Genomic DNA, 165,658 nt, shown 5'->3' on the forward strand with positions numbered 1-165,658 from the left:
AGTCGACCTCGCGACCGGCGCCGTGCGGACGGTGACAGCCGAGCACTTTCTCATCGCCACCGGATCCACCCCGTGGACACCCGCGATCGACGGGCTCGGCGCGGCCGGCTATCTGACTTCCACGAGCGCGATGGAACTCGACACCCTGCCCGCTTCGATGGTCGTGATCGGGGGCAACGCGATCGGCCTGGAACAGGCGCAGCTGTGGAACCGGCTCGGGGTCCAGGTAACCGTTGTGGAAGCGCTGGATCGGCTGGCTCCGTTCGAGGAGCCCGAGGTTTCCGAGTCCATTGCGGACGCATTCACCCGCGAAGGCATCGGCGTGGTCACCGCCGCCACTGTCACGCGCATCGATCGGGACGACACCGGCTACCAGGTCACGCTCGTCGGTGCCGACAGTGGCCCCGGCCTGCTACGGTCCGAACAGTTGCTGCTCGCCACGGGCCGTCACCCGGTCACCACCGGACTGAACCTCGAGGCCGTCGGTGTCAAGACCGGGCAACGCGGCGAGGTGGTCACCGACGAGCACCTGCGCACCGACAATCCCCGGATCTGGGCCGCCGGCGATGTCACCGGACACCCGCAGTTCGTCTACGTCGCCGGTGCCCACGGCACCCTCGTCGCCGACAACGCCTTCGATGATGCTGGCCGGACCCTGGACTACCACCACCTGCCGCGAGTGACCTTCACCAGCCCCGCCATCGCCTCGGCAGGATTGACCGAAGCCCAGGCCGTCGAGCAGGGCCACGTCTGCGAGAGCAGAGTCCTGCCGCTTCAGTACGTGCCCCGCGCACTGGTCAACCGCGACACCCTCGGGATGATCAAACTCGTGGCTGATCGCGACACCGGCAGGCTACTCGGCGCGCACGTGGTCGCCGAAGGCGGCGGAGACGTCATCGCCACCGCCGTCTACGCCCTGGGCAACGAGATGACCGTGCGGCAGATGGCCGACCTGTGGTGCCCCTACCTGACCATGGCAGAAGGCCTCAAACTCGCCGCGCAGACCTTTTCCCGGGACGTGTCCAAACTGTCCTGCTGTGCCTCCTGAGCGCCGAGTTCCTGGGTCCCTGGGCCCCTGGGTCCCGGCGGCCGGCAATCAAGCCACCGGCGCCTCCGTCGCGCGGTCGTCCATCCTCGCCGTCTCGGTGTCATCGACAGCGAGACCGCTGGTCGGCTCCTTGGTGAAGGCCAGGAAGTGCGAAAGCGGTCCGTCGTGGGTCAGGTGTAGCTCGTGCATGGCCCTGGTGCAGGCGATGTAGAGCATGCCCCTGTCCATTTCGTTGGCGTAGTTCGCGTCATTCACGTGTGGGACGATCACCGAGTCGAACTCGAGCCCTTTGGAGATGTGCGCTGAGGTGACGATGACTCCCGCGGCGAACGCTGTGCTGTCGTAGTCGAGGAAGGCCAGTTCGACACCGGCGTCGGACAAGGCGCGGTAGAGCGCTTCCGCCTGGCCGACGGTCTTGCAGATGATGCCGAGGGAGCGGTGGTCGCCGCGGGAATGCCGTTCGATGAGGCCCTGGATCTGTGTCTCCTGCTCCCGTTGTTCGGTGCAGGCGATGATCCGGGGTGGCAGTCCGTGGCGCGCGATCGGGACGAGCTTGTCGTTCCTGGAGATGTTCTGGGCGAACTCGGTGATCTCGGCGGTGGATCGGTAGCTCTTGCACAACTCCAGTGAGTCGGCCTCGGGAAAGATGCTCTGGATCGTCGACAGGGACGAGGAGCTGAACGGGTTCACCGACTGGTTGGCGTCGCCCAGGATCGTCATCTTGCAGGAGAAGAGTTCGCGCAGCACCGCGTACTGGACAGGGGTGTAGTCCTGCATCTCATCGACCAGGAGATGACGGATGTGGCCATAGTTCTCCTGCCGGGCCGTTCTGATCATGGTGTAGATCAGCGGGAACACATCCGCGTACTCGATCTTCTTCCGGCCGAGCGGCTGGAACAGCCCGCGGCGGGCGGGATCGGAGTAGAACGCCTTGTAGATGGCGAACGCGTCCTTGTAGGCGAACATGGCGCGGACCTGTTTGCGGACGCTGGTGGTGTCGGCGGCCGACCATTTGCCACCTCTGTCCCGCGTCTTGTTCTTCAGCAGGTGCACAGCGGTGTTGGCCACATGGTCCAGTCGCGTGAAGACCGGCAGCGCCCGGGACTCCTCGAACGCGTCCGCGACCCAGTCAGCGGAGAGCCGTTGGGTCTTTCGCTCGATCTCTCCTGGAACGAATTCCTCGTCCGCGCGCGAGGTGATCCACGCGTCGAGGTCAGTGACGAACTCGGGCGTCGCCTTGTAGCGCATGCGCTCGGCCGCCGCCTCGTCGACGTGGTCGAGCAGCTTGACCACCTGTTCGCTGAACGTCTCGTATTCGGTGACCTTGGCCAGGAACCTGCCGGCGATCCTGTCGAAGTCGATCTCCGCGACCTGCTCCTCCCCCAGTTCGGGCAGCACGTCGGCGATGTAGTCCCCGAACACCCTGTTCGGCGACAGGATCATCACGTTGTCCGACGAGAGGGTGTCCTTGAACCGGTAGAGCAGGAACGCCACCCGGTGCAGCGCGATCGACGTCTTCCCCGAACCGGCCACACCCTGCAGGATCAGTACCCGCGCGGTTTCGTTGCGGATGACGGCGTTCTGCTCTCGCTGGATGGTCGCGACGATGTTCTTCATCCTGTCATCGGCGGACTCACTCAGCTCCCGCTGCAGGACCTCGTCGCCGATGTTGAGGGCACTGTCGAACATGTACTTCAGGCGCCCATCCTGGATCTTGTACTGGCGCTTACCGGTGATCTCACCAAAGGTAGTGCCCTTCGGAGTGCCGAAGAACGCCTCTCCTGTCTCGAAGTCGTAGTAGAGACTGGAAACAGGAGCACGCCAATCGTGGATCACGATCTCCTGCGTCTCCGGATCCGAGAAATTGTGCACCCCGATATAGAAGGCACCGCCCACCGCGTGGCCATTCCCACGGAAGTCGACACGCCCGAAATACGGCGACTCCAGCAACCGCTCGACCCGCTTGCGCAACATCACCGCATGCTCGGCCAGACGCACTGACATATCGACTTCACCACGGTAATTGGCCTTCTCGGCGAAATCCATATCCCGCAGGTTCGTCCACAGGTGCCGCTTACGCTCCTCGATGCTGCGCACGGAGCCGTCGATATCGCCGGTCAAACGCTCCAGTTCCGCTCCCAGCAACTCCAGCGTCTCCGCCAGATACCGGCGCTCGCGTTCTTCATCTCGTGCCTGCGCGCCCGTCAACGCCACCTCCGGCCATCACAAGTCTACCCTCACGTTAGGGTAGGGTACTTGGTGCGGAGCTGGAGTTCACCGGTGGGCGGACCCGCCCACCGGGCTAGCTAGTTCGCTCGTCCTCGCCCTCCCACGCTGCCGATGGCCTGGAACAACAGCGACGGCCGGGTGCCGACGGAGTTGACGAAGATCGTGGTGACCGACGCGGCCATCGCGATCATCGCCCACACCGGATGGACCAGGCCGGTGGTGGCGAGCGGAACACCGATGCCGTTGAAGGTGAACGCCAGCACCACATTGGTGCGGGTACGGCGGTAGGACCGGTCGCTGATCCGCCGGGCGTCGAGCACGGCGGTGACCTCATCGCGCAGCAGCACGATGTCCGCGGATTCGACAGCGATGTCCGTGCCGCCCCCGGCGGCGATGCCGACATCGGCCTGCATCAGGGCGGGGGCGTCGTTGATGCCGTCACCGACCATGGCCACCCTGACGCTGTTGGTCTGCAGTTCGCGCACGATCTCGGCCTTGGCCGCCGGCCGCACTGCGGCCCGCACTCGCGTGATGCCGAGTTGGCCGGCCACCCGGCGGGCCGCGCGCTCGTTGTCCCCGGTCACCAGTACCGGCTCCATCCCGGCGTCCCGCATGCGGGCGACCGCCTCGACGGCGTCGCCGCGCAGCTCGTCGCCGAGCGCGATCACCCCCTGGGCCACGGCGTCGACGGCGACGACGATCACGGTGTGCCCGGCGGCCTGCGACCGATCGATCCACCCGGTGAAGGCCGCGAGATCGACACCGGTGTCCGCGAGGAAGCCGGGCTGGCCGACCAGTACCGTCTGCCCGCCGAGGGTGGCGCGGACACCGGCGCCGGTGACCGAGACGAACTCGTCGGCCTCGGGCACCGTCAGCCCGCGCTCGCGTGCGGCGGCCATCACGGCACGGGCGAGCGGGTGCTCTGAGGGGTTCTCCGCACCGGCGGCCAACGCCAGCAACGCATCGGTGTCGCCGTCACGGGCCTCGATTCCACGAACGGCCGGGCGCCCCTGGGTGAGCGTGCCGGTCTTGTCCAGCACGATGCTTCGCACGAGCCGGAAAGTCTGGAACGCTTCGCCGGTGCGCATCACGATCCCGCGGTCGGCGGCGGCGCCGGTGCCGCGCACGATCGCCAGCGGTGCGGCGATGCCCACTGCGCAGGGATAGCCCATCACCAACACCGACAGCGCGGCGAACACTGCCCTGCGCACGTCCGGTTCCCCTGCCAGTGCCCAACCGCCCGCCAGCCAGGCGAGCAGGGCAACCGCGGAGATGGCCAGCACCGTGGGGGTGTAGACCCGCAGCACCCGGTCGACCAGGTGCAGGATGCCGGGCTTGAGTGCGCGGGCGTCCTCCACATGCCGCACGACCTGGGCCAGGAAACCTTCCTGGTGGTTCGCGGTGACCTCGATCAGCAGACTGCCGGTGCCATTGATCGACCCACCGATCACCTCGTCACCAGGGCCCGTCTCGATGGGCACCGGCTCACCGGTCACCAATGCCAGGTCGATCGCGGAGGACCCCGACCGGATCCGCCCGTCCAGCGGGACGCGCTCGCCGGGCCGCACCCGCACCAACTGCCCGATGACCACGTCCTCGACCGGTACCTCGGACACGCCGCGATCCCCGACGAGACGAACCAGGTCGGGTTGCAGGTCGAGCAGCTTCTTGACCGACTGGCTGGAGCGGGTCTTGACCAGAAGCGACAGCCATTCGGAGAAGATGTGGTAGTTCGCCACCAGCACCGAAACGGCGAAGAACGCCGCCGTCGGAAACCCCGGCAGGACACCGCTCAGGCCGATGACACCGCCTGCGATTCCGGCGAATGCCCCGATCTCCAGCAGGACGTGCTGATTGAGAATGCCGCGACGGGCGGACTGGTATGCCATCCGCAGGATGTGCGGGGCCACCACGAGCACCACCCCGACCGCCAGCGTTCCCGCCAGCCATCCGATCAGCGGCTCGGTCAGCACCTCGCCCGCGCGTAGCACCAGTGCCACCACGGCAGGCGTCACCATGGCCACGGCACCACCGAAGGCTCGTGCGGTTCCGGCCGAACGGAGCAGCGCGAATGACACCGGCACCATCAGTGCCACCACCGACGCGGGCACCAGCACCGACCAGATCCCGGTGACCGTGGCGATGAGCCCGATAGCCGTCAGGCTCGCCGCGATCGCCGCCAGCAGGCGGCTGCCCTCCCGAACGAGATCGCGCTCCTCATCCTCGAACGGGCGCAGCTTGCGGGGGTCATAGACCTCGTAGCCGATGTCGCGCAGCGTCTCGAGGATCTGCTCCGGCGAGACACGCCGGGGGTCGTAGTCCACCAGGGCCTGTTCGTGAGTCAGGCTCACCGCCACCGTGACCACGCCGTCCATCCGGCCGAGTGCCTTCTCGATCGTGCCCGTACACAATGAGCAGTGCAGGCCCGCGATCCGCGCCCGGATTCGCTCGTGCCCAGGCGTCGCACTTGGCTCCGACGCCCACAACCGCGGGCGCTGCTCGGTCACCGGGCTCATCGCGGCGTCTGCTCGGTGACGCGGAAACCGGCGGCCTCGATCCGCTGCACCGTCACGTCACGACTGGCCGCGGAGTTGGCGCGCACCTCGACCCGCCCAGAGGTGTGATCTGCAGTGACGCCGGTGACGTCATCGATGCGGCGCAGCACGCTGCCGATCCGTCGTTCGCACCCCGTGCACGACATCCCCTCGACCTGCAAGACCCACGATTCCATCACGGGCTCCTCTACGTCTCTGAACTGCTCTTTCTCTCGCTGACCTCACGCTAGAACCTTGACCGAGGGGTAAGGTCAAGCCGGGAGTACCCGGGAAGGGAGACCGCGTGATGGAGATGACCGTCGGCACCGCCGCGGAGACGGCCGGGGTCAGTGCGAAGGCGGTGCGGTTGTGGGAGTCAAAGGGCCTGCTGCCGCCCGCCCGGCGCACCGAAGCCGGATATCGCACGTTCACCGACGACGATGTGGACGTACTGCGGTTCATCCGCCAGGCCAAAGCACTGGATCTCACCCTGAACGAGATCAAGGACATCCTGGATCTGCAGCGCTGCGGCGCCACCCCCTGTGGGCGCGTCACCGACCTGCTCGACGCCCACATCGGCGAGATCGACCGCAAACTCTCCGACCTGCGCGCGATGCGCCGCACCCTGACCGCCGCCCGGCGCGCCGCCCGCGACAGCCAACGCCGCGGCGAGGACGCCGTCGTCTGCCGCATCATCGAAACCGCGGACACCGCCTGATCCCAGCGGTAACCAGGATGCCGGAACATTGACGGTCCACAATGCACGGCAGAAGACCGTGGCACCGGGGTCGTCACAGCCCCGGTTCCTCACGAAAGTACCGTTAGACTGCCGGATGCCGTCACACGTTCGCCGCCCACGAAGGAGCACCGATGGATCCCAAGGTCGTCGAGGACCCCGCCGCCCGGCGGTTCCAGATCTATGCCGACGACGAGCTGGCCGGATTCGTCGAGTACCACCTGTACGCCGACGAGATCGCCTTCCTGCACACCGAGATCGACTCCCGGTTCGAAGGTCGCGGCCTGGGCGGCAAGCTCGCCCGCCACGCGCTCGACGACGCACGGGCAAAAGGTCGCTCGGTACTCCCCTACTGCCCGTTCATCCGTGGCTGGATCAGCAAGCATCCCGACTACATCGACCTGGTACCCGCGGACAAGCGAGACCGCTTCGACCTGTAGGCGCGACCATGCGCGCGTCAGGGGCGGGGGATGTTGCGCAGGTTCGCTCGGGCCAGATCGACCATTCTGCCCACTCCCCCGGTGAGCACGACCTTGCTGGCGGCCAGCGCGAAGCCGCGAACCTGGGCGGCACTGATGTGCGGCGGGACCGACAGCGCGTTGGGATCGGTCACCACGTCGACCAACGCCGGACCATCGTGGTCGAGCGCCTCCTCGAGTGTGTCGCGCAGCCGCTTCGGATCTGTCACGCGCGCGCTGTGGATGCCGGCTCCCTTCGCGATGGTGGCGAAGTCGACCGAACGGTGATCCGTCTGATAGTCGGGCAGCCCGTCGACGAGCATCTCCAGCTTCACCATGCCCAGTGACGAGTTGTTGAACGTGATGATCTTGACCGGCAGATCGTGCAACGCGACCGTGAGCAGCTCACCCATCAGCATGCCGAGTCCGCCGTCTCCGGACATCGAGACGACCTGCCTGCCTGGGTAGGCGAACTGTGCGCCGATCGCATGTGGCAGCGCGTTCGCCATGCTGCCGTGCAGAAATGATCCGATCACTCGCCGACGGCCGTTGGGGGTGAGATACCTGGCCGCCCAGACATTGCACATCCCGGTGTCCACGGTGAAGATCGCGTCGTCGGCGGCGAGTTCGTCCAGGACGTCGGCGGCGAACTCGGGGTGGATGGGCACATGCTTGTCCACGTCGCGGGTGTAGGCCTCGACAACCTGCTCCAGCGACTTGCAGTGTTCACGCAGCATCCGGCCCAGGAAGATACGGTCCGGCTTGGCCCGCACCAACGGCAGAACCGCACGCAGCGTCTCGCGCACATCGCCGTGCACGGCCAGCTCGAGCGGGGTGCGCCTGCCGAGGTGGGTCGCGTCGTGGTCAACCTGAACCGTGCGGGTCTGCGGCAGGAACGAATCGTAGGGAAAGTCGGTACCGAGCAGTACCAGCAGATCCGCTTCTTGCATCGCCCGGTAGCACGCGCCGTATCCCAGTAGGCCGCTCATCCCGACGTCGTACGGGTTGTCGAACTGGATCCACTCCTTGCCACGCAAACTGTGCCCGACCGGCGCGGCCACCTTGCCGGCGAGTTCCATCACCTCGGCATGCGCGTCGCGAACCCCGGCGCCACAGAACAACGTCACCGTGCTGGCCTGGTTGATCGCTTCAGCCAGGCCGGCGACCTGGGAGCCGGGCGGCACGGTGGTCGCGCGCTCGGTCATCGGGCCACCGTCTCCGGTCGCAGCGGAGGCCTCGAGATGGGCGACGTCACCCGGCAGTACCAGCACCGAAACCTCGTCGCGGGCCAGCGAATGCTGGATGGCGGTGCGCAGCACGCGTGGCATCTGCGCCGGTTGACTGATCATCTCGCAGTACCCGCTGCAGTCGACGAACAGCCGTTCGGGATGAGTCTCCTGGAAGAACCCGGTGCCGATCTGACTGGACGGAATGTGTGATGCGAGCGCCAGCACCGGCGCACCGGTTCGATGGGCGTCGTACAACCCTTGGACCAGATGCGTGTTGCCCGGTCCGCAGCTACCCGCACAGACGGCGAGTCGCCCGGTCAGTTGCGCCTCGGCAGCGGCGGCGAACGCCCCCGCCTCCTCGTTGTGCACATGGATCCACTCGATCCCCGGTGTTCGGCGAATCGCGTCCACGATCGGGTTCAGGCTGTCCCCCACGACACCGTAGATGCGCTGCACCCCGGCCTGAACCAGGACCTGCACGAACTGGTCGGCAACGTTGAGCCTGGCCATGTCGACACCCTCGATTCACTCGCGCCGCGCCCTCGCCATCGAAGTCCGGGAAAAAATTCTCGGCCAAGATGTCGAAATCCCGGATACGGCTCCGTCCTCGGACTGAACACGGCCACAATGGGCCGTACTCACCTAGGAGAACATGATGGCCAAATACCTGCTGCTCAAGCACTACCGTGGCGCGCCGGCCCCGGTGAACAACGTGGCGATGGACCAGTGGACGCCGGAAGAGGTTTCGGCCCACATGCGGTACATGCAGGACTTCGCCACCCGACTCGAGGGCACCGGCGAGTTCGTCGACGGTCAGGCGCTGTCCCCTGAGGGCACCTTCGTCCGCTACGACGGCGAGGGACGACCGCCGATCACCGACGGCCCGTTCGCGGAGACCAAGGACCTGATCGCCGGCTGGATGGTCATCGACGTCGAGACCTACGAGCGCGCGCTCGAGCTGGCAGGCGAGCTGTCCGCGGCTCCGGGTGCCGGCGGCAAGCCGATCCACGAGTGGCTCGAGGTGCGCCCGTTCCTGACCGCGCCCCCGACCATCACGGAGTGACGCAAGGTGGACGAGGCGCTGCTGCGGACCCTCACCCCCACCGTGATCGGCGTCCTCGTCCGCCGCGGAGCTGACTTCGCGGCGGCCGAGGACGCCGTCCAGGACGCACTGGTCGAGGCGGTGCGCAAGTGGCAGGCCAACCCGTCGGCGAGCTCTTCGAGCGGGGAACGTCCCATGCGGGACCCCAAGGGCTGGCTGATCACCGTGGCCTGGCACAAGTTCCTCGACGCCGCCCGCGCCGACAACTCACGGCAGCAGCGCGAGATACGCCTCGAGTGCGAGCCCATTCCCGGACAGGCGGCAGCGCAGGACGACACGCTCCAGCTGTACTTCCTGTGCGCGCACCCGTCCCTCACACCGTCCTCGGCCGTCGCGCTCACATTGCGCGCGGTCGGGGGCCTGACTACCCGGCAGATCGCGCAGGCCTACCTCGTACCTGAGGCGACCATGGCCCAGCGCATCAGCAGGGCCAAACGAACCGTCACGGGTGTCCGGTTCAGCCGGCACGGTGACGTCGCCACCGTGCTGCGCGTGCTCTACCTGGTCTTCAACGAGGGGTACTCCGGCGATGTCGACCTCGCTGCCGAGGCGATTCGGCTCACCCGCCAGCTCGCGGCCCTGACCACTCATGAGGAGGTCGCGGGCCTGCTCTCGCTCATGCTGCTCCACCACGCCCGGCGACCGGCGCGGACCCGTCCGGACGGCAGGCTCGTGCCTCTTGCCGAGCAGGACCGCGGCCGATGGGACACCGAGCTGATCGCCGAGGGCATCGGCGTGCTTCAGGCGGCCCTCGCCCGTGACCGCCTCGGCGAGTTCCAGGCACAGGCAGCCATCGCCGCGCTGCACGCCGACGCCAGGACGACCGCGGAGACCGACTGGGTGCAGATCGTCGAGTGGTACGACGAACTGGTGCGCCTCACCGACAGCCCGGTGGTCCGCCTGAACCGGGCCGTCGCGGTCGGCGAGGCCGACGGTCCGCTGGCGGGCCTGGCCGCTCTGGCGGAGCTCGACCCCACTCTTCCTCGCCACACCGCCGCGGCCGCGTACCTGCACGAGCGGGCCGGTGAACCCGTCACCGCGGCACAGCTCTACGCGGAATCGGCCCGATCCGCACCCAACCTCGCCGAACGCGATCACCTCACGCGACAGGCCGCCCGGATCAATTCGCGGCTGCGTCGATGAGCGGCGTCAGCGCGCCGGGTTCCGGCGTGGTTTGATCACGGCGTTCGGCAGCTCGGGTGCGGGCAATCGATGCGGCTCGCCCGTGTAGCCCGCTACTCGCCCGAACTGCCCGGACTCGCTGTTCCACGCATCACGGAAGCGGACGATCTCGTCGTGGCCGCGGCCGACGAAGTTCCACCACATGACGATCTCCTCGTCGAACGGCACACCGCCGAGCAGTACCAGACGGGCAGGCAGCGAGGACCGGTTTGTCAGCCTCAGCGTCGCCGCACCTGGACCGACGTATGCCAGTTCGGCCGGGGCGACATCGGTGCCATGCACGGCCACCGTCCCGTCGTCGACGAGGACGCCGTGCTCGAACCCCGGGTCAACGGGTAGCTCCACCGTCGCGTCCGGCCGCAGGGAGATCTCCGCTCCGAGTAACGGTGAGAACGTCGACACCGGAGAAGCCGCCCCGGCTAGCTCGCCCAGGAACACCTTCATCGACGCACCAGGCACCTCGACCTGGTCGGGAACATGGTGCTGGAAGTCGCGCGGAGCGTCCCGGTGGCCATCCGGCAGCGCCACCCAGAGTTGCACGCCGTGCAGCATGCGCGTGCGTTCCGTGGACACCTCGGAGTGGCAGATTCCATGACCACCCGTCATCAGGTTCAGCTCCCCCGGCCGCACCATGGCGTGCACCCCTGAGCTGTCCCGGTGCTCGATCTCGCCGGAGAAGAGCCAGCTGACGGTCTGCAGCCCGGTGTGCGGGTGGGGCGCGACATCCATTCCCCCGGCGATCGCGACGTCGTCCGGACCGTAGTGATCCGCGAAGCACCACGCACCGATCAGCGAGCGAGCCTTTTGCGGCAGGGTGCGCCGCACGGTCATCGCCCGCGGGCCGCCCAACGGAACCGCGCGGGGCGTCAGCACCTCCACCGCCGGACCCGCCGTTGTCTTCGCGGCGCAGTGGAACTCGGCCGGATTCGCCTCGACGTTACTCACGATTGACTTCCCTTCCCGGCCATCGGTCACACCCAACCATGGGAGCCATGGGGTTCGTTGCCGGCTCAACTAGCATCGGCCCGAGTCTTCGCTGAACCCGCCACCACTCGCATCCCCGGAAGGCCCCGATCAACCGTGTCATCAACTTCCGAACCTCGGCCTGTGCTCATCGACAAGCAGACCCCCGAGGTGTTCCGCTCCTACCTCGACACGGTCAAGGCGGTCGGGAAGGCGGCCGCCGACGCGGGGGTCGACCGGCGCACGATCGAACTGGTCAACCTGCGGGTATCGCAGATCAACGGCTGCGCCTACTGCCTCGATGTGCATCTGGCCGCCGCGTTGAAGCACGGGGAGGTACAACGCCGGCTGGCCGTCCTCCCGGCCTGGCGCGACACCGATCTGTTCGAGTCCCACGAACGCGCCGCCCTCTCCCTCGCCGAGATCGTCACGACCCTACCGTCCGCGGATCGCCTCGAACAGGAATACCGGCTCGCCCGCGATCACCTCAGTGACGCGGCGCTCTCGGCGCTGACGTGGGTGGCGATCACGATCAACGCGTTCAACCGCGTCTCCATTCTCAGCGGGCATCGCGTGCATCCGTGATTTCGCTCGCCGCGGCCCTCAGGAAGGCCGAGGGCTCTGGCGCTGGAGTTCTGTGCGGTCGAGGAAACACCAGGCCCAGGTCTGCCCGGGTTCGGCCGAAGCGGCGATCGGGTGCGCGGCGGAGTCGGCGTGGGCGGATGCGTGCCTTCCCGGTGAGGAGTCACAGCAACCGACGTGTCCGCAACGCAGGCAGATGCGCAGATGGACCCAGTCGTGCCGGCCCGCGCGAAGGCAGTCGGTGCAACCGGCGGTCTTGGGCAGTACGGCCTGGACCTCGGATACGTGCGGGCATTCCGGAGCAGGCTGGGCAACGAAGTCGACTATCACACTTGGGTCGGGGTAGGCGCTGTCCGGATCGACGAGCCCCAGGCGCCGGAGAACGGTCGTGGCCAGTGTGGCCACGACGGCCCCGGGGGTGTCGACGATGTGGTCGGCTCCGCTGGGCGCGAAGGCGAGTGCATCGGCGGAGTCACGTGGACGGACCACGATCGGCACGCCGGGCGCGAGCTGACGGATCACCGTGGCGATATGTGTGGCCTCGTCGTTGTCGTTCTCGCAGATCACAACGAGCCGGCTCGTGCGCAGCCCCGCCTCGGTCAGCACGTTCTCCTTGATCGGGTCGCCACGGACCACTTCGTGGCCACCGGCCTCGGCTGCCGCGGCGAGGTCCGGGTTCAGTGTGGTCACGGTGACCGGCACCCCACGGCTGAGCAGTGTGCTGGCCAACCGTTCGGCGACCGGGCCCCAGCCGGAGATCAGCACCCCACCTTCCCGATCGTCTTCCGCGCCGGCCCGTTGCGTACCCGCTGCCGTACCCCCGGGACGGCGGGCCAGCAGCCACCTGCCTGCCAGGTCTCCGGCCGCCGCGAGTGCCGGGGTGGCGACCATCAACGCGACGGTCACCGCGATGAGCACCTGCTCGCCGTCGGCTCCCAAACCCGCCGGGCTGAGCCCGGCCTCGCTGCCGGTGCGCTGCAGCACGAAGGAGAACTCCCCCACCTGGGCCAGCAGCAAAGATCCGGCCACGGCGGCGGGCGCGCCCACCCGGACAGCGGCCATCGCGACGGCCGACCCGAGCATCTTGATCACGACGACGGCCAGGGCCAGCAACAGCACGAGCCACCACAACCGCAGCAGCACCTCGAGATCCAGCAGCATGCCGATGGAGACGAAGAAGACCGCACTGAAGATGATCTGCAGCGGCAGCACCTCGCCCAGGGCGTGAGCACTGTGCCTGGACTCGCTGACCACCAGGCCCGCGAGGAAGGCCCCCAGGGCGACGCTGACACCCGCCAGGGAGGTCAGGTACGCGGTGCCGAGCCCGATGGCTACCACGGTCAGCAGGAACACTTCCGGCGAGCAGGTGCGAGCGACCCTTTCCAGCAGCGGGGGCATGACCTTACGGGCGATCAGCAGCACAGCGGTCAACACCACGGCCGCCGTTCCCAGCGCGCGCAGCAGATCCCACAGCCCACCCCCCGCCGGACCCGCGCCGAGCAAGGGAACGATCAGCACCATCAGCACGACGGCGAGATCCTGGAAGATCAAGGTGCCGATCGAGGCTCGTCCCACCGTGTGTGTCGTCCGCCCGGAGGCCGAGAGCACCTTCAACACGATGGCGGTGGACGACAACGCGACCAGGAACCCGGTGAACACGGCGGTGCGCCAGCCACCCCCGAAGGCCATCACCAGGGCACCGGTGATCGCGGTGGTGACCAGCACCTGCAGGCCGCCGCCGAGCAGGACCATCCGCTTGATCGACGCCAGCCGGGACAGCGAGAACTCCACGCCGATGGTGAACAGCAGCAGCATGACGCCGATGTCGGCGGCGGCCGTGACCGTGCCGGTGTCGTCGATCAGGCCGAGCTGGTGCGGACCGATCAGGACACCCGCCAGCAGGAAGCCGACGATCGGCACGATCCGCAGTCGGATACTCAGGTAGCCGATCACCCCGGCGGCAACCAGCAGAGCCACCACCGGACCGAGATAGGTGGGACTCTCACCCGCGGCCAGCAGCATCGACGTCGCCCTCCTCGGTTCGAGATGCCCACCCGAGCACAGTCAGCACCGGTCCATCACCCCGCCGTGGCGGAGCACACTCGAACCCGACACCGTCCGGTCCGTCGTACAACACGGATCGGCCTACCGCGACCATCGCTGATCATCGCCCTGCTCGACGCGGAGTTCCTGCCGCAGCCGGGCGAACACCGAGTGCAGGACTTCAAGCTCGCTCGAGGACAACCGATCGGCGAACATCCGCTCGACAACGGCCGCGTTGGTTCGCGCGGCCGCCTTGGTCACCTTGCGGCCCTCGTCGGTGAGCCGGAGCTGCACCGCCCGCGAGTCACCGAGCACCATGTCGCGCTCCACCAGGCCGCGCCGCGCCAGTCGGTCGACCAGCCTGCTCAACGCGCTCTGGCTCAGCACTATCAGATCCGTGAGCTCACGGAGCCGCACGCCCACGCGAGGAATGTTGACCAGCGTGTCGAACTCGCTGACGGACATGTCGTGCCGATCCGCCAGCTCACGCTCGATCCCCCGGAGAACCGCCTCGTGCACTTCCATCAGCGAACGCCACGTGTCGACCTTGAACCGGCGGCTCGACTGCGGTGCGTGACTGTCCATGACCGGCGAGCTTAGCGGAATGTAGTCGTCGAGTGCTGCTGGCATGAATGGGCCAGTACCGCGCCGATCCAGTCCGAGGCCGGCTCACCTGCGAGGCCCGTACTGGATCGGCGCGCATACATCTGTTCTCAACGACGCACCAGGCGATTGCCCGCTACGGCTGTTCACCCAGCCACGGATAGCGAGCCACATCGGCATCGCCGTAGTCCGGGTCCAGGTAGATGTGCAGGCGCTGAATCTTGCCGTCCCGGATCTCGAAGACATTGCAGAACCGGCCGCCCAGGTCCTCGGTGGCCCGCCAGGTGGTGCCGTCGGCGAGTACTCCGTGTGTCGTACCTTCCACGACCAGACGATCGCCCTGCGTGATGTAGTTGAAGTAGGCCACCTCGTGCACCACTGACTTGAACAGCACGAAGATGTCGGCGAACAACTGCCTGACCTCGTCGATCCCCCTGGCGGGAGTGTGCTTCGGAAAGTAGACGTAAGCGTCTTCCGCGAACAGATCCAGGAAGTCCTGTCCCGCGTCCATCCGCTTGAAATACGCATCGGCGACGGCCCTGTCCGCCCCGCTCTGAATTTCGGTGGTGGTCATCGAATCTCCTTGTCGATCATTTACCGGGAATGGGCTTGCGCTCCTACTTGGACAGTGCGAGGGTCCGCGTCAGGGCCTGCCGGAGTGCGCTGACCGGGTCCGTGACGGAGCCGGCGCTGCGCCAGGCGACGTGCCGGTCGGGGCGGACGAGAAGGCAGCCGGCGTCGTCGATCTCCCGAAGCCGAGTCCACTCGCCCAGAACGTCGTCGTATTCGCAACGCAGGCCGACCTGCCTGGCGGAAACCTCGATGCCCAACTCGGCCGCGATCTTCTCCGCGGCGTCCATCCAGGGTCGTCCGCCGATTCCGGTGAGCAGGGTGAACCTTCCGCGACCAACGATGTCCAGGGTAGACAGACGCTCATCACCGTGCTGAAGCCACACATGCGGAAGGTGCGCACCTGGAACCGTGGTCGGCTGATAGTGGAGCTCGGCATCCCGCTCGCGATCGGGAGCCCGCGACTCGGTGATGACCGCCGAGGAGGAGTAGCGCTGCCCGAGTTCGACACCGTGCGCGTTGAACTGGTAGTTCTGCAGCTCGACGGCGGACCGCAGTTCGTCACGACGAGTGCGGCCGGTCCGGGTGTCGGAGAACAGCTCGTCCAGTGATCGCCACCCGTCCGCCGAACTCTGCCCGGCGCTGAATCCGAGGGCCTCGGAAATGGGACGCATGTCGTGCACGCTCTTCATCGCCCGGTCCACGACCTGCTTGCCCACCGGCTGTCGTTCCTCGTGGTAGGTGTCCAGCAACCCCTCACCTGCCCCACCCCGCAGCACCAGCGCGAGTTTCCAGGCCAGGTTGTACGAATCCTGGATCGAGGTGTTGGTGCCCAATCCGTTGGCCGGTGGGTGCCGGTGCGCCGCGTCTCCGGCGAGAAACACCCTTCCGTCGCGATACCGGCGGGACACCAGATGGTTGATCTGCCACTCGCTGACGGCCTTGATCCGAATGTCGACGCTGGGATCGCCGATCAGCTTTCTCGCTCTGTCGCGGACCGCTTCCTCGGAAAGGTCCGGCTCGCCCTCGCTCGGGTCGTACATGAAAAGCATGACCCACTCGGTCCACGGCCGTACACAGATGAACGTGCCTGAACCGACCCAGTAGTCCGTGCCGGGCTGGCACATCCAGTACAACGTTCCCGGCCGGTGTTCGGTGTAACGGGTGAGGTCGGCCTCCAGCCACACGTTGGCCGCGCAGCCAAGCGCGGACTCACCGTCGAACTCGAACCCGAGCTGTTCGGCCACGGTGCTGCGCCCACCGTCGGCACCGATCGCATATCGAGCACGGATCTCGTGCTCGGTTCCGGTGTCTCGCTCACGGACGAGCGCATGGACCGAGTCGGCATCCTGCCTGATACCGATCAGTTCAGTGGAGAATCGGATGTCAGCACCGCGCTTCTCCGCCGCCTCGAGGATGACCGGCTCGAGGATGTGCTGCGGGATGTTGCACATCGCACTCGGGCTCGCGGCCTCGTACTCCGCCTTCCGGCCGACTCCACTCCCCCACGTCATCAGCCTGGCAAGTTCCCTGCCCGCGAAACTGGTCGCCCAAACATTGTTTCCCATCAGTTCGTTCGGAACCGCGACCTCACGAACGCGGTCCTCGAAACCGAGATCGCGGAAGACCTCCATCGTGCGCTGGTTCGTGATGTGCGCACGAGGGCTGTTGGCGGTACTCGCGTATTTCGTGATGGTGACGGCGTCGATGCCGTAGTCGGCCAGCAATGCTGTAGCGGTCAGTCCCGCGGGCCCGGCCCCGACGACGAGTACGTCGGTATCAAAGACAGACATGAGATGACCCTCCGTTGGGATCGATCATTCGTTGGGGAGTGAGGAGCGAAGTCGGTGCGGATGTTCTCCCGAGGGCGATGCCCGCCAGGCATCGCAATCAGCCGGCCTGGTGCGCACCCGTCATCAACGCGCCGAGGTCTTCGGGTTTCAGGAAGGAGGGAGGCGGGGGCGGACCCCAGTTGAACAGGCCTTTGGCGCCCTCGAGAACCTCGGGAGTCCACAGCTGGTCGTCGATGATGGAGTCCATATCGGAGTAGTACTCGGAGAAGTTGCCCGCGGGGTCCTTCAGGTACCAGAAGAAGTTCGAGCCGGCATGGTGCCTGCCAAGGCCCCAGACATGTCGCTCAGGATGCTCATCCAGCATCGAAGCCGCACCGCGGCCGACCTCGTCGACATCTTCGACCTGCCATGAGGTGTGGTGCAGGAAGTTCACCGGGGCGCCGAGCACCAGCACGTTGTGGTGATCTGTCGAGCAACGCATGAACGCGCCATGGTCCTTGATGTAGTCACTGGTCTTGAATCCGAGACCTTCGGTGAAGAACCTGCGGGTGGTTTCATGGTCGGTCGAACCGATCACGACATGTCCGAGTTTGCGGGGCCGGACCGCTGAATCCCGCAGTACGCCTGGGGCGCGGCAGCCGGCACGTTCCGTGCGGCCGGGACCGTTGTAGCGCGTGGCCGGTTCCTCGGCCTGTACAAGACGGTCGGCGATCCGCACAACGGCACGGAACCCCGCGATCGGCTCCTCGGTCACCAGCGCGCCGTCCTCACGCTTGACCGCGAGGTCCAGCGTGGACAGTTGCCGGTGGATACGGTCGAGGTCGTCGGAATCGTCGACCCCGACGTTCAACTCGACCAGCCGGCGGGTCGGGGCCGCCTGGATCCTCAGCTGGCGGCCGCCGTCCCTGGTGGTCAGCCATCCCTGGTCGTTACCGAGGCCGAAGTCGGTGTAGTACGACGTGGTTTCCTCGACGTTCGGGACCCCGATCACGAGGGAGTTGAGGCGATGCAGTGGCATGGGTGCCACCTCCTTCGGGTGATTGCCGAGTGGCCTATTCGACAGAGGGAGCAGCCATGACGTGGCGCATCTCCCCGATACCTTGGATGTAGGAGACGAGCTCGTCGCCGGGCTTCAGGAAACGCGGCGGTTTCCGGCCGAGGCCCACTCCGGCAGGCGTACCGGTGAAGATCACATCCCCCGGCAGCAGCGGTGTCACCGCGGACAACTGGGCGACCAGCGCCGCAACCGAGAACACCAGGTCCGAGGTGCGTCCCTTCTGGATCTGCTCGCCGTTGAGCAACGCGCCGATCTCCAGGTCCTCGCGATCGGCCACCTCGTCCGGTGTCACCAGAACCGGACCGATCGGCCCGAATCCCGGGTAGGACTTGCCGAGACTGAACTGGGGGACCGGCCCGGCGAGCTGCAGACGGCGCTCCGAGATGTCCTGCCCCACGCTCAAGCCTGCGACGTACTCCCACGCGTGTTCCTCCTGGACCGCCTCGGCGCGACGACCGATCACCGCGACCAGTTCGACCTCCCAGTCCACATCACCGTCGGGCAGAGTCACCTGCCCGAACGGCCCGGTCAGACAGGACGGGAACTTGGTGAACACGGTCGGCGTTTCCGGTACCGCGAACTTCGCTTCGGCCGCGTGGTCGGCGTAGTTCAGGCCGATGGCGAACACCTGCTGGGGGCGCGGGGCCGGATTACCCAGCTGTTGCTCGGTGACCGGAACGGTCTCGGCGGTCGCGAGATCGAGCTCGCGCACCCAGTCCAGCAGTCCGGCCCACTGCTCGTAGACCCCGGCCGGGTCGGCCGGAAACCGGCCGCCACTCGCGGAGTGGATATCGACACCCGTGGTCGGGCCGGTCAACAGGGTCAGCCGTCCAGCGACGTTGGCGAAACGCACGATCTTGTCTCCTTGCTTGCCACTTCCGGGTCGCCTCTCGAACGAGCCGGTACCCGACTGTGTACGCCATCACATTCGACTCGTCAAGACACTTTCGAAAGTTGGCCCCGTCTTCGCATGTTGCTAGAGTGTCGCCATGGCACGGACCGACGGCGGGGGAACCCGCGCAGAACGCGCGCACCAACAGTTGCGCGAGGACATCCTCGGCGGGCAACTGACTCCGGGACAGCGCTTGAAGTTTCCCGAGCTGAGTCAGCGATGCGAGGCCAGCGTGGGCGTGATCCGGGAGGCGCTGGCGCGGCTGGCGGCGGAAGGACTGGTCCGCGCGCAGCCGCACCTGGGCTATGTCGTCACCCCGCTGTCCCATGAGGACCTCGCTGAGCTCACCACCGCGCGGGTCGCGCTGGAGTCCCTTGTGCTGCAGCACTCGGTGCAACAGGGCGATATGGCATGGGAGGCCTCCGCGGTGGCGGCACATCACATGCTGGAGCGCACCCCGATGACCGAGCGGCACGACCCGCGACGCATCACCGAGGCCTGGTCGCAGGCACACGAGAAATTCCACATCGCCCTGTTGGCGGGTTGCCCCAACCGCAGACTGGTCACCGTCGCGTGTTCCCTGCGGCAGGAAGCGGAGTTGTACCGCCGCTGGTCGGTGTCGCTCGGCCATGAGCCCGACCGCGACATCGCGGGCGAGCATCGCGCGATCCTGCACGCCGCACTCGAACGAGACCCGGAACTCGCCGCTGAACGGCTCCGCGACCACATCGCACACACCGCGCAACTACTGATCAGTTGCGCGGAGGACGAACCTTTGGCGCGCACCCCGAACCACGGCGGCAGGTGAGGCATGGACAAGGTCATCGAAAGCGCCGGCGAGGCAGTGGCGGACGTGCCCAGCGGCGCGACGATCGCGGTTGGCGGGTTCGGGCTGTCCGGTATTCCCGACGCCCTGATCGACGCATTGCTCGACAGCGGTGTATCCGACCTCCGGGTGGTGTCCAACAACTGCGGTGTGGACGACTGGGGCCTGGGCAAACTACTCGGCGCCCGCAGGCTCTCCCGCATCACCAGTTCCTACGTCGGCGAGAACAAGGAGTTCGCTCGTCAGTACCTCGCCGGTGAGCTGGAGGTCGAGCTCATCCCGCAGGGCACCCTGGCCGAACGGCTCCGGGCAGGTGGGTACGGTATCCCCGCCTTCTACACCCCAGCGGGAGTCGGCACCCAGATCGCGGACGGCGGCCTGCCCTGGCGCTACGGACAGGACGGTGGCGTCGCGCTGGCATCGCCTGCGAAGGAGGTGCGCGAGTTCCGGGGGAACAGCTACGTGCTCGAGGAGTCCATCACCACGGACTTCGCGCTGATCCACGCGGCTGCCGCCGATCGGCACGGAAACCTGATGTTCCACGCCGCAGCGCGCAACTTCAACCCGCAGTGCGCCATGGCAGGGGCGGTCACCGTCGCGCAGGTCGAACGGCTGGTCGAACCCGGCGAGCTCCGGCCGGATGAAATCCATCTACCCGGCATCTTCGTGCACCGGGTGGTTCCCTTGACCGAAGTGATCAAACGCGTGGAGAAGCGCACCGTCAGGGAGCGAGACCGATGACCCTGTCCCGCGAAGCGATGGCATCCCGGGCGGCGCAGGAATTGCGCGACGGCCAGTACGTCAACCTCGGGATCGGCATCCCCACGCTGGTGCCGAACCATGTACCCGAGGACATCACTGTCGTACTGCACAGCGAGAACGGCATCCTCGGCGTCGGGGGCTACCCCCTCGCCGGCGCGGAGGACCCGGATCTCATCAACGCCGGCAAGGAAACCGTCACGGTCAGGCCGGGCGCGACGTTCTTCGACTCGGCGGACAGCTTCGGCATGATCCGCGGCGGCCACATCGACGTGGCGATCCTGGGCGCCATGCAGGTTTCCGCTACCGGAGACATCGCGAACTGGTCCATTCCGGGAAAAATGATCAAAGGGATGGGCGGCGCGATGGATCTGGTCCACGGGGCGCGCAGGGTGATCGTGCTGATGGAGCACACCGCGAAGGACGGTACCCCCAAAATCGTCGACCGTTGCGGACTCCCGCTCACGGGTCGAGCCGTGGTGGATCGCATCATCACCGACCTGGCCGTCCTCGATGTGACCGCCGACGGTCTCCTGCTGCGCGAGCTGTCACCGGGTGTGAACGAGGCAGAGGTACGTGCCCGGACCGCGGCCGCGATACTCAGTTAGCCGCATCAGTGGCCACCCCCTCGAACCGGCCATCGCGGTAGTTCACAGCTGCCCGGCGCCCGTCCTGTGCGGCCAGGCTTTCGGCGCCGGGCACCACGTCTGTGTTGTGTGCGGAGACAACCAGCCACCCCGTATCCAGTCGTCGCGTGACGAAGGAGAACACGCCGCGACGAACGTCCCCGTCGCTACCGCTGGGCAGGCGCTGCCCACGCAGCGTCCACCGGCAGTGCACGACGGCGGCATCGGGGCCGATCTGTCGTACCGCTGTCCCCGACACGCGCAGCACCGACCCGGGAAAGATCGTCCGCAGCCCGTACGCGTGTGCGTCACGAATGCTTTCCCTGTCGTGCCACCACAAACCGACAACGTTGACGAAGTCCGCGTCGGCAGCGAACAAACCGGCGATGCCGTCCGGATCACCTCGGTTCCACGCTTCGGCGAACCGGCTCGGCACGTCCCGGGGAAACGGCACCGGCATCAGGCGACCCCGGCCAGCGGGCCACCGGCGAGCAGCTGATCGAACGGCGTGGGATTCTCGTACGGATCTGTCGCCGTCACGGGAGTCGCGCGCACCAGCAGATCGGCCAGCTCGCCCGCCGCGCGGTCAGCCCGATCCGACAGCGAACCACCCGGGGCCCTGCCTGTCCCCCAGTCCTCGGAGGCCGCGTAGACGGCGGTGGGCACGACCACTGAGCGAAGATAGGCGAACAGGGGACGAACCGCGTGCTCGAGAACCAGCGAGTGCCGAGCCGTGCCGCCCGTGGCCCCGATCAGCACCGGCTTACCAGCCAGCGAATCGGGTTCGAGAACGTCGAAGAACGACTTGAACAACCCGCTGTAGGAGGCGGTGAAGATCGGGGTGACCACGATCAGCCCGTCAGCGCCGGTCGCGGTGTCGATCGCCTTCCGGAGTTCCGCGGACGGGAACCCGGTGAGCAGATGGTCGGCCAGATCATGGGCGTGGTCACGCACCTCGATCACCTCGATCTCCGGTACCAGGTCGTGGTCTCGCAGGTGAGCCGATGCCGCCTCACTGAGCCGATCGGCCAGCATCCGGGTGGATGACGGCCTGCTCAGCCCTGCGGTCACGACGGTCAGCTTGCGTGTTGTCATCGCAGCACCTTTGCTTCCTCGGCCTGCTCACGCCCGGTGGCGAGCAGGCTCGTGTGGGTCGGGGCTTCCGGGACATGTGCCGGTCGTAACGCGTCGAACTCCTTACGCAGCACGGGGATGACCTCCTCACCAAGGATGTCCAGCTGCTCGAGCGCCGATTTCAGGGGCAGCCCCGCATGGTCGACCAGGAACAGCTGGCGCTGGTAGTCCCCGAAGTGCTCGCGGAAGGTGAGCGTCTTGTCGATGGCCTGCTGCGGCGAACCCACGGTCAGGGGCGTGGCCTCAGCGAAATCCTCGAGCGACGGCCCGCCGCCGTACACTGGAGCGTGGTCGAAGTAGGGCCGGAACTCCCGGATCGCGTCCTGCGAGTTGCGGCGCAGGAACAACTGCCCGCCAAGACCGACGATCGCCTGGTCCGCACGTCCGTGCCCGTAGTGCTCGTAGCGCTGCCGGTACAGGCCGACCAGCCGGGTGAAGTGGTCCTTGGGCCAGAAGATGTGATTGGCGAAGAACCCATCCCCGTAGTAGGCGGCCTGCTCGGCGATCTCCGGACTGCGGATCGAACCGTGCCACACGAACGGCGGGACACCATCCAAGGGCCGCGGCGTCGAGGTGAACCCCTGCAACGGTGTGCGGAACTTGCCTTCCCAGTCCACCACGTCCTCGCGCCACAACCTGCGCAACAGGTGGTAGTTCTCGATGGCCAGCGGAATGCCCTGCCGGATGTCCTTGCCGAACCAGGGATAGACCGGGCCGGTGTTGCCGCGCCCCATCATCAGATCCACCCGGCCGTCAGCCAGATGCTGCAACATCGCGTAGTCCTCGGCGATCTTGACCGGGTCGTTCGTCGTGATCAGCGTCGTCGAGGTGGACAGGATGATTCGCTCCGTCCGAGCCGCGATGTAGCCGAGCATCGTCGTCGGTGACGACGGCACGAACGGCGGGTTGTGGTGCTCGCCCATGGCGAAGACGTCAAGACCGACCTCCTCGGCCTTCAGCGCGAGGGCCACCATCGCCTTGATCCGCTCGGCCTCACTCGGCGTCGTCCCGCTCGTGGGGTCGGGGGTCACGTCACCGACGGTGAATATCCCGAACTGCATGATCCGCTCCTTACCGATACTGGTATGTATATGCACCTGCATACAACAAGGCGGATGCGGTCGGCATTCCGGCAGAGGAGCCCTGAACTCGGCGGATTTCGGTGACGCGGGCCACCGCGACGCATCGGGAATAGCCGCCCTGGATCGCTTGTTCTGATGCATGCGAGAGCATAGATCTGGACCGAAGGGAACGTTATGCCTGCCGTAACCGTCGACAACCCGCTGGTGCTGCCGCGGATCAACCGCCCTGGCCCCGCCTCACGGGACCGGGCGCCGCGCCAGGTGGTCACCGCCCACAAGCAGATGGAAGGAGCAGGATTCGAGGTGCGCCGTCCGTTTCCGAGCCTCGACCTGCGCGGAGCGGATCCGCTCATCCTCCTCGACCACCTCGGTGAGGTCGCCTACGAACCGCACGAGGCCAAAGGCGCGCCCTGGCATCCACATCGCGGCTTCGAGACCGTCACGTACCTCCTCGACGGCATGTTCGTACACCACGACTCACATGGCGGCGGTGGCACGATCGCCGAGGGCGACACCCAGTGGATGACCGCGGGCTCCGGCGTGCTGCACGACGAGCTGCCGTCGGAGGAACTGGTGATCAAGGGTGGCTGGTTCCACGGCGTGCAACTGTGGGTGAACCTGCCGAAGAAGCAGAAGTGGGTCGCGCCTCGCTACCAGGACCTGCGCGGCGGTGACCTCACTCTGCTGACCTCCGAAGACGGCGGCGCACTCGTCCGGCTGATCGCCGGTGAAGTGGACGGTCACCAGGGCCCCGGATCGACCTACACGCCGATCGCCTACGCCCATGCCAGCCTCTCCCCCGGCGCACAGCTGTCCACTCCATGGCCCGCCGACTACACCGCAATGGTCTACGTGCTCTCCGGCGACGGCACTGTCGGCGCCGAAGCCCGCCCGGTGACCGAAGGTCAACTCGCGGTCCTCGGGGCGGGAGAGTCGATCACGGTCGCCGCGGCCGGGGCTCAGCACAACCGAACCGGCGCACTGGAGGTCCTGCTGCTCGGCGGCAAACCGATCAACGAGCCAGTCATCCAGTACGGACCCTTCGTCATGAACGACGAATCCGAGATCGTCCAGGCCATGCGCGACTACGAAGCCGGGCGAATGGGCTCCATCCCCGCCGAACACGTCGGGGCCACCCGGCCCGGCAGCTGAAACCAACGCACAGTCAGGAGAACAGTCATGGCCAACCCCTTACTCCAGATCGTCATCACCAGCACCCGGCCGGGCCGGGTCGGCGTACCCGTCGCACAGTGGTTCACCGAGATCGCGAAGGAACACGACGGATTCGACCTCGAGATCGTCGACCTCGCCGAGATCGACCTGCCGATGACCGACGAACCGCACCATCCCCGCCTCCGGCAGTACGTGCACCAGCACACAAAGGACTGGAGCGCCACTGTGGACCGCGCCGACGCGTTCGTCTTCGTCATGCCCGAATACAACTTCGGCTTCAACGCCGCGCTGAAGAACGCGCTGGACCACCTGAGCGCCGAATGGCAGCACAAAGCGGTCGGATTCGTCAGCTACGGCGGTGTCTCCGCGGGCACCAGGGCTGTCCAGATGATCAAACAGGTGGTCACCACGCTCAAGATGGTGCCCATCCCCGAAGCCGTATCCATCCCGTTCGTCCAGAACTTTTTGGACAAAGACGGGAAGATCTTGCCCAACGAGGTGATGCAGTCCTCGGCAAAGGCAATGCTCGACGAGTTGCACCGCTTCGCCGAGGCGCTGCGTCCGCTGCGCGACAACAACACCGACGACTGACAGACAGCCGCCGTCCCTCGGTTGCAGCACAGAGTTCCGCGGCGATCGCGGTCGCGGACAGCGAACCCCCATCGAAAGGCCGCTCCCACAGAAGGGACACACCATGCGTGCCGCAGTCGTCAGTTCCACCGATCGCCCACCTGAGGTAGGCGAGTTTCCGGAGCCGCCGGAGACCGGCGATGTCGGCCGGGTACTGGCCGCAGGGCTCAACCCCGTGGACCGCGCGATCGCGGCCGGTTCGATGCCGTTGCACGTGCTGCGCCCGCCCGCCGTGGCAGGGTTCGAAGGGATCGCCGAACGCGCTGACGGATCGCGGGTCTACTTCTCGGCTCCACGAGCCCCATACGGTTCGTTCGCCGAGCGCGTCCCACTCGCGGGCGCGGAGACAGCACCCGTGCCCGCGGGACTGGACCCCGTCGCCGCCGCGGCCATCGGTGTGCCGGGGATCGCGGCCTGGCTCGCGCTCACCAAGGCCGGCGCGCTGCAAGCAGGCGAGTCGGTTCTTGTCCTGGGCGCCACCGGTGCCGTTGGCCGGGTTGCCATCCAGGCCGCCCGCGCGCTCGGCGCATCGAGGATCGTCGGGACCGCCCGATCGAGCGCCGGGTTCGACCTCATCGAACGGACGGGCGCGTCCGCGGTCTCCACCGCCGACCCCGATGTCCTCGCGAGCGAACTCACGCGGGTCGCGGCCGGCGGATTCGATGTCGTGGTCGACACCTTGTGGGGCCCGCCCCTTGTCGCTGCCTTGGGCAGCGTTCGCCGAGGTGGCCGTATCGCGCAGGTGGGCAACGCCGCGGGCGTACAAGCCGACGTTGCCGCTCCGGCATTTCGCAATCGGCGCGTGAGCATCGTCGGTCACTCGAATTTCCTTGCCTCAGCCCAGGATCGCGAGGTGGCGTTCGGCAGGGTGGCCGAGCTCGCCGCACAGGGCGCCCTCCGCGTGGACAGCGATGCCGTTCCCCTCGCCGAGTTCGGCGCGGCATGGCAGGGCCTCGCAGACGGCGGGCCCACGGGCAAGGTCGTCATCGTGCCCTGAACAACCAGGGCAGAACCGGGTGTCGCGCGGAAGCACCAACGTGGCACCACCTCAACCGGAAGGCGGATACTCATGTCAGAACCAGCACGTCACTTCGTCCAGGAGGGGTCGACCGACCTGTCCGCCGGCTTTCTCACCCGTGAGCTCAAGCCGGGAGTCTTCCTCGTCTCCAACGGCAACTATCAAACACTGTTCACCACGACCGGTGCCGGCGTCGTTCTGCTCGACGCACCACCTCCGCTGGTGGAGTTCCTCCCGGCGGCGATCGCCGATGTCACCGAGGAAAAACTGCACACCATCGTCTACTCACACGGACACACCGACCACATCGGCGGTGCGCACCTGCTCGCTCGCGACGGGGTGAACATCGTGGCCGAGACGAGCACGGCCCGCTTCCTGGAAGAAAAGAGCGACCCCAGGCGCCCGGCACCCACAACGATCTACGACGAGCGCACCACACTTCAGGTCGGCTCGCGCAGGATCGAACTGTTCCGGGACGGATTCCACTCCGCGGATGGCGACACGGTGATGTATCTACCCGACGATCGAGTGATCGTGGCCATCGACCTGCTCGCTCCGGGATGGGTCCCACTCCTGGACTTCGACATCACCGAGAACATGTTCGCCTACATGCGGGCCTTCGACAAGTTCCTGAGCTACGACTTTGAGTTCTTCCTCTCCGGCCACACAGCGGAAGCGGCGCGACGTGAAGATGTCGAGATCACCCGCGACTACGTGATGGACGTCTACCACACGGTCAAGCGGCTCCACGACGAGATCAATTTCTCCGAACTCCTCGCCGAGCACCGCGAGAGCGAGCAGGAGGGCATCAAACGGATCATCGAGGAAGTAACGCGGCGCGCGACAAAGGAACTGTCCGATCGCTGGCTGGACGGCCCGATGAAGGGCGTGGATCTGTGGACCGAGAGCCACGCCAGGCAGATGGTGCTGTACGTGCGCTGGACAGACTGATCACGGATGGAGAGACGACACTCATGGCGCAAGCGAAATTCGACTTCACGGGCAGGACCGTCCTCATCACCGGCGGGTCGACCGGGATCGGCCGTGCCACGGCGCTCGCGTTCGGCGAGGCCGGTGCCTCGGTCGTGATCGGCAGCCGCGACCGGGACGCAGGCGAACAAGTCGCGCAAGAGATCGAGCGGGCGGGCGGGAAGGCGTCGCACCTGCGGGTCGACGTCTCGAAGGACGACGACGTACGAGGCCTCGTCGAACACGCAGTCGCGACTTTCGGCGGGCTGGACGTGGCTTTCAACAACGCTGGAACCCTCCCACCCACCGGTTCGCTCACCGACCAGACGGTCGAGGACTGGCACCGGACACTGGCGGTGGACCTCACCGGCGTCTTCTACTCCCTGCGACACGAGATCCGGGCCATGCTCGACAACGGAGGCGGCTCAATCATCAACACCGCCTCGGTGGCCGGTCTTATCGCCGACCCCGGCATGTCGCCATACGTGGCGGCAAAACACGGCGTCATCGGTCTCACCAAAGCGGCGGCACTCGACTACGCGACGCAGGGAATCCGGGTCAACGCAATCGCCCCAGGGCTCGTGCGCACGCCAATGATCGACGGGTGGATGAACGATCCCGAAATGCGCGACACGGTTCTGGGGTATTCACCCCAGCAGCGGGTCTCCGAGCCGGAGGAGATTGCCGGCCTGGTGCTGTTTCTCGCCTCGGACCTTTCGCCGTTCGTCAACGGCGCCGTATACCCGATCGACGGTGGGCAGACCGCTCACTGACCCGCTGCCGAATACACCGAAGTAGCCGGAGACCTCGGACGCACCATAACTCCACAATAGACCGACGGACGCGATGCCAAATGGATCGCGTCCGTCACTGTGTTCACCGGAAACGCAGGACCTGGAAGTTCGAAGTCCTCGGCTTCGGTGCGGCGAGGAACGCGGAATACATCGCCCGTTGCCGCTGTTGACATGTATGCGCAAGCATGAACTACCAAGGAGGTTCCAATGACGCACAACGCAACGGAGCTGGCCAAGCCGGCCAGCAGCCTGCTCACTCCGGACAACTCGGCGCTGTTACTGGTCGACCACCAGTCGCAAATGGGCATCGGGGTCCGCAACACCAACCTGGCCGAGGTCATCGACAACACGGCCCAACTGGCCGCCTCGGCCCGATTGTTCGAGGTCCCGACGCTGCTCACCACCGTGGCTGAGACGTTCAGTGGCCCGGTATTCGACAAGGTGGTCAGCGAACTCGACGAGAAGGTGGTGACCGACCGGATCGAGCGGACGACGGTGAATGCCTGGGAAGACGAGCGGGTGGTCGACTGGGTGCTGCAGACCGGTCGTAAGAAGCTGGTGATCGCGGGTCTCTGGACCGAGATTTGCGTAGCATACCCGGCGCTGTCCGCAATCGAAGCCGGATTCGAGGTCTACTTCGTCGAAGACGCCAGCGGCGGCGTTTCCGAGACGGCACACCGTGCGGCGATCAACCGGATGCTCCAGGCCGGTGCCGTGCCGATCACCTCGGCACAGTACCTGTACGAGCTGCACCGCGACTGGGCGAATGCCGACAAGTACAACGACGTGATCGACATCGCGAAGAAGTACCAGGGCGTGTTTGGCATCGGGATCGAGTACTACCAGTTCCAGGCAGCCAAAATCGCGGAGGCCGAAGCCGCGAACAGTCAGTAGTCAGTGAGTTCGAACAGCGGGTGGCGAGGCTGGTGCTCCCAGCCACGCCACCCGCCGCTTTATGCCCTTGCCACCTCGCGGCCCGCGAGTGGAGCCGTTGTCGTGATCGAGTCAGGACACCTCCGAGGTCTCGCGGACCCGGTCACCCTCCCAGCACTGCACGCCCTCGACATCGGGCAGCCGGTCACGCGTGAACACCGGGTCGAGACCCTGCTTGCGCTGCTCCTGGTAGTCCTTCAGCAGGCGTATCGCGAGTGCGCCCAGCGGGGCGATCGCGATCAGGTTGACCATCGCCATCACTCCCATGGTCACGTCGGCCACGCTCCAGACCACGTCGAGCGAAGCCACCGCACCGAGGAACAGCATCCCGATGATCACCAGACGAAGCACCGTGAGCGCTGTCCGGCTCTCGGTCAGGAAAGCCAGGTTCGACTCGCTGTAGTAGAAGTTGCCGAGCACCGAGGTGAACGCCAGCAGAAAGATGATCACCGTGAGCAGGTGCAGCGCCCATGTCCCCAGGTTGGCCTCCAGCGCGTTCTGGGTGAGCTGGGCACCGACCTCCTCGCCGTAGGTCGGGTTGGAGACCAAGATGATGAACGCGGTGATCGAGCAGACGAACAGCGTGTCGAAGTAGATGCCGAAGGTCTGCGCCAGCCCCTGCTTCACCGGATGACTCACGGCCGCGGTCGCACCGGCGTTGGGCGCCGACCCCATCCCGGCCTCGTTGGAGAACAGTCCGCGGCGCACACCCATCATGATCGCGGCGCCGACCCCTGCCGCACCGATCTCCCGGATACCGAACGCCGCGCCGACGATATCGCCGAACACGGTCGGCACCTGCTCGATGTTCAGCACGACGACGACAGTTCCGAGGATCAGGTAGATCAGTGCCATGAACGGGACGGTCATCTGCGCGACGTGCGCGATCCGCCGCACTCCCCCGAAGATCACGACGGCGACCAGCGCGACCAGTGCGCTACCGACAACCGGTGCCAGCCAACCGGCCGCGTCCTGTCCGGTCGCCGTGCTCACCGAGTTCGAGATCGCGGCGACGATGCTGTTGGACTGCACCATGACGAACGCGAAGCCGAAGGTAAAGATGATCACCACCGCGAACACAACGCCCATCCAGCGCGCCCGCAGCCCGTGCTGCATGTAGTAGGCGGGGCCGCCGCGGTAGCCGGTGGAATGCCGGACCTTGAACAGCTGGGCCAGCGTGGACTCCACGAACGCCGCCGAACCCATGATCAGACCCATCAGCCACATCCAGAACACCGCGCCGGGACCGCCGAGGGCGATGGCGATCGCGACGCCCGCGATGTTGCCGGTTCCCACCCTGGCCGCCGCCGAGATCGAGAACGCCTGGAAAGCCGAGATCGCCTTCTTCCCGTCCGGCGCGCGCTCCGGAGCGCTGCGCAGGTCGCGGAGCATATCGGGCAGCAGCCTGAGCTGAACCGCCTTGGAACGCACCGTGAAGTAGATGCCGACCAGCGCGAGTAGCGGGATGACCAGGTAGGTCCAGAAGACGTCGTTAACGGCCCCGATGGCCTCGTTCAGGGCGTCCATGCCTCACTCCTTCGTCGAGTCGGTCTGCCGAACCGGCGGTTATCCTGTCAGGCAGGGTCGAACGAACGAAGGTCAGGGCGGCTACTGCGTGTCACGAGGCCCTGCTGGTGCAGATTGGCGCACCCGCCGATCGGGTGATCAGCGCTCCACGGCGACGGTCTCGCCCTGGCCTCGATCTCCACCGGCCCGCTGGTCCTCGCCGGCGTCCTCGCCAGTCGCGCCGGATCCGCCTTCTCCGCGGACCAGCAGCAGCGCGACCGGCACGATCGCCAGAGAGATCGCCGCCCCGACGACGAACGCCAGGCGCATCCCGCTCAACTGGGCCGGAGCGGCGGCGACGCCGTCGGCGACCAGCTGGCCGGAGCGCGCGGACATCACGGTTACCACCAGCGCCGTACCGAAGGCCGCCGAGAGCTGCTGCAACGTCCCCAGCATCGAGCTTCCGTGCGAGTACAGGTGCTGCGGGAGCGCGCCCATACCCAGCGTGAAGACCGGGGTGAACGTCGCGGCGAGACTCACCATGAGCAGTACATACAGTCCCAGCACCTGCCAGTAGGGCATGATCATCGAGACCTGGGTGAATCCGGCCAGGGCCAGCACCACGCCGATGGAGCCGGGAAGCACCAGCGGCCTGCTGCCGAACCGGTCGAACAACTTCCCGACGGTCGGTCCCAGCAGGCCCATGGCCAAGCCGCCCGGCATGACCAGCAGGCCCGTCTCGAGCGCGCTGAGCCCGCGCAGGTTCTGCAGGTAGAGGGGAAGCAGGATCATCGACCCGAGCATCGCCATGAACGCGATCGCCATGAGAACCAGGGCAAGGGCGTATGTGCGCTGGCTCAGGGTGCGCAGATCCATCAGCGGCACTCCGTCGCGTTGCAGCGAGATCTGGCGAACCGCGAACACGGCGATCGCCGCGAGTCCGGCGACGACGATGGCGATTCCGGCCCCGACGCTGCCGTCGGCCTCGCCGAACCGGCTCAGGCCGAACACCAGGCCGCCGAAGCCGAGCGCGGCCGTGCAGACGCTGATCCAGTCGATGGAACTCACCTGCGGCTCACTGATGTTGTCCAGCTTGCGGAACCCGAACCAGCCCACCACGGCCGCGATCGGCAGGACGACCAGGAACAGCAGACGCCAGGAGCCGAACTGCAGGATCAGTCCGGACACGGTGGGCCCGAGCGCGGGGGCCACGGAGATCGCCAGTGTGACGTTACCCATCACCCTGCCGCGATCGTGCTGGGGCACGACGATCATCAACGTGGTCATCAGCAGCGGCATCATCACGGCCGTGCCCGCGGCCTGCACGATCCGGCCCAGCAGCAACACTTCGAAGAAGGGTGCGACCGCGGACAGCAGAGTGCCTGCGAGGAAGACCCCCATCGCGGTCGCGTAGGCCTGGCGCGTGGTGACCCGCTGCAGGAACCAGCCGGTGATCGGAATGACAGCGGCCATCGTCAGCATGAACGCGGTGGAGACCCACTGCGCCGACTGCTCTGTGACATTCAGGGAGCCCATCAACCGAGGAATCGCGTTGATCATGATGGTCTCGTTGAGGATCACCACGAATGTGGCCAGTACCAGCAGCCGCACCACGACGGGTGTACGGCCCGCCCGCGCGGCCGGTCTTTCCTGGACCACATCTGACATAACAGCACCTCGCTGGGGTTAGTTGGGCACAGCCGCCGCACAGCAAGGCCGCCGGGACTGACCGGTTGTGTCACCGGTACAGACCGGCACGCTTGACAGAACTCATCGGTGGTCCCGAGTGTTCCGCATCATCACCCGGATCTCATCCGAATTTTCGCCAACTCGTGTCTGGCGGGGCAGCGCGGATGCCTGATCGCCGAACTCGGCTCGCCCCACCCATCGCACTTTCCCGGGAAAGTGCGGTTCGGGGGATGGCGCTTTCCCGGGAAAGTGCGGCGGGCGCCTACTCGGGTGGGTTGTCGTCGAAGTCCTCAGGCGTGATGTTCTCGAGCCGCTCACGGAACGTGGCGATCTCCTGGTCCTGAGAAGGTCCCAGTGCTGTCGGCCCCAGGCCGCCTGAATCACTGTCGGCCGCGAAATTGACCTCGACGGACGCCGCGTCGAAGACAGTTTCGTGCACCTCGATCGGCACGCTCGCACGAATTCCGACAGCTACGGCATCACTGGGCCGCGCCGAAACCCGCACGCTCCCGTCGAGGATCAGATCGGCAAGGAACACTCCCTCGTCGAGCGCGATCACCTGCACCCGCTGGACCTGTCGCCCCAACGCTTCGACCACGTGACCAATCAGTTCGATCGAGTCCGGCCGGGCATGTTCGACATGCTCGTGGGCAGCGACCAAGGCGTTCGCCTCCGGTACGCCGATCGAGATCGCCAGCCACCGCTGTTCACCGACGGTCTCCCGGAGCAACAGCACCGGCGCCTCGTCCGCCGGTAGGACAGCAACACCTTCCACCCGCACTGGAATCACACCACTCACCCGCTCTCGTCATCACCCGCTCCCCTGCGGAGTACCCCGTCGTCAGCAAAATCGACCATCTCGGTCGACCGGCGAGGCCCGGCCGAGTATCCGCGGAGGTTGCCAGGCACCCAGCGACTCACCGTAGGGCCGTCACGTGCCCTCCGCAGTGATGCGGCCGGGCAGCCGCAGCACCGCCCAGACCGCGAAGCCGAAGACGGCCAGCCCGCAGGCGATGTCCACCAGGACGTGGGTCTGCCGCCACCAGACCATTTCGGTGGCCCCAGGCACGAGGTAATGCCCGATGCCGACCAGGCCGCTCAAGGAGTAGCCGGTCAGTGCCACGCAGGCGATCGTGATCCGTCCGCGAAACCACAACCACAATCCGGCCGCGCCCGATGCGGTGAACACGAACCAGCTTGCCGCGACCAACCCAGCCGACGGCGCCGGAAGGTCGTCGCCGGGGCCGGGCTGTGGATACTCCGCGTAGTTGACGTAGTTGTCCACGTAATGCACCACCGACACCACAAAGGTGACGGCGAGCAACCAAAGCAGTGTCCGAGTCGTTTTCGACATGAAGCAGACGCTAGCCGGTCAACCGATCAGGTCGAGGCCGTCCGCGACAACCCTGCCTCCGTAAAGCACCGTCCGGTCCGCAGGGCGGTCCATCACAGCGGCCGTGACGGCCTCCTCGCCGACGAGCAACAGATCCGCGGGATCGCCCTTCGAGACTCCGGGACGGTCCTCGATGCTCCTCAGTCGTGGTGTCCCACTGGTGATCGAGCGGCCGCCGATCGTCGCGACCGCGACGGCGTGCTCGACAAGCTGGTCAGGGCGGTAACCCTGGGTGAAGGCCAGCTGCCAGGTCCGGTCGAGCATGTCACCGTTGCCGTAGGGCGACCAGTAGTCACGCTGACCGTCCTGTCCAAGCCCGACCCGGATGCCGTGCTCCACCAGGCGCGCCAGCGGCAGGGGCGGCGCGCTGCCGGGAGCGACCGTGGACAGGGCGATGTCGGCGCGGGCCAGGTCATCCAGTATCCCGGGCAGCCCGGCGTCCTGACCGAACAGGCCGTAGCCGTGGGAGATGAGCACCTTGCCCTGCATGCCGAGCGCCTCCGTGCGCTCCACGATGAGGGAGGCCGAGAAGCGGGCCAGCTCCCCTGGCTCGTGCAGGTGGATGTCCACCGGCACGCCATGACGTTCGGCCAGCCCGAAGACGATGTCGAGGTGCCGGGCCGGATCCCTGTCGAGCTGGCACGGGTCGATCCCGCCGACCACGTCCGCTCCTTCCCGCAGCGCCTGCTCGAGCACCTTCGCCGAACCGTCCTCACGCAGCAGTCCCGCTTGGGGGAACGCCACCACCTGCACCCGCACCCGGTCCTGATGTGCCTCTCTTGCCGCGAGCACGGCCTCCAACCGCTCCAGTCCACAGTCGACATCGACCTGGGCGAAGCTGCGTACGCTGCCGGCTCCATGGGCGACCATCCGGCCGAGGAGGGAGGTGGTGCGCTCGATGATCGGGACCTCGGCCCCGCGCCAGTTGACGCGATCGTTCATCATCATCTGCCATACCCCGGGCCCACCTGTATGCGCCCGGAACGGCAGGCCGACCCGATTGGAGTCCAGGTGGCAGTGGGTGTCGGTGAGACTGGGCAGCAACAATCTGCCACGACCGTCCAACACCTCCGGCCCGTCCGCGAGCACCGCAGGCGGGTCGTGCGGGCGCAGATCGACGATTCGGCCGTCCTCGATCCGGACGTCGGTGAGGGCGTGACCCCACGGCCGGCAGCGCCGGATCCACTGCACTGACATGTGTTACTCCTGTATCTGGCCGACGGATCGGGTGGAAAGTGCCCAAATCCGAGTGTTCTAGTCGTGGGAGTCCACGGTCGTGGGAGGTTGTCGCCGCGCGGCGTCGCGAAAGAGCCAGGCAGAACCGATGAACAATGCGACGAAGAAGCCGTTCAGCCCGAGGATCTCGAACACGGAACTCACCGGGGACTGGTGTTTTCCGGCGATCAACGCGATCACGGCGACCACTGCCTGAGCGACGGCGGTCGCCAACAGGGCGCGCGCCATTCCGTGCGGGCGAAAACGTGCGATGACGGCACCGATGATGCCGACCGCGAGCACCCCGCCGTACATCAAGTCGGCCCGGTCGCCTTCCCTGCCGATGACACCGACGGCACCGATCGCCCAGACGAGGACGAACGCTGTCACGACCGCGATCCCGGCGGCGGATCGATAGGCGTTCTTGTGCTTCGTCATCGCTGCCTCCGGTCCTGCGGGATGAGCACTCGTCGTCTTGTGGCTCCCGCGCCACGAGGCGTCAGCGGCGAGACCACAGACCATCCGGGACAAGATGCCGAGGGCAATGCGCCGGTCGCCGCTCCCGACGGCCCGCTCGTGTGCGATGTGGTCGTGGAGGTCGGCGTCGATCTCGTTGATCCGGCGATCAGCGATCCGCGTGGGTAGGCCTCGTGTGTAGAACCGCACCCAAGCGGCCACCAACTCAGCCGTGCGTTCCGGTGTCATGTCGGCTCCGCGACGGTGCGCGGGAAGTGTCCTGCGGCTCGGCCCGCGCTGTCGGCCGCGGCCCGCCGGGCGACATGGGCCCCGTGCCCGGTGAGCTCGTACAGCCTGCGGCGGGGGCGTCCCTGCGCCGCTGCCGCGTCTTCCCACCGGGAGCTGAGCAGACCGAACTCCTCGAGCCGGCTCAGGGCCTTGTACAGGGTTCCGTGGCTCGTCAGCGGACGTGATCCGCTCTGCTCCCGCATCGACCGAGCGAGGCCGAATCCGTGGAAGCTCACCTCCCCCGAACGCGACATCGACAGCGCCGTCACGAGGATCTCGGCCTCGAGCGGCAGCAGGGTTCCAGGTTTACGGCGCGGCATCGCCGGAACAATAGGAAGATATCTTCCTATTGTCAATCGGCCTCCGTTGCCCGCGGCTGCCCGGAAACCACCTCGCCCGCGGTGGCGGCCCGCCGCCTCCGGCGTCCGTACAGCACGACCCCTGCGGCGGAGACGTACATCAGTACCCCGTAGACGGCAGACGGCACCGCCAAGGCCTCGGATCCGATCACGTTGACCGCGATGAGGATGCCCAATGTGGCGTTCTTGATGCCCAGCTCGATCGCACCCGCGAGACCGCTCTCGAACGAAAGCCGAGCCAGTCGCATGATCGCGTAACCGACGGCGAGCCCACCGAGGTTGAGCAGTATGGCGGCGAAACCAGCCTGCCGGAGGTAGGTCCAGATGTCCGACCCCAGCGAGATCGCGATCGCCACGACGAGGGCGGCAAGCACCACCCCGCCGAACACTGACACCGCACGCTCCAGCGAGGCGGCACGCTCGGGCCACCTCGCGCGGACCACCATGCCGATCGTCACCGGAATCAGCACGATCACCACCAGCAGGGCGATGGTCCGCAGGACAGGCACCTCGATCGGGACGTCCGAAGCGGCGGGTTTCCACCGCAGCGCGAGGTTCGCCGCGATCGGCAACGACACGATCGTGATCAGGCTGGCCAGCACGGTCAGCACGATCGAAAGCGCGACATTGCCCCGCGCCAGGTATGCGACGAGGTTCGACGTCGTGCCACCAGGGCACGCGGCGATGATCACGAGACCGACGGCCACCGCGGCGGGCAACGACAGCAGATACGCGATCAGGAACGCCAGTGCGGGCATCACCAAGATCTGGCCGGCCGTACCGACGATGACTCCGCGCGGGTCCCTGGCCTCACGGGCGAAGTCCTTCGACGTGAGCGTCAGCCCGATGCCGATCATGATGAGGAACAGGGCGACCGGCAGACCGACCTCGACAAGCACGTTCTGCTCCACGATGAGCTCCTTCGGTCACGTCGATCCACACCACGATCAGGCGGAATCGCCCCGCTCACCGAGGATTGTCGGGCATCGCGGTCCGGTTTGTCATGGTCGCCGGCTTTTCGATGCCGACCGCGAGGGTGATGAGCATCGCGAGGCGTTTGCGGGGGTCGTCGAGCTCGAGGGTCGCGATGTCGGTCATCTTGCGGAGACGGTAGCGAATGGTGTTGGGATGAACGCCCAGTTGCGCTGCCGCATCGGTCAGGTCCCCCTGGGTTTCGAGCCAGGCGCGCAGCGTGGGCAGGTACTGAGTGGAGTTGGCGTGATCGTGGCGGGCGAGTTCGGCGATGGGGCCGCGCGACGGGAGGCGCCCGCCTGAGGCCGCCGAGCGCAGGCGTTGGAGCAGGATCTCGTCCCAGGATTCGTCGTAGCAGACAGGTGCGCCATCGGATCGGGCCGTGTGCAGAGCGAGGCTCTCGTCGGCCTCCTGCCTGCTGGCCGACAGTTCCCCCGGCTCCGCGGTACCGCCGATACCGGCCGAGATGGCGACGTGCTGGGGCATCGCGTTCAGCATGTCGCGCAGCCAGGCATGTGCCGGTGCTGGATCGTGGTCGCAGGGCAGCAGCGTGTAGACGGTATTGCCGAAAAGGGTGCTGCGACTGGGGCGCGACCAGCCGAATCCGGTCGTGGCCCTCTCGAACGCGAGCAGGATCGCCGCGTGCCGTTCACTGTGGGCGTGTGCTTGCAGGGCGAGGACCCGCAGCCGTCTCGGAGGCAGGCCGAGTTTGCTGATGACCGCGGCCGCGTCCGGAGTGCCTTCGAGCAACTGGATGACCAATTCGGACTCGACCTGCCGCTCCAGGTCCGCGCTGACTCGGGACCGCAACAGGTGTAGCGCGACGGTATGCGCACCATCGGCGAGGACCTGGGTCCGCACGGCGTCGAGCGGTGCGTCACAGGTGACCCATACCGAGCCCAGCAGTTCCCTGCCTGCCCGTACGGCGACGACGACACGTCCGCGCAGTCCATGTCTCGGCGAGGCCGGAACGTACAAGGGCTCGTCCGACGCGGCGAGATGCGCGAACACGCCGCGCCTGTCGAACAGTTGCCTGACGGTGTCGGGCACCCGCCTACCCAGAATCGTGTCGAGGCGTGCGGGGTCGGCGCCATGCTGCAGGCTGGAGTACGCCATCACCCGGGAGAGCTGGTCTTCGATGGTCACCGGGCCACCGGCCGCCGCCGCGATGGTGTCGGCGAGGGCGAAAAGATCGCTTGGGCCGCGCCCGGACTCTGTCTCACGTCCTTCGAGCACCAGTCCGTAAACGACTCCTGAAACCTGGCTCCAGGACACACTGGGATCGATGAGCACGAGAGCGATGTCGCTCTCTCGCGCAGCGGCGAGGGCCGCACTGGTGGGCTCGGCGCTCGTTCGAGCGAGGACGACGATCGACCGCGCCGCCGACGCGAGCTCTACGGCCGAGGACACGTCCACGACGCCCACCGCGAGGAAGGCGTCTCCGATACTCGGCCCGGCTTCGGTCGGGTCGTGCATCACCACACTGCGTATTTCCTCGTCACGCGAGCGGCTCGAGCCGATCAGCCGGGCGCCGAAGCCGCCGAGGACATTGATCAACCGATCCAGTCTGACCATTGCTCGATCCGGTTCCTCACCGTGGGGAAAGCGCTGGTGCCGACGGCCCGATCACCATCGCACCTTCCATGATGCTGCCCTCTGGCTGAAACCGACAATCCGGGGGCCTGCATTTGTTCGTTTTCGACAACAGGTGCGGGCCCCGGCTCAGCGATGCTCGGCACGTAGCACGTTTCGATGAGCTCGTGGAGGTACGCATGGACGAGGCCGCGCACATCGGTGACGGACCGCGAACGGCGGTCGTCGTCGGCGCAGGGGTGGTGGGCCTTTCGACGGCCTGGTTCCTGCAGGAGCGGGGGGTCGAAGTCACGGTGGTCGACCGGGACGATGTGGCCGCAGGGGCGTCCTGGGGCAACGCGGGGTGGCTGTCCCCCGGATTGGCGATCCCGCTGAACGAGCCGAGTGTGCTGCGTTTCGGACTGCGTGCGCTGCTGGATCGACAGGCACCTCTGCATGTTCCCGCCACCATCGACCCGGGACTGTGGCGGTTCCTGCTGGGCTTCGCCAGACACTGCACCTGGAAGGCGTGGGAAGACGCGGCCGGCGCCAATCTGCCGCTGAACACCGAATGCCTCGAGGCGTTCGACGTGCTCACGGCGAACGGGGTACGCGCACCGACGTTCGAGGCGCCGATCACCGCCGCGTTCGAATCCGCACAGCACGCCACCGGACTGCTCCACGAACTACGCAGGCTGACCGATGCCGGACAGGCGGTGGACTACACCGGGATCACCGGCGCCGAACTTCGCGCGCGGTTGCCACAGGTGTCAGATCACGTCCGTGCGGGCGTGCGGCTGGATGGGCAGCGCTACGTCGATCCAGGGGCCTTCGTCGCGGCGCTGGCCGAGTCGGTGCGCGCGAGGGGCGGCGTTATCCGTACCGGATTCGACGTGGTGGACGTCAGCCCAAAGCGCTACGCCGTGACCGTTCGCTCGAGGTCGGCGGAGTCGATCTCGGCCAACGTCGCGGTACTGGCCACGGGCGCCTGGCTGGGCGCACTCGCCAAACGCTGGGGAGTCCGGGTCCCGGTACGTGCGGGCCGGGGTTACTCGTTCACCGTCCCCACCGACGAGCCCGTTGCCGGGCCGGTGTATCTGCCCGGCGTCCGCGTCGCCTGCACGCCGTACCGGCACGGACTGCGGATCGCCGGGACGATGGAGTTCCGGGCGCCGGACGCGGCGTTGGACTCCGCCCGAATCGACGCGATCGTCAACTCGGCGCGGCCCTATCTCAACGGCGTCCGCTGGGAGGAACGCACGGACGAGTGGGTGGGGCCTCGGCCGGTGACACACGACGGCAAGCCGCTGATCGGCGCGGTGCGGGCGCCCGGGGTGTATGTGGCGGGCGGACACGGCATGTGGGGACTGACCCAGGGACCGATCACCGGACGGCTGCTCGCCGAGCAGATCACCACAGGAAAGCAACCGGAAGCCCTGCGCGAGGTCGATCCGCTGCGTTGAGGGCCGATCCTTCCGAAAGGACAGAACGACATGTCCCACGCCGAACCGGTCGCCGACGACAACCTGCCACTTGATCGGGCCGAGCGGGCAGAACTGGACTGGTTGCGAACCGAGAACGCACTGCTGCGCACCGAACGGGACATCCTCGTGCGAGTCGCCAGTGGCTTCGCCGACGACGCCAACGTCACCCTGCTCGCCCGCCGCTCGCACGCCGACGGATCGTGGACCGATCGACACAAGGAAACTTCGTGAACACCACTGGACACATCTGGTTGACCCAGGATGCCTTCGACCGGCTGCGGGAGGAGCTGGCGGTCCTGCTCGACCAGGACGGCGTCCCGGAAACCGACGACACGGACCACCTGCCGGAGGCTCGGCGCAGAAGAACCCGCGTTCGCGAGATCCAAGAGCTGATCCACCACGCCGTCGTCGGCCAAGCACCACCGGATGACGGCATCGCCGAACCGGGAATGGTGCTTACCGTCCGGTTCGATGACGATCCCGAATCGGAGACGTTCCTGCTGGGCGTGCGCGATGGGGCGGAGCCAGGAGAACTCGAGGTCTACTCGCCAGAATCCCCGCTGGGCACGGCATTGACCGGTGCCAGACAGGGTGAACAACGTCGCTACACCGTGCCCGATGGCCGGACGATGCGCGTGACACTGATCCGCGCGGTGCCCTACGGACTCCACCGCGCACAACCTGGCAGGTAGCGGCCTGCCCTCGTGGTGCGGGGCCGTCCCGGTTCAGCAGGTGGTGACCTGGTCCGCGGCGCTCTCGACGAACTCGAGCATCACCTGACCGAGCCTGCCCGCGTTCGCTTCGTCCTCGGTGAGGATGTCGGTTCCGTGCCGGGTGCTCTCGATGAACCGGAGCTCACCTGTGGGTGCCCAGGCGTGCAGCTGGCGCGCCGCTTCCACGCTGCCGTAGGCATCCTCGTCACCGGAGACGAACATGATCGGGCAGCGGATGCTCGCCACTCCGGCTTCGGTGAACTCGTAGCTGTCGGTCCGCCGGACCCCGGCGAGCCACAGCACGGCGTTGATCCCGTTGTCCGGTTGCGCGGCGGCATGCAGAGATGCCACCGCGCCGATGCTCGCACCACCGGCTATCACGGTGTCGGCACCGTTGTCGCGCAGGAAAGCAGTGGCGCCGAGCACGTCCTGCCAGTGGTCGGCGAAGTCGTTGCGCTCGGCGTCCGCAGCGCGGGCGTAGGTGAGCGCCCGGTACCCGTGTCTCGCCAGTTCCTCGGCGAAGCCCGACCAGTCGTCCTGGCTGTCTCCGGAACGGCCCATATGCGACAGGACGACGGCGACGCGGCCGTCACCGAAGAGGCGACCGGACCGCCTCTCACCTCCCGGCACCGCAAACGTGACCTCCCGATACGAGCCGATTCGCTCGTGGGCGGTCCCCGTGGAACTCGTGCCGGTCTCGGGGGCGGGAGCAGGAGACCCGGCGCAGGCGCCGAGCAACAGCGAGCAGGCGAGAACGAGCACAATCCGCACCGGCTGTCGCACCATCCAGAAATATCACAGGACGACCCCCGCCCCGCGGCCCTGAAGGGCACGCGGGAGTGAACCGGGTTGTCCGTGAGCGCCGGTTCCCCTCTCTCGCGCGTCAACCCGTCAGGTGGACTTCCTTGAGCGGCCCAGCGCGGTGCGTGATACTCCGATCACGGATTGTTGCCAGCTGTAGCGGAAGGAGCAGGAGATGGGTTTCTGGACGGAGGCCACTCGGGTGCTCGACAAGTCCGCGGACCGGGTCGCCAACCGCAGGTCCAAGGTCGTGCGGACGACGAAGAAGGTCGTCGACGGCCTCTGTGTGGGCTGCCTGCGACCGACGAGCAAACAGCAGTGCGGTGTGCCCTGCTGCGGCCGGACCAGCTGCATGCGCGTGGTGGTCGACCGAATCTGAGCATCGGCGATCGGCCAAGACTGTCGTACCACCGACAGTTGACCTCCCTCGCGAGCGGTCCCTGGTGTTGACTCCAGTGACCGTGATGACCGCCCATCGTTGTACGGAACCGTTCTCCGTACCCGGACGATGTGATCATCGACCTCGAAAAGGGAGGCCCGCTTGCCACGACGTCACGACCTGGTGGTGGTAGGTGGTGGGACCGCGGGGATCATCGCGGCCACCACCGCCGCACGACTGGGGGCCGGGGTGGCCCTTGTCGAGCGAGATCGCACCGGCGGCGATTGCCTGTGGACCGGCTGTGTGCCCAGCAAGTCGCTGATCGCCGCCGCGAAAACCGCACACACGATGCGCAGCGGCGCGGCATTCGGGATCGATGCCGTCGAACCGAGGGTCGACTTCGCGGCGGTGCTGGCCCACGTGCGCGGCGCGATAGCCCGAATCGAGCCCGTCGACTCGCCGGACGCGCTTGCCGCGGCCGGCGTCGAGGTCCTGGCGGGCGACGCTGTCTTCACCAGCCCACGCGAACTGCGGGTCGCGGACAGGCGTCTGCGATTCCGGCACGCCGTCGTCGCGACCGGCTCCTCCCCCGCCCTGCCCCCGGTCCCCGGGCTGGCCGACAGCGACCCGTTGACCAGCGACACGGTATGGGACCTCACCGAACTCCCCGAAAGCCTGATCGTCCTCGGCGGCGGACCCATCGGCTGCGAGCTCGGGCAGGCTTTCGCCCGGCTGGGTAGTGACGTCACCATCGTCGAGGCCGCCGACCGGCTCCTGCCGAGAGAGGAACCACGAGCGAGCGATGCCCTCTCGGCCGCGCTCACCGCCGAAGGCGTACGCGTGCTCACCTCCACCACGGTCACCGCGGCCGAGGGAGATCACGGTGGAAGCACGCTGTCGCTGTCCGGTCCCGACAGTCCGCCGACCCTGTCGGCCGACCACGTTCTGGTGGCGACAGGACGCCGGCCGGGCTCCGGCGAGCTCGGCCTGGAAACGGCCATGGTCCGCCTGGACGACCGGGGCCACGTCATCGTGGACGCGAAGCTGCGTACCAGCAATCCCGCCGTCTACGCCGCCGGTGACGTCACCGGCAAGCTGCCGTTCACCCATGTCGCGGGCATGCACGGGAGCATCGCCGCCACCAACGCACTTCTCGCACCCACCCGCACCATCGATCACGAGAAGATCCCCTGGGTCACCTTCACCGACCCCGAGATCGCCCACGTGGGACTGACCGAACACCAGGCCCGGCAGCGTCACGGCGACGGCGTGCGAGTGCGACTGCTCGAGCACGACGACGTCGACCGTGCCATCACCGAGCACGCCACCCACGGCTTCACCCACGTGGTGCTCGACGGCAAACACCGGGTGCTGGGTGCCACGATCGTCGCGCCCCGGGCAGGCGAGATGATCGCCGAACTCACTCTGCTCACCACCCGGCGCGGCCGGCTACGCGACCTGGCCTCGGTGGTGCACGCCTATCCCGCCTGGAGCGACGGTGTCTGGCACGCCGCCGTGGCCGAAGCCAACTCGGCACTACAGGCCAGACCGTTGCGCCAGATCACCCGAGCGCTACTGCACCTGCGCCGCCTGCGTTCCTGAGCGGAACGGAGCGCCAAGGGCAAGGCTGTCGGGGACCGTGAACAGCCGCGCGCCGCGAGCCCGAGCCGCTTAGAGTGATCCGTGATGGTCAAGTCTCCGGATCCCGCGCGCATACTGCGGTTGGTCGCCTTTCACCTGGAACGGACGGGTGAACCGACCTACCGGGTACAGGCGTTCCGACGAGCCGCGGCGACCGTCGACGATCTGGCCGAAGGGGAATTGGACGAGCGGATTCGAACGGGAACGCTGACCCAGCTGCCCGGCATCGGCAAGGTCACCGCGGGCTTGATCACCGAGGTAGCCGGCGGTTCCGAGCCGGAGTACCTGCTCCGAGTCCGCGAGCGCGCTGCTGAGCCGGACGGCGGAGAGCTGCGCGCGGCGCTTCGCGGCGACTGCCATACGCACTCCGACTGGTCCGACGGCGGCTCGCCCGTACATGAGATGGCGAACGCCGCACGCGAACTGGGCCACGAATGGATGGTGCTCACCGATCACTCTCCTCGGCTGAAGGTGGCGAGAGGGCTGTCCACAGAGCGGTTGCGGCAACAGCTGGACCTGGTCGCCGAACTGAACTCCACGCTCGCGCCGTTCCGGATCCTCACCGGAATCGAGGTCGACATCCTCACCGACGGCACCCTCGACCAGGACCCGGATCTGCTCGCATCACTCGATCTGGTGGTCGCCAGCTTGCACTCCGCACTGCGAATGCCGGCACCGGAGATGACCAGGCGGATGGTCGCCGCGGTTCGCGACCCGAACGTCGACGTGCTCGGCCACTGCACCGGCCGGCTCGTTTCCGGTAAACGTGGGCGTCCCGAGTCGACCTTCGATGCCGAGGCTGTTTTCGAAGCCTGTCAGGACAACGACGTCGCGGTGGAGATCAACTCGCGGCCGGAGCGGCAGGACCCGCCACGCAGGCTGATCCGGCTCGCGGCCGAACTGGGCTGCAGGTTCGCGATCGACAGTGACGCGCACGCTCCAGGACAACTGGCGTGGCAGTCCTATGGCTGTGTGCGCGCCACCGAATGCGGCGTCGGACCAGATCAGGTGATCAACAGCTGTTCGGCCGACCAGCTGGCGGACTGGACCGGGTCGCGGCGCTGACGAGCCGGGATCTCCCACCCCGGCCGCCATATCCGGTCGACGCGTCGTACGCTGCCGAAGTCTCTCGGAAAAAAAATTCGGCGCGCGTGTCGATTCTCCACGTTCCCCGTTCGACCTAGGTGTGCGCGGGTCCGAGAGCAGGCCCCGGATGACACAGGGAGACAGAACCATGAAGTACATGCTGATCATGCGTGCCACCGATGAGACCTGGGCGTCGTTCCAGGACACCGACTTCAGCGAGATCATGGAATCGATGGGCCGCTTCAACGACGAGATGATCAGGGCAGGTGTACTGGTCGCGGCCGAAGGGCTCGACGACGCGGCGGACGGCGTCGTGGTCGACTACTCGTCGGAACCGCCGGTCGTCACTGACGGTCCGTACGGGGAGACCAAGGAACTGTTCGGCGGTTTCTGGATTCTGAACGTGGCGTCGAAGGAAGAGGCCGTTGAGTGGGCGAAGCGGGCGCCGCTGGCCGGTCCGGGTAGCAAGGCCGAGATCCGCCGGGTCACCACGATCGACGAGTTTCCCCAGGACAACGAGTGGATCCAGAAGGAACGGGCCTGGCGCGAAGCCACCGGCCAGCTCTGAGCGGATCGGCAGCGATGGTCGACGCGGACGGTCGTGAGGCCGTCGCCGCCGTCTGGCGGATCGAGTCCGCGCGGATTGTCGGTGCGCTCGCGCGGTACACCGGCGATTTCGCGCTGGCCGAGGACCTTGCCCAGGAGGCACTGGCCGAGGCCCTCGTGACGTGGCCGCGCGAGGGCGCACCCCGAAATCCCGGGGCGTGGTTGCTCACCGTCGGCAGACGCAGGGCGATCGACATGTTCCGCCGTCGCTCCGCACTCGACGAGAAGTACGCCGTCCTCGCCCATGACCTGGGCGAGGGCGGCGCACTCTCGGGCAGCGTGCCGGCCGATTCGGGCGCTGGCGGCGCGGACGTGCTGTGGGAGCCGGACCAGATCGACGACGACATGCTCGCGTTGATGTTCATCTCCTGCCACCCCGTGCTGTCACGGGAGGCGAGGCTGGCACTCACCCTGCGGGTGGTCGGTGGTCTCACGAGCGATCAGATCGCCAGAGCGTTCCTCGTGCCGACCGCCACCGTGCAGGCCCGCATCACCCGGGCCAAGAAGACCCTCGGCGCGGCTCAGGTGCCGTTCGAGGTACCACCCCCAGAGGAGCGGACCGAGCGGCTCCACTCGGTGCTCAACGTGGTCTATCTGATCTTCACCGAGGGATCGTCGGCCAGCTCGGGCGATGACCTGATCAGACTCGACCTCGCGAGCGAGGCATTGCGCTTCGCCCGGGTGCTGACCCGGCTGGTGCCGGACGAGCCCGAGGTGCACGGCCTGCTCGCGTTGCTCGAACTCACCGCGGCGCGCTTTCCCGCCCGTATCGGCCCCGACGGCGAACCGGTGCTGCTGGAACACCAGGACCGCCGCCGCTGGGACCAGTCCGCCATCCGCCGGGGCCGAGCGGCCCTGGCCCGCGCCGGGCAGGTGGGCCGGGGTCTTGGCGCCTACGGACTGCAGGCCGCGATCGCGCAGTGTCATGCCGTCGCCACCTCGGTCGAAGCGACGAACTGGGAGCGAATCGTACTCATCTACGAGGCACTCGGCCGGCTCACGCCGTCACCGGTGGTCGACCTCAACCGCGCGGTGGCGGTCTCCATGGCCATCGGATCCGCGGCGGCACTGGCCATCGTGGACGAGCTGGTGGCCGCGGGCTCGCTGTCGAACTCGCACCTGCTGCCGAGCGTCCGGGGAGAACTACTCACCCGCCTGGGCCGTACCGACGAGGCGCGCACCGAACTCGAACTCGCCGTGCGACTGTGCGGCAACGAGCGCGAACGGGCGGTGCTGAACCGCAAACTGGCCGATCTCGGCTGAGCGGCGGCCACCCTCGCCCCGCTCATGCCACGTGCCAGACGAACGGCGAGCCGCCCGGCATGTGCCGGTAGCCTGCTCCGGAGATGATCGAAGGAGGTCCAGTGGTTCGAGAACAGGCCGGGCAGGTGCTCGGCGCGAACCTGCGGGCGCTGCGCGAGTCGGCAGGGCTGTCACTGTCGGAACTCGCCCGCCGATCGAACATCGCGAAGGGCACACTGTCCCAGCTCGAGTCCGGGGCCGGCAACCCGACGATCGAGACGGTATTCAGTTTATCGAACGCTCTCGCGGTACCGGTGTCCTCACTGCTCACCGAGCGAGCTGACCCGGACGTGGTGCTCGTACGCTCCTCAGGACTCGAGGTACTCAGCAGCAACGCCGTGGATCTACGCATGCTGCGGCGCATGGACGTCACCGACAGGGTGTTCGAACTGTACGACCAGCGAGTTCGCCCCGACGAGGTCCAGCACTCCGCGGGCCATCCTGGATTCGAGCACGTCGTCGTCACATCGGGCGTGCTCAGGGTGGGTCCACCCGCCGCACCGTTCGAACTCGGGCCCGGCGACTACGTCTGCTTCCCCGCCCAGGAGCCGCATATCTACGAGACCGTCGGCGGCCCCGTGGTCTCGGTACTTCTGCTGGAGTACCCCGCCGACGCGGGGCCGCCGACACTCGGCGTGTCCTGTGGCGCCCTCGCCACCGATTCCAACGCGATCCGCCACCGGGGTTGACTCAGGTCACACTCCCCACTTAACCTCCGATCGTTCATTTAAATGAACGATCGGAGAACTTGTGGTGCATCCCGATGTAGTGGTGATCGGCGCGGGCGTCGTCGGCGCGGCCTGCGCCGAGGCACTCAGTGCCGAAGGACTCCGCGTGCTCGTACTCGACCGTGGCGCGCCGGCGAGCGGCACCACGGCGGCCGGTGAGGGCAATGTGCTGGTGTCGGACAAGGAACCCGGCCCGGAGCTGGAACTGGCCAAACTGTCCCGTCGGCGCTGGCCCGCGCTGCTCGCCGGTCTGCGCGAGGAACTCGGGAAGGCAATCGCCGAGGCCGAGTGGGACCCCAAGGGTGGTCTCGTCGTCGCGACCACAGAGGACGCCGTCGGCCCGCTGGCCGCGTTCGCCCGAGCACAGCGCACAGCCGGAGTTCAGGCCGACGAGATCGGTACCGAACAGGCAGCGCACCTTGAGCCGCACCTGACGAAAAACATCACCGCGGCGGTCCACTATCCCGAGGACGCCCAGCTGCAGCCGGTGCTCGCGGCCACCACCCTGCTCGCCGCCGTTCGCGGCCGCGGCGGCGAGGTTCGCTCCGGTGTGACGGCGACCGGCATCGTGCGGGACAGGGCCGGGGCCATCGCCGGTGTTCGCGTCGACAGCGGTGTCATCGCCTGCGGCGCGGTCGTCAACGCATGCGGACCGTGGTCGGGTGAGTTCTCGGCTCGAGCGGGCGCGCCGATCGCGGTTCTGCCCCGCCGCGGCATGGTCCTGGTCACCGCGCCGTTGCCGCATACGGTCGCCCACAAGGTCTACGACGCCGACTACGTCGGTGCCGTGGCCAGCGGCGAGGCAGACCTGCAGACCAGCACGGTCGTGGAGTCAACCCGAGCGGGGACCGTGCTGATCGGCTCGAGCAGGCAACGCGTCGGCTTCGACGACACCGTGCAGGTCACGGTGCTCCGGGAACTGGCACGCAAGGCCCTCGCGTTGTTCCCGATTCTCGAAGATGTCCAGATCATGCGCGCATACGGGGGATTCCGGCCGTACGCCCCCGATCATCTGCCGGTCATCGGACAGGATCCGCGCGTGCCCGGGTTGTGGCACGCGACAGGACACGAGGGAGCCGGCATCGGTCTCGCGGCTGGTACCGGGCTGCTGCTCGCCGACCTCTTCGCCGGTCGAAAGTCCGTTGTGGACGCGTTTCCGTTCCGTGTGGACCGCCCCGCGGTCGTCGAGGAGGTATTGACGTGAAGGTACGAGTCGACGGGCGGGATTACCCCGCGCGCCAGGGCCAGACGGTCGCCGGACTGCTGCTGGCCGCCGGCCGCACATCATGGCGCACAACGCGTGGCGGTGGCAGACCGCGCGGCGTCTTCTGCGGGATCGGCGTGTGCTTCGACTGCCTGGTCGTGGTGAACGGTGTCCCGGACGTACGCGCCTGTCAGCGAACGGTGGAGGACGGCGACGAGATCCGTCTGCAGCACGGGGCGGAGCTTCCTTCATGAACCGGGTCGTCGTAGTCGGTGCGGGCCCCGCCGGGATGGCCGCCGCGCGGGCGGCCGCCGCGGCCGCCGTCCCGGTGACGCTGATCGACTCCGCGGCCCTGCTCGGCGGGCAGTACCACCGGCAGGACGCGACCGGAGACGGCGAGAGCCTCGCCCTCCCCGGTGCCGTCGACTACCTGCCGAACACCGTGGTGTGGGCCGTGGAACCGATCGCCGGGGGCCACCGGGTGCACCTGCTCACCGGCCCGGCCGACGGGCCGGGCAGGCGAGGCACGAGCATCGACACAGCGGCGTTGGTGCTGGCCACGGGCGCGTATGACCGGACACTGCCGTTCCCCGGCTGGGACCTGCCGGGGGTGTACACGGCGGGAGCGGCGCAAGCATTGGCGAAAGGGCAGGGTACGGCGGTCGGAAAGCGCGTCCTGCTGGCGGGAACGGGACCGTTCCTGTTGCCCGTCGCGGAAGCGGTACTCCGAACGGGATCGGCGGTCGTCGCGGTCCATGAGGCCAACGATCCGTTCCGCGGCTGGCTACGGCAGCCCTCGGGATTGCTGGCCGGTTGGGGCAAGGCAGGCGAGCTCGCTCGCTACCTCGCCGTACTCGCCACCGGCAAGGTGCCGTACCGGCGCCGCAGCACGGTGATCGCGGCGCACGGCGACGAGCGGGTCGAGTCGGTGACCACGGCCCGCCTCGACCGGAACTGGAACATTCTGGCGGGTAGCGAACGACGGATCGATGTGGACGCGGTGTGCGTGGGATTCGGCTTCACGCCGCAACTCGAGCTCGCCGTCTCCGCGAAATGCGCCATTCGCGACGGCTTCGTCGCCGTGGACACCGGCCAGGCGACCTCGGTTCCAGGAGTCCTCGCGGCAGGAGAGCTGACCGGAATCGGTGGTGCGGTCCTCGCCGCGGCGGAAGGCGCCGTCGCCGGAACCACCGCCGCACGGATCCTCGGCGCACGACCCGGCCCACCGGTCAGCGCACTGCGCCAGGCCAGGTCGGCACGCCGCTTCGCCGCGGCGCTCGACGAGGTGTACTCCGTCAAACCCGGCTGGCAGGACTGGTTGCACGACGACACGCTGGTCTGCCGATGCGAGGAGGTCGGCTTCGGCGAGCTTTGCCGGGCCGTCGAGGAGCGCGAGGCACGCGACGTCCGGTCGCTGAAACTCCTCAGCCGAGCCGGCCTCGGCCAATGCCAGGGCCGCGTCTGCGGCCGCAACGTCGCCGAGCTCGCTCGGCTTCCCGGCGGTCCCGATGCTTTCGCTCGCCGTCCCCTCGCGGCACCGGTGCGGCTCGGCGAGCTCGCCGAGCCGATTCGCACCGAACCAACCGAACCGACCGAACCAGTTTCCCCGAACTACGAGGAGAAGTGATGACGCAGGAGAAGCTCGACGGAGTGATCGTGGCTACCGCGCTGCCATACGCGGAGGACCTCAGTGCGCCCGCGGGGCTGCGCGTGGATCTCGACCGGTACGCCGAACACTGCCGCTGGCTGATCGACAACGGCTGCCGCGGGGTCGGCCCGAATGGTTCACTCGGCGAGTACTCCTCGCTGACCGAGGACGAACGGCGGGCGGTCGCCCGCACGGCGATAGACGCGGTCGGCGACGACGGCATCGTCGTGGTCGGAGTGCACGGTGTCGGCGCCCACCAGGCGCGCGAATGGGCGGAGAAGGCGGCCGAGGACGGCGCACACGGCGTGCTGTGCCTGCCGCCGACCATGTACCGGGCGAACACGTCAGAGGTGATCCATCACTTCGAACAGGTCGCGAGTGTCGGACTGCCGGTGATGGCCTACAACAATCCCATCGACACCAAGGTGGACATGCTGCCACCGGTGCTGGCGGAGATCGCCGAGCTGGACAACGTCGTGGCGGTCAAGGAGTTCTCCGGCGACGTACGGCGAGTGCTCGAACTACGCGAGCTGGCACCGGAGCTGACCATTGTCGCCGGTGCCGACGACGTGGCCCTCGAAGCACTGCTGATGGGCGCAACCGGCTGGTTCGCCGGCTTCCCGAACGTCTTCCCCGCCGAGTCCGTGCACTTGTTCTCCCTTGCCCAGCACGGAAAGCTGACCGAGGCACGTGAGCTGTACGAACAGCTGGTGGCCGCGTTCCGCTGGGACTCGCGGATCGAGTTCGTGCAGGCCATCAAACGCGGTATGGAGATGGTCGGCCGGTTCGGCGGGCCGTGCAGGCCGCCTCGCGGTCCGCTGAACGCCGAGCAGCTGGCCGCGCTCGAGGCCGACATGCGACGTGCGATCGACCACCTGGCCGCGAACCCGGTGGCATCCTGAGATGCGGGCCCGTAGATACTTCTCCGCCGTCGATTCGCATACCGAGGGCATGCCGACCCGGGTGATCACCGGTGGCATCGGTGTGATCCCGGGCGACACCATGGCGGCGCGCCGGGAGTACTTCGTCGAACACCTCGACCACATCCGCAAACTGCTGGTGAACGAGCCTCGGGGGCATGCCGCGATGAGCGGGGCCATCCTCCAACCGCCGACCCGGCCCGACGCGGACTGGGGTGTGCTCTACATCGAGGTGTCCGGATGTCTGCCGATGTGCGGGCACGGCACCATCGGCGTCGCGACAGTGCTGGTGGAAACCGGAATGGTCACCGTGACCGAACCGGTCACCACGGTGCGCCTCGATGCGCCCGCCGGCCTCGTGGTCGCCGAGGTCGCCGTCGAGGACGGCAGGGCGAAGTCGGTCACCATCCAGAACGTGCCGTCGTTCTCGCTGGAACTGGACGCACACGTCGAGGTACCGGAGCTCGGCCGGGTCCGGTACGACATGGCCTATGGCGGCAACTTCTACGCGGTTCTTCCGGTCGCGGATCTGGGCATCAGGTTCGACAAGACCGAAAAGGACCGGATGCTCGCCGCGGGACTGTCCATCATGGATGCGATCAACGAGCAGAACCGGCCGGTGCATCCCGCGGATCCCGGCATCAACGGCTGCAAGCACGTACAGCTGGTGGCACCCGGGACGGGCGGCAGCGACGCACGTAACGCGATGGCTATTCATCCTGGCTGGTTCGATCGATCCCCGTGCGGTACCGGTACGTCCGCAAGGATGGCGCAGCTGCACGCGCGGGGCGAGCTCGGATTGGGGCAGGACTTCGTCAACGAGTCCCTGCTCGGCACCCGGTTCGTCGGCAGGCTTGTCGAGGAGACGAGCGTGCACGCGATGCCCGCCGTCGTGCCCACGGTCACCGGAGGTGCCTGGATCACCGGTATGGGCCAGTACCTGCTCGATCCGCACGATCCGTTCCCCGAAGGGTTCTCGCTGTGAAGGAATTCCTCGTCACGCTCAACGACTGGCTGTGGAACCCGCTGGTGGTCCTCGCTCTCGGACTCGGCGTGGTACTGACGATCCTGACCAGAGGGGTACAGATCCGGCGGCTGCCCGATATGTTGCGCCAGCTTCGCGGCGGCGAGCGTTCCGAGGCAGGCATCTCCTCCTTCCAGGCCCTCACCCTGACGTTGTCCAGCCGGATCGGCGTCGGCAACATCGCCGGTGTCGCCACAGCTATCGCCGCGGGTGGACCCGGCGCGCTGTTCTGGATGGCCGTGATGGCCTTCCTCGGTGGGGCGACCGCGTTTGTCGAGTCCACTCTCGCCCAGATCTACAAGACCAAGGCCGACGGCAAGTACTGGGGCGGGATTCCGTACTACATCGAGAAGGGCTTGCGGAAGAAGTGGCTGGCGGTTGTGGCCGCGGTGACCGCACTGGGCCTCTACGGGGTACTCGCGCCCGGGATCCAGTCGAACAACATCGCGGCCGGCTTCGACACCGCCATGGGGATCAGCCCGTGGATCACCGGTCTCGTGGTCGTCGGCCTGTTCGGGTTCGTCGTTTTCGGTGGACGCAAGCGCATCGTCGCGGTCGCGGACACCGTGGTCCCGATCATGGCGGTCGGTTATGTGCTCGCCGCGCTTGTGGTCGTCCTCGTCAACATCTCCGAGGTACCGGACATGATCACGCTGGTACTGTCCAGCGCGTTCGGGACCGACTCGGTCTTCGGTGGCATCATCGGCGCGGCGATCGCGTGGGGCGTGCGGCGAGCGCTGTTCTCCAATGTCGCAGGGGTCGGCGAGGGATCGTACGGGGCGGCGGCCGCCGAGGTCTCCCATCCCGCCAAACAGGGACTGGTCCAGTCGTTCTCGATCTACATCGACACGCTGTTCGTGTGTATGGCCACCGGTCTGATGATCCTGATCACCGGAAAGTACAACGTCCAACCGGAGGGCGCCGCGCCGCTGGTCAACAATCTCGACGGAGTGGCCGCTGGGCCCGCGTACACCCAGGAGGCCATCAACTCCGTGTTCGCCGGTGTCGGCCCGCACTTCGTGGCGATCGCGCTCGCACTGTTCGCGTTCACCACACTGGTCGCCTTCTACTACATCGCCGAAACCAGCCTCACCTACCTGACACGCGGTATCCGGCACCAGGGACTGCAGCACGGAACACGAGCCGTGATGCTGGGGGTGATCTTCTACGGCGCGGTCGAGTCCCCGGATCTGGTGTGGGCGATCGGTGACGTCGGCTATGCCGCGCTCGCCTGGGTCAACATGGTCTGCATCGTGTTCCTCGCCAAACCCGCTCTGATCGCGTTGCGCGACTACGACGAGCAACGACGACTGGGGCTGGACCCTCAGTTCGACCCCACGAAACTCGGCATCGCGAACGCGGACTACTGGGTAGGCCGTGCGGCGGGCGGCATTCAGGAGACCCGGTCAGAGGTGCGCGATTGACCGGGAAGACCCGACCGCCGACGACAGGAGAATGATTGTGACTGACGAGATCAGCAAGCTGACCGAAGCGGCGGCCACCGCGGCTCCCGCCCTCGACAGGAGGGGGCGGGAGTGGCGAGCCACCCTGCTTCGTGCCATAGCCGACGAACTCGAGGCACGCCGCGAGGACATCGTCGCCGTCGCGGACAGTGAGACCTCGCTCGGCGGAGCAAGACTTGGCGGGGAGCTCACCCGCACCGGGTACCAGGCCCGGTTGTTCGCCGAGGTTCTGGACGAGGGCTCCTACCTCGAAGCCGCGATCGACCACGCGGGCGACACACCCATGGGGCCCGGCCCGGACCTGAGGCGTCAGCTCGTTCCGATCGGACCTGTGGCCGTCTTCGGGGCGAGCAACTTCCCGCTCGCGTTCTCTGTTCCCGGCGGTGACACAGTGTCGGCGCTGGCAGCGGGATGCCCGGTGATCGTGAAGGCGCATCCCTCACACCCCGAGACATCCAGGCTGACGTTCGACATCATGTGGCAGGCCGCGCACCGGCTGGACGCGCCGGATGGCCTGCTCGGCATCGTGTTCGGCCAGGACGCGGGGGCGGCGCTGGTCGCGGATCCGCGTGTCAAGGCCGTTGGGTTCACCGGTTCCCTCAGCGGCGGCCGAGCGCTGCTGGACATCGTCGGGGCGCGCGAGGACCCCATACCCTTCTATGGGGAACTCGCGAGCCTGAACCCGATCGTGGTCACCGCCGCCGCGACACGGGAGCGGGGAACACAGATCGCCGAGGGGCTCGTGGCCTCGATCACGGCGTCCGCCGGTCAGCTGTGCACGAAACCGGGTCTGGTGTTCGTCCCGTCCGGATCGGCTGGTGACTCCGTTGTGGCGCGGGCGGCGGACCTGGTTGGCCAGGCCGGTGCGGGAACGGCGCTCAACGACCGGATTCATGCGGCGTACGGCGAGATCGGCGGGCGGCTCTCGCGGCTGCCCGGAGTTTCGCTCATCGCCGAGGGCAGTCGTTCCACGGAGGGACCATTGCGGATCCGGCCCCGGCTGTTGTCGGTCGCGGCGGCCGAGTTGACCGCGGACGCGACCGAGGAGTGCTTCGGCCCGGCGACGATCATCGCCAGGTACGACAGCGACACCGAGCTTCATGACGCGCTCGGCCGATTGCCTGCCTCCCTCACTGGCACTATCCACGCCGAGCCGTCGGAGCGGGACCGGATCACCGAACTGGCCGAAGTGCTGCGTGCGAAGGCGGGACGGGTCCTGTTCGACGGGTTTCCGACCGGGGTGCTCGTGTCCTGGGCACAGACCCACGGCGGTCCGTGGCCGTCGACCAACAGCCAGCACACGTCGGTGGGAACGAGCGCGATCCGCCGGTTCCTCAGGCCGGTCACCTGGCAGAACGCGCCACAGTTCGTACTGCCCCCCGAACTGCGCGACGGGGATGCCGGCGTCCCAAGGCGCATCGACGGCCGGCTGCGACTCCCCCGGTGACGTGCGGGCCCAACGAAGCGAAGCGCCCGCATGTCGATGGCCGGGCCATCGACGCCTACCTCTACCATTTCGCGGATGAGCGGCTACGACGATCTTGATCCCTTCGCGCACCTGGACACCTCGGCCTTGCCGCTACGTCAGCAGCAGATCCTCGTCACCATCCGGGACTGGGTCGTCCGGCACGGGTACTCGCCGAGCACTCGGGAGATCGGTGATGCCGTCGGCCTGCGGTCCTCGTCCTCGGTGTCGAAACACCTGGCGAGCTTGGAGGACAAGGGGTTCCTGCAGCGTGGCACCACGCTGTCGCGCCCGATCGACGTGCGGATGTTCCTGCAGCAGCCGGCACGGGAGTCCGCCGAGGATTCGGTGACCGTGCCCATGGTCGGTGATATCGCCGCCGGAAGCCCGATCTCCGCCGAGGAGCACGTCGACGACATGCTGACCTTGCCCCGTGAGCTGGCCGGGCGTGGTCGTGTCTTCGGTTTGCGCGTGCGCGGGGATTCGATGATCGACGCCGCGATCTGCGACGGCGATATCGTCGTGGTACGACAGCAACCCGAGGCACACTCCGGCCAGATCGTCGCCGCGATGATCGATGACGAGGCCACCGTCAAGGTGTTCCGGCGCCGCAACGATCACGTCTACCTCGAGCCGCGTAATCCCGACTACGAGGTCATCGACGGCGACAACGCCACGGTTCTGGGCATTGTGGTCTCGGTACTACGCAGTGTCTGAGACCGATTCCCGCCCGCCGGCCGCGTCGAGGTCGGCGGGCGGAACGCGGCGGTGCCCAGCCCGGCCGGCAGGAACGAGAACCTCGCCCGCGACTCGGCAAGCCTTTCGCGCCGCAGGTCTTCCTCCTTGTAGCGCGCGCAGGTCCGGTGCCACTCCATGATCCCGGACATCCACTCCTTGAGGTTGTCGGCGTGGCGCGTGAGGATGCCGCGCGCCTGTACGTCGAGGTCGTACTCGTCGAACATCGCGGGCAGCCCGTGCTTGACGATGTGCTCGAACTCCCGCATCCGCTCAGTCATCAGGTCGGCGACGACGTCACGGGCCGAGTACCGGTCGACGTTCAGGAAGTTCTCCACGACGAGGACCATGTTGTGCACCTCGCCCTCGAACTCGATCTCCTTCTGGTAGGAGAACAGGTCATTGGTGAAGCAGGCGTAGTCCTGCGCCGCGGTGTCCAGCTCGTGCATCACCCGCGTGCGGTAGATCTCCGCGGGAACTGATTCATAGTGGGCCAGCCTGGCCAAGCTCATCGTCATGTCGGAGCCGAAGGTCCTGCGGCGCATCTCCACGTAGTCGATCGGGTCGGGAATCCGGTTCTGTGCCTGGTTGTCCAACTCCCACAGCCAACTCGACGTCATGTCCTCCACGGCCCTGCGGAACTCCTCCCGAGCCGCACGCGGCATCGGACCAGCCGTTCGCCGCCACAGGTCGTCCAGTCCCCGCTCCAGCGCGTTCGCCGGTTCCGGCGTCTCCCCCGCGTCCAGCGGCATGAACGCGGCAAGCCGCTCTTGGCACAACTTCGCCCCGGCCAGGTCGCGGGAAGTCCCGAACACGACGGGAAAGAAGTCGTCGCCATAGGTACCCCAGGTCAGCCAGTCCGACGAGAGTTCGAGCTCCTTCCTGCTCGCGTCCGCATGGATCATCGCCGCGCAGTGCGCGAGGTCGTATCCAATGAATCGTTCCTCGTCCCAGACCGCACCGAAATCGGTTCCCGGCACCGAAGCGAACATTCCCGCCCACTCGGCCCACTTGACACCGTGAGCACGCGCCGCGTCCAGGTGCGGGCTCGTACGGGTCGGGTACGGCAGGTAGAAGTCCGGCAGTGGCAGGTGACCGACCGGCTGGAACGGCTGGTGCGAGTGCTGCCTTGTGCGGTGGCGCAGTCCCTCGGTGAAGAGCGAGACGGCGGACGTGCCGAGACCGGAAGGACCACCGAGCAGGCTCGGTGCGGCCGAGGTCGCACCCTCGTTCATGTACCGGCTGGAGCGCGCATGCCACTCGTGCCCGCCCGACTGCCAGTCCTGCAGGCCCTTGACGTACGCCGCGACACCGCCCTGCTCGTGCGGCAGGACTCCGTGCTCGGCGAACAACGCGGGAACCTCGACGAGTGCGGTGTTCTCGAACTGCTGCAAGCGGGATGTCAGCAGGTCGTTCACCAGTTCCGCCGCCTGCTGCGTGGAGCAGTCGAGGAAACGCTCGAACACAAGTACCGCATTCGAGTTCTCCCCCTCCTCCCGCACCTCTCGTTGATAGGAGAACAGGTCGTTTCGCAGATGAACGGCATCGGCGAACGTATCGGAAAGGACGCGCATTGGCCGCGTTCCCGCTATCCGGCCGGGAATCTCCGCACCGACGGCGTACTCCACGAGGTTCGCCGACCACGGCGCACCCCCGACCCTCCGGCGCATCTGCATGTACTCGATCGGGTTGGCGATGCGGCCGCGATCGATATTGTCGAGTTCCCACATCGACTCGATCATCAAGTTGTGGGTCGTCGTCGTGAATCGATGCCGCCAGCCTTCGGACATCGCCGGTATCGTGCGCTCCCACAGATCCCGAAGCCCGGCCTCGGCCGGGTTCTCCGGTTCCGGTCGCTGCTGCCCTGGCTCGATCATGAACCGCTCCAACCGGTCGAGGTACTCCTTCGCCCCGGCCAGGTCACGGGAGTACTTGAACTGCTCCAGGAAGTGGTCGTCGAAGAAGAACACCCACACGTACCAGTCGGTGATCAGTTCCAGTGCGGCCCCGCCACAGTCCGGATGGGTGTATGCGCACATGAGCGCGTAGTCCATTCGCGCCAGCGTCTCCTCGTCCCAGACGAGACCGCCGCTCGGCGTGGGCGCATCCAGCATTCCCATCCGCTCGGCCCACCGCGTGCTGTGCTCCCGGGCACGCTCGAGGTTCGGGTTGATCCTCGCCGGATGGGGCAGGTAGAACTCGGGCAAGGTGAAGGACTGCATGACTGGTATCCGTTCTGGGTCGAGTTGCGGACGCCGTGTTAGTGCCTGGTCACCGATGGCAGCGTGAAGCGGATGGTCTCGTGTGCGGTCTCTCGCTGTGCGACACGAACCGGGCCCAGAGCGCCCAGTGTGTCGATCACCGCGTCGACCAGTCGTGGTGGAGCTGAGGCACCAGCCGTCAGCCCGACCACCCGTGCGCCCTCCAGCCACTGTGGACGCAGCTCGCCGGCATCGTCGATCCGCTCGGCCGGGGTCCCGCACCGACGAGCGAGTTCTATCAGTCGCACCGAGTTGGACGAGTTCGACGAGCCGACGACGAGCACCAGATCGGCCTCCTCAGCGATCACCCGCAGCGCATCCTGTCGATTGGTGGTGGCGTAACAGATGTCCTCGGATGCGGGGCCGCGCAGCTGCGGGAACCGCTCGCGCAACGCGGCGATCACCTCGGCGGTCTCGTCCACCGCGAGCGTGGTCTGGGTCAGGTACGAAACCCGGCTCGGATCAGGGACGTCCAAAGTGGCCACCTCGGCCGCGGACTGCACGAGGAGCGTGCGCTGCGGTGCCTCGCCGAGGGTGCCCTCGACCTCCTCGTGTCCGGCATGTCCGATCAGGATCACCGTGTCACCCCGGGCGGCGAAGCGGCGCGCTTCGGCGTGCACCTTCGTCACCAGCGGGCAGGTGGCGTCGACCACCTCGAGCCCTCGCTCGGCTGCGGCGTCGCGCACGGCGGGCGAGACACCGTGCGCGGAGAACACCAGGGTCGAGCCGGCGGGCACCTCGGCCAGGTCGTCCACGAAAACCGCGCCACGCGACTCCAACTCGCCCACGACATGCACGTTGTGCACGATCTGCTTGCGCACGTAGACCGGCGCTCCGCGGCGGCGCAACAGTTCCTCGACCGTGTCGATGGCCCGGTCGACACCGGCGCAGAATGATCGCGGCGACGCGAGCAGGACCGTGCGCGGCCCGGCCACAGCTCGCCACGCGGGGTCCCGTAGGTCGATGTGCGCTCGCACGGAATTCCCTGCCATGGTGGCTCCTTAACGTTCGTGGCTGTTGCTGCGCTCAGGACAGCGGGTGAGTGATCAGCGGTCGCGCCGGGTGATCAACCCGGCCAGCGTGGTCAGCTCGGCCGCCGCGCGCGGCGCCGGTCCGGCCGCGCCGAGCTGACCCAGCGCCCGCTCGAGCAGGTCGTCCGCGCTGGCCTGACTCCAGTCCCGAGCGCCTGCCTCATCGATCAGGTCGGCGGCCCGGCGAAGCTCACCGTCGGTGAGCGGTTGTTCCCTCGCGTACAGCGCGGTCAGCGCGCGTCCCGGGCCGGACGAGCTGCGGAGCGTGGCCACGACCGGCAGTGATTTCTTTCTGCTCCTCAGGTCGGAGTACACCGGTTTGCCAGTCAGGGCGGGGTCACCCCAGATTCCGAGCAGATCGTCCACGAACTGGAACGCGAGACCTAGATGCTCACCGAATCCACGGAGCAGCCGAATCTGTTCCAGGCTGCCACCACCTGCGAGCGCGCCGAGTGCGGCGGCGCAGCCCATCAACGCGCCGGTCTTGCCTTCCGCCATTCGCCTGCACTCGTCCAGGGTGACCCCGTCGCGCCGCTCGAAGGCCAGATCGTCCGCCTGCCCGCGCACGAGCTCCTGCACCGCCGTGGCGAGCATCCGCATACTCCTGGTGGCCGGGCCGCCCGCCGCGCCGAGGACGTCGAGCGCCAGGGTGAGCAGGGCGTCACCGGCCAGGATCGCCGGACCTGCCCCGAAGACGGCCCAGGCCGTCGGTCTGTGCCGCCGGGTTTCGTCGCCGTCCATCACGTCGTCGTGCAGCAGCGAGAAATTGTGTGCCAGTTCCACGGCGACCGCCGCGGGCACCGCTACCCGCTGCTCACCGCCGACGGCCTGCGCGGCGAGCAGCGCGAGCGCGGGGCGCACGGCCTTGCCCGCACCGGCGTCGGTAGGCGTGCCGTGCTCGTCCAGCCAGCCGAGGTGGTAACCGGCGATATCGCGAACTGGGCGGGGCAGCGTATCGACCGCGGCGCGCAGGGAGGGGCGAACGGTGTCCTGGCTCCACCGCAGCAGTTCCGCGGGCGAGCGGGCTCCCGCTGGTCCATCCGCCCGCGCGGTCGTGCTGGTCAGGTTCGTCGCGTTCACGGCGGACACCGGATCACCGGCCGATCTCGACGTTCTCGAGGATGCCGAGTGCGTCCGGCACCAGCACCGCGGCCGAGTAGTAGGCACTGACCAGATAGGACATGATCGCCTTGTCGTCGACGTTCATGAAACGGACGTTCAGCCCGGGCTCGTACTCGTCCGGCAGACCGGTCTGACGCAGGCCGACCACGCCGTGGTGGTCCTCCCCCGTCCGCATCGCCAGGATGGCACTGGTGTTGTGCTCGGTGACCGGGATCTTGTCGCACGGCAGGATCGGCACGCCGCGCCACGAGGTCACCTGGTGCCCCTTGAGCTCCATGCTCGGTGAATAGAGGCCGCGGCTGTTGCACTCCCTGCCGAACGCGGCGATTGTGCGCGGGTGAGCCAGCATCAATTCGGTCTTGCGCCGCCTGGACAGCAGTTCGTCCAGATCGTCGGGCGTGGGTGGGCCGTTGCGGGTGTGGATGCGCTGCTTCAGGTCGGCGTTGTGCAGCAGGCCGAACTCCGGGTTGTTGATCAGCTGTTGTTCCTGGCGCTCGCGTAGTGCCTCGACGGTCAGCCGCAGCTGATGCTCGACCTGGTTCATCGGCTGGTTGTAGAGGTCCGCCACCCGCGTATGCACCCGCAGCACCGTCTGCGCGACACTGAGCTCGTACTCCCGGGGCCGAACCTCATAGTCCACAAAGGTCGCAGGAAGATCCGCCTCACCCTCGTGCCCCGACGCGATATCCACCTCAGCCTCACCATGCGCGTTCTGCGCCCGGGATGGTGCCGCACGTACCTCGTCCAACTGCCTGCGCAACGGTTCGCTGCGCTGCGCGACCGCATCGAACTCCGCGCGCGGCAGTGCGAGCACCGTGCACGGCGTGATCGTCTTGACGCTGAACTCCCAGATGCCCTCCGGGTCGACGAGCGCCTCGTGGCCGAAATGGTCTCCGTCGGCGAGCGTGCCGAGCACGGTGGGGTCGCCATAACTCCCGGTGCCGAGCTTGTTCACCTTCCCGTGCGCTATCAGATAGACGTGGTCTCGCTGGTGTCCGAACTCGACGATCACCTCACCCGCACCGAACTCCTGCTGCTCGAACCGGCCGGCCAGTTCGGACAGGGTCGGGTCGTCAGTGAAGCCGCGCAGCGGCGGGAGTTCTCCCAGCTCGGCCGGGATGACCTGGACGGAGGTGCCGACGTTGGTGATCGTGACCCGACCGTCGCCGACGGCATAACTCAGCCGCCGGTTGACGCGGTAGGTACCACCCGCGGTCTCCACCCAAGGCAGCATCCGCAGCAGCCAGCGGGAGGTGATGCCCTGCATCTGCGGGACCGACTTGGTGGTTGTCGCCAGATTCCTTGCGGCTGCGGTGCCGAGGCTGGACATCCCCTGCGGCTGGGTCGTCTCGATCGGTTCGGTAGCGGTCATGTCTGGAGATCACCAGTTCCTGTTTCGTGGTTCCTCATGTGCGGATAGGACAGCGACAGGCGCGGGCAGGTTCAGGACTCCCGGCCGATCTCGACGTTTTCCAGCACGGCCAGCGCGTCCGGCACCAGCACAGCCGCCGAGAAGTAGGTGCTCACCAGGTAGGACATGATCGCCTGCTCGTTGATGCCCATGAACCGGACGTTCAGGCCCGGCTCCACCTCGTCCTGCAGGCCGGTCCGACGCAACCCGACGACACCCTGGTTCGCCTCGCCGGTTCGCAGCAGCAACACCGAGCTGGTCCGGGTGCCGGTCACCGGGATCTTGTTGCACGGCAGGATCGGCACGCCACGCCATGAAGGCACCTGATGCCCGCCGTAGTCGGTGTTCGCTGGGTAGACGCCCACCCGGTTGCACTCCCGCCCGATCGCCGCGATCGTCCGCGGATGAGCCAGGAACACGGCCGGTTCCTTCCATACGAGCGCGAGCAGGGCGTCGAGGTCGTCGGGCGTCGGTGGGCCTGTTCGAGTCTGCAGTCGCTGGCCCAGATCCGCGTTGTGCAGCAGGCCGAACTCGCGATTGTTGACCAGTTCGTTCTCCTGGCGCTCGCGCAGTGCCTCGACGGTCAGCCGCAGCTGATGCTCGACCTGGTTCATCGGCTGGTTGTAAAGATCGGCCACCCGGGTATGCACCCGCAACACGGTCTGCGCGACACTGAGCTCGTACTCCCGGGGCCGAACCTCATAGTCCACAAAGGTCGCAGGCAGATCCGCCTCGCCCTCGTGCCCCGACGCGATATCCACCTCAGCCTCACCATGCGAATTCTGCGCCCGGCGGGGAGCGGAACCCGCTCGGTCGATGTGTTCGCGCAAGGCCTCGATCTGACCACTGACGTTCTCGACGGCCTGTCGATCAAGCGTGAGCACGGTACATGGGGTGACCGCTTTGACCGTGCAGTCCCAGGTTCCCGGCGAGCGCATAAGCGCCCTGTCCCCGAAGTAGGCTCCGTCGGCCAGTGCGTCGAGTACGGTGTGATCGCCGTACGCTCCGGGACCGAGCTTGTTCACCTTCCCGTGTGCCAGCAGGAACAACTCTTCGACAGGTTCCCCTGCGGCCGCCAGCAGGTCGCCGGGGCGGTACTCCCGCTGGACGAATCTGCCAGCCAGTTCGCGCAGCACGTCCGCTTCGTCGAATCCACGCAACAGCGGTAGCTCACGCAGTTCCTGTGGGATCACCCTGACCTCGGCACCCTCGCTGATGAAGGTCACCCTGCCGTCGCCGACGGCGTGGCTCAATCTGCGGTTCACCCGGTACGCCCCGCCGGGAACCTCCACCCAGGACAGTGCCCGCAACAGCCATCGCGAGGTGATCCCCTGCATCTGGGGGACGGTTTTGGTTGTCGTAGCCAGGTTCCGGGCGGCCGTCGTGGCCAGGCTGGACGGCTGGCGTTCATCGTCGTCGGCGACACCGGCGCTCGGCCCTACCGAGTCCGTCACAGTCACAACGCACACCACCATTCTGATCGCAGAACTATCCAAGGACTAGGAATGATCATGAATTTGCTGCCGGCAAAGGAAAATCGGCGATTCGGCAACGTGGCCGTACACCGAACATAGCAAATCTCCGAACGCACACAAGGACCCGAATGGGGCTTCACTCGACAAGAGCAGTGTGTGCCGTACGAAGTCCGGCAGAAACAACTATTGATCATAGTGGCTATCACGGCGCGCCACTGCAACCGGCCCGATGGAAGCATCACGGCCACGAAAGGATTCCCCCACAGGATAGGCGGGAACCACCGCCCTCAGCACCGCAAACCCCTTCACTGCGCCAATTCAGTGACATGAATGTCCTTCACCGAACCGATCGAATGAAGCGACGAGGTCTGCCTTGTAACGCCGCCGGACATATGGCTAGCTTGACAGGAACCGCACTGGCCGATCGCCGCGCGGCACTCGGGGTATTCCTTTTTTTCATTTCTGCTCTCTACTCATATCCGGGGGTACGGCAATCCGCGATGAACATCTATCTGAATGGTGTCCTGTGGGTGATCGGCGCATCCACGGTCGCCGGCGTGACCGCTTATTTCGTCCGCCGATTCGGTCAGGACGAGGGCAGGCCGGGCAACAATGACGCGGCCGGGCAGGTCTTCACGATCATCGCAGGTCTGCACGCCGTGCTGGTCGCGTTCGTGCTGATCGCCCTGTTCGACGCGGTCAACCAGGCCCGCAAGGGCTCCTACACGGAAGCCGATGCGCTTGTCGCCGCGACCTGGGCCGCCGACTCCCTGCCCGAACCCACCCGAACCCAGGTTCGGGCACACAGCGCCGAGTACGCCGCGACCGTACTGAACACCGAGTGGGCCCAGATGCGCTCCGGCAACGAGGTGAGTGGGCCGGGATGGGAGCAGCTCGAACGGATTCAGATCGACCTGGCCAAGGCGGAGACCGACGAGAACTGGCAGGAGGAACGAAAGTCCTCCGCCACCGCGGCCCTGACCGAGGTCTACGAGGCGCGCCAGCAGCGCCTGCTGCAGGCCAACGGTGATCACGTCGGCGCTGTGGTCTGGTTCGCGCTGGTCCTCGGCAGTGTCATCGCGACTCTGTTGCCGAATCTGTTCGGCGGTACAAGACTCGGCACGCACGTGATCATCGTGTCTACATTGGCCGGTACCATCACCGTGCTGCTGTTCGCGATCTACCAGCTACAGAACCCGTTCAGCGGCAGCGCGAGTGTGGAACCCGAGGCGTTCCGGGACGCACTCGAGCGGCTGCGCTGAGTGCGATGGCGGCAGCACGAAGTCCAGCTGGACTGCGCTCGCCTCTCCTGCTGACCACCGCCCTGCTTGCGCTGGCGATGCCACCACAGGTAACCGCACAACCGCACGGCGCCCAGGGGGCGGCACACTGCACGGCGCTCCTGGTACACAATGGCGCCTCGGATGGCCTATCGAGGATCAGCCGGATCGAACTGCCCTCCGGCACCCGCACTCGGCTGCCACCACCGCCACACCGTATCGACGCTCTCGGCTACGCGAGGGCACAGGACGTGACCTATGGTGTCGCTCGATCCGGTGCCGCTGTGGCGATCGACCGCGACGGCGGGACAACCGAACTCGGCGCGATCCAGCTCGGCGACCCCCCTGTTCGCTGGGACGGCCTCGGCAGCGCCACCGCTGGTGCCGTGATCGGCGACCACTGGTACGTCCTCAAGGCTGGATTTCTGTACACGATAGACATATCACCACACAGCCGGAACTACCTCGAGGTGTTACGCGCGACCGCACTCGCTCCGACCGGACTGGCCGAGATCGGCGATTTCGACCGCCACCCGCGAGATGGTTCCCTCTACGGTGTGTCCGTGTCGACGCACGGCGACGTCGCCGCCGTCCGGATCGGCATCGACTCCGGCAGGATCAGCCCGCACCCCGGCTCGCAGTTACCCGGTGCGGACACGTTCGGCTCCATGACGTTCGGTCCGGACGGCTCGGGATACCTGCTCGCCGACGCGGCGGACGGCAGCACGCTGTATCGGCTGCCAAGCGGGACCTCCGGCGGCGCGGCCGAGATCGGGAAGCTACCGCCGTCATCGACCTCGGACATGTCCGGCTGTTTTGGACCGCCACGGCCACCCGCGCCCTCGCCGACCGCGCCGGAACCTTCGCAACCACCCCAGCCATCGCAGCCGACGGAACCACCGGCGCCGCCCCCGACTCCCGAGCCCCCGGCCACGCCGGGCTCAACGGCACCGGTCACGACGGCGCCACCGGACGGGTCACCCCGGCCGACCACGGCCACGCCACCGGCCTCCGTCGCGCCACCGATGCGCCCGCCACCCGCGCGTGCGGACAGGCAGGAGGCGAACGCGGACCCCGGCACCAGCGGGACCGACGAGAAACGTCGATGGGGGCTGGCCGTGCTGCTGCTCGTCATCGGCGGCGGGGCGGCCGTCCGCGCAGCAGGAAGACACCGATGAGCGCACTGGACCGCACAGGCGACACAGGCGACACAGGAGGAATGATGCCAACTCAACCCAACCGGGTGGGCCGGCGCCCGCTGGTGCTGTTCGTGGTCACCGCGTCCTGCCTGGCGCTGAGTCCGCCCGCGGTCACCGCCGCCGGCGGACCGCCGGGAGTTGATCCGTCCGTTGTCGAGCTGACCGTCGCACCGGGACAGTCGGCCGAAGTCGGTAAGCGGGTCGGCACCCCGGCCGTCCCGGCGAACCCGGAAGTGCACTTCCTCGCCGACACGACCAGCAGCATGGGTGCGGCGATCGACGGTATCCGGGAGAACGCGGGCACCATCCTGGACACTGTCCGGCGTGTGCAACCGAGCGCAAGATTCGGCGTCGCCGAATACCGCGATGTACACGCGGACCCGATGTCATACCGGGTGAACCAGCCACTGACCGACGACCCCGCCGCCATCAGGTCAGGGATCGCCCAGTGGGTCGCCAGGGGTGGCGGCGACGAGCCGGAGGACGCGATCAACGCCCTCTACCGGCTGGCCGTGGACAGCCGCGCCGCACGCACGGACAGCACCGGGATCGTCGCGTGGTTCGGTGACGCGCCCTCGCACGATCCGAGTGGCGGGCACACGCTGAACGAGACGATCGCCGCGTTACAGCAGGCGAACATCCGGGTGCTGGCCGTGGACGCAGGCGGCCTGGATGCGCGAGACCAGGCTTCGGCCCTCGCCTCGGGTACCGGAGGGATGCTGCTACCGGAGGTGGCGCCCGAAGCGATCGCGGACGCGATCCTGCGTGGGATCCCGGCCATCGAGGTCACCGTGCGACCAGAGGTTTCCGGCTGTGCCCCCGAACTGTCGGTACGCAACTCCCCTGAGGAGATCGTCGTGCCAAGCGGTACTAACGCCCGGTTCACCGAGACGATCACCGTCGCCCCCGATGCCGCCCCGGGGACGTACCGGTGCGCAGTGGACTATCTGGTGGACGGCATCTCCCGTGGCTACGTCGAACGGACGACAGTCCACGTTCCCGGGCTGCGCGTTGCCGACGCGACCGTACGCGAGGGCACCACGGGCATCTCCCCCGCGACGTTCGCGGTGACACTCACCCCGCCTGCCACCGATCGCGTGACGGTGGACTATGCCACCGCCGACGGCACCGCGGCCGCACCGGCCGACTACGCGAGCGCGGCGGGCACCCTGACGTTCGAGCCGGGTGAGACGAGCAAAACCGTGACTGTCGGCGTGGTCGGCGATCTCGTGGACGAGCAGGACGAGACGTTCACCCTGCGGCTCTCCGGCGCGAACGGCGCCGGAGTCGCCGATCCCGATGGGGCGGGAACCATCACCGACGATGACCGCGACGGCACGTTCGGGTGCAGCGCGAGCGCGGTCGAACTCGAGGGCGTCAAACCGGCCACGGCGAATCCGTCCGGAACTCCCTGCCGCGACGATGACTCCGCAGTACCCGCCACCGACCTTCGCGCGGGCGAGATCTCCTTCCATGCCCGGGACCTGACCGCCACCGCCAACCGGACCCCGGACGACCCGGGAGTACCTCCCGCCGAAGGTGACACCGCGATCGGTACCGCAGGACTGTCCGGCGCGACGGTGACCGCTCCCGGGTTGACCATCGAGTTCGGGACGATCCGGGCACAGGCAACGGTGACCTGCACCGCGGGGCCCGACGGGCTGCGACCGAACCTGGCAGGCTCCTCGAACATCTCCGCGATGTCGATCAACGGCGTCCCCGTGGATGTGTCCTCCGTGCCCTCGACCATTCCGTTGGACATCGGCAGCCTGCAGCTGAACGGCACCAGCACCGATGACGGAGCGGTGCGGCAACGCGCCGTCACACTCAGCACAAAGGACACTGTCCTCGTGCTCGCGGAGGCGGACGCCACCACGACCGGCAGCCGGTTGCACCCCGCGGGCAGCGCCTGCCGTAGCTGATCCCGGCAACGGGTGCGGACCGCGCGAACCCGTGGTGCCCCGAACGGCGGGGCACCACGGGCGTGTCGTGCTGTGAGCCGCGTCAGCTGCTCGGCTCCAGGACGACCTCGGCGTCACCGGACAGCGAGGGCACGCCGTCAGCACCGGGGTCGGTGTAGCTCGCGTGGAACACGCCGTGCAACTCGTCGTGTTCCGGGTCGTGCCCGCCGGGGACCGTGGTCTGGATGGACCCCGTGCAGCCGGCAGCGGTCGTCTGCGGGTGGCCGTGCGTGTCGTGACCCAGGATGTAGGTCACCTCCACCTTCGAGCAGTCGACCGGCTGATCGTCAGTGACCTCGACCTCGAACTCGATCACGTCGCCGAAGGCGAAGTTCTGCCCCTCGACGGGCGTGACGAACTCCACCACGGGCGCGGTGTTGCCGACCACGATCTCGACCTCCGCCGATGCCGAACGCCCACGGTGCTTCCCGCCGACATCGGTCACCTTCAGTGTCGCGGTGTAGACACCGTTCTCGCCGTAGGTGTGCGTGGGATCCGCGTCCCTTGAGTCGACCGTGCCGTCGGCATCGAAGTCCCATTCGTAGCGCAACCGGTCGCCGTCCTGATCCCGCGTTCCGTCGCTGGAGAACGAGACGGTCAGCGGTGCCTGGCCGTTGGTCACATCGGCCGCAGCCTTCGGAGCCGGAGTGTGGTTGCCGTTCGGTCCGATGTAGTCGATCCGGGCCAGCTGCGCCTCCGGCGTCTCCGCGAAGTAGCCCTTGCCGTACTCGAGCACGTAGAGCGCACCGTCGGCACCGAACTCCATGTCGATCACGCCGGAGACCGGAATCGAAGGAACCACGTCCTCGATGGAGGCGACATCACCGTCGTCGTCGAGACGGAATGCCTTGATGTAATCGCGTGTCCATTCGGTGAACAGTGGCACCCCGTCGTAGTACTCGGGCCATGCCACCGGCGCCCGGCCGCGCGTGTCGGCCGGATCGAAGTCGTACGCCGGTCCGGCCATCGGACCGATTCCACCGGTGCCGAGTTCCGGGAACCGCTCGGACTCGCCGTAGGAGTACCAGACCTCGGACTGCTCGACCGGAGGCAACTGGGTCAGGCCGGTGTTGTTCGGCGACTCGTTCACGGGTGCGGCGCAGTTGAACGCCGCACCGGACTGCTGGGTTGCGAAGTCGTAGTCGATGTACGGCATATCCGGCGTGACGCAGTAGGGCCAGCCGTAGTTGCCCGCTTCCTCCACCGAGATCCAGCGCCCCTGCCCTGCGGGCCCGCGGTCTGGATCCGGCGTTCCGGCGTCCGGAGAGTAGTCGGCGACGTAGAGCTCGCCCGTCTCCTTGTTGACCTCGATCCGGAACGGGTTGCGCAGCCCCATCAAGTAGACCTCAGGACGCGTGCCGGCGGTGCCAGGTTCGAAGAGGTTGCCCTCCGGAATCGAGTAGGAGCCGTCCTCGTTCACCTGGATGCGCAACACCTTGCCCCGCAGGTCATTGGTGTTCGCGGAAGTGCGCTGAGCGTCGAACGCCGGGTTGCGGTCCGCGCGCTCGTCAATGGGGGCATAGCCATCGGACTCGAAGGGGTTGGTGTCGTCACCGGTGGACAGGTACAGGTTGCCCTCGCCGTCGAAGGCGATGTCCCCGCCGACGTGACAGCAGATGCCGCGGTCCTCGTCGACCTCGAGAATCTGCTGCTCGGTGGACAGGTCAAGGGTGTTGCCGACCAACTCGAAGCGGGACAACCGCTGAACGCCTTCGAACCGAGCGAAGTCGGCGGGTGTACCGGTGGTCGGCGCATCGCCCTCGTTGACGTCCGGTGTGGACGGATCGTCCATCGGTGTGTCCATCGGCGGTGCGTAGTAGAGGTACACCCACCGGTTGCTCTTCCCGTCGAAATCCGGGTCGAGGGCGACGCTTTGCAGGCCCTCCTCGTCGTGGGTGTAGACGTCCAGGTCGGCGGCAAGGGTGTTCAGACCCGTTCTCGGGTCGTGCAGCCAGAGTTCCCCGGCGCGGGTCGTGTGCAGCACCCGGCCGTCCGGCACGACCGCGAGGTCGATCGGCTCACCGGGACCGTCGTTCAGCGTCACCTTCTGGAATGCCGAATCGTCCGGCCGTACGGGCTCGGCCGTCGACGGCGGCGACGCGACGGCGAGGGTCGCCGCCGCTGCGGCGAGCACTGCCACCATGCGTGATTTTCGCATGGTCACCTACCTCTCATCACTTTCGGTGGGGTGGGGATTGTTCGAACAGCAGGAGCAAGGGATCCAGGGCGGGTCGGCGTCCCGGATTCAGATGCGCAGATCGCGGAGGTAGTTGTAGCCCACCTCGGCAGTCCTAAGTGGACTCACGTCCGGCGTGTCGTTCTCGACGATGTACTCGAGCACGGAATGAGCCCGGAAAATCCGGGAGAAGTCGATCATTCCGGTGCCGAGGTCGGCCATGTCTCCGCTGTCGGCGTGCCGGTCCTTCACGTGGTACTGCAACACTCGCTGTGGCGCGGAGTGGATGACGTCGATGGCGAATCCCTCGGGGTCGGCCGCTCCGTCGCCACGCTCGATTCCGCCCCGGACCACCCAGTACAGATCGATCTCCAGATGCACCAGCGACGGATCCAACTCGGAGGTCAGCACGTCCCACGCGGTCGTTCCGCCGCCGAGATCCGCCGTGAACTCGTGCGCGTGGTTGTGGTATCCGTATCGCAACCCGGCCGACCTGGCGACCTCGGCTTCGGCGTTCATCTGCTCGGCCCAGCGCCGCCAGTCGTCGGCACTGGACGAGTTCAGGTACGGCACGACCATGAACGACTGACCGAGGGTGAGTGCGTTGTCGATCTTGCGATCCAGATCCTGCCGGTTCGCGCTGATGCCATCGTGGCTCGAGGTGGCCGAAACGCCGATGCCGTCGTAGAAGGCACGCAGTTCCCGGGCCGTGCGGCCGAAGTAGCCGAGAGCCTGCTCGACCTTCGGGTAACCGAGGTCGGCTATCGCCTGCAGGGTGCCGTCGAATCCGGGCGAACCCCACAGCGCGTCGCGCACGGTCCACAGCTGGATGCTCATCAGGCCGGGCGGGACGAGCGGCCTGCCGGTCGCCTTACCCGCGGCATACGCGGGCGTTCCGCCGATCCCCGCGGCGAGCAGGCCCGCCCCGACCGCGCCGGACAGGGCACCGCGCAGCACCGACCTTCGGCTCGTCGCCCGGTCGGTGAGGGACTGCCGAAGCGCCGCATCACCGTCGAATCCGTAACACATGGTGGCTCCTACCTTCTGTCGACCAGTGGGGCTGAAAACAGCACGGCCGAGCCGCTCGCACAGCGACCGCCACCGGACAGCCGTCCGATCAGTGCCTCGCATGCGCGGCTGCCCCGCGCCAGCGGCTACTCCACCGGGAGCAGTTCCGTAGTTGGTAGGTGTCCGCTGGGTTTCGTATGACCCGGAACACTAAGCCCACTTTTGATTACGGTCAACATAGGTTTGCCCAGATTGAACTGAAGCCGGGTCGATCACGGCCAGCGACGTCGAACCCAAGGCGCACAACGTCACGCACCGCGCCCTCTCAGGCGCGGTGCGTGATCACCCATATGCAGTCTTGTGGTTTCCGAGAACAAACTCGGCCTCGGCACTGGTGGCCAATTTCCAACGTCACCCGCGGCAGCAGGAGTCTACAAACGACTGTTGGAGTGCCGGCGGAGATCACAGCCCCAGAAGACGGACTTTGTCAGGAACGGCGCGGATCCGTGCCCTTCTCCTTGGTGCGTGCCGCTTCCTTCCGGACTTCGGCCTGAGTCGCGCGTTCGCGCTGCAACCAATCGGGATTTTCCGTCTTCAACGCGTCGATCTGTGCTGTGGTGAGGGACTCGGTGATCCCGCCACGCGCGAGACCGCTGATCGAGATGCCCAGCTTCGCCGCGACGACCTGCCGGGGATGCGGACCGTTGCGGCGCAACTCACGCAACCACTCGGGCGGATCGGCCTGCAGGGCATTCAACTCGTCGCGCGAGACGACACCCTCCTGGAACCGCGCCGGGGTGGCTTCGAGGTACACGCCCAGCTTCTTCGCCGCTGTCGCGGGCTTCATCGTCTGGGGGGTCTTCTGCGACGTCATGCGTCCAGGGTATCCGGCATGCGGGGCACCACTGATCACACCCGGTAACCTGGGCCTGGTGACGGACTCGCCGGTACCTCCATCGTTCACGCTCGCGTACGTCCCGGGGGTGACACCCGGCAAGTGGGTCCGGACTTGGAACGAGCGGCTGCCAGAGGTCCCGCTGTCGCTCATCGGCGTCTCCGCTGCCGAAGCCGCCGACCTGGTCCTGGACCGCGCTGCCGACGCGGTTCTCCTGCGGTTGCCGACCGGCCGGGAAGGCCTGCACGCCATCCCTCTCTATACCGAGACGACCGTGGTCGTGGTGCCGAAAGACCATCCGGTGACCGTGGTAGCCGAAGTGTCGGTCGCGGACCTGGCCGACGACGTCCTGCTGCATCCGCTGGACGAGACCTTGCACTGGGAGCGCCCGCCGGGGCTGCCTGCGATCGAGCGCCCTGGCTCGACCGCGGATGCGATCGAGCTGGTGGCGGCGGGTGTGGGTCTGCTCGTCGTCCCACAGTCACTCGCCCGTCTGCACCACCGCAGGGACCTCACGTACGTACCGGTCTCGGACGCCCCGCAGTCACGTGTCGCGCTCTCCTGGCTGGAGGGCGAGACGACTGACCTGATGGAGCAGTTCATCGGCATCGTTCGCGGGCGCACCGTCAACAGCACACGCGGGCGCCCGCCCGAGCAGCCGAAATCCAAACGTGCCGAACCCGGGGGCCGCAAACCTGCCGCGGACAAGGCGACCGGCAGGAACGGAAAGCGAGGTGCCGGCGCGGCCCGGGGTGGCAGGCGCGGACGGCCTCGCCGCCGGTCCTGACCGGGACGCCGTTCGGTGGCGGTCGGTGCCTGTTTTGTCCTGTCCGCTCGGTGGTAGGCCCAGGGTGGCGAAGCCGTCGAGCAGAGGAGCACCGCGTGACGGAAGACAGGCACCCACGGGAACCGGGCAACGAAGAGGAACTGGCCGAGGCGAAGGAAGAGATCGACGACGCCAAGCAGGTCGCGCGGGAGAACGCGGAGACGAACGAGGCCGGTGAGGTGCTGCCGCTCGACGATCCGCCGTGGCGAGAATCCGGCTACTCCCCCACGTGAGCCGATAGGGCCGATCTCGTCGCGGATCGAACTATCGGCGCTGACACCGCTCGACGGTTAGTTCGGCGCTGGGCGGGCACCCGACAACAGGCTGTCGTCGCTCCCGCGAGCGGCGGATCAGCTCAGATCTCGGCGGTTCGGCACACTAGCCAGGCGGGATCGCTTCCTACCGATGGTCAAGTACGACAACGGAGGCGCGAAGGGGCTCGGTATGGCCGGCACTGATGTGGTTGAGCTGTGTTCGGACCTGATCCGTATCGACACGACCAACCACGGCGACGAGGACACCGTTGGTGAGCGTAAAGCGGCCGAGTTCGTCGCCGAGGTCCTTTCCAGCGCGGGTGTGGATTCGAGGATCTACGAGGCCGTACCGGGCAGAGCGAACCTGATCGCCCGGCTTCCGGGTCAGGACTCCTCGCTGCCCGCGCTGTTGTTGCAGGGGCACTTGGACGTCGTTCCCGCGGAACCGAGCGAGTGGACGCTGCCGCCGTTCTCCGGTGAGGTGCGCGACGGCCAGCTGTGGGGACGCGGCGCGGTGGACATGAAGTGCTTCCTGGCGATGGCCCTGTCTGTGGTGCGATCCTTCGCCGCATCCGGCACCCGTCCACGACGCGACATCGTTCTGGCGTTCGTCGCCGATGAGGAGGACCGAGGTGAGCTGGGCGCGCAGTGGCTGGCCAGGCACCACCGACCGCTGTTCGATGACTGTGCCGCCGCGATCAGCGAAACCGGTGGATACACGTTCCACACACCTGACTCCCAGGGCCGAGACGTACGGCTCTATCCGGTTGGCACGGCCGAGCGGGGAACCGCGCATCTGAGGCTGACGGCACGCGGGCGCGCCGGCCACGGTTCCCGGCGCAACGACGAAAACGCCGTCATCCGGCTCGTCGCCGCCCTGTATCGATTGGCGACACACGAATGGCCCGTCACTCTGACGCCGACCGTCCGAACCTTCCTCCGGCGCGCGGGAGATGCGCTGGGAGTGCGGGTCGAGCAGTCCGATATCGACGGGACACTGCACAGGCTGGGCCCTGCTGCCGCGCTGGCCGAAACCACCGTGCGCAACAGCACCACGCCGACGATGCTCGAGGCGGGCTACAAGGTCAACGTGATTCCCGGAGAGGCGACCGCACTGGTCGACACCCGGGTGCTGCCCGGCACCGAAGCCGACCTGCTGTCCGAGATTGACAAACTGCTGGGACCACATATCGAACGGGAGTTCGTCAGCAAGAGCCCACCGGTTCAAGCCTCGCTGGACTCACCCTGGTTCGCCGCCATGGCCGATGCTCTGCGGTCGGAGGATCCGGAGGCCGTGGTGGTCCCCTTCTGCATGGGCGGCGGCACGGATGCCAAAGCCTTCACCCCACTGGGAATCGAGTGCTATGGGTTCGACCCGCTGTGGCTGCCGAAAGGGTTTCCGTACGCGGCGATGGCGCATGGCGTGGACGAACGCGTACCGGTTGAGGGACTGCGGTTCGGCGCGCGAGTGCTCGACCATTTTCTGCGAAACTGCTGACCGCGGCCGGGCATGTCATTACCGCGCACGAGACAGCGCGCTCGGCCGATGGAATGCCGAGCGCGCTGTTTATCCGCCGAGCCTGTCTCGCGTAACGGTCAAACGTCGTATTCGTAGAGGTAGGCGTTGATGGTTCGGCCGGTTCGATACGGCGAGGTGAACCCCTGCCGCTCCCCCTTCGGGCAAGCGGCCGGGCTGAAGTAGGTGGAGCCGTTGGAGTAGGTCGCCTTCACCTTCGCGCACTGTCCGTCCGCGGCGGTGTCCTCGACCCAGCCGGAGATGCGGACCGACGAGGAAGTGCACTGGACTTCCCAGTACGCCTTCGCGCCGGATGTTCTCGGAGCGAACGTGTCCCCACAGGCACCCAGTACCGTGGCCGGACTCGCAGGTGCGGCAGGTGCGGCAGGTGCGGCGGACGCCGCCGGAACCGCGCCGAGAAGAACGCCGCCACCCAGTGCCATTACCGCGGTACCGACCGCCGCGCGGCGCAGCTTGTGCCGAAATGTCATTTGACAATTCTCCTCGTCTTCGTCCTGTCGTTGCGTGACGAAACGAAGTCTCACAGCTGAAAGAATTGCCGAGTAGTGGCTTTTCCGCCATGTCGATTCCACTGGGACGCATCCCACGAATATCGGCCTCGGCCATTCAGGCGAGTGGATGAAGCTCGGTGGTCACTCGCCATCTCGTGGCTATGACAGCCGCGCCGACACGGGATGCGACGCCGAGTTTGAGTATGATCCTGCTGACGTGCGCTCGTACCGTCCGCTCGCTGATGCCGAGTTCACGAGCGATCTCGCGATCGGTCTTGTCCTCGGCGATGAGCAGGAGTACCTCCCGCTCACGATCGCTCAGTGCGCTGAAGCCCGTTCGCGACGATGCAGCCCGCATGTTCACTGTTCCCCCAGCCGGTCCGACGTTTCCGACTTTCCTGATAAGCGCGGAAAGGCTCATAGCCATAACGCTCGGCGATCAGCACTTCCCGAGGTTCGGCTGCCCGTCAATCCCCGTTTTCCCACCCCGAAGCAGCACTGTTAATTTCTTACCACGTCCCACGGTGCTGCCGTACCTCCGGATGGAGCCACAGGCGGTACGGCGGCTGAGGCGACGCCGTCGCGCTCGTGCGGCAAGTGCGCTCTGGCGGCGGGTCCACGTACGTGGATTCCTTGACGATGAACAGTGGAGCGTGGTTGGCTGCAAACGTTTACGACGATGTAAACGTTTACAGCCGGGAGATCGCTGTGCCGCACTTCGACGCCCGCCCTGTGCGGATCGTGGATCTTGCGAAGGAACTCGGCCTGTCCGTCGCCACGGTCTCGCGAGCCCTGAACAACAGTGATTCGGTCCGGGCCGAACTCGCCGAGCAGATCAGAAGTCACGCCGAGCGCCGCGGTTACGTCGCCAATCGCCTGGCCAGATCGCTTCGATCACGCACCCGGAACTTCGTCGGCTTCCTCGTGCCCGACATCGAGAACCTGGCCTATTCGATCGCGGCCGACGCATGCGCCCGTTACATGGCGAACTCCGGCTACCAGCTGATCCTCGCGATCTCCGGCGACGACCCGCAGCTCGAGCATTCCGCGCTACGAAGCCTGATCGAGGCTCAGGTGGCCGGTCTCATCGTGGCTCCCACCGCCGAGATGACGCCCAGCACAAGGGCACTGCTGACCGGATCCTCCGTCGTCGAGTTCAACCGGACGGCCGGGCTTTCGAAGTACGCCGTGTTGTGCGCCGAAGAAGCGGCGTTCGCACGAGCGACACGTCACCTGCTCGATCTGGGACACAAGTCGATCGCATACATCGGGACGACCGACTCACTCAGCAACGGTCACGAACGACTGGCCGGCGTGCGGCGAGAACTGGCGAACGCCGGTACGGGGCTCGACCCGCTATGGACTCGTCTCCTGCCACCCACGGAGAAGGACGGTTACGAGTCGGCTCGCGCGCTGCTGTCCGGGCCATCCCGGCCGAGTGCCTTGCTCGTCGGCAGCTCGAACCTCTCCATGGGAGCCGCCCGAGCCGTACGGGAGATGGGGATCCACGTCCCGGACGAGATGTCGCTCGTCGTCTATGGCGACTCCCGCTGGGGAGAGTTGTACGAACCGGGGCTGACCACGGTGACCGCGCCCTATCAGGACATGGCTCGGCGCGTCACCGACATCGTGTCGCGGATGGTGGCCGGGGACGGTGGCATCCCGTTCGGCCGGACCCGGCTCGAGGCAGAGCTTGTCGTACGGCGCTCGACTGCCCGTCCCGCCAGCGAATCAGCAGGAGGTTGAATGCGCATCACGGACGTCAGGGTCGCCGAGGCCCCACTCGAGGCCGCGATGAGCAATGCGGTGATCGACTTCTCCACGATGACGGTTTCCATGGTGGCGGTGTACACCGACGCCGTGGTGGACGGCGATCCCGTCGTTGGCTACGGGTTCCATTCCAACGGGCGCTACGCCCAGACAGGGCTGCTCACCGAGCGCCTCCTCCCCCGTCTCGAGGCAGCGGCCGATGCGGACCTGATCGATCCCGGCACGGGGGTTATCGATCCGGTCCTGGTGCGAAACGTATTGATGGCCAACGAGAAACCGGGCGGCCACGGTGACCGGGCCGTCGCCGTGGCGACCCTCGACATGGCGATGTGGGACGCCGCGGGAAAGGCGAAGGGCCAGCCGCTGCACCACGCACTGCGGGACCGGTTTCTTCCAGGAACGCAGCCCGCGGAGTCGGTGTGGGTCTACGCGGCGGGCGGGTACTACCGCGACGACGACGGATCCGGTCTGCGGCAGGAGATCGAGCTGTACCTCGAACTCGGCTACCGTGATGTGAAGATCAAGATCGGCGGCGCCCCGCTGGCCGAGGACCTACGGCGAATCGAATCAGTACTGGCCATACTGCCGGAGGGCTGCCGGTTGGCCGTTGACGCCAACGGACGCTTCGATATGGCGACAGCCCTGCGCTACGGCGCCGCACTGGAGTCCTACGACCTCGTCTGGTACGAGGAACCCTGCGATCCGCTGGACTACCGTTGCCTCGCCGTTCTGGCCGAGGAATACCCCGGAGTGCTGGCCACCGGCGAAAACCTGTTCTCCGCGCAGGACGTGCGGAACCTGCTTCGGTACGGCGGGCTCCGGCCGGACCGGGATGTCCTGCAGATGGATCCGGCGCTGAGCTATGGGGTCTCCGAGTACGCCGCGATGGTCGATCAACTGATCCGGCACGGCTGGCGACCGCAACAGTGCTGCCCGCACGGCGGTCACCAGTACAACCTCGCCATCACAGCAGCGTTCGGCCTCGGCGGCTGCGAGTCCTATCCGAGGGTGTTCGAACCGTTCGGTGGCTTCGCCGACGAAACACCCGTGGTGGACGGAAGAGTTCGCCTCCCAGAGGCCCCGGGAATCGGTGTCGAACACAAACGCACCTTGCACGAACTGGTTCGCCAGACGTTCAGCTGACGGGCCGACGCGAGAAATCCGAAGGGAATGGTAGCGATGCTCAAGGCCAGGAAACGACTTGGCGGTGCGATGCTCGTCAGCGCCCTCGCGATGGCCGCGACCGGTTGCGCCGAACAGAGCGATACCGGCGGTTCCGCAGCGGAGGACTTCCCCGCCAAGGAGGTCCGGTACGTGATCCCGTTCGACCCCGGTGGCGAGTCCGACATCACGGCCAGGCTTCAGCAACAGGCCCTCGAAAAGGCGCTGGGCCAGCCCGTGGTCGTATCGAACCGGCCCGGCGGTGGTGGTTCGGTTGGTTGGTCCGAGCTGGCCAACGGCACGCCCGCCGACGGCTACACCGTGATGGGCGCCAACCTGCCGCACACCCTGCTGCAGCCACTCGCCCGCGACGACGCGGGCTACAAGACCGAAGATCTGAAATGGGTGTACATCTTCGAGAGCACACCGAACGCCTTCGTGGTCCCGAAGGACAGTCCGTACAACTCCATTCAGGACTTCGTCGACGCGGCCAAGAACGAGACCCTCACCGTCGGCGGTAGTTCCGACTTCTCGGCCAACCACATGGGCACCTTGGCCCTGAACGAAAAGGCCGGCATCGAACTCACCTATGTGCCGTTCAGCGGCACGGCGGCAGCGGCGCCCGCATTGCTCGGCGGACAGGTGAACGCCCTCATGACCTACAACACGGAGGCACTCGAACTACAGGACCAGGGCGCGAAGGTCCTGGCGGTGGCGTCCGAGGAACGGCTGGACGAGCTGCCGGACGTCCCGACCTTCAAGGAAGAAGGCCTCGACGTCATCGAGGGAGCGTGGCGCGGGGTGGCGGTTCCGCCCGACACACCCGACGAGATCGTCAACCGGCTGGCGGACGCGTTCGAGCAGGTCAACCAGGATCCCCAGGTGCGGGAGAAGATGACGAACCTCGGCTTCCACATCGAGGACATGGGGCCGCAGGAAGCCGCGGACTTCATCAGTACGCGTCAGGAGGAAGCCAGGCAACTGTTGCAGACCTTCGGGCTGATCCAGAACTGAGGCGCCATGCTGGTCGATCTCGGACAGGCCCTGTCCCAGGTCCTGTCACCGCAGACGCTGTTGTTGTGTGTCCTCGGTGTCGTCGGGGGGATGACCGTCGGCGCGACGCCGGGGCTCAGTGCGACGGTCGGTCTCGCCCTGCTCCTGCCGATCACGTTCACCATGGATCCGACCTCGGGTCTGGTCCTCATGGGCGCCTTCTACATGGGCGCCATCTATGGTGGCTCGTTCACCGCGATCCTGGTGAACACCCCGGGCACTCCGTCGTCGATCGCCACGACTTTCGACGGATATCCGATGACGAAGGCCGGGCGCAGCGATGTCGCGATCATCGCGGTCACAATGGCTTCGGTCGCGGGCGGTCTGGTCGGCGTACTCGGTCTGGCGACGCTGGCACCGCTGCTGGCCAACGTGGTGCTGGCCTTCGGCCCGCAGGAGTACTTCTGGCTCGGCATCTTCGGTCTCACCATGATCGCGGGGCTGGCCGCCAAGAGTCTGCTCAAGGGACTGGCAGCCGGATTCCTCGGGCTGTTGATCTCCACGATCGGCATCTCCCCCGTTGGCGGAGAAGTTCGCTTCACCTTTGGTAGTACCGATATGCAGGGCGGGGTGCCCCTGATCATCGCCCTCATCGGCCTGTTCACGGTGCCGACGATCGTCGACCTCATCGTGGCGCCCGAGATCCGGTCGGCCGCGATGGTGAACGAGAAACAACAGCGGGAGCGGCGCAACGTACTCCGCGACACGGTGCGCGACGTCCTCTCCCGCCCCGTCAATCTCATTCGCTCCTCGGTCATCGGGACGCTGGTGGGCATCCTGCCAGGAGCGGGGGGCAATGTGGCGAACCTGATCGCCTACAACGAGGCGAAGCGCACCTCGAAACGCTCACACAACTTCGGCAAAGGGGAAGTCGACGGGGTTGTGGCGCCGGAGGCGGCGAACAACGCCGTGGTCGGAGGTGGCCTCGTCCCGCTGCTGACGCTGGGAATTCCCGGAGCGCCGCCGGACGCGGTGATCTACGGGGTACTACTCCTGCACGGGCTACGCCCGGGCAACGAGTTGTTCGCCGAACAGGGCGTCCTGACGTTCACCTTCATCCTCGCCATCGCCGTCTCCGCCGTCTTGATGGCGCCGGTCGGCCTGGTCGCCGGTCGCGGGCTGCAACGACTGGTGGTCCGGACTCCCACCCACTATCTGGCGCCCGCCATCGGGGTGCTGACGATCGTCGGGTCGTACGCGGTGCGGAACAATCCCCTCGACGTGGTCCTGATGGTGGCCCTCGGGCTGGCCGGCTACGGCCTGCGGCACCTGGGCCTGCCACCGGCGGCCATCGTGCTGGGCGTCGTGCTCGGTCCCATCATCGAGACGGGATTCGCCCAGGGACTGCTGGCGGCGAGCGGCTCCGCCGATCCCTGGCTTTCGTTCTTCACCAGGCCGCTGAGCATCGGAATCATCGTGCTCGTGCTGCTGGGTATCGCCTGGCCGATCCTGGCCGACCGCAAGGCCCGGCGGAACACCCGCGAGGACGAGGAGCTGCCGTCATGAAGAAGGATCTCCTCTGCGGAACGATTCTGCTCGCCGTCACGGTTGTGTTCTGGACGCAACGCGACGGCAGAGGTGAGCTTGTCGCGGCCTTCCCCGACTTCGTTCTCGTCCTGCTCGCACTGTTCGGAATCGGTGTCATCGCGCGCGCGGTGCTGCGACGTGACGGTGGTACCGAGCCGGCCGGGAAGGTGGACCTCCGATTCCTCGCCGCGGCAATCGTGCTGCTGCTGTTGTGGGCGTTGGGAATGGGCTTGATCGGCTTCACGATCAGCAGCGTCCTGGCATTCGTCGTCGTCGCCCAGATGATCCGCCGAGACCGGCCCCGGCCTCGGCTACTCATAACGGACACCGCCGTAGCGGTCGTGGTGGTAGTGGGAGTCTTCTTCATCTTCACCAGAGTGCTGCTCGTTCCACTTCCGGTTTCCGTTCTCATCGGCATGTAGAGGAGAGAAATGAAATACCAGGTGGCGGTGATCCCCGGAGACGGCATCGGCAAGGAGGTCGTTCCGGCCGCGCGACGTGTTCTGGACGATGCCGGAGACCGGTGGGGTTTCGGTATCGACTGGACCACCTTCGAGTGGGGGTGCGAGTACTACGTCCGCACCGGCGAGATGATGCCGGAAGGAGCGCTCGACCGCCTGGCACCGCACGACGCGATATTCCTCGGCGCCGTCGGGTACCCAGGCGTGCCGGATCACGTGTCCCTGTGGGGACTGCTGATTCCCATCCGGCGGGTTTTCCGGCAGCGGGTGAACTACCGGCCCATTCGTCGTTTTCCCGGCATCGAAGGACCGTTGAAGGATTCGGCTGCGGATATCGACTTCGTTGTGGTCAGGGAGAACAACGAGGGCGAGTACTCCGAGATCGGTGGACGCATCTACCACGGCTTGGCGGAGGAGATCGCCATCCAGGAATCGGTCTTCACCCGCCGTGGTGTCGAGAACGTCATGCGATACGCGTTCGACCTGGCAGGCAGGCGGGCGGGCAGGCTGGTCTCGGCCACCAAGTCGAACGGAATCGTGCACACGATGCCGTTCTGGGACGAGGTGTTCAGCGACGTGGCGTCGGAGTACGGCGGGATCGAGACAAGCCAGGTCCACATCGACGCGCTCGCCGCACTGTTCGTGCAGCGGCCGGAAACCCTGGACGTCGTCGTGGCCTCCAACCTGTTCGGCGACATCCTCTCCGACCTCGGTGCGGCGATCGCGGGCAGCATCGGGATCGCTCCTTCGGCAAATCTCGATCCGACGCGCACCCATCCCTCGATGTTCGAACCGGTACACGGTTCCGCACCCGACATCGCGGGCCAGGGGATCGCCAATCCCATCGGACAGATCTGGTCCGGCGCCCTGATGCTGGATCATCTGGGCCAGTCCGAGGCCGCGCGCGCGGTCGTCACGGCAATGGGCAACGTCTTCGCTAGCGGAGGTCCGCGAACACCGGACCTAGGCGGAACCGCGGGCACGGAGGACGTCACCGGCGCCGTCCTCGAGGAGATGGCGCGCCTGTCCCCATAGGCACTCGCGCCAGGTCAGCTAACAACCCGGAGGCGTACGAGGGAGGACATGTGGATGTTCACCACCAGAACGACGCGGTTTATGGCGGACGCGCCCATATCCCCGTTGCCGCCCACTTCCTAGTGTCGTCGACGTGACGAGTGCCACTCCATCCGCAGCAGGACGCGAGCAGCCGGGACCGGCCAGCGCCGAGTCCTCCCCGGTGCTGCGCACCAGGGGGCTGTCAAAGAGCTTCAGTGGCTTTCCGGCGGTCAACGAGGTAGACCTCAGCATCCGCCGTGGCAGCGTGCACGCTCTCGTCGGACCTAACGGTGCGGGTAAGACGACACTGTTCAACCTGCTCACCGGATTCCTGAAACCGAGCAGTGGTGTGATCGAACTCGATGGCCACGACGTGACCGGGATGCGACCCGAGCAGATCGCGCAACGCGGCGTCGCCCGCTCCTTCCAGATCACCAGCCTCTTCGAGGAACTGACCCTGCGGGAGCACGTCGAACTGGCGCTGCAGGGCCGGGACGGCCAGGGCCACCGGTTCTGGAGCTCGGAGAAAAGCCTGCGCCGATACCGGGAGGAGACGGACCACCTGCTTGCCGAGGTGGACCTCGCCAGCCAGGCGGAGACGCCTGCGGGAAGCCTTGCCTACGGCCAGAAGCGGGCGTTGGAACTGGCACTCGCACTCGCCCTCTCACCCCGGCTGCTGTTGCTCGACGAACCGACGGCGGGCATGGGTGTCGAGGACGTGGCCAGAACCATCGACCTGATCCAGCGGGTCCGCCAGGACCGCACGGTGGTCCTGGTGGAGCACAACATGAAGGTCGTCGGTGACCTGACGGACCAGGTGACGGTCCTGCAGTTCGGCAAGATCCTCGCCGAGGGCCCCTACGAGCAGGTACGCAACGATCCCCGCGTCATCACCGCCTACTTGGGAGAGTCCGTTGCTTAGGGTGCAGAACGTCACCGCTCGCTTCGGCGAGGCACAGGTGCTGCGGGGGGTCTCCCTGGATATCGACGCCGGCGAGGTCGTGACGCTGGTGGGCCGCAACGGCGCGGGCAAGACCACCCTGCAGCGCTGCCTGATGGGCCTGCACCGATCGATGGAAGGACGAATCGAACTCGACGGCAGGGACATCTCGCGGACAGCGCCGCACAAACGCTGCCGCCTAGGCCTCGGCTATGTCCCGGACGACCGAGGCGTGTACGCCACACTCACGGTCGAGGAGAACCTCACCCTGCCGAGGGTGACCGGGCCGGACGCCTGGTCATTGGCACAGGTGTACGAGACCTTTCCCGTGCTCGCAGAGCGGCGCAGGCAGAGTGGAACGCACCTCTCCGGCGGTGAACAGCAGATGCTCGCCATAGCCAGGGTGCTGCGGACAGGGGCGCGGCTGCTGCTGGCGGACGAGCCGACGGAAGGCCTCTCTCCCCTGCTGGTTCAGCAGATCGGCGACATCATCCGCACGGTCAAGGCGCATGGGGTGACCGTGCTGCTGATCGAACAGAACGTCCACTTCGCCTCGACCGTTGCCGACCGGCACTACCTCATCGCCCAGGGCCGAGTGGTCGAGTCGCTCGACAACGACGAGGTCAAACAGCGCGAACACGAACTGCTCGAGTACCTGGGCATCTGATCCATGACAACAGGAGGCACACCAGTGGCAACGAGGCTCAAGAAAGCGACCACGCTGACGGCGACACTCGCCGTGGGCACGCTGCTCGCCGGGTGTGCCGGCGGGGCGGGCGGACCCCAGAGTGGCGGCGGCGCGATCAGCGGCGACGCGCTCAAACTCGGCGTCATCACGGACCTCTCGGGTACCTACTCCGAACTCGCCGGGCAGAACGCCGTCGCGGCCGTGCAACTGGCGGTGGACGACTTCAAAAAGAAGTACGGCGACGAGGCCGTCACCGGCACCGTCGAAGTCACCTCCGCGGATCACCAGAACAAGCCGGAGATCGCCAATACGGCAGCGCGGGAGATGTACAACCGGGACGGGGTGGACGCCATCTTCGACGTCCCGACGTCCTCCGCCGCGCTCGCGGTGGCCACGGTGGCCGAGCAGAACAAGAAGCTGTACTTCAACATCGGCGCTGCGACCACGGAACTGACCGGCGCGCAGTGCAACGCCTACACCTACCACTACGCCTATGACACCTACATGCTCGCGCACGGCACCGGGCAGACCGTCACCGAGCAGGGCGCGAAGCAGTGGTACATCATCTATCCCGACTACGCCTTCGGCCAGGACATGAACAAGAGCTTCACCTCGGCCATCGAGGCGGCAGGCGGCACAGTGCTCCAGGCGGATCCCACGCCGTTCCCCAACGACAACTTCTCGACCTTCATGACGAAGGCGCCGAACCTGAACCCGAAGCCCGACGTGATGGGCACGATGCAGGCCGGTGGCGACCTGGTGAACGTCGTGAAGCAGTACAACGAGTTCGGACTTCGGGACAAGGGCGTGGAACTCGCTGTCGGCCTGATGTTCGACACCGACATCGCCTCGATCGGGGTCGAGCCGTTGGCGGGCACGCTTTTCACCACGGCCTGGTTCTGGAACATGGATGAGCAGAGCCGCGCATGGGCCGACCGGTTCAAGGAGCGCACCGGAAGCCGTCCCACGTTCGATCACGCGGCCAACTACTCGGCCGCGACCCAGTACCTCGAGGCCATTCAGCGGGCGGGTACCGACGACGCCGACACCGTACGCGGGGAGCTGGACGGCTACGAGTTCGAGGACTTCTTCGCCCGGGACGGCAAGTTCCGCGCCGAGGACCACAGGGTGGTGCACGACGCTTACCTGGCGCGGGTGAAGGAGAAGGACGAGGTACAGGAGGACTTCGACTTCACCGAACTCGTCGAGACGATCCCCGCTGACGAGGCCTTCAGGGACCCGGCCGACAGCGGATGCGACATGGGCTGATCCAGATGGGAACGAGCCGCCGTCGCTCGGTGAGAGCGAGTACAGGTCCTGTCGATTCCGCGGACGAGGTGACGCGCACGTGAGCGGACTGCTGCAACAGCTGGTCAACGGCTTGGTAAGTGGCAGCTTCTACGCGCTGCTGGCCCTGGGTCTCTCGGTGATCTTCGGGATGCTCGGTGTGGTCAACTTCGCCCACGGTGCCTTCTACATGCTCGGCGCGTTCGGCGCGTTCGTGCTGCTCGACGGCTTCGCGTTGAGCTGGTGGCTCGCACTTCTGCTGGTGCCGCTGCTGCTCGGGCTGTTCGGCATGCTCTTCGAGCGGTTGTTCGTGCACCGGCTCGTCGGCCTCGACCCGCTGTACAACTTCCTGCTCACCTTCGGTGTCGCACTGATCCTGCAGGATCTGGTCAGGTTGAAGTACGGGGTGACCTCTCAGCCCTACACCAGACCGGAACTGCTCAGCGGCTCTGTCAACTTCGGACTGTTCACCTACCCCGCATACCAGGTCTTCGTCTTCGCCTTCTCGATCGTCGTGTCCGCGCTGGTGTGGTTGGTGCTGACCAGGACAAGGGTGGGGATGATCGTGCGAGCGTCCACCGAACGACCGGAACTGACCCAGGCATTGGGAATCGATGTCCGTCGGTGGGTCACTCCGGTGTTCGGTTTCGGTATCGCGCTGGCCGGACTGGCCGGTGTGCTCGCCGCTCCCATGCGGGCGGTCAACTCGAACATGGGCAGCGATCTGGTGATCGTCATCTTCGCCGTCGTGGTCATCGGCGGGCTCGGTTCCGTGTTCGGTTCCGTCGCTGCCGGCTACATCGTCGGGATGCTGTCGGCGGTCGGCAATTTCTACGTTCCGGCCCTCTCCCAGAGCCTGGTCTTCGTGTTGATGGCCCTCGTGCTGTTGCTGCGGCCCGCCGGCCTGTTCGGCCGCGAGGAAGGCGTGCGCGCATGATCATTTCCAGGCTCGTCGAACGCAGTCGTGGCTGGTCGACGTTACTCCGATTAGGACTTCTCACAGTCGGTCTGGTGCTGGCGTTCGGCCTGCCGTGGTACATCTACCCGCCCGTGGCGCTGGACATCGTGGCCTGGGCGTTGTTCGCGGTAGCCCTCGATCTGCTGCTCGGCTACACCGGACTGCTCTCGTTCGGGCACGCCGCCTTCTGGGGTTCCTCGGCATACGCGACGGGCATCATCGCGATCGAGACCGGCCTGCCGTTCTATGTCGCGGTGCTGGGCGGTGCCGTCGTGGCGGCACTGGTCGCCCTGCCGATCGCGATGCTGTCGGTACGGCGAACCGGGATCTATTTCGCGATGGTGACACTGGCCTTCGCGCAGCTGATCTTCTTCATCGCCAACCAGTGGCGGTCGGTCACCGGTGGGGAGAACGGTCTGCAGGGTATTCCGCGCAACTTCTTCGGTCTCGACCTCTCGGACTCGTTCTACTTCTACTACGCCGCGCTGCCACTGATCCTGTTCGGGTTGTTCGCCGGCTGGCGAGTGGTGCACTCCCCCTTCGGCCGGGTGATGGTCGCGATCCGGGAGAATCCCGCCAGGGCCAGGGCGTTGGGCTACCCCGTCAACCGCTACAAGGTCCAGGTCTTCGTGCTGTCCGCCTTCCTCGCCGGGATGGCCGGTGGCGTGTATGCCGTCGGGCACGGGTTCGCCTCGCTGCAGGAGGTGTACTGGACCACCTCCGGCAAGGCCGTCGTGATGAACATTCTCGGCGGCATGGGCACCCTTTGGGGGCCGGTACTCGGTGCGGGCATCATCGTGCTGCTCGAGGACTACCTGGCGACAGCGGGGATCGACGCTGTGGGCGTGCTGACCGGTGGCATCTTCGTGGTCACCGTATTGCTGTTCCGCCGCGGCATCTGGGGGACCGCTCGCCACCTCATTCGCACTCGGCGGCGGAACACCGAGACGGCCCGCGATGCCGAAGAGAACCCGGGGGATCCGATAGCCGAGGACGCCACCACCAACGCGCGTCGGGGATGACCGGATGACTCCCGAGCGGTTGCCGTATCTGTCCGCCGACTCCCTCCGCCGGAGCTTGACCTGGCCGCAGGCCGTCGACGCACTCGAGCGATCCCTTCGCTCCCACCAGTCGCCCGGCCATACCCCACCGCGTGCTGTCATCGACGTGACGAGTGGACAGCTGTTGCTGATGCCCGCGGAGGTCGGCGCGGACGTCGGGGTGAAGGTGGCTACGGTGCGCGGAAACCGGGCGCGGGGCGACCTGCCCCGCATCCAGGGTGTCTATCTCCTCTTCGACGGGCGGACCATGCAACCGCTCGCACTCGTCGACGGAGTCGCGCTCACCCTGTTGCGAACCGCCGCGGTGTCCGCACTCGCCGTGCGGTACCTGGCCGAACCCGGCCCAGCTCGGCTTGTCGTGTTCGGCAGCGGCCCGCAGGCGTGGGCCCACGTGCAGTCGATCGCCGCCGTCCGCGCCCTCGCGGAAGTGGTCGTGGTGGCGCGCACAATGCACACCGCGAACGAACTCGTCGAGCAGTGCCGCCAGGCCGGTCTGCGGGCGGGACGAGGCGAGAGCGGAGCAGTGCGGGAGGCGGACCTCGTCGCGTGTTGCACGACGGCACGTGAGCCGCTGTTCGACTCACACCTGCTGCGCGACCACGCGACGGTGGTCGCCGTGGGTTCGCACGAACCAACGGCCAGGGAGGTCGACACCGACCTGGTGCGGCGGGCCACCGTGGTGGTGGAGACGCGCGGATCGGCGCTGCGGGAGGCCGGTGACATCCTGCTCGCGATGGCGGACGGGGTGGACGAGCCGACGGCCGTCGCAGGCGAGATCAGCGACCTCGTCAACGGCAGGGTCCGGTTGGAGCCCGCCCACCCACGGCTGTTCAAAAGCGTCGGCGAGGCCTGGGGTGACCTTGTCCTCGCGGCCACCGCGGTGCGGGCCGGCATACGGTAACGAACGCGCCTTCAGTGCTTCTGGCGCCGGCTGCCCCCGTGCCAGTCCTCCTGCTTGCCCACCTCGTCCTCGGTCACCCCGAGTGCTCGCAGCTGCGGCAGTTCGCGCAGACTTCGTTTCAGCTCGGCGAACCCCGGAAAGCGGGCCAGCCCGATCACGTGGTCCCAGAGTTCGAGCGCCTGCTCCTCGCTGGGCAGGCGGCTGATCACCGGGCCGAAGAACGCGACGCCGGCAGGCGGCTCGAAGTGCAGGATTGGGGTGCCGACGTCCTTTCCGGTGAGCGCGAGTGCCTCGTCGGTCTCGGCACGGAGCTGCTCGTCCCAGCTGGGGTCGTCCAGCGCGTCAGCGAGGTCGCCCGGCAGGTCCGCGTACGCCAGTACCGGATCCACGAACTCCCGGGTGCCCACATGTCCTGGCTCCGCGTCGGCCGCGGATTCCTGGTCGAAGATATGGGTTCCAAGTGCCACATGCAGCCGCGCGACGGCTTCACGTCCGTGCTCGGCCCGGGTACGCGCCGCCACCCGCAGCAGCCGGAGCCCCGCGGTATGCCCTGCCTCGTACTCCGGCGGGAACTGTGCGTCGTAGTCGACCGCGGCGTTCACCATACGCAGCGAGATGAACCGCCAGTCCACCGTGTAATCGCGCTTGGCCTGCACGATGCGTACCCACTTACTGGTCATCCAGCAGAACGGGCATACGGGGTCGAAATAGAAGTTGATGTCTGCATCCGCCATGACAAAACCCTAAGCCAGCCACGGCGGGAACGCGGGCCGAGCGGCTGTGCGCCGACGAGCGGTCACCGATTGGGCGATTCGCCCAGCGGGAACAGCGAACTCTGTGCGCACAGCGGCATAACCAGGCGGTCTGCTGGATCGTTCTCCCGGCATGGCCAGTTCCGCTCGTCGCCGCGCAACCGTCCTCGCCACCCTGGTGGCGTTCGTTCCCGGCCTCGCCGCGGGGGTCCCCGCGCACGCGGGCGAGGGTCCACCGGCCGAGCCGGATGGTCCCCTGCCAGGCCCTCCCGTCCTCTACGCTCCGCCGCCACACGCTCCACAACTCGAGAACCGCGATCGGCGGTTCCGGGCCGACCCTCTGCTGGTTTCCGGCGAGGAGGCCTACGTCGACGGGGAGTACCTCTACCAGGATTTTCTCTATGACGACTACGGAAGCGACACCGATGGTGTCGGTGGTTCGTCCCAACGAGCGCGAGCAGGCGAGATCACGTACCCGGCCGATCCGGAGTACGGCGGGAACGCAGCGGACCTGGTCGAGTTCCGAGCCGCGCCCGGCGACGAGGAGGTGACCTACCGGTTCACCCTCAACACCTTGCTCCGTGCGGACACCACGATCGTCACGCTCGCCTTCGACACCGACCGGGACGCCGCGACGGGAGCCGCCACCCTGCCGCGTGACCCGGGCGCGCCGTTTCCCGGCACGGACGAGGTGATCACCGTCTGGGGATCGGGCGCCGAGCACTCCCGCCTCACCGCCGGGCGGGTCACGACCACGCCACTGGAGATCGGTGCCGACCTGGAGGCGAACCAGCTCACGGTCACCGTTCCGCGCAGTGTGTCGGACCCGGCAGGAGTCTGGCGGGCGAGCCTCGCGACCGGTCTGTTCGATCCGGGCACCGGCGGCTGGAAGCGACCCGGTGTCACCGCCACCGAGGACACTCCGGGTGGGGCGGGCCCCATTGATCCGGCACCGAACGGGATCTTCAACCTGGGCTTCCGCTTCGACGAACCGGTGCTCCTGAACAACGTGTCGCCCGACACCGGCCAGTCGGCCGCCCTGCGCGACGACGAACCGACCCGCTACGCCCGCGACATCGACTTCGACGCGTTGTCCGCAGGCCTCAACCGGAGCACGGTTGCGGTTACCGGCCGGCAGATCCGCATGTTCCCCAGCCGGTTGAACCTCGGCGAAGGACGCGATCTCGACAGTGTTCCGCAGTACCGTGGCCAACTGCAGCCCTACTCGCTGTACATCCCTTCGACCTACCGGCAGGACAGTCCGGCCGGGCTCACCCTTTCTCTGCACTCTCTCGGCCAGCACTACTGGCAGTACCAGAGTGGCCGCGTGTTCGAACAGCAGGGCGAACAGCGTGGGAACCTCGTGCTCTCCCCGATGGCGCGGGGGGACAACGGCTGGTACCAGAACGAAGCCGAGTACGACGTCTTCGAGGCATGGAACGATGTGGCCGCCCGGTTCAACCTCGACCCGGATCGGACCTACAGTTCCGGCTACTCGATGGGCGGCTACGGCACGTACCGGCTGGTCGGGCTCTACCCCGATCTGTTCGCGCGTGCCTTCACCGTCGTCGGCCCGCCGGGCGATGGCATCTGGGTTCCACCAGCGGCGCCCACCGGGGGCGCGCACACATTGACCAACCGGTGGCTGGAGAACATGCGCAACGTCGCGCTGCTCAACGTCGCCGCGGTCGAGGATGAACTGGTTCCTTATGTTGGGCCACGAGCACAGAACCTCGGCGCCCCCGAGATCGGGATCCGTGGTCTGGAACAGCTCGAATACGACTACCGCTTCGTCACCTTCCCGGCCGCTGATCACTTCGCACTGGCCGCCCTCGGCTACGACTTCCCGTTCGCCAGGGACTTCCTTGGTTCCGCCGAGGTGGACCGCGATCCTGTGCACGTCTCCTTCGCCTACGTGCCCGAGTCCGACGACCCGGCTCTCGGGCTGGTGCACGATCACGCCTACTGGGTGTCCGGCGTGCGCGTCGCGGGCAGGGCGGCCAAGGGGCTCGTCGACGTACGCAGCCGGGCACACGGTGTCGGGGACCCGGAATCCGCACCGGTCACCGGAAGCGGCGTGGCGCAGCTGCCTTACACGATGCTCGGGCGGGAGTACGGCACGGCACCGCGGGAGGATGCCGAGAACGCGCTCGAACTGTCACTGACCGACGTGTCCTCGGTGCGCCTGCAGGCCGCACGCGCGGGACTCGACGTGCGTGCACCGATCCGGATCCTCGCCACCAGCAGCACCGACAGCGAGGTACTTCTCGCCGGTTCGTTCCCGAGAAGCACTCGTGTCACGCGCGACGGGCGTACCGTTCCGTCCACTGTGACAGGCGAGGGCGTCCGTTTCCCTGTCAGCGAAGGGCAGGGCGAGTACCTGATCAGCCGAACTGGTCAGCACAGCTGAACCTGCCCAACGGAGCTCGCGGCGAGCCGCACTTTCCCGGGAAAGTGGGGCTCGCCGCGTCGTCACATGCCGCCGCAGTTACCCCGCTCGCCATACGGGATCGCGTCGTACCCCGAGAGGTCGTAGGTGGCCAGCTCACCGCTTGCGGCGGCCTGGAGAACGGCGACGGCAGGGATACGGAACAGGTTCTCCAGCTGCCCGTTGCTCTTCTGCCCGACGGAGCGCACCTCGTAGAAGATCGCCCCCTGGGTCGGCGTCTCGGCCACCGGCTGCTCCCCTGCCGGTGCGGTCCCGCCCATCAGCATCCGGGACAGGACGGCGTTCGTGATGTCGATGTCCGGGTACTTCGCGACGTTGACCGGCCCGTAGCCGGACAGCGCGTCAACGCTGACCATCGCCATGGCCCTGTTCGTCCGCCACTGCTGTTCGGTCATCCGCGACGGGGAGATGGAGCGCGCGCCGATCTGGAACTGGTTGAGGTCATCGGTGCCTTCGACCACGGGCGCCTCGCTCATGTGATGCAGGTCCAGCGCGTACGTCGGAGCGGTGTCCCGCCACAGCCGCCAGAACGCGGGCGACTCCGGCTGCACGAAGTTCTCCCAGTCCCGGTTGAGGTCTGTGCGGGTAGGCGTTGCGCTCTGCCGGATGTTGGCCTCGGCGCCGTCCGGGTTGTACATGGGGATGACGACGACGGTCAGCTCCTCGCGCACCTGCTTCGCCCACGGGCTTCCCGAGGCCAGCCGGTCGAGGATCTGCAGTACCGCCTCGGTGCTGTGCAGCTCGTCGCCGTGGATGCGAGCCTGCAGCCAGAAGGTCTTCGAGCCTTCGCCGACCGTGGCGTACAGCAACTCCCTGCCCTCGCCGGAAGTGCCGGTGCTGGCCACATCGACCAGCCCGCCGGAGGTGTGTTCGATGCGCCCCAGCTCACGTACGACGTCGTCGTAGCCCGCGACACTGGCACGGCTCACATGCTGTTGGTCCTGCAGACAGGGCCCGCCAGGCCGGTGCGGAGGCTGGGCCGAGGCGAGTGGTGTGGCAAGGCCGGTGGCCAGCAGCGCGGTCACCGCGGTCAGGGTCAGAATGCGACGCATTACATCTCCCAGTGCTCCTGCGGACACGACGTCGTGTCTCGCTCGGCTGTCCTTTCTATCCCGCTGACCTGGGGACCCGCAAGGACTTGACACGGCTGCCACGAGCAGCGGGAAGGACTGTCGGAGGGGTACGCGACAATATCGGCCATGGGTGTCGCGAGTGGTCAGTTCCTGCGGATCGTCAACAGCCTGCCGGGCACCGAGCACGGCAAAGGCGGCGACTACACATCGTTCAGCGTGCGCGGGACCCGGTTCGGCTACTACTGGCCACGTACGCAGACGGTGGGGCTGAAACAGACACTGCACGAGCAGCTGGCGTTGGTCGCCGAACGACCGGACGTGTTCGAGGTGCAGTTCACCACCAGTGCCTTCGGCTGGGTTGTCGTATACCTGACCGGAATCGACGCCGACGAACTCACGGAACTCGTCTACGAGGCTTGGCGGCTATCGGCGCCGGATGCGCTTATCGAGGAACGCCCCACTCCCTGAGGCAGGCCTCCTTCTCAATTACCGGTGAGCGCGGTCACAATTCTTGACCTCGCGCCGTCTGTTCGTATTGCCAGCCGCGATAAGCGAAGTTACCCAGCACACACCGCGTACTTCGCCGATAACGCTCGCTGACTGTGTTCGACCGGCCACCGTATGCCTATTTGTCTTCTTATTGTGGCCAAATCGTTGTGGCGCGTATCAAGTTTAATGGTGCGCGCCGCAGGGCTCGCGGATAGTTCGCGGAGGCCTTGTCCGAGCAATGGCAGCGGAATCTCATCGCTGTGCTGCTCACTGTTATTCGTATGGAGTCGCCACATGGGTGCCCGTCACCTAATCACTCGAGGAGTGCCCGCAACGCTGGTCACCACACTTTCGATCATCGTTGCCCCAGCCAGCGCGTCCGCACCGGCACCGCCGGAGAGCACGAACCAGCACAGCGTCGCTGCCGAACACAGTTCCGCACATCCGCAGATCACCGCTGCAGAGGTGCGGAAAGCCCTCGCCGAAGAGCGAAAGCAGCTGGCAGAAGAAGCCAAGGAAAAGGCCGCAGCCGAAGCCGAGAAGGCCCGCAAGGCCAAGGAAGCCAAAGAGGCCCGGGAAGCCGAGGAAGCAGCTCGAGAAGCCGAGCGGGCGGAAAAGGCCAGGGAAGCCAAGGAAGCAAAGGAAGCCGAGCGGGCCAGCTCCGGCGGGAGCTCCCCGAAAAGCGCCACGGCTGACGTGGTCCGGCCGACAACGGGACAACTCACTTCCGGATACGGGCCGCGTGGCGGCAGCAGCCACAACGGCATCGACATCGCCAACGACATCGGCACACCCATCGTGTCCGTAATGGACGGAGAAGTGATCGACTCCGGCCCCGCGAGCGGCTTTGGACTGTGGGTCCGGGTCCGCCATGACAGCGGCACCGTCACCGTCTACGGACACATCAACGAATCGATGGTGTCGGTCGGCGAGCAGGTGTCCGCAGGCGAACAGATCGCCACGCTGGGCAATCGCGGGCAGTCGACGGGCCCACATCTGCACTTCGAGGTAGAGCAGGGCGGCAGCAATACCAACCCACTCACCTGGCTGAACAACCGCGGTGTATCCATCTGATGCCGGTAACCCTCTCCGGCTGCCACTCGGCCGATCAGCCCCTGCCCTCGGGCTGATCACCGAGACGGCTCAACGCTTCGGCGGCGGCGCGGGCCCAGTGCGGAGCCCGCGCCCGCTGCGCGATCGCCCACGCCTGCCGGAAATGTCGCGCGGCACGGTCCGGCCGGCCGAGCGCGACGGCCAGACGGCCGAGATGGTGCGCGGTGGGGCCGAGGGTGAGCAGCCCGCTGCCTGCCCCGGCGAGCTCTCCGGAAGCGGGGAGCAGTTCAGCGTAGAGCCGTCGCATCGTTGATCGGTCGGCTGTCTCGATCGCCAGTCTCGAGTGGACGCACAGGCGTGCCTCCATGAGCAGATCGCGCGGCGACTCCGCAATGGCGTTCGTCGCGGCGAGTGCCCGAGCACGGTTTCCCTGTGCGAGCAGGACAAGCGGGCGGGACCAGGCCTCGTACGGACCCCAGTCGGCGTCCTCGAGACCAGCCGCGGTCACATCGGGTGCTCGCAGGCCGAGCAGGGCGAACGGGAGTATCCCGTCCGCCAGTCCGGGCATTCCACTGCCTGCGAGCCGGCTGTCCGCGGCCTGGTATGCGCGCCGCGCCGCATCGGTATGACCGGTTATGGCCAGCCGGAGCGCGGCATACCATTCGGTGAACACTCCGACGAGCGCAAGCTCGTGACGTTCGGCGAGAAGATCGGCCGCGGCGGCGTGTCGATCCGCTTCCCCGAGATCGGCGAGTGCGGTGCTGGCCTGGATGAGAATCAGGTGCCCGAGTACCTCGAACGTCACCAGAGATCTGTTGCCGGTGGCCAGTCCGAGTAGTTCCTCGCCGATCGCGGCCCGTTGCGGTGCGAGACCCGATCGATGAAAGGAATGCATATAGCGTGCGTTGAGCGCGAACGCCAGCAGTCTCGGGTCGTCACGACGGCGGGCGATGACCTCGGCCTCGCGTGCCGCCTGCTCGCCCCGCTGGCCTGTGTCGCCGCGCCGCTCCATCGCGATGGTGATCAACAGCCGGGCACGTTCGGCTTCGTGACCGGCGGGCAACTCGGCGAGCGCGCGCTCGGCCGCCGACACGATCCGGGCGGACAACGCCTCGTCGTCGTTGGCCGTCCAGATCGCGGGGACGTCGAAGGATCCGAGCACGCCGGCGGTGAGGACCGCATCTCCGATGGTCTCCGCCATCGTGATCGCCTCGTCGCGGTACTTCCGCGCCCGCGGAAGGTCTCCGATCACGGCCACGGCACGAACCAGACCGGTGACCGCCACCAGCCGGCTTCTGTTCTCGCCGCTTCCCGCCCGGTCGAGGGCCGCGACTGTCTCTCGCCACAGTCGCGCGGCCTGGTGCGGTGCGGACCGCTGCTCTGCTCGTTCGGCCGACATCCGCGTGTAGTGCGCGGTACGAGTGCCCGCGGCCCTGCCCTCTGCACGCACGAAGTGTTCGGCGATCGCCTCCACGTCCCCCGGCCGCAGCATCTCGATCAGCTCACCGGCCTTGGCGTGCCAGCGCGCTCGGCGGGCACGAGCGACGTCCTCGTAGAGGGTCTCGCGCACCAGCGCGTGCGCGAACCGGCACCGATCGGCATCCTGCTCGACAAGCAAGCCCGTGAGCAGCGCGGACTCGATGGACTCCAGGACGAGGTCCTCGGCGCCGGCCAGCCGGATCAGCACCTCGAGGTCGACCTCCTGCCCGATCACGGCGGCTTGCCGCAGGTGTGTCCGCGCGGTTTCGGTGAGCCCGGCAAGGCGGCGCCGGATGACGTCCCGAACTCCGGCCGGCACAGCGCCGAGGGCGTCGTCCCCCTCCGCCTCCCACAGCCGTACCAGCTCACGCACGAAGAACGGGTTTCCTCCGCTGCGCCCATGGATCACCCGCGCGGTGGCAGCGGGTATCGCGCGGGAGGTGACTGCGTCGGCCAGCTCCCGTACCTCGGGCTCGGTGAGGCCGCCGAGGTAGGTCCTGACCGGCTCCGCACGGGCCGCTCGGCCCAACGCCTCCGCCAGCGCGGGCGAGATCTCCGTCGACCGGTAGGTGCCGACGATCAGCACCGGGCCGAGGCCGGTGTCGGCGGCCAGTGCGGTCAGCAGTGCGAGTGTGTCCTCGTCCGCCCAGTGCAGATCATCGAAAACCAGCAGGACCGGTCCGTTCGCCGAGGCGGCGGCCACAGTGGACGCGATCGCACGATGCCGGTGAAAGCGTGCCGCGACAGGATCATCAGCAACGGCAGGACCGCCGGCGTCCGTGGTGGCACCGAGCTCGGCCGGTTGTTCTGAAACGAGATCCGGCCGCAGTTGGGTCCAGGGCCAGTTCTCCGGTGCGCCGGGGAGCTCCGGGCTCGCGCCCCATGCTGTGCACCAGCCCGCGGCGGCCAGCAGGCGGGACAGGTGACCGGCGAATGCCGTCTTACCCGCGCCGGCGGTCCCGGACAGCAGGGCCAGCCGGGGACGTCGCGCGATCTCGACGGCCGCCGCTGCGGCTCTCAGTTCAGCCAGTTCCCCGCCCCGGCCGACGAACGGGCGCTGGGGCGGCCCGCTCCCGCCGAGAGCCTCCGGGCGCGGGCCGCGGAGTTCGGGAGCGGGGTCGGCACCGAGGTGCGGCGCCTGGGTGAGAACGTCCGATTCCAGCCGGCGCAGGTTCTCGCCGGGATCCACGCCGAGTTCGTCACGCAGGACATCCCTTGCGCGGCGCAACGTGTGCAGTGCATCACCTTGTCTCCCGGCTCGGTACAGCGCCAGCGCCAGCAGCCGCCAGCCGTCCTCACGCAGCGGATGACCCGCGACATGGGACTGAAGATCGGGCACGGACTCGGCCGCGCGGCCGAGGGCCAACGCGGCCTCGGCACGGCGTTCCACAGCCAGCAGGCGAAGTTCCTCGAGCCGGGCCGCCTCGACCCGCGCCCACTCCTGCTCGGCGAATTCCGCGAACGCCGGTCCCCGCCAGAGCGCGAGCGCCTCGTCCAGGACCGTGTGGGCTTGCTGCGCCCCGCCATCGGCGAGCAGGCGAGCGGACGCGGCGACCGCGGACTCGAACCGCCAAGCGTCCACGCTTCCCGTCTCGGCCCGCAACGCGTAGCCGGGCTGCACCGTGACCAGCAGGCGTGCGGATGCACGCGGCGGACGGTCAGGTTCGAGGGCTTTACGCAGGGCGCCGACGAAGGTCTGGACCGCGCCGACCGCGCCCTCCGGCGGCACATCCCACAGGTCGTCGATCAGCCTGGCGATCGGCACGACCCTTCCTTTGGCGATCAGCAACCTGGCCAGGACGGCCTGATGCCGCGGCCCCTTGAGACCGATCGGTCCCTGCTCGTTCTCGACCTCCAGTGGGCCGAGCACCCCGAAAGTCACCACCGGCACGACGTCGTCCACACCCCGACAACCTATCCGGCAGAAGCTTCGAACGCTGCGGCTGATCCGCCGCTGACCGCGCGCTGATCGGTCGTACCGAGAATGCGGCAGGTACATCCAGGCACTTGACACAGGGAGCGCGAACCGAAATGGCACCGAAGATCAACGGGTTCACCCAGCGCCGCGTCACCGTCGCCGACGACGTGGCCCTCAACGTCGCCGTCGGCGGAACGGGTAGTCCTGTCGTGCTACTGCACGGCTTCCCCCAGACCCACCTCATGTGGCGGCATGTCGCCGTCGACCTGGCGGCCGACCACACGGTCATCTGCCCCGACCTGCGTGGCTACGGCGACAGCGACAAGCCGGCAAGCACGGGGGCGGCCACCTACTCCAAGCGCACCATGGCCGCCGACATCGTCGCCCTCGCCCGAGCCCTCGGGCATGATCGGTTCGCGCTTGCCGGGCACGACCGGGGCGCTCTGGTGGCCATCCGCGCGGGCCTCGACCATCCCGAAACGATCACCCATCTGGCCTCTCTCGACGTGCTACCGACCCTCGACATGTGGGATGTGCTGCACGGGACCTCGGCCGTTGTCGGCTTCCACCTGTATCTGATGGCGCAGCCGCCCGGGCTGCCCGAGGCCATGATCAGCGGCGCGGCGGACGAGTTCTTCGGTCATTTCCTCGACGCCTGGGCCGGCGATGCCAACGCGATCCCCCACGAGTTCCGCGCCGCCTACCTGACCGCGTCCCGCGACGCGATTGCGTCCATTGTGGCCGACTACCGGGCGTCGGCCACAGTCGACGTCGAACACGACCAGGCCGACCGGAAGGCGGGTAACCAATTGCCGATGCCGGTGACGGTACTGCAGCAGGACTGGGGCAATGCGCTTGGTTTCGACGCCGTCGCCCGCTGGCGGGCGTGGGCCCCGGATCTGCGGCATGACACCGTCTCCTGTGGGCACTTCATGGCTGAAGAAAGCCCAGCGGAGGTCGTCAAAGCCCTCCGCGATCTGCTCGCGAGGTAGGCGCCGACGGCCTCAGGTGAGTTTCGGGTAGTCCCGTGAGCGCCAGGCGAGCATTCCCTCGATCCGGATCATGCCGGCCTGTTCCAGCAACTGCACGGGATCGCTACCGGTGAAGCGATACAGCCCGGTCTCGGTGTCCAGGAAGCGGTCCCTGGATCGCGTGGCGTACCAATCCATCGCGGCCCGGTACGCGGGATCGTGGACGATCACGTCGAGTTGGAGCAGGTTGCTGAACAGAATCGCGTGGAATCGTGCGGGCTGCGTGAAATAGCGCTCGTCCTCCGCGTAGTGCGACAGTGCGGCGGCCGCGGTGGCACGGGCCTGGTCGAGGTACTGCTTCGCGCCGGTGGCTCGATACAGCAGGACACCGGCACCGATCATCACACCCTGGTTGTAGGAGAACTGCGCCTCCCAGATGGATCCGTCGAGCCTGATGTTGTCCCAGTACAGGCCATTGGGCGCGAGCAGGCAGCCGCGCACCCACTCGTACATCCGCGATGCCCAGTCGAGGTAGTACTCGTCACCGGTGATCAGGTAGAGGTGAAGACCCACCTCCGCCCCCGGACCGTTCGAGACCGTGTTGCGATCGGAGCTCCAGTCGGCCTGAGTCCAGAAGACGCCACCGGGACAGGGATGGTTCGGGTCGGTGTCCCACCCGAACACCACGAGATCGAATATCTCCGCGGCCCGATCGAGTGCCGCCTGGTCGCCGCCATCTGTCATGTAGTGCCGCTGGATCAGACCGAGCGCGTTCCACTCGTTGTCGTCGTAGAACTTGTCGCCGCCGTGTCCCAGCGGCGGCCGTACGTACGAGTCGTACCCGGGCGGTTCCGTTCCGCCGTTCCAGTACAACTCCAGCGCTCGGTACCGGTCGGCGACAGCACCGGTGAATCTGTCGCCGACAACGGGAATGCCGGCCATGACCTGTGTGGCGATCATGGCTTGGGAGAACGGCCACACATAGGACCACGGATTACCGCCGCTGCGCGGATATTCTTCCAGATAGAGAGAGTGCGCCGGATCGTAGAAGTAACGTTGCAGTGCCGCGTAGGACTCCTGCGCTCGCTGCGCGTACACCCCGTGCCCGCCACCCTGCGAACCCGCGGCCCGCCCACTCGCCTGGGCTGCGGGCGCGGCGACGAGGCCCGCCGTGACGGCCGCACTGCCAGCGATCAGGCTGCGGCGCGAGATCGTCCGTTCAACGTGCTCCATGATGTCCTCCCAGTAAAAACGGCGCTGCGTCAAAGGAGTCAGGCCACGATGCTGTCTTCTATGGACTTGCGGTTCGCTACCGGAGCGGGCTGATCCGCAGGCCACGGAGGTAGTCGTAGGATACTGTCGCCGTACGCACCGGATGCGGTTGCTGGTCCCGCTCGATGATGAAGTGGTGCGATCCCAGATGCCGCAGGTGCGAGAGAATCTCAGTGAAGTCGATCGTGCCGTCACCGAGATCGGTTTCGATTCCTTCGGTGGGAGTGCCGTCCTTGAGGTGCAGCAAGGGGAAACGCTTCTCGTGAGCGTCCAGATACGGTCCCGGGTCCACGCCGGCGCGAAGAATCCAGTAGAGGTCCATCTCGAACCACACGAGATCGGGATCGGTGTGTTCCAACCAGATGTCGAACAGCCTCTCCCCTGTTTCCTTGTCGCGAGCGAACTCGTTGTCGTGCAGGTGTGCGTACCAGCGCAGCCCACGGGCGCGCGCCGCCTCGCCCCACTGGTTCATCTCCTCGGCCATCCGGCGGTATCCGGCCGCTGTCTCCGCGCCGTCCATATAGGACACGCCGACGTACTGCTGTCCGAGGGTCGCCGCTCGGTCGAGCGTGGGCCCGGCGAGATCACCGCGGAAATCACTGGGATTGTGATGACTTCCGATGACCCGTAGGCCGTTGTCGTCGGCGATGCGCCGGAACTGTGCGGGCGTGCGATTGCCGTAGTCGTACGCGGGCTCGATCTCCGCGTATCCCGCCTCGGCCAGCATCGCGAGCGTCGCCTCCGGGTCCTCCGCCAGCATCGATCGGACCGAGTACAGACCGAATCCGATCTTGCCTGGGGGCACCGGCCGCGCTCCGCGGACGTCCGCGCCCGCGGGCAGCGCCGAGGAAGCGGCCACCGAAGCCAAGCCGGCGGCTGTCGCGACACCGATCCCCTGCAGGAGTCGACGACGCGAAGGCTTCTGTGTGTCAAAATCCATCTTTTGCTTCCCATCATCAGAAGGCAGTGTGGCGCACGTTAATTGCCCACCACCGCGCAAGCAAGGTTTTCGCCCTGCCCAGGGTTCGCCTGACCGCTTTGCTGTCCGGGATGTTGAGCCGGACGGCGGCACACGGGTCCGGCAAATGCCGCTGTGACAGCGACGCCCACCGGATCCGACGCCGCTCATCACCGATCCGCGCTTTCCCGGGAAAGTGCGGATCGGTGTGTGGGTTTGGCCCCCACCCCCGGTCGCACTTTCCCGGGAAAGTGCGAGGCGGTGGGGCGCGCTTTCCCGGGAAAGTGCGACCGGGGGGTGCGGTGGCGTGGTCCCCTGGCTGTCCGGCGGAATCCCGCCCAAGAGGGAACCATCGGGTGCGCCGACATGATCTGATCTGCCTATGTCGTCGCTTCTGCTCGGATTGCTGAGCCTGCCGCTTTACCTGGTGATGTTGTGGCCACTCGTCGTCGCGTCCCGCCGCGTACTCGGAGTTCCCATCGGGACCCTCCGCGCCCTCGCCGGGGCGTTGTTCGGCTGGACCGTCGCGGGGTTCGTGATCACGGCACTACCCCTCGGCCCCGACCAGGACCCGGCGCTGGCTCTCGGCCTGCTGATCCCGGTCGCGGGCGCTTCCTTCCTGGCGACACTGGTGTTCCTGCTCGTCGCGGAGATGGCCTTCCCGAGCGGTGCGGGCCTCGGGCCGCTCGCGCGACTGCGCTCACTTCGCAATCGGATGGCTCGCACCCGCAGGTACTCCCAGATCACCGCGATCGCCGTGCGGCACGGACTCGGCAGGTACCTCACGGGCAGGCGCGATGCGGAAACGGACGGCCTTCGCAAGGCCAAACTCGCCAAGGCGCTGCGCCACGCTCTCGAGGAAGGCGGGGTCACGTTCGTCAAACTCGGCCAGGTGTTGTCCACCCGGCCCGATCTGCTCCCGCCCGAGTTCATCGACGAACTGAGCGGTCTGCAGGACCAGGTCGCACACGCCGATCCCGGCGAGATCGAGCAGGTACTGCGCGACGAACTCGGGGCGGGGCCGGACGAGGTTTTCGCCGAGTTCGATGCCGAGCCGATCGCCGCGGCTTCGATCGCACACGTGTACCGCGCACGACTGCACAGCGGCGAGGACGTCGTGGTGAAGGTGCAGCGGCCCGGTGTGCGCAAGCTCGTGGAACGGGACCTCGACATCGTCCGGCGCCTGGCGCGGACCCTGGATCACCGAACCACCTGGGCACGTGGTCTCGGGGTGGTCGACTTGGCCGAGGGGTTCGCGGTAGCACTCGTCGAGGAGCTCGACTTCCGGGTCGAGGCGCGCAACATCTCGGCGGTGGCCGCGGCGGGCTCCGGTTCGGTTCGCCTGCCCACTGTCCACTCGCGACTCTCGAAGGAGCGGGTGCTGGTGATGCATCGCCTCGACGGGGTCTCGCTCGGTACCGCGACGATTCCGGGTGACGGCCAGGCCCGCACCGCCGCGGCGCGAGAGCTGCTGGACTGTGTGCTGCGTCAGGTACTCCTCCAAGGCGTGTTCCACGCCGACCCGCATCCCGGAAACGTCCTGCTCCTCGCCGAAGGCGGACTCGGCCTACTCGACTTCGGCTCGGTGGGCAGGCTCGACTCCGGGTTGCGGGAGGGGTTGCACACCCTGTTTCTCGCCGTGGATCGTGGCGATCCCGCCGCGCTGCGGGACGGGCTGCTGGAGATCGTGGACCGTCCCGACGAGATCGACGAGCAACGACTGGAACGGGCACTCGGTGCGCTCGTCGCCAAGCACTTCACCCATGGTGAGGCGCCGGACATGGACCTGTTCACCGATCTTTTCCGGGTCGTCGCCGGGTTCCGGCTTTCGGTACCCGCTCCGATCGCCGCGGTGTTCCGCGCACTGGCCACCATGGAGGGAACACTGGCCCTGCTCGCCCCCGGCTTCAACATCGTCGCCGAATCCCGCGCCTTCGCCGCGGCGCAGCTGGGCGAACGAATGCGACCGGACTCGGTACGACGGGCCGCGACCGACGAACTACTGGCCATGCTGCCGGTGCTGCGCAGGCTGCCCCGCCGCATCGACCGCATCGGTGGCGCGCTCGAGCAGGGACGGCTCTCGGTCAATGTCCGGCTCTTCGCCGACGAACGCGACCGCGTCCTGCTGACCGGGTGGCTGCACGAGGTGCTGCTGACCTTCGTCGGAGCCGCGACCGGACTGATGGCCGTGCTGCTGCTGACCGGCGCGGGCGGCCCGGCCCTGCTACCCGACCTGAGCCTGCACCAGCTTCTCGGTTACAACCTGCTCATGGTCAGCGCGCTGGTTGGTCTGCGACTGCTGTTCGTGGTGTTTCGCACCCAGCAACGCCGTTCAGCCTGAGAACGCCGGTGTTGCCAGCCTGACGCTGTCGCACGATCGGAGTGGATGGCATGATGACGGCAAATACATTCAAGACCGCCGGTATGTCTGGAGGATGGTAATGACGCCCCACGGAGACGGTGCCGGGCCCACTGACCAGGTCGAACACGTGGACGTGCTGATCATCGGGGCCGGGCTCTCCGGCATCGGCGCGGCCTGCCGGTTGCGCCGTGACCGGCCCGGCTCCAGCATCGCGATCCTGGAGGCCAGGGCCACGATCGGTGGCACCTGGGACCTCTTCCGCTACCCGGGCATCCGCTCCGACTCCGACATGTTCACCCTCGGCTACCGCTTCAAGCCGTGGGAGGACCAGAAGGCCATCGCGGACGGTCCCGCCATTCTGAACTACGTGCACGAGACCGCGCGAGAACACCGCGTCGACTCACTGGTCCGGTTCCACCATCGCGTCGTACATGCCGACTACTCCAGTGGGCAGCGCAGGTGGACCGTGACCGTCGAGCGGACGGACACCGGCGAAACGGTCACCATGACCTGCCGGTTCCTGTTCTGCTGCAGCGGCTACTACCGCTACGACGAGGGGTACACCCCCGACATCCCCGGCGTCGACCGTTTCGCCGGTACGGTCGTGCACCCGCAGCACTGGCCCACCGACCTGGACTACGCGGGCAAGCGCGTCGTGGTCATCGGCAGCGGCGCGACCGCGGTGACCCTGGTGCCCGCGATGGCACCCGACGCCGAGCACGTGACGATGCTGCAGCGCTCACCGACCTACATCATCGCGCAGCCGGGTGTCGATGTCGTCGCGAACCTCTTCCGGAAGATCCTCCCCTCTCCGCTCGCCTACCGAATCTCCCGCTGGAAGAACGTCCTGACGCAGACCGCGGTGTTCCAGCTGAGCAAGTCCCGCCCCGGACTGGTCAAGGCCCTGTTGCGCAGACTCGCCATCGCGCAACTGCCCAAGGACTATCCCGTGGACGTCCACTTCAAGCCGCGGTACAACCCGTGGGACCAGCGACTGTGCCTGGTGCCCGACGGTGATCTCTTCAAGGCCATCCGCCGTGGTGCGGCATCCGTGGTGACCGACAACATCGAAGCCGTCACCGAGACCGGCATCCGGCTGCGATCCGGCGACCAGCTCGACGCCGACGTCATCGTCACCGCGACGGGGCTGAATCTGCTGGTGTTCGGCGGCATCCGGCTCGCGGTGGACGGCGACGAGGTGCACCTGCCCGACACGATGGCCTACAAGGGGATGATGCTCTCCGGGGTGCCCAACTTCGCTTACACAATCGGCTACACGAACGCGTCGTGGACGCTGAAGGCCGATCTGGTCAGCGAGTACATCAGCCGGCTGCTCACGCATATGGACGAGCACGGGTACGACGAGTGCGTTCCCGAACGGGATCCGCGGGTCGAGGAGGAGCCGTTCCTCGACTTCGCGGCGGGGTACGTACTGCGATCGCTCGACAAGTTCCCCAAGCAGGGCGCCGAGGCACCGTGGAAACTGCGGATGAACTACCTCCGCGACGTCGTCACGCTTCGCCACGGCAGTGTCGCCGACGAAGCGATGCGCTTCCGGACCGGAGAACGCAGCCCCGTCCGTAACACGACCGGGTGAACCGGGATCCCAGGCGTCATTCCCGCGCGGCGATCCTCTCTCTACCGACGTGGCGGTAGCCGGCCAGGAAGCCCCCCGACTGGCCGGCTGCCGCTGTGCCCCCCGCACGTTCAGGGCTCAGCGGTCACCTGGGCGGGGATGTGGACGCCGAGTGCTCCCGATGGAGCCAGGACGACCCGGTTCCGGCCGCTCTTCTTCGCCGTATATGTGGCTTCGTCCGCGGCGTGCAGCAAGGTGGTGTATTCGGTGGCCGTATCGGGGTAGAGGGCCGCACCGATGGAGGCGGTGAGCCCGCTGACCGTGGGCGGCTTTCCCGATGTGACGACGGGGACGGAAACCTCGAGGGCGCCGATACCCGCGTTGATGCGATTGGCGACGGCCACGAGCTCCTCCCTGCCTACCCCGGGAAGGAGTGCTACGAACTCGTCACCGCCGTAGCGTCCGACGTAGTCGCCGGCCCGCACCGAGCCCTGAACCGCGCCGGCGATCGCGCGAAGCACCTCGTCGCCCGCGAGGTGCCCGTTGCCGTCGTCGACCGCCTTGAAGTGATCGATGTCGATCATCAGCACGCCTGCCGTCGACTGGATTCGCTCGGCTCGCACCAGTTCCCTGCGGGTGAGTTCGGACCAGAACTCAGGTGCGAGGATCCCGGTCTTGGAGTCGCTTCTCGCGGCCAACTGGAACTGGGGCAACAACAGACCCAGGTGCAGCGCCACCGGAGTGATCATCAGGACGGGCAGCAACCAGGGCCGCAAGGTCACGACGAGGGCGATCCCGCAGCCGATCCCGACGGCGGCGAGCACGATCAGCACGTCGGACGGATTACCGAGCGCGTTGCGGCCGGGCTTGTCCGGATTGGCGATGATGATCATGAAGACCACCAGGACGTAGTTGACCCCGAAATACACCGCACCGGCCAGCAGCAGGGTGATCATGCCGCCGAATCCGTCGACATGGGGCATGTAGGGAGCGAGCCACCCGCCGGTACCGAGATGCAGCACCGCGCCCGCCGCCGTGCAGGCCAGCACGACGGTGGCGGCCGAGTACACCTTGCGATGCGCCACACCCCGGCGCCGGTACACGCGCAGCCAGGAGTGCGTGTAACTGACGACGATCACCACGACGGCCAGCGGGGGCGGCAACAGCAGCAGGCCGGCGAAGATCCAGATCGACTGCAGGTGCATATGCGGATGGCCCTCGGCTCCGAGCTCCCGGATCCGTTCTATGCCCTGTGCTGCCTCGAGATGGACGACCTCCGCGACGAGAATCAGGGCGCACCACAAAAGCGCCTGCCCCGTTACCGGCACCAGTGTCACCGTTGCCGCGACAGCGACGAGCGCGGCGATCTCGACCGCCACAAGCAGCACCAGCACGGGCCGGGACAACCGCCGCACAGGCCAGTCCCGCAGATTGAAACGCAACTGTCGGTCCGGTGAACTGTGTATTCGCCTTCGGACCTTGGACAATCCCATGCGTAGCACCTTCTCCCCCGGGTAGCTCCAGCGAGAGGATGGCCATCGTAATCGCCCAGACGCGGTGTGTCACTAGGCCGGACGGCTCATCGCCGACGACCCGCACACTGTGCCGACACCACCGGAGGTAACCATGTCGAACTTCAACATCCGCGCCCTGCAGAGCGGTCTGTCCACCGGCGGGCGGCGCCGTACCCAGCGCCCGACCGACTGGACGAGGTCATGCCCCACGGACTGGTCGGTCCGTTCCTTGCCCACCGACTGGACCGTTCGTTCGCTGCCCACCGACTGGAGCCGCCCCGCTCCGCAGCGCCCGACCGACTGGACCCGCTTCTGACCGTTCGCGATCAGCGACGCGGACGCGATCCGTCACTTCACGACTGACCCGCCCCACCGGTCGCCGGTCCCGATGTCGAGTCGGGGCCGGGGGCCAGGGCCGCGCGGTGCCATGCACCGGCGGCGGCCGTCGCCGCCACGGTGCCAAGTGCTCCCGCGGTCGCGATCACGAGATGCGGGGCGAGACGTTCGGCCACGAGACCGGCCAGCACCACCCCCGCACCCTGGGACACCCGCAGTGCGGTGATCGCGAGACCGAACGCCTGCGCCCGCTGCGCGTCCGGTGTGAGCTGGACGAACACCGTGCTGGTAACCAGGTTGTACGCGCTGGCTACCCCGGAGATCGTGAACAGCAGCAGCGTCACAGCCAGCCCTGGATCGGGCGCGCATCCGAGCAGCACCGCGCAGGCCAGCACCGGCAACGGCGTCAGCAGCCTTCGCCGGTACACCTCGGGTACGCGGGCGAGCAGCGCCATACCCAGCACGCTTCCCGTGGCGAAAGCACCGAGCAGCAGGCCGACGGTCACCGAACCGCCTCCGAGTTCCGCGGCATACGGCGCGGCCAATGCCTCGCCCGCGATGTAGAAGCCGGAAACGCAACCCAGCGCCACCAGCGATCGCAGGCGCCGATCCGACCACACGAGCCGGACTCCCGCCCGCACCAGACGCCACCACGCCCCATCGCCGGTCGAGCTTCCCGTGCTCGGTGCCGCCGCCGCCCTGGGCCTGAGGCCCGTCAGCAACAGCAGCGCAGAGACCCCGAAGCTGGCGGCGTCCGCCGCGAGCGCACCGCTGGGCCCCAGCCAGGCCACGAGCACTCCTCCCCCGGCGAACCCGACGACCTGCCCGCTCTGCACGACCATCGACAACAACCCCATGGCGCTGACGAACTGGCGGCCGGACACGACGTGCGTGAGCAGCGCCGTCCTGGCGGCGTTCCACGGCGGGTTGAGCAACTGGACGCCGACGAGCAGGGCACCAACCAGCGGCAACGGCATGCCCGGTACCGCCATCAACCCCACCAGAACGACCCTGGCAAGATCCGAGACGACCAGCACGGTGCGTCTCGGGTACCGGTCGGCCAGCCCCGACAACAGTGGCCCGCCAAGCAGATCCGGCAGGAACGTCGCCGCGTACACGGTCGCCGCCCACCCGGGCGAGCCCGTCCGGTCGAAAACCAGGATCGACAACGCCACCCTGGCCAACTGGTCCCCCACCACGGTGACCAGCTGGGCGGCGAACAGCGACCGGAACTCCCCAACCGCGAGCACCTCGCGGAACCTCGCCGGGTGTGGGTCCGGTACGACCATCCCCGCCTCCGCAGGCCGACACCGCCTGGAACATCCATGACCGGCAGCGCTCGCCGGTGGATCTGGAGTATCGCAGCATTCCGAAGCCGACGCCGACCCCAGGCAGGAGGACCGTCGGCGTCGGCCGGGGCGGCGCGGCGGGATCAGCCGCGCCTGTACTCCTCCCAGGTCACCTTCGTGACCTGAGGGCCGTCGTCACGGGCGCGGCTGGCGAGACCGTTGTATCCGAGGTAGTAATCGCCTGCCTGGTGCTGTGCGGCGGATGACTGATCCGGATCGTTCACGGCGATGGCGTGGATGTGATAGGCCCAGTTGCCCTGGGCGGGGGTGCGCAGCCAGGCCGCGAAACCCACGTTGCGCAGCTTCCGGACGACATCCGTCCGGGTGCTCGTACTCATCCCCCGCACCGAGAGATCCAACGCACCGCCACCGTCGTGGGTGCCCGCCGATCCACCGACGCCACCCGGGTTGTACGAACCCTGCGTCACCGACAGCTGCCTGCCCAGCAGCCCCTCGGCCGCCACAAGCATCGCCTTGGTACGGGTGTTCATGGTCGCACCGTGGTAGGTGATCCTGCTGCCCGCCGACACAAGGTTGGTGACGGTGTAGCGCTGGCTGCCCAGCTTCCGCAGTGAGGCAGGGCCCGGCAATCCGGAGGCGTCGATGCCGGTGTAGCCGAGAGAGCGCTGGTAGGCGGCATACCCGGAGATGGTCGCCGTGCCGAAGTGGCCATCGACGTACTTTCCGTCCAGCAGCCCCTTGGCGGTCAGCGCTTCCTCCACCAGCGACACGCTGGCCTTGCTGCCCGGGGTCAGCGCGGTGTCGGCTCTGCGCGGATCGATCTGTGCCGCCTTGAGCACGGCCTCCATATTGGCCGATGGCAATGCCATCGCGGCTTCATCGCGTTCGGCCACGGCCGGCGTGGCCACGGAGAGCACCATGGCGGTTCCCGCCGTCAGCACGGCGGCCCTGGTACGCAGACCACGCCTTCTGTCCGAGGCCGGGAGATTCGCCACCGGTGTTCCAGCGCCATTCCAGGCCATCCATGACCACATCCGCATAGCCGTCCTCCGTAGGTCTGAAGCACACGTGCGCTCAGCCTTCGTGACGGAAGTACAACTGGCGTACAAGCCGCCCCGCGACAACACGGATCACCCGCCACGCCGCTCATGATCGCCAGCAGCGAATCCCCCACGCTGTGGGCGAACGCGGCCCCATTCCTCGGTGTTCGCCCCATACCGTCGGTGTCACAAACGAACTTCGAGCAGAGGCGGGCAACGATGGCAGTGGATCTGGTTCCGGACATGAAGACAACGGCCACCGCGACGTCCATCAACGAATCGGTATACGAGCAGTTGCTGCGCGACCGAATCGTCTTCCTCGGTTCGGAGGTCACCGACGAGGTAGCCAACCGCGTCGTCGCGCAACTCCTGTTGCTCGCCGCGAACGACCCAGCCGAGGACATCACGTTCTACATCAACTCACCGGGCGGCTCGGTCACCGCCGGAATGGCCATCTACGACACTCTCCGGCTCATCAAGCCGGACGTGTCGACCTGGGGACTCGGTTTCGTCGCCTCCATGGGGCAGTTCCTGCTGTCCTCCGGGACACCGGGCAAGCGCTACCTGTTGCCCAACACCCGGATAGTCATGCACCAACCCTCCGCTGGTATCGGTGGCGCGGCCAGTGACATCGCCATCCAGGCCGAGGTGTTCGGCAAGATGAAACGGCGAATCGCCGAGATCACGGCCCGGCAGACCGGTCAGCCGTTGGAACGGATCATCGCTGACGCGGACCGCGATCGCTGGTTCGACGCCGAGGAAGCACTGACATACGGCTTTGTCGACCACATCGTCGGGGACGAGCGGGGCGTCCCCGGCTGAGCCGGGGACCGGTCCCTGCTCAACCGGTGCCGACCGGGCGGTCCACATCCCTTGGCAGTCCGAGCATGCGCTCACCGATCACGTTGAGCTGAACCTCGGTGGTGCCACCGTAGATCGTCATCGCCCTGCAGGCGATCACCTGGTCCATCCACTTGTCACTGGGTTCACCCTGTACCGCGACCACACCAGCGACACCGAGTTCGGCCAGGCAGAACTCGGCGATCCGCTGCCCGAACCGCATACTCAGGAACTTGCCGACGCTCGAGGTCGTACTGACGTCCACACCGGACAGTTGACGGAGAACCGTTCGCGCGCCGAGCAGGTCGAGCACCTGGTTCTCGCAGACGAACTCACCGAGCCGCTGGGTCGCGATAGCGTCCAGCTCCCGGCCTTCGGCGAACCTGAGCAGATCGGCCAGAGTCGGATAGGAAGCGTTACCGCGGCCGAGGGCCACCCGCTCGCTGGACAGCGTGGCCCGCGCCACGGTCCACCCCTGCCCAGGTTCGCCCACCACACAGTCGTCCGGAACGAAGACGTCGTCGAGGAACACCTCGTTGAACAACTGTGAGCCCGTTGCCTCACGCAGCGGCCGCACCGTCACGCCCGGGCTGGACATATCCAGGATGAAGTAGGTGATGCCTTCGTGCTTCGGGGCGTGCGGGTCGGTTCGGGCGATCAGCATGGCCCAGTCGGCGAACTGGGCCACCGTGGTCCAGATCTTCTGGCCGCTGACTCGCCAGCCACCATCGACCCTTTCGGCCTTTGTGGACAGTGACGCGAGGTCAGAACCGGCGCCGGGTTCGGAGAACAGCTGGCACCACACCACTTCCCCGCGCAGAGTTGGCACGACCACTCGCTGCTTCTGTTCCTCCGTACCGAACGCCACGATGGGTGGTACCGCCCAGCCGCCCATCAACAGTTCGGGCAGCTGCACTCCGGCTCGGTTGAGCTCCTCGCCGATCACTACCTGTTCCAACGGTCCCGCACCGCGTCCGTACGGGCGGGGAAGGTGCGGCTGTACCCAACCGCCGTCACCGAGCGCGACAAGCTGTTCGTCCGGGTCGAGCGCGGCGATCTCCGCCACAGCGGACCGGATGTCACCCCGGACGGCTTCCGCTTCCTCGGGCAGATCGATCCGGATGTCCCTGGAATCTCCGGAGAGTGCGTGTCGCGCGACCTTCGCTTTCCACTGCTCGCCGCGGCCGAGCAGGCCGCGCAGGGTGAGCGCACGCCGGTAGTACAGGTGCGCGTCGTGCTCCCAGGTGAATCCGATCCCGCCGAGTACCTGTACGCAGTCGGCACCACAGTGCACGGCCGCGTCAGGGGCGACCACCGCCGCCACCGCCGCGGCGAGATCGGCACTCTCGTCACCGGCGTCCAATGCGCGCGCGGCGTCCCATACCGCGGCACGGGCCCGCTCCAGTTCGATGCCCATGGCGGCGCACTTGTGCTTGACCCCCTGGAACTGCCCGATCGGCCTGCCGAACTGCACGCGTACCTGTGCGTACTCAGCGGCCGTCGAGGTGCACCAGGATGCGACACCGACGGCTTCGGCGCCGAACACCACCGCAGCGATCGAACGGACCCGTTCCTCGGTGAGACCGCCGAGGAGTCGTCCAGCGGGCACCGCCAGGTCATCGGCCGTCACCAACGCCGACCGGCGGACGACATCCAGGCTGTCCCGCTCCCTTACCGTCAGATCGGCCTTGTCCAGCACCACCCACTGGACGCCGTCACCGATACGAGCAGGCAGGAGCAGCAGGTCGGCGACCGCTCCGCCGAGCACACCGACCGTCGTACCGGAGACGGTCACCCCCTCGGCCGTCGTCGCGGCCTCCAGCGGCTCGGCGAGGCCAACCGCCGCGGTGAGCGAGCCGTCGGCGAGACCCGGCAGCAACTCGCCGCGCACCTTGGCATCGGAGGCGACCAGCAACGCCGAGGCGAGCACGGTCGGCAGCAACGGACCCGGCTGCGCGCGACGGCCCAGTGCTTCCAGCGCGACCGCCAGCTCAAGCAGCCCGGCACCCGCGCCGCCGTGCTCCTCGGGAACGTGCAGACCGAGCAACCCCTGACCGCCGAGATCGGCCCAGAACGGCGGTAGCGATTCCGTCCTGGCTTCCACGGCCGCCCTCAGGACGCTCGTGTCGATATGCCGCTCGGCGAACCCGCGCACCGAGTCCGCCAACGCGGTGTGCTCCTCGGTGAGCCCCAGTCCGAGTTCGAAACTGTTGTTGGCCATGACGATCTCCTTTTCAGGCCCAGTCGGTGAGTTGCTGGTCGATGCCTTCGACCGTCCACGGCCCTTCGGTCTCCACGGTCCGCTCTCCTCGCCAGCCGCCCAGCTCGGAGATCGCGCCACCCTGCACGGCGAAGACCTTTCCGGTGAACGGGCACTTCTCCGTACCCAGGTACGCGACGATCGGCGCGATATTGGCCGGGCTGAACGCGTCGAACTCACCCTCGGGCACCTCCTGGGCGAAAATCGCGCCCATCCCCGGCGTCGCCAGCGTGAGGCGGGTACGGGCGATCGGCGCGATCGCGTTGACCCGGACGCCATACCGATCGAGTTCTTCGGCAGCCACCAGGGTGAGTGCGGCGATACCCGCCTTGGCCGCACCGTAGTTCGCCTGACCCGCGTTCGGCATGAACGTCCCGGACGCCGAGGCGGTGTTGATCACCGAGGCCCGTACCGTGTCCCCTGCCTTCGTCCTCGCCTTCCAGTACTCGGCGGCGTGGCGCAGTGGTGCGAAATGCCCCTTGAGATGGACCGCGATCACCGAGTCCCATTGTTGTTCGCTCATCCCGGCGATGAAGGCGTCGCGCAGGATCCCGGCGTTGTTCACCAGGATGTCCAGCCTGCCGAACTCGGAGACTGCCTGCTCGACCAGTTGGCCCGCTCCGGCCCAGTTCGCGACGTCGTTGGTGTTGGCCACGGCCTTTCCGCCCGCCGCGACGATCTCGTCGACGACCTGCTGCGCGGGTCCCGAATCCGATCCTGCCCCGTCGTTCGCGCCGCCGAGGTCGCTCACGACCACCGACGCGCCTTCCTTCGCGTACAGCAGTGCGTGTTCACGGCCGATGCCCCGGCCCGCGCCGGTGATGATCGCGACGCGCCCGTCGAGTGCTCCCATGATGGGTGGATCTCCTTACTGAGTGAGTGGTGCCGCGAGTTCGGCGAGACCGTCCTTGACGACGAGGTCACCGTCCACAGTGGTCTCGTAGGCATAGGTTCCGCCCGCACCCGACCAGATGCGGGTGGTCAGTTCCTGGCCGGGGAGTACCGGTTTGGCGAACCGGACGGCGAGCCTGCGCAGGTCCTCCACCCTGGACTCGCCCACCTTCGTGAGTACTGCCCATGACGTGAACGCCATCGTGCAGAGGCCGTGCGCGATGATCCCCGGCAGGCCGGACATTCGGGCCAGCTCGTCGTCGAGGTGGATCGGCATCGGGTCGCCGGACGCGGGCGAGTACCGGAAAGTCTGGTCCTCGTCGACTCGTGCGACCACCTCCGCGACCGGTTCCGAACTCCGCAGCGTTTCGTCGAAGGCATGCCCCGGAGCTTGTGTCCCGGCCTGGATACCCGCGTCGGCCTTACGGAAGAACGCGGTCATCCACTGTTCGTTAACCAGCGCTCCCCCGGCATCCTTGGTTTCGGTGTGCACGACCACGGCCGTCCCGTTCGGTCTGCCAACGACACCCACAGGCCGGGCACGGGAAGTGAGCTCGTCGCCAGGGCGGATCGGCCGGTGGAACCGGAAGTCCTGCTCGCCGTGCACCAGCCGGGGCAGCAGCTCCACTGGCGCGACCGAAAGAGCCGCGGGCACCAGGGAGTTGAACACCGGCACGATCGCGAACACCGGAGGGGCGATCTCGCCGTCCCGGTGCCGCTCGATCGGGTCGTTGGTCGCGCCCGCGTACTGCGCGATCCGCTCGGCGGTGACCTCGAAGGTGTCCGGCTCGCTCCACTGCCCGAGACCGGACTCGTCGAACGCGGGAGCGGTCATCTCAAACCCCGCTCACGCACGTGCTCGGCCCGCGCATTCAGGCGACCAGTTCGGCGAGCTTGGCCACCGACTTGTCCAGTTCGGCCTTCGTGCTCTTACCCACGGCCGCGCCGATGGGACCGACGATCATCTGGCCGGTGAACTCGGCGTCGATATCGGCCTGGCTGCCCGCGCCCTCGGCCCGCACCGACAGGGTGAAGGACACCTTCACGCCGGCCATGCCCGTGCCGCTGATCTTCAGTGAGTGCGGTGCGTCGTACTCCTCGACCGTCCACTCGATTTTGTTGGCCATGCCCATCACCGAGACGACCTCGGTGATCTTGGTGCCGACGTTGATCTCGGACGGCAGCTCCCCACTCCACTTCTGGTGGATGGTCAGCCATTCCTCGAACCGGCTCAGGTCGGACATCGTCGCCCAGGTCTTCTCAGGCGTGCTGGGCAGTTCGACGGTGACGTTCACTTTCGTCATGGTGGATCTTCTCCCTTTCGTGTTTCGGATGTGACGTACTGCGGTATCGGTTGGTGTCAGCGCTCGGCTGGCCGGTAGGCGGTCACCACGACGGCGCCACCGAGGCCGATGTTGTGTTGCAGGGCAACCGTTGCGCCGTCGACCTGTCGCTTTTCCGCGGTTCCTCGCAGCTGCCAGGTGAGTTCGGAGCACTGGGCCAGACCGGTCGCGCCGAGCGGGTGACCCTTCGAGATGAGACCGCCCGAAGGGTTGACCACCCAGCGTCCGCCGTAGGTGGTGTCGCCCGCGTCGACGAGCTTGCCGCCCGCACCCTCCGGACACAGCCCCAGTGCCTCGTACGTGATCAGCTCATTGGTGGAGAAGCAGTCATGCAGTTCGATGACGTCCACATCGGATGGTTCGATACCCGCCTGCTCGTAGACCTTCCGCGCAGCGGTGCGGGTCATGTCCGCCCCGACCAGGCTGATGGCGCTCTGGTCCTCGAAAGTGCTCGGAAGGTCGGTCACCATCGCCTGCCCCGCGATCTCCACAGCCTGAGCGGCCAGCCCGTGCCGGTCGACGAAGTCAGCACTGGCGACGATCACGGCCCCCGAGCCGTCGGATGTGGGCGAACACTGCAGCTTCGTCAACGGGTCGTAGACCGGCTTCGCCGCGAGCACCTCCTCGAGGGTGTACTCGTCGCGGAACTGGGCGTACGGGTTGTTCACCGAATGCCGATGGTTCTTCACCGCGATCCCGGCGAACTGCTCAACCGTCGTGCCGTATCGCCGCATGTGCTCCCGTCCCGCGGCGCCGAACATGTACGGCGCGGGCGGCATGGCGAACTCCTGCAACTCCGCGAGCGCGAGCAGGTGCTTCATCATCGGCTGCTCGCGATCCTCGAAGGTCGCGCCGAGCGAACCGGGCTGCATCTTCTCGAAGCCCAGCGCCAGCGCGCAGTCCGCGCTCCCGCTGCGCACGGCCTGCGTCGCGAGGAAGAGGGCGGTGGAACCGGTCGAACAGTTGTTGTTGACGTTCACCACCGGGATACCCGTGAGCCCGAGTTCGTAGACCGCGCGCTGCCCCGAGGTGGACTCGCCGTAGACGTAGCCAACGTAGGCCTGCTCGATCCGCGCATAGTCGATACCCGCGTCCGTCAGCGCGTTAGTTCCCGCCTCCCGCGCCATGTCCGGATAGTCCCAGTCCCTGCCTCCGGGCTTCTCGAACTTCGTCATCCCGACGCCGATCACATACGCCTTGCCGCCCACCGGGCCTCCTAGATCGCTCGTCACGTTGCTGAGACAGTGTGTATCACTTAGATGTGTGTGACAAGATGTATCGCATATTTCGCCGGAAGTTAGGGTGACGCCATGCTCAACGCGGCGAACACGAGCCCGGAGGTGGACGGCCGGTCGACCCGCTGGGACGTGCACAAGGCTCAGCGGCGGCTCGAGGTACTCGACGCCGCGGTCGCGGCGATCGAGGAAAACGGCCCGGCCGTCGGCGTCAAACAGATCGCCGACCGGGTCGGCGTCCCCCGGCCGGTGGTCTACCGCCATTTCAAGGACCGTGCCGATCTCGACGAGCAGATCCGGCGGCGGATCATCGACTCACTGATGGCCGAGCTCTCGCCGACACTGCAGCCGGACGGCACGGTCACCGAGTCGATCCGCCGAGCGGTGGACACCTACCTCGGCTGGATCGACCGGCACCCGAGGCTGCATGCCTTCCTCGGGGAGAACACCCGCGCGACCGCGGGCGGGTCCCCGGTGGTCGCGGGAACGAAGACGGCCATCGCGGTGCAGGCGGGACAACTGTTCTCCGCCGTACTCGCCCGGTTCGGCAAGGACACGGACCTCGCGCCGGCCATCGCTTTCGGCGTGGTGGGATTCGTGGACGCGACGGTCAACCGATGGCTCGCGGACAGGCAGCGCACCCTGACCGGCACCCAGTTGGCCGAGTTCCTCACGACCTCCATCTGGTCACTTCTCGACGGCAACCTGAAGGCCTTGGGAGTCGAGGTCGATCCGCAGCACACGGTGGCCGAACTGCTCGACGGGTGAGTCTTCGAACCTCACGGCGAACGAACCGGTTCGTGCGCGAATCGGGCCAGCCCACACGTGGCCGCCTATCCGGCGGCGATCACTCGCGCTCGTCCTTCACCTGGTGGAACCGATGGTGAGCGATCAGAATGTCTGCGATGCGGAGGTATCGGTCGCGCCGAGAAGAGCTCGCGCCCGCGATGTCAGCTAGTCAACGGGAGGTGGTCCGTGCCATTGCAAGGCCCTGAAACTTCGCGTCCGAGGTTGATGCGTCCGGCCGGTCCTGGCCGCTCGGAGGCAGCGCCTATCGAGCTCTTCTTCGATCTCGTCTATGTCTTCGCGATCGTCCAGATCTCGCACACGCTACTGGCCGACCTGAGCTGGTTGGGTGCGCTACGCGTGGCTGTCCTGTTCGGAGCCGTGTGGTGGGCGTGGAACTACTCGGCCTGGGCGATGAACTGGCTCGACCCGCGCAGTGGGTTGGTCCGGTTACTCAACGCCGCGCTCATGCTGGCGGCATTGGGAATGTCGCTGGCGCTACCCCACGCGTTCGACGAGGACGGGCTGCTTTTCGTGGCCTGTTACGTGGGCGCGCAGGTCCTGCGGGCTGGGTTCATGGCCATCGCGATGCGCGGGCACGTCCTGGGCGGAAACTACACCAACTTACTGGCATGGAGTGCGACCGCGGGCGTCATCTGGATCGCCGGCGCCCTTGTCCCACCCGATCTGCGGCTGGCCGTATGGCTGGTCGCACTCGTCGTCGACGTCGCGGCACCGCGGTTCAACTACCGTTTCCCCGGGCTCGGAGCGGCACCGATGAGCACCTGGCCAACCGACCCGGAACATCTCGCCGAGCGGAATCGGCTCGTCTTCATCATCGCCCTGGGCGAATCCATCCTCATCATGGGCTTCACGCTGTCCGAATTGGATCCGGTCCCTCCCGGCGCCGTGCTCGCGACGCTACTCGGGTTCGCCGGCCTGTTCGTGCAGTGGTGGAACTACTTCGCCCTCGCCGGACACGACACCCAGGCAAGCCGGGGCTACGGGAACACTGCCGCACTGCGCTCAGCTTTCGCCTACGCGCATGCCCTCATGGTCGGCGGAGCCATCATCGTCGCGGTGTCGATCGAGGTACGAATAACGCATCCGGAGAACGAGCCGACGATCGTGTTCACCAGTGTCGGCGGTCCGCTGGTGTACCTACTCGGCAACATCCTGTTTCTCCGCTCTCGCACCGGATCGGTGGCCCAGTCCCGTTACGGGGCGATGGCCGCGCTCGTGCTCATCGGCGTCGCGGGTCTGTTGCTCGGACACTCGGTGCCGTCACTGGTCGTCGGGGTCGCCACCACCACCGTCATGGCCGCGCTCGCCGTGATCACCCAGGTCTCCGGCTCCCGGACACGAGCCGGAACTGATCCGCCAGCTTCCTCCGGCGGGGGCGATGTCTGAGTCGGCACAACCTGCCGGCTATCCAGGCGCGGCGCCCGGCGCCGGCTCCACCCGATGCAACGTCACCACGGGTATCACCCTGCTGGTCTTTGCCTGGTACTCGCCAAAACCGGCATCCGTCTCGACCGCGAAACGCTCAGACGCAGTCCCGGGGAATCGTTGTTCGCCAGTTCAGCGCACTGAGCCGTTCACTTCCCTCGTACGCGTCCAACTGCGCGTGCACGACGAACTCTGTCGGCGTGCACGAGAGGATCGTCCGGGTCACGGTCTCCACCTGCCAGTCGCCCCTGCCGAACCGGATCGACCAGACGACCTCCCCCTGTGGCGAGGTGAAGTCCTCGGCCACCCAGCTGTAGGTCTCCTCGGCCCGCTGGGCCACGTCCAGATCGATATCGTCGTAGTGGGTGGTGCCGGGATCCTTCACCACGTGCAGTGCCGAGGAGTAATCCACCAGATTTCGGCACACCTGCCAGCGTTGCTCCCCGGGCCGGACCTTGGTCGTCGGCAGGGGCGCAGGCCCCTTCGGTTCGTCGAACGGACGGGGCGAGACCTCGTCGGACTCGGCGACCGGCCTCACCGGCAGGACGAGGGTGCTGTTCTCCGGGAACACGGAGAGTTGAACGGGTTCTGGCGGTGGCCAGGCCAACGGCCAGTACGAAGTGGACAGAGCGAGCCGGATCCTGTGGTCCGGCGGGAAGCTCTGCGCCACCCCGTTTAGTTCAACTCGAACGCGGTACCGCCGTCCCGGTTCCAGCGGGCGTGGCTCGGCGTGCCCGTCCCGATGGGTCAGGTTCAGCAGACCGTAGGTCACCCTCGTCGCCCTCCCGTCGGGTGCCACGTCAGACAGCCGGGCGGCCACCATCGCCACCGGCCGATCCGCTGCCACCTCCAGCTCCACCGCGGGAGAACCGACGATCTCACAGGTCTCGGCCAGCGCGGCACTGTCGAAGACGAGTGAGCCTCCGTCCTCATCCCGCTGGTCGTAGGGCAGATCCGGCGGAGCGTTGTATGAACACCATTTCCCCGCGTACTGACCCACCGACAGCGGAGACGAGACCATCAGCTCCTCCGGCCCCGCCGGAGGAGCCGCTTCGAGATCGGCCCGCTCCGCCAGGATCCGGTTCCGGGCCAGCCCGTATCGGGTCGGCCGGACATGCGGCGACGGCCAGGACGGCTCCCCGACCCAACGCCCGGGGCGCTCCTCGTACGCCGTCGAGGGCCGCACACTGTCCTGCATCCAGACCCGCAGCATCGGATCGTCCGGTACGTCGTTGTCCTTGCCCTTGAGCCATCGGTCCCACCACCGGACGAGTTCCCGCAGGAAGTCGATCGCCGGTCCCGGCTCGCCGAGGTGCGGATACTTGTGCGACCACGGGCCGATGAGCCCCTTGCGTGGCACGTCGAGGTTGGCCATCAGCCGGAATACCGAGTTGGAATACCCGTCCGCCCAGCCGCTGACCGCCAGCACCGGGCAGTCGATCGCGGTGAAATCCTCGCAGACCGAACCGTGCCGCCAGTAATCGTCGCGGCGCTGGTGCCGCAGCCACTCCTCCAGCCACAGACCGCTGTTCTCGATCCGGTAGAGCCACATGTCCCGCCACCGGTCACCGACGATCGCCGGATCCGGCGGACAGGCGTTGTAGGCGAACATGGTCGAAGCCCAGGACAGATTGTCGCTGAGCAGGCAGCCGCCCATATAGTGCACGTCGTCGGCATAGCGATCGTCGGTGGAGGCGACGGTGACGATGGCCCCGAGCCCTTTCGGCCTGCGGGCGGCTACCTGGAGGGCGTTGAAACCTCCCCAGGAGATGCCCATGATCCCGGTGTTACCGTCGCACCAGGGCTGCTTGGCCAGCCAGGCCAGGATGTCCTCGGCGTCGTCGAGTTCTTGCGACAGATACTCGTCGGTCAGCGCTCCATCCGATTCCCCGGTACCGCGCAGGTCCACTCGCACTCCCGCGTAGCCATGCCCGGCGAGATACGTGTGATGAATCGAGTCACGTGGCGCGGTGAAGTCACGTTTGCGGTAAGGGATGAACTCCAGCACCGCCGGGACCGGGACCTCGTCGGAGGACTCCGGCCGCCAGACGCGCCCGCCGAGCCGAGTGCCGTCGGAGAGCGGGACCCAGACGTGCTCCTCTTCGGTGACTGCGTGCGGGAGCGAATCCACCTCACGCATCAGGAACTCTCCTGTTCCCGTCCGTGCCCCGGTTCAGCGACGTCGTCGAACTCGAACCCGAGCGCCTCGATGCACCGGTCGTACTTCGCCGCCAGCTCCGTCTCATCGGCCGCCGCGGTGTGCACGGTGGCGTAGGCGAAGCTGTAGCTGTCCTGCTCCGGCAACTCGGACAGCCGGTCCCCTTCCTGGGCGAGCAGATGAATCGAGGTGCCGTCGATCGTCCGTTCGACGTCCGCGACTTCCCGCGCGCTCGGCGCCCGGCGGACCACGCCGTCGGTGAAGCGGCGTGCCCACCACTTGGCCGCGACCTCGTACGGCCCCTGCCGATAGGGCAGGCAGGGATCGAGGCCGAGCGCGAGGCGGACCATGCACTGGTGATTCGGTAGCCCGTCGACATCGTCGAAGAGCCTCGCGTGCGACTGCGAGTGCCGGGGATTGACCTCCAGCAGGTTGATCTCATCGGTCTCCGGATCCCAGAAGTACTCGATGTTGAACGCGACCGACGAGAGGCCGATTCGGTCGATCACCTTTGTCGAGATCTCGGTCATGCGCTCGAGCGCGGACCGAGGCAGCTTCGACGGGTACTGGTAGCGCAGGAAACTCGGTGAGTCGGGGTAGGTGTGCGAGTCGACGACCCCGTACACCTGGATTTCCTCGCCGGTGTTGTAGCCCTCCACCGTGACCTGCCTGCCGCCGACCGACTCTTCGGCAAGACATGCCTGCCCGCCTGCTTCGGCGATCTCTGGCGGCAGGTCCACATAGGCCAGTACCGTGTCGAACGCTTCGCCGACCCGGCCGATGCCCTCCCTGATCTGTGCCATCGCCTCGCCGAACTCCGCGACGTCGTGCACCTCGAAGGCGAGCTCCGAGGAGAACGACTTGACCGGCTTGACCCAAAGTGGGTACCGGAGTCCGGCCGGAGGTTCCTCGTCGTCCAGGTCGACCAGGCCGAACCGGGGATGCTCTTCGATCACCTCCCGCTGTTCCAGCCTGCTCCAGTACTTGTGCTCACACTTCAGTACCGACTCCAGGGACGCGGAACGCAGCCCGAACCGGGCACAGAGGATGGGCACCATCGACGAGACGGGAAAGTCCCAGTAGCCGACCACGGCATTGATCGGGTCGTCGAAGGAGCGCAACTGCTCGTCTGCCTTCGTCAGCAGTGCGTCGAACTCGAGCTGCTCCGCGGCGAGCAGGTCGTCCACGCTCAGCAGCGGATGGAACCGGTAGGTGTTGAGGCCCCGGACATCGCGCAGTGTCTCCAGGTTGTCCTGGTCAAGGCCGAGCACGAAGACATTTTCGGACATCAGGATTCTCCTGCCGCCGGAGTGGTCTTGTCGTCTACCGACACGGACTACCCAGCTGCCGCACACTCATGCACATCACCGGCTCGCCCATCACCGTGACTCCGCGGAAGGTGTTGTCGCTGACGTCGCGGGCATCCGGTTCGCGCCGCTGAGACGGCCGACGTTCCGTCGTCGCCGACTCTCACGTAGCGTGAGTGTGTGAATTCCGTATCGCGGGCCGTGGCGCCCGCCTCGCCCGTCTCGTCCGCCCTACCGGTTCTACCCGCTGATGCCCTTCGGGTGGTGGCGTTCGGTGGGTTGGGGGAGATCGGGCGGAACATGACGGTGTTCGAGCACGACGGCAAGTTGCTGATCGTGGATTGCGGGGTGTTGTTCCCGGAGGAGCACCAGCCCGGGGTGGATGTGATCCTGCCGGACTGGTCCGCGATCCGGCACCGGTTGTCCGATGTCGTCGCGATCGTGCTCACCCACGGCCACGAGGACCACATCGGCGCGGTGCCCTATCTGCTGCGCGAACGCCCCGACATCCCGCTGATCGGGTCCCGGCTGACACTGAGTTTCATCGCCGCGAAACTCACCGAACACCGTATCCAGCCCGTCCTGAACGAGGTGAAGGAAGGCGAAACCCTCGACATCGGGCCGTTCGGCCTGGAGTTCCTCGCGGTCAACCACTCGATCCCCGACGGTCTCGCGATCGCGATCCGCACCACCGCGGGCCTGGTGCTGCACACCGGGGACTTCAAGATGGATCAGTTCCCCCTCGACCGCCGCATCACCGACCTGCGCGGGTTCGCCCGCCTCGGCGAAGAGGGCGTCGACCTGTTCCTCACCGACTCCACCAACGCCGACGTCCCCGGATTCACCACCTCCGAGCGCGAACTCACCCCGGCCATCGAGTCGGTGTTCCGCACCACGCAGCGCCGGGTCATCGTCTCCAGCTTCGCCAGCCACGTCCACCGCATCCAGCAGGTCCTCGACGCCGCGGCCGCCCACGGCCGCAAGGTCGCCTTCGTCGGCCGCTCCATGGTGCGCAACATGGGCCTGGCCACCGACCTCGGCTACCTCAACGTGCCCGACGGTCTCGTCGTCGACGCCAAAACCATGGACCGCCTCCCGCCGAACAAGGTCACCCTGGTCTGCACCGGCTCCCAGGGCGAGCCCCTGGCCGCGCTGTCCCGCATGGCCGCCGGCACCCACTCCATCACCGTCGGTGAGGGCGACACCGTGCTACTGGCCAGCTCGCTGATCCCCGGCAACGAGAACGCCATCTACCGCGTCATCAACGGTCTCACCGACCTGGGCGCGAACGTCATCCACAAGGGCAACGCCAAAGTGCACGTCTCCGGGCACGCCAGCGCGGGTGAGCTCGTCTACTGCTACAACATCGTGCAGCCCTCCAACGTCCTCGCCGTCCACGGTGAAGCACGCCACCTGCGCGCCAACGCCGACCTCGCCATCAGCACCGGCCTCAGCCGCGAACGCGTCCTGGTCGCCGCCAACGGTGACGTCATCGACCTGCACGACGGCCACGCCACACACACCGGCGCCGTCGCGGTCCACAACATCTACGTCGACGGCGACACCGTCGGCGGCGTCACCGAGGCCTCCCTCGCCCAACGCCGCACCCTCGGCGAAGAAGGCGTCCTCACCGTCGTCGCCCTCATCGACACCGACACCGGGCGGCTCGCCGAAGACCCCGACGTCCTCGCCCGCGGCTTCGAACACAACGACACCACCTTCACCACCCTCACCCCCGCACTGGAAAAAGCGCTCGCCGGCGCCGCCGAACGCAACATCACCGACACCACCCGCCTCGAACAGCTCATCACCCGCGAAACCGAAAAATGGGCCCGCAAAACCTTCCGGCGCCAACCCATCATCATTCCCGTCGTCATCGAAGCCTGACCCCGCCCGGAAGCGAAACGCCCATGCCTGCCACCCGTTACACCACCATCGCCGACTACAACACCGCCCATCCGAGCAGCCCGATCCCCCTCGATCTCCACACGCGGCAGGCACTGCCCACTTATCACGCCGCCATGGCCGGGCTCGCCGACGACCTTTACGGCACCGGGACCGCACTCACGCTCGAGTTCCTCCCGCAACTGTCCCCCGCCGCGGACGCGCCGGACCACGGTGGCCCTATCCAGCTGGGCAATGTCATCGCAACCAACTGGGGCCGCCCGCCGATCCTCGTCCTGGCCGAGACCGTCCCGCTCGCCGAGGCCCGAAAAGCCATCCTCAACCATTGGCCGACCAGCCTCACCGGTGTGTACACCGCCCTCAGCACCGTCACCGAGGTCAACGGCACGGACCGGCTGCTGGGCTGAGGCCCGGGTCACGGAGCTACGACACCGCTACCTTCGCGCTACACACCCGATCGCACCCTCTGCCAATCTCGGCGTCGTCGAGTAAAGGGCGGGCAAAGTGCCCGAGAAGAGGATGCGATCTTGAACGGTGGGCGTTCACTCGAGGAGATCCTGGAGCGGTACCAGATCCGTGACTCCCGGAGCGAGCTGGTGGACTTCCCGCCCCCGGAGCTGGTCGACGTCGTCAACCCGATTCTGCAACGGCTGGGCAAGGATGTGCCGTCGAGCAAGTGGACCGTCGAGGAGCTCGAGTTGTTCTCGAGGCTCAACCCGGCACAGATGTACGAGTGGTACCAGATCCAGCAGGACTCCTACGTCGTGAGCGAGCAGAACTACTCGGGTATCGACCACACCACGCACAGCCACGTCGATGCCTTCCGGCACACGTACTGGAACGCCAGGATGACCCAGGAGTTCGGGGAGGAATGGGCCGAGGGCTTCGCGACGTCACACGAACAGCGGCCGGGTAACGACCGCCAGTCCGAGGCGATGGACCTGCACAACAACGAACTCGGGCGCAGAATCGCCGTGGAGAATCCCGGCGCGAGTCCCGAGGAGCTCAGCAGGCTGGTCGGCGAAGCCGTGTCGGACGGCGAGGCCATCGTGATCACCGAGGACAGCCGGATCGCCTACAGCGATCAGGTCGAGCACAACGCGACCGTCGCCCCGGAACAGCACGACGAGTCCCATGTGGACCACAACGGGTTCATCGAACCCGACTTCGGCGACACCCGGCCGAAGCGGTTCTGGGAGTAGGCCGATCAGCCGCCGAGCAGTCCGCCACCGAGCTCCAGCACGCCCTTGACGGTGCCTGTCACGGGGTCGAGCAGGCCGCCTTCGGACTGCTCGTCGCTGGTGCCATCGGTGCTCCCGCTGCCGGACCCACTGTCCTTCGTCGCTGATGGTTCCGATGTCTTGCTGGTCGAATCGGTTCGCGGGGCCTGCGTGGTGACCGGTGCGGCGGGAGCCGGTGCGGGACTCGACGTGTCAGCGCGGCCGCCGTCCGGAGTGGACGAACCGGCACTCTCGGGCTTCGCCTGCTCGGCGGGCGCACCACCGTTGTCGCTGCCGCCGGACTGGCGCATCGGCGATGCCACGTCAGTGGTGTCGTTCAGCAGCACGCTCGCCGCCGTGGTCGTCGGTGTCGCTCCGCCACCGGTACGCGTGAACTCGGTCGACATCCCCGGCTGCGCCCCCCTGGGCGCGGCCATCGTCCGGTCGGAGTCGTGCGGAGCATCCCCGACCGGCGAGGACGCGACGGTGGGCTTGAGCGCTACGAGGCCGGCGACGGTCAGGCCGAACAGCACAACCGCCCGGCTCATGGTGCTGGTCCTGCCCAGGCCACTCCTGCGTTCCCGCTGCGCGACCGGCTGCTTACGGAGCGCGGCAGGGGCTGCGGGGGCAACGGCCTCGAACCGGTCCGTCGGTGCGGAGTCCCCGGCGAATTCGATACCTTCACGTCGGAGCAGTTCGGCCACCGGAAGGGAAGCCTGCGACGCCGAGCCGGCGTCCTGCCGGACACCGGCAGCCGCGGTGGCACGCTCACGTGCCAGCAGCTCGGCGACCGTGTACCGGCGGGTAGTGCCCTGCCGCTCGTCCACCACGTTCGTCGACACCTTCAGACCTCTCGTTCGCTGGCGCAGTAGCGCACACTCTCGCAAGTGGCTACCGGCTGTCTGCCGCTGGCGACCGAATACTACCCGTTTGATTGAAAAAGCCAAGACAGTCTCACCTGATGCTATACCGAGAGTGATAACTCTGGTCCGTACCGGAAACACCGGCACGTATGGCGCAGCGGGAATGGCCCGCTTCCCCTCCCGGTTGCGGACATCGAAGGCCACGCGCGGCGTCGCCACGAACCCATGAGGAGCCCAGGATGTCGTTCGTCATGACCACCGAGGAACGCGAGTCGTTTCTTGCCGGAGTCCATGTCGGTGTGCTGGCCGTGGCTCGGGAAGGCCGGGGGCCATTGGCCGTCCCCGTCTGGTACTCCTACGAACGGGGCAGCGACATTCTGATCTGGATGGAACGAGACACCGTGAAGGACGCGGCCATCCGCAAAGCCGGCGTGTTCAGTCTCTGGTCGCGCAGTCCGAGACGACACCGTACAAGTACGTCACCGCGGAGGGCCCCGTCGTCGCGAACGACGAGCCGCCGACGCGCGAGCAGGCACTGACGATCGCCCGGCGCTACCTTCCGGAGGACGAGGCCGTCGGCTACGTGGACAGCGCACTCGGTGCGCGGTCGATCCTGGTCCGGATGCGCCCGGAGAAGTGGCTGAGCAACGACCAGGGAAAATCCACGGACACGTGACGGCCGAGCACGGGCTCCGCCCCGCGGAGGGGAACTCACCAGGAAACGAGCCACCCCGGCCCAAGTCTTGGGCCGGGGTGGCTCGTTTCCTGGTACGGGTTACATTTTCTCCGCGCCGGCCTTGATCGCGTCCCGGATCCGGTTGTAGGTACCGCAGCGGCAGATGTTGCGGATGGTGTCCAGGTCGTCGTCGTCCACCTCGTGGCCGGCCTCGCGTGCCTGCCGGACCTTGGCCACCGCCGCCATGATCTGCCCTGGCTGGCAGTACCCGCACTGCGCGACGTCATACTCCAGCCAGGCCTCCTGCATGGGATGCAGGTCCTTGTCCACCGTCGCGGGCAGTCCTTCGATGGTCGTGATCTCGTCCGTGGGGCTGACGTCGGAGACCCGCACCGAGCAGGGGTTGAACGCCTTGCCGTTGATATGGGATGTGCAGGCCTTGCACACGTTGATCCCGCAGCCGTATTTCGGGCCGTTGATACCGAGCAGGTCTCGGATCACCCACAACAGCCGAACGTCGTCCTCGACGTCGACAGTGACCTGTTCCCCGTTGATCTTGAAAGTGTGCTGGGGCACGAGTGCTCCTTAGTAGGCGAAGTCGAGGCCGTTGGTCGGCGACTGCGGAAGCGGCGGCACCGTGGGCTTCGGCTCGAAGCTCAGGGTGTCGTGGTTGATCGGGAAGCTGGTCGGCATCGTGCCGGTCGCGCGGGCGTAGGCACACGCGACGGCGGCCATCGACGCCGGAACTCCGAACTCTCCAGCGCCGCCGGGATCCCCCGTGGTCGGGGGCATGACGATGATCTGCACGTCGGGCGGGGTGTTCCACTGCCGCGTGTAGAAGTAGTCGTCCCAGCTGCCCTCCAGCAGCACACCGTCACGCAGGTGCAGGCTGGACGTCAGCGCCTGGGCGATGCCGTCCATGAGACCACCCTGCATCTGTGCTTCCAGCCCACGCGGGTTGATCGCCAGTCCGGTATCGATCGCGGTCACGGCCTTGGTCACCCGCGGACCGGTGACGGCGTCGCGGATCTTCCGGTCGACCGTCTCCGGACGGCAGTCGATCTCGATGAGGGTCGCGACCGCACCCTTGTACTCCTTGTGCACAGCGATTCCCTGTGCCGTGCCGCGCTTCATCTTCCTGCCCCAGTTGCCCACCTCGGCGACCTTGTCCAGTACGGCGCGGACCCGGTCGTCGTCGACGAACTCCCTGCGGAACTCGTACGGATCCTTGCCCATCTTCTCGGCGATCCGGTCGATGATCAGTTCCTGTGCGGTACGCACATCGGGGTTGACCAGGTTCCGGACACTGCCGGTGGGAAAGGTGTCGTACTCGTAGATCTCGTTGAGCAACTGCGTGACCGCGCCGGCCTGATACGGAACGTTCACGGTCAACTGGAACACCGGAACGGCGAATCCGGCGAAGTTTCCGATACCGAGTGGCGGCAGTTGCGCGGACATCTGCGTGATGACCTCGCCGAACCCCTGCGTGTAGTCGGTCGCGACACTGGTGTGCCGCTGCTCGAAGGTGAGCACCTCGTTGCCGAGCACGGTAGCCCGGATCCGCGAGGTGCACATGGGATGCATGCGCCCCTGCCTGCACTCGTCGGTCCGATGCCACATCAGCTTGACCGGCTTACCGATCTTCTGCGACGCCTCCGCCGCTTCGAGCACGACGTCGTTGAACATGCGCCTGCCGAACGCGCCACCGGCCTGCTGTACATGCACCCGTACCGCGTTCAGCGGGAGACCGAGCTGCTTGGCCACCTCCTCCTGGCACAGGATCGGTGACTGCAAGGGGGCCCACACCTCCGCACTGTCCGGGCGGACGTCCACCACCGCCGTGTTCGGCTCCAGTGCGGCGTTGTTGCGGAAGTGGAACGTGAACTCGCCTTCCACGGTCTGTGCGAGCAGCGGGACCTCGGGCACCGCGAGCGGAAGCTCGGCGGCTTTGAGCTTCTTCAGCACGGTCTCGTCCGACTCGTCGTCGACGGTGCCGGGCCCCCAGCTCACGTCGAGCGCGTTGACCGCGTCGATGCACTGCCCGAATGTCGCGCCGCGCACCGCGACCCCGGTGGCGACCGCGACGACGTCGGTGACGCCGGGCATCCGCCGGACCTCGTCCGCGTTGTTCACCGAGCGAACGGTGCCCTTGATCGTCGGCGGGCGGCAGATCATCGTCGGCAGCGCGTCGGGGATGTCCAGATCCATCGCGTACTTCTTGCGACCGGTCACGGCCTCCAGCGCGTCGATCCGGTTCTGCGGCGTGCCGATGATGCGGAACTCCGAGGCCGGCTTGAGCTCGGCGGAGACCTCCTTGGTCTCCGTGCTGGCCGCCGCTCCGGCCAGCGAGCCGTAGCTCATGCTGGCACCTCCCGGCGCCTGCACCACACCGAGCTTCGTGGTCAATGTGTTCACCGCGGCGTCGAGTTGGTAAGACGCGGCCGCCAGCAGCCGGCCCCGGGCGATCGCGGCCGCGGTGCGAATCGGCGTGTGCATCGAGATGGTGGTGTTCGAACCGGCGGTGAACTGGTTGAACAGCAGCTCAGGACGCGCGTCGGCGAGGGTGACGCGGATCTTGTCCAGGGGCAGATCCAGCTCCTCGGCGATCAGCATCGCGGCCATGGTCGTGATGCCCTGACCGCTCTCCGCCCTTGGCAGCTCGAACGACGCCGTCCCGTCCTCGTGTACCTGTACCGAGATCAGGTTCGACGTGGGCAACGCGGCGTGCGTCAGCAGATCGTTGAGGTCATAGATCTCCGAGACCTCTGGAGCCGACGGGATCGCGGCCTCGGCCGCGGGTGAGTCTCCGACCAGCCTCGCCGCGGCGACCAATGTCGGCGCGGCGATCAGGTAGCCCAGTACCCGCCGGCGTCCGACTTCACGGCCCTGCCCTCCAGTTGAAGCGGGCTCCTCACTTGGCGATGAACGACGTTGTCCCATCCACTGTCCTCTCAGAACCGATACGCACACGACGATCCCCGTCCGGATTCGTCAGTGCTCCACGCTCACCGGGAAACGGCCGAACACGGCGTCCTCACCGGAGAGTTGCTCCATGATGAACGCCACACGACTCGGATATCGAGGACACACCGCCCAGTCCTGCGTCAAGACGGTTGTGCAATTCGTGCATCAGCAACACGTTCAGGTGAAGGTCGGCTTCTGAGCTGGCGAACAACCGGCGAGCTTACCCCTCGGACCTAATCTGACAGCACTTATGTAAGTGCTGTTACACTCCTCTCGTGACCACTCCGCACCCCGCTTCCGGCCAGGAGAACCCGCCCGGCACACATGGACCGGACCCCACCGAACACACACACTGGGGCCCGCTGCGCGCGCTGCTCAACTCGCTGGACGACGACATCGCCCGGCTCTACACCGAACGTGGTGTGCACGGCATCCGGCCGCGGTTCACCATGCCGCTGATCCGCCTCGGACGACGCGGGCCCATGACCATCCGCGAACTGGCCGAATCCCTGAATCTCACTCACTCGGCGCTGAGCCAGACCGTCAGCGCGCTGCGGCGCGAGGGATTCGTGAGCACTCGCCCCGGTGCCGACGCACGAACTCGCGAGGTCGAGCTGACCGCGAGCGGCAGGGATATCGTGCCGTTCCTCGAGGCTGAGTGGCGAGCGACCGAACAGGCAGTCGCCGAGCTGGACGCGGAGATTCCGTACCCCCTGCTCCAGGTGGTCCGCGACCTGGAGGCCGCGCTCGAACGACGCTCCTTCCACGACCGCATCGCGGGGCGGCTGACCGATACCGGCACCGGGAATCCGTCCACATGAGACTCGTCGACGGCCTGGTGGACACGAGACCGCTACGTGTCAGCCTCGCCTTCCGTCGTTTGTGGATCGGCAGCACCCTGTCGGCCATCGGAGGCCAGCTCGCCGTCGTCGCGGTGCTGTCCCAGGTATGGGAACTGACCGGAAACTCCGTCGCGGTGGGCGCCATCGGCCTCGCGCAGGCGATCCCGATGGTGATCTTCGGGCTCGCCGGCGGAACCCTCGCCGACGCCGTGGACCGCAGGAAACTCGTGCTGCTCACCACGACCGGACAGATACTCGCGGCCAGTCTGCTCGCCGTCCAGGCACTCACCGGCCTTGCCTCACTGCCGCTCGTCCTCGGGCTCGTCTCGCTCCAGTCGGCCTGCGGCGGGCTTGGCGCTCCCGCCAGGAAGACCTTCGTCGTGCGCCTGCTGGACGAAAGTCAGGTGGGCGCCGGTATCGCCCTTTCGCACCTCAGCTTCCAGGCCGCGATGCTCGTCGGCCCGGTGATCGCCGGGGTCATCATCGCCAACTGGGGTGTCGGCACGTGCTATCTGATCGACGCGGTGCTGTTCGGCGCGGCGCTGTACGCGGTACTGCGACTGCCCTCGATGCGCCCGCTCGCCGCCGCGGACCGGCCTGGGCTGCGCGCGATCTGGGCAGGCTGGCAGTTCATCGGCAGGCGACCCGTCATCGGTGGCACGTTACTGGCGGACGTGCTGGCGACGGTCCTTGCCATGCCGATCGCCCTGTTCCCCGCGATCAACGCCGAGCGGTTCGACGGTCGTCCCGAGGTGCTGGGCCTGTTCCTGTCCGCGATCGCCGTCGGTGGCCTCCTCGCCGGCGCCGCCTCGGGCATGGTGACTCGTTCCCGGCGTCCCGCCGCCGTCATGCTCGCGGCGGCGGGACTGTGGGGCCTCGGGCTCACCGGATTCGGTTTCGCCCACTCGCTGTGGCTCGCACTCGGCTGCCAGGCCGTGGCGGGCGCGGCCGACACCGTCTCGGTCATCTCCCGAGGGGCGATCGTGCAGCTCGCCACTCCCGACACTCACCGGGGAAGGGTGAGTTCGGTCGAGCACATCATCGGAGTCTCCGGGCCCGACCTCGGCAACTTCCGTGGAGGGCTGGTCGCCGGGATCACCTCCGCCTCCTTCGCGGTCGTCTCCGGCGGACTGCTCTGCGTCGTCGGCGTGGCCGTACTGGCCGCGGCGAACAGGCCACTGCGCAGGTTCACCCCGTCAGCCGTGCCCGCCGAGCGGTCCGGTTGACTCCCTCGCGTTCTGTTCCCGCCAGCGCCGTGTGTTGGCCAGTGTGGCCATCGGCTGCACCATGCCCGGGTCAAACCGCGTGGGCGGCTCGCCCGCCGCCATTCTGTGCGGCAGTCGCGGATCGGCCAGGGCCGCCCTGCCCAGCGAGAGCAGGTCGGCGTGCCCCTCGTCGAGCACGCGAGCCGCCTGCTCGACGTCGTGCATACCGCCGTTGGCGATCACCGGCAGGCCGCTGATCTTGCGGGCCAGAGCCGTGATTGTCTCCCCGTTGTCCAGCCGGGCCGTGTCGATCCAGTTCCGGCCCTCGCTCGCGATATGGAGGTAGCCGGCGCCCGCCGCCGTCACCGCCGAGAAGATGACCTCCGCGTCGTACGCGCCACCCGGCCACCGGTACTCGAAGTCGTTGACCTTGGTCTGGGACAACCGGATGCCGCGCCAGAACTCGCGCGGCACCGCCTCGGAGATCGCGGCAAGAACCTCGGCGGCGAGCCGCACCCGGTTGTGCACCCCTCCGCCGTAGTCGTCCGTTCGCTGGTTGGTGTAGCCGGTGAGGAACTGGTCGAGCAGGTACCCGTTGGCCGCGTGCACCTCAATCCCGTCGAACCCGGCGCGATGGGCGTTGCGAGCGGCGGCGACGAACCCGGCGACGACCTGCGCGATCTCGGCCCTGGTCAGCTCCCTGGGCACCGGCCACGGGCCGGACCCGCCGTAGTCCGGCATCATCTCCCCCCGCGGCCGGACCGCCGAGGGGCCCGCCGTCTCGGAAAGATGGTGGTTGCCCTGCGACAACGCGCCAGCGTGCATCAACTGGGCCACGATGCGACCACCGGCACGGTGGACCCCCTCGGTCACCTTCCGCCACCCCTCGACGTGTGCGTCGGTGACCAGACCCGGCTGGTTGGCGTAGCCCTGGCTGTGACGGTCGTCGGTGTAGGTGCCCTCGGTGATCACCAGGGCGAAGCCACCGCGGGCGAAGGATTCGTAGTACTCGGCCATCGCCTCGGTCGGCACGCCGTCCTTGGTCGCCGACACACGAGTCATCGGCGCGACCGCGAGACGGTTGGCCAGCTCGGTGTCCTGTATCGATGCCCGCCGCAGAGCGGGATGTGCGCTGGGTGTGGTCATGACCGGGCAGGTCCTTCCAGGTCGAGGAGGAGGGGTTTGGGGGTGCCGCAGTTGATGTCGACGAGGTCCTGGGGACAGGCCGAGACGACCACGACACAGTCCCGTACCGCTTCGAAGGTGATGCTCGCGCCCGCCGCGGCGGGCGAGCGCCGCCAGGAGAGTCCGCCGTCCTGGTCCACGGGAATGTCCATGAAGACGTTCACCGGCTGGGGAACGACGTCGATCTCCCTGCCGTGCGTCTCCGCCGCGAGCCGCAGGTTCTGCGCACACGAAGCGTGCGGGCCCGAGACTCCCAACCCCCGGTACCGTGCGGGGTCACATGCCGGAATCAGCATGTCATGCCTGCCGGGAGAGGTGTCCTCGAGCAACGTCAAGACCGGCTCGCGCCGGTCGGTGACGAACTGCTCCCCCACAGCGGGAAACAACCGGTTCACATGCGCCCTGGTGTGCGCGGCGGACAGATGCTCGGCGAGATCGTCGCCGGTGAAGGCGAAAAGATCGCCGACCTGGCCTCCGGTCTCCGTCGTGACCCGTAGGTGTTGTCCTGCCGCGACACGAACGGCGGACGCCTCCCGTGCGGCTATCTCAATCCGCTCGATCAAAGAGTTCAGCTGCATGCCTTCAGTCCAGCACCGGGACCTCGCATTCTCGATGGAGATATCTCCAGCATTTCAGAAAGCCGCGCAATGATCATCCAATCGATGATCAGCGCTGTCCCACCAGCGCATCGGCCTCGATCGCGAGGAAGACGTCGACCCGGCCCTCTGTGGTGGTGACGTCGTTGCCGGTCAGCTCGGCGACCTTGGCCAAGCGGTTACGCAAAGTGTTGACGTGGATGAACAACTCCGCCGCGGTCGCCGCCCAATGACCGTCGTGCTCCAGGAACGTGCGCACTGTCGCCTCCAGCTGCGAGCCGCGGTTGCCGTCGTGCCTGCGCAGCGGCCCCAGCACACCATCGGCGAACCGCCTGCGCACGTCGTCGTCCTGCGCGCCGAGCAGGAGCCGGTGGGAGGACAGTTCGCTGAAGTTCGCCGCGCGGCGCCCGCTCGCCCGGCGGAGCACCAGGCAGGCGTCGCGTGCCTGCCGCAGCGACGTCCGCAGGTCTCTGGAGTTCTCGGCGATCCCGCCGACTCCGATCACGACCTCACCGGAAATGTCCTCCTCGCCGGTGGCGTCGGCGATCCGCCTCGCGAGCGTCGTCGCGGCGTCCGCGTGCTCGTGCCAGGGGAAGATCGCAACGGTGTCCTGGCTGCCGCCGATCACGACGGCCGGAATCCCCTCCGCGGCCAGGGAGTCGCCGATCAGGTTCCCCAGCGCCCCGTCGCTCGCCACCTCCGCGCCCCGCAGTGCGCCCGCGGCGACGACCAGCGGCCCGTCGGGTCGTACTCCGAAGGCCTCCAGCCTGCTCGCGACCTCGCCTGCCGCGCGACTGCCGGAGAGGATCATCTCCAGGAGTTCGTGGGCGAAGCGGGCCTCGATGGCCCGCATCAACTCGGTCCGGGCGACCTCGAGACTGAGATAGTGTGCGGCCTGGGTCAGCGCCTCGCGCTCGGCCTCGTGAAGCTTCTCGAGCGGGCGCAGGCAGACCAGCGCCGCGTCGGCCCCACCCAATGTGTTGACCAGGAACAACCCGGCCCTGCCTGACGGACCGAGGTCCAACTCCAGCGGCGGCGGGTGCCGCTTGAGTCCTTCCGCTACGCACCTGGCGTCCTCGGCGGTCGGCCGCACACCATCGGCGGCGAGCACCCTGGCCATCCGGTCGATCACCACGAGCGGCACGCGGTGCTCCTTGCGCAGCACCTTGAGGACGCCCGTCGCTCCCGCGCCGCGGGAAATGGCGGCCGCGAGGTCGTTGCCACGGCGCACCGTGTCCACCAGCACCCGCTGTCGCTGTTCCGCGAGCTGGGCGGCGGCCTGCCTGGTGACCTCGGTGAACGGGACGGCTACCGCGAGCTCGACAAGTGGCAGGCCCGCAGCCGCGCAGGCCTCGACGAGATCCGGCGGGGTCACCGGGGTCGAATCGAGCAGGCCGAACACGATGCCCGCACCGTCCGCCCGCGCCACGTTGGACACGAATTCGGCCGCGTTCGCCCCGTCGTGCCAGAGGCCGTTGGTGAGCACCAGTTCCCGGTCCTGAACGTATCCGGAGGGATCGAGCAGCTCCGTGTTGTGCAGCCAGCGCAGCGGCATGTCCAGCGGATCGGATCCGGCGGACTCCTCCTCCGCGCCCGAAACGAGCACGCGGAGTCCGAGCGAGCGGACTTTCACCAGAGACCTGATCGTCAGCACGGTGTAGATACAACCAGTTGGTCTCGGTTTTCCCTAGAGATAGCTCCCTAGCGTGCGATCGAGTGTGCTGGTGCCCTTGTCCGCACCTGCTTCGCCAGTCATCCCACAGCACGGAGGTACGAGATGCCCAGACTCGGGGCACGACGTGACGCGGTCGCGCAGACGGTGGTCGCCGACGACTACCCGCTGACCGAGGTACCGCGCAGCGCCCGACGGGGCCTGCTCTCCCTGACCACCGTCCTGCTCGGTTTCGTGTTCTTCACCCCGACCATGCTCGCGGGGGCACAGGTCGCAACGGCGTTCCGGCCGGGAACACTGCTCACGGTCCTGCTGACCGGCAGCGTCATCCTCGGGACCTACGTCGCGGTACTCGCGGTCATCGGCGCCCGCACCGGGCTCACCACTGTGCTGCTCGCGCGCTACACCCTCGGCAGCGGTGGCTCGAAGTGGGCGGACCTCCTGCTCGGCGGTACCCAGGTGTGCTGGTACGCGGTGACCGCCGCCTTCCTCAGTGAGCTGATCGTGCAGGCCTTCGGCTGGCACGGCTTCGAGTGGCTGGTCATCATCGCCGGCTCAGCGCTCACCGGTCTCACCGCCTATATCGGGTATCGCGGAATCGAGATCCTCAGTGCCGTTTCGGTCCCGCTCATGTTCGTCCTGTGCTGCTGGGTCGTCATCAAAGCGACCGACGAGGTGGGGGGCATCAGCGGCTTCGGCGACATCGACCCGGTCACGACCCTGCCGTGGGCCACGGCCGTCACCATCGTGGTCGGCACCTTTGTCAGCGGTGGGACACAAACGCCCAACTGGAGTCGCTTCGCCCGCCTGCCCCGGCAGGCGTTCATCGCGGCTTTCGGCTCGTTCTTCGTCGCCAACCTGCTGATGCTGGTGTTCGGCGCGGTCGGCGCGCTGGCGTTCGCCGAGGGTGACTTCGTGTCCGTGCTGCTCAGGCTCAACCTCACCGTGGCCGCGGTCATCCTGCTCACGCTCAACGTGTGGACCACTCAGGACAACGCGGCGTACGCGTTCGGTCTGGCCGGCGCGGAACTCACCGGGGTTCGCGGCAAACGTCCGTTCGTCGTCGGTGGGATCGCGATCGCCGTGGTACTCGCCCTCTCCGGCATCTACGAGGCGCTTCCGCAATACCTGATCCTGCTGGGGGTTTTGATTCCGCCACTGGGCGGGACGATCATCGGCGACTACGTGTTCGTGTGGCGTGGTGCGCTGCCACCGGTGGACCGGACCCGATTCGTGCGGTTCCGCTGGACCTGTGTCGCGGCCTACGCGACCGGAACCAGCGTCGCGTTCGTCAGTGACCAGCTGGCGGTCGGACTGCCACCTGTCCAAGGCATTCTCGCAGCGGTGCTCGCGGTGCCGCTGTTCGAGTCGCTGGCCCGGCGCGCTGGATGGCACCACAACCACACCGTGCTCGCCCCGGGTGAACCCGCGACGGCACCGGCGTGAGTGACGACGAACTCCGGCGGCTGGTGGCGGAGCTGGGTGCGGTGCGCACGGCCCACGCCTTCCGCGAGGGCAGGCTGGATCCGGTTGAGGTGTGCCGTGCACTCGCCAAGGCGGCAGGAAAGGCGGACGCCGCGCACACATTCATCACTACGACAACGCAACGAGCTCTTCATGAGGCGGCGGCGAGCCGGGACCGGTACCGCGCCGGACGGGCACGTGGCGATCTTGACGGGGTTTCCGTGGCCTGGAAGGACCTCTTCGACGTCGCGGGGACCCCCACCACCGCGGGCTCGGCGACGCGCGCGGACGCCCCGGCCGCCACGACCGACGCTGCCATCGTCCGGACCCTCACCGAAGCCGGCATGGTCTGCCTCGGTAAGACGAATCTCAGCGAGTTCGCGTTCTCCGGGCTCGGGATCAATCGCTGGTTCGGCACGCCGGCCAACCCACTCGATCCGGCCAGGTTGCCCGGCGGCTCGTCCTCGGGCTCGGCCGTCGCGGTGGCCTTGGGCCTGACGCCGCTGGCGATCGGCACGGACACCTCCGGCTCGGTCCGAGTGCCCGCCGCGTTCTGCGGGCTGGTCGGTTTCAAGGCCAGTACAGGACGCTACGACACGAGCGGAATGATTCCACTCGCGCCCACTCTGGACAGTGTGGGCGTCTTGGCCCGGCAGGTGGCCGACGTCCTCGCCATCGACACGGTCCTTTCGGGAACGTCGCATGTGGATGCATCCGCCGCTGGACCACCGCATGTCGTCGTGCCGACCGGCGAGCTCGTCGAGGATTGCGCGCCCACGGTCGCCGCCGCGTTCACCGAGGCTGTCAGGTGTCTCACGGCAGCTGGATTCAGCGTGCGGAAGCGGAGGCTGGCGAGTCTGGAGCGGGCACAACGGCTGATGGACGACCACGGCACGCTCGTCGTGGCCGAGGCTTACGAACGGTACGGGCATCTGCTCACCGAGCCGCCGGCCCGCGGCGTCGACCCGGCAGTGCTGCGCAGGCTCGCGACATCAGAACCGGGAGGCGCGAGCAAGACGATCCTGCGTCGCGAGCTACCGGCCCTTCGAGAGCAGGTCCGGTCCGAACTGGATGGTGCACTGCTCGGGTTCCCCACGGTTCGCGATCCCGCGCCAGTACTGACTCCGCTGCTCGCTGACGAGCACAGCTACGACGCGGCGAACCGGCGGGTCCTGCGGAACACCATGCTCACCAGCTACCTCGGCATGCCCGGTGTCTCACTGCCCTTCGGGCACGGAAACGTGCTGCTGTCCGCGCCCGCGGGAGCCGATACCGAAGTACTGGCGGCAGCCCGCGAGGTCGAGGCGGTCCTACTCCGGGCACGGCACTGACCTGCCACCGCCGTCGCGGTCACGGCCGCCGGTCCACGAACTCGTCGGCAAGCAGATCCATGAGCAGCCCGTCGTGCCAGGTTCCGTCCAGTGCGCGTTCGTAACGCCGCAGGACGCCCACCGGACGGAATCCTGCCTTTTCGTAGCAGCGGATCGCCGCCGCGTTGTCCGCGGCCGGATCGATGGTCAAGCGGTGATATCCGTGCTCGTTGATCAGGAATCTGACGAGCGTGCGCACGGCATCGGTACCCACTCCGCGTCCGTGCAGTGCCGGATCGACGAAGATGTCCACATTCGCGTGCCGGTAGTCCGGTTCGTCCTCCGAGCCCCACTGGATCGCACCGGCCACCTGGTCCTGGTAAACGATCACGAAGGTCTGGATGTCGGGATCCGCGAGATCCTGCGCGACCGAGGCCGCCATGTCTTCGCCGTCGCCACGCCACCGCTCAAGTACCGCGGGAGTGAGCCGGATCTTGACCAGTGCGGGAATGTCCGCATCGGTCGCCGGGCGCAGGTTCACCGCGATTCCGCGCAGGTTTGTCGTCACGGTGCCAAATTACGCCGGCGCCCGGGAAGTGGCGACGGATTTACTACGGGAACGAACAGAGCGCCGCCGTATAGGACGTTATACACAGTTGGGCTCGTTCGAGGTCGCTCGCGGAGTTGGCGCCGGTCAACCGTCCTCGGCGTAGAATTCGTGCTGTGATGACCATGCGACCGTCCGTCGCCCGGTAGCCAGATGAGCACGTCACACCAACGCGGCCGAGGCATCGACAGGGCGACTCCCAACGACCTGATGACCCTCGCGTCCGACGTCGGGTTCCCGCCACTGCAGATCGCCGGCGTACTGCTGCTGGAAACGCGGACTCCCCTCGGGCTCGACACCGTCATGGCCGCACTGGACGCGAGAATGAGCGGGCTTGCCCGGTTTCGCCAACGCCTGGTTCCGGTCGCTCCGGGACTCGGTCGTCCTGTGTGGATGGACGACCCCGCGTTCGACATCCGCGCACACGTACACCGGATTCGTTGTCCCTGCCCTGGTGACGAGGAGGCGTTACTCACGACAGCCGCCGATATCGCCACCCGCCCGCTACCACCCGACCGTCCCTTGTGGTCGGCAATCCTGGTGGACGGGCTCAGTCATGAACGGACGGCATTGATCGTCACCTTCCACCACGTGCTCGCCGATGGCGTCGGTGGGCTCGCGGTGCTGGCCCACCTCGTGGACGGTATGCGGGGCGGGAAGAACATGACCACCACCGCGGATCCCGATTTCCCTCGGCCCCGGCCGTCCGCTGCACAACTCGCGAAGGACGCCGCACGGACCAGGCTGCGTGCCCTCGCCGCACTGCCTCGCGCCCCGGGCCGGATCAGGGACGCACTCGCGCAGCTGACCCCTTGCCGCCACCCCTGCCCCAACTCCCTGCACCAGGCCGCCGGACCACGCCGCCGGTTCGTGACAGCCCGGGCCGGGCTGGCCGGCGTCACCGCGACCGCACATTCCCGTGGGGCCACGGTGAACGACGCGGTGCTGTGCGCCGCCACGGGAGCGCTGCACGCACTCCTGCGGCACCGCGGTGAGCAGGTCGGCACGCTCACGGTGTCGATCCCCGTCTCCTCGCGCAGAACGGGCAGCGCTGTCCACCTCGGCAACCAGGTGGGCTCGGTTCCCGTTCCGTTACCGACATCCGGCCCGCACCGGCTGGAAGCCATCGCGCGCATCACCCGGCGGCACAAGGCAAGGCAGAGGGGGGTGTCCTCGACCCTGGTGGCACCGGTGTTCCGGCTGCTCGCGACACTGAACCTGCTCAGCTGGGTGGTCAATCGCCAGCGTCTGGTGTCGACCTCGGTGACCTACCTGCACGGTCCGCACACCCCGTTGTCGTTTCTCGGTGCGCCGGTGGCCGGCATCGTTCCGGTGACCGCCATCAGGGGGAACATGACCGTCTCGTTCGTCGCGCTCTCCTACTCCGGCACGCTGCTGATAACGGTGATCGCGGACCCGGACCGCTGTCCTGACCTGCCGGTGCTGGCCGAGGCTCTGCAATGCGAACTCGACACCCTCGTCGCACACGGGTGACATCGGCCGGTACCGGCTTGACGCACCGGCCAGGCTGACCGGAGGGTGAGACGATGCCGACGCGGCAGGTCAGCGAGCACGGCCTCATCCCGGCCGTGGCCGCGCGTGTGGAAGGCGACCTTCCGCAGTTCACCCCGTACGGCCTTTCCCATTGGCTCGTGCTCGTCGTGTTCGCCGCCGGGGTGGCAGTGCTCGTCCGGTGGGGGCGCGGGCAGCGTGGCACTCGACGAGCCCGCCTCGCCAGCCGCACGTTCGCGCTCGTCGTGCTCACCCTGCACCTGACCGTGCAGGTCTACTCCGTGACTCTGGCGGGCTGGGGACTCGACCACGTCGTTCCCCTGCACCTTTCCGATCTCGCCGGTTTCACGGTGGCGTACGCACTGTGGTCGCACCGGCAGTGGGCCCACGCGCTCACCTACTACTGGTGCCTGACCCTGAGCACCCAGGCGCTCGTGTCCCCCGTGCTCACCGGGCCGGACTTCCCGCATCACGAGTTCCTCGCCTTCTGGGCGATGCACCTGTTCGTCGTCTGGGCCGCGATCTTTCTGACCTGGGGCCTCGGCCTGCGCCCCGATTGGCGCGGATATCGGATCGCCACTGTCGTCACCGTCTGCTGGGCGGCTGTGGCGATGGCGTTCAACGCCGTCTCGGGTACCAACTACGGCTTCCTCAACCGCAAACCGGAGATTCCCAGCCTGCTGGACCTGTTCGGACCGTGGCCCTGGTACCTGGTCCCCGAGTTCGCGCTCGTACTGACCGTCTGGGCGCTGATGACCTGGCCGTGGACCCGGACCCGATCTGGTCGAGCAGTGCACCCGGCCTGACCCCGAAGCCCAACCACCGCGCTTTCCCGGGAAAGCGCGGTAGTTTTGTTGCGCACGCACGTATCACACTTTCCCGGGAAAGCGCGGGAGGGGAAGCCCGTGACCTGCGCCGGGAGTTTTCCGGTCTCGCACTTTCCCGGGAAAGTGCGAGACCACGACCCGGGGTGGGGTCAGGGTGCGATAGGTGGGATCGCGTGGTTGCTGTGGAAGTGGGCTCCCGGGTCGCATTTCGTCCTGATCTCGGCGAGCCGCGAGTAGTCATCGGGCGCGAAGGCGTCGCGAACCTCGCGCTCGCCGGTAGGGCCGAAGGTGAAGTTGAGCGAGCGACCGAGCGCCTGTTCCGCCCACGGCTCGAGAACGGCGCGGTGCGTGTCCCGTGCCATGCCCTCCTGGCCCGGCTCCACCGGAGAGAGCACGGACAGCGAGTACTCGGCCGCCCGGTGGCCCACGGCGTTGGGAACCCGTGGTGCCCTGGCGAGCGCGCCACCGAGATGACGCAGACCTACCACGCACATCACCGGCGCCGAAGGGCCCGCCAGCTTCGGCAACGTCGCCAGCGCGTCCGGGTCGAGCGCACCGAGCAGCAGGTTCGCCGACCGGTAGCCGTGTGGCTGGTCCGGCTCGTCGAACACAGCACCGGACTCGGCGTACGGCAACTCGCGCAGCGTGTCGCGCAGTCGCGATCCCAGTTCCCGCAACGGTCGCACCAGCCGTTCACCCTCCTCCGCGCCACCGGCGTAGGCGATCTGGATCTGGGCGACGTGCCTGCCGCGCAGGGCCTCCGGCATCATCGGGAGGTCGGGAAACGGCAGCACGGTCACCGCCGACGTCATCTCCTCCGGCACCGTTCTCGTCCACCCGCACCACGCCTCGAGAACACCTGGTACCCGCTCGACGTCGAAGTAGAGGCCACCGCCGTAGATCGTGGAGAGCGGCAGCAGCCCGATCTCCATGCCGGTCACCACACCGAAGTTGCCACCGCCTCCGCGCAGGGCCCAGAACAGGTCGGGGTCACTGTCGGCGGTCACGTGCCGCAGTTGCCCATCGGCGGTGACGAGGTCGATGCGACGCACGTGGTCGGCGGCGAAACCGTGCCGCCGGGCCAGCAGACCGACCCCGCCCCCCAATGTGTAGGACACCGCCCCGACCCCGGTCGAACTGCCCGACAGCGGGGCCAGACCATACGGTGCCGCCGCGTCGATCACCTGCTGCCAGGTCGCGCCTGCCTCAACCGAGGCGGTCGCCGCGGCCGGATCCACCGTGACCTCGTTCATCCGGCGGGTGCTGATCAGCACTCCGCCGTCCAGCGCCTCGCCGAGCCCGTGCCCGCTGGCCTGCACGGCGATCTTCGCCCCTGTCGCGACGGCAAACTCCACCGCGGCGCGAACGTCGTGTGCGTCGAGCGCGCCCACGACGAGCGCGGGACGGTGTGCCGAGAGGAGCTGGTACCCGGTTCGTTCCTCGTCGTAGCCGACCGCGCCCGGCGTGAGCACCGGTCCGTGGGTCCGACCGGCGAGGTCGCTGACTTCGGCTGATTCATCACTTAATGGCTTCATAACCCCAAGCTAGAAGTCGTTGCGGTCATATCTTGTCCGGAAGCTGTGGCAATCTGCGGGTATGGACGGGGAATCGACGCGCAAGGACATGCCGGGACGGCTGCTCCGGCTGCTGTCGCTACTGCAGAGCAGGCGAGAGTGGTCCGGCGGCGAACTCGCGCGGCGCCTCGGTGTCAGCGACCGCACGCTGAGAAGGGATGTCGACCGGTTGCGCGCTCTCGACTACCCGGTCGAGGGGACAACCGGAACCGCCGGAGGCTATCGGCTCACCTCGGATGGCAACCTGCCCCCGCTGCTGCTCGACGACGGTGAGGCGGTCGCCGTGGCCATCGGGCTCGCGAATGCCGCGGGCGGTGGCGTGGCCGGCATCGAGGAGAGTTCGATGCGGGCGCTGGCGAAGCTGGAGCGGGTGTTCCCCGCCCGGCTGCGCCCCAGACTGGCCGCTCTCGCCGCCGCCACCGCGGCGGTGCCCCACCGGCACACCGGGCCGCCGGTGGATCCCACCGTCCTGGCCGTGCTCGCATCGTGCTGCCATGAGACGGAGATCCTCGCCTTCGACTACCGGGCCCGCGGCGGCGAGACCAGTGCGCGCCGGGTTGAGCCGCACAACCTGGTCACGGTGCACGGGCTCTGGTACCTGCTCGCGTTCGATCCAGAAAGGCCGGACTGGCGCACATTCCGGGTGGATCGCATCGGCGCTCCCCGGCCCACGCATCGGCGGTTCACCCGGCGCGAGTTGCCCGCACCGGATGCCGCCACCTACCTGACCCAGGCGTTCGCCGGTGCCCAGTACCGGCACACGGCCAGGATCACCGTGGCACTGCCCGCCGACACCGTGCGAGCAGGCCTGTTCGCGAACATCCCCGGCGACATCGAGGAACACGGACCGCGGGAGTGCACGATTCGGCTCAGCGCGGACTCCGAGGCACTGGTGCTGCAGTTCCTCGCCGCGATCGCGGCTCTGGGCGCGGACTTCAGCATCGAGGCACCAGAGGAGATCACCGGGCGAGTCCGTGAACTCGGGCATCGACTCGGCGCGGTGGCCCCCGGCGCCACTGCTCTTGAATAATTTTCTCCACGGAACCCGTCCGGTTGTCGAATCCGGTGTGTCCCGTTCGTGTAGGGGGTGCAACCCGTGCCCGCGAGCAGCGACAGCACGGGCCCGACACGAAGGAGGAACACCATGGGCAAGCTGAGTGTGGTCAACAACGTGACCCTTGACGGAGTCATGCAGGGCCCGGGGCGCCCCGACGAGGACCCGCGAGACGGCTTCGAGCACGGCGGATGGGCCTCGCCCTACAACGACTCGGTCATGGGCAGCGCGATGGGCGAGCGGATGACCGCCCACACCGGCGCACTCCTGTTCGGCCGGCGGACCTACGAGGACTTCGCGGGTTACTGGCCACGGCAGGAGGCCAACCCGATCACGGAGGTACTCACCAAGACGCATAAGTACGTCGTGTCGCGCACGCTGACCGGCCCGCTGCGGTGGGACAACTCCGAACTCGTTTCCGGGAACGTCGTGGACGCGGTGACCCGGCTCAAGGAGCAACAGGACCTGGTCGTGCTCGGCAGTGGCCTGCTGCTCAAGTCGCTGATGCGCCACGACCTCGTCGACGAGTACCTGCTGCTGATCCACCCGGTGATCCTGGGATCGGGCGCCCGCCTGTTCGGCGACGACGGCGCGCACGCGCCACTGCGGCTGACCGAGACCGTGCAGTCGACCACCGGAGTGTTGCTCGCGACCTACGAGCGGGCAAGGTCGTAATGTCAGCGGGCGTTGAACTGGAGGAACAGATGAGGAAGTACCTGATCAACATCTACCAGCCCGACGGTGGTCCTCCCCCGCCCGGCGTGCTGGAGAAGGTGACGCGCGAACTCGACGTGGTGAACCAGGACCTCAAGGACAGTGGCGCCTGGGTGTTCGCGGGCGGCCTGCACCCGCCGGAATCCTCGACCATGCTGCGCCCCAAGGGCGACGACGTGCTCACCGTCGACGGGCCGTTCGCCGAGGGCAAGGAACACATCGGCGGCTTCAACATCATCCTGGCGGCCGATCTCGACGCGGCGCTCGAATGGGGCCGCAGGATCGCCAAGGCCACCACGCTCCCTGTCGAGGTACGGCCGTTCCACGACGACTCCGGCGGCTGATGTCCCAACCGTCACCCATGCCCCCGCTGCCCTCCTCGGAGATCACCCGGGTGTTCGCCGAGGAGTACGGCAGGGCAGTCGCGGTACTGGCAGGCGTCTTCGGCGACATCGACATCGCCGAGGACGCCATCCAGGACGCGTTCACCACTGCCTGCAAGCAGTGGCCCGGCACCGGCCTTCCACCGAGCCCGGCCGGCTGGATCATCACCACCGCCCGCAACCGGGCCATCGACCGCATGCGCAGGGAAGCGTCGCGGCACGACCGGCACGCACAGGCCGCCCTGCTGCACGCGACGGAGGAGCCGAGGGAGGAGGGACCCGTGCGCGACGAACAGTTGCGGCTGATCTTCACCTGCTGCCATCCGGCGCTTCGCGGCTCCGCCCAGGTGGCACTGACCCTGCGGCTGCTGGGCGGGCTCACCACCGCCGAGATCGCGAAGGCGTTCCTGCTCCCGGAGCCGACCTTGGCCCAGCGGTTGGTCCGGGCGAAGAACAAGATCCGCGATGCCGGCATCCCCTACCGGATCCCGGCCGAGGCCGAACTCCCGCACCGCCTGCGGCCCGTGCTCGCCGTCGTCTACCTCATCTTCAACGAGGGTTACACGGCCAGTGCGGGCGAGCGGCTCACTCGCGAGGATCTCAGCGTCGAAGGCATCCGCCTCGGCAGACTGCTCGCCGAACTCATGCCGGACGAACCCGAAGTCCTCGGCCTGCTCGCACTGATGCTGCTCGTGGAGTCGCGCAGACCCGCCCGCACCACTCACGAAGGCGCCCTCGTCCTTCTGGCGGAGCAGGATCGCGACCGCTGGGACCACGATCTCGTCGCGGAGGGACAGGCCCTCGTCCGGCGCTGCCTGCGTCGGGGTCGGCCAGGGCCGTACCAGATTCAGGCAGCGATACAGGCGGTGCACAGCGACGCCCCGACGGCGGGCGCGACCGACTGGACCCAGATCCGGCAGCTGTACGACCAGCTGCTCGCCCACTCCCCCACACCGGTAGTCGCACTGCACCGTGCGGTCGCGGTCGCGGAGGCCGAGGGGCCCGCCGCCGCGCTCGCACTCGTGCACGAGCTCGACCTCGACCGGTACCACCTTTTCCATGCCGTACGCGCGGACCTGCTCCGCCGGCTGGGGCGTGAGACCGAAGCCGTCGAGGCGTATGACGCGGCACTGCGGTACTGCGCGAACTCGGCAGAGCGTGCGTTTCTCCAGCGCCGCAGGGCCGAACTCATCGGGTGACGACGGCGCGGCGCTAGCGGTCGGTCAGCGCGAGCCTGCCCGCGAGCGCGACGAACGTGCCCGCGAAAACGCGACGCATCCAGCCCAGCACACGAGGTCTGGTGAGCACGCGGTTGCGGACCGCGGCGGCGAACACTCCATACCCGACGAACACCACGAACGTGAACAACATGAATACCGCGCTCAACTCCAGCATCCGCAGTACCGCACTCGACTCGCCCGCACTGACGAACTGCGGTAGGAATGCGAAGAAAAAGATCGTCAGCTTCGGATTGAGCACGTTGATCAGCACACCGGAGGTGATGACCTGCACCGCCGAGCGCGATGAGTGTCGCTCGTCGGCGGTGTAGGCGCTCTTGTCCCGCAGCGTCTTCCACGCCATGTAGAGGAGGTAGGCGACCCCAAGGTACTTCAGGATCTGGAACGCGAGCGCGCTCGTGTGCAACAGGGCGGCCAGCCCGGTGACCGCCGCGACGACATGCGGGACGATGCCGAGTGTGCATCCGACCGCGGCGACGACACTCGCGCGGGCGCCCCGCGAGAGTCCCGCCGCCAGTGTGTAGAGAACGCCGGTTCCCGGCGTCGCGACGATCACCAGCGTCGTCAACAAGAACTCGATACTCACGGCGAACTCCCCATAGACGCGAACCGGCGCCGCCTGCGTGACACCCTCAGCACCGTTCACACTATCGGTTGCCCGCGTCGTGCAGAACCACAGAGCACGGCCGTGGCCGCATATCGAGATCACTCGATCGGCTTCGGCTTTTGCCACGAGAAGCACCGCGGACGTGTGCCGAGAACCGGAAGGACCCTCATGTCCACTGTGACTACTGTGCCATCGACCGACGGCACACCCATCGCCTTCGAGACGCTCGGGGCCGGCGACCCGGTCATCCTGGTGAGCGCCGCGTTGTGTGACCGGAAGACCACCGCCGCGCTGGCGGAACAACTGGCGCGGCACTTCACCGTGCTCAACTACGACCGCAGGGGCCGGGGCGACAGCGGCGACACCACCCCCTATGCGGTCGAGCGCGAGGTCGAGGACATCGCCGCGCTCATCGCGCGGGCAGGGGGAAGCGCCTCGGTCTACGGCCACTCCTCCGGCGCGGGCCTTGCCCTGCACGCCGCGGCACACGGGCTGACGATTCCGAAGCTTGTCCTGCACGAACCCCCCTTCGAACCCGACGACGAGCGGGTACGGCGTCAGTCCAGAGAGGACGCCGAGAAGATCGAGGGCCTGCTGGCCGAGGACCGCCGGTGCGACGCACTCGAACTGATCCTCTCCGGCACCGGGATGCCACCCGAGATGGTGCGGCAGATGAGCACCGACCCCCAGGTACAGGCCATCGCCCACACGATGCTCTACGACTTCGCGGCGATGGACGACGCCGGCAGAGGTGGCAGGTCCTTCGCACGGCAGGCGGGCGAGGTGCGCACGCCCACCCTTGTGCTCGCGGGTGAGACCAGTCCGGAGTGGATGATCGAGGTCGGCAGGCAGGTCGCGGACGCGATGCCGAACGGACGGCACGAGATCCTGAAGGGACAGGACCACTTCGTGCCTGCCGACGTACTCGCGCCGGTGCTCACCGACTTCCTGACCGGCTGAGGCCGCCGCGGCTCCGGAATGGTGGACGACCGGAGCCTACGTCGAGCGACGTAGGCGAAGTGCCGCCGCGGCGCGGACGACCCGGCGCTGTTTCCCCCGCACAGTTGTGGCCATGGAAAAACCTGTCGAGACACGACGACTGAGCAAACACTACGGCCGGGCCGCTGCCGTTCGTGACCTCGACCTGACGGTCGAACCCGGTGAGGTCTATGGATTCCTCGGACCGAACGGTGCGGGGAAGACCACCACCCTGCGGATGCTTCTCGGTCTGGTCCGGCCGACGTCGGGCAGTGTGCGGGTGCGGGGCAGGGAACCACGCGTCGGTGGCCACCTCGACGGTGTCGGTGCGCTCGTCGAGGGGCCGGCCTTCTACCCGTACCTGTCGGGGCGGGACAACCTCCGAGTGCTCGCGCACCACGCGAAAGTCCGCGGGGAGCGCGTCGCGACGGTGCTGGAAACGGTCGGCCTGACCGACCGGGCGCGCGATCGGTACTCGGCCTACTCGCTCGGCATGAAACAGCGGCTCGGGCTGGCCGCCGCGTTACTCAAGGACCCTGCCCTGCTGATCCTGGACGAGCCCACCAACGGCCTGGACCCGGCAGGAATGGCGGATATGCGCGTGCTGATCCGCGAACTCGCCAGTGCGGGCAGAACCGTACTGCTGTCCAGCCATCTTCTCGGTGAAGTGGCCCAGATCTGCGATCGCGTCGGCGTGCTCGCCCACGGCGAGCTGATCGCCGAGAAACCGGTGGACGAACTCGCTTCCGGTGCGACTCTGCGCGTCGTCGCCGATCCTGTGGACGCCGCGCTGACCCTGCTCTCGTCGCTGCTCGGCAACGAACGGGTGCACCGGGACGGCAGCGCGATCGATCTCGATGCCGACGAGTCCGACGCGGGCCGCATCAACAACGAGCTCGTGCACGCCGGGCTGACAGTCACCGAACTCCGCTGGCACCGCCCTGACCTGGAACAGACCTTCCTCGAACTGACCGGAGGTAACTCCCATGCTCGATGAACTCCAGGGTGTTCGGAGCGTGCGGGCGGAGCTGGCGAAGGCCGCACGGCGCCCTTCGCTGTGGCTGCTGGCCGCCGTTGCCGTCGTACTGAGCCTCACCTTCGCCTATCTCATCCCGTACGCCGGTTTCGCGGGCGGCACCGAAGGCCCCCCGAACAGCGACCGGGGACTGGCCGCGATGCTGCCGGCGGAGTTCGCGGGCAGCGCACTCGCCGGAACGCCGGTGTTCGTGGGTGCCCTCGCCCTCGTCCTCGGTGTGCTGGTGGTCGGTGGCGAGTACACGACGGAGACCTGGAAGACGCTGCTCGCGCAGGGTCCTTCTCGGCTGACGGTCTATGGCGCGAAGATCGTGACCGTCGCGGTGGGTGTGCTCGCGCTGACCGTGTCGCTGTTCGCCACCACGGCGATCGCCAGCGCCGTGGTGGCCGCGTTGGAAGAGCAGCCGATGCTCTGGCCGTCGGTGTCGGCGATAGCGACCGGCCTCGGCGCGGGATGGCTGATCACGATGATGTGGGCAGCACTGGGAATCGCGCTGGCCGTGGCGCTGCGCGGTGTCGCACTCCCGATCGGCCTCGGGCTCGTCTGGCTGCTCGCCGTGCAGAACCTGATCGCCTCGATCGCCGCGCCACTCGTGGACTGGATCGCGGACCTGCAGAAGGCCCTGCCCGGTCCGAACGCGGGCTCACTTGTCGCGGCACTCGGCGCGGCCGCGGATACGCCAGGTGTCTCGGAGATCGTCGGCGGCGGACAGGCGGCACTGGTCGTCGCGGGGTACCTGGCGGCCTTCGCCACCATCGGTGGTTGGCTGTTGTCTCGCAGGGACATCGGGTGATGGCCGGGATCCGGCGGAGAACACGGAGGAGCGGCCCGTGAACGGGATGAGAGTGCCGATCCGCGACGTTCTGCTCGCGCTCGCATTCGTGGTCATCGGGGTGTTCGGCACCTTCGGCGCGGACGAGCGCACCACCCTCGACACTCCTGTCGACGCACTGGCCATCACCCTGGTCGTGATCGCCGCGGCCGCTGTCGCCGTGCGCGGGCGCTGGCCGCTCGCGGTCCTCGCGGCCACGACGGTCGCCACGTCGGCATATCTCGTGCTCGGCTACACCTTCGGCCCGATCCTGCTCTCGTTCATGGTGGCGATCTACACGGTCGCTCGCCATGTCGCGCTGCCCCGTTCCGCCGTCGCCGCGGCACTGGCGCTGCCGATCCTGCTCCTGCACCTGTTCGTCCAGTCGAGCGCGATCGGGCTGATCGGCATCATTCCCGGGTCGGCCTGGGTGATCGTCCCCTTCGCGGTCGGGGTGACGGTTCGCTTGACCAGGCAGTCCGCGGAGCAGACCCGCGCGGAGATCGTTCGCGGGCAGGTCAACGACGAACGACTGCGCGTCGCACAGGAGGTGCACGACGTGGTGGGACACGGACTGGCCGCGATCAAGATGCAGGCCGATGTCGCGCTGCACCTGCTGGCCCGCAAGCCGGAACAGGCGGAGATCGCGCTGAACACGATCAGCCGGACCAGTACCGACGCGCTGGAGGAACTGCGAGCGACTCTGGCGGCGGTGCGGCGGAGCGGACCGGAAACGCACCGCGCCCCGGCGCCCGGCCTGGCCGGACTCGACGAACTCGCCGGGCGGTTGTCAGCGGCGGGCGTGGACGTGAGTGTGGAGACGGCAGGCGAACCACGTTCCCTGCCCGCCGCGGTCGACCTCGCGGCATACCGCGTGGTGCAGGAGTCCCTGACCAACGTGCTCCGGCACTCGGGGGCACAGGTTGCCCACGTCCGGGTCGGCTACGAGACTGACGAGGTGAGCATCTCCGTGACCAACCCGCCGGGTCCGGCGCCGACGGCCGGCGACGGGCAGGGGTTGGGCCTGGTGGGAATGCGCGAACGGGTACACGCGATCGCCGGCTCGTTCACCGCGGGGCCCACCCGCGACGGGGGCTTCGAGGTCCGTTGTGTCCTCCCGTCGGGCGGCGGCGAATGATCTCCGTCCTGATCGTCGACGACCAGGACGTCGTCCGGCTCGGGCTGCGCACCCTGGTAGAGAGCGAGGACGGCCTTTCGGTCGTCGGCGAGGCCGGGGACGGGCTCACAGCGGTGTCGCTCGCCCGCGCGCATCGGCCGGACGTGGTGCTGATGGACATCCGGATGCCCGGGGTCGACGGCATCGAGGCCACCAGGCGGATCAGTGCCGACGAGCAACTGTCCGGCGTCCGGGTGATCGTGCTGACCACCTTCGAACTGGACGAGTACGTCTTCGACGCGCTGTCCTACGGCGCGAGCGGCTTCCTGCTCAAGGACACGAAACCCGCGGAACTGCTCAGGGCGATCCGGCTGGTCGCCCAGGGCGACGCGTTGCTCTCGCCCTCGGTCACCCGTCGCGTCGTGGCCAAGTTCGGCTCGGGCGATCTACGGTCCGTCGCGAAGCCGCATCCCCGGCTCGCGAGCCTGACCGAACGAGAACGGGAGATCGTCGGACTCGTCGGCGACGGCCTCAGCAACGACGAGATCGCCGCCCGCCTGGTCATCAGCCCGGCCACCGCGCGCACGCACGTGAGCCGGGCAATGATCAAACTCGGCGCCCGGGACCGCGCCCAACTCGTAGTATTCGCCTACCAATCCAACCTGACACAAAGCTGAACCCCCGAGTTGGCAGATCCGGGGCCCGAGTTCGCAGTTCCGGGGCTCGAGTTGGCAGATTCGGGGCCCGTGTTGGCAGATTCGGGGGCCGAGTTGGCAGATTCGGGGGCCGTCGGCTAGCCCATCCGCGGCGGCCCCTGCGGTCCGCGAAACCGCAGAGGCTGGCTGTAGACGACATTCGTCGTGGTGCCGCCGAACTGGGACAGCTCGTTGACGATGCTTTCGAGGTGGGGCATCGAGGCCGCCGCGACCTTGAGTGTGTAGCAGTCGTCGCCGGTGATCCGGAGACATTCGAGGATCTCCGCGCGCTCCCCAAGCAGGTGATGCAACGGCTCGTGCCGGTTGCCGGGATACTTCAGTCGTACCACCGCGAGTACGGCGAAGCCGACCTTCGAAAGGTCGACATCCGCCCGGTACCCGGTGATGACTCCCGCCTCCTCCAGGCGCCGGACCCGTTCGGTCGTCGCGGAGGCGCTGAGGCTCACCCGCCGGCCCAGTTCGGTGAGCGCAAGGCGGCCATCGCGCTGGAGCTCGATCAGGATGGACCAATCGGTAGCGTCCAGACTCTCGGTCATCTGGGCAACATACCGGCAGATTCACGGCCGCGAGGGCTTGACACCGGGATCGTCGCCTTCCGCCCTTGTTTCCGCCTGGATAGCCTTGAGCAGTGCGAATAGGCGTGAATGTGCCCAACTTCGGGCCTGGTACCAATCCCGGCATGCTCCGCAGCTGGGCGCGAACGGTGGAAGGACTCGGCTTCGACCTGTTGCTGGTCTCCGACCACATCGCCGTGACACCCGATGTCGCGGAGCAGTACCCGGCACCGTTCTACGAACCCTTCACGACCCTCGCTTGGCTGGCCGGGATCACCGACCGGATCAGCCTCGGTACGACGGTGCTCGTCGCGGCTTACCGGCATCCCTTGCTCGTCGCCCGGATGGCCGCCAACCTCAACCAGCTCAGCGGGGGCAGGCTGGTGCTCGGCGTCGGTGTGGGATGGGCCAGGCACGAGTTCGCCGCACTCGGAATCCCGTTCGAGCAGCGGGGATCGCTGACCGACGATCACCTCAGTGCGGTCCGGGACGCCTGGAGTGACAACGAGGACTACCAGGCCGGCGAGATCCCGATCTGGGTCGGCGGCAACAGCGTGTCGGGGATGCGCCGCGCGGTACGGCTCGGTGACGCCTGGCATCCCCTGCGCAACACCATCGGCTGGTTGCGCGAAGCCTGCGACAAGATCGAGGCCGAGGCGAACGCGCTGGGGCGGCCGACGCCTGACTTCGCCCCCCGCATCGCCCTGCGCCTCACCGAGTCACCGATCACCGCCCCGGAACGGCTGGCCGGCGAAGGCACCATCGAGCAGGTCCGCGACGATCTCGAACAGTTGCGGCTGCTGGGCGCCGGCACAGTAGTTCTCGACCCGTTCAACGGCGACCCACTCGAGACCCTTCATCCCGAGATCGCCTGGCAGGCGCTCGCGGCTGTCGCGGCCACGAGACGACAGGACGAAGATCCACGAACGGAGATGCGATGACGCAGAACGACGAACACTTCCTTCGCAAGGCGATCGCGCTGGCCGCCACGGCACGGCAGGGGGGAAATCCCCCGTTCGGTTCCCTCCTCGTGGGCCCGGACGGCGCGGTCCTCGCCGAGGAACACAACACGGTCCTCACCGACAACGACATCTCCGCACATCCGGAACAGAAGCTGGCCAGGTGGGCGGCCCGCGAACTCGACCCGGTCACCGCGGCGGCCACCACCATGTACACCAGCTGCCAGCCCTGCACGATGTGTACGGGTGCCATCGACCGGTCCGGACTCGGCCGCATCGTGTTCGCGCTCTCCACCGAACAGCTGACCACCCTCAAGCCGGCGACGTCCCAGCCACTCGTGCGTCTCGAAGGGCCAGCATTGTTCGACGAGGCGCGTGTCCCGGTCGAGGGGTACTACCGCTGAGCCCCGGAAAGCGGTAACCCGGGCCGCGGCAACGGCATTACCTGTCACGTAATCGACGCGCCGCCAGGCCATGAGCAGAGTGGAACTCATCCGTTCCGTCCGCTTGTGGAGGCGACAATGAGAGATCTTCGAATGATGCTACGCGTCGACGCAGTGGCTTCGGCAGCGCTGGGCGTCCTGCTGATCGCCTTGGCCGGAGTCCTCGATGGACTCCTCGGCCTTCCGGTGCCGCTGTCGATCCTGGCAGGTTCCGGGCTGCTGATCTGGGCGGCGTTCGCCGCTCGGGTCTCGGCGAACTCGGCCCCGGCGCTGGTCCGCGATGTCATCGCCGGAAACGTGATCTGGGTGCTGGCAAGTCTTGGCTACGTCGTTCTCGCCTGGTCCGGGCTCTCGGCTCTGGGTGTGCTCTTCGTTCTTGCGCAGGCGTTGGTGGTACTCGCACTGGCCGGCCTGCAAACGGCCGGACTGACCCGGCGAGCGGAAACCGTCGCTGGGAGCTGAACACCGCCGCACTCCGGCCGGATGCCCGATCGTCGGTGCCGGCGATCCGCCTCGGCCGGAGTTGCCGGCATCGAGCCTAGAACTGCCGCAACGGCCGCCAGTCGGTGTCGATGTGATATTCGGCGGTTGGACAGCGATAGCGCACGATCATTCGCAGTTTTCCCTCCGCGCCTGAAGCGGCGGAACCAGCAGGATCAATCGTGTCGGTGATCTCGAGGATCGCCTCACCACAGCCGGGGAACGGACACCGTTCGCCGGTCGATCTGGACGTGCTGCTCATATCTCGCCCCATTGCTGGCAAGTATCGGGTCACGTCGGACATCGGTGTCCGGATGCAGAAGGTTACCGCGTTTCGGCGACGCTGGGGAGCTGCCCGAACAGCAGGTCCAGGTGGTAGCGCAACACCACGACGGCCGCTTCCGGACTGCGCTGGCCGACGAGCACGCTGGTGCCGAGGCCGTGATTGACAGCCATCAACCTCGCGGCTTCGGCGTACACGTCGAGATCGGCGGCCAGTTCGTCACGGGCCTGCGCCTGCCGCAGTACGTCCGCGAGTTGCCGTTCGAGCCGATTCGGCCCCTCCACGAACGGCTGCGCGGCGAGCTCCTCATCGGACATCGCCAGAACGGCGTAGGAGGTCCAGACGAGATGGAAGGTCCGGCTCTGCTCGTCGACCGGGAGGGCCTCGGCGAGGAACGTCTCGATGACGGCCCTGGCCGAGGACGGATCCGACGACTCCGCGAGCCGGCGAGCCCACCGCTCATCACTCTGCTGCTCCAGATGTCGCAGTGCGGAGTTCATCAGCTGGGCCTTGCTCCGGAAGTAGTACTGCACCAGCCGCAGCGAGACACCGGCCTCCGCGGCCACGGATCGCATGGTGACCGTGTGCAGGCCCGCGCGCCCGGCGACCCGAATCAGGCCTTCCACGATCTGTGTACGACGTGCGTCATGATCGACAGTTCTCGGCACTGCCAGTCCTCTCCTGCCACAGGCCATGCCAAGGCGGCGCCATATAGGTCGTTATACACCGGGCCGATCAGCGGTCGACCGTCATCGCCAGCAGGGCGACATCGTCGGTCGGCCCCGGCTCGAAACCGCTGATGAGCTCCGCCAGGTCTCGGACGAGGCCGTTCGCCGAGGTGCTCGTCCGGCCGGTGAGGAACGCGGCCAGCCCGTCCTCGCCGAAGAACGCTCCGTCCGGGCGGGCCTCAGTGAGCCCGTCGGTGTACAGCAGCAGGGTGTCACCTGGGGCCAGATGCATCCGGGTGGTCACGAACCGTGCGTCCGGCAGCGCGCCGACCAGCATCCCGCCGACCGGCCGCACCTGTTCCACCCGGCCGGCGTCGGCATGCAGCCAGAACGCGGGCGGGTGCCCGCCACCCCCGAGGACGAGGTCGAACCCGCCAGTGGCGCCCGGGGTCATGATGCCGAACAGCACAGTGCAGAACTGCGAGCTGTGCGAGTCCATCAGCATGGCCGTGTTCAGCTCCGTCAGTCCCACGACGGGGTCGGCCTCGTGCAGCGCCGCGGTGCGCAGCGTGTACCGGATCAACGAGGTGACCGCGGCCGCCGGAGCACCGTGCCCGGCGACATCGCCGAGGAAGAACCCCCACCGCCCGTCGCCGAGGGAGAACACGTCGTAGAAGTCGCCGGTGACCTCGCGCAACGACGCCGCGTGATAGTGACAGGCCAGTTCCAGCCCCGGCACGCGGGGTAGCGCGGGCGGCAGCAGCGTGCGTTGCAAGGTGCCGGCGAAATCCTCGATGGTGGCCGCGTCCCGCTCCGCCTGCTCGCGCATCGACCGTTCGTGCCGCAGCATGACCAGCGCGGACAGCCGGGCCTCCAGCTGGTCCATCACCAGGGCCGCCAGATCCTTCAATGTCTCGACACCCGACGCATCGAGCTCCCTGGGACGGGTGTCGAGCACGTTGACGGTACCCAGCCGGTGACCGTCGGAGGTGGTGATCGGCGCCGCGGCATAGAACCGGACCCCGGGCTCGCCCTGGACCAGTGGGTTCGACCGGGTTCGCGGATCCGTCGCGGCATCGGGCACGACGTATGCCGGACCATCGTGCTGGATCGCCGAGACGCACAATCCGGGGTCGCGACCCACCTGCGTCACCCCGTCCAGTCCCAGCACCGCCTTGAACCAGACCCGATCCGCGTCGATGATGGACACCGTCGCGATCGGCATGTCCAGCAGTCGCGCGGCGAGCGCCGCGATCCGGTCGAACGAACCGTCCTGCGGGGTGTCGAGGATTTCGTACCGGGCAACCGCCGCAAGCCGTGTCTGCTCGGCTTCATCCACATTCGTGGAGCCGCTGCCGGCCGAGGGGGTGATCGCGGTCATGACGAGTTCGCTCCGTTCCTGCCGAACGAAGGCGCTGGGCGGGTGTCGCAGGTCCTGGGCGCCCACACCAGGACCGGTGAGCTGATGCCACATGACCAGGAACGCCCAACGCCCGACTCGTCGGCGCATGTGCGTAGTCCAAAGGCTGGTGACTCAACCGCATTCACTCTAATCAATGGAGCTGCCCGTGCCACCCCGGCCTGACAATCCTGCACGCGGTTGTGCCGTGGTGCACACTGGAAGTCATGGTTTCGTCCGATCCGTCGCTCCCCTCCGGTAGCCAACTCACGGTAGCGCGAGAGGACCACGGAAGCTCGATCGTGCTGGCCGTGGCCGGCGAGGTCGATCTGCTTACCGCGCCTGACCTGCAACGGGAACTGACACAGGCTCTCGAAGACCATCCCGAGACGCTGGTGGTCGACCTGTCGAAGGTCGAGTTCCTGGCATCACCCGGATTAGCCGCACTCGTCGGCGCGCACCAAGCGGCACGTGAGAGCACCGAGTTGCGACTGGTGGCGGAAGGCAGCGCGACATACCGGCCGTTGCAACTGACCGGACTCGACGAGGAGATCCCCGTCTACCGATCGTGCGCGGAAGCGCTCTCCCCTGACGGCCGCCAGACAGCTGAATCCGAACCGCCGACGAGTTAAGGAGCGTGCCGCGGGTAGCCGCGACCGGAGGCAACGGTGACAACGCGAGCACACAAGGGAGCGGCCGCATGCATAGCAATGGCCAAAGTCCCACCACGGTCGAACTGACCGCGGCATTGGAGTATTCGGGAGTCCCGGCCGAAGCGGAACGGCTCCCCGCGATCCGGCACGCTGTGGCCTGCTGGGCCGGCAGCGTCGGGCTGACCGATGATCAGGTCGAGGCACTCACGCTGGCTGTCTACGAAGCTCTCGCCAACACGGTGACCCACGCCTATCCCGGCCGGACCGGGACATTGGACCTGCGTGCCGAGTACTGGTCGCCGCGAGGGGTAGTGGAGGTGGAGGTCGCCGACCAGGGTCGCTGGCTTCAGCCACAGGCCGAACCCGGACCGCTCGGCGGCCGCGGCCTGCCCCTCATTCACCAGCTCGCGGATCATGCGCGGGTGGAGCCGACGGCGAACGGCACCGTCGTACACATGCGCTGGACACTCGCTTCGGCCAACGATCGCGTCCAGTAAGCGCGGCCGAAGGGCCCGCCCCGGCTGTCTGCCAACCGGAACGGGCCCGTAACGGTGCGTGCGCTACTACTTCTTCGGGGTCAGGTCGATCTCGACGGTGTTATCCGGTCCCTCGGCGAACATGCTGATGAAATCGTTCAGCTCACCACAACCGGTAAGACCGGCAATGGTGTACGTACCGCTGAGAGTGCCGCCCGCGAGCGGGTCGAACCCCTCACCGGACCGCAGTGGAATCTCTGAGGGGGACGATGTCTGGCATTCCGGCGAGTTGCTGATCGGGAAGCCGAAGGTCGAAACCTGGGGCAGTTTGATGGTCATCGTGCTCGTCGCGGTGAGCGAGCCGTCCTTCAACGTACCGGTGGTCTTGCCTTCCTGGACGAAATCCACCTGGGACTTGACCGGGACGAAGCCGAACAGCTTGGCCTCGACGCTGGTCGGGTCGAGAGTCAGGTCTCCGGTGAAGTTCCCGGTGGCGAGCTCCAGATTGGCATCCACACCGCCGGACAGACTGGTGCTGGCGTCGAGCTTCTTGATGTAGGACGAGCCCTCGAGGTGGTAGCCGTACTCGATGCCGTCGCCAGGAGGCTGGGTCGGGTCGGTGGGCTCAGTTGGCTCTGTTGGCTCTGTTGGCTCTGTCGGCTCGGTGGGCTCAGTTGGCTCTGTTGGCTCGGTGGGCTCAGTTGGCTCTGTTGGCTCGGTGGGCTCAGTTGGCTCTGTTGGCTCGGTGGGCTCAGTTGGCTCGGCGGGGTCGGTGGGCGGGGTGGTGCCACCTCCCTCGACGATCTGGATCGTGGTCAGCAGATTGTTCTGACCCTCGTCCTGGGTGCACGGTGAGTCGAACGTGCCAAGGCCGGTCTCCGAACCGTCCGCCTTGCGCGGGGTCAGCGTGAGCAGCAGGTCGCCCACATTGATCTTGGCCTCGCCTGGCTGGGAAAAGGTCAGCGACGGAGTCTTTCCCGACGCGAGCACCTCGAAGGCCCCTTCGGCAGGAACATCGGTCTTGGCGATCGTCGTCGGAACGGTGACCGGCAGGGTCGCCTCCGGTGCGGTCACCGTCGACTCGGCCTTGGCGGTACCTTCGATGGTTGCCGCCCCGACCAGGTTGAGTCCCTGTGTCGCGGTCGGGGGAACGGTCGAGATCGCCTCGATGTTGAACTCGGGCGTCGGCGTGCCCACCTCCGCGGTCGCGGGCAGGTCGGCGTTGATCACCACCTTGATCGGCTGGGTGCCGATCAGCGGGAACGGGCACTGATAGTTCAGCTCCAGGGTCACCGGCTCGGCCGAGCTGGCCCCGGCACCGAGGAGCATTGTGGTGACGACAGCGCCTGCGGCGGTGGCACTCGCAGCGGTTGCCGCCACGAGCTTCTTCATTCCATTTCGCTTTTTCACTACATCCTCCGCGGTATCTGCATTGATACGAAAAACCCGAATCAGCCGGGAGAACTTGGCTCGATCGATGTTTTCCGACAGCGGCAAGAAAGCTTTTCGACAACTCTCTACCGCCGAGTAAGGTAGTGATCGGCGATCAGTACACGCAAGATGCCGACGAGAGTCGGCGACAAACCGGCGAAAAATTGTCAATGTCCGCCACGATCACGAGCGCATGTTGGCGTGCAACTGACATATTCCGCCCAACGGGAAGCCCTGGAGCATCCACGGCACCAAGCCATCGGCCCCGGCAAGGGATTCGGGCGCTCTCGCGGCTCGCGGTGGCGAACAAGGATTCGCACTCAACTTATGTCAAAAAATCCAGGCGGCACCTGCACGAGGAACACAAGACTCCGCCGCCGTCTTGACGTTCCACGCGGCTCCATCCTAGTTTTATCTCCAACCACCGCGACGGCGACTAAATGAAGCGCTCACCAGGACGGGCACGAAGAGAAATTCTCGGCCGGATGCCGCGGTGAAACCATTCCTGCCCATCGCGCGAAAAGCGTCCGGGTCCTGGTACTCGGCACCCCCGCACCGAAGGAGACGTCTCGATGACCCGCCGCATACTCACCGGTGCGTGCACCGCCCTTGTCGTCGCGGTGACACTCACGGCCTGCTCCGCCACGGCACAGGACCCCGTGGCGGAGGAACAGGTGAACGCGGCCGCGGTTTCGTGGGCGGACCAGGTATGCCAGTCCGTGGACTCCGGCGGGGACACGCTCTCCGAGTTACCGGCGCTGGACCCCGGCCGTCCAGCCGGCACGAGGGACGGTCTCGTCGCCTACCTCGAGTCGATGTCGGCGTCGCTGTCCGACGTCGCCGACACGATCACCAGCGCAGGCACCCCACCGGTGACGGGTGGCGACGCCGCCGTGGAACAGGCGATGGAGACGATCTCCGCGGAGAAGTCGGCCCTGGAGTCGGCGAAGACGGCCCTGGCGAAAGCCGAGGTCACCGACGAGGCTTCCTTCCAACGGGCCATCGCGCGCGTCCGGACGGCCTTCGACGAGCTGAGCAGCGCGGACGGCCCCTTGGCTGAACTGAAGAAGAACGCCGAACTGAACGAGGCGATCGCTCAGGCGGCGGCCTGCCAGGGTTTGACGGCAGGCGCCTGAGCACCGGGCCAGGAACTCACCACGGCCGCGCGCGTTCGGCCACCCGTTCTCGCGCGTTCGCGGCGTCGTCCGCCGCCAGCGCCAGTGCCGCGAGTTCGCGGCACTGCTCCGTGGTGTGGGAGGCGAGCGCGACACGGACGGCCGCGACCGAAGGCGGTGCCATGGAAAGGCTGGTAACACCGAGCCCCACCAGCACGAGGGACAGCAGTGGATCGCCCGCCGCTTCCCCGCAGACCCCGACCGCCTTACCCGATCCGGTGCCCGCGGCCGCTGTCCGGCGCACGAGTTCGAGCAGGGCGGGTTGCCACGGATCCAGCAGCTCGGCGAGCTCGCCCGACATCCGATCCGCGGCGAACGTGTACTGACCGAGGTCGTTGGTGCCGATACTCGCGAAATCGCATCCGGCGAGGACCTCTTCCGCGCGCAGTGCGGCCGCGGGCACCTCGACCATAACGCCCGCGACGGGTAGCCCATGCCGCTTCGCGAGCGCCGCGAACTCCCTTGCCTCGGCTGGCGTGGACACCATCGGCGCCATCACCCAGACCTCGGCGTCGTGTGCCTCCCGAGCCGCCGCGATCGCCGAGAGCTGGTCGTCGAGCATCGCCGGATGCCGCGTGGCCAGCCGCAGACCACGTACGCCGAGGGCCGGGTTGGGCTCGGTCCCGTGGTCGACGAACGCCAGCGGCTTGTCGGCACCGGCGTCGAGCGTACGTACCACCACCTTTCGCCCGGAGAACGCCGAGAACACGTCCGCGTAGCTGCGGCATTGCTCGTCCCGCCCCGGCTCGGTGGTCCGGTCGAGGTAGAGAAACTCGGTCCGCAGCAAGCCGACGCCCTCGGAGTCGACCACGGCGGCGGCGGTGAGGTCATCTGCGGCACCGAGGTTCACCAGCAGCGCCACGGAGTTCCCGTCAGCGGTGCGACCGGGACCGCTGCTGGCGGCCAGCTCCGCCGCGCGCCGTGCCGCCCGCGATTCCGCCTCCTCGGCCAGTGCCGGCGCCGGGTCAACGACGATCCGGCCGGACGCTCCGTCCACCAGCACTTCGGTGCCCTCCGCCAGCGTTGCCGCCGCCCCGCAGGCCACCACTGCCGGGATGCCCAGTGATTTCGCGAGGATGGCCGTGTGGCTGGTCGGCCCGCCCAGTTCGGTGACGATCGCCCGTACCAGCGCGGGATCGAGTGTTGCCGTGTCGGCGGGTGCGAGGTCGCGGGCCACGAGAACGTACGGGTGCCCTGGATCTGGCACTCCCGGCATCGGCACACCGAGCACCGTGGCCAGGGCCCGGTTCCGCAGGTCGTCCAGATCCGCCGCACGTTCGGCGAGGTAGCCCCCCGCTGCCAGCAGTGCCTCGCGGAACTCGCCGAACGCAAGGTCGATCGCCACCGCGAGTGCGTGCCCGCAGCGCAGCGCGGCGAGCACCCGGTCGAGTAGTGCGGGGTCGGCGACCATCATCGACTGGGCGAGCAGAATGTCCGCTGCCGCTCCCCCGGCCCGCGCCGAGCGTTCGTCGAGCAGGTCGGCGACCGCACGCAGGGCACTGCGCGCCCGCTCCACCGCGGCTTCGACGTCCGGTTCCGGCTCGTCCGCCTCGGGCACGCGCGGCGGCTCCGCGAGTCTGGCCACGGCGCCGGCCGCGGCACCGGGACTCACGCCGATACCCGCGAGCTGCGCTTCGGCCCCGCGCACACTGGTCACCGCTCAACCCCCGTGCTCGGCGGTCACGATCGCCGCCAACTCGTCCAGCGCCCGCTCGGCGTCCGGTCCTTCGGCCCGCAGCACGACCTCGTCGCCGCCGCGGGCGTTCAGCCCGATCACCGAGAGGATGCTGCGGGTGTCGACCTGCTCCCCACCGTCCTTACCGATGCTCACCGGCACCGGCTGGGCCGTCGCCGCCTTCACCAGCAGCGCGGCGGGCCTGGCGTGCAGACCCACACCGGCGCCCACAACCACTCGGCGTTCGGACATCAGGTTCTCCTCCGACTGTTTCAGGCACCGACCGGGTGCGCGGATGACGTGGCCGTGGTGGCCGAGAACTCGGCGCTCTCGGCGGGTTTGGCCCTGCCGATGTTCTTCGCGACGAGCAGGCAGCCGCAGGTGACGACCGTGCCGATCGCGATCGCCACCAGGTACAGCAGCGGCTGGCCGATGAGCCCGACCACCCAGATGCCGCCGTGCGGCGCGAGCGACGTGGCACCGAACGCGACCGAAAGGGCACCCGTGGTGGCACTGCCGATCGTCACCGAAGGAATGACTCGGAGCGGGTCGGCTGCCGCGAACGGGATGGCTCCCTCGGTGATGAACGACAGACCGAGCAGCCAGCCTGCCTGCCCCGCCTGCCTCTCCGGCTTGGTGAACAGGTGTTTGCGGACCACCGTCGCCAGCGCCAGTCCGAGCGGCGGCGTCATCCCGGCGGCCATGACCGCGGCCATCACGACCGTGTCACCACTGGCGAGCGCGGCGAGCCCGAAGGTGTAGGCGACCTTGTTCACCGGCCCGCCCATGTCGACCGCCATCATGAACCCGAGCAGTCCGCCGAGTAGCCACGCGGTGCTACCGGAGAGACCCGACAGCCAGCTCGTCATGCCGGACTGCACAGCCGCGATCGGCTCGCCGACCACGACGACCATCAACAAGCCCACCACCACGGTGGCGACCAGCGGGATCACCACCACCGGCATGACTCCCGCGACTCCGCGAGGCACCTTCAGCTTCTTCAAGCCCATGACGACGAACCCGGCAAGCAGACCGGAAACCAGACCACCGAGGAAACCCGCGCCGATCGCCGAGGCCAGCAGACCGCCGACAACGCCGGGGGCGATGCCGGGCCGATCGGCCATGCCGAACGCGATGAACCCGGACAGAATGGGCACCAGCATCTCGAACGCGGTGGCGCCGATCTTGAACAGCACCCCGGCGACACCCGCCTCGGCGAGCAGGTCGGACAGGTCTGCGACACCCGCGTACTCGACGCCCTGGAACTCACCGCCGTTGACGACCACCGCGATCTCGGCCCCGCCGATCATGAACGCGATGGCGATCAGGATTCCACCTGCGGCGACGAACGGAATCATGTAGCTGACGCCGGTCATCAGCCACTGCCGCAGCCGCGTGCCCGGACCGGCGTGGGTCTCGGTCTTGGCCGAGGGTTCGGGTGGGGGCGGTGCCGCCACGTCCCCGCTTCCCTCGGTCTCCGCGGCGCGGACGGTGTCGGCGATCAGGGCGGAGCCGTTGTTGATCGCGGTCTTCACGCCTGTGGTGACCGCCGGCTTACCCGCGAACCGCTCGCGGTCACGAACATCGACGTCGGCGGCGAACACCACGGCGTCCGCGGCGGCGATCTCCTGAGCGGTCAGCGCGGTCGATCCGGCCGCTCCCTGAGTCTCGACCTTGATCTCGTGGCCCGCGGCCTTCGCCGCCTGCTCCAGCGACTCGGCGGCCATATAGGTGTGGGCGATACCCGTGGGGCACGATGTGACGGCTACGAACCTCATTGTCCGAGTACCTCCGCACGAATCAGGTCCACGACGGTGTCCGCGTCGGGCGCGTCGAGCAGCGACTGCCGGAACGACTGGTGCACGAGCCGGCGGGCGAGGGACGCGAGGATGGTCATGTGCTCATCGCCACCACCCTCGGGCGCGGCGATCAGAAAGATCAGCTGCGCCGGCCCGTCATCCGCACCGAAATCGACTCCTGCCGCACTACGGCCGAACCCGAGCGTCGGCTCGATCACGTGTGCCGAACGAGCGTGCGGGATGCCGATGCCGCCTTCGATCCCGGTCGGCATCTGCTCCTCTCGCGCGCGCAGGTCGGCGAGGAAGCCCGCCAGATCGGTCACGCGTCCCGCGTCGGCGAGGCGCCGGGCGAGGGACGCGGTGACCACGCCCCGGTCGGTGCCGCCGAGGTCGAGGTCCACCAGGTCGGCAGTGATCAGTTCGGCCATTTCATCGGCCCTCCTCGAGTACGCGGTCGACATCGACCGCGGGATGGATCGTGACGTCGATTCGGCGGACGTCAGCTGGTGTTGGCATCCGGCTACCGGGCAGGCCGGTGGCCGCGGCGCCCCAGGCGAGGGCCGTGGCAAGGGCTGCCCGGTCACCTCCGTCTGCGGCGAGAAAGCCGGCGAGGAGTGCGTCCCCGGCGCCCACGCTGCTGCGTGCGGCGTCGACGGCGGCCTCACCGTGAATCGCACCGTGCTCGTCGACCAGCACGGCTCCGTCCGGGCCGAGGCTCGCGAGTACGGCACGCGCGCCTCGGGCTCGCAGTTCGCCGGCCGCCCTGATCGCCGCCCCCAGCGTCGACACTGGGAACCCGGCGCACTCCGCGAGTTCCTCCCGGTTGGGTTTGACGAGATCCGGCCGCGCGGCGAGACAGCGCCGCAACGCGGGACCCGAAGAGTCGACCGCGACCCGGACGCCCGCGCGGTGGGCGCGAATGACGAGCCGTGCGTAACTGTCCTCGGCCGCACCGGGTGGCAGGCTGCCGCAGCCGGCGATCCATTCGGTGTCCTCACCGCAGGCGGCGAGGACGGCGTCGAGGAGGGCGGCGCCTTCGGCGTCACCACAGTCCGGCCCCGGCAGGTTGACCTTGGTGACCGTTCCGTCGGGCTCCGCGAGGGTGAGGTTCGTCCTGGTCACCCCTGGCACCGGCACCTCCAGCACGGCGACGCCCTGCTCGTCCAGCAGTTCGGTGAGCCGAGCCCCCTCCGCGCCACCGGCGAACAGCACCGCCGTCGTCTTACGGCCGTGTGTCGCGAGCGCCCGCGATACGTTGACCCCCTTGCCGCCAGGGTCGACGTGCGTCCGGTCGGCTCGCAGGACGTGGCCACGCCGCAGGTACCCGACCTCGACGGTATGGTCGAGGCTGGGATTGGGCGTCATCGTGACGATCACGCGCGCACCACCTTGGGGCCGGCCGAGGCGATCCGATCGGCGAGGTCGGCATCGAGGCCCGAGTCGGTGATCAAACAGTCCACTTCGGACAACTCGCCGAACCTGGCGAGGCAGTCGTTGCCCGCCTTCGTGTGGTCGGCGAGAACGACGACCCGGCGCGCGGCCTGGATCATCGCCCGCTTGACCGCGGCCTCCCCCGTGTCCGGGGTGGTCAGTCCTCGCTCGGCCGAGATGCCGTTGGCGCCGAGGAAGGCGACATCGACGAAGGTGTCGGCCAGCGCGCGCAGCGTCCAGTCCTCCACAGCGGCCATGGTGCGACCGCGAACCTTGCCGCCGAGCAGCAGCACGGTGATCTGCGGCCGGACGGCGAGCGAGGCGACGAGTGGAACCGCGTTGGTGACGACGGTCAACTCCCGGTCGTTCGGCAGTATCTCGGCCAGTCTCGCCGTCGTGGTCCCCGCGTCGAGCAGGATCGCACCCTCACGTGGCACCTCGGCCAGTGCGGCCTTGGCGATTCGCTCCTTCTCCGCGGTCATCACCGCGTCCCGGTCGGCGAGACCGGGCTCGAACCCCAGCCGCTCGACCGGGATCGCCCCGCCGTGTACTCGTCGCAGCAGGCCGTGGCGCTCGAGAACGGTGAGGTCGCGGCGAACGGTCTCCGTGGTGACGTCGAATTCGGCCGCCAGTTCGGCGACGTCGGCACGGCCGTCAACGCGGGCTCGCTCCACGATTCGCTGCTGACGTTCCTGTGCGTACATGTGGCTTCCTTGCCCCGTTCATGTGGCTTTGTTTGGTTATATGTGGGGTACGCGCGGATGTCAACCCTTGGAATGAACGGAATGCACTGGATCAGCAGGGATCGCCGATGGCGCGACCGGCGCGTCCGCACGCCGGTATCGGCGTTCCTGGAGCGCGAACCCGCGAGAACGGCAGGCGTCAGCCGTGTGCGCGCTTGGGGCGATGGCGGGAATAGTCACCGCATCGCGATCGCGTTCCGCGCGCTACCGATCGGCTCATGTGGGTGGCACGCTACGAGACGGAGCGCACCGTGGTACCGCGGGCGGGCAGAAACCCGCGTCGAGGATCGCTCAGACCGGTTGCCGAGCCGATGGGATACCGGAGCCCACGGGCACAGCCTGCGGTGACTCCTGCGGCTCGGATGACAGCATCGCCTCGGCATCGTCGAGCAGTTCTCGGGCAGCACTCAGTTGCCGGATCGACCGATCGCGGACAGCGGCCAGGATCTCCACCTGCTCGCGCGCCTCGCCGACCAGGCGATCCGCTCGCCGCCTCGCCTCGCGTACCAATCGATCGGCCTCGGCCGCCGCGGCGGACTTTCGCTGGTCCACGACTCGCGTCGCCTCGTTCCGCCGTTCGATCATCGCGAGCTCGAAATCCTGTTCGATCTGGCGTCGCCTGTTCGCGGCCTGCTCGTCGAGCTCTCTGCTCCGCTGTTCGGTACGCCGTCGCATCGCCTCGACCTGGGCCTCGGTCCGCCGCAGCAACTCGTGTCGCTCGGCCTCGGCGTGCCGCCGGTAGGAGTCCAGTTCGTCGGTCAGCCGGTCGTACCGCTCGCGCAGCCGGGTCGCGGCCTGCTCGGCACTCACCCAGCTGTCCTCCGCCACGGCCTTGGCACGCCCGATGATCTCGGCGGCCTCCTCCCTGGCGAGTTCGACCATCCGCCGCATGCGGTCCTGCAGTCCGTCCGGTTCGATCGGCGTACGGCAGATCCGGTCGATGCGCTGCTGCAGTTGCTCGTTCTCCGCACGCAGGTCGTCCAGCCGCCGGACAAGCTGTTCGGCTCGCGACACGGCGGCATCCCGATCGGCCGCGACCAGTCGCAGCTCCGCCTCGACACTGTCTACATAGGAATTGACCTGGGCGCGGCTGAAGCCACGCCATTCCCGGTCGAAGTCCGCAGGCAGTGGCACCACGTCTCCGCGGCTGTCGATGGCCGTCATCTGGCACCTTCCTCGAGACGTCGGGCTGGTCGGTCGTCGACGTGGGCTGCGACCTGAGCCGAAGCCGCTATACAGCCGGAGAGAATCACCTGGCGGTCAAAATCCAGTGTAGCCAACGAATTCCGGTCCACGTCCAGCCGATCGGCTCTCATCTTCACAACTAACCGGGTAGCCCAGCCCGCGATGTCGCCACCGGCCATCGGCACCAGAGCGACGCACATCGCCGACGAGACCCAGAATCGCTCGAATCGGACTGTCAGCTCGTTGTGGTCGCCTGCCGTACGCAGGAAGGTGGAGCCGGTGTCGATCGGCGCGGTCAATATCGCGGTCAACGTCTGTCCCCAGCCTTCTCTACGACACACCGATATGGTGTGCCGCGCGTCAGGCCTCGATCCCCCTGCGCTCCGGCTGTGTTCGTGCGATCTCGATCTTGCGAGGGTGCGACACCGGGTAGATCAAGGCGAACCACGAACTGGTCGCCGTCGCGATAGGCGTCGATCGAATACTGGCCGGCCTGGACCAGGTTCCGGGCGAGCGCGCGGTGGCGTCGTGGGCCCGGAAGAACTCCGGCCACCCTGCGTCAGCTCGCCGGGCAGGTCAGTGCACTCGATGGCCTTGACCGTGCCGGCCGGGAGAATGCCGACCGTCTGCAGGAGGCGCTGGGCGAGGACGATCCGGCATCGCTGCTGTCGCCGCTGGCCGAAGCCGAGGGCACCTGTCCGAGCAACATCCAGCCCTGGCCGCGAAACTCAGCGTCGTCACCGAGCAGACCGACCAACTTCGCCGGGACGCGATCACCGGCAGGCAGGATCGTCATCGGTCGTGATCGGTTTTGGGCATGAAAATGCCCGGAGCCCCGGGAGAAGTGTGTGCTTCTCGACCGGGGCTCCGGGTAACGGGTGTTCGGCGACGTCCTACTCTCCCACAGCCCTTCGGCTGCAGTACCATCGGCGCTGCCAGGCTTAGCTTCCGGGTTCGGAATGGGACCGGGCGTTTCCCTGGCGCTATGATCACCGTAACTCTG

Annotated in this window: 156 protein-coding genes and 1 rRNA gene (1 of these 157 running past the window's edge); 85 read left to right on the forward strand and 72 right to left on the reverse strand. The window is 67.4% G+C overall.

Going from position 1 to position 165,658, the window contains the following annotated elements; all coding sequences use genetic code 11:
- A protein-coding gene (gene merA, locus D0C15_RS00560) for a mercury(II) reductase (RefSeq protein ID WP_116040420.1) crosses the window boundary here: on the forward strand, positions 1-1,048 show its 3' portion. It extends 389 nt beyond the left edge of the window; 1,048 of the gene's 1,437 nt are visible here — the last part of the coding sequence; its start codon lies beyond the left edge, outside the window; the stop codon is at positions 1,046-1,048.
- 48 nt (positions 1,049-1,096) lie between these two features.
- On the opposite strand, the gene D0C15_RS00565 is transcribed toward merA, so the two are convergent.
- The 3 genes from D0C15_RS00565 to D0C15_RS00575 all read right to left on the reverse strand — a co-directional run bounded on the left by D0C15_RS00565 (position 1,097) and on the right by D0C15_RS00575 (position 6,008).
- On the reverse strand, positions 1,097-3,262 hold the full coding sequence (locus D0C15_RS00565) for a HelD family protein (protein WP_245975494.1): 2,166 nt from the start codon (positions 3,260-3,262) through the stop codon (positions 1,097-1,099).
- Between the two features lie 92 nt (positions 3,263-3,354).
- A complete protein-coding gene (locus D0C15_RS00570; RefSeq protein WP_116040421.1) occupies positions 3,355-5,793 on the reverse strand; it encodes a heavy metal translocating P-type ATPase in 2,439 nt (812 codons plus the stop codon).
- The gene (locus tag D0C15_RS00575; RefSeq protein ID WP_116040422.1) at positions 5,790-6,008 is read right to left on the reverse strand and encodes a heavy-metal-associated domain-containing protein; all 219 of its coding nucleotides are present in this window, start codon (positions 6,006-6,008) and stop codon (positions 5,790-5,792) included. The genes D0C15_RS00570 and D0C15_RS00575 overlap by 4 nt, the downstream gene beginning before the upstream one ends.
- Positions 6,009-6,118: 110 nt before the next feature.
- Here D0C15_RS00575 and D0C15_RS00580 point away from each other — a divergent pair, with 110 nt between their 5' ends.
- A complete protein-coding gene (locus D0C15_RS00580) occupies positions 6,119-6,529 on the forward strand; it encodes a MerR family transcriptional regulator (RefSeq protein ID WP_116040423.1) in 411 nt (136 codons plus the stop codon).
- Positions 6,530-6,681: 152 nt separating this feature from the next.
- Complete coding sequence (locus D0C15_RS00585; protein ID WP_116040424.1) at positions 6,682-6,987, forward strand: GNAT family N-acetyltransferase; 306 nt, start codon at positions 6,682-6,684, stop codon at positions 6,985-6,987.
- 17 nt (positions 6,988-7,004) lie between these two features.
- On the opposite strand, the gene D0C15_RS00590 is transcribed toward D0C15_RS00585, so the two are convergent.
- The gene (locus tag D0C15_RS00590) at positions 7,005-8,744 is read right to left on the reverse strand and encodes a pyruvate dehydrogenase (protein ID WP_116040425.1); all 1,740 of its coding nucleotides are present in this window, start codon (positions 8,742-8,744) and stop codon (positions 7,005-7,007) included.
- 145 nt (positions 8,745-8,889) lie between these two features.
- On the opposite strand from D0C15_RS00590, the gene D0C15_RS00595 reads away from it, so the two are divergent.
- Together D0C15_RS00595 and D0C15_RS00600 are read left to right on the forward strand one after the other, a co-directional pair.
- On the forward strand, positions 8,890-9,297 hold the full coding sequence (locus D0C15_RS00595; RefSeq protein WP_116040426.1) for a YciI family protein: 408 nt from the start codon (positions 8,890-8,892) through the stop codon (positions 9,295-9,297).
- A gap of 6 nt (positions 9,298-9,303) precedes the next feature.
- On the forward strand, positions 9,304-10,479 hold the full coding sequence (locus D0C15_RS00600) for an RNA polymerase sigma factor (RefSeq protein WP_116040427.1): 1,176 nt from the start codon (positions 9,304-9,306) through the stop codon (positions 10,477-10,479).
- Between the two features lie 6 nt (positions 10,480-10,485).
- Here D0C15_RS00600 and D0C15_RS00605 read toward each other — a convergent pair whose 3' ends face one another.
- The gene (locus D0C15_RS00605; RefSeq protein WP_211323038.1) at positions 10,486-11,463 is read right to left on the reverse strand and encodes a pirin family protein; all 978 of its coding nucleotides are present in this window, start codon (positions 11,461-11,463) and stop codon (positions 10,486-10,488) included.
- 162 nt (positions 11,464-11,625) lie between these two features.
- On the opposite strand from D0C15_RS00605, the gene D0C15_RS00610 reads away from it, so the two are divergent.
- The gene (locus D0C15_RS00610) at positions 11,626-12,066 is read left to right on the forward strand and encodes a carboxymuconolactone decarboxylase family protein (RefSeq protein WP_211323039.1); all 441 of its coding nucleotides are present in this window, start codon (positions 11,626-11,628) and stop codon (positions 12,064-12,066) included.
- A gap of 18 nt (positions 12,067-12,084) precedes the next feature.
- Here D0C15_RS00610 and D0C15_RS00615 read toward each other — a convergent pair whose 3' ends face one another.
- The 6 genes from D0C15_RS00615 to D0C15_RS00640 all read right to left on the reverse strand — a co-directional run bounded on the left by D0C15_RS00615 (position 12,085) and on the right by D0C15_RS00640 (position 18,982).
- Positions 12,085-14,085 carry a cation:proton antiporter domain-containing protein gene (locus tag D0C15_RS00615; protein WP_116040429.1) on the reverse strand — a complete coding sequence of 667 codons (2,001 nt, stop codon included), beginning with the start codon at positions 14,083-14,085 and terminating at the stop codon, positions 12,085-12,087.
- Between the two features lie 123 nt (positions 14,086-14,208).
- On the reverse strand, positions 14,209-14,736 hold the full coding sequence (locus D0C15_RS00620) for a MarR family winged helix-turn-helix transcriptional regulator (RefSeq protein ID WP_245975495.1): 528 nt from the start codon (positions 14,734-14,736) through the stop codon (positions 14,209-14,211).
- 109 nt (positions 14,737-14,845) lie between these two features.
- On the reverse strand, positions 14,846-15,283 hold the full coding sequence (locus D0C15_RS00625; RefSeq protein WP_116040430.1) for a nuclear transport factor 2 family protein: 438 nt from the start codon (positions 15,281-15,283) through the stop codon (positions 14,846-14,848).
- Between the two features lie 43 nt (positions 15,284-15,326).
- Positions 15,327-17,072, reverse strand: coding sequence for an FAD-dependent monooxygenase (locus D0C15_RS00630; RefSeq protein ID WP_116040431.1), 1,746 nt, complete (start codon positions 17,070-17,072; stop codon positions 15,327-15,329).
- Between the two features lie 97 nt (positions 17,073-17,169).
- On the reverse strand, positions 17,170-18,090 hold the full coding sequence (locus tag D0C15_RS00635) for a VOC family protein (RefSeq protein WP_116040432.1): 921 nt from the start codon (positions 18,088-18,090) through the stop codon (positions 17,170-17,172).
- Positions 18,091-18,124: 34 nt separating this feature from the next.
- Positions 18,125-18,982, reverse strand: a complete 858-nt coding sequence (locus D0C15_RS00640) for a fumarylacetoacetate hydrolase family protein (protein ID WP_116040433.1) — start codon at positions 18,980-18,982, stop codon at positions 18,125-18,127.
- A 136-nt stretch (positions 18,983-19,118) separates the two neighbouring features.
- Here D0C15_RS00640 and D0C15_RS00645 point away from each other — a divergent pair, with 136 nt between their 5' ends.
- Genes D0C15_RS00645 through D0C15_RS00655 form a run of 3 tightly spaced genes read left to right on the forward strand, consistent with a single transcriptional unit; the run spans position 19,119 to position 21,214 of the window.
- A complete protein-coding gene (locus tag D0C15_RS00645; protein ID WP_116040434.1) occupies positions 19,119-19,829 on the forward strand; it encodes a GntR family transcriptional regulator in 711 nt (236 codons plus the stop codon).
- 3 nt (positions 19,830-19,832) lie between these two features.
- Positions 19,833-20,588 carry a CoA transferase subunit A gene (locus D0C15_RS00650; RefSeq protein ID WP_116040435.1) on the forward strand — a complete coding sequence of 252 codons (756 nt, stop codon included), beginning with the start codon at positions 19,833-19,835 and terminating at the stop codon, positions 20,586-20,588.
- Positions 20,585-21,214: a CoA transferase subunit B gene (locus D0C15_RS00655; protein ID WP_116040436.1), complete on the forward strand. Its 630-nt coding sequence runs from the start codon at positions 20,585-20,587 to the stop codon at positions 21,212-21,214. The genes D0C15_RS00650 and D0C15_RS00655 overlap by 4 nt, the downstream gene beginning before the upstream one ends.
- Here D0C15_RS00655 and D0C15_RS00660 read toward each other — a convergent pair.
- Genes D0C15_RS00660 through D0C15_RS00670 form a run of 3 tightly spaced genes read right to left on the reverse strand, consistent with a single transcriptional unit; the run spans position 21,207 to position 23,427 of the window.
- Positions 21,207-21,686: an SgcJ/EcaC family oxidoreductase gene (locus D0C15_RS00660; protein WP_211323040.1), complete on the reverse strand. Its 480-nt coding sequence runs from the start codon at positions 21,684-21,686 to the stop codon at positions 21,207-21,209. The two genes, D0C15_RS00655 and D0C15_RS00660, sit on opposite strands and share 8 nt — an antisense overlap.
- A gap of 5 nt (positions 21,687-21,691) precedes the next feature.
- Positions 21,692-22,327 (reverse strand): FMN reductase, encoded by a 636-nt coding sequence (locus tag D0C15_RS00665; RefSeq protein WP_116040438.1) that lies wholly within the window; start codon positions 22,325-22,327, stop codon positions 21,692-21,694.
- Positions 22,324-23,427, reverse strand: coding sequence for an LLM class flavin-dependent oxidoreductase (locus D0C15_RS00670; RefSeq protein ID WP_116040439.1), 1,104 nt, complete (start codon positions 23,425-23,427; stop codon positions 22,324-22,326). The genes D0C15_RS00665 and D0C15_RS00670 overlap by 4 nt, the downstream gene beginning before the upstream one ends.
- 195 nt (positions 23,428-23,622) lie before the next feature.
- On the opposite strand from D0C15_RS00670, the gene D0C15_RS00675 reads away from it, so the two are divergent.
- The 6 genes from D0C15_RS00675 (at position 23,623) to D0C15_RS00700 (ending at position 28,926) form a co-directional block, all read left to right on the forward strand.
- Positions 23,623-24,600: a pirin family protein gene (locus tag D0C15_RS00675; RefSeq protein WP_116040440.1), complete on the forward strand. Its 978-nt coding sequence runs from the start codon at positions 23,623-23,625 to the stop codon at positions 24,598-24,600.
- Positions 24,601-24,627: 27 nt separating this feature from the next.
- The gene (locus D0C15_RS00680; protein WP_116040441.1) at positions 24,628-25,212 is read left to right on the forward strand and encodes an NADPH-dependent FMN reductase; all 585 of its coding nucleotides are present in this window, start codon (positions 24,628-24,630) and stop codon (positions 25,210-25,212) included.
- A gap of 103 nt (positions 25,213-25,315) precedes the next feature.
- Positions 25,316-26,248 (forward strand): quinone oxidoreductase family protein, encoded by a 933-nt coding sequence (locus tag D0C15_RS00685; protein WP_116040442.1) that lies wholly within the window; start codon positions 25,316-25,318, stop codon positions 26,246-26,248.
- Between the two features lie 72 nt (positions 26,249-26,320).
- Positions 26,321-27,220 (forward strand): MBL fold metallo-hydrolase, encoded by a 900-nt coding sequence (locus D0C15_RS00690; RefSeq protein WP_116040443.1) that lies wholly within the window; start codon positions 26,321-26,323, stop codon positions 27,218-27,220.
- A gap of 23 nt (positions 27,221-27,243) precedes the next feature.
- A complete protein-coding gene (locus D0C15_RS00695) occupies positions 27,244-28,011 on the forward strand; it encodes an SDR family NAD(P)-dependent oxidoreductase (RefSeq protein ID WP_116040444.1) in 768 nt (255 codons plus the stop codon).
- A gap of 228 nt (positions 28,012-28,239) precedes the next feature.
- Positions 28,240-28,926: a hydrolase gene (locus D0C15_RS00700; RefSeq protein WP_116040445.1), complete on the forward strand. Its 687-nt coding sequence runs from the start codon at positions 28,240-28,242 to the stop codon at positions 28,924-28,926.
- A 111-nt stretch (positions 28,927-29,037) separates the two neighbouring features.
- On the opposite strand, the gene D0C15_RS00705 is transcribed toward D0C15_RS00700, so the two are convergent.
- The 9 genes from D0C15_RS00705 to D0C15_RS00745 form a co-directional block, all read right to left on the reverse strand.
- The gene (locus tag D0C15_RS00705; RefSeq protein WP_116040446.1) at positions 29,038-30,492 is read right to left on the reverse strand and encodes an alanine/glycine:cation symporter family protein; all 1,455 of its coding nucleotides are present in this window, start codon (positions 30,490-30,492) and stop codon (positions 29,038-29,040) included.
- A gap of 138 nt (positions 30,493-30,630) precedes the next feature.
- A complete protein-coding gene (locus D0C15_RS00710) occupies positions 30,631-32,139 on the reverse strand; it encodes an MDR family MFS transporter (protein WP_116040447.1) in 1,509 nt (502 codons plus the stop codon).
- Between the two features lie 283 nt (positions 32,140-32,422).
- Positions 32,423-32,959, reverse strand: a complete 537-nt coding sequence (locus tag D0C15_RS00715; protein WP_342768541.1) for a bifunctional nuclease family protein — start codon at positions 32,957-32,959, stop codon at positions 32,423-32,425.
- A gap of 132 nt (positions 32,960-33,091) precedes the next feature.
- Positions 33,092-33,514, reverse strand: a complete 423-nt coding sequence (locus tag D0C15_RS00720; protein WP_116040448.1) for a hypothetical protein — start codon at positions 33,512-33,514, stop codon at positions 33,092-33,094.
- An 18-nt stretch (positions 33,515-33,532) separates the two neighbouring features.
- Complete coding sequence (locus tag D0C15_RS00725; RefSeq protein ID WP_116040449.1) at positions 33,533-34,750, reverse strand: amidohydrolase family protein; 1,218 nt, start codon at positions 34,748-34,750, stop codon at positions 33,533-33,535.
- Positions 34,751-34,807: 57 nt separating this feature from the next.
- The gene (locus tag D0C15_RS00730; RefSeq protein ID WP_116040450.1) at positions 34,808-35,473 is read right to left on the reverse strand and encodes a hypothetical protein; all 666 of its coding nucleotides are present in this window, start codon (positions 35,471-35,473) and stop codon (positions 34,808-34,810) included.
- Entirely contained in the window at positions 35,470-35,832 is a 363-nt protein-coding gene (locus D0C15_RS00735) for a PadR family transcriptional regulator (protein ID WP_211323041.1), read from the reverse strand. The genes D0C15_RS00730 and D0C15_RS00735 overlap by 4 nt, the downstream gene beginning before the upstream one ends.
- 32 nt (positions 35,833-35,864) lie before the next feature.
- The gene (locus D0C15_RS00740; protein WP_116040451.1) at positions 35,865-36,782 is read right to left on the reverse strand and encodes a bile acid:sodium symporter family protein; all 918 of its coding nucleotides are present in this window, start codon (positions 36,780-36,782) and stop codon (positions 35,865-35,867) included.
- A gap of 55 nt (positions 36,783-36,837) precedes the next feature.
- Complete coding sequence (locus tag D0C15_RS00745; protein ID WP_116040452.1) at positions 36,838-38,418, reverse strand: PucR family transcriptional regulator; 1,581 nt, start codon at positions 38,416-38,418, stop codon at positions 36,838-36,840.
- Positions 38,419-38,615: 197 nt separating this feature from the next.
- Between D0C15_RS00745 and D0C15_RS00750 the strand changes: the two genes are divergently transcribed.
- Genes D0C15_RS00750 through D0C15_RS00760 form a run of 3 tightly spaced genes read left to right on the forward strand, consistent with a single transcriptional unit; the run spans position 38,616 to position 40,591 of the window.
- Positions 38,616-39,878, forward strand: coding sequence for an NAD(P)/FAD-dependent oxidoreductase (locus D0C15_RS00750; protein ID WP_116040453.1), 1,263 nt, complete (start codon positions 38,616-38,618; stop codon positions 39,876-39,878).
- Between the two features lie 30 nt (positions 39,879-39,908).
- Positions 39,909-40,130 (forward strand): hypothetical protein, encoded by a 222-nt coding sequence (locus tag D0C15_RS00755; protein ID WP_116040454.1) that lies wholly within the window; start codon positions 39,909-39,911, stop codon positions 40,128-40,130.
- On the forward strand, positions 40,127-40,591 hold the full coding sequence (locus D0C15_RS00760) for a GreA/GreB family elongation factor (RefSeq protein WP_116040455.1): 465 nt from the start codon (positions 40,127-40,129) through the stop codon (positions 40,589-40,591). The genes D0C15_RS00755 and D0C15_RS00760 overlap by 4 nt, the downstream gene beginning before the upstream one ends.
- A gap of 33 nt (positions 40,592-40,624) precedes the next feature.
- On the opposite strand, the gene D0C15_RS00765 is transcribed toward D0C15_RS00760, so the two are convergent.
- Positions 40,625-41,398 carry an alpha/beta hydrolase gene (locus D0C15_RS00765; RefSeq protein WP_116040456.1) on the reverse strand — a complete coding sequence of 258 codons (774 nt, stop codon included), beginning with the start codon at positions 41,396-41,398 and terminating at the stop codon, positions 40,625-40,627.
- 190 nt (positions 41,399-41,588) lie between these two features.
- Between D0C15_RS00765 and D0C15_RS00770 the strand changes: the two genes are divergently transcribed.
- The 14 genes from D0C15_RS00770 to lexA all read left to right on the forward strand — a co-directional run bounded on the left by D0C15_RS00770 (position 41,589) and on the right by lexA (position 55,596).
- On the forward strand, positions 41,589-41,792 hold the full coding sequence (locus D0C15_RS00770; RefSeq protein WP_116040457.1) for a hypothetical protein: 204 nt from the start codon (positions 41,589-41,591) through the stop codon (positions 41,790-41,792).
- 162 nt (positions 41,793-41,954) lie between these two features.
- The gene (locus D0C15_RS00775) at positions 41,955-43,394 is read left to right on the forward strand and encodes a dihydrolipoyl dehydrogenase family protein (protein ID WP_211323042.1); all 1,440 of its coding nucleotides are present in this window, start codon (positions 41,955-41,957) and stop codon (positions 43,392-43,394) included.
- Between the two features lie 84 nt (positions 43,395-43,478).
- Positions 43,479-44,498, forward strand: coding sequence for a PHP domain-containing protein (locus D0C15_RS00780; RefSeq protein WP_116040459.1), 1,020 nt, complete (start codon positions 43,479-43,481; stop codon positions 44,496-44,498).
- A 169-nt stretch (positions 44,499-44,667) separates the two neighbouring features.
- Positions 44,668-45,087 (forward strand): YciI family protein, encoded by a 420-nt coding sequence (locus D0C15_RS00785; protein WP_116040460.1) that lies wholly within the window; start codon positions 44,668-44,670, stop codon positions 45,085-45,087.
- A 14-nt stretch (positions 45,088-45,101) separates the two neighbouring features.
- The gene (locus tag D0C15_RS00790; protein ID WP_116040461.1) at positions 45,102-46,388 is read left to right on the forward strand and encodes an RNA polymerase sigma factor; all 1,287 of its coding nucleotides are present in this window, start codon (positions 45,102-45,104) and stop codon (positions 46,386-46,388) included.
- An 83-nt stretch (positions 46,389-46,471) separates the two neighbouring features.
- The gene (locus D0C15_RS00795) at positions 46,472-47,116 is read left to right on the forward strand and encodes a helix-turn-helix domain-containing protein (protein ID WP_211323043.1); all 645 of its coding nucleotides are present in this window, start codon (positions 46,472-46,474) and stop codon (positions 47,114-47,116) included.
- A gap of 61 nt (positions 47,117-47,177) precedes the next feature.
- The gene (locus tag D0C15_RS00800) at positions 47,178-48,359 is read left to right on the forward strand and encodes an NAD(P)/FAD-dependent oxidoreductase (protein ID WP_245975496.1); all 1,182 of its coding nucleotides are present in this window, start codon (positions 47,178-47,180) and stop codon (positions 48,357-48,359) included.
- Positions 48,356-48,613, forward strand: a complete 258-nt coding sequence (locus D0C15_RS00805; protein WP_116040463.1) for a (2Fe-2S)-binding protein — start codon at positions 48,356-48,358, stop codon at positions 48,611-48,613. Before D0C15_RS00800 ends, D0C15_RS00805 begins: the two co-directional genes overlap by 4 nt.
- A complete protein-coding gene (locus D0C15_RS00810) occupies positions 48,610-49,986 on the forward strand; it encodes an FAD/NAD(P)-dependent oxidoreductase (protein ID WP_116040464.1) in 1,377 nt (458 codons plus the stop codon). Before D0C15_RS00805 ends, D0C15_RS00810 begins: the two co-directional genes overlap by 4 nt.
- The gene (locus tag D0C15_RS00815) at positions 49,986-50,909 is read left to right on the forward strand and encodes a dihydrodipicolinate synthase family protein (RefSeq protein ID WP_116040465.1); all 924 of its coding nucleotides are present in this window, start codon (positions 49,986-49,988) and stop codon (positions 50,907-50,909) included. Before D0C15_RS00810 ends, D0C15_RS00815 begins: the two co-directional genes overlap by 1 nt.
- Position 50,910: 1 nt before the next feature.
- On the forward strand, positions 50,911-51,912 hold the full coding sequence (locus D0C15_RS00820) for a proline racemase family protein (RefSeq protein ID WP_116040466.1): 1,002 nt from the start codon (positions 50,911-50,913) through the stop codon (positions 51,910-51,912).
- Positions 51,909-53,375 carry an alanine/glycine:cation symporter family protein gene (locus tag D0C15_RS00825; RefSeq protein ID WP_116040467.1) on the forward strand — a complete coding sequence of 489 codons (1,467 nt, stop codon included), beginning with the start codon at positions 51,909-51,911 and terminating at the stop codon, positions 53,373-53,375. Before D0C15_RS00820 ends, D0C15_RS00825 begins: the two co-directional genes overlap by 4 nt.
- Before the next feature lie 31 nt (positions 53,376-53,406).
- A complete protein-coding gene (locus tag D0C15_RS00830; protein ID WP_116040468.1) occupies positions 53,407-54,861 on the forward strand; it encodes an aldehyde dehydrogenase (NADP(+)) in 1,455 nt (484 codons plus the stop codon).
- Between the two features lie 75 nt (positions 54,862-54,936).
- The gene (gene lexA, locus D0C15_RS00835) at positions 54,937-55,596 is read left to right on the forward strand and encodes a transcriptional repressor LexA (protein WP_116040469.1); all 660 of its coding nucleotides are present in this window, start codon (positions 54,937-54,939) and stop codon (positions 55,594-55,596) included.
- Here the strand turns inward: lexA and D0C15_RS00840 are convergent.
- The 5 genes from D0C15_RS00840 to D0C15_RS00860 form a co-directional block, all read right to left on the reverse strand.
- Complete coding sequence (locus D0C15_RS00840) at positions 55,527-57,836, reverse strand: terpene synthase family protein (RefSeq protein WP_245975498.1); 2,310 nt, start codon at positions 57,834-57,836, stop codon at positions 55,527-55,529. The genes lexA and D0C15_RS00840 overlap by 70 nt on opposite strands.
- A gap of 38 nt (positions 57,837-57,874) precedes the next feature.
- Complete coding sequence (gene ispH, locus D0C15_RS00845; protein ID WP_116040470.1) at positions 57,875-58,867, reverse strand: 4-hydroxy-3-methylbut-2-enyl diphosphate reductase; 993 nt, start codon at positions 58,865-58,867, stop codon at positions 57,875-57,877.
- Between the two features lie 54 nt (positions 58,868-58,921).
- A complete protein-coding gene (locus tag D0C15_RS00850; RefSeq protein ID WP_245975499.1) occupies positions 58,922-59,986 on the reverse strand; it encodes a family 2 encapsulin nanocompartment cargo protein polyprenyl transferase in 1,065 nt (354 codons plus the stop codon).
- A 13-nt stretch (positions 59,987-59,999) separates the two neighbouring features.
- Positions 60,000-61,400 carry a family 2B encapsulin nanocompartment shell protein gene (locus D0C15_RS00855; protein ID WP_116040471.1) on the reverse strand — a complete coding sequence of 467 codons (1,401 nt, stop codon included), beginning with the start codon at positions 61,398-61,400 and terminating at the stop codon, positions 60,000-60,002.
- A gap of 71 nt (positions 61,401-61,471) precedes the next feature.
- Positions 61,472-62,899: a family 2B encapsulin nanocompartment shell protein gene (locus tag D0C15_RS00860; RefSeq protein WP_425455353.1), complete on the reverse strand. Its 1,428-nt coding sequence runs from the start codon at positions 62,897-62,899 to the stop codon at positions 61,472-61,474.
- Between the two features lie 515 nt (positions 62,900-63,414).
- On the opposite strand from D0C15_RS00860, the gene D0C15_RS00865 reads away from it, so the two are divergent.
- Genes D0C15_RS00865 through D0C15_RS00875 form a run of 3 tightly spaced genes read left to right on the forward strand, consistent with a single transcriptional unit; the run spans position 63,415 to position 67,315 of the window.
- Positions 63,415-64,176 (forward strand): bestrophin-like domain, encoded by a 762-nt coding sequence (locus tag D0C15_RS00865; RefSeq protein ID WP_116040473.1) that lies wholly within the window; start codon positions 63,415-63,417, stop codon positions 64,174-64,176.
- Positions 64,177-64,181: 5 nt separating this feature from the next.
- Positions 64,182-65,372, forward strand: a complete 1,191-nt coding sequence (locus D0C15_RS35380; RefSeq protein ID WP_116040474.1) for a hypothetical protein — start codon at positions 64,182-64,184, stop codon at positions 65,370-65,372.
- Positions 65,373-65,416: 44 nt separating this feature from the next.
- Positions 65,417-67,315 (forward strand): Calx-beta domain-containing protein, encoded by a 1,899-nt coding sequence (locus D0C15_RS00875; protein WP_116040577.1) that lies wholly within the window; start codon positions 65,417-65,419, stop codon positions 67,313-67,315.
- 82 nt (positions 67,316-67,397) lie between these two features.
- On the opposite strand, the gene D0C15_RS00880 is transcribed toward D0C15_RS00875, so the two are convergent.
- The 3 genes from D0C15_RS00880 to D0C15_RS00890 form a co-directional block, all read right to left on the reverse strand.
- Positions 67,398-69,512 (reverse strand): PQQ-dependent sugar dehydrogenase, encoded by a 2,115-nt coding sequence (locus tag D0C15_RS00880; protein WP_116040578.1) that lies wholly within the window; start codon positions 69,510-69,512, stop codon positions 67,398-67,400.
- Between the two features lie 87 nt (positions 69,513-69,599).
- Entirely contained in the window at positions 69,600-70,559 is a 960-nt protein-coding gene (locus D0C15_RS00885) for a sugar phosphate isomerase/epimerase family protein (RefSeq protein WP_116040475.1), read from the reverse strand.
- Between the two features lie 466 nt (positions 70,560-71,025).
- A complete protein-coding gene (locus D0C15_RS00890) occupies positions 71,026-71,412 on the reverse strand; it encodes a DUF5997 family protein (RefSeq protein WP_116040476.1) in 387 nt (128 codons plus the stop codon).
- 58 nt (positions 71,413-71,470) lie between these two features.
- On the opposite strand from D0C15_RS00890, the gene D0C15_RS00895 reads away from it, so the two are divergent.
- From D0C15_RS00895 to D0C15_RS00900, 3 genes are all read left to right on the forward strand, one after another.
- Positions 71,471-72,220: a LysR family transcriptional regulator substrate-binding protein gene (locus D0C15_RS00895; RefSeq protein WP_245975500.1), complete on the forward strand. Its 750-nt coding sequence runs from the start codon at positions 71,471-71,473 to the stop codon at positions 72,218-72,220.
- Positions 72,221-72,315: 95 nt separating this feature from the next.
- Positions 72,316-72,492: a hypothetical protein gene (locus D0C15_RS33885; protein WP_162829857.1), complete on the forward strand. Its 177-nt coding sequence runs from the start codon at positions 72,316-72,318 to the stop codon at positions 72,490-72,492.
- A 211-nt stretch (positions 72,493-72,703) separates the two neighbouring features.
- The gene (locus D0C15_RS00900) at positions 72,704-74,011 is read left to right on the forward strand and encodes a M20/M25/M40 family metallo-hydrolase (RefSeq protein WP_116040579.1); all 1,308 of its coding nucleotides are present in this window, start codon (positions 72,704-72,706) and stop codon (positions 74,009-74,011) included.
- Between the two features lie 98 nt (positions 74,012-74,109).
- Here the strand turns inward: D0C15_RS00900 and D0C15_RS00905 are convergent, their stop codons facing one another.
- Together D0C15_RS00905 and D0C15_RS00910 are read right to left on the reverse strand one after the other, a co-directional pair.
- A complete protein-coding gene (locus D0C15_RS00905; protein WP_116040478.1) occupies positions 74,110-74,520 on the reverse strand; it encodes a hypothetical protein in 411 nt (136 codons plus the stop codon).
- Positions 74,521-74,656: 136 nt separating this feature from the next.
- Positions 74,657-74,899 carry a helix-turn-helix domain-containing protein gene (locus D0C15_RS00910; RefSeq protein ID WP_162829858.1) on the reverse strand — a complete coding sequence of 81 codons (243 nt, stop codon included), beginning with the start codon at positions 74,897-74,899 and terminating at the stop codon, positions 74,657-74,659.
- A gap of 299 nt (positions 74,900-75,198) precedes the next feature.
- Here D0C15_RS00910 and D0C15_RS00915 point away from each other — a divergent pair, with 299 nt between their 5' ends.
- From D0C15_RS00915 to D0C15_RS00970, 12 genes are all read left to right on the forward strand, one after another.
- A complete protein-coding gene (locus tag D0C15_RS00915) occupies positions 75,199-76,287 on the forward strand; it encodes a LacI family DNA-binding transcriptional regulator (RefSeq protein WP_162829859.1) in 1,089 nt (362 codons plus the stop codon).
- The gene (locus D0C15_RS00920; protein ID WP_116040481.1) at positions 76,288-77,454 is read left to right on the forward strand and encodes an enolase C-terminal domain-like protein; all 1,167 of its coding nucleotides are present in this window, start codon (positions 76,288-76,290) and stop codon (positions 77,452-77,454) included.
- Between the two features lie 36 nt (positions 77,455-77,490).
- Positions 77,491-78,486, forward strand: coding sequence for a tripartite tricarboxylate transporter substrate binding protein (locus D0C15_RS00925; protein WP_162829860.1), 996 nt, complete (start codon positions 77,491-77,493; stop codon positions 78,484-78,486).
- A 6-nt stretch (positions 78,487-78,492) separates the two neighbouring features.
- Positions 78,493-80,031, forward strand: a complete 1,539-nt coding sequence (locus tag D0C15_RS00930) for a tripartite tricarboxylate transporter permease (protein WP_116040483.1) — start codon at positions 78,493-78,495, stop codon at positions 80,029-80,031.
- Positions 80,028-80,474, forward strand: a complete 447-nt coding sequence (locus D0C15_RS00935; RefSeq protein ID WP_116040484.1) for a tripartite tricarboxylate transporter TctB family protein — start codon at positions 80,028-80,030, stop codon at positions 80,472-80,474. Before D0C15_RS00930 ends, D0C15_RS00935 begins: the two co-directional genes overlap by 4 nt.
- A gap of 9 nt (positions 80,475-80,483) precedes the next feature.
- Positions 80,484-81,548, forward strand: coding sequence for a tartrate dehydrogenase (locus D0C15_RS00940; RefSeq protein WP_116040485.1), 1,065 nt, complete (start codon positions 80,484-80,486; stop codon positions 81,546-81,548).
- Positions 81,549-81,681: 133 nt separating this feature from the next.
- Positions 81,682-82,491, forward strand: coding sequence for an ABC transporter ATP-binding protein (locus D0C15_RS00945; protein ID WP_211323052.1), 810 nt, complete (start codon positions 81,682-81,684; stop codon positions 82,489-82,491).
- 1 nt (position 82,492) lies between these two features.
- Positions 82,493-83,176, forward strand: coding sequence for an ABC transporter ATP-binding protein (locus D0C15_RS00950; protein WP_245975512.1), 684 nt, complete (start codon positions 82,493-82,495; stop codon positions 83,174-83,176).
- Positions 83,177-83,200: 24 nt separating this feature from the next.
- Positions 83,201-84,466 (forward strand): ABC transporter substrate-binding protein, encoded by a 1,266-nt coding sequence (locus tag D0C15_RS00955; protein WP_211323044.1) that lies wholly within the window; start codon positions 83,201-83,203, stop codon positions 84,464-84,466.
- Positions 84,467-84,545: 79 nt separating this feature from the next.
- Entirely contained in the window at positions 84,546-85,421 is an 876-nt protein-coding gene (locus D0C15_RS00960) for a branched-chain amino acid ABC transporter permease (protein ID WP_116040489.1), read from the forward strand.
- Positions 85,418-86,464 carry a branched-chain amino acid ABC transporter permease gene (locus D0C15_RS00965; RefSeq protein ID WP_116040490.1) on the forward strand — a complete coding sequence of 349 codons (1,047 nt, stop codon included), beginning with the start codon at positions 85,418-85,420 and terminating at the stop codon, positions 86,462-86,464. Before D0C15_RS00960 ends, D0C15_RS00965 begins: the two co-directional genes overlap by 4 nt.
- A 4-nt stretch (positions 86,465-86,468) precedes the next feature.
- On the forward strand, positions 86,469-87,404 hold the full coding sequence (locus tag D0C15_RS00970; RefSeq protein WP_116040491.1) for an ornithine cyclodeaminase family protein: 936 nt from the start codon (positions 86,469-86,471) through the stop codon (positions 87,402-87,404).
- An 11-nt stretch (positions 87,405-87,415) separates the two neighbouring features.
- Here the strand turns inward: D0C15_RS00970 and D0C15_RS00975 are convergent, their stop codons facing one another.
- A complete protein-coding gene (locus tag D0C15_RS00975) occupies positions 87,416-88,138 on the reverse strand; it encodes a mycothiol-dependent nitroreductase Rv2466c family protein (protein ID WP_116040492.1) in 723 nt (240 codons plus the stop codon).
- A gap of 151 nt (positions 88,139-88,289) precedes the next feature.
- Between D0C15_RS00975 and D0C15_RS00980 the strand changes: the two genes are divergently transcribed.
- Entirely contained in the window at positions 88,290-90,566 is a 2,277-nt protein-coding gene (locus D0C15_RS00980; protein ID WP_116040493.1) for a hypothetical protein, read from the forward strand.
- Positions 90,567-90,628: 62 nt separating this feature from the next.
- Here D0C15_RS00980 and D0C15_RS00985 read toward each other — a convergent pair whose 3' ends face one another.
- The gene (locus D0C15_RS00985; RefSeq protein ID WP_116040494.1) at positions 90,629-91,657 is read right to left on the reverse strand and encodes a M14 family zinc carboxypeptidase; all 1,029 of its coding nucleotides are present in this window, start codon (positions 91,655-91,657) and stop codon (positions 90,629-90,631) included.
- A 147-nt stretch (positions 91,658-91,804) separates the two neighbouring features.
- Here D0C15_RS00985 and D0C15_RS00990 point away from each other — a divergent pair, with 147 nt between their 5' ends.
- Together D0C15_RS00990 and D0C15_RS00995 are read left to right on the forward strand one after the other, a co-directional pair.
- The gene (locus tag D0C15_RS00990; RefSeq protein WP_116040495.1) at positions 91,805-92,146 is read left to right on the forward strand and encodes an MmcQ/YjbR family DNA-binding protein; all 342 of its coding nucleotides are present in this window, start codon (positions 91,805-91,807) and stop codon (positions 92,144-92,146) included.
- Positions 92,147-92,491: 345 nt separating this feature from the next.
- The gene (locus D0C15_RS00995) at positions 92,492-93,241 is read left to right on the forward strand and encodes a M23 family metallopeptidase (RefSeq protein WP_245975501.1); all 750 of its coding nucleotides are present in this window, start codon (positions 92,492-92,494) and stop codon (positions 93,239-93,241) included.
- A 34-nt stretch (positions 93,242-93,275) separates the two neighbouring features.
- Here D0C15_RS00995 and D0C15_RS01000 read toward each other — a convergent pair whose 3' ends face one another.
- Positions 93,276-96,602, reverse strand: a complete 3,327-nt coding sequence (locus tag D0C15_RS01000) for an ATP-binding protein (protein WP_245975502.1) — start codon at positions 96,600-96,602, stop codon at positions 93,276-93,278.
- A 128-nt stretch (positions 96,603-96,730) separates the two neighbouring features.
- Between D0C15_RS01000 and D0C15_RS01005 the strand changes: the two genes are divergently transcribed.
- Entirely contained in the window at positions 96,731-97,609 is an 879-nt protein-coding gene (locus D0C15_RS01005) for an alpha/beta fold hydrolase (RefSeq protein WP_116040498.1), read from the forward strand.
- Positions 97,610-97,621: 12 nt separating this feature from the next.
- On the opposite strand, the gene D0C15_RS01010 is transcribed toward D0C15_RS01005, so the two are convergent.
- Together D0C15_RS01010 and D0C15_RS01015 are read right to left on the reverse strand one after the other, a co-directional pair.
- Positions 97,622-98,821, reverse strand: a complete 1,200-nt coding sequence (locus D0C15_RS01010; RefSeq protein WP_116040499.1) for a glycoside hydrolase family 76 protein — start codon at positions 98,819-98,821, stop codon at positions 97,622-97,624.
- Positions 98,822-98,897: 76 nt separating this feature from the next.
- Positions 98,898-99,800, reverse strand: a complete 903-nt coding sequence (locus D0C15_RS01015) for a sugar phosphate isomerase/epimerase family protein (RefSeq protein ID WP_162829861.1) — start codon at positions 99,798-99,800, stop codon at positions 98,898-98,900.
- A gap of 400 nt (positions 99,801-100,200) precedes the next feature.
- On the opposite strand from D0C15_RS01015, the gene D0C15_RS01020 reads away from it, so the two are divergent.
- Positions 100,201-102,159, forward strand: coding sequence for an ABC1 kinase family protein (locus tag D0C15_RS01020; RefSeq protein WP_116040501.1), 1,959 nt, complete (start codon positions 100,201-100,203; stop codon positions 102,157-102,159).
- 100 nt (positions 102,160-102,259) lie between these two features.
- Positions 102,260-103,777 (forward strand): flavin-containing monooxygenase, encoded by a 1,518-nt coding sequence (locus D0C15_RS01025; protein ID WP_162829862.1) that lies wholly within the window; start codon positions 102,260-102,262, stop codon positions 103,775-103,777.
- Between the two features lie 110 nt (positions 103,778-103,887).
- Here the strand turns inward: D0C15_RS01025 and D0C15_RS01030 are convergent, their stop codons facing one another.
- Complete coding sequence (locus tag D0C15_RS01030) at positions 103,888-105,249, reverse strand: sensor domain-containing diguanylate cyclase (RefSeq protein ID WP_245975503.1); 1,362 nt, start codon at positions 105,247-105,249, stop codon at positions 103,888-103,890.
- 133 nt (positions 105,250-105,382) lie between these two features.
- On the opposite strand from D0C15_RS01030, the gene D0C15_RS01035 reads away from it, so the two are divergent.
- The gene (locus D0C15_RS01035) at positions 105,383-105,586 is read left to right on the forward strand and encodes a hypothetical protein (protein WP_116040503.1); all 204 of its coding nucleotides are present in this window, start codon (positions 105,383-105,385) and stop codon (positions 105,584-105,586) included.
- Between the two features lie 37 nt (positions 105,587-105,623).
- On the opposite strand, the gene D0C15_RS01040 is transcribed toward D0C15_RS01035, so the two are convergent.
- Entirely contained in the window at positions 105,624-106,895 is a 1,272-nt protein-coding gene (locus tag D0C15_RS01040) for an MFS transporter (RefSeq protein ID WP_116040504.1), read from the reverse strand.
- Between the two features lie 143 nt (positions 106,896-107,038).
- Positions 107,039-107,875, reverse strand: coding sequence for a peptidoglycan-binding domain-containing protein (locus tag D0C15_RS01045; protein ID WP_116040581.1), 837 nt, complete (start codon positions 107,873-107,875; stop codon positions 107,039-107,041).
- 300 nt (positions 107,876-108,175) lie between these two features.
- Between D0C15_RS01045 and D0C15_RS01050 the strand changes: the two genes are divergently transcribed.
- Positions 108,176-108,778 (forward strand): ClpP family protease, encoded by a 603-nt coding sequence (locus D0C15_RS01050; protein ID WP_116040582.1) that lies wholly within the window; start codon positions 108,176-108,178, stop codon positions 108,776-108,778.
- 19 nt (positions 108,779-108,797) lie between these two features.
- On the opposite strand, the gene D0C15_RS01055 is transcribed toward D0C15_RS01050, so the two are convergent.
- The 5 genes from D0C15_RS01055 to D0C15_RS01075 are packed head-to-tail and all read right to left on the reverse strand — an operon-like array spanning position 108,798 to position 114,498.
- Complete coding sequence (locus D0C15_RS01055) at positions 108,798-111,017, reverse strand: acyl-CoA dehydrogenase family protein (RefSeq protein WP_116040505.1); 2,220 nt, start codon at positions 111,015-111,017, stop codon at positions 108,798-108,800.
- Positions 111,018-111,030: 13 nt separating this feature from the next.
- Positions 111,031-111,909 carry an SDR family oxidoreductase gene (locus D0C15_RS01060; RefSeq protein ID WP_116040506.1) on the reverse strand — a complete coding sequence of 293 codons (879 nt, stop codon included), beginning with the start codon at positions 111,907-111,909 and terminating at the stop codon, positions 111,031-111,033.
- A gap of 15 nt (positions 111,910-111,924) precedes the next feature.
- Positions 111,925-112,782 (reverse strand): MaoC/PaaZ C-terminal domain-containing protein, encoded by an 858-nt coding sequence (locus D0C15_RS01065; protein WP_116040507.1) that lies wholly within the window; start codon positions 112,780-112,782, stop codon positions 111,925-111,927.
- A 37-nt stretch (positions 112,783-112,819) separates the two neighbouring features.
- Positions 112,820-113,251, reverse strand: coding sequence for a type II toxin-antitoxin system Rv0910 family toxin (locus D0C15_RS01070; protein WP_116040508.1), 432 nt, complete (start codon positions 113,249-113,251; stop codon positions 112,820-112,822).
- A 56-nt stretch (positions 113,252-113,307) separates the two neighbouring features.
- Complete coding sequence (locus D0C15_RS01075; RefSeq protein ID WP_116040509.1) at positions 113,308-114,498, reverse strand: lipid-transfer protein; 1,191 nt, start codon at positions 114,496-114,498, stop codon at positions 113,308-113,310.
- 102 nt (positions 114,499-114,600) lie between these two features.
- Here D0C15_RS01075 and D0C15_RS01080 point away from each other — a divergent pair, with 102 nt between their 5' ends.
- A complete protein-coding gene (locus D0C15_RS01080) occupies positions 114,601-115,293 on the forward strand; it encodes a TetR/AcrR family transcriptional regulator (protein WP_116040510.1) in 693 nt (230 codons plus the stop codon).
- A 246-nt stretch (positions 115,294-115,539) separates the two neighbouring features.
- Positions 115,540-116,721 (forward strand): low temperature requirement protein A, encoded by a 1,182-nt coding sequence (locus D0C15_RS01085; protein WP_116040511.1) that lies wholly within the window; start codon positions 115,540-115,542, stop codon positions 116,719-116,721.
- A gap of 136 nt (positions 116,722-116,857) precedes the next feature.
- Here the strand turns inward: D0C15_RS01085 and D0C15_RS01095 are convergent, their stop codons facing one another.
- Both D0C15_RS01095 and D0C15_RS01100 read right to left on the reverse strand, forming a co-directional pair.
- Positions 116,858-118,900, reverse strand: coding sequence for a CocE/NonD family hydrolase (locus tag D0C15_RS01095; protein WP_116040512.1), 2,043 nt, complete (start codon positions 118,898-118,900; stop codon positions 116,858-116,860).
- Complete coding sequence (locus tag D0C15_RS01100) at positions 118,900-120,207, reverse strand: ATP-grasp domain-containing protein (protein ID WP_116040513.1); 1,308 nt, start codon at positions 120,205-120,207, stop codon at positions 118,900-118,902. Before D0C15_RS01100 ends, D0C15_RS01095 begins: the two co-directional genes overlap by 1 nt.
- 198 nt (positions 120,208-120,405) lie before the next feature.
- Here D0C15_RS01100 and D0C15_RS01105 point away from each other — a divergent pair, with 198 nt between their 5' ends.
- From D0C15_RS01105 to D0C15_RS01115, 3 genes are all read left to right on the forward strand, one after another.
- Positions 120,406-122,112, forward strand: coding sequence for a ribonuclease J (locus D0C15_RS01105; RefSeq protein ID WP_116040514.1), 1,707 nt, complete (start codon positions 120,406-120,408; stop codon positions 122,110-122,112).
- 23 nt (positions 122,113-122,135) lie between these two features.
- Complete coding sequence (locus D0C15_RS01110; protein WP_116040515.1) at positions 122,136-122,537, forward strand: hypothetical protein; 402 nt, start codon at positions 122,136-122,138, stop codon at positions 122,535-122,537.
- Between the two features lie 120 nt (positions 122,538-122,657).
- Complete coding sequence (locus D0C15_RS01115; RefSeq protein ID WP_116040516.1) at positions 122,658-123,332, forward strand: DUF6973 domain-containing protein; 675 nt, start codon at positions 122,658-122,660, stop codon at positions 123,330-123,332.
- A 5-nt stretch (positions 123,333-123,337) separates the two neighbouring features.
- Here D0C15_RS01115 and D0C15_RS01120 read toward each other — a convergent pair whose 3' ends face one another.
- Positions 123,338-124,192 (reverse strand): hypothetical protein, encoded by an 855-nt coding sequence (locus tag D0C15_RS01120; RefSeq protein ID WP_116040517.1) that lies wholly within the window; start codon positions 124,190-124,192, stop codon positions 123,338-123,340.
- A 260-nt stretch (positions 124,193-124,452) separates the two neighbouring features.
- Between D0C15_RS01120 and D0C15_RS01125 the strand changes: the two genes are divergently transcribed.
- The gene (locus D0C15_RS01125) at positions 124,453-124,752 is read left to right on the forward strand and encodes a hypothetical protein (protein ID WP_425455354.1); all 300 of its coding nucleotides are present in this window, start codon (positions 124,453-124,455) and stop codon (positions 124,750-124,752) included.
- A 236-nt stretch (positions 124,753-124,988) separates the two neighbouring features.
- On the opposite strand, the gene D0C15_RS01130 is transcribed toward D0C15_RS01125, so the two are convergent.
- Positions 124,989-125,465 carry a (2Fe-2S)-binding protein gene (locus D0C15_RS01130; RefSeq protein ID WP_116040518.1) on the reverse strand — a complete coding sequence of 159 codons (477 nt, stop codon included), beginning with the start codon at positions 125,463-125,465 and terminating at the stop codon, positions 124,989-124,991.
- Positions 125,466-125,474: 9 nt separating this feature from the next.
- Positions 125,475-127,829 (reverse strand): xanthine dehydrogenase family protein molybdopterin-binding subunit, encoded by a 2,355-nt coding sequence (locus tag D0C15_RS01135; protein ID WP_116040519.1) that lies wholly within the window; start codon positions 127,827-127,829, stop codon positions 125,475-125,477.
- Positions 127,830-128,128: 299 nt separating this feature from the next.
- On the opposite strand from D0C15_RS01135, the gene D0C15_RS01140 reads away from it, so the two are divergent.
- Positions 128,129-128,674: a MarR family winged helix-turn-helix transcriptional regulator gene (locus tag D0C15_RS01140; RefSeq protein ID WP_245975504.1), complete on the forward strand. Its 546-nt coding sequence runs from the start codon at positions 128,129-128,131 to the stop codon at positions 128,672-128,674.
- Positions 128,671-129,921, forward strand: a complete 1,251-nt coding sequence (locus D0C15_RS01145) for an MFS transporter (protein ID WP_116040520.1) — start codon at positions 128,671-128,673, stop codon at positions 129,919-129,921. Before D0C15_RS01140 ends, D0C15_RS01145 begins: the two co-directional genes overlap by 4 nt.
- On the opposite strand, the gene D0C15_RS01150 is transcribed toward D0C15_RS01145, so the two are convergent.
- From D0C15_RS01150 to D0C15_RS01160, 3 genes are all read right to left on the reverse strand, one after another.
- Positions 129,892-131,046 (reverse strand): oxidoreductase, encoded by a 1,155-nt coding sequence (locus D0C15_RS01150; RefSeq protein WP_116040521.1) that lies wholly within the window; start codon positions 131,044-131,046, stop codon positions 129,892-129,894. The two genes, D0C15_RS01145 and D0C15_RS01150, sit on opposite strands and share 30 nt — an antisense overlap.
- The gene (locus D0C15_RS01155) at positions 131,043-131,663 is read right to left on the reverse strand and encodes a DUF1989 domain-containing protein (protein WP_116040522.1); all 621 of its coding nucleotides are present in this window, start codon (positions 131,661-131,663) and stop codon (positions 131,043-131,045) included. Before D0C15_RS01155 ends, D0C15_RS01150 begins: the two co-directional genes overlap by 4 nt.
- A gap of 88 nt (positions 131,664-131,751) precedes the next feature.
- Entirely contained in the window at positions 131,752-133,335 is a 1,584-nt protein-coding gene (locus D0C15_RS01160) for a PucR family transcriptional regulator (protein ID WP_116040523.1), read from the reverse strand.
- A 123-nt stretch (positions 133,336-133,458) separates the two neighbouring features.
- Here D0C15_RS01160 and codB point away from each other — a divergent pair, with 123 nt between their 5' ends.
- Entirely contained in the window at positions 133,459-134,799 is a 1,341-nt protein-coding gene (codB, locus tag D0C15_RS01165; RefSeq protein WP_116040524.1) for a cytosine permease, read from the forward strand.
- Positions 134,796-136,148 carry an amidase family protein gene (locus D0C15_RS01170; protein ID WP_116040525.1) on the forward strand — a complete coding sequence of 451 codons (1,353 nt, stop codon included), beginning with the start codon at positions 134,796-134,798 and terminating at the stop codon, positions 136,146-136,148. Before codB ends, D0C15_RS01170 begins: the two co-directional genes overlap by 4 nt.
- A gap of 19 nt (positions 136,149-136,167) precedes the next feature.
- On the opposite strand, the gene D0C15_RS01175 is transcribed toward D0C15_RS01170, so the two are convergent.
- Positions 136,168-136,695, reverse strand: a complete 528-nt coding sequence (locus D0C15_RS01175; protein ID WP_116040526.1) for a GNAT family N-acetyltransferase — start codon at positions 136,693-136,695, stop codon at positions 136,168-136,170.
- Between the two features lie 192 nt (positions 136,696-136,887).
- On the opposite strand from D0C15_RS01175, the gene D0C15_RS01180 reads away from it, so the two are divergent.
- Complete coding sequence (locus D0C15_RS01180) at positions 136,888-138,228, forward strand: wax ester/triacylglycerol synthase domain-containing protein (protein WP_116040527.1); 1,341 nt, start codon at positions 136,888-136,890, stop codon at positions 138,226-138,228.
- Positions 138,229-138,281: 53 nt separating this feature from the next.
- Positions 138,282-139,052, forward strand: a complete 771-nt coding sequence (locus D0C15_RS01185) for a YwaF family protein (protein WP_116040528.1) — start codon at positions 138,282-138,284, stop codon at positions 139,050-139,052.
- Between the two features lie 170 nt (positions 139,053-139,222).
- Here D0C15_RS01185 and D0C15_RS01190 read toward each other — a convergent pair whose 3' ends face one another.
- Positions 139,223-140,608 carry an FAD-binding oxidoreductase gene (locus D0C15_RS01190; protein WP_116040529.1) on the reverse strand — a complete coding sequence of 462 codons (1,386 nt, stop codon included), beginning with the start codon at positions 140,606-140,608 and terminating at the stop codon, positions 139,223-139,225.
- A 61-nt stretch (positions 140,609-140,669) separates the two neighbouring features.
- On the opposite strand from D0C15_RS01190, the gene D0C15_RS01195 reads away from it, so the two are divergent.
- From D0C15_RS01195 to D0C15_RS01210, 4 genes are all read left to right on the forward strand, one after another.
- On the forward strand, positions 140,670-141,677 hold the full coding sequence (locus D0C15_RS01195) for a helix-turn-helix transcriptional regulator (RefSeq protein WP_116040530.1): 1,008 nt from the start codon (positions 140,670-140,672) through the stop codon (positions 141,675-141,677).
- A 114-nt stretch (positions 141,678-141,791) separates the two neighbouring features.
- On the forward strand, positions 141,792-142,376 hold the full coding sequence (locus D0C15_RS01200; RefSeq protein WP_116040531.1) for a dihydrofolate reductase family protein: 585 nt from the start codon (positions 141,792-141,794) through the stop codon (positions 142,374-142,376).
- 29 nt (positions 142,377-142,405) lie between these two features.
- Positions 142,406-142,759: a YciI family protein gene (locus D0C15_RS01205; RefSeq protein ID WP_116040584.1), complete on the forward strand. Its 354-nt coding sequence runs from the start codon at positions 142,406-142,408 to the stop codon at positions 142,757-142,759.
- A 17-nt stretch (positions 142,760-142,776) separates the two neighbouring features.
- Positions 142,777-143,997 carry an RNA polymerase sigma factor gene (locus tag D0C15_RS01210; protein WP_116040532.1) on the forward strand — a complete coding sequence of 407 codons (1,221 nt, stop codon included), beginning with the start codon at positions 142,777-142,779 and terminating at the stop codon, positions 143,995-143,997.
- Positions 143,998-144,010: 13 nt separating this feature from the next.
- Here D0C15_RS01210 and D0C15_RS01215 read toward each other — a convergent pair whose 3' ends face one another.
- A complete protein-coding gene (locus D0C15_RS01215; protein ID WP_116040585.1) occupies positions 144,011-144,622 on the reverse strand; it encodes a LysE family translocator in 612 nt (203 codons plus the stop codon).
- Positions 144,623-144,811: 189 nt separating this feature from the next.
- Between D0C15_RS01215 and D0C15_RS01220 the strand changes: the two genes are divergently transcribed.
- From D0C15_RS01220 to D0C15_RS01240, 5 genes are all read left to right on the forward strand, one after another.
- On the forward strand, positions 144,812-145,603 hold the full coding sequence (locus D0C15_RS01220) for an alpha/beta fold hydrolase (protein WP_211323045.1): 792 nt from the start codon (positions 144,812-144,814) through the stop codon (positions 145,601-145,603).
- Between the two features lie 112 nt (positions 145,604-145,715).
- Entirely contained in the window at positions 145,716-146,618 is a 903-nt protein-coding gene (locus tag D0C15_RS01225) for an ABC transporter ATP-binding protein (protein ID WP_116040533.1), read from the forward strand.
- Positions 146,608-147,450, forward strand: a complete 843-nt coding sequence (locus D0C15_RS01230; protein WP_116040534.1) for an ABC transporter permease — start codon at positions 146,608-146,610, stop codon at positions 147,448-147,450. Before D0C15_RS01225 ends, D0C15_RS01230 begins: the two co-directional genes overlap by 11 nt.
- Before the next feature lie 46 nt (positions 147,451-147,496).
- Positions 147,497-148,606: a sensor histidine kinase gene (locus D0C15_RS01235; protein ID WP_170161318.1), complete on the forward strand. Its 1,110-nt coding sequence runs from the start codon at positions 147,497-147,499 to the stop codon at positions 148,604-148,606.
- Positions 148,603-149,262, forward strand: coding sequence for a response regulator (locus D0C15_RS01240; protein WP_116040536.1), 660 nt, complete (start codon positions 148,603-148,605; stop codon positions 149,260-149,262). Before D0C15_RS01235 ends, D0C15_RS01240 begins: the two co-directional genes overlap by 4 nt.
- A 116-nt stretch (positions 149,263-149,378) precedes the next feature.
- On the opposite strand, the gene D0C15_RS01245 is transcribed toward D0C15_RS01240, so the two are convergent.
- Entirely contained in the window at positions 149,379-149,837 is a 459-nt protein-coding gene (locus tag D0C15_RS01245; protein ID WP_116040537.1) for an Lrp/AsnC family transcriptional regulator, read from the reverse strand.
- A 92-nt stretch (positions 149,838-149,929) separates the two neighbouring features.
- On the opposite strand from D0C15_RS01245, the gene D0C15_RS01250 reads away from it, so the two are divergent.
- From D0C15_RS01250 to D0C15_RS01260, 3 genes are all read left to right on the forward strand, one after another.
- Positions 149,930-150,796: an LLM class flavin-dependent oxidoreductase gene (locus D0C15_RS01250; RefSeq protein WP_116040538.1), complete on the forward strand. Its 867-nt coding sequence runs from the start codon at positions 149,930-149,932 to the stop codon at positions 150,794-150,796.
- Positions 150,793-151,218, forward strand: coding sequence for a nucleoside deaminase (locus D0C15_RS01255; protein WP_116040539.1), 426 nt, complete (start codon positions 150,793-150,795; stop codon positions 151,216-151,218). The genes D0C15_RS01250 and D0C15_RS01255 overlap by 4 nt, the downstream gene beginning before the upstream one ends.
- Before the next feature lie 117 nt (positions 151,219-151,335).
- Positions 151,336-151,719: a hypothetical protein gene (locus D0C15_RS01260; RefSeq protein WP_162829863.1), complete on the forward strand. Its 384-nt coding sequence runs from the start codon at positions 151,336-151,338 to the stop codon at positions 151,717-151,719.
- Between the two features lie 76 nt (positions 151,720-151,795).
- Here the strand turns inward: D0C15_RS01260 and D0C15_RS01265 are convergent, their stop codons facing one another.
- The 3 genes from D0C15_RS01265 to D0C15_RS01275 all read right to left on the reverse strand — a co-directional run bounded on the left by D0C15_RS01265 (position 151,796) and on the right by D0C15_RS01275 (position 154,198).
- Complete coding sequence (locus D0C15_RS01265; protein WP_162829864.1) at positions 151,796-152,041, reverse strand: hypothetical protein; 246 nt, start codon at positions 152,039-152,041, stop codon at positions 151,796-151,798.
- A gap of 20 nt (positions 152,042-152,061) precedes the next feature.
- On the reverse strand, positions 152,062-152,688 hold the full coding sequence (locus D0C15_RS01270) for a TetR/AcrR family transcriptional regulator (RefSeq protein ID WP_116040542.1): 627 nt from the start codon (positions 152,686-152,688) through the stop codon (positions 152,062-152,064).
- Positions 152,689-152,755: 67 nt separating this feature from the next.
- A complete protein-coding gene (locus D0C15_RS01275) occupies positions 152,756-154,198 on the reverse strand; it encodes a PP2C family protein-serine/threonine phosphatase (protein ID WP_245975506.1) in 1,443 nt (480 codons plus the stop codon).
- Positions 154,199-154,314: 116 nt separating this feature from the next.
- Here D0C15_RS01275 and D0C15_RS01280 point away from each other — a divergent pair, with 116 nt between their 5' ends.
- Together D0C15_RS01280 and D0C15_RS01285 are read left to right on the forward strand one after the other, a co-directional pair.
- Positions 154,315-154,719, forward strand: a complete 405-nt coding sequence (locus D0C15_RS01280; protein ID WP_116040543.1) for an STAS domain-containing protein — start codon at positions 154,315-154,317, stop codon at positions 154,717-154,719.
- A 68-nt stretch (positions 154,720-154,787) separates the two neighbouring features.
- Complete coding sequence (locus D0C15_RS01285) at positions 154,788-155,237, forward strand: ATP-binding protein (protein WP_116040544.1); 450 nt, start codon at positions 154,788-154,790, stop codon at positions 155,235-155,237.
- A 66-nt stretch (positions 155,238-155,303) separates the two neighbouring features.
- Here the strand turns inward: D0C15_RS01285 and D0C15_RS34905 are convergent, their stop codons facing one another.
- Positions 155,304-156,626: a DUF6801 domain-containing protein gene (locus tag D0C15_RS34905; protein WP_245975507.1), complete on the reverse strand. Its 1,323-nt coding sequence runs from the start codon at positions 156,624-156,626 to the stop codon at positions 155,304-155,306.
- A gap of 593 nt (positions 156,627-157,219) precedes the next feature.
- On the opposite strand from D0C15_RS34905, the gene D0C15_RS01305 reads away from it, so the two are divergent.
- A complete protein-coding gene (locus tag D0C15_RS01305; protein ID WP_116040548.1) occupies positions 157,220-157,783 on the forward strand; it encodes a hypothetical protein in 564 nt (187 codons plus the stop codon).
- Between the two features lie 16 nt (positions 157,784-157,799).
- Here D0C15_RS01305 and ptsP read toward each other — a convergent pair whose 3' ends face one another.
- The 9 genes from ptsP to rrf form a co-directional block, all read right to left on the reverse strand.
- Positions 157,800-159,479: a phosphoenolpyruvate--protein phosphotransferase gene (gene ptsP, locus D0C15_RS01310; protein WP_245975508.1), complete on the reverse strand. Its 1,680-nt coding sequence runs from the start codon at positions 159,477-159,479 to the stop codon at positions 157,800-157,802.
- A 3-nt stretch (positions 159,480-159,482) separates the two neighbouring features.
- A complete protein-coding gene (locus D0C15_RS01315; protein WP_116040549.1) occupies positions 159,483-159,749 on the reverse strand; it encodes an HPr family phosphocarrier protein in 267 nt (88 codons plus the stop codon).
- Between the two features lie 20 nt (positions 159,750-159,769).
- Positions 159,770-161,275 (reverse strand): PTS fructose transporter subunit IIC, encoded by a 1,506-nt coding sequence (locus D0C15_RS01320; RefSeq protein WP_116040550.1) that lies wholly within the window; start codon positions 161,273-161,275, stop codon positions 159,770-159,772.
- Positions 161,272-161,724: a PTS sugar transporter subunit IIA gene (locus D0C15_RS01325; protein ID WP_116040551.1), complete on the reverse strand. Its 453-nt coding sequence runs from the start codon at positions 161,722-161,724 to the stop codon at positions 161,272-161,274. The genes D0C15_RS01320 and D0C15_RS01325 overlap by 4 nt, the downstream gene beginning before the upstream one ends.
- A gap of 1 nt (position 161,725) precedes the next feature.
- Positions 161,726-162,673 (reverse strand): 1-phosphofructokinase, encoded by a 948-nt coding sequence (gene pfkB, locus D0C15_RS01330; RefSeq protein ID WP_116040552.1) that lies wholly within the window; start codon positions 162,671-162,673, stop codon positions 161,726-161,728.
- Positions 162,670-163,431 carry a DeoR/GlpR family DNA-binding transcription regulator gene (locus tag D0C15_RS01335; protein ID WP_116040553.1) on the reverse strand — a complete coding sequence of 254 codons (762 nt, stop codon included), beginning with the start codon at positions 163,429-163,431 and terminating at the stop codon, positions 162,670-162,672. Before D0C15_RS01335 ends, pfkB begins: the two co-directional genes overlap by 4 nt.
- A gap of 330 nt (positions 163,432-163,761) precedes the next feature.
- Positions 163,762-164,634 (reverse strand): DivIVA domain-containing protein, encoded by an 873-nt coding sequence (locus D0C15_RS01340; protein WP_116040554.1) that lies wholly within the window; start codon positions 164,632-164,634, stop codon positions 163,762-163,764.
- Positions 164,631-164,966 carry a hypothetical protein gene (locus tag D0C15_RS01345; protein ID WP_162829865.1) on the reverse strand — a complete coding sequence of 112 codons (336 nt, stop codon included), beginning with the start codon at positions 164,964-164,966 and terminating at the stop codon, positions 164,631-164,633. The genes D0C15_RS01340 and D0C15_RS01345 overlap by 4 nt, the downstream gene beginning before the upstream one ends.
- Positions 164,967-165,535: 569 nt before the next feature.
- A 5S ribosomal RNA gene (rrf, locus tag D0C15_RS01350) occupies positions 165,536-165,652 on the reverse strand.
- Positions 165,653-165,658: the final 6 nt, after the last annotated feature.

This window comes from Amycolatopsis palatopharyngis, assembly GCF_003385185.1.
Taxonomy (GTDB): domain Bacteria; phylum Actinomycetota; class Actinomycetes; order Mycobacteriales; family Pseudonocardiaceae; genus Amycolatopsis; species Amycolatopsis palatopharyngis.

Coding starts and splice junctions, on each gene's coding strand:
- D0C15_RS00650 (WP_116040435.1), top strand. CDS start 19,833: ATGGACAAGGTCATCGAAAGCGCCGGCGAGGCAGTGGCGGACGTGCCC.
- D0C15_RS01230 (WP_116040534.1), top strand. CDS start 146,608: ATGCTCGATGAACTCCAGGGTGTTCGGAGCGTGCGGGCGGAGCTGGCG.
- D0C15_RS01005 (WP_116040498.1), top strand. CDS start 96,731: ATGGCACCGAAGATCAACGGGTTCACCCAGCGCCGCGTCACCGTCGCC.
- D0C15_RS00695 (WP_116040444.1), top strand. CDS start 27,244: ATGGCGCAAGCGAAATTCGACTTCACGGGCAGGACCGTCCTCATCACC.
- D0C15_RS00625 (WP_116040430.1), bottom strand. CDS start 15,283: ATGACCACCACCGAAATTCAGAGCGGGGCGGACAGGGCCGTCGCCGAT.
- D0C15_RS00930 (WP_116040483.1), top strand. CDS start 78,493: ATGCTGGTCGATCTCGGACAGGCCCTGTCCCAGGTCCTGTCACCGCAG.
- D0C15_RS01060 (WP_116040506.1), bottom strand. CDS start 111,909: ATGGGAGCACTCGACGGGCGCGTCGCGATCATCACCGGCGCGGGCCGG.
- D0C15_RS01280 (WP_116040543.1), top strand. CDS start 154,315: ATGGTTTCGTCCGATCCGTCGCTCCCCTCCGGTAGCCAACTCACGGTA.
- D0C15_RS00790 (WP_116040461.1), top strand. CDS start 45,102: ATGGTCGACGCGGACGGTCGTGAGGCCGTCGCCGCCGTCTGGCGGATC.
- D0C15_RS01245 (WP_116040537.1), bottom strand. CDS start 149,837: ATGACCGAGAGTCTGGACGCTACCGATTGGTCCATCCTGATCGAGCTC.
- D0C15_RS01255 (WP_116040539.1), top strand. CDS start 150,793: ATGACGCAGAACGACGAACACTTCCTTCGCAAGGCGATCGCGCTGGCC.
- D0C15_RS00935 (WP_116040484.1), top strand. CDS start 80,028: ATGAAGAAGGATCTCCTCTGCGGAACGATTCTGCTCGCCGTCACGGTT.
- D0C15_RS00570 (WP_116040421.1), bottom strand. CDS start 5,793: ATGAGCCCGGTGACCGAGCAGCGCCCGCGGTTGTGGGCGTCGGAGCCA.
- D0C15_RS01320 (WP_116040550.1), bottom strand. CDS start 161,275: ATGAGGTTCGTAGCCGTCACATCGTGCCCCACGGGTATCGCCCACACC.
- D0C15_RS00710 (WP_116040447.1), bottom strand. CDS start 32,139: ATGTCAGATGTGGTCCAGGAAAGACCGGCCGCGCGGGCGGGCCGTACA.
- D0C15_RS00590 (WP_116040425.1), bottom strand. CDS start 8,744: ATGGCCAGGCTCAACGTTGCCGACCAGTTCGTGCAGGTCCTGGTTCAG.
- D0C15_RS01220 (WP_211323045.1), top strand. CDS start 144,812: ATGTCCACTGTGACTACTGTGCCATCGACCGACGGCACACCCATCGCC.
- D0C15_RS01150 (WP_116040521.1), bottom strand. CDS start 131,046: ATGACCACACCCAGCGCACATCCCGCTCTGCGGCGGGCATCGATACAG.
- D0C15_RS01125 (WP_425455354.1), top strand. CDS start 124,453: ATGTCGTTCGTCATGACCACCGAGGAACGCGAGTCGTTTCTTGCCGGA.
- D0C15_RS00795 (WP_211323043.1), top strand. CDS start 46,472: ATGATCGAAGGAGGTCCAGTGGTTCGAGAACAGGCCGGGCAGGTGCTC.
- D0C15_RS00645 (WP_116040434.1), top strand. CDS start 19,119: ATGGCACGGACCGACGGCGGGGGAACCCGCGCAGAACGCGCGCACCAA.
- D0C15_RS00705 (WP_116040446.1), bottom strand. CDS start 30,492: ATGGACGCCCTGAACGAGGCCATCGGGGCCGTTAACGACGTCTTCTGG.
- D0C15_RS01275 (WP_245975506.1), bottom strand. CDS start 154,198: ATGCGCCGACGAGTCGGGCGTTGGGCGTTCCTGGTCATGTGGCATCAG.
- D0C15_RS00910 (WP_162829858.1), bottom strand. CDS start 74,899: ATGCGGGCTGCATCGTCGCGAACGGGCTTCAGCGCACTGAGCGATCGT.
- D0C15_RS01200 (WP_116040531.1), top strand. CDS start 141,792: ATGGGCAAGCTGAGTGTGGTCAACAACGTGACCCTTGACGGAGTCATG.
- D0C15_RS01235 (WP_170161318.1), top strand. CDS start 147,497: ATGAGAGTGCCGATCCGCGACGTTCTGCTCGCGCTCGCATTCGTGGTC.
- D0C15_RS00620 (WP_245975495.1), bottom strand. CDS start 14,736: ATGCCAGCAGCACTCGACGACTACATTCCGCTAAGCTCGCCGGTCATG.
- D0C15_RS00735 (WP_211323041.1), bottom strand. CDS start 35,832: ATGCCGCGCCGTAAACCTGGAACCCTGCTGCCGCTCGAGGCCGAGATC.
- D0C15_RS01050 (WP_116040582.1), top strand. CDS start 108,176: ATGGCAGTGGATCTGGTTCCGGACATGAAGACAACGGCCACCGCGACG.
- D0C15_RS00595 (WP_116040426.1), top strand. CDS start 8,890: ATGGCCAAATACCTGCTGCTCAAGCACTACCGTGGCGCGCCGGCCCCG.
- D0C15_RS00755 (WP_116040454.1), top strand. CDS start 39,909: ATGTCCCACGCCGAACCGGTCGCCGACGACAACCTGCCACTTGATCGG.
- D0C15_RS00685 (WP_116040442.1), top strand. CDS start 25,316: ATGCGTGCCGCAGTCGTCAGTTCCACCGATCGCCCACCTGAGGTAGGC.
- D0C15_RS01185 (WP_116040528.1), top strand. CDS start 138,282: ATGCCGACGCGGCAGGTCAGCGAGCACGGCCTCATCCCGGCCGTGGCC.
- D0C15_RS01040 (WP_116040504.1), bottom strand. CDS start 106,895: ATGGTCGTACCGGACCCACACCCGGCGAGGTTCCGCGAGGTGCTCGCG.
- D0C15_RS01055 (WP_116040505.1), bottom strand. CDS start 111,017: ATGGCCAACAACAGTTTCGAACTCGGACTGGGGCTCACCGAGGAGCAC.
- D0C15_RS01325 (WP_116040551.1), bottom strand. CDS start 161,724: ATGGCCGAACTGATCACTGCCGACCTGGTGGACCTCGACCTCGGCGGC.
- D0C15_RS01190 (WP_116040529.1), bottom strand. CDS start 140,608: ATGAAGCCATTAAGTGATGAATCAGCCGAAGTCAGCGACCTCGCCGGT.
- D0C15_RS00970 (WP_116040491.1), top strand. CDS start 86,469: ATGACTCCCGAGCGGTTGCCGTATCTGTCCGCCGACTCCCTCCGCCGG.
- D0C15_RS00885 (WP_116040475.1), bottom strand. CDS start 70,559: ATGTGTTACGGATTCGACGGTGATGCGGCGCTTCGGCAGTCCCTCACC.
- D0C15_RS01145 (WP_116040520.1), top strand. CDS start 128,671: ATGAGACTCGTCGACGGCCTGGTGGACACGAGACCGCTACGTGTCAGC.
- D0C15_RS01010 (WP_116040499.1), bottom strand. CDS start 98,821: ATGGAGCACGTTGAACGGACGATCTCGCGCCGCAGCCTGATCGCTGGC.
- D0C15_RS01070 (WP_116040508.1), bottom strand. CDS start 113,251: ATGACGAAAGTGAACGTCACCGTCGAACTGCCCAGCACGCCTGAGAAG.
- D0C15_RS00880 (WP_116040578.1), bottom strand. CDS start 69,512: ATGCGAAAATCACGCATGGTGGCAGTGCTCGCCGCAGCGGCGGCGACC.
- D0C15_RS01285 (WP_116040544.1), top strand. CDS start 154,788: ATGCATAGCAATGGCCAAAGTCCCACCACGGTCGAACTGACCGCGGCA.
- D0C15_RS01195 (WP_116040530.1), top strand. CDS start 140,670: ATGGACGGGGAATCGACGCGCAAGGACATGCCGGGACGGCTGCTCCGG.
- D0C15_RS00630 (WP_116040431.1), bottom strand. CDS start 17,072: ATGTCTGTCTTTGATACCGACGTACTCGTCGTCGGGGCCGGGCCCGCG.
- D0C15_RS00965 (WP_116040490.1), top strand. CDS start 85,418: ATGATCATTTCCAGGCTCGTCGAACGCAGTCGTGGCTGGTCGACGTTA.
- D0C15_RS01210 (WP_116040532.1), top strand. CDS start 142,777: ATGCCCCCGCTGCCCTCCTCGGAGATCACCCGGGTGTTCGCCGAGGAG.
- D0C15_RS00700 (WP_116040445.1), top strand. CDS start 28,240: ATGACGCACAACGCAACGGAGCTGGCCAAGCCGGCCAGCAGCCTGCTC.
- D0C15_RS01265 (WP_162829864.1), bottom strand. CDS start 152,041: ATGTCCGACGTGACCCGATACTTGCCAGCAATGGGGCGAGATATGAGC.
- D0C15_RS00940 (WP_116040485.1), top strand. CDS start 80,484: ATGAAATACCAGGTGGCGGTGATCCCCGGAGACGGCATCGGCAAGGAG.
- D0C15_RS00580 (WP_116040423.1), top strand. CDS start 6,119: ATGGAGATGACCGTCGGCACCGCCGCGGAGACGGCCGGGGTCAGTGCG.
- D0C15_RS01095 (WP_116040512.1), bottom strand. CDS start 118,900: ATGCGTGAGGTGGATTCGCTCCCGCACGCAGTCACCGAAGAGGAGCAC.
- D0C15_RS01020 (WP_116040501.1), top strand. CDS start 100,201: ATGTCGTCGCTTCTGCTCGGATTGCTGAGCCTGCCGCTTTACCTGGTG.
- D0C15_RS00905 (WP_116040478.1), bottom strand. CDS start 74,520: ATGACATTTCGGCACAAGCTGCGCCGCGCGGCGGTCGGTACCGCGGTA.
- D0C15_RS00890 (WP_116040476.1), bottom strand. CDS start 71,412: ATGACGTCGCAGAAGACCCCCCAGACGATGAAGCCCGCGACAGCGGCG.
- D0C15_RS01065 (WP_116040507.1), bottom strand. CDS start 112,782: ATGACCGCTCCCGCGTTCGACGAGTCCGGTCTCGGGCAGTGGAGCGAG.
- D0C15_RS01240 (WP_116040536.1), top strand. CDS start 148,603: ATGATCTCCGTCCTGATCGTCGACGACCAGGACGTCGTCCGGCTCGGG.
- D0C15_RS00745 (WP_116040452.1), bottom strand. CDS start 38,418: ATGGTCAGACTGGATCGGTTGATCAATGTCCTCGGCGGCTTCGGCGCC.
- codB (WP_116040524.1), top strand. CDS start 133,459: ATGCCCAGACTCGGGGCACGACGTGACGCGGTCGCGCAGACGGTGGTC.
- D0C15_RS01035 (WP_116040503.1), top strand. CDS start 105,383: ATGTCGAACTTCAACATCCGCGCCCTGCAGAGCGGTCTGTCCACCGGC.
- D0C15_RS01025 (WP_162829862.1), top strand. CDS start 102,260: ATGACGCCCCACGGAGACGGTGCCGGGCCCACTGACCAGGTCGAACAC.
- D0C15_RS00985 (WP_116040494.1), bottom strand. CDS start 91,657: ATGCGTCGCATTCTGACCCTGACCGCGGTGACCGCGCTGCTGGCCACC.
- D0C15_RS00840 (WP_245975498.1), bottom strand. CDS start 57,836: ATGCAGTCCTTCACCTTGCCCGAGTTCTACCTGCCCCATCCGGCGAGG.
- D0C15_RS00730 (WP_116040450.1), bottom strand. CDS start 35,473: ATGACACCGGAACGCACGGCTGAGTTGGTGGCCGCTTGGGTGCGGTTC.
- D0C15_RS00725 (WP_116040449.1), bottom strand. CDS start 34,750: ATGTCAGTGCAGTGGATCCGGCGCTGCCGGCCGTGGGGTCACGCCCTC.
- D0C15_RS01340 (WP_116040554.1), bottom strand. CDS start 164,634: ATGACGGCCATCGACAGCCGCGGAGACGTGGTGCCACTGCCTGCGGAC.
- D0C15_RS00635 (WP_116040432.1), bottom strand. CDS start 18,090: ATGCCACTGCATCGCCTCAACTCCCTCGTGATCGGGGTCCCGAACGTC.
- D0C15_RS00670 (WP_116040439.1), bottom strand. CDS start 23,427: ATGCAGTTCGGGATATTCACCGTCGGTGACGTGACCCCCGACCCCACG.
- D0C15_RS00750 (WP_116040453.1), top strand. CDS start 38,616: ATGGACGAGGCCGCGCACATCGGTGACGGACCGCGAACGGCGGTCGTC.
- D0C15_RS00665 (WP_116040438.1), bottom strand. CDS start 22,327: ATGACAACACGCAAGCTGACCGTCGTGACCGCAGGGCTGAGCAGGCCG.
- D0C15_RS01305 (WP_116040548.1), top strand. CDS start 157,220: ATGACCCGCCGCATACTCACCGGTGCGTGCACCGCCCTTGTCGTCGCG.
- D0C15_RS01080 (WP_116040510.1), top strand. CDS start 114,601: ATGCTCAACGCGGCGAACACGAGCCCGGAGGTGGACGGCCGGTCGACC.
- D0C15_RS35380 (WP_116040474.1), top strand. CDS start 64,182: ATGGCGGCAGCACGAAGTCCAGCTGGACTGCGCTCGCCTCTCCTGCTG.
- D0C15_RS00920 (WP_116040481.1), top strand. CDS start 76,288: ATGCGCATCACGGACGTCAGGGTCGCCGAGGCCCCACTCGAGGCCGCG.
- D0C15_RS00785 (WP_116040460.1), top strand. CDS start 44,668: ATGAAGTACATGCTGATCATGCGTGCCACCGATGAGACCTGGGCGTCG.
- D0C15_RS00990 (WP_116040495.1), top strand. CDS start 91,805: ATGGGTGTCGCGAGTGGTCAGTTCCTGCGGATCGTCAACAGCCTGCCG.
- D0C15_RS00820 (WP_116040466.1), top strand. CDS start 50,911: ATGCGGGCCCGTAGATACTTCTCCGCCGTCGATTCGCATACCGAGGGC.
- D0C15_RS00875 (WP_116040577.1), top strand. CDS start 65,417: ATGCCAACTCAACCCAACCGGGTGGGCCGGCGCCCGCTGGTGCTGTTC.
- D0C15_RS01180 (WP_116040527.1), top strand. CDS start 136,888: ATGAGCACGTCACACCAACGCGGCCGAGGCATCGACAGGGCGACTCCC.
- D0C15_RS01100 (WP_116040513.1), bottom strand. CDS start 120,207: ATGTCCGAAAATGTCTTCGTGCTCGGCCTTGACCAGGACAACCTGGAG.
- D0C15_RS00655 (WP_116040436.1), top strand. CDS start 20,585: ATGACCCTGTCCCGCGAAGCGATGGCATCCCGGGCGGCGCAGGAATTG.
- D0C15_RS00690 (WP_116040443.1), top strand. CDS start 26,321: ATGTCAGAACCAGCACGTCACTTCGTCCAGGAGGGGTCGACCGACCTG.
- D0C15_RS01335 (WP_116040553.1), bottom strand. CDS start 163,431: ATGTACGCACAGGAACGTCAGCAGCGAATCGTGGAGCGAGCCCGCGTT.
- D0C15_RS01260 (WP_162829863.1), top strand. CDS start 151,336: ATGAGAGATCTTCGAATGATGCTACGCGTCGACGCAGTGGCTTCGGCA.
- D0C15_RS00900 (WP_116040579.1), top strand. CDS start 72,704: ATGGCCGGCACTGATGTGGTTGAGCTGTGTTCGGACCTGATCCGTATC.
- ispH (WP_116040470.1), bottom strand. CDS start 58,867: ATGGCAGGGAATTCCGTGCGAGCGCACATCGACCTACGGGACCCCGCG.
- D0C15_RS01030 (WP_245975503.1), bottom strand. CDS start 105,249: ATGGGATTGTCCAAGGTCCGAAGGCGAATACACAGTTCACCGGACCGA.
- D0C15_RS00780 (WP_116040459.1), top strand. CDS start 43,479: ATGGTCAAGTCTCCGGATCCCGCGCGCATACTGCGGTTGGTCGCCTTT.
- D0C15_RS01085 (WP_116040511.1), top strand. CDS start 115,540: ATGCGTCCGGCCGGTCCTGGCCGCTCGGAGGCAGCGCCTATCGAGCTC.
- D0C15_RS01135 (WP_116040519.1), bottom strand. CDS start 127,829: ATGGGACAACGTCGTTCATCGCCAAGTGAGGAGCCCGCTTCAACTGGA.
- D0C15_RS00765 (WP_116040456.1), bottom strand. CDS start 41,398: ATGGTGCGACAGCCGGTGCGGATTGTGCTCGTTCTCGCCTGCTCGCTG.
- D0C15_RS00865 (WP_116040473.1), top strand. CDS start 63,415: ATGAACATCTATCTGAATGGTGTCCTGTGGGTGATCGGCGCATCCACG.
- D0C15_RS01110 (WP_116040515.1), top strand. CDS start 122,136: ATGCCTGCCACCCGTTACACCACCATCGCCGACTACAACACCGCCCAT.
- D0C15_RS00855 (WP_116040471.1), bottom strand. CDS start 61,400: ATGACCGCTACCGAACCGATCGAGACGACCCAGCCGCAGGGGATGTCC.
- D0C15_RS00615 (WP_116040429.1), bottom strand. CDS start 14,085: ATGCTGCTGGCCGCGGGTGAGAGTCCCACCTATCTCGGTCCGGTGGTG.
- D0C15_RS00675 (WP_116040440.1), top strand. CDS start 23,623: ATGCCTGCCGTAACCGTCGACAACCCGCTGGTGCTGCCGCGGATCAAC.
- D0C15_RS00770 (WP_116040457.1), top strand. CDS start 41,589: ATGGGTTTCTGGACGGAGGCCACTCGGGTGCTCGACAAGTCCGCGGAC.
- D0C15_RS00975 (WP_116040492.1), bottom strand. CDS start 88,138: ATGGCGGATGCAGACATCAACTTCTATTTCGACCCCGTATGCCCGTTC.
- D0C15_RS00680 (WP_116040441.1), top strand. CDS start 24,628: ATGGCCAACCCCTTACTCCAGATCGTCATCACCAGCACCCGGCCGGGC.
- D0C15_RS01315 (WP_116040549.1), bottom strand. CDS start 159,749: ATGTCCGAACGCCGAGTGGTTGTGGGCGCCGGTGTGGGTCTGCACGCC.
- lexA (WP_116040469.1), top strand. CDS start 54,937: ATGAGCGGCTACGACGATCTTGATCCCTTCGCGCACCTGGACACCTCG.
- D0C15_RS00585 (WP_116040424.1), top strand. CDS start 6,682: ATGGATCCCAAGGTCGTCGAGGACCCCGCCGCCCGGCGGTTCCAGATC.
- D0C15_RS00720 (WP_116040448.1), bottom strand. CDS start 33,514: ATGTCGAAAACGACTCGGACACTGCTTTGGTTGCTCGCCGTCACCTTT.
- D0C15_RS00925 (WP_162829860.1), top strand. CDS start 77,491: ATGCTCAAGGCCAGGAAACGACTTGGCGGTGCGATGCTCGTCAGCGCC.
- D0C15_RS00980 (WP_116040493.1), top strand. CDS start 88,290: ATGGCCAGTTCCGCTCGTCGCCGCGCAACCGTCCTCGCCACCCTGGTG.
- D0C15_RS00830 (WP_116040468.1), top strand. CDS start 53,407: ATGATTGTGACTGACGAGATCAGCAAGCTGACCGAAGCGGCGGCCACC.
- D0C15_RS01205 (WP_116040584.1), top strand. CDS start 142,406: ATGAGGAAGTACCTGATCAACATCTACCAGCCCGACGGTGGTCCTCCC.
- D0C15_RS00575 (WP_116040422.1), bottom strand. CDS start 6,008: ATGGAATCGTGGGTCTTGCAGGTCGAGGGGATGTCGTGCACGGGGTGC.
- D0C15_RS01015 (WP_162829861.1), bottom strand. CDS start 99,800: ATGGATTTTGACACACAGAAGCCTTCGCGTCGTCGACTCCTGCAGGGG.
- D0C15_RS00810 (WP_116040464.1), top strand. CDS start 48,610: ATGAACCGGGTCGTCGTAGTCGGTGCGGGCCCCGCCGGGATGGCCGCC.
- D0C15_RS01225 (WP_116040533.1), top strand. CDS start 145,716: ATGGAAAAACCTGTCGAGACACGACGACTGAGCAAACACTACGGCCGG.
- D0C15_RS00815 (WP_116040465.1), top strand. CDS start 49,986: ATGACGCAGGAGAAGCTCGACGGAGTGATCGTGGCTACCGCGCTGCCA.
- D0C15_RS01155 (WP_116040522.1), bottom strand. CDS start 131,663: ATGCAGCTGAACTCTTTGATCGAGCGGATTGAGATAGCCGCACGGGAG.